218 protein-coding genes (1 of these 218 cut by a window edge) are annotated in these 230,686 nt (G+C 61.8%); 101 read left to right on the forward strand and 117 right to left on the reverse strand.

Annotation, left to right across the window (positions count from 1 at the left end):
* Positions 1–324: 324 nt before the first annotated feature.
* Complete coding sequence (locus KTR60_RS26020) at positions 325–792, reverse strand: VOC family protein (RefSeq protein ID WP_030536456.1); 468 nt, start codon at positions 790–792, stop codon at positions 325–327.
* A 102-nt stretch (positions 793–894) separates the two neighbouring features.
* Here KTR60_RS26020 and KTR60_RS26025 point away from each other — a divergent pair, with 102 nt between their 5' ends.
* The 6 genes from KTR60_RS26025 to KTR60_RS26050 all read left to right on the forward strand — a co-directional run bounded on the left by KTR60_RS26025 (position 895) and on the right by KTR60_RS26050 (position 6,547).
* On the forward strand, positions 895–1,866 hold the full coding sequence (locus KTR60_RS26025; protein WP_228401409.1) for a helix-turn-helix transcriptional regulator: 972 nt from the start codon (positions 895–897) through the stop codon (positions 1,864–1,866).
* 125 nt (positions 1,867–1,991) lie between these two features.
* On the forward strand, positions 1,992–3,197 hold the full coding sequence (locus KTR60_RS26030) for an MFS transporter (protein WP_065454962.1): 1,206 nt from the start codon (positions 1,992–1,994) through the stop codon (positions 3,195–3,197).
* 102 nt (positions 3,198–3,299) lie between these two features.
* Complete coding sequence (locus KTR60_RS26035; RefSeq protein ID WP_065454906.1) at positions 3,300–3,968, forward strand: FadR/GntR family transcriptional regulator; 669 nt, start codon at positions 3,300–3,302, stop codon at positions 3,966–3,968.
* A 21-nt stretch (positions 3,969–3,989) separates the two neighbouring features.
* Positions 3,990–4,418, forward strand: a complete 429-nt coding sequence (locus KTR60_RS26040) for a hypothetical protein (protein WP_228401410.1) — start codon at positions 3,990–3,992, stop codon at positions 4,416–4,418.
* Between the two features lie 119 nt (positions 4,419–4,537).
* Positions 4,538–5,899 carry an HNH endonuclease signature motif containing protein gene (locus KTR60_RS26045; RefSeq protein ID WP_228401411.1) on the forward strand — a complete coding sequence of 454 codons (1,362 nt, stop codon included), beginning with the start codon at positions 4,538–4,540 and terminating at the stop codon, positions 5,897–5,899.
* A gap of 99 nt (positions 5,900–5,998) precedes the next feature.
* Positions 5,999–6,547, forward strand: coding sequence for an SMI1/KNR4 family protein (locus KTR60_RS26050; protein ID WP_228401412.1), 549 nt, complete (start codon positions 5,999–6,001; stop codon positions 6,545–6,547).
* Between the two features lie 13 nt (positions 6,548–6,560).
* Here the strand turns inward: KTR60_RS26050 and KTR60_RS26055 are convergent, their stop codons facing one another.
* The gene (locus KTR60_RS26055) at positions 6,561–7,442 is read right to left on the reverse strand and encodes a DUF4190 domain-containing protein (protein ID WP_058226913.1); all 882 of its coding nucleotides are present in this window, start codon (positions 7,440–7,442) and stop codon (positions 6,561–6,563) included.
* A gap of 175 nt (positions 7,443–7,617) precedes the next feature.
* Here KTR60_RS26055 and KTR60_RS26060 point away from each other — a divergent pair, with 175 nt between their 5' ends.
* The 3 genes from KTR60_RS26060 (at position 7,618) to KTR60_RS26070 (ending at position 10,446) form a co-directional block, all read left to right on the forward strand.
* A complete protein-coding gene (locus tag KTR60_RS26060; RefSeq protein WP_030536009.1) occupies positions 7,618–8,322 on the forward strand; it encodes a TetR/AcrR family transcriptional regulator in 705 nt (234 codons plus the stop codon).
* Positions 8,319–9,056 (forward strand): SDR family oxidoreductase, encoded by a 738-nt coding sequence (locus tag KTR60_RS26065; protein ID WP_042446245.1) that lies wholly within the window; start codon positions 8,319–8,321, stop codon positions 9,054–9,056. Before KTR60_RS26060 ends, KTR60_RS26065 begins: the two co-directional genes overlap by 4 nt.
* 82 nt (positions 9,057–9,138) lie before the next feature.
* The gene (locus KTR60_RS26070) at positions 9,139–10,446 is read left to right on the forward strand and encodes a serine hydrolase domain-containing protein (RefSeq protein ID WP_228401413.1); all 1,308 of its coding nucleotides are present in this window, start codon (positions 9,139–9,141) and stop codon (positions 10,444–10,446) included.
* 19 nt (positions 10,447–10,465) lie between these two features.
* Here KTR60_RS26070 and KTR60_RS26075 read toward each other — a convergent pair whose 3' ends face one another.
* The 3 genes from KTR60_RS26075 to KTR60_RS26085 form a co-directional block, all read right to left on the reverse strand.
* Complete coding sequence (locus KTR60_RS26075) at positions 10,466–11,302, reverse strand: DUF1206 domain-containing protein (RefSeq protein WP_228401414.1); 837 nt, start codon at positions 11,300–11,302, stop codon at positions 10,466–10,468.
* Positions 11,303–11,363: 61 nt separating this feature from the next.
* Entirely contained in the window at positions 11,364–11,765 is a 402-nt protein-coding gene (locus KTR60_RS26080; protein ID WP_020971062.1) for a hypothetical protein, read from the reverse strand.
* Between the two features lie 57 nt (positions 11,766–11,822).
* Positions 11,823–12,794, reverse strand: coding sequence for a serine/threonine dehydratase (locus KTR60_RS26085; RefSeq protein ID WP_042446253.1), 972 nt, complete (start codon positions 12,792–12,794; stop codon positions 11,823–11,825).
* Positions 12,795–12,961: 167 nt separating this feature from the next.
* On the opposite strand from KTR60_RS26085, the gene KTR60_RS26090 reads away from it, so the two are divergent.
* Positions 12,962–13,600: an NAD(P)-dependent oxidoreductase gene (locus tag KTR60_RS26090; protein WP_030536013.1), complete on the forward strand. Its 639-nt coding sequence runs from the start codon at positions 12,962–12,964 to the stop codon at positions 13,598–13,600.
* Between the two features lie 32 nt (positions 13,601–13,632).
* Positions 13,633–14,550 (forward strand): nuclear transport factor 2 family protein, encoded by a 918-nt coding sequence (locus KTR60_RS26095; protein ID WP_225320166.1) that lies wholly within the window; start codon positions 13,633–13,635, stop codon positions 14,548–14,550.
* Positions 14,551–14,586: 36 nt separating this feature from the next.
* Here the strand turns inward: KTR60_RS26095 and KTR60_RS26100 are convergent, their stop codons facing one another.
* From KTR60_RS26100 to KTR60_RS26115, 4 genes are all read right to left on the reverse strand, one after another.
* A complete protein-coding gene (locus KTR60_RS26100; protein ID WP_030536015.1) occupies positions 14,587–15,753 on the reverse strand; it encodes an alkane 1-monooxygenase in 1,167 nt (388 codons plus the stop codon).
* 420 nt (positions 15,754–16,173) lie between these two features.
* Positions 16,174–17,157: an ABC transporter substrate-binding protein gene (locus KTR60_RS26105; RefSeq protein ID WP_030536016.1), complete on the reverse strand. Its 984-nt coding sequence runs from the start codon at positions 17,155–17,157 to the stop codon at positions 16,174–16,176.
* A gap of 94 nt (positions 17,158–17,251) precedes the next feature.
* Positions 17,252–18,109, reverse strand: coding sequence for a helix-turn-helix transcriptional regulator (locus KTR60_RS26110; protein ID WP_064443631.1), 858 nt, complete (start codon positions 18,107–18,109; stop codon positions 17,252–17,254).
* Positions 18,106–19,050: a D-cysteine desulfhydrase family protein gene (locus KTR60_RS26115; RefSeq protein WP_064443630.1), complete on the reverse strand. Its 945-nt coding sequence runs from the start codon at positions 19,048–19,050 to the stop codon at positions 18,106–18,108. Before KTR60_RS26115 ends, KTR60_RS26110 begins: the two co-directional genes overlap by 4 nt.
* 56 nt (positions 19,051–19,106) lie before the next feature.
* On the opposite strand from KTR60_RS26115, the gene KTR60_RS26120 reads away from it, so the two are divergent.
* Positions 19,107–19,793, forward strand: coding sequence for a dienelactone hydrolase family protein (locus KTR60_RS26120; RefSeq protein ID WP_064443629.1), 687 nt, complete (start codon positions 19,107–19,109; stop codon positions 19,791–19,793).
* A gap of 13 nt (positions 19,794–19,806) precedes the next feature.
* Here the strand turns inward: KTR60_RS26120 and KTR60_RS26125 are convergent, their stop codons facing one another.
* Genes KTR60_RS26125 through kynB form a run of 3 tightly spaced genes read right to left on the reverse strand, consistent with a single transcriptional unit; the run spans position 19,807 to position 23,286 of the window.
* A complete protein-coding gene (locus KTR60_RS26125) occupies positions 19,807–21,240 on the reverse strand; it encodes an amino acid permease (protein ID WP_042921602.1) in 1,434 nt (477 codons plus the stop codon).
* 52 nt (positions 21,241–21,292) lie between these two features.
* Positions 21,293–22,558 carry a kynureninase gene (gene kynU, locus KTR60_RS26130; protein ID WP_064443628.1) on the reverse strand — a complete coding sequence of 422 codons (1,266 nt, stop codon included), beginning with the start codon at positions 22,556–22,558 and terminating at the stop codon, positions 21,293–21,295.
* Positions 22,555–23,286, reverse strand: a complete 732-nt coding sequence (gene kynB, locus KTR60_RS26135; RefSeq protein WP_228401415.1) for an arylformamidase — start codon at positions 23,284–23,286, stop codon at positions 22,555–22,557. The genes kynU and kynB overlap by 4 nt, the downstream gene beginning before the upstream one ends.
* 137 nt (positions 23,287–23,423) lie before the next feature.
* Between kynB and KTR60_RS26140 the strand changes: the two genes are divergently transcribed.
* Together KTR60_RS26140 and KTR60_RS26145 are read left to right on the forward strand one after the other, a co-directional pair.
* Positions 23,424–23,915: an Lrp/AsnC family transcriptional regulator gene (locus KTR60_RS26140; protein WP_007730865.1), complete on the forward strand. Its 492-nt coding sequence runs from the start codon at positions 23,424–23,426 to the stop codon at positions 23,913–23,915.
* An 82-nt stretch (positions 23,916–23,997) separates the two neighbouring features.
* A complete protein-coding gene (locus tag KTR60_RS26145) occupies positions 23,998–24,972 on the forward strand; it encodes a phosphotransferase enzyme family protein (protein ID WP_228401416.1) in 975 nt (324 codons plus the stop codon).
* A 49-nt stretch (positions 24,973–25,021) separates the two neighbouring features.
* On the opposite strand, the gene KTR60_RS26150 is transcribed toward KTR60_RS26145, so the two are convergent.
* The 5 genes from KTR60_RS26150 to KTR60_RS26170 form a co-directional block, all read right to left on the reverse strand.
* Positions 25,022–25,648, reverse strand: a complete 627-nt coding sequence (locus tag KTR60_RS26150) for an MBL fold metallo-hydrolase (RefSeq protein ID WP_007730862.1) — start codon at positions 25,646–25,648, stop codon at positions 25,022–25,024.
* Entirely contained in the window at positions 25,645–26,733 is a 1,089-nt protein-coding gene (locus KTR60_RS26155) for an S-(hydroxymethyl)mycothiol dehydrogenase (RefSeq protein ID WP_007730860.1), read from the reverse strand. Before KTR60_RS26155 ends, KTR60_RS26150 begins: the two co-directional genes overlap by 4 nt.
* A gap of 148 nt (positions 26,734–26,881) precedes the next feature.
* Positions 26,882–28,144: a response regulator transcription factor family protein gene (locus tag KTR60_RS26160; protein ID WP_228401417.1), complete on the reverse strand. Its 1,263-nt coding sequence runs from the start codon at positions 28,142–28,144 to the stop codon at positions 26,882–26,884.
* A gap of 22 nt (positions 28,145–28,166) precedes the next feature.
* A complete protein-coding gene (locus KTR60_RS26165) occupies positions 28,167–29,336 on the reverse strand; it encodes a DUF4185 domain-containing protein (protein WP_064074987.1) in 1,170 nt (389 codons plus the stop codon).
* A 122-nt stretch (positions 29,337–29,458) separates the two neighbouring features.
* Complete coding sequence (locus tag KTR60_RS26170; RefSeq protein WP_030536028.1) at positions 29,459–30,163, reverse strand: type 1 glutamine amidotransferase; 705 nt, start codon at positions 30,161–30,163, stop codon at positions 29,459–29,461.
* Between the two features lie 158 nt (positions 30,164–30,321).
* On the opposite strand from KTR60_RS26170, the gene KTR60_RS26175 reads away from it, so the two are divergent.
* The 5 genes from KTR60_RS26175 to KTR60_RS26195 all read left to right on the forward strand — a co-directional run bounded on the left by KTR60_RS26175 (position 30,322) and on the right by KTR60_RS26195 (position 34,990).
* Positions 30,322–31,065 (forward strand): aspartate/glutamate racemase family protein, encoded by a 744-nt coding sequence (locus tag KTR60_RS26175; RefSeq protein WP_228401418.1) that lies wholly within the window; start codon positions 30,322–30,324, stop codon positions 31,063–31,065.
* Between the two features lie 36 nt (positions 31,066–31,101).
* Positions 31,102–31,785 carry a GntR family transcriptional regulator gene (locus tag KTR60_RS26180; protein WP_003942830.1) on the forward strand — a complete coding sequence of 228 codons (684 nt, stop codon included), beginning with the start codon at positions 31,102–31,104 and terminating at the stop codon, positions 31,783–31,785.
* Positions 31,786–31,846: 61 nt separating this feature from the next.
* A complete protein-coding gene (locus KTR60_RS26185; protein WP_003942971.1) occupies positions 31,847–32,224 on the forward strand; it encodes an ArsR/SmtB family transcription factor in 378 nt (125 codons plus the stop codon).
* Positions 32,221–32,817, forward strand: coding sequence for an SRPBCC domain-containing protein (locus tag KTR60_RS26190; RefSeq protein ID WP_047269425.1), 597 nt, complete (start codon positions 32,221–32,223; stop codon positions 32,815–32,817). The genes KTR60_RS26185 and KTR60_RS26190 overlap by 4 nt, the downstream gene beginning before the upstream one ends.
* A gap of 133 nt (positions 32,818–32,950) precedes the next feature.
* On the forward strand, positions 32,951–34,990 hold the full coding sequence (locus KTR60_RS26195) for a YhgE/Pip domain-containing protein (RefSeq protein WP_208690162.1): 2,040 nt from the start codon (positions 32,951–32,953) through the stop codon (positions 34,988–34,990).
* Between the two features lie 6 nt (positions 34,991–34,996).
* On the opposite strand, the gene KTR60_RS26200 is transcribed toward KTR60_RS26195, so the two are convergent.
* The 12 genes from KTR60_RS26200 to KTR60_RS26255 form a co-directional block, all read right to left on the reverse strand.
* Positions 34,997–36,196, reverse strand: a complete 1,200-nt coding sequence (locus tag KTR60_RS26200; RefSeq protein ID WP_161120569.1) for a DUF4185 domain-containing protein — start codon at positions 36,194–36,196, stop codon at positions 34,997–34,999.
* 170 nt (positions 36,197–36,366) lie between these two features.
* Positions 36,367–37,152 carry a RhlG family 3-oxoacyl-ACP reductase gene (locus KTR60_RS26205; protein WP_007730838.1) on the reverse strand — a complete coding sequence of 262 codons (786 nt, stop codon included), beginning with the start codon at positions 37,150–37,152 and terminating at the stop codon, positions 36,367–36,369.
* Positions 37,149–38,348, reverse strand: coding sequence for an acetyl-CoA C-acyltransferase (locus KTR60_RS26210; RefSeq protein WP_003943187.1), 1,200 nt, complete (start codon positions 38,346–38,348; stop codon positions 37,149–37,151). The genes KTR60_RS26205 and KTR60_RS26210 overlap by 4 nt, the downstream gene beginning before the upstream one ends.
* Before the next feature lie 79 nt (positions 38,349–38,427).
* Entirely contained in the window at positions 38,428–39,411 is a 984-nt protein-coding gene (locus KTR60_RS26215; RefSeq protein WP_003943088.1) for an NADPH:quinone oxidoreductase family protein, read from the reverse strand.
* A gap of 31 nt (positions 39,412–39,442) precedes the next feature.
* Positions 39,443–40,540 (reverse strand): acyl-CoA dehydrogenase family protein, encoded by a 1,098-nt coding sequence (locus KTR60_RS26220; protein WP_228401419.1) that lies wholly within the window; start codon positions 40,538–40,540, stop codon positions 39,443–39,445.
* Entirely contained in the window at positions 40,537–41,730 is a 1,194-nt protein-coding gene (locus tag KTR60_RS26225) for an acyl-CoA dehydrogenase family protein (RefSeq protein ID WP_058226902.1), read from the reverse strand. The genes KTR60_RS26220 and KTR60_RS26225 overlap by 4 nt, the downstream gene beginning before the upstream one ends.
* Positions 41,731–41,764: 34 nt before the next feature.
* On the reverse strand, positions 41,765–42,523 hold the full coding sequence (gene fabG, locus KTR60_RS26230) for a 3-oxoacyl-ACP reductase FabG (RefSeq protein ID WP_042446291.1): 759 nt from the start codon (positions 42,521–42,523) through the stop codon (positions 41,765–41,767).
* Between the two features lie 45 nt (positions 42,524–42,568).
* Positions 42,569–43,603 carry a phosphotransferase family protein gene (locus tag KTR60_RS26235; RefSeq protein WP_058226901.1) on the reverse strand — a complete coding sequence of 345 codons (1,035 nt, stop codon included), beginning with the start codon at positions 43,601–43,603 and terminating at the stop codon, positions 42,569–42,571.
* Positions 43,596–44,378: an SDR family oxidoreductase gene (locus KTR60_RS26240; protein ID WP_007730827.1), complete on the reverse strand. Its 783-nt coding sequence runs from the start codon at positions 44,376–44,378 to the stop codon at positions 43,596–43,598. The genes KTR60_RS26235 and KTR60_RS26240 overlap by 8 nt, the downstream gene beginning before the upstream one ends.
* A 1-nt stretch (position 44,379) precedes the next feature.
* Positions 44,380–45,600 carry an acyl-CoA dehydrogenase family protein gene (locus KTR60_RS26245; protein WP_019745701.1) on the reverse strand — a complete coding sequence of 407 codons (1,221 nt, stop codon included), beginning with the start codon at positions 45,598–45,600 and terminating at the stop codon, positions 44,380–44,382.
* A complete protein-coding gene (locus tag KTR60_RS26250) occupies positions 45,587–46,390 on the reverse strand; it encodes an enoyl-CoA hydratase-related protein (RefSeq protein WP_054187500.1) in 804 nt (267 codons plus the stop codon). Before KTR60_RS26250 ends, KTR60_RS26245 begins: the two co-directional genes overlap by 14 nt.
* A complete protein-coding gene (locus KTR60_RS26255; RefSeq protein ID WP_054187501.1) occupies positions 46,387–47,208 on the reverse strand; it encodes an SDR family oxidoreductase in 822 nt (273 codons plus the stop codon). The genes KTR60_RS26250 and KTR60_RS26255 overlap by 4 nt, the downstream gene beginning before the upstream one ends.
* A 157-nt stretch (positions 47,209–47,365) precedes the next feature.
* On the opposite strand from KTR60_RS26255, the gene KTR60_RS26260 reads away from it, so the two are divergent.
* Positions 47,366–47,842, forward strand: a complete 477-nt coding sequence (locus tag KTR60_RS26260) for a MaoC family dehydratase (RefSeq protein WP_003942878.1) — start codon at positions 47,366–47,368, stop codon at positions 47,840–47,842.
* A gap of 73 nt (positions 47,843–47,915) precedes the next feature.
* On the opposite strand, the gene KTR60_RS26265 is transcribed toward KTR60_RS26260, so the two are convergent.
* On the reverse strand, positions 47,916–48,596 hold the full coding sequence (locus KTR60_RS26265; RefSeq protein WP_054187502.1) for a TetR/AcrR family transcriptional regulator: 681 nt from the start codon (positions 48,594–48,596) through the stop codon (positions 47,916–47,918).
* A 137-nt stretch (positions 48,597–48,733) separates the two neighbouring features.
* Between KTR60_RS26265 and KTR60_RS26270 the strand changes: the two genes are divergently transcribed.
* Complete coding sequence (locus tag KTR60_RS26270; protein WP_064113685.1) at positions 48,734–50,236, forward strand: AMP-binding protein; 1,503 nt, start codon at positions 48,734–48,736, stop codon at positions 50,234–50,236.
* A gap of 74 nt (positions 50,237–50,310) precedes the next feature.
* Here the strand turns inward: KTR60_RS26270 and KTR60_RS26275 are convergent, their stop codons facing one another.
* From KTR60_RS26275 to KTR60_RS26300, 6 genes are all read right to left on the reverse strand, one after another.
* On the reverse strand, positions 50,311–50,598 hold the full coding sequence (locus KTR60_RS26275) for a putative quinol monooxygenase (protein ID WP_042921579.1): 288 nt from the start codon (positions 50,596–50,598) through the stop codon (positions 50,311–50,313).
* A 55-nt stretch (positions 50,599–50,653) separates the two neighbouring features.
* A complete protein-coding gene (locus tag KTR60_RS26280; RefSeq protein ID WP_065351528.1) occupies positions 50,654–51,286 on the reverse strand; it encodes an HAD family hydrolase in 633 nt (210 codons plus the stop codon).
* 38 nt (positions 51,287–51,324) lie between these two features.
* Positions 51,325–51,999, reverse strand: coding sequence for a TetR/AcrR family transcriptional regulator (locus tag KTR60_RS26285; protein ID WP_003943027.1), 675 nt, complete (start codon positions 51,997–51,999; stop codon positions 51,325–51,327).
* Between the two features lie 68 nt (positions 52,000–52,067).
* Positions 52,068–53,459 carry an MFS transporter gene (locus KTR60_RS26290; RefSeq protein WP_228401420.1) on the reverse strand — a complete coding sequence of 464 codons (1,392 nt, stop codon included), beginning with the start codon at positions 53,457–53,459 and terminating at the stop codon, positions 52,068–52,070.
* 250 nt (positions 53,460–53,709) lie between these two features.
* A complete protein-coding gene (locus KTR60_RS26295; RefSeq protein WP_065455013.1) occupies positions 53,710–55,365 on the reverse strand; it encodes an AMP-binding protein in 1,656 nt (551 codons plus the stop codon).
* 3 nt (positions 55,366–55,368) lie between these two features.
* Entirely contained in the window at positions 55,369–56,340 is a 972-nt protein-coding gene (locus tag KTR60_RS26300; RefSeq protein WP_003943005.1) for a phosphotriesterase family protein, read from the reverse strand.
* A 157-nt stretch (positions 56,341–56,497) separates the two neighbouring features.
* Here KTR60_RS26300 and KTR60_RS26305 point away from each other — a divergent pair, with 157 nt between their 5' ends.
* The 3 genes from KTR60_RS26305 (at position 56,498) to KTR60_RS26315 (ending at position 58,687) form a co-directional block, all read left to right on the forward strand.
* Positions 56,498–57,058, forward strand: coding sequence for a QsdR family transcriptional regulator (locus KTR60_RS26305; RefSeq protein ID WP_003943195.1), 561 nt, complete (start codon positions 56,498–56,500; stop codon positions 57,056–57,058).
* Positions 57,059–57,160: 102 nt separating this feature from the next.
* Complete coding sequence (locus KTR60_RS26310) at positions 57,161–57,865, forward strand: FadR/GntR family transcriptional regulator (RefSeq protein WP_003943086.1); 705 nt, start codon at positions 57,161–57,163, stop codon at positions 57,863–57,865.
* 15 nt (positions 57,866–57,880) lie between these two features.
* The gene (locus tag KTR60_RS26315; protein ID WP_003943111.1) at positions 57,881–58,687 is read left to right on the forward strand and encodes an ABC transporter ATP-binding protein; all 807 of its coding nucleotides are present in this window, start codon (positions 57,881–57,883) and stop codon (positions 58,685–58,687) included.
* 12 nt (positions 58,688–58,699) lie between these two features.
* Here the strand turns inward: KTR60_RS26315 and soxR are convergent, their stop codons facing one another.
* Positions 58,700–59,140, reverse strand: a complete 441-nt coding sequence (gene soxR, locus KTR60_RS26320; protein WP_003943238.1) for a redox-sensitive transcriptional activator SoxR — start codon at positions 59,138–59,140, stop codon at positions 58,700–58,702.
* 63 nt (positions 59,141–59,203) lie between these two features.
* On the opposite strand from soxR, the gene KTR60_RS26325 reads away from it, so the two are divergent.
* Both KTR60_RS26325 and KTR60_RS26330 read left to right on the forward strand, forming a co-directional pair.
* Complete coding sequence (locus KTR60_RS26325; RefSeq protein WP_007730802.1) at positions 59,204–60,634, forward strand: MFS transporter; 1,431 nt, start codon at positions 59,204–59,206, stop codon at positions 60,632–60,634.
* A 32-nt stretch (positions 60,635–60,666) separates the two neighbouring features.
* The gene (locus KTR60_RS26330; protein WP_007730800.1) at positions 60,667–60,879 is read left to right on the forward strand and encodes a hypothetical protein; all 213 of its coding nucleotides are present in this window, start codon (positions 60,667–60,669) and stop codon (positions 60,877–60,879) included.
* A gap of 9 nt (positions 60,880–60,888) precedes the next feature.
* Here the strand turns inward: KTR60_RS26330 and KTR60_RS26335 are convergent, their stop codons facing one another.
* The 3 genes from KTR60_RS26335 to KTR60_RS26345 form a co-directional block, all read right to left on the reverse strand.
* Positions 60,889–61,983: a GGDEF domain-containing protein gene (locus KTR60_RS26335; RefSeq protein ID WP_228401421.1), complete on the reverse strand. Its 1,095-nt coding sequence runs from the start codon at positions 61,981–61,983 to the stop codon at positions 60,889–60,891.
* 147 nt (positions 61,984–62,130) lie between these two features.
* The gene (locus KTR60_RS26340; protein ID WP_042446349.1) at positions 62,131–63,270 is read right to left on the reverse strand and encodes an EstA family serine hydrolase; all 1,140 of its coding nucleotides are present in this window, start codon (positions 63,268–63,270) and stop codon (positions 62,131–62,133) included.
* Between the two features lie 104 nt (positions 63,271–63,374).
* Positions 63,375–64,244, reverse strand: coding sequence for an oxygenase MpaB family protein (locus tag KTR60_RS26345; RefSeq protein WP_047269413.1), 870 nt, complete (start codon positions 64,242–64,244; stop codon positions 63,375–63,377).
* Positions 64,245–64,360: 116 nt separating this feature from the next.
* Here KTR60_RS26345 and KTR60_RS26350 point away from each other — a divergent pair, with 116 nt between their 5' ends.
* Positions 64,361–64,981, forward strand: coding sequence for a TetR/AcrR family transcriptional regulator (locus KTR60_RS26350; RefSeq protein WP_052959796.1), 621 nt, complete (start codon positions 64,361–64,363; stop codon positions 64,979–64,981).
* 10 nt (positions 64,982–64,991) lie between these two features.
* Here the strand turns inward: KTR60_RS26350 and KTR60_RS26355 are convergent, their stop codons facing one another.
* Entirely contained in the window at positions 64,992–65,684 is a 693-nt protein-coding gene (locus KTR60_RS26355; protein WP_047269411.1) for a GntR family transcriptional regulator, read from the reverse strand.
* Between the two features lie 9 nt (positions 65,685–65,693).
* A complete protein-coding gene (locus tag KTR60_RS26360; protein WP_003942871.1) occupies positions 65,694–66,836 on the reverse strand; it encodes an acyl-CoA dehydrogenase family protein in 1,143 nt (380 codons plus the stop codon).
* A gap of 127 nt (positions 66,837–66,963) precedes the next feature.
* On the opposite strand from KTR60_RS26360, the gene KTR60_RS26365 reads away from it, so the two are divergent.
* Positions 66,964–68,490 (forward strand): aldehyde dehydrogenase family protein, encoded by a 1,527-nt coding sequence (locus KTR60_RS26365; RefSeq protein WP_047269450.1) that lies wholly within the window; start codon positions 66,964–66,966, stop codon positions 68,488–68,490.
* A gap of 12 nt (positions 68,491–68,502) precedes the next feature.
* On the opposite strand, the gene sfnG is transcribed toward KTR60_RS26365, so the two are convergent.
* Complete coding sequence (gene sfnG, locus KTR60_RS26370; RefSeq protein WP_007730790.1) at positions 68,503–69,627, reverse strand: dimethylsulfone monooxygenase SfnG; 1,125 nt, start codon at positions 69,625–69,627, stop codon at positions 68,503–68,505.
* Between the two features lie 98 nt (positions 69,628–69,725).
* Here sfnG and KTR60_RS26375 point away from each other — a divergent pair, with 98 nt between their 5' ends.
* Positions 69,726–70,946, forward strand: coding sequence for an SfnB family sulfur acquisition oxidoreductase (locus tag KTR60_RS26375; RefSeq protein WP_047269410.1), 1,221 nt, complete (start codon positions 69,726–69,728; stop codon positions 70,944–70,946).
* Between the two features lie 6 nt (positions 70,947–70,952).
* On the opposite strand, the gene KTR60_RS26380 is transcribed toward KTR60_RS26375, so the two are convergent.
* Positions 70,953–71,615: a TetR/AcrR family transcriptional regulator gene (locus KTR60_RS26380; RefSeq protein WP_052959793.1), complete on the reverse strand. Its 663-nt coding sequence runs from the start codon at positions 71,613–71,615 to the stop codon at positions 70,953–70,955.
* 119 nt (positions 71,616–71,734) lie between these two features.
* Here KTR60_RS26380 and KTR60_RS26385 point away from each other — a divergent pair, with 119 nt between their 5' ends.
* Both KTR60_RS26385 and KTR60_RS26390 read left to right on the forward strand, forming a co-directional pair.
* Entirely contained in the window at positions 71,735–73,129 is a 1,395-nt protein-coding gene (locus tag KTR60_RS26385; RefSeq protein WP_003942889.1) for an MFS transporter, read from the forward strand.
* A 6-nt stretch (positions 73,130–73,135) separates the two neighbouring features.
* On the forward strand, positions 73,136–74,131 hold the full coding sequence (locus tag KTR60_RS26390) for an ABC transporter substrate-binding protein (protein WP_228401422.1): 996 nt from the start codon (positions 73,136–73,138) through the stop codon (positions 74,129–74,131).
* Here the strand turns inward: KTR60_RS26390 and KTR60_RS26395 are convergent.
* Positions 74,118–74,945, reverse strand: coding sequence for a helix-turn-helix domain-containing protein (locus KTR60_RS26395; protein ID WP_047269448.1), 828 nt, complete (start codon positions 74,943–74,945; stop codon positions 74,118–74,120). The two genes, KTR60_RS26390 and KTR60_RS26395, sit on opposite strands and share 14 nt — an antisense overlap.
* A gap of 140 nt (positions 74,946–75,085) precedes the next feature.
* Between KTR60_RS26395 and KTR60_RS26400 the strand changes: the two genes are divergently transcribed.
* Positions 75,086–75,754, forward strand: coding sequence for a DsbA family protein (locus tag KTR60_RS26400; protein WP_007730785.1), 669 nt, complete (start codon positions 75,086–75,088; stop codon positions 75,752–75,754).
* 146 nt (positions 75,755–75,900) lie between these two features.
* On the forward strand, positions 75,901–76,332 hold the full coding sequence (locus KTR60_RS26405; protein ID WP_003942924.1) for a MarR family winged helix-turn-helix transcriptional regulator: 432 nt from the start codon (positions 75,901–75,903) through the stop codon (positions 76,330–76,332).
* A 54-nt stretch (positions 76,333–76,386) separates the two neighbouring features.
* On the opposite strand, the gene KTR60_RS26410 is transcribed toward KTR60_RS26405, so the two are convergent.
* Together KTR60_RS26410 and KTR60_RS26415 are read right to left on the reverse strand one after the other, a co-directional pair.
* Positions 76,387–77,079, reverse strand: a complete 693-nt coding sequence (locus tag KTR60_RS26410) for an alpha/beta hydrolase (RefSeq protein WP_047269408.1) — start codon at positions 77,077–77,079, stop codon at positions 76,387–76,389.
* Between the two features lie 190 nt (positions 77,080–77,269).
* The gene (locus tag KTR60_RS26415) at positions 77,270–77,437 is read right to left on the reverse strand and encodes a hypothetical protein (protein WP_228402310.1); all 168 of its coding nucleotides are present in this window, start codon (positions 77,435–77,437) and stop codon (positions 77,270–77,272) included.
* Here KTR60_RS26415 and KTR60_RS26420 point away from each other — a divergent pair.
* On the forward strand, positions 77,360–78,163 hold the full coding sequence (locus KTR60_RS26420; protein ID WP_228402304.1) for an AraC family transcriptional regulator: 804 nt from the start codon (positions 77,360–77,362) through the stop codon (positions 78,161–78,163). The genes KTR60_RS26415 and KTR60_RS26420 overlap by 78 nt on opposite strands.
* A 2-nt stretch (positions 78,164–78,165) precedes the next feature.
* On the opposite strand, the gene KTR60_RS26425 is transcribed toward KTR60_RS26420, so the two are convergent.
* From KTR60_RS26425 to KTR60_RS26435, 3 genes are read right to left on the reverse strand one after another with little or no spacing between them, the layout of a single operon-like run.
* Complete coding sequence (locus KTR60_RS26425; protein WP_030536059.1) at positions 78,166–78,894, reverse strand: YdcF family protein; 729 nt, start codon at positions 78,892–78,894, stop codon at positions 78,166–78,168.
* Positions 78,895–78,949: 55 nt separating this feature from the next.
* Positions 78,950–79,477 carry a hypothetical protein gene (locus KTR60_RS26430; RefSeq protein WP_047269406.1) on the reverse strand — a complete coding sequence of 176 codons (528 nt, stop codon included), beginning with the start codon at positions 79,475–79,477 and terminating at the stop codon, positions 78,950–78,952.
* Positions 79,478–79,537: 60 nt separating this feature from the next.
* Positions 79,538–80,821 (reverse strand): PucR family transcriptional regulator, encoded by a 1,284-nt coding sequence (locus KTR60_RS26435; protein WP_047269447.1) that lies wholly within the window; start codon positions 80,819–80,821, stop codon positions 79,538–79,540.
* A gap of 136 nt (positions 80,822–80,957) precedes the next feature.
* Here KTR60_RS26435 and KTR60_RS26440 point away from each other — a divergent pair, with 136 nt between their 5' ends.
* Both KTR60_RS26440 and KTR60_RS26445 read left to right on the forward strand, forming a co-directional pair.
* Positions 80,958–81,833: an SGNH/GDSL hydrolase family protein gene (locus KTR60_RS26440; RefSeq protein WP_042446375.1), complete on the forward strand. Its 876-nt coding sequence runs from the start codon at positions 80,958–80,960 to the stop codon at positions 81,831–81,833.
* A 52-nt stretch (positions 81,834–81,885) separates the two neighbouring features.
* Complete coding sequence (locus KTR60_RS26445) at positions 81,886–83,262, forward strand: spinster family MFS transporter (protein ID WP_003942962.1); 1,377 nt, start codon at positions 81,886–81,888, stop codon at positions 83,260–83,262.
* Between the two features lie 52 nt (positions 83,263–83,314).
* Here KTR60_RS26445 and KTR60_RS26450 read toward each other — a convergent pair whose 3' ends face one another.
* Positions 83,315–84,571: a hypothetical protein gene (locus KTR60_RS26450; RefSeq protein WP_052959792.1), complete on the reverse strand. Its 1,257-nt coding sequence runs from the start codon at positions 84,569–84,571 to the stop codon at positions 83,315–83,317.
* A complete protein-coding gene (locus KTR60_RS26455) occupies positions 84,568–85,896 on the reverse strand; it encodes a lipase family protein (protein WP_047269405.1) in 1,329 nt (442 codons plus the stop codon). Before KTR60_RS26455 ends, KTR60_RS26450 begins: the two co-directional genes overlap by 4 nt.
* Positions 85,897–86,052: 156 nt before the next feature.
* Here KTR60_RS26455 and KTR60_RS26460 point away from each other — a divergent pair, with 156 nt between their 5' ends.
* The 3 genes from KTR60_RS26460 to KTR60_RS26470 are packed head-to-tail and all read left to right on the forward strand — an operon-like array spanning position 86,053 to position 89,501.
* A complete protein-coding gene (locus tag KTR60_RS26460) occupies positions 86,053–86,802 on the forward strand; it encodes a succinate dehydrogenase cytochrome b subunit (RefSeq protein WP_047269404.1) in 750 nt (249 codons plus the stop codon).
* Entirely contained in the window at positions 86,803–88,755 is a 1,953-nt protein-coding gene (locus KTR60_RS26465; protein WP_007730764.1) for a fumarate reductase/succinate dehydrogenase flavoprotein subunit, read from the forward strand. It abuts the gene before it with no gap.
* Positions 88,752–89,501: a succinate dehydrogenase/fumarate reductase iron-sulfur subunit gene (locus tag KTR60_RS26470; RefSeq protein WP_003943253.1), complete on the forward strand. Its 750-nt coding sequence runs from the start codon at positions 88,752–88,754 to the stop codon at positions 89,499–89,501. Before KTR60_RS26465 ends, KTR60_RS26470 begins: the two co-directional genes overlap by 4 nt.
* A gap of 3 nt (positions 89,502–89,504) precedes the next feature.
* On the opposite strand, the gene KTR60_RS26475 is transcribed toward KTR60_RS26470, so the two are convergent.
* Entirely contained in the window at positions 89,505–90,986 is a 1,482-nt protein-coding gene (locus tag KTR60_RS26475; protein ID WP_047269403.1) for an anion permease, read from the reverse strand.
* Positions 90,987–91,411: 425 nt separating this feature from the next.
* On the opposite strand from KTR60_RS26475, the gene lepB reads away from it, so the two are divergent.
* From lepB to KTR60_RS26525, 10 genes are all read left to right on the forward strand, one after another.
* Positions 91,412–92,155 (forward strand): signal peptidase I, encoded by a 744-nt coding sequence (gene lepB, locus KTR60_RS26480; RefSeq protein ID WP_042446389.1) that lies wholly within the window; start codon positions 91,412–91,414, stop codon positions 92,153–92,155.
* A gap of 106 nt (positions 92,156–92,261) precedes the next feature.
* Entirely contained in the window at positions 92,262–92,615 is a 354-nt protein-coding gene (locus KTR60_RS26485) for a glyoxalase superfamily protein (protein WP_003942961.1), read from the forward strand.
* Between the two features lie 55 nt (positions 92,616–92,670).
* The gene (locus KTR60_RS26490; protein WP_228401423.1) at positions 92,671–93,720 is read left to right on the forward strand and encodes a saccharopine dehydrogenase family protein; all 1,050 of its coding nucleotides are present in this window, start codon (positions 92,671–92,673) and stop codon (positions 93,718–93,720) included.
* A complete protein-coding gene (locus KTR60_RS26495) occupies positions 93,717–94,301 on the forward strand; it encodes a TetR/AcrR family transcriptional regulator (RefSeq protein ID WP_003943180.1) in 585 nt (194 codons plus the stop codon). Before KTR60_RS26490 ends, KTR60_RS26495 begins: the two co-directional genes overlap by 4 nt.
* Positions 94,302–94,322: 21 nt before the next feature.
* Positions 94,323–94,949, forward strand: a complete 627-nt coding sequence (locus tag KTR60_RS26500; protein ID WP_042446400.1) for an SMI1/KNR4 family protein — start codon at positions 94,323–94,325, stop codon at positions 94,947–94,949.
* A complete protein-coding gene (gene galT / locus KTR60_RS26505; RefSeq protein ID WP_047269402.1) occupies positions 94,946–96,046 on the forward strand; it encodes a galactose-1-phosphate uridylyltransferase in 1,101 nt (366 codons plus the stop codon). Before KTR60_RS26500 ends, galT begins: the two co-directional genes overlap by 4 nt.
* Positions 96,046–97,176, forward strand: coding sequence for a galactokinase (gene galK / locus KTR60_RS26510; RefSeq protein WP_208690148.1), 1,131 nt, complete (start codon positions 96,046–96,048; stop codon positions 97,174–97,176). The genes galT and galK overlap by 1 nt, the downstream gene beginning before the upstream one ends.
* A gap of 119 nt (positions 97,177–97,295) precedes the next feature.
* Entirely contained in the window at positions 97,296–97,745 is a 450-nt protein-coding gene (locus KTR60_RS26515; RefSeq protein WP_003943059.1) for an RrF2 family transcriptional regulator, read from the forward strand.
* A gap of 31 nt (positions 97,746–97,776) precedes the next feature.
* Positions 97,777–98,970, forward strand: a complete 1,194-nt coding sequence (locus KTR60_RS26520; protein WP_003942968.1) for a globin domain-containing protein — start codon at positions 97,777–97,779, stop codon at positions 98,968–98,970.
* 92 nt (positions 98,971–99,062) lie between these two features.
* Positions 99,063–99,686, forward strand: coding sequence for a LysE family translocator (locus KTR60_RS26525; RefSeq protein ID WP_042446415.1), 624 nt, complete (start codon positions 99,063–99,065; stop codon positions 99,684–99,686).
* 2 nt (positions 99,687–99,688) lie between these two features.
* Here the strand turns inward: KTR60_RS26525 and paaK are convergent, their stop codons facing one another.
* From paaK to KTR60_RS26570, 9 genes are all read right to left on the reverse strand, one after another.
* Positions 99,689–100,990, reverse strand: a complete 1,302-nt coding sequence (gene paaK / locus KTR60_RS26530) for a phenylacetate--CoA ligase PaaK (RefSeq protein ID WP_042446417.1) — start codon at positions 100,988–100,990, stop codon at positions 99,689–99,691.
* Positions 100,991–101,031: 41 nt separating this feature from the next.
* Complete coding sequence (gene paaE / locus KTR60_RS26535) at positions 101,032–102,111, reverse strand: 1,2-phenylacetyl-CoA epoxidase subunit PaaE (RefSeq protein WP_064687859.1); 1,080 nt, start codon at positions 102,109–102,111, stop codon at positions 101,032–101,034.
* A 4-nt stretch (positions 102,112–102,115) separates the two neighbouring features.
* Positions 102,116–102,574 carry a 1,2-phenylacetyl-CoA epoxidase subunit PaaD gene (paaD, locus tag KTR60_RS26540; RefSeq protein ID WP_047269445.1) on the reverse strand — a complete coding sequence of 153 codons (459 nt, stop codon included), beginning with the start codon at positions 102,572–102,574 and terminating at the stop codon, positions 102,116–102,118.
* Between the two features lie 65 nt (positions 102,575–102,639).
* Positions 102,640–103,557 carry a 1,2-phenylacetyl-CoA epoxidase subunit PaaC gene (paaC, locus tag KTR60_RS26545; RefSeq protein WP_042446423.1) on the reverse strand — a complete coding sequence of 306 codons (918 nt, stop codon included), beginning with the start codon at positions 103,555–103,557 and terminating at the stop codon, positions 102,640–102,642.
* A gap of 28 nt (positions 103,558–103,585) precedes the next feature.
* Positions 103,586–103,903 (reverse strand): 1,2-phenylacetyl-CoA epoxidase subunit PaaB, encoded by a 318-nt coding sequence (gene paaB / locus KTR60_RS26550; RefSeq protein ID WP_007730622.1) that lies wholly within the window; start codon positions 103,901–103,903, stop codon positions 103,586–103,588.
* Positions 103,900–104,868, reverse strand: coding sequence for a 1,2-phenylacetyl-CoA epoxidase subunit PaaA (paaA, locus tag KTR60_RS26555; protein ID WP_047269397.1), 969 nt, complete (start codon positions 104,866–104,868; stop codon positions 103,900–103,902). Before paaA ends, paaB begins: the two co-directional genes overlap by 4 nt.
* 92 nt (positions 104,869–104,960) lie before the next feature.
* Positions 104,961–105,746 (reverse strand): enoyl-CoA hydratase/isomerase family protein, encoded by a 786-nt coding sequence (locus KTR60_RS26560; protein WP_058226875.1) that lies wholly within the window; start codon positions 105,744–105,746, stop codon positions 104,961–104,963.
* A gap of 27 nt (positions 105,747–105,773) precedes the next feature.
* Positions 105,774–106,631 (reverse strand): 3-hydroxyacyl-CoA dehydrogenase family protein, encoded by an 858-nt coding sequence (locus tag KTR60_RS26565; RefSeq protein WP_007730617.1) that lies wholly within the window; start codon positions 106,629–106,631, stop codon positions 105,774–105,776.
* Complete coding sequence (locus KTR60_RS26570; protein WP_058226874.1) at positions 106,628–107,356, reverse strand: enoyl-CoA hydratase/isomerase family protein; 729 nt, start codon at positions 107,354–107,356, stop codon at positions 106,628–106,630. Before KTR60_RS26570 ends, KTR60_RS26565 begins: the two co-directional genes overlap by 4 nt.
* Before the next feature lie 107 nt (positions 107,357–107,463).
* On the opposite strand from KTR60_RS26570, the gene KTR60_RS26575 reads away from it, so the two are divergent.
* The 4 genes from KTR60_RS26575 (at position 107,464) to paaI (ending at position 110,959) form a co-directional block, all read left to right on the forward strand.
* Positions 107,464–108,075, forward strand: coding sequence for a TetR/AcrR family transcriptional regulator (locus tag KTR60_RS26575; protein WP_007730612.1), 612 nt, complete (start codon positions 107,464–107,466; stop codon positions 108,073–108,075).
* A gap of 88 nt (positions 108,076–108,163) precedes the next feature.
* Positions 108,164–110,206 carry a phenylacetic acid degradation bifunctional protein PaaZ gene (paaZ, locus tag KTR60_RS26580; RefSeq protein ID WP_228401424.1) on the forward strand — a complete coding sequence of 681 codons (2,043 nt, stop codon included), beginning with the start codon at positions 108,164–108,166 and terminating at the stop codon, positions 110,204–110,206.
* A 6-nt stretch (positions 110,207–110,212) separates the two neighbouring features.
* A complete protein-coding gene (locus tag KTR60_RS26585) occupies positions 110,213–110,524 on the forward strand; it encodes an EthD family reductase (protein ID WP_003943191.1) in 312 nt (103 codons plus the stop codon).
* Between the two features lie 66 nt (positions 110,525–110,590).
* Entirely contained in the window at positions 110,591–110,959 is a 369-nt protein-coding gene (gene paaI / locus KTR60_RS26590; protein ID WP_046380079.1) for a hydroxyphenylacetyl-CoA thioesterase PaaI, read from the forward strand.
* A 33-nt stretch (positions 110,960–110,992) separates the two neighbouring features.
* Here the strand turns inward: paaI and KTR60_RS26595 are convergent, their stop codons facing one another.
* Both KTR60_RS26595 and KTR60_RS26600 read right to left on the reverse strand, forming a co-directional pair.
* Positions 110,993–112,783, reverse strand: a complete 1,791-nt coding sequence (locus KTR60_RS26595; RefSeq protein ID WP_416309248.1) for a CocE/NonD family hydrolase — start codon at positions 112,781–112,783, stop codon at positions 110,993–110,995.
* A gap of 81 nt (positions 112,784–112,864) precedes the next feature.
* Positions 112,865–113,311 (reverse strand): cupredoxin domain-containing protein, encoded by a 447-nt coding sequence (locus KTR60_RS26600; protein ID WP_042446430.1) that lies wholly within the window; start codon positions 113,309–113,311, stop codon positions 112,865–112,867.
* A gap of 272 nt (positions 113,312–113,583) precedes the next feature.
* On the opposite strand from KTR60_RS26600, the gene KTR60_RS26605 reads away from it, so the two are divergent.
* Together KTR60_RS26605 and KTR60_RS26610 are read left to right on the forward strand one after the other, a co-directional pair.
* Positions 113,584–113,946 carry a hypothetical protein gene (locus KTR60_RS26605; RefSeq protein ID WP_042446474.1) on the forward strand — a complete coding sequence of 121 codons (363 nt, stop codon included), beginning with the start codon at positions 113,584–113,586 and terminating at the stop codon, positions 113,944–113,946.
* 7 nt (positions 113,947–113,953) lie between these two features.
* Positions 113,954–115,093 (forward strand): cation:proton antiporter, encoded by a 1,140-nt coding sequence (locus KTR60_RS26610; RefSeq protein WP_030536077.1) that lies wholly within the window; start codon positions 113,954–113,956, stop codon positions 115,091–115,093.
* Here the strand turns inward: KTR60_RS26610 and KTR60_RS26615 are convergent.
* Complete coding sequence (locus KTR60_RS26615) at positions 115,077–115,838, reverse strand: DUF2127 domain-containing protein (protein WP_228401426.1); 762 nt, start codon at positions 115,836–115,838, stop codon at positions 115,077–115,079. The genes KTR60_RS26610 and KTR60_RS26615 overlap by 17 nt on opposite strands.
* Positions 115,839–115,913: 75 nt before the next feature.
* Between KTR60_RS26615 and KTR60_RS26620 the strand changes: the two genes are divergently transcribed.
* The 3 genes from KTR60_RS26620 to KTR60_RS26630 all read left to right on the forward strand — a co-directional run bounded on the left by KTR60_RS26620 (position 115,914) and on the right by KTR60_RS26630 (position 119,645).
* Positions 115,914–116,720: an alpha/beta fold hydrolase gene (locus tag KTR60_RS26620; RefSeq protein WP_003942939.1), complete on the forward strand. Its 807-nt coding sequence runs from the start codon at positions 115,914–115,916 to the stop codon at positions 116,718–116,720.
* Positions 116,721–116,838: 118 nt separating this feature from the next.
* A complete protein-coding gene (gabT, locus tag KTR60_RS26625; protein WP_064443609.1) occupies positions 116,839–118,212 on the forward strand; it encodes a 4-aminobutyrate--2-oxoglutarate transaminase in 1,374 nt (457 codons plus the stop codon).
* Positions 118,209–119,645, forward strand: a complete 1,437-nt coding sequence (locus tag KTR60_RS26630) for an aldehyde dehydrogenase family protein (RefSeq protein WP_228401427.1) — start codon at positions 118,209–118,211, stop codon at positions 119,643–119,645. The genes gabT and KTR60_RS26630 overlap by 4 nt, the downstream gene beginning before the upstream one ends.
* Here KTR60_RS26630 and KTR60_RS26635 read toward each other — a convergent pair.
* Complete coding sequence (locus tag KTR60_RS26635; RefSeq protein WP_228401428.1) at positions 119,621–121,153, reverse strand: PucR family transcriptional regulator; 1,533 nt, start codon at positions 121,151–121,153, stop codon at positions 119,621–119,623. The two genes, KTR60_RS26630 and KTR60_RS26635, sit on opposite strands and share 25 nt — an antisense overlap.
* Positions 121,154–121,331: 178 nt before the next feature.
* On the opposite strand from KTR60_RS26635, the gene KTR60_RS26640 reads away from it, so the two are divergent.
* Positions 121,332–122,771 (forward strand): amino acid permease, encoded by a 1,440-nt coding sequence (locus KTR60_RS26640; RefSeq protein ID WP_030536080.1) that lies wholly within the window; start codon positions 121,332–121,334, stop codon positions 122,769–122,771.
* A gap of 121 nt (positions 122,772–122,892) precedes the next feature.
* The gene (locus tag KTR60_RS26645) at positions 122,893–124,017 is read left to right on the forward strand and encodes a GGDEF domain-containing protein (protein WP_228401429.1); all 1,125 of its coding nucleotides are present in this window, start codon (positions 122,893–122,895) and stop codon (positions 124,015–124,017) included.
* 1 nt (position 124,018) lies between these two features.
* Here KTR60_RS26645 and KTR60_RS26650 read toward each other — a convergent pair whose 3' ends face one another.
* The 7 genes from KTR60_RS26650 to KTR60_RS26680 all read right to left on the reverse strand — a co-directional run bounded on the left by KTR60_RS26650 (position 124,019) and on the right by KTR60_RS26680 (position 135,510).
* On the reverse strand, positions 124,019–126,346 hold the full coding sequence (locus tag KTR60_RS26650) for a putative bifunctional diguanylate cyclase/phosphodiesterase (RefSeq protein WP_042446441.1): 2,328 nt from the start codon (positions 126,344–126,346) through the stop codon (positions 124,019–124,021).
* A 237-nt stretch (positions 126,347–126,583) separates the two neighbouring features.
* Positions 126,584–128,206: an MFS transporter gene (locus tag KTR60_RS26655; RefSeq protein WP_042446444.1), complete on the reverse strand. Its 1,623-nt coding sequence runs from the start codon at positions 128,204–128,206 to the stop codon at positions 126,584–126,586.
* A 42-nt stretch (positions 128,207–128,248) separates the two neighbouring features.
* Positions 128,249–129,412: a VWA domain-containing protein gene (locus KTR60_RS26660; protein WP_228401430.1), complete on the reverse strand. Its 1,164-nt coding sequence runs from the start codon at positions 129,410–129,412 to the stop codon at positions 128,249–128,251.
* Positions 129,409–131,595: a DUF5682 family protein gene (locus KTR60_RS26665; protein ID WP_228401431.1), complete on the reverse strand. Its 2,187-nt coding sequence runs from the start codon at positions 131,593–131,595 to the stop codon at positions 129,409–129,411. The genes KTR60_RS26660 and KTR60_RS26665 overlap by 4 nt, the downstream gene beginning before the upstream one ends.
* Positions 131,592–132,725: an ATP-binding protein gene (locus KTR60_RS26670; RefSeq protein ID WP_083056335.1), complete on the reverse strand. Its 1,134-nt coding sequence runs from the start codon at positions 132,723–132,725 to the stop codon at positions 131,592–131,594. The genes KTR60_RS26665 and KTR60_RS26670 overlap by 4 nt, the downstream gene beginning before the upstream one ends.
* Complete coding sequence (locus KTR60_RS26675) at positions 132,722–134,206, reverse strand: DUF5691 domain-containing protein (RefSeq protein WP_228401432.1); 1,485 nt, start codon at positions 134,204–134,206, stop codon at positions 132,722–132,724. The genes KTR60_RS26670 and KTR60_RS26675 overlap by 4 nt, the downstream gene beginning before the upstream one ends.
* Positions 134,203–135,510 (reverse strand): SWIM zinc finger family protein, encoded by a 1,308-nt coding sequence (locus KTR60_RS26680; protein ID WP_228401433.1) that lies wholly within the window; start codon positions 135,508–135,510, stop codon positions 134,203–134,205. Before KTR60_RS26680 ends, KTR60_RS26675 begins: the two co-directional genes overlap by 4 nt.
* A gap of 116 nt (positions 135,511–135,626) precedes the next feature.
* Between KTR60_RS26680 and KTR60_RS26685 the strand changes: the two genes are divergently transcribed.
* Complete coding sequence (locus tag KTR60_RS26685; RefSeq protein ID WP_228401434.1) at positions 135,627–136,928, forward strand: HNH endonuclease signature motif containing protein; 1,302 nt, start codon at positions 135,627–135,629, stop codon at positions 136,926–136,928.
* 91 nt (positions 136,929–137,019) lie between these two features.
* On the opposite strand, the gene KTR60_RS26690 is transcribed toward KTR60_RS26685, so the two are convergent.
* The 5 genes from KTR60_RS26690 to KTR60_RS26710 all read right to left on the reverse strand — a co-directional run bounded on the left by KTR60_RS26690 (position 137,020) and on the right by KTR60_RS26710 (position 144,222).
* Positions 137,020–138,309, reverse strand: coding sequence for a PucR family transcriptional regulator (locus tag KTR60_RS26690; protein ID WP_042921507.1), 1,290 nt, complete (start codon positions 138,307–138,309; stop codon positions 137,020–137,022).
* A 35-nt stretch (positions 138,310–138,344) separates the two neighbouring features.
* The gene (locus KTR60_RS26695) at positions 138,345–139,778 is read right to left on the reverse strand and encodes a phytoene desaturase family protein (protein WP_030536102.1); all 1,434 of its coding nucleotides are present in this window, start codon (positions 139,776–139,778) and stop codon (positions 138,345–138,347) included.
* On the reverse strand, positions 139,775–141,622 hold the full coding sequence (locus KTR60_RS26700; protein ID WP_064075024.1) for a DUF3556 domain-containing protein: 1,848 nt from the start codon (positions 141,620–141,622) through the stop codon (positions 139,775–139,777). The genes KTR60_RS26695 and KTR60_RS26700 overlap by 4 nt, the downstream gene beginning before the upstream one ends.
* An 85-nt stretch (positions 141,623–141,707) precedes the next feature.
* A complete protein-coding gene (locus tag KTR60_RS26705; protein WP_228401435.1) occupies positions 141,708–143,180 on the reverse strand; it encodes a class I adenylate-forming enzyme family protein in 1,473 nt (490 codons plus the stop codon).
* A gap of 148 nt (positions 143,181–143,328) precedes the next feature.
* Positions 143,329–144,222 carry a LysR family transcriptional regulator ArgP gene (locus KTR60_RS26710; RefSeq protein ID WP_214925710.1) on the reverse strand — a complete coding sequence of 298 codons (894 nt, stop codon included), beginning with the start codon at positions 144,220–144,222 and terminating at the stop codon, positions 143,329–143,331.
* Between the two features lie 75 nt (positions 144,223–144,297).
* Between KTR60_RS26710 and KTR60_RS26715 the strand changes: the two genes are divergently transcribed.
* Both KTR60_RS26715 and KTR60_RS26720 read left to right on the forward strand, forming a co-directional pair.
* The gene (locus tag KTR60_RS26715; RefSeq protein WP_228401436.1) at positions 144,298–144,918 is read left to right on the forward strand and encodes a LysE/ArgO family amino acid transporter; all 621 of its coding nucleotides are present in this window, start codon (positions 144,298–144,300) and stop codon (positions 144,916–144,918) included.
* A 114-nt stretch (positions 144,919–145,032) separates the two neighbouring features.
* Entirely contained in the window at positions 145,033–146,355 is a 1,323-nt protein-coding gene (locus tag KTR60_RS26720) for a ClC family H(+)/Cl(-) exchange transporter (protein ID WP_228401437.1), read from the forward strand.
* A 43-nt stretch (positions 146,356–146,398) separates the two neighbouring features.
* On the opposite strand, the gene KTR60_RS26725 is transcribed toward KTR60_RS26720, so the two are convergent.
* The 4 genes from KTR60_RS26725 to KTR60_RS26740 form a co-directional block, all read right to left on the reverse strand.
* On the reverse strand, positions 146,399–147,268 hold the full coding sequence (locus tag KTR60_RS26725) for a TIGR03619 family F420-dependent LLM class oxidoreductase (RefSeq protein ID WP_007730547.1): 870 nt from the start codon (positions 147,266–147,268) through the stop codon (positions 146,399–146,401).
* Positions 147,269–147,590: 322 nt separating this feature from the next.
* A complete protein-coding gene (locus KTR60_RS26730) occupies positions 147,591–148,781 on the reverse strand; it encodes a 4-hydroxybenzoate 3-monooxygenase (protein ID WP_228401438.1) in 1,191 nt (396 codons plus the stop codon).
* A 98-nt stretch (positions 148,782–148,879) separates the two neighbouring features.
* A complete protein-coding gene (locus KTR60_RS26735; protein WP_228401439.1) occupies positions 148,880–149,632 on the reverse strand; it encodes an IclR family transcriptional regulator in 753 nt (250 codons plus the stop codon).
* A gap of 49 nt (positions 149,633–149,681) precedes the next feature.
* Positions 149,682–151,049 (reverse strand): NAD(P)/FAD-dependent oxidoreductase, encoded by a 1,368-nt coding sequence (locus KTR60_RS26740; RefSeq protein WP_003942969.1) that lies wholly within the window; start codon positions 151,047–151,049, stop codon positions 149,682–149,684.
* A 124-nt stretch (positions 151,050–151,173) separates the two neighbouring features.
* Between KTR60_RS26740 and KTR60_RS26745 the strand changes: the two genes are divergently transcribed.
* The 3 genes from KTR60_RS26745 to KTR60_RS26755 all read left to right on the forward strand — a co-directional run bounded on the left by KTR60_RS26745 (position 151,174) and on the right by KTR60_RS26755 (position 155,272).
* Entirely contained in the window at positions 151,174–152,064 is an 891-nt protein-coding gene (locus KTR60_RS26745) for a LysR family transcriptional regulator (RefSeq protein WP_003943104.1), read from the forward strand.
* A gap of 93 nt (positions 152,065–152,157) precedes the next feature.
* Positions 152,158–153,621: a benzaldehyde dehydrogenase gene (locus KTR60_RS26750; RefSeq protein ID WP_228401440.1), complete on the forward strand. Its 1,464-nt coding sequence runs from the start codon at positions 152,158–152,160 to the stop codon at positions 153,619–153,621.
* 154 nt (positions 153,622–153,775) lie between these two features.
* Entirely contained in the window at positions 153,776–155,272 is a 1,497-nt protein-coding gene (locus KTR60_RS26755) for an MFS transporter (RefSeq protein WP_202426560.1), read from the forward strand.
* Between the two features lie 27 nt (positions 155,273–155,299).
* Here KTR60_RS26755 and KTR60_RS26760 read toward each other — a convergent pair whose 3' ends face one another.
* Positions 155,300–156,163: an SDR family NAD(P)-dependent oxidoreductase gene (locus KTR60_RS26760; RefSeq protein ID WP_007730535.1), complete on the reverse strand. Its 864-nt coding sequence runs from the start codon at positions 156,161–156,163 to the stop codon at positions 155,300–155,302.
* A gap of 47 nt (positions 156,164–156,210) precedes the next feature.
* On the reverse strand, positions 156,211–157,098 hold the full coding sequence (locus KTR60_RS26765) for an SDR family NAD(P)-dependent oxidoreductase (protein ID WP_058038475.1): 888 nt from the start codon (positions 157,096–157,098) through the stop codon (positions 156,211–156,213).
* A gap of 241 nt (positions 157,099–157,339) precedes the next feature.
* Here KTR60_RS26765 and KTR60_RS26770 point away from each other — a divergent pair, with 241 nt between their 5' ends.
* Positions 157,340–157,687, forward strand: coding sequence for a hypothetical protein (locus tag KTR60_RS26770; RefSeq protein WP_007730530.1), 348 nt, complete (start codon positions 157,340–157,342; stop codon positions 157,685–157,687).
* Positions 157,680–158,330, forward strand: coding sequence for a Dabb family protein (locus tag KTR60_RS26775; RefSeq protein ID WP_063315528.1), 651 nt, complete (start codon positions 157,680–157,682; stop codon positions 158,328–158,330). The genes KTR60_RS26770 and KTR60_RS26775 overlap by 8 nt, the downstream gene beginning before the upstream one ends.
* Positions 158,331–158,335: 5 nt before the next feature.
* Here the strand turns inward: KTR60_RS26775 and KTR60_RS26780 are convergent, their stop codons facing one another.
* A complete protein-coding gene (locus tag KTR60_RS26780; protein ID WP_228401441.1) occupies positions 158,336–159,262 on the reverse strand; it encodes an alpha/beta hydrolase in 927 nt (308 codons plus the stop codon).
* Positions 159,263–159,542: 280 nt separating this feature from the next.
* On the opposite strand from KTR60_RS26780, the gene KTR60_RS26785 reads away from it, so the two are divergent.
* Positions 159,543–160,265 (forward strand): IclR family transcriptional regulator, encoded by a 723-nt coding sequence (locus KTR60_RS26785; protein ID WP_007730520.1) that lies wholly within the window; start codon positions 159,543–159,545, stop codon positions 160,263–160,265.
* A 108-nt stretch (positions 160,266–160,373) separates the two neighbouring features.
* On the opposite strand, the gene KTR60_RS26790 is transcribed toward KTR60_RS26785, so the two are convergent.
* Both KTR60_RS26790 and KTR60_RS26795 read right to left on the reverse strand, forming a co-directional pair.
* Positions 160,374–160,955, reverse strand: coding sequence for a PadR family transcriptional regulator (locus tag KTR60_RS26790; RefSeq protein WP_050656919.1), 582 nt, complete (start codon positions 160,953–160,955; stop codon positions 160,374–160,376).
* A 138-nt stretch (positions 160,956–161,093) separates the two neighbouring features.
* Positions 161,094–162,359: a cytochrome P450 gene (locus KTR60_RS26795; protein WP_228401442.1), complete on the reverse strand. Its 1,266-nt coding sequence runs from the start codon at positions 162,357–162,359 to the stop codon at positions 161,094–161,096.
* Between the two features lie 368 nt (positions 162,360–162,727).
* Between KTR60_RS26795 and KTR60_RS26800 the strand changes: the two genes are divergently transcribed.
* Positions 162,728–163,774: an NADP-dependent oxidoreductase gene (locus tag KTR60_RS26800; RefSeq protein ID WP_047269440.1), complete on the forward strand. Its 1,047-nt coding sequence runs from the start codon at positions 162,728–162,730 to the stop codon at positions 163,772–163,774.
* A 61-nt stretch (positions 163,775–163,835) separates the two neighbouring features.
* Here the strand turns inward: KTR60_RS26800 and KTR60_RS26805 are convergent, their stop codons facing one another.
* On the reverse strand, positions 163,836–164,921 hold the full coding sequence (locus KTR60_RS26805) for a TerC family protein (RefSeq protein WP_003942925.1): 1,086 nt from the start codon (positions 164,919–164,921) through the stop codon (positions 163,836–163,838).
* A 225-nt stretch (positions 164,922–165,146) separates the two neighbouring features.
* Here KTR60_RS26805 and KTR60_RS26810 point away from each other — a divergent pair, with 225 nt between their 5' ends.
* Complete coding sequence (locus KTR60_RS26810) at positions 165,147–165,494, forward strand: hypothetical protein (protein ID WP_030536118.1); 348 nt, start codon at positions 165,147–165,149, stop codon at positions 165,492–165,494.
* Positions 165,495–165,498: 4 nt separating this feature from the next.
* Here the strand turns inward: KTR60_RS26810 and KTR60_RS26815 are convergent, their stop codons facing one another.
* Entirely contained in the window at positions 165,499–166,731 is a 1,233-nt protein-coding gene (locus KTR60_RS26815) for a PucR family transcriptional regulator (RefSeq protein WP_042451555.1), read from the reverse strand.
* A 164-nt stretch (positions 166,732–166,895) separates the two neighbouring features.
* Between KTR60_RS26815 and KTR60_RS26820 the strand changes: the two genes are divergently transcribed.
* Positions 166,896–167,723 (forward strand): SDR family oxidoreductase, encoded by an 828-nt coding sequence (locus KTR60_RS26820; protein ID WP_228401443.1) that lies wholly within the window; start codon positions 166,896–166,898, stop codon positions 167,721–167,723.
* Here the strand turns inward: KTR60_RS26820 and KTR60_RS26825 are convergent, their stop codons facing one another.
* From KTR60_RS26825 to KTR60_RS26845, 5 genes are all read right to left on the reverse strand, one after another.
* Entirely contained in the window at positions 167,724–168,935 is a 1,212-nt protein-coding gene (locus tag KTR60_RS26825) for a PucR family transcriptional regulator (protein ID WP_042451559.1), read from the reverse strand.
* Positions 168,936–168,972: 37 nt separating this feature from the next.
* Entirely contained in the window at positions 168,973–170,448 is a 1,476-nt protein-coding gene (locus KTR60_RS26830) for an acetyl-CoA hydrolase/transferase family protein (protein WP_202426687.1), read from the reverse strand.
* Between the two features lie 160 nt (positions 170,449–170,608).
* Entirely contained in the window at positions 170,609–172,270 is a 1,662-nt protein-coding gene (locus tag KTR60_RS26835; protein ID WP_228401444.1) for an AMP-binding protein, read from the reverse strand.
* Positions 172,271–172,284: 14 nt separating this feature from the next.
* Positions 172,285–173,163 (reverse strand): crotonase/enoyl-CoA hydratase family protein, encoded by an 879-nt coding sequence (locus KTR60_RS26840; RefSeq protein ID WP_223304467.1) that lies wholly within the window; start codon positions 173,161–173,163, stop codon positions 172,285–172,287.
* A 45-nt stretch (positions 173,164–173,208) separates the two neighbouring features.
* Complete coding sequence (locus tag KTR60_RS26845) at positions 173,209–173,802, reverse strand: TetR/AcrR family transcriptional regulator (RefSeq protein ID WP_228401445.1); 594 nt, start codon at positions 173,800–173,802, stop codon at positions 173,209–173,211.
* 124 nt (positions 173,803–173,926) lie between these two features.
* Here KTR60_RS26845 and KTR60_RS26850 point away from each other — a divergent pair, with 124 nt between their 5' ends.
* The gene (locus KTR60_RS26850) at positions 173,927–174,580 is read left to right on the forward strand and encodes a nucleoside/nucleotide kinase family protein (RefSeq protein WP_007730507.1); all 654 of its coding nucleotides are present in this window, start codon (positions 173,927–173,929) and stop codon (positions 174,578–174,580) included.
* Between the two features lie 14 nt (positions 174,581–174,594).
* Here KTR60_RS26850 and KTR60_RS29230 read toward each other — a convergent pair whose 3' ends face one another.
* The 5 genes from KTR60_RS29230 to KTR60_RS26870 all read right to left on the reverse strand — a co-directional run bounded on the left by KTR60_RS29230 (position 174,595) and on the right by KTR60_RS26870 (position 179,818).
* On the reverse strand, positions 174,595–174,729 hold the full coding sequence (locus KTR60_RS29230) for a hypothetical protein (protein WP_003942853.1): 135 nt from the start codon (positions 174,727–174,729) through the stop codon (positions 174,595–174,597).
* 227 nt (positions 174,730–174,956) lie between these two features.
* Positions 174,957–176,384 carry an aminobutyraldehyde dehydrogenase gene (locus KTR60_RS26855; RefSeq protein WP_039973170.1) on the reverse strand — a complete coding sequence of 476 codons (1,428 nt, stop codon included), beginning with the start codon at positions 176,382–176,384 and terminating at the stop codon, positions 174,957–174,959.
* Positions 176,385–176,398: 14 nt separating this feature from the next.
* Entirely contained in the window at positions 176,399–176,761 is a 363-nt protein-coding gene (locus KTR60_RS26860; protein ID WP_228401446.1) for a cupin domain-containing protein, read from the reverse strand.
* A 1-nt stretch (position 176,762) separates the two neighbouring features.
* Positions 176,763–178,367 carry a N,N-dimethylformamidase beta subunit family domain-containing protein gene (locus KTR60_RS26865; protein ID WP_007730498.1) on the reverse strand — a complete coding sequence of 535 codons (1,605 nt, stop codon included), beginning with the start codon at positions 178,365–178,367 and terminating at the stop codon, positions 176,763–176,765.
* Positions 178,364–179,818: an APC family permease gene (locus KTR60_RS26870; RefSeq protein ID WP_007730482.1), complete on the reverse strand. Its 1,455-nt coding sequence runs from the start codon at positions 179,816–179,818 to the stop codon at positions 178,364–178,366. Before KTR60_RS26870 ends, KTR60_RS26865 begins: the two co-directional genes overlap by 4 nt.
* 248 nt (positions 179,819–180,066) lie before the next feature.
* On the opposite strand from KTR60_RS26870, the gene KTR60_RS26875 reads away from it, so the two are divergent.
* The 3 genes from KTR60_RS26875 to KTR60_RS26885 all read left to right on the forward strand — a co-directional run bounded on the left by KTR60_RS26875 (position 180,067) and on the right by KTR60_RS26885 (position 182,772).
* A complete protein-coding gene (locus KTR60_RS26875) occupies positions 180,067–181,113 on the forward strand; it encodes a LacI family DNA-binding transcriptional regulator (protein WP_209922821.1) in 1,047 nt (348 codons plus the stop codon).
* Positions 181,114–181,203: 90 nt separating this feature from the next.
* Positions 181,204–182,070 carry an alpha/beta hydrolase family protein gene (locus KTR60_RS26880; protein ID WP_225320177.1) on the forward strand — a complete coding sequence of 289 codons (867 nt, stop codon included), beginning with the start codon at positions 181,204–181,206 and terminating at the stop codon, positions 182,068–182,070.
* A 336-nt stretch (positions 182,071–182,406) separates the two neighbouring features.
* On the forward strand, positions 182,407–182,772 hold the full coding sequence (locus KTR60_RS26885; RefSeq protein ID WP_054826948.1) for an antar domain protein: 366 nt from the start codon (positions 182,407–182,409) through the stop codon (positions 182,770–182,772).
* A gap of 112 nt (positions 182,773–182,884) precedes the next feature.
* Here KTR60_RS26885 and KTR60_RS26890 read toward each other — a convergent pair whose 3' ends face one another.
* Both KTR60_RS26890 and KTR60_RS26895 read right to left on the reverse strand, forming a co-directional pair.
* Positions 182,885–184,219, reverse strand: coding sequence for an MFS transporter (locus tag KTR60_RS26890; protein WP_050656991.1), 1,335 nt, complete (start codon positions 184,217–184,219; stop codon positions 182,885–182,887).
* Positions 184,219–185,934: an amidohydrolase gene (locus tag KTR60_RS26895; protein ID WP_030536127.1), complete on the reverse strand. Its 1,716-nt coding sequence runs from the start codon at positions 185,932–185,934 to the stop codon at positions 184,219–184,221. The genes KTR60_RS26890 and KTR60_RS26895 overlap by 1 nt, the downstream gene beginning before the upstream one ends.
* A gap of 224 nt (positions 185,935–186,158) precedes the next feature.
* On the opposite strand from KTR60_RS26895, the gene KTR60_RS26900 reads away from it, so the two are divergent.
* The 7 genes from KTR60_RS26900 (at position 186,159) to KTR60_RS26930 (ending at position 192,425) form a co-directional block, all read left to right on the forward strand.
* Positions 186,159–187,061: an Lrp/AsnC family transcriptional regulator gene (locus KTR60_RS26900; RefSeq protein ID WP_007730473.1), complete on the forward strand. Its 903-nt coding sequence runs from the start codon at positions 186,159–186,161 to the stop codon at positions 187,059–187,061.
* A 78-nt stretch (positions 187,062–187,139) separates the two neighbouring features.
* Positions 187,140–187,796 (forward strand): FadR/GntR family transcriptional regulator, encoded by a 657-nt coding sequence (locus KTR60_RS26905; RefSeq protein WP_054186998.1) that lies wholly within the window; start codon positions 187,140–187,142, stop codon positions 187,794–187,796.
* Positions 187,793–188,596, forward strand: coding sequence for a class I SAM-dependent methyltransferase (locus KTR60_RS26910; RefSeq protein ID WP_065351558.1), 804 nt, complete (start codon positions 187,793–187,795; stop codon positions 188,594–188,596). The genes KTR60_RS26905 and KTR60_RS26910 overlap by 4 nt, the downstream gene beginning before the upstream one ends.
* Before the next feature lie 125 nt (positions 188,597–188,721).
* Complete coding sequence (locus KTR60_RS26915; protein WP_030536130.1) at positions 188,722–189,204, forward strand: acyl-CoA thioesterase; 483 nt, start codon at positions 188,722–188,724, stop codon at positions 189,202–189,204.
* 45 nt (positions 189,205–189,249) lie between these two features.
* The gene (locus KTR60_RS26920) at positions 189,250–190,530 is read left to right on the forward strand and encodes an NAD(P)/FAD-dependent oxidoreductase (RefSeq protein ID WP_003942870.1); all 1,281 of its coding nucleotides are present in this window, start codon (positions 189,250–189,252) and stop codon (positions 190,528–190,530) included.
* Positions 190,531–190,599: 69 nt separating this feature from the next.
* A complete protein-coding gene (locus KTR60_RS26925) occupies positions 190,600–190,923 on the forward strand; it encodes a DUF6292 family protein (RefSeq protein ID WP_209922817.1) in 324 nt (107 codons plus the stop codon).
* Positions 190,924–191,003: 80 nt separating this feature from the next.
* Positions 191,004–192,425, forward strand: a complete 1,422-nt coding sequence (locus KTR60_RS26930) for a DUF2252 domain-containing protein (protein ID WP_003943149.1) — start codon at positions 191,004–191,006, stop codon at positions 192,423–192,425.
* A gap of 4 nt (positions 192,426–192,429) precedes the next feature.
* On the opposite strand, the gene KTR60_RS26935 is transcribed toward KTR60_RS26930, so the two are convergent.
* Positions 192,430–192,687 (reverse strand): WhiB family transcriptional regulator, encoded by a 258-nt coding sequence (locus tag KTR60_RS26935; protein WP_003943196.1) that lies wholly within the window; start codon positions 192,685–192,687, stop codon positions 192,430–192,432.
* Positions 192,688–192,706: 19 nt separating this feature from the next.
* Positions 192,707–193,237, reverse strand: a complete 531-nt coding sequence (locus tag KTR60_RS26940; RefSeq protein ID WP_099697175.1) for an HNH endonuclease — start codon at positions 193,235–193,237, stop codon at positions 192,707–192,709.
* A 335-nt stretch (positions 193,238–193,572) separates the two neighbouring features.
* Here KTR60_RS26940 and KTR60_RS26945 point away from each other — a divergent pair, with 335 nt between their 5' ends.
* The gene (locus KTR60_RS26945; RefSeq protein ID WP_083056313.1) at positions 193,573–194,583 is read left to right on the forward strand and encodes a threonine aldolase family protein; all 1,011 of its coding nucleotides are present in this window, start codon (positions 193,573–193,575) and stop codon (positions 194,581–194,583) included.
* Between the two features lies 1 nt (position 194,584).
* Here the strand turns inward: KTR60_RS26945 and KTR60_RS26950 are convergent, their stop codons facing one another.
* Together KTR60_RS26950 and KTR60_RS26955 are read right to left on the reverse strand one after the other, a co-directional pair.
* Positions 194,585–195,439, reverse strand: coding sequence for an LLM class flavin-dependent oxidoreductase (locus KTR60_RS26950; RefSeq protein ID WP_047269366.1), 855 nt, complete (start codon positions 195,437–195,439; stop codon positions 194,585–194,587).
* Positions 195,436–196,299 carry a patatin-like phospholipase family protein gene (locus tag KTR60_RS26955; RefSeq protein WP_047269365.1) on the reverse strand — a complete coding sequence of 288 codons (864 nt, stop codon included), beginning with the start codon at positions 196,297–196,299 and terminating at the stop codon, positions 195,436–195,438. The genes KTR60_RS26950 and KTR60_RS26955 overlap by 4 nt, the downstream gene beginning before the upstream one ends.
* A gap of 54 nt (positions 196,300–196,353) precedes the next feature.
* Here KTR60_RS26955 and KTR60_RS26960 point away from each other — a divergent pair, with 54 nt between their 5' ends.
* Both KTR60_RS26960 and KTR60_RS26965 read left to right on the forward strand, forming a co-directional pair.
* Entirely contained in the window at positions 196,354–198,039 is a 1,686-nt protein-coding gene (locus tag KTR60_RS26960) for a dihydroxyacetone kinase family protein (protein WP_039973156.1), read from the forward strand.
* Positions 198,040–198,140: 101 nt separating this feature from the next.
* Positions 198,141–199,763: a long-chain fatty acid--CoA ligase gene (locus tag KTR60_RS26965; protein WP_003943212.1), complete on the forward strand. Its 1,623-nt coding sequence runs from the start codon at positions 198,141–198,143 to the stop codon at positions 199,761–199,763.
* A gap of 85 nt (positions 199,764–199,848) precedes the next feature.
* On the opposite strand, the gene KTR60_RS26970 is transcribed toward KTR60_RS26965, so the two are convergent.
* From KTR60_RS26970 to KTR60_RS26980, 3 genes are read right to left on the reverse strand one after another with little or no spacing between them, the layout of a single operon-like run.
* On the reverse strand, positions 199,849–200,475 hold the full coding sequence (locus KTR60_RS26970) for a TetR/AcrR family transcriptional regulator (protein WP_065455052.1): 627 nt from the start codon (positions 200,473–200,475) through the stop codon (positions 199,849–199,851).
* 13 nt (positions 200,476–200,488) lie between these two features.
* Positions 200,489–201,250 (reverse strand): 3-hydroxyacyl-CoA dehydrogenase, encoded by a 762-nt coding sequence (locus tag KTR60_RS26975; protein WP_228401447.1) that lies wholly within the window; start codon positions 201,248–201,250, stop codon positions 200,489–200,491.
* 28 nt (positions 201,251–201,278) lie between these two features.
* Positions 201,279–202,472 (reverse strand): thiolase family protein, encoded by a 1,194-nt coding sequence (locus KTR60_RS26980; RefSeq protein WP_030536138.1) that lies wholly within the window; start codon positions 202,470–202,472, stop codon positions 201,279–201,281.
* A gap of 368 nt (positions 202,473–202,840) precedes the next feature.
* Here KTR60_RS26980 and lanKC point away from each other — a divergent pair, with 368 nt between their 5' ends.
* Positions 202,841–205,423, forward strand: coding sequence for a class III lanthionine synthetase LanKC (gene lanKC / locus KTR60_RS26985; protein ID WP_228401448.1), 2,583 nt, complete (start codon positions 202,841–202,843; stop codon positions 205,421–205,423).
* Positions 205,424–206,061: 638 nt separating this feature from the next.
* On the opposite strand, the gene KTR60_RS29235 is transcribed toward lanKC, so the two are convergent.
* Entirely contained in the window at positions 206,062–206,196 is a 135-nt protein-coding gene (locus tag KTR60_RS29235; RefSeq protein ID WP_256082940.1) for a hypothetical protein, read from the reverse strand.
* A 484-nt stretch (positions 206,197–206,680) separates the two neighbouring features.
* Between KTR60_RS29235 and KTR60_RS26990 the strand changes: the two genes are divergently transcribed.
* Complete coding sequence (locus tag KTR60_RS26990) at positions 206,681–207,667, forward strand: hypothetical protein (protein ID WP_125052265.1); 987 nt, start codon at positions 206,681–206,683, stop codon at positions 207,665–207,667.
* 62 nt (positions 207,668–207,729) lie between these two features.
* Positions 207,730–208,968 carry an HNH endonuclease signature motif containing protein gene (locus KTR60_RS26995; RefSeq protein ID WP_151098393.1) on the forward strand — a complete coding sequence of 413 codons (1,239 nt, stop codon included), beginning with the start codon at positions 207,730–207,732 and terminating at the stop codon, positions 208,966–208,968.
* A gap of 111 nt (positions 208,969–209,079) precedes the next feature.
* On the opposite strand, the gene KTR60_RS27000 is transcribed toward KTR60_RS26995, so the two are convergent.
* Complete coding sequence (locus KTR60_RS27000; protein WP_073512519.1) at positions 209,080–209,922, reverse strand: SDR family oxidoreductase; 843 nt, start codon at positions 209,920–209,922, stop codon at positions 209,080–209,082.
* A 277-nt stretch (positions 209,923–210,199) separates the two neighbouring features.
* Between KTR60_RS27000 and KTR60_RS27005 the strand changes: the two genes are divergently transcribed.
* The 4 genes from KTR60_RS27005 to KTR60_RS27020 all read left to right on the forward strand — a co-directional run bounded on the left by KTR60_RS27005 (position 210,200) and on the right by KTR60_RS27020 (position 214,844).
* Positions 210,200–211,207, forward strand: coding sequence for an AurF N-oxygenase family protein (locus KTR60_RS27005; protein WP_003943163.1), 1,008 nt, complete (start codon positions 210,200–210,202; stop codon positions 211,205–211,207).
* Between the two features lie 33 nt (positions 211,208–211,240).
* Entirely contained in the window at positions 211,241–212,968 is a 1,728-nt protein-coding gene (locus tag KTR60_RS27010) for an FAD-dependent oxidoreductase (RefSeq protein ID WP_064113617.1), read from the forward strand.
* 212 nt (positions 212,969–213,180) lie between these two features.
* Positions 213,181–213,657, forward strand: a complete 477-nt coding sequence (locus KTR60_RS27015; RefSeq protein ID WP_037126255.1) for a Zn-ribbon domain-containing OB-fold protein — start codon at positions 213,181–213,183, stop codon at positions 213,655–213,657.
* Positions 213,654–214,844 (forward strand): lipid-transfer protein, encoded by a 1,191-nt coding sequence (locus KTR60_RS27020; protein ID WP_030536146.1) that lies wholly within the window; start codon positions 213,654–213,656, stop codon positions 214,842–214,844. The genes KTR60_RS27015 and KTR60_RS27020 overlap by 4 nt, the downstream gene beginning before the upstream one ends.
* A gap of 30 nt (positions 214,845–214,874) precedes the next feature.
* On the opposite strand, the gene KTR60_RS27025 is transcribed toward KTR60_RS27020, so the two are convergent.
* Positions 214,875–215,681 carry an alpha/beta fold hydrolase gene (locus KTR60_RS27025; RefSeq protein WP_064075045.1) on the reverse strand — a complete coding sequence of 269 codons (807 nt, stop codon included), beginning with the start codon at positions 215,679–215,681 and terminating at the stop codon, positions 214,875–214,877.
* Positions 215,682–215,780: 99 nt separating this feature from the next.
* On the opposite strand from KTR60_RS27025, the gene KTR60_RS27030 reads away from it, so the two are divergent.
* Complete coding sequence (locus KTR60_RS27030) at positions 215,781–216,797, forward strand: helix-turn-helix domain-containing protein (RefSeq protein ID WP_228401449.1); 1,017 nt, start codon at positions 215,781–215,783, stop codon at positions 216,795–216,797.
* Here KTR60_RS27030 and KTR60_RS27035 read toward each other — a convergent pair.
* Positions 216,782–217,489, reverse strand: a complete 708-nt coding sequence (locus KTR60_RS27035; RefSeq protein ID WP_228401450.1) for an ankyrin repeat domain-containing protein — start codon at positions 217,487–217,489, stop codon at positions 216,782–216,784. The two genes, KTR60_RS27030 and KTR60_RS27035, sit on opposite strands and share 16 nt — an antisense overlap.
* Positions 217,490–217,539: 50 nt before the next feature.
* Positions 217,540–218,250, reverse strand: coding sequence for a FadR/GntR family transcriptional regulator (locus tag KTR60_RS27040; protein ID WP_228401451.1), 711 nt, complete (start codon positions 218,248–218,250; stop codon positions 217,540–217,542).
* Positions 218,251–218,466: 216 nt separating this feature from the next.
* Between KTR60_RS27040 and KTR60_RS27045 the strand changes: the two genes are divergently transcribed.
* The 5 genes from KTR60_RS27045 to KTR60_RS27065 all read left to right on the forward strand — a co-directional run bounded on the left by KTR60_RS27045 (position 218,467) and on the right by KTR60_RS27065 (position 226,039).
* The gene (locus KTR60_RS27045) at positions 218,467–219,906 is read left to right on the forward strand and encodes an aspartate ammonia-lyase (RefSeq protein ID WP_058038379.1); all 1,440 of its coding nucleotides are present in this window, start codon (positions 218,467–218,469) and stop codon (positions 219,904–219,906) included.
* Positions 219,906–221,351, forward strand: a complete 1,446-nt coding sequence (locus tag KTR60_RS27050; RefSeq protein ID WP_228401452.1) for an amino acid permease — start codon at positions 219,906–219,908, stop codon at positions 221,349–221,351. The genes KTR60_RS27045 and KTR60_RS27050 overlap by 1 nt, the downstream gene beginning before the upstream one ends.
* A 15-nt stretch (positions 221,352–221,366) precedes the next feature.
* Positions 221,367–222,329 carry an asparaginase gene (locus KTR60_RS27055; protein ID WP_007730395.1) on the forward strand — a complete coding sequence of 321 codons (963 nt, stop codon included), beginning with the start codon at positions 221,367–221,369 and terminating at the stop codon, positions 222,327–222,329.
* A 174-nt stretch (positions 222,330–222,503) separates the two neighbouring features.
* Positions 222,504–225,203, forward strand: a complete 2,700-nt coding sequence (locus KTR60_RS27060) for a helix-turn-helix transcriptional regulator (protein ID WP_228401453.1) — start codon at positions 222,504–222,506, stop codon at positions 225,201–225,203.
* Between the two features lie 14 nt (positions 225,204–225,217).
* Positions 225,218–226,039 (forward strand): hypothetical protein, encoded by an 822-nt coding sequence (locus tag KTR60_RS27065; RefSeq protein WP_003942972.1) that lies wholly within the window; start codon positions 225,218–225,220, stop codon positions 226,037–226,039.
* Here KTR60_RS27065 and KTR60_RS27070 read toward each other — a convergent pair.
* Genes KTR60_RS27070 through KTR60_RS27080 form a run of 3 tightly spaced genes read right to left on the reverse strand, consistent with a single transcriptional unit; the run spans position 226,031 to position 229,116 of the window.
* Entirely contained in the window at positions 226,031–227,731 is a 1,701-nt protein-coding gene (locus KTR60_RS27070) for a SulP family inorganic anion transporter (protein ID WP_050655018.1), read from the reverse strand. The genes KTR60_RS27065 and KTR60_RS27070 overlap by 9 nt on opposite strands.
* Positions 227,728–228,441, reverse strand: a complete 714-nt coding sequence (locus tag KTR60_RS27075; RefSeq protein WP_042451601.1) for a GAP family protein — start codon at positions 228,439–228,441, stop codon at positions 227,728–227,730. The genes KTR60_RS27070 and KTR60_RS27075 overlap by 4 nt, the downstream gene beginning before the upstream one ends.
* A 15-nt stretch (positions 228,442–228,456) precedes the next feature.
* Positions 228,457–229,116, reverse strand: a complete 660-nt coding sequence (locus KTR60_RS27080) for a GAP family protein (protein ID WP_007730384.1) — start codon at positions 229,114–229,116, stop codon at positions 228,457–228,459.
* A gap of 258 nt (positions 229,117–229,374) precedes the next feature.
* Here KTR60_RS27080 and KTR60_RS27085 point away from each other — a divergent pair, with 258 nt between their 5' ends.
* Positions 229,375–229,587 carry a hypothetical protein gene (locus KTR60_RS27085; RefSeq protein ID WP_003943015.1) on the forward strand — a complete coding sequence of 71 codons (213 nt, stop codon included), beginning with the start codon at positions 229,375–229,377 and terminating at the stop codon, positions 229,585–229,587.
* A 95-nt stretch (positions 229,588–229,682) separates the two neighbouring features.
* On the opposite strand, the gene KTR60_RS27090 is transcribed toward KTR60_RS27085, so the two are convergent.
* Entirely contained in the window at positions 229,683–230,099 is a 417-nt protein-coding gene (locus KTR60_RS27090) for a hypothetical protein (protein ID WP_003943077.1), read from the reverse strand.
* Between the two features lie 145 nt (positions 230,100–230,244).
* Between KTR60_RS27090 and KTR60_RS27095 the strand changes: the two genes are divergently transcribed.
* A protein-coding gene (locus KTR60_RS27095; RefSeq protein ID WP_054780767.1) for an SRPBCC family protein crosses the window boundary here: on the forward strand, positions 230,245–230,686 show its 5' portion. It continues 32 nt past the right edge of the window; 442 of the gene's 474 nt are visible here — the first part of the coding sequence; it begins with the start codon at positions 230,245–230,247; the stop codon falls past the right edge of the window.

Consider the following 230,686-nt stretch of genomic DNA (forward strand, 5'->3'; position numbering starts at 1 on the left):
TGCTTCGCCTACTGACCAGGGAATCTCATACCCAGGCAATCCTCGAGGTGCTACGACGCGCACCTCAGAGAATCGAAGCCGTTGTCGCCAGCTCTGCTGGAGCTGAGCGATGAGCAGGACCACGATTGACCGCGGCACAAGTCAGCATGGAATAACTCCGTGTGGAGGTTCGTTGGAGATGGTGTCGGTGTTCGGTTCTTTGCCCCGGGTACCACCCCAGAATTGCCACTTCGAGTGGCCACTTGCCGAGAGGCGCAAGACGGGCACCGACGCGCTGGAGCCGCTGGACACCTTTTGGTGCCAGCGGCTTTGTCGTCTGAATGATCAGGCCGGGTTTTCGCCGGCAGCGACGTCGAGGATCCACGTCACCCCGAACGCATCGGTGAGCATGCCGAAACCGGGGCTCCACGCCGCGGCGGCAAGACCCTCGATGATCGATGCACCAGCAGAGAGTTCGGCCCAGTAGTTCTGCACCTCTTCGAGGGTTTCACCGCGAACCGAGACGAAGAACGGTTGGTCGGTGATCGTGGTGCCGTTCTCGCGGTGTGTCGAGCCTGCGTTGCCGGCCGAGCCGCCCGACTGTCCAGGGATGTCGTATGCCATCACACAGAAGCCGTCCTCTGTCTCCACCTGGCCGAACACGACGTTCTCAGCGCCGGGCACCTCCTTGGGCATCCCGAAGTCGCCGTAGGTTGCGATCGTGACCTGGCCACCGAAGACGGACTGGTAGAACTCCAGAGCCGCGCGGGCGTCTCCGCGGAAGTTGAGGTGGGTCGTTGTCTTGATGCTCATGTCTGCTCCTGGTACGAACGTCGCTCGGGTTTTCCCTGACAACGTCGACTCTCACAGCCGTATAGGACTGTTTTCGTCCTAGACTCGTCGTAGTCTCACCGCATGGCGACCACCACTCGACTCTTGAATCTGCTGTCCCTCTTGCAGACGAGACGCGACTGGCCGGGCGCTCTACTCGCCGAGCGGCTCGACATCAGCCATCGCACGGTCCGCCGCGATATCGACCGGCTCAGGGAGATGGGTTACCGCATTGCGGCGACCATGGGCCCGGACGGCGGATACCGACTCGACGCCGGCAGCGAGCTGCCACCCCTGCTGTTCGACGACGATCAGGTCATCGCACTGGCAGTTGCGCTGCAGGCGGCGACGCTGACCGGCGTCGGTATCGAAGAGGATGCGGTTCGAGCGTTGACCACTGTGCGGCAAGTGATGCCGTCGCGTCTGCGCCATCGCCTCGACGCGCTCACGTTCACCACGATTTCGGCCGGTTCCGGCGACGCAGACTCCGCGTCCCCTGAGGTGCTCGTAGCGATTTCCGCTGCAGTCCGCGGTCGCGAGGTGTTCCGCTTCGATTACTCGAACGACCACTCAAACAACAGCGAAATAACACCCCCGCGCCGAGTGGAGCCGCATCATCTGGTGACCTCCAAGCGTCGCTGGTATCTCGTCGCGTGGGATCTCGCGCGAGACGACTGGCGAATCTTCCGCGCCGATCGCATCACCCCACGCACCCCGAACGGTCCCCGGTTCACGCCGAAGGAAATCCCCGGCGGCGACGTCAGCGAATACGTGTCCGCGCGCTTCAAAGGATCGGAACATATCAACAATTGGCCGTGCCACGGCAAGGTCGTTCTCCATCGACCAGCCAGTTATGTTCTTCCCTTTGTCGGGGACGGCATCGTCGAAGATCTTGGCCCCGAGCAGTGCAGTCTCGAAGCCGGATCATGGTCTTGGACGGCGCTGGCAGCCTCCTTCAACCGATTCGACACCGACATCGATGTCGTCGGCCCGGCAGAACTTACCCACGCTTTCGCGCAACTCGCCGCCCGCAACGCCGCGACTGCTGAGAGTTAGTCAGTCGTCTCGAATGAGATCCAGGTCTCCAACGCAACCGAGCGCCCGCGGGTTCGTGATAGCTTTCAAGTCCTCAGAGGACCTGAGGACTTGAAGACCTGAACGAAGGGATGCCCAAGGAGAAGATGAAGAAGGGGCAAGTTGCATTTCTCACCGGCACACACGTCGTGAACGATCTGTACCAGGGGGCTGTGCCTGCGCTGTTGCCGTTCATGATGCTCGAACGCGGATACTCCTATTCCGCGGTCGCCGGAATCACGCTCGCCGCGACCGGACTATCCAGTGTCGTGCAACCTGCATTCGGCATGCTGGTCGATCGAAAGAGCCGAAACTGGCTGGTACCCACAGGTTTTGTGACGGCCGCAGCAGGCATTGTCGTGGCAGCGATGAGCACCACCTACATCGTCACTTGGCTGGCAATTGCCGTGGCCGGCATCGGCATCGCCGCATACCATCCTCCCGCCACAAATTTGGCACGCGCGGCTGGAGGTCATTCACAGAAAGCCATGAGCGTGTTCTCCGTGGGCGGTACGTTGGGCGCCTCGCTGGCGCCACCGTTTGTCACGCTCGTGGTTGGCTCACTCGGTTTGTCCGGCGGCTATCTACTCGCAGTTCCTGCAGTGGTGGCGGCTATTTGGTGGATGGTCGCCCAGTCGCGATCGGCCAACACGGGTGCGGCCGAGTCAGCCCAGTCGTTGAGTGCGCAACTGGCAGCGAACGGTCCCGTGTCAGACGATTGGCGCTCGTTCACACGACTCGTGCTGGTAACGGTCTGTTGGTCAATTCCGTACGTGACCACACTGTCGTTGGTCTCACCGTTCGTGCTCAACGCACTGAACGGATCGTCCTCGAGCGCTGCAATCGTGTTGTCCTCCTTCACATTGGCAGGAGCGGCCGGAACGCTACTGGGAGGAGTCCTCGCGGACCGTCGTGGTCGACGCGCATCCATCCGACTCGGCTACCTGCTTGCGGTACCTTCACTGGCACTGCTCGCTGCCGCCCCGCACGTCGCAGTTGCCGAATTGGGAATCGTCTGTCTCGGATTTGCTATGTTCCTGCCCTTCGCGCCACAGGTGACATTGGCGCAGGACTACCTACCGAATCGCCCCGGCACAGCAAGTGGGGTGACGCTCGGACTCGCGATGTCCGTGGGGGGCATCGCATCTCCGCTGTTCGGCTACCTGGCAGATCACTTCGGACCGCGCATGGCGATCGGGGCGACAACTGCAGTGCTGTTCGTCGGCGCCGTCATCGCATTCACCTTGCGCGATCGACGACTCGACCCGGAAGACGAGACGGAGCGCGAACTGGGCGTCATCGCCCTTCGATAAACCGAAAGACGGCCCCGTAGTCTGAAGATTCATCGGAGGACATGAAGTATTACTCGGTGAGCCGCTCCATTGCGGTTCACCGAGTCAGTCAGGAGCAGTCACATGGCAGTGCGCCAGATCAAGCAGCAGTCGCTGGTACAGAAAGCCGCGGACGAACTTGCGCGCCTCATCGGCGACGGCGAGTGGCCGGTCGGGACCAAAATCCCGAACGAACAGGATCTGAGCACACTCCTCGGAGTCGGGCGTTCGACCGGCAGAGAGGCCGTTCGCGCACTGATTGCGTCAGGCCAGCTCTACTCGCATCAAGGGTCCGGCACCTACGTCATGTCCTCGACACCGGTCACAGAACTCGAGCGAGAACTCAAACGCTCGGACCGCCGCGAAGTCTACGAAGTACGCAGACTTCTGGAAGTGGAAGCGGGCCGCCTGGCTGCCATGCGCCGGACTTCCGCCGACGTCGATCTGTTACAGGCAGCACTCGAAGCCCGTGAAAATGCTTCGACACCAACAGAATTTGTCGACGCTGACATGGAACTACATCGCGCCGTGGTGAATGCTGCGCACAACAGCGTGTTGTCGATGGTGTTCGATTCATTCATCGAAACGCTCCGCAACTCGGCCCTCGACGTGATCACCGACGTCGCGACGCGAGACCCCGAATCGATCGACGACGAAGCCGCTGCCCACCGAGATCTAGTGGAAGCCATCGTCGCGGGTGATGCCGACGCTGCCAGCGCGGCAACGCGCAGGAACATGGACGGGCTCGACTGACCCTCTCTATCGTTGTCAGGCATGACGTCCACATCGCTCCCTCCACGGGGTCTCCGGATCGGTCTGTCCGCCATCGCGTGGCTAAACCTGCTCTCTGCGCTCGTAGGAATGGCGGGCCTGACGATCGGCGGCGGGATGGGCCTGCCTCCTGAGTGGATCGAGGGAACCGTCTTCCCTTCATATTTCTGGCCCGGAATCCTCCTCGGCGTTGTCGTCGGAGGCATCCAGGCCGCCGCGCTCTTCGCTCAGCACAACAGGTTCCGTCTGACGTGGGGCCTGCACGCGGCCGCCGGCCTGACCATGATGATCTGGATCTTCGTCGAGATCGCCATCGTTCTCGCCTGGTCGCCGCTGCAGGGCATCTTCTTCACCACCGGACTAGTCCAGACGATCCTCGCCGTTCTCGCACTCGGCGCCTGGCCTCACCCCTTCCTCCAACGAGTCGAGTAATGACGGAACCTGTTCTCGAACAACAGAATCACGACGGCCGGGCCCACCTCACCTTCTCGAAAAAGCCCTTGACTCGAAAGTATGTTCGAGTACAATGGGAGGTGGAACGGGGGGTTCTCATGACGATCAACATCACCGACGATGCCGTCACCGACGTGGTCAACAACTCCGCTGTGGGTGTGCGCGGACGATTGTGGCGGCTTCACCCCAGCGACGTCCGCGAGATCGCCATCACCGCGTCAGCGGAAATCCTTCGCCTGGAAGCCATTCGAGTGGCCGCCGTCGACACCCTGACGTTGAACCCGGACGAACAAGTACTCTGCTACCGCGGCACCGGACAATGGCTCGCGAACCACACCATGCTGCAGATCTCCACCGGCAGAAGAATCGCAGCCCTGGGCAAAGCGCTACGCTCATTTCCCGAGATCGAAGACCAATTCGATGCCGGTGACCTCACTTTCGAGCACGCAGCACTGATCGTGGCGTTCTGCGAATCCCCACCCAAGGCAATGCCCGACGCCGCACTACCGTACTGCCGCGACACACTCCTCGCCGCAGCATCGGGAACCGAAGCAACCACCGTCAAACTGCGCTACGCCATCAGCGTCCTCGAGCACATGTTCGAATCCGACGACCCACCACCAAGCGAAGACACCGACCGCAACGAACTGCGCATCTCCCCCACCCTCAACGGAAGAGTCGCCGTCCGAGGCGATTTCGACGGAATGACCGGCGAAATGCTTCTCTCCGCCCTCTCCAACCTCTCCATGCCCACCCCCGCCGAAGACGGCACACCCGACAAACGACCCGCCGCCACACGCAACGCAGACGCCATGGCAGAACTCATCCGGCGCTACCTCGACAACGCTGCCACCGGCATCGACGGCGGCCAACGCCCACACCTGAACGTGCACATCAACGCCAAAGACCTGGCCTACCACCGTGAATGCGCCACAACGGGTGATGGCTCAACACCTGTCCCGTCCGAGGACGACGATCCCGGCATGCTCGATCTCGACTTTCACGATCTCGACAAACAAGATCTCGATGTCGGCCACATGCCCTGGATGGGTCCACTGAGCGTCGGCCGCACCCGCATGATCGCCTGCGACTGCATGCTCTCCAGCGTCCTCCTCGACGGAAACGGTGCCCCACTCGACGTCACCCCACTCAAAAGGCTTGTCACCGCAGCACAACGAACCGCACTGATCGCCCGAGACAAAGGGTGCGCCTTCCCCGGCTGCGACTGCGTCCCCGCCTGGACCGACGCCCACCACATCAAACACTGGGCCAAAGGAGGACCAACCGTCATGGACAACCTGGTCCTACTCTGCCGAACCCACCACACCCTGATGCACCGAAAACCCGGATTCACCGGCAAATGGGAAATCCGAATGGGCACCGATCACCTGCCCTGGTTCATCCCACCACCGGGCATCGACCCCGACCGGAAACCCCGCCGCTCCACCACACGACTCTGAACCCGGAGGTCACCGAGCAAACGCCTCGGTGACCCATTCCGGCGTGCTTCGATAGCCGGAAAGGGCGGCACGGTATCCCCTATTGCTAGCGTTGAGGGTGTGTTTGCACAGGGAACCAACGCGCTGACGGTAGACGGCCGACCGACGCTCGCGCATATCGATTTTGCCCTTATGGATTCCTATCGATTTCCCGACCGGCAGGGCTTCCCCGATTCATATCGCGCATTCATCAGGCACGCAGGTTGGGCGCGGACCTTCGGACTCTGGCTCATCTATCCGCCCGTCCTTCCCGGATTTGCCGACGGCTGGCAAGGGCGCGCCCGCAACCTCACCGCCCATCTTCATTCGGTCTACAGAGAAGGACAGGATGACGAGTTCGATTGGATGATCGAACCCGACGGCGATTGGTCACTCCCCGACTCGCTGCAGGTTTTCGGATGGAGCGAAAACGGTGACGCCCTCCTGTGGGACACAGCATCACGCGACACCGACGGAGAGTTTCCGGTTTGGGAATCACGCTCGTTCAACTCTCTCCACCGCCTCGGCGGGAGCATCCACGAAGCACTACCGTCCATTCGCACCCGGGCTATGGGCCTGTTCGGACCTCGCACCTCCGACATCGAGCCACTCCAGCCCACCCAACTCTGACGCGCGACCCAAATTATCGATAGGCCGCGGACACAGCCACGAATACGAAACCTACGACGACGACCAGGGACAGATAGCCGAGAACGAGTCCGGCCACTGCCAATCCGCGCCCACTTTCGCCGGAACGGCGAATCTGGTTCAACGACACATACCCCACTGGAATAGCAAGAACTCCACCGAAGATTCCAAGTACAAGTGCGACGATGGCCAAGGCATTCGTGCCGACCGCTGGCCGCGCTGGATAGCGCGCTGCAAGTTGATCTGCGAGTACCGGAATCCCGTCCGATGTGAAGCCCACTTGTGCAAAAACGGGTTGGCCATCGGCGGTGTAGCCGACCACCCCAGGGAGCGGTGCCGCCACCTGCCTGACAGGCCCGAACGTCGAACGAAGGCTCCTCCCTAACAGCAGCGCCGCGGCCATATACAGCAACAGCCCCGCCACAGATCCGGCTATCCAGGCTCCACGAAACGCCGGCCCGTCGACGTCGAGGATCCTCCCCGCCGCCCTCACACCGGATCCTGCTGCACCGACCGCGATACTCAAATTCACTGCGCCAGGAATAACGGCAAGCATGGCAATGGCACCGACACCAAGCGACAATGCCGGGCCACCGCGTCGCCGCCACGCCAACGAACTCATCAGCGCTGCAAACAAAGTCACAGCGGTGCCCAGAAGCCCAGTCACAAATCCGACAACGACTCCCGTCTCGAAGTCCCCACCTAGATGACGAGCAACCCACTGTGCCCAGGCCCGCGCGAATGGCGGCCCGAGCGTCAGCGAGACAACGACCGTTGCAACCGCAGCGCACGCCACGACACTGATGACCCGCAGAATCCACCCCAGATAACCGGAATGCGAATTATTCTGCGCAACAGTAGTTTCCGAATCGATCACCAGGATTCCTTCATTCAGAGTGTGAGAACAGAACGGCTCTAGCTGTCACTCCACACAGAACCGTGGCCGGACCGGCTCACTCATCTGATCAAGTTCTGGCGCCTGTGTCTGTAGTTCGTTCGCACGACCAAACCGGCGATAGCAACGATTACATATTTGTGTTAGCGTTGTTTCCATGGGTTCGAGAGCAAAGATTCTGGCCGCGGCAACCGAGCTGCTCAACACCTCCCCCAACGGCGACATATCCACCCGCGCCGTGTGCGAGATGGCCGGCGTCGGCGCCCCCGCGCTCTACCGTCAGTTCGGCGACAAGGACGGACTGCTCGCAGCCGTCGTCGAGGCGGGCTTCTTCGAATACCTCGAAGGTAAACGCGCTGCGACACCTTCCGATGACCCCGTTGCCGATCTACGGGCCGGCTGGGATGCGCACACCGCCTTCGCGCTCGCGCATCCCGCTCACTACCGCTTGATGCACTCACCTTCCGCCCAGAGCGCCGACACCGCCCTGCAGGCTCAGGCGCTACTTCGATCCGTTCTCGAACGATGCGCTGCGGCAGGTGTTCTGACCGTATCGGTCGACGTGGCTACGCAGATGGTGATGTCCGCCAATGCGGGCGTCGCTCTGATGCTCGTCGTCAGGCCGGAACAGTACCCCGATCCGACGCTGTCACAGCGAGTTCGCGACGGAATCTTCGCGTCCATCATCGACGAATCCGGCGCCCACCCGGAAACCTCACTCAACAGAGTTGCATCTACTCTCGACGCCCAACTGGCCGCCGCAGATTCAACTTCTCTCTCCGCCAACGAAGTCGGCCTACTACGAGAGTGGCTTCGCAAGCTGTCCGATGCAACCGAAACCAGTTCAGGAGTTACATCATGACTGACACCACCACCCGCGTCGCCATCGTCACCGGAGCTTCCGGCGGCATCGGGCGAGCGACTGCCGAGAAGCTCGCCGCCGACGGAATGGCTGTCGCCGTGCACTATTCAGGAAACATTCAACGCGCCCAGGAAACAGCTGACGCCATCGTCGCTGCGGGCGGTCGCGCCATAGCGGTGCATGCGGACGTCGCCGACGAAGGTGAAGTCGCGGCCCTGTTCGATACGGTCGAGGAGGAGTTCGGGGGCATCGACGTCGTCGTCCATGCAGCCGGAATCATGATCCTCTCCACCGTCGCAGAACTGAACTTCGACGATTTCGATCGGATGCATCGGACCAACGTCCGAGGGACCTTCGTGGTCGACCAGCAGGCAGCCAGACGTGTCCGGCGCGGTGGTGCGATCATCAATTTCTCCACCTCCGTGAAGAAGCTGGCATTTCCGACTTATGCCGCGTACGCCGCCACCAAAGGTGCTGTCGACGCGATCACTCTGGTTCTCGCGAAAGAGCTACGGGGACGCGATATCACGGTCAACGCCGTAGCCCCAGGCCCCACGGCCACCGATCTGTTCCTCGACGGGAAAGACGAAGCTACAGTGGAGAACCTGTCCAAGCTGGCTCCCCTGGAACGCCTCGGCACACCGATGGACATCGCGGAGGCTGTCGCATTTCTCGCCGGCCCAGCTCGTTGGGTCAATGGCCAGGTCATCTACGTCAACGGCGGCGTGATTTAGCGAAACCATCACCTAAGGACCACACCTTGGCAATTCCGACAAAACAGTCAAACCAGTCGACTTTGGTTGTAATGTGCAAACAATGGATAACCAGGATCGAGGGTCCGCCCGGACGTCACGACGACAGTTCATCAGCGTTGCAGGGCTGGCGGCAACCGCGGTCATAACCCTCGCGACCTCCTCGACCGCCGGCGCCGCCGGCCCAACGGCACCCAATCCAGGTTCGCGGGTCGGCGATCCTGCTGAAGCCCAAGCGGTGCAACGCGTCGCAGAGACACTGCTGAACAGCGGAGTCCCCGGCCTTGCCTTCGCCATCGTCAAACCGGATGAGAAGAACCGCAAGGCGAGTGTCGCCACTACGTACCACTACGGCCAGGCCGACGTCGAAAACGGCGTGAGAGTCACTCCACGAACGCAATTCGAGATCGCCTCGGAGACCAAGACCTTCACCGCTGCACTACTGGCGAAACTGATCGCTCGGGGAGAAGTCGGATTGGACGACCTGGCGAGCAAGTATTCGGATGGCAACCCGCTGCCGAAAGGCATCGGCGGCGAGGAGATCACGCTTCGCCAACTGGTCACCCACCGTTCCGGCCTGAGCGACGACCCGCCCAATCTTTCGGCGGGGTGTGCCGATCCCACACGATCGTGCACGGACGAGAAGGCGAAGTACACCAGAAATATGCTCTGGAAAGGACTCCAAGACGCCGGCGCCTTGGAGTTCGCCCACGGTAGCCACTGGCTGTACTCGGACTTCGGGTTCGGACTGCTCGGCACATTCATGGCCGACAAAATCATTCCGGGACAAGAGAAGCCACCATTCGCGGCGGCAGTCGCCCGCGAAATCACCGACCCGCTCGGGATGATGGGTACCGTGATCGAGACCAAAGCAACCGACCTTGCCGTTCCGTACCACCTCGACGGCACACGAGCGCCTCTGTGGAACAACACGGGTGCGATCGCAGGAGGGGGTGGGCTGGTCAGCACCGCCGAGGACATGTCGATTTGGGCTGCAACAACTCTCGGCTACGGAAACAACCCGCTCAAACCAGTCCTGACCTCGATGCTCGAGCAGATCGACACGCAAGCTCCGGAGAATCCTGCATTCGGAATGGGAATGGCGTGGCAGCTCCAACCCCCGACGCCGAACTTCCCACAACGGTTCGCCAAGAAAAACGGAGACAGCTCGGGATCCAACTGCATCACCCTGCTGGTTCCCGACAGCGGCTGGTCGATCACGATTCTGGCGAACGGTGGAAATGCGGCGATGATCGACCCTGCAGCCGTGAACCTGATGCATGATCTGGTTCCGAGACGACCCATATTCGGTAGCTCGACGGGAAGTTCGTCGGGCAGCGACGTCGGCTTCCAGACCGGGTCATTCGGATAGGCCCACTTGCCTACAGGCGCTACATCTTCGTCGAGCGCGCCATCACGAAGCAGTAGAGCCCGTAGGTGATGATGCCCAATCCGGCAAGGATCAGCAGCGCCACTCCGTACGGCTGCGCGCCCAGCGTCTTGAACGCTCCGTCGAGTCCGGAGGACTTGCCGGGTTCGGAACTGTTGACCGCAAGAAGAACCAGAATGCCGATTGCAGCGATGGCCAAGCCCTTGGCGACGTACCCGACGGTTCCGAGTCGGCGCACGAAGTTGCTGGGTGTGCCTTTCAGATCATCGAGGAAGTTCTGGCTCGCGCCCTTGTACACGTGGTACACACCAACGGCGATGATCGCGATCCCGCCGATCACCAATGCGATAGTTCCAAGCGTGTTCTCCATCAAACGCGCCGTGATCCCCGCACTCTGACCGCTGCTGGACTTCCCGCTACCGCGGGCGAATCCGAATGCAGTGAACGCAAAACCGAAATAGACGAGCGAAATGCCCAGAGCCTTTGCACGGTTGAAGAACTCTTTCTTCTTGTCGTCAGAGGACGGCGACGACGAGCTTCCCAACGCAGCTTCGGCCAATCTCCACAACGCCATGGCAAGGAAGGCAACGACGCCGACCCACAGAGCGAAGACACCCCCCGGCTTTCCTGCCAACTCGGCCATCGCACCCGATTGGTCCGCAGACCCGGATCCACCGAGAGCAAGGCGGATCGCGATATATCCGATCAGCAGATGAACCACACCGCTGACGACGAATCCGGCACGGGCAAAGCGCTCGAAGACATTGTTCTGTGCGACGTCAGCCGCCGTGGACGCAACGCTCTTCTGGTCGTGCGGTGACGATTCTTTATTCATCATGATCGTCGAACCATATACGGGCAGACAGTTCCCTCGAACGCCTGCATCAAGTGTTTCGAGATCAAGGGTTTCGAGGGTTCTGATCCGGCGTCGACCGCGGTTCTTCGGGGTTGGGAACCTTGGGGTCGATCGTGTCTGCATGATCTCGTTGCTGGTTCAGTTCCTCGCGAGAACTCGTCGCCTCTTTCCGATGCTGCGCTGCATGATGTTGCAGCGCAGACGCTTCCGCCGCTTTGGCGTCGGCCTCTGCCTGCACCATGCGCGCTTTGGCTGCTGTCTCTTCTGCCCGCGCCTCGCGCTCGCCTACTTGCAGTGACTTGTCTGCGACGTCTTCGCGGATCTGTTCTGCCTCGATGTGACGACGCTCGTCACGCCTGTTTCGCGCCACCCACAGGAGTGCGGCCACGATCGCTATCACCACGACCACGGCAACAATTATCCAGATAATGCTGCTGGTACTCATACTGCGAGAGGTACCCACCTGCGACTTTCTCACACGCAGGCAAACAAATACGCTGAATTACAGGTCGGTCGGATGTGTGTTGGCTCCGCATAGAACCACGCACAGTTCACCGTCGGACGGCGGCGACACCGTTCCGTTCAGAACCGGAGCCAATGCTGCTGCGGTTCCCAACTCCACCAGAATCCGGAACTCCCGCCACAGGAATGCCCGCGCTTGCCGGATCGAATCATCTTCGACCACAACGCTGTCTACCGAACTCTCATGCAGTGTCTCCCAGGCGATGGCACCAATTCGTGTAGCCCCCAACGAGTCTCCGGCGATACTGTTCACTTCGATATCCACCGGACGCCCCGCATCGAGCGAGGTGCGCAAGGTGGCAGCCCCGGTCGGCTCGACGGCTACCACGTGATCTTCGGGACGAGCCGCCGCGACGATTCCAGAGACCAATCCGCCGCCGCCGACTGCAACGCAATACGTGATCGGTCCGGATGCGTCGTCTTCGATCTCGAGAGCGATGGTGCCGGCCCCACTGACGATGTCGGGCAGGTCGTAGGCATGCAGTTCGAGCGCACCGCTGGTGCGTGCGATGTCCGCCGCAGCGGCAGCAGCGAGTGCATACCGGTCGCCTACCTTGTGAACGGTTGCACCCAACTCTCCGAGAGCCTTCACCTTGGCATCAGGCGCTGTCTCCGGCACCACCACTGTGCAGGTGAGTCCTCGTCGCCGCGCTGCCCACGCGGCCCCGATTGCAGCGTTGCCGCCAGACGCGATCACCACGCCGGCATCGGGCATGGTGCCGTCGGCGACCGCTCGTTCCACTGCATTGAGACTGCCGCGCACTTTGAAGGAACCGCCGTGCTGGAGGTACTCGAGCTTGAACAGAACCGGTACCTCACCCTGTGGCGTCGGTAGCGCAGTGCGAAAGATCGGAGTACGCCGCGCCAGTCCCGCGATACGAGTCCGCGCAGCTTCGACGTCCGAGCGCTCGATTGCCACTGGACCTGCATTGTTGTCGGCGGTGAGAGTCATGTACCAACCCTACGGTTCGCAACGTCGACCCGAAGCAGTCGGCCCATCGTCATCATGATGTCTGTTTTTCACCAAGGAATGCCCGCATCTGACCGAGACAATGCACCTCGGGGTGAATAAATTTACTACTACAAGCACAACGACGACATCAAGGAAAGGCACACCCCATGTCGAAGATCGCAGTATTCGGTGGAAACGGTTTTGCAGGAAGCGCAATCGCGAAAGAAGCCGCTTCACGCGGCCACGAGGTAACCGTCGTCGCTCGCAGCGCGCAGTCCGGAACCGACACGAATGTCGTGCAGGGTTCTGTTCACGACAACACGATCGTGGAGCAGATCACGGCAGACAACGACGTCGTTGTCGTTGCCATCCCCGCTCGCGAGATCGACGGCAAGCGCCTGCTCGACGCCGTCACTCCCCTCGCAGATGCCGCCGCTCGCAACGGTGCTCGCATTGCCGTAGTCGGTGGCGCCGGCAGCCTGTTGGTCTCCGAGGGTGGGCCACGCGTCGTCGACACCCCCGACTTCCCGGACGCATACAAGGGTGAGGCACTCGCTCACGCCGACGTCCTCGATGCGCTCCGCGCGACCGACAGCAATGTCGACTGGTTCTACGTGAGCCCGGCCGCTGCGTTCGGTGCCCATGCCGGCGTCGCCCCGAAGGGATCGTTCCAGTTGGGTGGCGACATTCTCCTGACGGACGCCGAGGGCAACTCCGCCATCGCGGGCGAAGACTACGCACACGCTTTTGTCGACGAGATCGAGACTCCGGCCCACCGTCGCCAGCGTTTCACCGTCGCACACTGAATATGAGCAACCTTCGTAGGCGCGCAGCCTGGATGACTGTTCCCGCTGCCGCCGCACTCCTGCTCACCGCGTGCTCCAACGACGCGGAATCCGCAACGCCCAGCAGTTCTACGACGTCCACGAGCGTTGTTGCCGAACAGGGCGATCAACTCGAATCCAACAAGACCGTCGTCACGGACTTCTACGAACTGGCGTTCAACGGCCGTCAGGTTCAGCAAGCCGCCGACCGGTACCTTGGCGACGTCTACATCCAGCACAACCCCACCGCCGCCGATGGGGCAGCCGGATTTGTCAGCGGCATAGGCGGTTACGTCGAGGCCACACCCGGATTGCATGCCGAGATCACTCGCGTTTTCGCCGAGGGCGATCTGGTTGCCCTCCAGTCCCACACCACGTCTGCACCCGGCGACCGCGGCCAGGCGGTATTCGACATCTTCCGCGTCGACAACGGCAAGATCGTCGAACACTGGGATGCCATTCAAGACGTGCCGGAAACGTCCGCGAATCCGAACACGATGTTCGACGGACCCACCTCGTCGCCGTCCAAGTCGTCAGAAGTCTTGGAGCGCAACACGGCCAACGCGTTGACGTTCCTGCAGCTCGCCTTCAACGAAGGCAAAGCCGCCGAGGCTGCCGACCAGCTGGTCGGTCCGACCTACACGCAGCACAACCCCTCGTTCGCTGACGGCAAGGACGCATTTGTCACCGCACTGGCCGGGATCGAACCCGTTACCGAAGACAAGGCCACGAAGTTTCCACGGACGGTAGCCGAGGGCGACTTCGTCTTTGTTCAGACCTTCGCTTCGTCCGGTGAGGGAACGGCCGGCAGCGGCTCGATGGACATCTTCCGATTCGACGAGAACGGCAAAATCGTCGAGCATTGGGACGCCGTCCAGGACTACCCGTCGACGACTGCAAGCGGCAACACCGTGTGGGACGACGGTCGCTGAGACGGCAACTCCGAACAGTTCAGAGAGGGATGCGGATCAGCCGACGTTGATTCGTTCTGTGTCGCCGTCGTAGTAGTCCAACAATCTCTGATCCATCACCCGGCGCCACAGCGGTGGAATCCACGCGATCACGATCATCACTGCGTAGCCGGCCGGAAGTTGCGGCGCTTCGGCCGCGCTACGCAGACTTTGGTACCGCAGCTTCGGGTTGGCGTGGTGATCGCTGTGCCGCTGCAGTTGGTAGAGAAACAGATTGCTCACGACGTGATCGCTGTTCCAACTGTCAGCGGGGCTGCAGCGAACGTACGAGCCGTCGGCACGCTTGCCACGCAGCAGGCCGTAATGCTCGAGGTAGTTCGCGGCTTCGAGGAAGGTGAATCCGGCAACTGCCTGCAGCAGGAGCCAGGGCGCGACCTCCCAACCGAAGATACCGATCAGCGTCGCGAAGAGGACAACACTCATCGCCCAAGCGTTGAGAATATTGTTCTCGAAGCTCCAGGTTCGTTTGCCTTTCCTCTGGAGTCGAGCGCTCTCGATGCGCCATGCCGAACGCAGCCCGCCGAACACGCTTCGTGGCAAGAACCTCCAGAAGCTCTCACCGAACCGTGAGCTGGCCGGGTCCTGCGGAGTAGCTACACGCACATGGTGGCCGAAGTTGTGTTCCACGTAGAAGTGCCCGTAGAGAGATTGCGCAAGCGCCACTTTCGCGAGCCACTGTTCGATCTTCTCGCTCTTGTGGCCGAGCTCGTGGGCCGCGTTGATACCGACGCCGGCGACGACGCCCACCGTGAACGACATCGCGATCTTCTCCGCGATTCCCATCGGAGCGTTGATCCAGCACCAGCAGGCGAAGACCAGACCGGCGTATTGCAAGGGGAGGAACGCGTAAGTGCACCAGCGGTAGTAGCGGTCCTTCTGCAGTCGTGGGATCGCATCGTCCGGCGGACTTTCGCCGTCTTCACCGGCCAGCATGTCGATGATCGGGATGACGATGACCAGTAGCCACGCGCCGGTCGCCCAGAACAATCCGAGACGAAGGTTGTCGACGAGAAACCAGGAGATGAACGGGCTGAGTGGAATCAGCAATCCGAGCGGCCACAGGTACCTCTTGCGGTCGCGCCAGCGCGGATTTTCGCCGGACGGCGAGTCGGTGTTCTGGACAGCGTTCGATTCGGTACGCCGTGCGTCGGAAGTCGCTGTCATTCGCCGATCTCGCCTTTCGTCCCCTCGAACGATTCGCCCCACGCACCGTTCACGCTCAGCAAACCAGAACTAATGCCCGGACGGGTATGGTCCCGAAATCCAGAGCGCCCTGCTCGAAAGACGGCACGAGCGCTTGTACTCACCAGAAACTCCCCCGCACATCACTGCTCACCCCGACAGTAGATACGGACAAAATACCCCACGGATCTGCGGGGATGGCGACCACCTCCGCACGTCGCCGAGGATCGATGATCCCTGCCAAGGCAAGGTCGAACCGCGTCGCCCTCGTCGAAGTAACGGTAACCGGCAGTGACAGAAATCATAAGCAGAGGACAGGATTTCCGCTCGTAGTGGCGACCAAAAAGACTGCGCGCCCTCAACTGGTCAGTTGCGGGCACGCAGTGAAAAGGTGAGCAAGCGTCAGAGCGTTGCAAACACCTTCGTTTTCACTTCGTTCAGCCAACCGTTCGCGGTCACGAAGTCTGTGACGCTCGACTGCAATCCGAAGACGTGCCCGGCCTGCGCCGCCGGCAGCCTCGTGAAGAGGTTGTCGTCGAGGACCGCCTGAACCGCCGCACTGGTCGACCCGTCCGCGTTCAGCGGATACAGCACGACCGTCACGCCGTTCAGGATGTCGGCCAACTGCTCCATCGGATAGGACGCGTATCCGGCATCGGTGTAATTGGTCGGAACACCGGGCCCGTACGCCAATCCGAGTTCGTTGACCACCAAATTGCCGATCGCACCGGTGGGCTGCTGAACCGAGAAAGCGCCGGGCGCGTCTCCGAGTGAAATGTGAATCCACTTGTTGGTCGCGATCACGTCGGCGTACTCGCCACGGACACGTTCGAGATTCTCTTCGTAAGCAGTCCGCGTCGACTCGAGCACGTCGGTCTTGCCAATTGCCTCAGCAAGCTCGGTGGTGATCTTCTTCCAGTCGCCTCGGCTCTCTCCCTTGACGATGACGGTGGGTGCAATGCCGGACAGACGGTCGAACGCCGCTTGGTCCACCTCGTCGGCGTCGCCGACAATGATGTCGGGATCCGCCGCAGCGATCGCTTCGAAGTTCATTTCCCCGAAAGGCCCGATGGTCGGGAGCCCGTCGACGAAGGCCTGCTGCTCCGGCGTGAATTCACTGATCCACTTGCCGTAGTCCTGCACGGCAGCCGGTTTCACTCCGAGGGACATGAGCTGCCAAGGAGTGTCGTACGACGCGGCGACGACGCGCTCAGGTGAAACCGGAACCTCGATGTCCCCGTACGCCGACGCGACGGTCCGGACGTCCGTCTGCTCGGAGTCGGCCGACGACGAGGAACAGCCGGTCACCACCATCGCACCTACGACGGCAACCGCCGCCGCTGCAATGACTCTGGAACCGAAAGAAAATGATCGAATTGCGCGCACGCAGAACTCCTACAGGGTGATTGTTTAGCCAACCCTAAGTTCATTCTGCGGCACGGCACAAGTCCGATCGAGATGCTTTGAGTCGCTGTTCGGACTAGTCCTGTAGCCAATCGGTCATTGGCGCGCGCGGATGATCGATCAGGCTTGCAAACTCCCCCGGTGTCACGCCCATCGTTCGACGAAAAGCCGCACCGAACGCGCTTTCGGAACGAAAACCCGTCTTCCGCGCCACAAACGAGATGCTTCGACCGAGTGCCAGAAGTTGCATCGCGTGATGAGCCCGCAATCGCATACGCCATTCCGAGAAGGTCAATCCGGTCTCGGCCGGAAACCGTCGTGTGAGAGTCCTCGTACTGACTTTTGCGTCGGTGGCCCACTCCTCGACCGATCGGGTGTCGGCCGGGCTGGCAACCAACTGGTCTGCGATCTGCCGAAGCCACGGCGTCGTCGGCAGCGGTACATCGAAAATCAGTCGTGGAACGGGTTCGACGAGATCGATGGCAAACGCCTCGGCTCGCCGACGCGCCGCGTCCGTCAAGTCGTCTCGGGTGAGGTGATCGAGTACTTGTTCGAGCAGTGGAGGGGTGGACAAGGCCACCACACGATCCAACCCGGTCACATCGGATGCCACCAACCACGTGCACGACAATTCTGTGCCGCTACGCGCCGTCACCTCGTGGGGAACATAGGACGGGATCCACAGACTGACCCCGCTCGGCACCGTGTACACAGTCTCCGGAGTACGGACCTCGAGAACACCGTCGATCGCCCACAGCAATTCGTGATCGCTGTGGCGGTGCATCTCCCAGGTGTAGTCGGAGTCGACTGACAGCCGATTGGTCGCCAAACGCAGATACCCGTCGGCACTGACGCGCAGCGGTCGCACTACGCGTTGCCACTCGGACAGTTCGTCGAGCGGACTGCTGAGCGGGTAGTCGATCTGCTCGCTCACCGCAGCGTCGACAGTTCGGGATGTCCGAACAGGCCAGGCAACCCACCGGTGTGCAGGAAGACCGTTTTTGATCCCGCCGTGATGGCTTTGTCCTTCACGAGTTGGATCAATCCCGCAAAGGCTCGGCCGGTGTACGTCGGGTCGAGGAAGATGCCCTCAGTACGAGCCAAACATCGGATCGCGCCGGCTGATGCTTCCGTGAGCGTCGAATATCCTTGTCCAACTTGGTTTCGCAGGATCTGAAGATCTGCGGCTCGCACGGTCGGACCAGGCATCTCGTCCAACAACCCAGAGACAGTCGACACCGGGTCGGCAACAGCCCCGACGTCGACGCCCACAACTCTGTCGACGCCCAGATGCGCGACAAGGCCTGCCATCGTTCCACCCGATCCGAGTGCAACCACGACGCGATCGACGCCGGAGAGTTGCTGTTCGATCTCGCGTGCGCAGTCCACGTATCCCTGCGCAGCCACCGCGCTGGTACCACCGAAGGGAATGACAAAAGGTACACCGCCCGAGTCCGCGACGGCCTGCACCGCGGCGTGGAGCGCGGATGCCGTGTCCCCACCGGCCCAGACGATCTCAGCGCCCGCGAGTGCATCCAGAACGAGATTTCCCTGCGCGGATTCCGGCTCGGCACCACCGAGCACCAGCACACAACGCAATCCCAAACGGGCTGCTGCCGACGCAGTCAAGCGAGCGTGATTGCTTTGCGGTGCACCGGTAGTGATCAGTGTCGTCGCGCCGACGGCCAAAGCCTGAGCGCAGGTGTACTGCAGCTTTCGGATCTTGTTGCCGCCACCGCCCAGGCCGGTGACGTCGTCACGTTTGATCCACAGGTCTTCCGGCCCCAATCCGAGTGCCTGCGCGCAACGCGCCAGAGGTTCGACGGGCGTCGGCCAACTGCCCAAGATGATCGGCTGTACGGCGGAACTCAACATTTGACGAGTCTAATTCGACGGTCCGTCTACAGTCTGGGCTCGCCTACAGTCTGGATATGGGAACTTTCACGACGACCACACACGACGTGCCGCTGACCGTCAGCCGACCGGATTCGCCAGGAGAACCGAAGCATGCGGTTGTGGTTCTCCAAGAAGCGTGGGGCGTGAACAAGCACATCGAGAGCATCCTCGAGCGTCTCGCCGATGGCGGCTACCTTGCCGTCGCCCCGCATCTCTACCATCGCGGCGCACAGACCTCCTTCACCGACTTCCCGTCCGCGAAGGATGCGCTCATGGCACTCGACGGCACAAGCATCGGCCACGACGTACGTGCCGCCGTCGACTACAGCCGATCCGAGGGAGCAGACAAAGTCGGCTCCCTCGGATTCTGCATGGGCGGCACCGCATCCCTGTGGTGTGCCGCCGTACCCCTCGTCGATTCCGCTGTCACGTACTACGGTGGCGGCGTTGCAGAAGCCCGATGGGATGGGATTGCCGCAGGCACCGAACTTGCAGCGCAACTGCAGGTCCCGTGGCTCGGTCACTACGGCGACCTCGATCCGAGTATCCCGCCGGAGAGCGTCGAGCAATTGCGCGCAACCGCGTCCGATCTCGCCCGGGTGTACCGCTATGCCGACGCCGGCCACGCGTTCAACAACGACACTTCGGCCAGCCACTACGCCCCGGATTCTGCTGCCCTCGCCTGGACCCGCACTATGGAGTTTTTCGCCGAAACCCTGTGATTGCCAATGTAAGTCAGGGAACCCGCTTGACCACCGTGCCGGTGATCTCGTCCTGAACCTGTTCAGCCGTTACCGCTCGACTCTGCGCCCGACGTGATCGGGTGAAGCAGTAGATGCCGATCACGGCAAGAACAAACGGCACCCCGAACACCAAGGTCATCTTGAAATCCTCGACCCACAATGTCGTGACGAGGATCGCGACCATGAGGACACCACCCAGTATCGTCCCCACCGGGAAGAACGGAATCGTGAACGAGAGGGTTCGTCCTTCGCTTGCCATCCGCTTGCGAAAGAACCAGTGCGTCACGAAGATCAGCAGCCACGTCGCCATCGCCCCGAACATCGACAGCGAGATCATCAAGGTGAATGCCTGCTCGGGAAAGAGCACGTAGACGATGGTTGCGACGGCGATACCCGACGTCGACAGCAGCAAGGCATTGACCGGTGAGCCGTTGGCCCTGACCTTGCCGAGAATGGCCGGCGCGTCACCAGCACGGGAGAGCGAGAACATCATTCGCGAAGACACGTACAGCTGACTGTTCATCGCGGACAGCGCGGCAATGATCACCACGAAGTTCAGCACACTGTCTGCGCCCGGAATCTTCACAACCTGCATCACCGTAACGAAAGGGCTTCCGCCACTCAATATCTTGTCCATCGGAGCGATTGCCAGAATCAAAGCAAGGGTTGCGATGTAGAAGACGAACAGTCGGACGATCGTCACACGGAATGCCTTCTTCACCGCCACCGCGGGGTTTTCCGCCTCACCGGCCGCAATGGCGATCATCTCGATGCTCAAGTAGCTGAAGATCGATACAATCACGGCAAACCACATGCCGGACAAACCATTCGGAAAGAATCCGCCACCGGCCGTGTAATTGTGAAATCCGTAGTCCGGGTTTCCGCTACCGAACACGACGTACGCTGCCATCACGATGAACGCCACGATCGCGAAGACCTTGATCGTCGAGAACCAGTACTCCATCGTTCCGAAGGCCTTGACGTTGAACATGTTCACGCCGATCAGCACTCCGGAGAACAACACGATCCACAGCCACGACGGTACGTCGGCGAACCAGAACTGCATGTATTCACCGATCGCGGTGACCTCGGTCCCGACCGCGAGGACGATGCATGACCAGTAGAGATAGCGAACGAGGAAGCCGATCAACGGTCCGACGTAGAATTCTGCGTACGCACCGAACGAACCTGATGTCGCATGTGCAACAGTCATTTCGGCAAGGGCACCCATCAGCAGGAGGGCGATCAACCCGCCGATCGCGTAACTGATGATGACGCTCGGGCCGGCAAATCCGATGGCGAACTTACTGCCGAGGAAGAGTCCGGTGCCGATTGCACCGCCGAGCGCGATCATGCTCATCTGCTTGGGGCCGAGTTCGCGTTTGAGACCTGATTCTCGCTGCTGAATGTTTTTGAAATCACTCATGAAAGCTCCTTGCGAAAGGCGGTACCTCCCGGTCCGCGGAAACTTGGAAGAATCAGGTGACTGCGTCGCGCTCGCGGAATTCGGGGCGATCCCAGGACTTGTTCTCGAGGATGTCTCGCAACACGTCGACGGCGTTCCACACGTCGGCGTATCCGAGATAGAGCGGAGTGATACCGAACCTCAGCACTCCGGGTTCGCGGTAGTCGCCGATGACGCCCCGCGCGATGAGAGCCTTCATGATCGAATAGCCCTCGGGATGAACAAAACTCACGTGCGATCCACGACGCTCGTGTTCGCGCGGCGTGATCAACTGCAAACCGTAATCAGCGCAACGCTCCTCGACGAGGTCTATGAAGAGATCGGCCAGCGCGAGCGACTTGCTGCGGATGTCGGCCATGTCAGCTTTGAGCGCGACGTCAAGACCACACTCGACGAGAGACAACGACGTGATGGGCTGAGTACCACTCAGAAAGCGCCGTATTCCTGCGCCGGGTTCGTAGGCCGACTCCATCGCGAACGGTCGCGCGTGCCCCCACCACCCGGACAACGGCTGGATTCCGGTGTTCTGATGGCGACGGTTGACCCAGATGAATGCAGGCGAACCCGGACCACCGTTGAGGTACTTGTACGTACACCCGACCGCGAAGTCGGCGTCGGCACCGCTCAGATCGACAGTGACGGCGCCGGCCGAGTGTGCGAGATCCCAGATCATGAGGGCGCCACGTTCCTGCACTGCTGCAGTGACTTCCGTCATCGCATACAGGTTTCCGGTGCGGTAGTTGACGTGCGACAACATCACTACGGCGGTGTCCGGTCCTACTGCTTCGGTGAGGTCGCCCGGTTGGTCGATCAGGCGTAGTTCGTATCCCTGATCGAGCAGCGAGATGATGCCCTCCGCAATGTAGAGGTCAGTGGGGAAATTGTCGCGCTCGGAGACGATCACCTTCCGGCTGGGATCCTGAGCAGCCGCGATGGACAGCGCAGAGGCCAATGCCTTGAACAGGTTGATCGACGTCGAATCCGTCACTACCACTTCGCCTTCACCTGCTCCCAGCAACGGGGCAAGTTTGTCACCGAGGCGGACCGGGAGGTCGAACCATCCAGCCTCGTTCCAACTGCGTACCAAGCCGTTGCCCCACTCGTCGCCGATCACTCTCGCGGCGCATTCCTGCGCGGCAATGGGACGCGCGCCGAGCGAGTTTCCGTCGAAGTAGAGAACGCCCTCCGGAATCGCGAACTCGCGGCGGAACTCCCTCAGGGGATCCACTGCGTCGGCCTTGACGCAGTCTTCCAACGAAAGTGTGGCTGTCGATGTCATGACGATTCTTCTCCTGCATGTGTCGGCGTTGAGGGTGATGAAGGCAGAGTCCGGAGCACGGCCCGTACCGGGCTGGCATCGAGGTCGAGGAACTTCAGCGGCAGTGCGATCAACTCGTAGTAGCCTTCGTCGACGTCGTCGAGGCAAAGTCCTTCGAGGATCGCGACGCTACGATCGCTTGCCGCGTGGTGCCCGTCCATGGTCTTGCTGTCCATCGGATCGAACGAGGCGCCGTCGATTCCGATCAGAACTCCACCGCGGTCGGCGAACCAGTGGGTCAGCTCTGGAGAAACACCGGCGAAGTCGTTGTCCCACTTGCGTGGGTACTTCGGGTACGTCCTCAGAATCAGCCGTTGCGGCAGATGGCCGCCGAGTCGCTCCACCGTCTCTTCGACGGGCCTGATGCAGGCGGCACCGTCGACCCCCGTCATGTCGACCACCAGTGCTTCGCCGAGATAGGGCTCGAGGGGAACGGAACCAATGGTCGCGCCGTCGATGCGAGTGTGCGCCGGTGCATCGGCGTGAGCACCGATATGCGGAGTGGTGGTGATTCGGTTGATGGTGACGGCGTCACTGCCGCCGAGGTCGGACGTGACATCGCGGGTGAAGGCGGTATCGCCTGGCCACACGGGCGTCGATTCGGAGATCGGCGGGCTGATGTCGATCAACCGCGCCCTCCAGTCGCCCGTGTGTCCGTCGCCCGCGTGTCGGCCGATCCTCGGAAGCATCCAGACCCCTTCGTCGCAACAGTCGACTGTGTAGATCTCGACCGTTTGATAATTCGATGTGTTTGGCAAAAGCTAGGATCATCGACGGGCGCGGTCAATAGATGCTGAATATTTTCGCGACGGCAGGGAGAAATCGGATGATAAATGCGATCGAACGGGCAGCTGCCGCAGCTCGGCCGAATCATGTTCGGCTCGACGACGTCGATACGGCGATTCTCCGCGAACTCGTCCGGGATGCACGCATCCCCAACAACGCACTCGCCGAGAAGGTCGGGATAGCGCCGTCGACCGCTCTGGCGCGGATGCGCGCTCTACGCGAATCGGGCGTCATCAAGGGGTTTCACGCAGACATAGACCTCGAGCTACTCGGCCTCGAGATCTCGGCGATGGTGTCGATTCTGATTCACTCCCACGCCAGAAGTCGGATGACGGAAATTGCCGAGCACCTGAGCGGATTGGATTCCGTTCAGCGAGTGTTCCTGATGAGTGGGGACCGTGATCTCCTGGTGCACGTGTCGTGTGAATCCCCCACTCGGCTTCGCGATTTCGTCAGCGCGCACCTCAACGATCCGGCCATCGCCAATACCCAGACCAACCTGATCTTCAGCGAACTGAGTCAAGGCGGCTGAACTGCAGCTGTCGCCAAGGCGTCTTCGGGTGCTTCCGAGATCGACACCTCGATTCGAACTTCCCCCACTAGAGTCGAACGGCATGTTGCCACTCGGGTTGTCCATGCTCTGGGAGTCGGTGGAGCCGGAAGCCGCTCTGAAGCAGCGATTCGGATTCAACAGCTTCGGCGCAGCCACCCATTGGGTCTCGGCGGTACTCGAGCAGACTTGGGGATTGACGGCCCTCGAGTGCTCGCGAATGGCGATCAGTGACCAGAACGCGATTGTGTGGGTTGCGAGCGACCGAGGTGGGCTGGTGGTGAAGTGGTCGCGCGACACAGAGCGCTTCGCGAACCTGGAGGCGTCGACGCGCCTGCTGAGCGCACTCGCCGCGCAGGGCGTGCCCGTTCCGTCACCAATCACGTCCCTGAACGGATTGGACCGGGAAACACTGTTGGACCGGGAAACACTGGAAGGGCCTTCGTGCGCAGTGTCATTCACCGTACTGCCGGAGTTGGCGGGAGATTGGTTGGACGTGCAGGACCGCGTGGCGGTCCGTTCGGCAGGAGCATGTCTGGCAGAAATACACCGAACGCTCGGCGCCACCCATGTCGACGGATCGGTTTTCTCGTCGCGCAGCACCGGGTTGAAGGAGCGCATCGGTGGTTGGCTCGAGAATTTCGACCGCGGGTTCGCGCCTGAGGCAACGCGTAGGCTCGTGGGCCTCCTGGCGCGTGCGTCCGAGCTCGATGACCAAACTCAACTGGTACACAACGACTTCCGTGCAGCCAACATCTTGACTCGAAACTCTCGGACCACCGGAGTACTCGACTTCGACGACGTGGTGATCGACCACCGGGTGAGCGACCTGGCCAAGGCAAGCGTCTATCTGGGCACCCTGTTCACCGATTGGCGACCGACACCGATCGCGGTACGGCAGAGCCTGCGCGCCGGCTACGAATCCGTCCGTCCCCTCAGCCGATCCGAGACAGAATGGTTCGAGATCCTCGAACTGTGGCACGGCCTGATGGCAATCCCGGGTGAGAACGACACCGCCGGTTGGGCATCAGCGTTGTGACAAAAGTGGGGACGCCGGTACCGGCGTCCCCACTTCGCTTCTGACCACATCAGGATCCGGCGCGGATCCATTCTTCGAGATGCGGCGCCTCGGTACCGATCGTCGTGCCGTCGCCGTGACCGGTGTGAACCTTGGTCTCGGCGGGGAGCGCGAACAGCTTGTCGCGAATGGACCCGATGATGGTCGGGAAGTCTGAGTACGACCGCCCCGTTGCGCCGGGTCCACCGGAGAACAAGGTGTCGCCGCTGAACAGTTCCCCCGCCTCGGGCAGGTAGAGGCAGGTCGACCCCGGGGAATGGCCCGGTGTGTGGATGGCCAGAATGTCCGTACCCGCCACAGCAATACGCTGATCATCTTCCAAGCTCAGATGCTTCACCCCGGGGTGAGTCATCTCCCAGAGGACATCGTCGGCCGGGTTCAGGTAGATCGGAGCGTCGAGTTTCTCGGCCAGCTCCGGCGCAACGGTGACGTGGTCGTTGTGGCCGTGGGTGCAGACGATTCCGATCACCTTGCGTCCACCGACAGCGTCGATGATCGGCTGCGCGGTGTGAGCTGCGTCGACGATCACCACTTCGTTGTCGTCACCGATCAGCCAGATGTTGTTGTCGACGTCCCATGTTCCGCCGTCGAGGCTGAACGTGCCCGAGGTGACGACGCGATCGACTCGCAATGTCACAGGACCACCACCGAACGGAGAACCTCGCCGCGGTGCATCGTCTCGAATGCCTTCTCGACCTCGTCGAGCTTGATGCGCTCGCTGACGAACTTCTCGAGCGGCAGACGCCCCTGCTGGTACAGGTCGACCAGAACGGGGAAGTCACGCTCGGGCAGGCAATCGCCGTACCACGACGACTTGAGGGCTCCGCCGCGCGAGAAGAAGTCCACCAGCGGCATTTCCAGCTTCATGTCCGGCGTCGGAACTCCCACCAGCACTACGGTTCCCGCGAGGTCGCGGGCGTAGAACGCCTGCTTCCAGGTCTCGGGACGGCCGACTGCGTCGACAACCACGTCGGCGCCGAAACCTCCGGTCAGCTCCTGGACTGCTTCGACGACGTCGTCGACCTCGGTCGCATTGATCGTGTGCGTGGCACCAAGTTCCGTGGCCCACTCCAGCTTTCGAGGATCCCGGTCGATGGCGATGATGGTATTGGCACCGGCCAGGCGTGAACCCATGATCGCTGCGTCGCCGACGCCGCCACACCCGATCACAGCCACCGAATCACCGCGTCCGACGTTGCCGGTGTTCATCGCGGCACCCATGCCGGCCATGACGCCGCAACCGAGCAGTCCGACGACAGCCGGATCGGCCGAGGCGTCGACCTTGGTGCACTGGCCTTCGTGAACGAGCGTCTTGTCTGCGAATGCGCCGATGCCGAGTGCCGGCGTCAGTTCGGTGCCGTCTTCGAGCGTCATCTTCTGCTCGGCGTTGAACGTGTCGAAGCAGTACTGCGGGCGGCCACGCTTACACGCACGACACTGCCCGCATACTGCACGCCAGTTGAGCACGACGAAGTCGCCCACCTCGACGTGAGTGACACCGGGGCCGACGCTCTCGACGATGCCCGACGCCTCGTGCCCGAGCAGGAACGGGTACTCGTCGTTGATTCCGCCGTCGCGGTAGGTCAGGTCGGTGTGGCACACACCGCACGCTGCAATGGCGACCACTACCTCGTTGGCGCCGGGATCGGGAATCGTGATGGGGACGATTTCGACGGGGGCACCCTTGGATCGGGCGATGACGCCGCGTACCTGCTGTGGCATGGCTTTGCTCCTGGCTTCGTGCGATTGAGGACGTGTCGTCACATGGCGCCGTGTTTTCACATTGCGATATGTGCACTCGTTGAAAGGTTAGCCCGAAGTAGGTGCCCGCAACCCTGGTCGAACTGACTGACCGACCTGGCCGAAAGGACTAGGGTGCAGGCTTCACGCCGGCCTCGGCGCCCGCGGCGGCCGCCGCACCCCGACTCTCGACGCCCAATTTCCGCAGGACCCCGGCAACATGAAACTTGACTGTGCTCTCACTGACGCCGAGTCGCTCCGAGATTGCCTTGTTGCGCCGTCCGGCCACCAGATGCTCGAGTACCTCGAACTCCCGCGGAGCCAGTTCCGTCAGGACGTCGCGGTTCGGTAGGGCGACGGGCGCGTCGAGCGGGATGGTTGCGCTGATCCGGTTCCCCCACCCGGGCGTCGACTCGGATTCGACGGTTCCACCCAAAGTCTCTACCCTCGAACGTAATTGGCGTTCCACGTCGATCACGTCGGCTTCACCACCACCGTCGTCGCGGATGTCGATCGAGAGCAAAGCCGCGTCGAGGGTCCAGGCCACCCGGATTCGCGAGAGCGTCTGCTGATCCGACAAGGCCAAGACCGCGCCGCGGACGACCGCGCGGGCGCCGTGCGCCACTTCACCGGGTAACCCACGCCCGTCGACGGGTGGCTCCACCAACTCCAACGCGATTTCCCGATGCTTGAGCAGCGAACGCAATTCCCCACGCATCCGCGCAAAAGCGGTGGTGGTCGACTCCTCGGCCAACTCGCGGTGCACGTCGACGGCCGAACGCAGGCCGATCAGGGCCGAAGCCGCAGTCTCCCTGGCCGAGGTTCGAGCACGCGTGTCGTCGAGATCCGCCGAGCGCAGCGTCGCCAGCATCGTCTCGAGGGTGGCCGCATGCACCTCCGTCATCTCTGCCACGGTGCGTGCACGCTCGGACGACGCTGCCCGCGACTCGGCGAGATATGCCGGACTCGCGTTCCGCACCTGGAGCTGAATTCCGGTTGCAGTCACCGCGAACAGTGCCTGGATCAATTCGAGGGATGCCGCCTTCACCGGTCCGGGGTGTGGCGTCAGCACGAGGAGGGTGTCTGTTCGATCGAGCATCGCGAGCACTTCACGGTCTCGGCCGGCGATAGCGCACTTTCCCCGAAATATCTGTCCGACAGTGAGATCCGTACGGATACGGTCGAGTTCGGCGATGGTCACACGATCGACGACGGCTGGATCCCCGGCAACCTTGCGCGGCCTACCGGTGCACTCACGGGTGAAGATCACCAGAGAGGTGTGCGGCGCCATGTCCGCGATCAGCGTCGAAAATCGTCGGCCGATTTCGGGAAGTGGTCCCACCAACACGTCTCGAAGGGCGGTGATCAGTAGCGCATTGTCGGTGGTGCTCACTGTTCAACGATAACCATCCGGTTCACTGGTGCAGCGTGGTCTTCATGAGCATCACGTTGTAGTCGGACCACGTGGTGGCGAGAAAGTAGAGGTCCTGCCCCTGCGACCAGGGGTGCATGTACGCGCCGTAGAGTCCCGGAACCTCGTCGGTGCCGATCACGACGTCCGGTGCGCTCCACGGGCCGGTCAGGTCCGACGCCGTCCGCAGCACCAACGCTCCCCACTCGTTGGAGTACATCGCGACGAACTTGCCGAGATAGTTGTTGTACTGCACCGACAGTTCGCTGACATCCCCGTCGAGAACTACCGCCGCGGCAGCGGGATTGTTGGGGACCCATGCCTTTCCGTCCCAGTATTCGTACGCCGCGACGTCCGCGATGGAGGCTTCCTTGACCCGCGAAAGGCGCCCCTCGCCGAAACGTCCCGCGGGGGTACCGAAGTTGTAGACGTAACCACCGTCTTTGACGAAGGAACCCATCTGGAAGTTGTCGTTCCCCGTCAACGGCAGATTGGGCCGGGACGAGGCCGGTTCGATCTGCCAGGTCTCACCGTTGTCGTGCGAGGACGCGATCTGCGAGAAGTTGGTGACCCACTCGCCCGACCCTCCCCACGAACGTATCGACATGTAGTTGACGTACTGAACGCCGCCCACGGAGATACCCGTCGTCGGAATGCTGCTGGTTTCGACGCCGGTGACTTTCAGACTTCCGATGATCTCGCGCGAGTGATTCGGTCGGTCGGTCGGTGAGGAGTCGATGTTCATGCCGTCGGACAGATTTCCATCCGAGCTACGGAACAGGACGTTGCTGCGCCAGTCGCCGACCACCCCGGAGCACAGAGGGTCAGATCCGATACCGACGGTGTCACCGAAAGCTGTCAGGACCTGACCTGCGCCGTTGTCCCACATGATGCCGAGATCCGTGCCGAGAACGTTGAACCGCTCGACGGTTTGGTTGGGGCTGAGCGCGCCCGTGATGTACTCGACCGCCGAGGTGCGGCCTTGCAATTCCGGCAGTTTGCCATCCGTGCCGTTGAGCCAGGGAATCGGATTGGTCGGCCCACCTGATTGATCCAAGCTCCCGGTGACATTGCAATCCCACGGGGATGCATTGGCCTGGGTCGCCCCCAAGACCGCGGTCGACGCGAGTACACACGTCACTGCTGCTGTCGATATCTTCCGCATCCGGCGCATCGCTCCCCTTTCGCGGGGGGGGAGATCCGGACTCTACGAGGTGTGTTGCTCGACCGGATCGGTTCATCCACCCACGAGAACACAAGGTAACAGGTAAATCGGTCAATCAGGACAAAACGGTCTTATTCGGTGGAGATGGATTTCAACCATTTCTCCATCACGGCTGCGGCAATCTCGAGTCCCTGCGACTCGGCTGCACTCAACTGCTGCATGAAGATGCGCGGACCGTCCGCTCCCAGCGAAGCATGCAGCGAATCGCGGTACTCGGCCAGTTCCATCCACTCGCGCGCCACCGCGGAGGACGCTTCGAGGTGAAACTGAACGGCGTAACTCTGCTTGTATCGGAAGAGTTGATTCGGATACTTGGCAGAACCAGCGAGCCGCACCGCGCCGTTCGGAATGTCGAAGGTATCCGAATGCCATTGCATTGCAGGAAATGTGGAGGGCAGATCTCCCCACACGGGATCTTGCCGGCCCTCGACAGTCAAGGTGATCTCCTCAACTCCGACTTCGGGTACCGCTCCCGTGTAGACGCGAGCACCCAGCGCTGCGGCGAGCAACTGCGAACCCAGACACACTCCCCACACCGGGACGTCGCTCTCGACCAGATCGCGAATGTATTCGATCTCGGATGCCAACCACTCGACCTCGCCCTGATCGCCGACGCCCATCGGCCCGCCCATCACGATCACGGCGTCGAACCGTCGATGTGCCGGAAGCGGGTCGGTGCCCAGAAGAACAGTCTGCACGTCTCCGTAGCTCTCCAGGACAGGCGAATACGCCGCTGGGGGTTCACACTGCGCGTGTCGTAGCTCCAGAAAATGCATGCTCGCGGTCCTTTCGCTCCCGATGCCTGTAAGCCTATGGCCCTTTCTGCTGCCGGTCGCGGCGGCGCCACGCTTGACAACTACTTGCCATTTCCCGCACTCTGATCACCAAGACGTGGAATCCAATATATTGGATTCCAGAAGGGTGTACTTGTCACATGAGAATGGCCACGAGCGACCCCGTCATCGGAATACTCGGAGGCATGGGGCCCGCCGCTACTGCCGACTTTTACTCCAAACTCGTTGCGCTGACACCAGGTTCGACGGATCAGGAGCACCCCAAAGTTGTCATCTGGGCCGATCCCACCGTTCCCGACCGGACATTGGCACTCACCGAGAACGGCCCTGACCCCACTCCGTGGCTGATCCGCGGTGCGCGCGTTCTCCGAGAGTCGGGCGCGACGACGCTCGCCATCCCATGCAATACCGCCCACGCCTTCCTGCCCGCCATCTCGTCCCAACTGGGACTTCCCGTCGTCCACATGATCGACGAAGTCGCTCGGCACATCCGGACGCTCTCACCCGCCGTCACATCCGTCGGACTATTGGCCACCACGGGGACGGTCCGCACCGGGTTGTATCAACAATGGCTGTCGGAACACTCGATTGACGTCCTGGTGCCCGGACCTGCGATCCAGGACGAACTGGTGATGCCGGCGATCCGAGCAATCAAGAGCGGCAACGTCGGAGACGAGACCACCGACAAGCTCGTCAGGGCCGCTGATCTTCTCGTCGAATCGGGCGCGCAGGTCGTCGTGGCCGGATGCACCGAGATTCCGCTCGGACTGCCCGCCGACGCCACAACCTGTCAGATCATCGATCCGGCAACAATTCTCGCCCGCGCTCTGCTCCGGCGGGTTGCAGATGCCCGGAGACACCCTTCGATGGTCGTTTCGGGCTGACCTGCAGCAGGGAGGCTGCAGAGTACGATATCCAGTATGTTGCGTGGCGGTAAACCGGTTGAGCGAGCACGAATGAGCGACATCGCTCTCGAACGCATTCGCGAAGCGATCGTCACCGGTGAACTGGCGCCGGGCTCGAAGATCAAGGACAGCGAACTCGCCGAGTATCTGGGCTTGAGCAGAACTCCGGTCCGCGAAGCGCTCGCAAGGCTGGTCGACACCGGACTCGTGGAAGCGAAACCCGGTGCGTACACGCGCATCACCACCCTCGACCGCGGCGACGTCGAGGCAACACTCGCAGTCATCGAAGCTCTCGACCAACTGGCCGTCGTCACCGCTGTACCGAATCTCACCGACGAGATGATCGGGGCGATGCGTTCGGCCAACAAGGACTTCGCTGCCGCCGTCAAACGAAACGACATAGGCCGAGCCCTGACCGCAGACGATCGCCTACACAGCGTCATCATCGATGCTGCGGCGAATCCGCTGTTGAAGAAGCTGATTCACCAGGTTCACCCACAAATTCACCGCATCTACTACCGCAAGTTCTCGAGCCTCCTCGGGAGCCAGGACTCCGTCGATCATCACAACAGGCTGATCAAGCTGTGCGCAGACCACGATGCCGAGGCGGCAGCGACGCTGTCAGCCGAACATCGACGCCATCTCGGCGGGCTGATCGGCGAACTTTTCGACGCCGACGAGTTCGCGCTCTCGGACTGACCGAGTCCGGGTACAAGTTTCGGCGCTTGCCTATATTGGTCATTGCCGATATAAATGACTGGTGCATGCATTCGACGTTCTCGGAGACCCAGTGCGGCGACGAATCATGGAACTCCTGTCCGGCGGCGAGCGCTCGGCGGGTCAGATCGCCGAAGTCGTGGCAGCGGAGTTCGGAATCTCGCAACCGACCGCGTCCGGACACCTGCGAGTACTCCGAGAAAACGGATTCGCCACCGTCCGCAGCGAAGGCACCAGGCGTCTCTATGCCGTCGAGCCCGCGCCATTGCAAGAAGTGGACCAATGGCTCGACGGATTCCGGCAGTTCTGGAGCGGCCCTCTCGACGCATTGGCCACAGAACTCGCACGCGGGAAACGACGCGGCTCGAAGCGGAGCAGATCTTCACAATCGAATTCTTCCGACGAAGGAGACTCACAATGACCGAGATCGCGAACCAGGACACCAGCCTCACCGCGGTGGAGCGGAGCATGGGTAACCGCGACATCGCAGAAGGTTCGGCTCGAACTGCCGTACTCAAGCGCCGCTACAACGCGTCGGTCGACGACGTCTGGGATGCCATCACGACCCCTGACCGCATCAACCGTTTCTTCCTTCCGGTGAGCGGAGACTTCCAGGTGGGCGGCTCTTACGCCTTCGAAGGCCAGGCAAGTGGCGAGATCCTGGCCTGCGACGCCCCACACCTGCTGCGACTGCAGTGGACACCGCCCGGCGATCGTGGATACAGCGATCAGGTCGAGATCCGGCTGACTGCCGACGGCCCCGACGCCACCTGGCTCGAGTTGGAGCACGCCTCCGTCGCCGATGTCTTCCGTAACGACCCGGACACCGGCTGCTACGGCGTCGGAACCGGCTGGGAAGGCCCACTTCACTACCTGGGCGAATACTTGCGCGGCACTCTCCCTGATGCGCCGAGCACCGAGTGGTACACCTTCGACGAAGCAGAGGAGCTTCGTCTGGCCAACTTCCGAGGGTGGGAGTGGGCAAAGATCGAGGCAGAGCACGGCGGCCGATAACGCCCAATTCTTCGAAAACGGTCACAGGATGGCCGTTTGCTTTGTATCGTGACCGAGCTGGACGTATGTCCAGCAATTTTGGTGGCTTCCTTTCGTGCCACACCTGCTTCGGTCCACGAGAAGAGAGCTCCACATGGCGCCACAACCCGTAGTCGACAACGCGGCCACGACGCGACGCACGCACATCATCCGGACAGTTCTCGCTGTCCTCGTCATCGCACCGCTGTCGATTGCGGCGTTCTACATGTGGGCACTGTGGGATCCGGGCGACACGGTCAACCGCTTGCCCGTCGCCATCGTCAACGCCGATGCGGGCACAGAACTCGACGGAACACGTCTGCAAGCCGGCGATGAAGTTGTTGCCGCGCTCGTCGAGAGCGGAGACGTTGCATGGAAGGTCGTCTCGGAACAGGAAGCCGCCGACGGCGTCAACGACGGCACCTATTACTTCTCGGTCGTCATTCCGAAAACTTTCAGCGCGGATGTGGCCAGTGCCGCATCAGGTTCGGGCCGCAAGGCCGAACTCGACGTCTTGTACAACGACTACAACAGTCTGGTCGCCGGCCCGGTCGGTGAAAGCATCATCGCTCAAGTGCGCTCGGCGGTCTCCGAGTCGATCGGCGAGCAGTCCATCGACCAGGTGCTGGTCGGGTTGGGTGAACTCGGAACAGGATTCGGTGAAGCAGCAGCAGGAGCGCAACAGCTGTCCGACGGATCCTCCGAAGCGCTTGCCGGAACCAACGAGCTCTACGCTGGAAGCAAGGAACTCGCCACCGGCATGGGCGAAGCAAATCAGGGCGGCAAGGAGCTGGCCGCCGGAGCCGGCGAGCTGGCTGCCGGAGCTGGCGAAGCTGCTGCAGGCTCGGGCGAGCTGAGCAGCGGACTCAACCAGTTGGTCGGGGGAACCGACGAACTCGGCGCAGGCGCCCGTCAGATCAGCGAAGTGGTCGACATGGTCACCACCCCGGTACTCGACCTCGCGGGGTCCTCGGACGCCGTCGTCGGTCAGATCGACGCCCTCACGTCGATGCTTCGAAACTCGGCCGATCCGGTCTCCGCCGGACTCGTCGAAGCCCTGGCTGGACTGCGGGCTTCCCTGACTGCACAACCGTCGGACGACGACGTGATCGGTCAGCTCGGTCAGCTTCGCGACGGCGCGCGGGAAATCTCGCGGCAGCTCACTGATCCGAGCAGCGACTACCGTGGTGGGCTCCTTGCCGCCGCGGCCGGTGCAGGTGAACTCAACACCGGCCTGGGCCAACTGTCCGACGGTGCAGGCCAACTCGCTACCGGTGCACAGGAACTCTCCACCGGGCTGGGGCAGTTGGACACTGGAAGTACTGCGCTCCGTGACGGTCTCGGGCAGCTATCGGCCGGCGTCGGCGAGCTCGACGCGGGTAGCGCGGAACTCGCCACCGGTTTGTCCGACGGTGCCGCCCAGGTGCCGCAGTTCTCGGACGACGAGCGCGCCACCACGGCCAATCTGCTCTCGTCCCCGGTTGCCGTCGACGCGCGGAACAACTATCCCGCAGCCGGTTTCGGACCGGGAGCCGTCCCTGCCGTGATCTCGGTGGCACTGTTCCTGTGCGGAATTCTCACGTGGTTCGTCGTCCGTCCACGACGCGGACGTTCACTGAACTCGCACACCAGCGTGGTGCGTGAGGGGCTGCGCCGCTACCGCATTCCCGCCCTGGTCACCTTGGTCGCGGCGCTCGTGTTGTCGGTGGTGTCACTGACCGTGGCAAACGTCGAACCACCTAGTGTCCTGGCGATGATCGCAGTGATGATCCTGGTGGGTGCCGCCGCGGTCAGCTCGGGCAGGCTCTTCACCGTTGTGTTCGGAGCCGTCAACGGAACCTTCATCGCTTTGGGCGCCTTGATGATTCAGATCTTCGCCTTCGGCGCGGTGTACCCCATCGAACAGATGCCGACGGTTCTGCAGTGGCTGCACGCCCTGATGCCACTCACGTGGGCGCGCAACGCCATGCGCATGGTCCTTGTCGGATACTACGGCCCGAAATTCTGGGTGGCGGTAATCGCTCTGGCTGCCTTGGTGATCGGAGCCGTCCTGTTCACCATCTGGTGGCGCCGCCGACAAGAACCGCCGACCGAAGCCGATGACGACGCGCCGATCACCGAAGAGATCGTGTACCTCCAGCAAACGCAAGCGTGAGCCGGATCAGCGAACGAGCGTCGTACGCATCAACATGACGTTGTAGTCGGCCCACGTGGTGGCAAGGAAGTACAGATCCGAACCACTGGACCACGGGTGGATGTATGCGGCGTAGATACCGGGAACCTCGACCAGATTGACCAGTGTCTCCGGTGCCGTCCACGGACCGACCGGACTGGGAGCGGTTCGCATCACGATCGAACTGAACGCGTCGGCGTACATCGCCACGAACTTGCCGAGGAACTCGTTGTACTGAACGGAGACCTCACCGATGCGGCCGTCCATGACGGGTACGGCCGCAGCGGGATCGGCAAGGATCCAGCCGTTTCCGTTCCAGTACTCGTAGGCGGAAAGATCGAGGATCGCCCCCTCGGGCACGCGAGAAAGTCGAACCTCGCCGGATCGTCCCGCGGGGGTTCCGTAGTTGTAGACGAACCCGCCGTCCTTCACCATCGAGCTCATCTGGAAGTTCTCGCTACCGGCGACGGGGGCGACACCCGCGGGAAGAACCCCACCGATGTTGGGGCGCAGAGTTTCCGGACGAGTGGTCCACGTTTCGCCGTTGTCCGAGGAGGTGGCAATCTGCGAGTAGTTCGTGCTCCACTGCCCGGCCTCGCCCCAGTTACGCACCGACATGTAGCTCAGATACTGCACACCGTTCACTGCGATGCCGCTCGTGGGGATGCTGGAGGCCTCGACACCCGGAATCTTCAGACCGGAAATGATCTCACGCGCCTGAGCTGTGCCGTCCATCGGCGCACTGTCGATGCGCATACCGTCGGCGAGTACCCGATCCGAGCTGCGGAAGAGTACATTGCTTCGCCACTCGCCCACCAAACCGTCGCAGCCGGGGTTACGACTGAGCCCGGTGGTATCGCCGAAAGCGGTCAGAATCTGCCCCGCACCGTTGTCCCACATGATGCCCAGGTCGGTACCCAGGACATTGAAGCGATCAACGGTCTTGTTTGGACTGTATGTCCCGGTGACCTTTTCGATCGCGGCAGTACGACCGGACAGACCTGGCAACCCTCCGGTGTTGCCGTTGAGCCACGGTGCCGCATTGGCCGGACCACCGCTACTACCGACGCCACTGACTCCGACGCATCCCGGCGCAGCCATCGCCGGCGAAGCCACCGCCGTGACGGCAGCAGCTGCCAGAGCAGCAACTACCCCGAACACCCCCAACGATCTCCCCGCGCGAAACATGACTCCCCCATGGCCGGGATTGTTGGTGTTGTCGTCATTCCCCCCGAACCTCGGACAATCTAGCAACTGCAGTCACAGATAACCCAATCAGACAAAGACGCGAAAAGGCCTGAAAGTCATAGTAGTTCAGACTTTCAGGCCTTTTCGGACAGAGAAGATCAGTCAGTAGGTCAGCGCGCTCCGCTCGCACCGCCGTCGAGTGGAATCACCGCGCCGGTCAGATAAGCCCCGGCACGTGAAGCCAGGAAAATGGCAAGACCTGCAGCATCCTGGGGAGTTCCGACCCTGCCCAACGGGACCGAGTCCGCCACAGCCTTTGCACTTTGCTCGTCCTCGAGGAGGAATGCCATCATCTTCGACGGGAACGGGCCCGGCGCAATGGCATTGACCGTGATCTGTTCCCCCGCAAGCGTTGCCGCGAGCTTGCGCGTCAACATGTGCACCGCAGCCTTACTGGCTCCGTACGAGAAGTTCTCCGAACCCGACACCACGAGTCCGTCGATCGATCCGATATTGATCACGCGCGCGGGATCTTCCGCCGTGGCTGCAGACCGCAACTGCGGCAACAGCTTCTGCGTCAGGAGGAAGATTGCCTTGACATTGATGTCGAAAATCTTGTCGAAGCCTGCGGCCGGAAAATCGTCGACGGGAGCTCCCCACGTGGCACCGGCGTTGTTGACCAGTACGTCGAGCGTCGGCGAAATCTCGGCGACCTTCGCAGCGAGGCTCTCGACCCCCTCGTCCGTGGACAGATCGGCCGGATGCGAAATGCAGGTGCCGAACTCCGAAAGCTCTCGCGCGGCTTCGTCACAGGCTTCGGCTTTTCGGGCCGAAATGACGACCGTCGCTCCGCCTTCGACAAATCCACGAGCGATCATGTATCCGATGCCGCGTGATCCACCGGTGACCACAACGGTCTTGCCACTGACGTCGAACAGTCCCTCGATCAAGCTCATGCGACCTCGAAAAGCCCGGCAGCACCCATACCGCCGCCGATGCACATGGTCACCACCACGAGCTTGGCTCCGCGCCGTTTTCCTTCAAGAAGAGCATGGCCGACCAGACGAGCCCCCGTCATTCCGTACGGATGGCCGACAGAGATACCGCCGCCGTCGACGTTGTACTTCTCGGGATCGATCCCGAGCTTGTCGCGGCAGTACAGGGCCTGAGAGGCGAAGGCCTCGTTGAGTTCCCAGAGATCGATGTCGTCGACCTTCAGCCCATGAAGATCCAGCAGACGCGGAATCGCGAACACCGGTCCGATGCCCATCTCGTCGGGAGCGCAACCCGCGACAGCCATGCCACGGTAGATACCGAGAGGAGCCAACCCGCGGCGTTGCGCCTCGCCTGCCTCCATCAGCACCGACGCCGAAGCGCCGTCGGAGAGCTGAGACGAGTTGCCCGCAGTGATGGACGAATGAGCACTGACAGTCCCGTCGGCCAGAACCGGTCGCAGACTCGACAGCCCTTCCAACGTGGTGGAAGCGCGGTTGCCTTCGTCGCGGGTCAGCGTCACGGACTCGCTGCGGATCTCACCGGTCTCCTTGTCCTGCACCTGCTTGATCGAGGGCAGCGGGACGATCTCGAGATCGAACCGACCTGCGTCCTGGGCCGCTGCGGTCCGCTGCTGGGAGACGAGCGCGAACTCGTCCTGCTGCTCGCGGGTGACTCCGTAGCGCTCGGCGACGATCTCGGCCGTATGCAGCATCGGCATGTAGATCGACGGCTTGTTTTCCTTCAGCCACGGATCAGCCGCGCGGAAGTTGTTCATGTGATCGTTCTGGACCAACGAGATCGATTCGACTCCGCCGCCGACCGCGATCTGCATTCCGTCGTCCACGATCTGCTTTGCTGCGGTCGCGATGGCCATGAGCCCGGACGAGCACTGACGATCGATCGTCATTCCGGAAACCGAGTCCGGAAGCCCGGCCCGCAGCACCGCTTGCCGTGCGACGTTGCCGCCGGAAGATCCCTGCTGCAGCGCAGCGCCGAGGATGACGTCCTCGACCTCGCCGCCCTCGAGGCCCGCGCGCTGAACTGCATTCGAAATGGCATGTGCAGCAAGCTCTTGAGCCTGAGTGTTGTTGAACGCGCCGCGGTACGCCTTACCGATCGGGGTACGGGCGGTGGAAACGATGACAGCTTGCCTCATCGGGGAAACCTTTCGTCGAACACGAAGTGCTGTGCGCCTTTATTAACCGCCGGGGGTTAATAAAGGCGCACAGCAAGAATCAGGGCTGGAACACGACGCGACCGACAGTGGTGCCGTCGCCGAGGCGACCGATACCGTCGGCAACGTCCGTCAACGACAACCGCTCACTGATCAGTGGTTTGACCAAGCCGGCATCGGCGAGCCTGGTGAGCTCGACGTGGCAGTCGTCGATGGCCTGCTGGTTGTAGGCCTTGTACAGCCCCCAGTGCAGTCCGATGATCGAATAGTTCTTGATGAGAGCGTGATTGAGTGCCGGCTGCGGGATCGTGCCACCGGCGAAGCCGATGATGACGATCCGTCCCTCGAAGGCGATGCACTTGGTGGACTTCGCGTATGCGTCGCCGCCGACCGGATCGAAGACCACGTCGGCGCCCTTGCCGCCGGTGAACTCCTTGACCGCTGCCACGAAGTCCTCACTGTGACGGTCTACGACGAGGTCGGCGCCGAGCTTGCGCGCGTACTCGGCCTTGTCCGGGCCGCCGACGACACCGATCACCTTGGCGCCTGCCGCCTTGCCGAGTTGCACTGCCGCACTACCGACACCACCCGCAGCAGCGTGGACCAACAATGTCTCACCCTCGAGCAGTTGGGTGCGGCGATGCAGAGCGAACCACGCTGTCTGATAGCCGATGCTCAGAGCGGATGCTTCCGCGTCGTCGAGAGCCGACGGCGCCGGGAACGTGTTGTTCTGATCCAGTACCGAGTACTCGGCGAATCCGCCGGACGGCAGACTCGGATTACCGATCACCCGGTCCCCCACTGCGAATTTGGTCACCGATTCACCGACCGAGACCACTTCACCACACAGTTCGACACCGGGTGTGAAGGGCAGCGGCGGCTTGATCTGGTACTCACCGCGGCACATGAGGACGTCGGGGAAGTTGGCCGGAGCCGCCAGCACCTTGACCAACATCTCCGTCGCATTCGGGGTGGGATCCGCGGTCTCCTCCAACGCGAGCACATCGCGGGGTTGACCGAGTTCGTTGACGCGCCAAGCCTTCACAGCAATTCTCCAGACAGATAGTGGGTGAGTTTCAGGACGAGATCGGGAGGTCGACCAACTCGGCGAGGCGTGCCCGATGCTGATACGCGGTTCCCAGCGACAGCTGATCGCTCTTCGCCCGTTTGAGGTACAGGTGCGCCGGATACTCCCACGTCATTCCGATACCACCATGAAGTTGGACGCACTCCTCCGCAGCATGAACCGCGACGCCGCTGCAGAATGCCTGGGCCACCGTCGCTGCGATCGCCGCATCGGCGTCGCCGCGTGAATAGGTGTCCGCCGCATAGCGTGCTGCCGCGCCCGAAGAGCTGACTTCGAGCCAGAGATCGGCGAGGCGGTGCTTGATCGCCTGGTACGAACCGATCGCCCGGCCGAACTGCTTGCGCTCCTTCACATACGCGAGAGTCGTTTCGAGGCACCACTGAGCTACAGCGAACTGTTCGGACGCCAGAAGTGCGCTTCCGCAGAGCAACGCTTCCTCAACCGCTTGCGCCGCATTGCCGCTGTCGACACGGACCGACGACGAACCCGAGAACTCGACGTCCGCCAATCGGCGCGTCATGTCCAGGGACAGAACCGGCGTGACGGTAGCGTCGGCGATCCGAACGGTATGCAGCTCCAGGCCGCTCTCACCGGCAACCGGAACAACAAGAACATCGGACTCGGCGACGCCGGCAACCGTCGTGACGCTGCCGACGAGTCCACTCGCCGTTGCCTTGACAGTAGGTGTGAAAGTTCCTGGTGCAGTGGACAACGGGACGACCAGAGCAGCCGTCGAATCCCCCGCTGCCAATTGACCGAGCACCTCGGTCTCGCCGGCCTTCAGCAACGCCGTCGTCGCCAGCACCGCGCTGGTGAAGAACGGAACGGGAGCGACCGCACGTCCGATCTCCTCCATCACGACCGCCGCCTCACGCGTCGACGCACCTGCCCCGCCCAGTTCCTCGGGTACCAGCAGTCCCGCCAAACCGAGTTCCGACGCCAGCGACTTCCACAGCCCGGTGAAGTCGGCGGACACGTCGTCGTACGCCGTGACCACGGTGTCGGCGCCGGCCCGCTCGCTCAGCAGTCGTCTGACGCTGGCTCGCAGATCTTGTTCGGTCTCGGAGTACAGCAGATCGGTGCTCATCGGGGTAGGTCCTTCCAGGCGATGTCCTTGTCGACGCGATGCTCGGGCGGCAACCCGAGTACACGTTCTGCGATGACGTTGCGCAGGATCTCCGACGTTCCGCCCTCGATCGAATTGCCCTTGGCTCGCAGGTACCGGTATCCGGGTTCACGCCCGGTGAAGTCGACGGAATCCGGTCGACGCAGTGTCCAGTCGTCGTAGCGCAGACCGGCTTCGCCGTGCAGTTCGAGGTCGAATCCAGAAATCTGCTGGGCCAAACCGGCAAACGCGAGCTTCATTCCCGAGCCTTCGGGGCCGGGCTGGCCGGCGGCGAGCTGCTGGCGCAGTCGCTCCCCGGTCAGACGCGCAACTTCGGATTCGGTCCAGAGTCGCATCAACTCGTCGTGCATCGCCGGGTTACGCAGCTCGGGCTCGTCACGCCAGGCCTGAGCGACCTTTCCGATCATGCCGCCCTCACGCGGTGCGCCCGAACCGATGGCAACACGCTCGTTGTTCAGGGTGGTGGTCGCAACCTTCCACCCCTGGCCTTCGGCTCCGAGGCGATTGGCGTCCGGAATCCTGACGTCCGTGAGGAATACCTCGTTGAATTCGGCCTCGCCGGTGATCTGACGCAGCGGCCGGACATCAACGCCCGGATCGGTCATGTCGCAGATGAAGTAGCTCAGACCCGCGTGCTTGGAACGTGACGGATCGGTCCTGGCCACGAGAATCGCCAGCTGCGCATTCTGCGCGCCCGACGTCCATACCTTCTGCCCGTTGACTATCCAGTCTTCGCCGTCGCGGACGGCGCGGGTAGCAACGGCCGCGAGGTCCGACCCTGCGCCCGGTTCACTGAACAGCTGGCAGTAGACCGTCTCCGCAGTCCACAACGGGCGCAGGAACTTCTGCTTCTGCTCCTCGGTGCCGAAGGCAGCGATGGTCGGTGCCGCCATGCCCAGTCCGATCCCGTTCTTGCCGGTGGCCGGGCCCGGTGCACCGGCGGCCTCCAGCTGAGCGTTCACCTGACGCTGAAAGCTCTGCGGTACACCGAGTCCCCCATGACCTTCGGGGAAATGAACCCACGCCAGTCCGGCGTCGAATCGTGCGCCGAGGAAGTCCGATACCGACACGCTGTTCGGATCGTTCTCCGCGAGAAGCGTGTTCACCTTCTCGGTGAGATCACGCGATACTGCCTCTTCGTCGAAAGCCATGCCCATTCCTTCGGTTCGAGCGGTGAGCGGACGGTCAGTCCTTCGGTCCACCGGCGACGTAGACGACCTGACCGGAAACAAAGCCTGCGCCTTCGCTGACAAAGAACGACGCGGTGTGCGCGATGTCCTCGGGCTGTCCGACGCGATTGACCGGAATCTGCGAAGCGGCAGCGGTCTTGAAGTCCTCGAAGCCGACGCCCATGCGCTCGGCCGTTGCGGCGGTCATCTCGGTTTCGATGAATCCGGGGGCAATAGCGTTCGCGGTCACGCCGAACTTGCCCAGCTCGAAGGCCAATGTCTTGGTGAAGCCCTGCATTCCGGCCTTCGCAGCGGAGTAGTTGACCTGTCCACGATTACCGAGAGCCGACGTGCTCGAGAGGTTCACGATGCGGCCGAACTTCGCTTCCACCATGTACTTCTGCACCGCACGCGACATGAGGAACGCTCCGCGCAGGTGGACGTTCATCACCGAATCCCACTCGGCAACACTCATCTTGAACAGAAGGTTGTCGCGAGTGATACCGGCATTGTTGATCAGCACGGTAGGTGCACCCAGGTCTGCGGCCACACGATCCACTGCTGCAGCAACCGAAGCCTCGTCGGAGACGTCAGCGCCGACGGCCAGCGCCTGTCCGCCTGCGGCCTTGATCGCGTCGACGGTTCCGGCACACGCCGCTTCGTCGAGGTCGAGCACGGCGACGGCAAAACCGTCTTCCGACAGTCGCTTCGCTACTGCCGCACCGATTCCGCGTGCTGCACCCGTGACAATTGCGGTTCTACGTTCCTGGCTCACTGGCCCTCCATACTTTCGTGATTCGACGGACACCGGACGATCTCGTCAGATCCCGGCCTGATCTGCAATTTCCCTGGCTTTGGCGACCAAGGCGTCAATACGTTCCACGGTGGGAGTTCCGCTCTCGGCGGCATTCTGCGGTTCGTCGCGGGCGCGACGCATCACGCCCTCGGCGATCACGGCAATCTTCCACAGTCCCAACGTGTGCCAGAACTTCAGCGCAGCAGGATCCCGTCCGGTGGCCTCGAGGTAGATCCGGGAGATCTCCTCTCGCGAGGGGAATCCCGGGAGTGCCGACGCCGGGAAATCGCCGCCGGTATTCTCACCAGCCGCCGGCCAGTACGCCAACAAGCTTCCGACGTCCGCCAACGGATCACCGAGTGTGCACAGTTCCCAGTCGAGGGCCGCGACAACTTCGCCGTTGCTCGCCGAGGTGATCACATTGCGTAGGTGAAAGTCGCCGTGCACCAACGCGGTTTCAGTGTGATCCGGCTGGGCTGCAATCAGGCGTCGGGTGAGATCGTCGAGATCAGGGCATTCCCGCGTCTTCGACTGTTCCCATTGACCTCCCCAACGCTTCAACTGCCGTGCAGCGTAGGGCTTGTGGCTTGCCAGGTCGTCGAGACCGGCCTGCTCGAGGTCGACGGCGTGTATCTTCGCCAGCGTCTGAGCGAGCGAGATTCCGATTGCCCGGCGACGATCTTCCGACAACGCCTCCGCAAGAGGCATTCGGTCCACCACTTCGCCGTCCACGAATTCCATGAGGAGCAGCGGAACTTCGGTGACGGCAGGATCCTCGGTCAACCCGAATACTCGCGGCGAAGGCACGTCGGTGGATTCGAGAGCGCTCAGGATTCGAGCCTCACGCGCCACGTCGTGAGCCGAGGCCAGCAGATGCCCCAGCGGTGGGCGTCGTAGCACCCAGCGATTGCCGTCCTGATCGCGAACCAGGTACGTGAGATTCGACTGCCCCAAGCCGATTCGATCGAAGGACAACGGCCCGGAAAAGTCGATCCCCAGGCCTGCGATCCACCCGGTGACCGCTTCGGTATCGAGTCCCACTACTCCGACGCTAGCCACCGACGGACGCTCCCTGCCGGAACGGGAGTGCGTCACCCAACAACTGGCCACCGTCGATGGTCATGATCTCACCGGTGATCCACTGGGCTGCATCCGAAACCAGGAAGGCAATGGCAGCGGCCACGTCCTCGGGTTCACCGATGCGTCCGAGAGCAGTCGACGCGGACACCGCTTCTTCGTGTTCTTTCCACAGAGCTTCGGCGAGTTTGGTTCTCACCACTCCCGGCGCAACGGCATTGACACGAATCTTCGGTGACAACTCGAGCGCCAACTGCTTGGTGATGTGGATCAGAGCAGCCTTCGACGCGTTGTACGTACCGATTCCCGCCTCGAACGCCATGCCGCCGATCGAAGCGGTGTTGACCACGGAACCACCGTGCTCGCCCATCCAGGCCCGCGCTGCGAGGCCGGTCCACAGGACTGGAGCCCACACGTTGACGTCGAAAGTCTTGGCGAAGCGCGAGTGATCCTGGTTGATGATCGGCCCGAACGACGGGTTGGTGCCCGCGTTGTTCACCAAGATGTCGAGACTGCCGAAACGCTCGATCGTCTGCTCGACGCACTTGCGTGCAGCATCCTCGTCCGTCGCGTGAGCGCCGACGCCGATCGCGTTGCCGTTCACCTGCGCGGCGGCCGCATCTGCGGATTCCTGTGAGCGCGAAGTCAGTACGACGTTTCCGCCCGCCGCCGCAATCGCCTGCGCGGTCGCGAGGCCGATGCCCCGCGATGCGCCTGTGACGATGGCCGTCTTACCGGTGAGATCCAGTCCTGCCATGTCAGTTCGCCTTGACTTCGCGGTACTTGCGCAGTTCCTGCTTGGCGATGGCGCGCTTGTGCACCTCGTCCGGGCCGTCGGCCAGGCGAAGGGTGCGCATGTGGGCGTAAGCCATCGCGAGCGGGAAGTCGTCGGTGACGCCGCCACCGCCGTGAACCTGGATGGCGCGGTCGATGATCTTGAGCGCGATGTTCGGTGCCGCAACCTTGATGGCTGCGATCTCGGTGCGCGCTTCCTTGTTGCCCACCGTGTCCATCATGTGTGCGGCCTTGAGCGTGAGGAGTCGAACCATCTCGATGTCGATACGAGCCTCGGCGATCCAGTCCTGGATATTCGCGTTGTCACTGACGGGCTTCCCGAAGGTGATGCGGGTGGATGCGCGCTTGCACATCAGTTCCAGTGCGCGCTCGGCCATTCCGATTGCACGCATGCAGTGGTGGATGCGGCCGGGGCCGAGGCGGGCCTGGCTGATCGCGAATCCTTCACCCTCACCGGCGAGAATGTCCTTGGCCGGGACGCGCACGTCCTCGAAAGTGATCTCGCCGTGTCCTTCGCGGTCCTGGTAGCCGAAAACCGGCAGGTTGCGCAGGATCGTGACGCCGGGAGCATCGATCGGCACGACCATCATCGACTGCTGACGGTGGGTGGCGGCATTGAAGTCGGTCTTACCCATGACGATCAGAACCTTGCAGTTCTGGTGCAAGGCGTTGGAAGCGAACCACTTACGGCCGTTCAGCACGTACTCGTCGCCGTCACGGTCCATACGGAGCTGGATGTTGGTGGCGTCGGAGCTGGCAACCTCGGGCTCGGTCATCGCGAAAGCGGAACGAATTTCGCCTTCGAGAAGCGGCTTGAGGTACTTCTCCTTGTGCTCGTCGGTGCCGAAGAGCGTGAGCACCTCCATGTTTCCCGTGTCCGGAGCGGCGCAGTTGGTGGCCTCGGAGGCCAGGTGGCTGCGGCCCATGATCTCCGCGAGCGGTGCGTATTCCAGGTTGGTCAGGCCGGGGCCCCATTCGGGATGGGGATGGAAGAGGTTCCACAGCCCGCGGGCCTTGGCTTCCTTCTTCAGGTCGTCGATGATCGGCGGCTGAAAGTGCGGGTTACCGGACTCACGCATCTGCTCTTCGTAGACCGCTTCGGCCGGGTAAACGTGCTTGTCCATGAAATCGAGCAGTTCGGCCTGGTACTTCTTGGTGCGATCCGAGAACTCAAACACTGACATGTGAACTCCTGACAGAGAGGGAAGGAAAATTGGGGGCTCGATGTTCGAGATGGCTGTTGACACCCTCGACGACATCCGGGCCGTGAAATGCGTTCAGCATCAGCGATTCCGCATGCCTGGCGGAATCAGTGAAGGTCGAGTGCGCGTCGGCACTCATCTGAGATTTGATGACGGAGAGGGACGTCGGCGAGCAGTTCGCCGCGATGTCCTCGGCGTAAGCAATCGCCGCATCCAGAACGTCACCGCCGGTGACCAGGTGGTCGACCAGACCGATGCGGTACGCCTCGTCGGCGTCCACCATCCGGCTGGAAAGCAGAAGATCGACTGCTCGACTGTGCCCGACCAAGCGGGGCAACATCCAGGAGATGCCGTACTCCGCAATCAGGCCTCGACGCGCGAACGCGGTAGTGAATCGTGTTGCGCTCGAACCGAAACGAACGTCGCAGTACAGAGCCTCGACCATTCCGAGCCCGGCAGCGACGCCGTTGACGGCGGCGATCAGCGGCTTGCGGATGGTGGTCGGGAAATGACGGTCTCGCGGCCGGACAAGATCACTTTCGGAGACTTCGCCGACGTTCTTCAAATTGCCGAGGTCAGCCCCCGAGCAGAATCCTCGGCCGGAGCCGGTGACAACAATTGCTCGGACACTGGGATCTTCGTCTGCCACGGCCAGAAAGTCGTAGTACTGATCTTCGAGCTCGTTGGTCCACGCGTTGAGAACGCGGGGCCGATTGAATGTCAGAACCAGCACCGCTCCTCTCTGCTCGGAGAGGACGAGTTCCTCGGTCATCGTGTTCCCGCGAGGAGCGACGCCTGGTACCGGCGCATCCCGCGCAGCCAACGGTCGTAGTCGGCGCCCTTCTGCCGGTACATGTCCAGCACGTTCTTGTGCGGAAGGATGAGAAATTCTTCGGCATCCACTGCCGCAAGAACGATTTCGGCGCATTCGGCAGGCTCGAGAACATTGCCTGCCGCAAGCACGGCTCCGGTTGCGGCCTTGCCGACCGGATCGCCGGAGTTCTCACCTTCGTAGAGAAGCTTGGTGTTGACGCCCATCGGGCACAGGCAACTGACGCGAACACCCTGATCTCCGTAGGTGATCGAGAGCCACTCGGCAAACGCGACCGCGGCATGTTTGGTCACCGAGTACGCGGCGGACCCGACCTGACTGAGCAAGCCGGCCGCAGAGGCCGTGCTGATGAAGTAGCCCTCCCCGCGCTCCGTCCAGCCGGGGACGAGGAGCCTGGCAGCGCGAATGTGGGCGCGAACGTTGACGTCGATCGTCGTGTCCCAGACGTCTTCACTGATGTCGAGGCCCATGCCACCGGTAACGCCGGCATTGGCGAAGTAGAGGTCGACCGGGCCGAATTCCTTTTCCGCCTGCGCGATCAGGCCCGCAATGACCGCCTCGTCGGAGACGTCGCCACCGGCAGACACGGCCGCTCCGGGACGCTCCGCGTTGATCGCCTCTGCTACTGCCGAAGCTGCTGCCCCGTCCAGGTCAGCCACTACGACGCGAGCCCCCTCGGCAGCCAGTCGCTCGGCCAGTGCACCGCCGATTCCCCCGCCGCCACCGGTGACAATTGCTACCTTCTGGGCAACCTTCATGAGCGATTCCTCTCGCTTGCGTCATACCTACGCGCTGACAGTGATCCACGTCTCCCCTCATGTATAGTTGAATCCGGCGTCAGTTTCAACCGTCGAATCGCGACGGTCACCCGAACGGCCCGTTCCGTCCTCCTGAACTGCGAGTAAAGGGATAACGATGACTGAAAACCAATTGCCCGTCCGCCCGTCCACCTTCGCCGAGCTCGAGAAGCTCATCGGCCAGGAACTTGGCCCGACGGAGTGGTACGACATCACCCAGGAGCGCATCAACGCGTTCGCCGAAGCCACAAACGATCATCAGTGGATTCATGTCGACCCGGAACGAGCCGCATCGAGCCCGCTCGGCAGCACGATCGCGCACGGACTCTTCAGCCTCTCACTGGGACCCCAGTTCTCCTACCAACTCATCCACTTCGACGGCTTCGCCCACAGCCTCAATTACGGCTACGACAAGGTTCGCTTCCCCGCTCCCGTTCCCGTGGGATCCCGGGTCCGGATGCGCGCAACCGTCGTGTCCGCGGAGCAGTTGCCCGGCGGAATCCAAGTGAAGATGAGCCAGGTGGTCGAGCGCGAGGGTTCCGACAAGCCCGTCGTGGTCGCCGAATCCGTCGCTCGCGTCGTCGAAAAGAGCTGAACCGAAAAGAGCTGAACCGAGACTGGGACGCCCGGCCGCTCGAACATCGATGCAGCCGGGGCGGCCCACCTCGTCAGAGACGGTCGGGGAACTTCAGAGCGTTCGCCCACAGATCGGTCACAGTGGCGACAATCTGATCGAACTCCGGTGAACGCCCGTCCACCTCACCCTCACGAAGGGTGAACAGACTGTAGGCGAGTCGACTCACCATGCCGGACAGAGCAATCGACGCCGTCATCGGATCCAGCGCCGTGTCCGCGATGCCGCGGGACTGCAGATCTGCGATCCCGCGGGCATTACGGCGTATGAACGCATTGGCACGCTCGCTGCGGAACTTCCGGAACTCCGGGTCGATGTGAGCAACCTGCTCCATGAGCCCCATCAACTTCGCATTGCGTTGATACGCGGCCAGATACGCTCGATTACTTGCCTCGAGCACGGCGTACGGATCGTCCGCGCTCGCAACGCGTCCCATGCCCGGGTGCATCATGTCGTCTCGCGCGACCTCGAGGACGGCGGCGAACACCTCTTCCTTGTTCGCGAAGTACGTGTAGAACGATCCCGTCGCGCAACCGGCTTCTTTGGCGATGTCGATCAAACGTGCATCGAGATAGCCACTGCGCTCGAAAACCTTACGGGCAGCAGCAACCAATGCCGCACGCGTGCGTGTCCCCCGCTCGGTGGTCGGTCGATCCCGGAGCAGCGCGGGCGGAGCCACCGGTAAGGCGGCAATTCGCGATTCGTCGTCGAGCACGGTGCGCTCCTCATCCTTCCGATCAACATCATTTTCGGGACAATCCCAGCAGACTCGATGTTGACGCCGGATTCAAGTGTACGCTCTGGTGAGACCCAGGACACACAATCGGTCGATTCCTCCCGAAAGGCAGAACCATGGTTAGCGTTCTCGACCCGGTGACCCGTCACGCGGAAGCCACTCCGGAAAATATTGCAATTCGCGGCACGGATAGTCATTGGACATACCGACAGCTTCACGACGCGTCTCTGGCGTTTGCCGGCCGCATTCGCGACGAAGGGTTGAGCATCGGCGACCGGGTTCTGCTCGCGGCGCCGTCGGTGCCTGAATTCATCGTGGCGTACATGGGGATTCAGGCTGCAGGTTGTGTCGTGGTGCCCATCAACACGATGTCGGCGCAACCCGAAGTCGAGTACGTACTGGACGACGCCGAGATTTCGCTGGCGATCGCCTGGCACCAGCTCGGTCCCGCAGTTCAGGATGCAGGGAGTGCGCGCGGCGTCCCGGTGTGGACGCTCACCGAAGAATCGGCGAAGGCCGACCATCCACCGGCAACGGTGGTCGACCGCGACGCAGCGGACACCACGGCGATTCTCTACACCTCCGGTACCACCGGACGTCCGAAGGGCGCTCAGCTGACAGTCGGGAATCTGTTGTCTGCCGGTGAGATCGGCGCCGAGAGCAGCCGCGGAAATCCCTCGGACCGCACCGGTACCGGGCTGCCGCTCTTTCACATCTTCGGCCAGGGTTCGGTCATGATGGCAACCTTCACCGGCGGCGGATCGCTGTCCCTGCTCGCCCGGTTCGACCCGGCCGCCATGCTCGATCTGGTGCGTCGGGACAAGCTCACCATCATGGCGGGCGTCCCCACCATGTGGAATGCCATGCTGCACGCCGCAGCCGACGTGGACAGCTCCGACTTCGAACAATTGCGGATCGCAATCTCCGGTGGCGCATCACTTCCCGGTGAAGTCGCTCGCGCCTTCGAAGCACGGTTCAACTGCACAATCCTCGAGGGCTACGGCCTGACCGAGACGAGCGCATTCGGAACTTTCAACAGCATCGACCGCGTCGCAAAGATCGGATACACCGGCCGCGCCGTACCGCGCACCGAGGTCGAGGTCCGTGATCACGACGGAAATGTCTGCCAGGCAGGCACAGTGGGCGAGGTATTCATCAAAGGACCGACGGTCATGAAGGGCTACTGGAGGCGCCCGGCCGACACGGCCGCCGTCCTGTCCGACGACGGATGGTTCCGCACCGGAGACCTCGGCGAGACCGACGCCGACGGTGACCTTCGCATCGTCGACCGCGTCAAGGACCTCATCATCCGCGGTGGATACAACGTCTATCCAGGCGAGGTCGAAGAGGTGCTCTACCAGCACCCCGACATCATCGAGGCCGCGGTGATCGGTATACCCGACGACTACTACGGCGAGGAGGTTGCGGCGGTGGTGGCCGTACGCCCAGGCTCCGACCTCGAAGCAGATGACGTCACCTCGTGGGCTCGGGAACGTCTGTCCGCCTACAAGATTCCGCGGGTCGTCCAGTTCATCGACGCGCTCCCGAAGGGTTCGACGGGAAAGATCCTCAAGCGATCGATCGACCGCACCGAACTCCTCGCCCAGAAGCAGAACTGAAAACACAGGTGAACCCCGGCGAGATTTCGCCGGGGTTCACCTGTCCATGCGCTCAGAGTGCCCTGTCCATACGCTCAGAGTGCGTCGAAGTACTCGATCTGCGGGGCGCCTGCGAGGAAGGGCGCCATCGCCTTTCCCGCGGCCTGGAAATGCTCGGACGATCCATGGGCCTTGATCGCAGCACTGTCTTGATACAGCTCCATGAACTTGTAGGAATTCGTATCCGTCTTCGAGCGGATCAGTTGATACAGAACCGTTCCGGGCTCTTCCGTGCGCACCTTATCGGCAAGTTCGGCGACTACGGCTTCGAACTGTTCGCCGCTTCCGTCTTTGACGGTGATATCCGCGATGACAGCAATCATTCATTCCTCCAAAAGTGTTCCAGCAGTATTCGAGTGTTACCGAGAACCTACAGTTTCACTGCATGGGCAGTAGTCCGAACGTCGATTCCAACTGACTGCGAGTGCTTTCCGCATCGGTGTGGAGAATGCCGGCGATCCCCAATCGTGCCGCGCCGTCGAGGTTCTGTTGCAGGTCGTCGATCATCACGGCGCCTTCGGGCGCAACACCCAGCCGCTCGCACGCGATGGTGTAGATCTGACGAGAGGGCTTACGAATCCCGACTTCCGAGGAGATCACCACTTCGTCGGCGAGGTCCTCGAGCACAAAACCCGCGTAGCAATCACGCCCGAAAGCATTGGACACGAGCGCAACAGGGTGACCCGCCGCCCGCACGTCCGCGAGCAGACGCACCATCTCCTCGTCTCGAATCAGCCCGGCTTGCATACGGTCGACCAATCCAACGCTGTCGACGACTGCGCCGTGCGCTCGTAGCCGTTCCCCGAATCCTGCTTCGAAGGCCTCCTGGTCGATCTTTCCGGATTCGTGATCGGAGAGCAGTCTCTTCGAGACGTCGTCGCGGGAGAGCAGGGTCAACGGAAGTCGTGGGTCGCCCCCAAGCGAGGCCCCGAAGTCTTCGAAGGCCTGAAGAACACTGGAGGTGAGAACTCCACCGAAATCGACGAGCACTGCCGTACGCGTAGGTGTCATTGCTCCATCAGACACCAAACATGAACCCGGCGTCAACATCAGTTTTGGCGCAGCGAGAATTGTAAAGTGTTGATCCACAACCGGTTGACCGTATCGAGCAGACCGTCGAAGGTCACTCCGGCGGCGCCGTCCTCGCCGCCGCGGGATACGAAGTACCCGAACGCAAGTCGACTGATCATCCCGGAGAGTGCCCGAGACGTCAGTAGCGGATCCAGATTCGCGTCCGCCAGTCCGGCTTTCTGCAGCTTCTCGATACTGCGCGCGTTGCGTCGAACAAACGCGTCAGCACGCTCGAGGCGGAGAACCCGGAACTCCGGATCGATGCTTGCTACCTGCTCGAGCAGTCCCATCAGCTTCGCGTTCCGTCGGTACGCCTCGAGGTACGCGCGGTTACTCGCCGCGATGACCTCAGCAGGATCCGCGCCTTTCGGAGTGTGCGGCATACCCGGATGCATCATGTCTTCGCGTGCCAACTCCATCACTGCCGCGAAGATCTCTTCTTTGCTCGCGAAGTAGGTGTAGAAGGTACCGGCCGAGCACTGCGCCTCCACAGTGATGTCGATCAGCCGCGAGTCCAGATAGCCGGACCGTTCGAAAACGGTGCGGGCCGCATCGATCAACGCTCGCCGCGTACGCAAACCACGCTGAGTGGAGGGGAGTTCCCGTGACACTGTCGACGAAGCATCTTCGGAGCCTGTGCGTGCTGCAGCCATGCTCCAGTTATACGTCAGACGCCCGCTACCGGTGACCGATAGCGGGCGTCTGCTCGAAACCGAAAGAGTTACTTGGCGTACAGGTGCGCGCCCGGAATTGCGTTCGGATCGTCCCGAACTTCCTTCGGGTTGGTCTCTTTCAGCACCCAGGCACTGAAGAAGGTCACCAGACCCATGAGGGCTACGAACACGGCAACCCATGTAGTGGTCCCGGTCTTCGCGATGAGTGCCGTCATGATGAACGGAGTACCACCGCTGACCGTGATCGCCGCCAGCTGGTACGCCAACGATGCTGCCGAGTAACGCACGTTGGGCGCAAACAGCTCACCCATGTACGCAGCGATCGGCCCGTAGGTCATCGACTGGAACACGCTGCCGACTGTCACCGCGATGAAGAACAGCGGCAGGGACTTGGTGTTGATCAACCAGAAGTACGGGAATGCCCAGACCACGATCGCCGCGGCGCCGATCAGGATCATCGGACGACGACCGATCTTGTCGGACATCTTCCCGGACCACAGCACCACGCCGACTGTCAGCAACGCACTCAGGAGCGAGATGATGAGCAGTGAGTTCCGCTTCAACCCCAGTTCGGTTGTGCCGTAGCTGAGCACGCCGGCGATGCTGATGTAGAACAGTGCATTGGTGGCGGCCAGAAGTCCGCAACCGAGCAGAATCTTGCGCCAGTGATCCTTGAGCGCCTGCGCCAGTGGAGCCTGAACGACGACGTCCTTTTGGTTCTTCTTGGCGTCTTCCTGCAACTCGAGGAATTCCGGCGTGTCCTCGACCTTCGTCTGGATGTACAGAACCACAGGGAAGAGCAGCGCGCTGGCGAAGAACGGAACTCGCCAACCCCAGCTCAGGAATGCATCATTGGAAATGGTCGCGGTCGCGACGAGGAAGACCAGGCTGCCAAGCACTACACCGAACGAAACACCCATCTGACCGAAAGTGCCTGAGAATCCGCGCTTCTTGGGACTCGCTGATTCGGTGAGGAGAAGGACGATTCCGCCCCACTGGCCACCGCAGGCGAGACCTTGGATGAATCGCAGTGTCACGAGGAGAATCGGAGCGACTACGCCGATTGCCGAAGCACTCGGAATCGCGCCGATCAGGAACGTCGCGATAGCCATCAGCAACAGGCAGGTGACGACAGCGGGCTTACGCCCATACTTGTCGCCGAAGTGTCCGGCGACCAAACCGCCGATGGGGCGGGCAACGAAGCCGGCCCAGAACGTACTGAACGAGAGCAATGTGCCCATCAGTGCGGATGAATCGGGGAAGAACACATGCGGAAAGACCAGTGCCGCAGCCGTTCCGTACAAGAAGAAGTCGTACCACTCGATGGAACTGCCGAGCAGTCCCGCGCCGAGAAGTTTGCGGTGCGCTTTCTTCTTCTTCCGTTCCTGATCGGACAGGCCCCCTGCCTGCGTGTTCGAATCCACTGCCGATCTCGTCATGGGTTACTCCTCGATGGGTCGGACGCTCGTCGCGCCGGGAGTTGAGAAGCGGAACCGGGCCAGAAGTAGAAACTGACACCAACTTCAACTCTGTGGCGTTGCGATCAGTCTGCGATACAAAAAGAGTGATGTCAATCACTGAAATGCATTGCCGCATAGGGGACTAAATCCCCTACCGATGCTCGTCAGCCACCACGACGAATGGCCGGCTCACCTTGTCGGCGGCCGGCAATTCGTTTGTCAGGTAGATCTAGTTCGGTACCCGCAGTTCACGACGAAGAATCTTGCCGCTCACAGTTTTCGGCAGGTCATTCATGACCTCGACGATGCGTGGATACTTGTATGCTGCAAGCCTTTCCTTGCAGAACTCGACCAGATCCTCGGTGGTCGCCTCGGCACCGTCCTTGAAGGACACGAAGGCCTTCACGGTTTCGCCGCGATACGGATCCATGACACCGACGACAGCAGCCTCTCGTACGGCAGGGTGTTCGTAGAGAACATCTTCCACTTCGCGTGGCCACACTTTGAAGCCCGAGGCATTTATCTGATCCTTCATCCGGTCGACGATGTAAAACCAACCGTCGCCGTCCATGAATCCGATGTCGCCGGTGTGAAAACGCCCGTCCGGCATGGCATGTGCGGTCTCGTCCGGCTTGTTCCAGTATCCGAGTGCAACCTGGGGACCGGAGACCACGATCTCGCCGTACTCCCCGACCTGTACCGGCTTGTCGTTCTCGTCCACCACCTCGGCGTACGTATTCGATACCGGTACGCCGACAGCAACGGCCCCCGACGCCGGATCTACCGGCGCTTCACGCGAATTCGGCACCACGATTGCCGGGCTGTTCGTCTCGGTCAGCCCGTAGCCGTTGTGAATGTAGTGACCGAACTTCGACCGGAACGCTTCCAACGCCGCGTGCGGGATCGGCGCGCCACCTGAATACACCGACTCGAGAGAGCTCAAAGATTCCTTCGAGACTGCGGCGCTGTCCGTCCACGCGATGAATACCGTGATCGCTCCGATGATCGCGGTAGCCCGATGCTCCGAAATTGACTCCGCTGCAACGATGGGATGGAATCGGCAGGTCAGAATCGTGGGCGCGCCGGCCAGGAGTGGAGCCGCGACGTGCCCGATCAACCCGGTGATATGGAACAGTGGCGCCACCGCGAACATCGCGCCGCCGGGGCGCAACCCCAGCCAGTCCCGATAGATCTGCGCTGCGAACACGACATTTGAGTGCGTGTTCATCGACCCCTTCGGCGGGCCGGTCGTCCCCGACGTATAAGGAAGGTAGGCAAGGTCTTCCGGGGACAGATCGACCTTCTCGGGCTTCTGCCCTCGATGAGCCTCGATCAGTTCCAGTAGGTCCGGAAATCCATCATGACGAATCCTGGACGCCGAACCGAAGATCCGTTCATCGTCGCGCGACTGAAAATCCCGTTCCGACGTAGTGATGACCCGTCGCACTTCGGTGCCCTCGGACGCAGTCGCCACGGTCTCGGCCGAGGACTCGAGACAGATGACTGCTACCGCTCCGCTGTCGGCCAGTACGGTGGACAGCTCACGGTCGCGGTACATCGGATTGACCGGAACGACGACGGCACCGAGCTTCCAGACCGCGACTGTCGCGATCACGAACTGCGGAACATTCTGCAGGACAAAGGAAACTCTGTCTGCGAACCCGATTCCATCCTTGGCGAGGGCTACGGCAAGCGCATCCGACATCTCGTCGAGCTCGGCAAAGCTGACGGTCCTGTCGAAGTACCTGATGATCGGGGCGGTGCGATCGCGCTCCAGCGAAGCACGGAACATCGCGAGGGCGTCGACGTGCTCGATGTCTACGTTCGGCGGAGTGTCGGCGTCGTAATTGGCGAGCCAGGGCTTGCTCTCGTACACGTTGGTCATATCTCAGCTCTCGAAATACCGACGTGGGTTGTCCACCAGCATCGCCTTGACCTGGTCTTCGGTGACACCACGTTCGAGCAGCGCCGGAATGACATCATCACTGATGTGGGTGTAGTTCCAGTTCGGAAGTGCCACTTCTCTTGCCGCGCTGGGGAAGTAGTCGATGAAACACGACGCGTCATGTGCCAGAACCATCTTCTCCGCGTAACCGCGACGGGCCATCTCCACCACGGTGTTGACACGATCCTCGAACGACAGGAACGGTTCGAGGCCGAAACGGTCCATCCCCAGTAGCGAACCGGCATCGGCCAGCGCACACAGGTAGTCGAGATCGGTGGTGTCGCCGGAGTGACCGATGACCACCTTGGTCAGATCCGCACCCTCTTCGGCCAGAACCTTCTGCGCGACCAGCCCGGATTCAGTGTGCGGATTGGTGTGCACGGTGATCGGCACTCCCGTTTCCACCTGCGACTGTCCGACCGCGCGCATGACCCGCTCGACGCCGGGGGTAAGGCCCGGCTCCTCGATGGCGCACTTCAGGAAGGAGGCTCGGACACCGGTTCCGGCGATTCCTTCCCTGATGTCCTTGACGAACAGTTCGACCATCGGCTCGGGGCCGTCGAACAGCAATCCCGGTCCGGTGTAATGGAATTGGAAGGGAATGTCGTTGTAGGTGTAGATGCCGGTAGCAACGATGATGTTGAGATCGACCTGCTCGTTGATCCGGACGATGCGCGGAATGTACCGGCCGAGGCCGATCACCGTGGGATCGACGATCGTGCTGATTCCGCGGGACTTCACCTCGGTCAGCTTTGCCACCGCGTCCGCTACCCGTACTTCCTCGTCCCAGGGTTCGGGGTAGTCGGGGTAGTTCTGGCGCAACTCCTCACCCAGAACGAAGACATGCTCGTGCATCAACACCTTTCCCAGATCGGCTGTATCCACCGGCCCACGAACGGTTTGTACTGAACTCATCGATCGAACCCCTGACTGTGATCGCCATCACTAACATGAGACAATGAGCTAGTGTGTCTCACGTGGCCAGGTTCGTCAATAGGCTCGATCCCCCGAGGCTCACCATTTTTCAACGGCCGAAATTGTGCAGTACCGGACAACCGGAGAGAATGTCCCGATGCCTACCGACCTCGAACGCCGACGCGCGATCGACACCGCCGCGAGCATGTACCTCGCGGAGGAACCACTCGACATGTCACTGCTCGCCGAACGTCTCGGCGTAGGCCGCGCGACGCTGTACCGCTGGGTCGGCAACCGCGACGAACTGCTCGGAACAGTGCTGGCCGAGGCCACCGAACGGACATACCGAAAGGCGATGTCACAGGCGTCGGGGCAAGGTCCGGAGTACATTCTCGACGTCTTCGGCCGCGTTATGCGATCGGTGGAATCGTCGACAGAACTGCGCGCGCTGACCAAACGCGAACCGATGGTGTTCATCAAACTCGCGATGATGCCCGGCTCCATCGAATCGATCTCCGCCTCCATCACCGCCGAAATCTTGCAGTCCCAGGTCGACGCCGGCCAACTGACGATCACGCTCTCGCCGCAAGTACTGGGCGAAGCCCTCGTCCGCATCTGCGACGTACACCTCTACGCCCCCCTGCTCGGCCGAGAAAAGGCCGAGATCGAGACTGCCCTCGACCTGATCGCACTGCTCCTCGGCGTCACCCGCAACTGACACGCTTCGACCGCGTGAACACTACGGCGACACACCGGCCACCCGAGTCCTCAGACGTCTGATGAGTTGTTACTCTTTCGGTACCCACCCGAGAGGCAAGCCGTGTCCGACGACCACACAGGATTCACACTTCGCAGTGGTCCGCTGGTACCGCAACTCGAACAGTTGCTGCGCGGGCGAATCATGCATGGAACGTGGGCGCCGTCCGAGCGCATACCGAGCGAGGCGGCCCTCGCCGTCGAACTCGGCGTCGGGCGTTCCTCGATTCGCGAGGCAATCCGCCTCCTCGCTCGCGACGGACTACTCGAAGTCCGACACGGCGTCGGAACCTTCGTGGCTGCCGCGTCCGAACTCGAGCACGTCGACGAATTCACCAAACTTCTTCGACGCTCGAGGATCCTCGAGGTCTTCGAAGTCCGTCGCGCACTCGAGATCGAGGCCGCCAGACTGGCCGCGGAGCGGGTACAACCTGAGGACCTCGACGGCCTGCGGCGTCGACTGACCATGCGACACAGTCATTTCGAGGGTGATGTCGAGAAGTTCGTCGACGTCGATCTCGACTTCCACACCGAAGTCGTTCGACTGTCAGGAAACGCAGTTCTGCTCTCGCTTTTCACGTCGGTGCGTCCACTCCTTCGTGAATCCCTCGTCGAGATGATGGCCCACGAGGCCGGCGTCCCCGACACCTCACATGCCCATGATCAGTTGGTCGAGGCCCTTCAAGACGCCGACCCAGAAGCCGCGGTAGCGGCAACTCGAGCAAACATCGACACCGTCCTACGACGACTGCGTGTGCTCGACGCCTAAGAGAGGTTAGTTCTCGTGCAACACCCCACCGGCACAGTTCTGTCTACCGAACACGTGGATCTCGTCCGCGACGGCCGATACTTGTTGAAAGACATCAACATTTCGATCGAACCCGGACAACACTGGGTCCTCCTCGGCGCGAACGGCGCGGGCAAGAGCACGCTTCTGAGCCTGCTCGGAGCAACCGCCCACCCGACTCGCGGTTCCGTTTACGTCCTCGGCCACAAGTTGGGCCGCGTCGACATGAGGGAACTGCGGATGGACATCGGGCACGTGAACCCTCGTCACACGATCGGAATTCCGATCACCGTCCGCAACGTCGTGATCACCGGCCTCACCAACACCACCGAGGTGATGCCGCGCTGGTCACCGACGCCGGAGCAAGAGGCTCACGCCGACGCACTGATCGATCTACTCGGAATGAGTCCGCGTTCGGACGCACTGTGGCCCAACTTGTCCCAAGGCGAACGGGGACGAGCCCTGATCGCCCGCGCACTCATGGTCGAACCGCGCCTGCTTCTGCTCGACGAACCGGCGACCGGGCTCGATCTTGCTGCACGCGAACAACTCTTGACGGCACTGGACGACCTCCGCAATCAGAACCCGTCACTTGCCAGCATCCTCGTGACGCACCACATCGAGGAGATCCCCAGCACCACCACACATGCTCTTCTGATCAAGGACGGCGTCGTGACCGCCAGCGGCCTCGCCGAGGACGTGATCACCACCCAGAACATCAGCGAGTGCTTCTCGCATCCCATCGAGATCGAGCGTCGTGGTGGTCGGTGGAATGCCCAGTCGCGGCCACGCGAAAGAGTGTGACCGACAGTAGTTTCAGAGACGCCTGGCGCCGGGTCCCTCCCGGCCCAGTTCGTCTCCAGGGTTGAGCAGGTTGCATGTTTTCAGTGACAGACACCCGCAGCCGATACAGCCCGTCAGTTCGTCCTGCATCCGGTTGATGGCCTGCTTGCGATCCTCGAGGCGCTGATTCCACTCCGTGGAAATCTTGCGCCAGTCCTTCTTCGTCGGAGTTCGACCCTGCGGCAACGATCCGAATACTTCGGCAACTTCGGCCAGAGGTATCCCGAACCTGACTGCCAACTGGATCAGCGACACCCGCCGGATCGAGTGCCGCGGGAACTTCCTCATATTTCCTGCCGTCCGCTCCGCAGGAACCAGACCGAGTGTTTCGTAGTAGCGCACAGCCGACACGGCGACGCCGGTGCGCTCCGATACCTCACCGATCGAGAGAAGTTCGTCACTCTTACGGATCATTCTGCCTCCCAATGGCTGCGCGACATTGACCTGAAGCGCACTCGAGATTCTACCTTCGACAACATGCACTCCCCCACCGATGCTCCCGCCGGAACCTGGCGGCAACTCCTGAGCGGTCGATACCTCGGCACCGCTACCGTCCTCGCAGGCGGCGTTGCGCTGTACGCGACCAACGTCTACCTGACGACCAGCCTGCTTCCGACTGCCATCGACGACATCGGCGGTCAGCAGTACTACGCCTGGACCGCGACGGTCTTCCTCATTGCTTCCGTCATCTCTTCGATGTTGGTCACCAACGTCCTCGCTGCCAGGGGACCGCGCGGGGCCTACCTGATCGGCCTCGCGATCTTCGCGCTCGGCACCGTTGTCTGTGCGGTCAGCCCGACGATGGAATTGCTGTTGGTCGGCCGCACGATCCAGGGTTCGGGCGGTGGCCTGCTGGCCGGTCTCGGTTACGCCGTCATCAATGCCGCGCTCCCCAGACATCTGTGGACTCGCGGGGCCGCGCTGGTTTCGGCGATGTGGGGAGTCGGCACCTTCGCCGGCCCTGCAATCGGCGGTGTCTTTGCTCAGTTCGGAGCCTGGCGATGGGCTTTCGGCGTCCTGGTCATCGCGACGATCGCAGTCGCCGCTCTCGTCCCCAGCGCGCTACCGGCACATGAACCGGGCAGTACCACCAGTAGCCCGGTGCCGGTCCTCTCGCTGGCATTGCTGACTGCGGCAGCTTTGCTGGTCAGCGTTGCCGGAATTCTGTCCAACCTCGCCGTGACCGCCGCAATGGTTCTCGCCGCTGTGCTGCTACTGATCGCTTTTGTCGCCGCTGACCGTCGCTCGCGCCACGGCGTACTACCGCCGTCGACGTTCAACGCGTCATCTCTCAAATGGGTGTACCTGACCATCGTCGTCCTCGCCGTCGCGTCGACCGTCGAGACGTTCATTCCACTCTTCGGGCAACGACTTGCCGGCCTGGCGCCTCTCGCGGCCGGATTCCTCGGGGCCGCACTCGCTCTCGGCTGGACTCTCGGCGAAATCCCGAGCGCCTCGGCCACGACCCCTCGTATCGTGCGACGAATCGTTGTCAGCGGTCCGATCCTCGTCGCGATCGGGTTGGGCATCATGGCAGCATTTCTCACCGAACACGCCGGCGCCGGTGCGATGGTCGCGTGGGTGATCGGACTGCTGTTCGCCGGCGTCGGAATCGGCATCGCCTGGCCTCATCTTGCAGTCGGGGCGATGACCTCGGTCACCGATCCCGGAGAAGGTGCGCGTGCCTCGGCTGCCATCAACACCGTTCAGCTGATCGCCAATGCTTTCGGTGCAGCCCTGGCCGGAGTGCTGGTCAACATCGGCGAACCGTCGACGCTTCGTTCTGCGCAATTGCTTCTCTTCACCTTCGCCGCTGTCTCGATCATCGGCATTGCCGTGGCAGCTCGCGCACTTCCGCGAACGACCGACAAAATCGGCAGCCCCGAAATCGTTCACGACGCTCGCTAAACTGTGAGAAACCCACACGGAGGAGTTGGCCAGTGACAGAACCGGATCCGGGCACAGTGGAAACCGACTTCCCGAAGACGGGAGCTCCCGCACAGCGCGCGCTGATCGCAGCGGGTTACACCCATCTCGCGCAGCTGACGTCCGTGTCCGAGAAGGAACTCGGCGCTTTGCACGGGATGGGACCGAAGGCCTTGAGGATTCTGCGCGAAGCACTCGCCGAACGTGGTCTGAGCTTCGCCGACTGAGCTCTCACATCAGACCAAGCTCGCCCGCACCTGGTTGCCACCTTCGCGCTTCGCTTCGTACATCACCGAGTCCGCGACGCGGAAGAGTTCGGCAAAAGCAGCGTCGACGGACTCACCCGGATTCCGGGGCGCGGTGCGGACCGCCATTCCGATGCTCGCGCTCGTCGGAGGGTCATCGTTCGCTCCGTCCATCGCGGAGCGGATCTGTCCTTCCAGCCTGGAGATCACGCTGACCGGTACCCGTTCGACCACGACGAACTCGTCACCGCCCATACGAGCAGTCAAGGCGGACTGGGTTGTCCACAAACGGATGCGCAGTGCAGTTCGCATGATCGTGCTGTCTCCTACGTCATGGCCGTGAACGTCGTTGATCGTCTTGAAGCGATCGAGGTCGATCACCACTACGAGCAGTGCATCCGCTTCGGTGACCGGAGCGCCCATCAAGTCATTCACCCGACGCGCCAATCCGCGACGGTTGAGCAGTCCGGTCAACGGGTCGATGTCGGAGGTAGTGGCATCCGAACCCAGGACCGCCAGAACAATCTGTGACACAACAGGAATCACGATGATCGTAGTCAGCACAACCGAGATCTTCGCCAGTCCCAAGCCGACGTCCGCTGCTGGCCCGAACAACAAAGTCCACCCCGAAAGCACCGTGACGGTCGAGGCGAAGACCAAGTGACCGACTTGGAGTTTCGGATTGTGGAAGAACGCGATGTAGCCGCCGATCGACGCGAAAACGACGCACGCGATGAGTCGTCCCAGCGGTTCCGAGTCGGTTGCGGCCGCCGCCGCAATCGCGACGTCGGAACCCACGACAAAGGTGTACGACCACAGCGGCGTCGGCGGAAACAGCCACCAGATCAGGGCCGCGCCGAGGCACAGCGCGATGACCGCCAGATTGACCGCTCGCCAGAACGTACCTTGCGGACCGACGTCACTGAATCGCGCCGACAGCAACACCAGCCCCATCCAGAATGCTGTTCCGCCGACCAGCGCCCGGCAGGAAGTCAAGAACCCGCGGTCCTGGAGGTACCTGCTGAAACTGTGGAACTGGTCCGGCAACTGCCACCAGCGCATGACGACGTCGACCAAACCGTTCATCGCCGATCAGCCGATGCAGCTCCGCAACTTTTGGGCGTACTTCGACGAAACGGACTCGCTGATTTCCCCCCGGAGCACACTGGCATATCCGGCAGCATAGTCAGCGGCGACAGACAAAAACCGTTCTGCCGGATTTGAATCGGTCGATCAACTCAAAGCGTCGTAGGCCGCCGATACGTACTGCGCCGATCTCTCGGAACCGAGCAGACCCGGCCCCATCTTGTTCATCACGTACGAGAACGTCATGCGCTTCTCGGTGTCGATGATGATCTGCGAGCCACCCCAACCTCCCCAGAAGCAGATTCGCCCCTCCGGAATGAACGGGACGGACTCGGGCGTCGGCAATCCGAATCCGACGCCGAAGCGGACCGGCACGCCGAGGACGAGGTCGACCCCGTACGACTGCTCCTCGAAGATCTTGTCGATCGTTTCCTCCGACAGCAAGCGAACGTCACCGACCTTGCCACCGCACGCGATCACCGATTGGATCCTTGCGAGTGCCCTCGCATTCGAATGACCGTTGGCCGCACCGATCTCGGCGGCGCGCCACCCGTCGGTCCACGAACCTGTAGCGTCAGCGGGCGGCGCGGTGAATGTCTTCACCATGATGTTGTCCATCCCGAGTGCCGCGATGTCGATCGGCAACGGCGGTGGCGCAATCACATTCGAGACTCGCCCGTATTCCGACTTCGGCAAGCCCAGGCGGAAATCAGCATCGAGTGGGCCGGCGATTTCCTCGTCGATGAAGCGGCCGAGGGTTCGTCCGTCGATGCGCCTGACGACCTCGCCGATCAGGTGGCCGTAGTTGAGGGCGTGGTATCCGGATGCCGTACCCGGTTCCCACCACGGAGCCTGCGTCGCCAACCGGGCGGTGGCATATTCGTCGTCGCAAATGTTCTCGAGGGTGAACGGTTGATCCCACCCCGACACACCCGAGGTGTGCGACAACAGTTGCCGGACCCGAATTCGGTCCTTGCCCGCTGCTGCGAATTCCGGCCAGTACTGCGCGACCGGGGCGTCGAGATCAAGCAACCCGCGGTCGACGAGCATGAGCGCGGCCAGTGCGGTCACGGTCTTGCTGCAGGACCAGACATTGGTAACGGTGTCGCGAGACCAAGGAGCAGTGTGCTCGACGTCGACCCAACCGCCCCACATGTCGACGACGGATTCGCCGTCGATCGTCAGTGCGATCGCTGCCCCGACGTCCTCGCCGGAATCGAGATTGCGTGCCAGCGCCTCCTTCAAGCCAGAGAATCGCTGGTCACATACGCCTTCGATGTTCGCCACTGACAGCCTCCACAGGAATGATGAAACTTGACGTCAACTTCAACTATGTCGAGTATGTGTCCGATTCACCTGTGGTGTCAATCACTTCAAGTGCCAGAGTCGGCTCAGACCAACGGGATTCCCTTGGCGATGCGCCGACGCAGATCCCAGAGATAGAAGTTGTAGGGAAACATCCGCAGAATCTTCGGACTGAACCGATTGACCAGCGCGGCGACGCGCATGGATCGGTCGAAGTTACGCTGCTGACGCACTGACCACGGGAGCCGCATTTCGTCACGAAAGGCTTGGGGCAGGAACCCGGTGGTGACGAATCGGTTGAGCGGACCGACCACGGGATGCAACAACTTCGGAGTGAAGGTCGCCGACGCGATCCCGTAGAGATGCTCACGAATCGTCTCGTCGATCGCCACCTTGTCGAGGTTCTCGTTCCAGTAGACCTCGAACGCATCCCGGTCCGCCGGCCACATGTCGCGTCGCATCTGAAGGGTTGTACCGAACGTGGCGCTGCGCTGATAGAACGCATCCCGGGTGACCGGATCGAGATCCCCGTACAAGATTTTGTAGACGTCCTCGAAGCCTCGGTACAGGCAGGCGGCTACCCACAACTGCAGTTCGGGATCGAACGCGTTGTATTCGACCGCGCTGTTCTCATCGGAGCGAACGTGCTTGTGAGAGCCGTTGACTGCGCGTCGGTACAGCTTCTTTTCTTCGTCCGTCGCCAGGCTTGCGACGGCGAGATACGTCAGCGTCGTCCGGGTTCGCTTCACCGGATGCCGATCCAACCGACCCGTCTCGACCTTGCTCTCATACACGCCGTACCCCACCGCCGGGCGCGCCAACTGCATGATGACGTTGGCGCCTGCGGCCAACAGTCCGAGCCCGGACATCGCCTTTTCAACCTCGGCGTCGATGTCGACCGCCTGGACGCCGACCGCTCCGATGCCGCCTGCCACCGCTTCCTCGCGCCCGTCCATCGAATCCCTACTCACCGTCATGGCAGAACCCCTTCGAGTCGATATCTGCGAACGCATGTTCTCAGATGAGTGAAACGCCGAAATGCCGAGATGTCAAGCAATCTCTGGATGCAAAGATGGTCTTCATGAATGACCAACCGCGTTCGTACGGTGGCGTCGACGGCGCGCTCCGCGTAGCCCAACGACGGGAGGCGCTGATCGAGGCCGGTCTGGAACTCATGGGCTCCGCCGAGCCCGAACTGACGGTCCGCGGAGTGTGCAAGAAGGCCGGTGTCGCGGCGCGGTACTTCTACGAGAGCTTCACCGATCGTGATGCTCTGATGTCGGCCGTCTACGACACCGTCATCACGGACATCGCCGTTTCAACCCAGGCTGCAGTGGACGCCGCCGAGACCGAACGCGGCAAGGCGCTCGCTGGAATCGCGAACATCGTCCGCACTATCGCGAACGATCCCCGTCGCGGACGTCTACTGTTCTCCAGCGCCCTGACGAACCCTGTCCTGGCCGAGAAACGCCAAGCGTCGACGACGATATTCATCGGTCTCCTGGCCGCCAACGCGAAGACCTTCTACCGATTGAACGACAGCGGTCATCTGACCCTGACGGCCACGTTCCTGGTCGGCGGCCTGGCGCAGACCCTCAGTGCATGGCTCGACGGGTACATCGACGTGACGGAAGAAGAACTGGTCGCCGAATGTGCGGCGATCCTGCTCGCACCCGCCCTGCCGCCGTCTTGAGCTCCTGCATTCAGTCCCAGATCCCGATGTTGTCGAGGTGAGCGAGAAGTCGAGCAGCGCCGTCGGAGAACTGCAGACTCATCTGCGCGTCCACCTGTTCTCGATCGCGCTTCTCGAACGCCGCGATCAAAGCATCGTGGCTCGATACCGCAAGCTCACCCCAGCCTGGATCCGTCGCGTAGAGACGAGCAGGGGTGTACCGAATCGCGCCGAACAGGAACCATGCCAACTTCGCACCACCCGCAGCGCGATTGATCAGGCGATGGAACTCGAATTCGCACTGCTCGATCGCAGCTGCATCCGAAGCGTCGACCGCCGCTCGCAAATCGGCATTGAGTTCCGTGAGTTCCGCGAGTTGATCAGCGGTGATGCTGTCCATCGCCCGCAACGCCAGCTTGACCGCGATCTGCCCCTGCAACCAGAAGATGTCTTCGATGTCCTGGCGACTGAGGGGCGAGACGAGATAGCCGCGATGCGGAACCAACTCGACCATCCCCTCGCCGCGTAATGCGACGAGGGCTTCTCGCACCGGCGTGACGCTGACCCCGAGGTCGGCCGCGGTTTCGTCCAGCCTGACGAACTCGCCCGGACGGACCGAGCCGGACATGATCAGGTTGCGAACGTGGTTGGCCACGTCCTCCGACAACTGTGGCCGTCTCCTCAGCTCAGATGTCGCTCTCCGAGTGCGTGCAGACGTTGCCACAACCGATCCTCACAGTCCGTACGTTTTGCCGATGATGTCTCGCTGAATCTCGTTGGTACCACCATAAATGGAGGACACAAGAGTCTTTCGCACATGGTGCTCCATGTCGAACTCAGTCGCGTAACCGTACCCACCCATCATCTGCATCCCCTCGAGCGCGACCTTCTTGGCGGTCTCGGTCAGCTTGAGCTTGGCCATCGACGCTTCCCGCGGGAACATCTTGGTCGGGTTGGCGTCGACCATTCGGGCCACGCTGTAGACCAGCAGACGGCCGCATTCGATCTCCGTGGCGAGATCCGCGATCCGGTGGCGAAGCGCCTGAAACGATCCGACCGGACGGCCGAACTGCTTACGCGTGGTGACGAATTCGAGGGTGTCGTCGAAAGCGCGCTGCGCGGTCCCGAGCATCATCGCCGCGAGGATGAGGCGTTCGATGTTGAGTCCGGCCATGAGTTGACGCCAGCCGTTGCCGACTTCCCCGACCACCGCGTCGTCGGGCAGGAATGTGTCGGTGAAGTAGAGATCGTTGACCTCCTTGCCGCCCATGGTGTCGATTCCACTGATCTTCAATCCGGAGATGTCGGCCGGGACATGGAACATGGTCAAGCCCTCGTGCTTGCCTTCACCTCGGGACGTGCGAGCCACCAGAAGGATGTTCTCGGCGAAGTGCGCGTTGGAACACCACGTCTTCTGGCCGTTGATCAGCCACCCACCGTCGACCTTCTCGGCGCGGCAACTCAGATTTCCCACGTCGGAGCCCGCTTCGGGTTCGGACATCGAGATCGACTGAGACGCGCCACGGACGATCCCGCCGAGCACTGCCTCCTTCTGGGCCGGACTGCCGAACTTCTCATATGCAGCCCCGGTGATGACGGTCGGGCCCAGTCCACCGATCGGCGCCATGCCCTTGGCGGCTTCCTCCAGGAAGATGCACAGGTCGACCGTGCTTCCGGCGGATCCGCCGTATTCCTCCGGGACAGTCAGCCCGAGCCATCCCAATTCTGCCATCTTCTCGTAGAACGCCTGGTTGTGGTTATGGGCGCCATGATCGGTCAGCAGGTCTCGCTGCTCACGGGTACCACTTTCCTTCTTGCAGAACGACGCTACCGACTTGGCGAAATCAGACTGCTCCTGCGTGAAATCCATGTACATCGAAAACTCCCGAGTGAGATGAGGCTGGAGGCTTGTCGGAGCTCGGTCCGACGCATACTGTGACTACCAGCACAGTAAATCACATCACATATATGTGATGCACCGACATGTGGAGGATCTGAAGAACATGACAGAACAGCTCGGCCGCCAGAGCACGTCCACGTCGACAGATCCGAGATCGGACGATCACACTTTCGCGAGCCTCGACCCTCGCAACGATTCCGTGGTCGCGCAGCACCCCATTGCAGACCAGCGAGAGATCGAGAAAGCGGTCGCCGCAGCACGCACGGCGTCGAAGTGGTGGGATCAACTCGGATTCCAAGGCCGCCGGAAGGTGCTCGGCAATTTCCGCGCCGCGATCGCCACTCACGCCGAATCGATGGCGGCGATCATTTCCGCCGAGACCGGAAAACCCAGCGACGACGCACTACTCGAAGTCATGCTGGCCGTCGAACATCTCGACTGGGCGGCACGCAACGCACAGAAAGTGTTGCGCCGCAGACGCGTCGGTGCAGGACTGATCAGCGCCAACCAGTCTGCATCCGTTGGCTACCGGCCGATGGGCATCGTCGGCGTGATCGGCCCCTGGAACTATCCGCTGTACACACCGATGGGGTCGATCGGCTACGCACTGGCCGCCGGCAACGCCGTAGTCTTCAAACCGAGCGAACTCTCACCAGGCGTCGGCGTCGAGTTGGCCCGGCTGTGGAACATCGCCGCACCCGGACACCCTGTCCTGCAGACCATTACCGGTGACGGAAAAACCGGTGCACTTCTGTGTTCGTCCGGTGTCGACAAGATCGCATTCACCGGTTCGACCGCTACCGCAAAGCGCGTAATGGCCGCCTGCGCGGACACCCTCACCCCCCTGGTCGCCGAATGCGGCGGCAAGGACGCCATGCTGGTGGACTCCGACGCCAACCTCGATGCGGCCGTGAGCTTCGCGGCATTCGGGGCAGTGGGCAACGGCGGACAAACCTGTGCCGGCGTCGAACGAATCTACGTCGCAGCGCCCGTGTACGACGCCTTCCTGTCCAAGCTCACCGCCGCGCTACGAGACGCCCACGCCGGCGCCACCGACAGCTCGACCTACGGGCCGATGACGCTGGGAAAGCAGACTGGGATAGTCCGGGGCCAGATCGAAGACGCTCTCAGTCGCGGCGCGAAAGCTGTACTCGGCGGACTTGATTCGTTCAACGGTCCGTTCATCGATCCGATCATCCTGACAGATGTTCCGGAGGATTCCACGGCGATCACCGAGGAGACGTTCGGCCCGAGCGTCGTGGTGAACAAGGTCGCCGACATGAACGAGGGGATCGAGCGCGCCAATGCATCGAAGTACGGCTTGGGCGCCTCGGTGTTCACCAAGAGTTCGTCGAAGGGCCGAGCGATTGCCGAAAAGCTCGAATGCGGTGTCGTCACGGTCAATTCGGTTCTCGGATTCGCCGGAATCGCCGCCCTGCCGTTCGGCGGGGTCGGCGATTCCGGATTCGGCCGTATCCACGGAGCCGATGGGCTGCGTGAGTTCAGCAGTGTGAAATCACTGGCCGTTCAGAAGTTCAACGCTCCGCTGGACCTGCTGACCATCGAGCGAAAAGCCAGGGACATGAAGATCTCACGTTGGATGCTGGCGAAACGCCACGCGAAGTCCTGAGAGATCAGGCGATCAGCCGGCGGTGACGAGCACCTGCTCGTCGCTGTCGGCTGCTTCGAGTTCACGAACCAGCGGAAGCACCTTGGCCCCGAAGTATTCGATCTCCTCCTGGAAATGCAGGAATCCGCCGAGAATCAGATCGACACCGCGACGGCGATATTCGACGATCCGATGCGCGATTTGTTCCGGCGTGCCGATCAGTTGTGAGCGGAAACCGTCGTTGTACTGAACCAAGTCCTCGAACGTCGAATCCGCCCACATCCCGTCCTTGGACGCGGTCGATGCGCCGGCCTGTTGGACTGCATTCTTGAATCCCTCGACCGCAGGGCGGTTGGCCTTGGCGATGATCTCGCGCAGTGTGTCCTTTGCTTCCGCCTCGGTGTCGCGGGCGATGATGAATCCGTTGAGCCCGAACTTGACCTCCCGATCGTTCTCACGAGCAACACGGCGAACGTCGACCAACTGTTCGGTGACGCCGTCGTAGTCCTTGCCGTTACTGAAGTACCAATCCGAATACCGGCCCGCGTTCTCACGGGCTGCCGCCGAGTTACCACCTTGGAACAGTTCGGGATTGGGGCGCTCCGGAGTGTTGAGAGGCTTCGGCTTCAACGTGAAGTCGTGGATGCGGTAGAAGTCGCCGCGGAAATCGACGTCGTCCTCCGTCCAGATCTTCCGAAGAACCTGAAGGAACTCGGCGCTACGCCGATAACGCTCGTCGTGCTCGAGCCACGGCTCGCCTAGATGTGTGAACTCGTCCTTGAACCAACCACTGACGACGTTGACGGCAAATCGACCGTTCGACAAGTGATCGGCGGTAGCGCCCAGTTTCGCCAACACGGCCGGCTGCCAGAGTCCCGGATGCACCGCGGCGATCACCTTGAGCTTCTCGGTGGCCAGGAGAAGCGCAAGGCTGAAGCTCGTGGATTCGTGCTGGAATTCGGCCCCGTAGCTCGCCTCGTAACGTACCTGGCTCAGGGCGTACTCGAAGCCGTTGTTCTCGGCGGTCTGTGCCAGCTTCTTGTTGTACTCGTAGTCCCAGCTGGTCCGCTGCTCGATGTCGGAGGTGACCAGACCACCACTGACATTGGGCACCCAGTAGGCGAACTTGATCTCGTCGGCGATACGTTCAGTAGACATGAAACCCAGCAAACATGCAGTTCCCAGTGGTTTCCAGGGTAGCGATCACACAGGTTGTAAGTGTTGGGTGGGTGCTGCGACTGTGAAACGGTGGCAGCATGACTGCTGTGGACATTCAGGAGATCGCGCACCGCATCACCAGCGAGGACGAGGCGCTCTCGGTGGCGTCACAGCTGTCCGACGAGTTCGCGGCAGGTGCCGGAGTCCGCGATGCGCAGCGCCTCCTTCCCCACGACGAGGTTCGCACCCTGGCGCGGTCCGGCTTGCTCGGACTCTCGGTGCCGAAGGAGTTCGGTGGCATCGACGCAAGCACCGAGACATTGGCCGAGGTCTTCCGCCTACTCGCCGAGGGCGATCCCAGCATCGCGCAGATTCCGCACAGCCACTTCACTTTCCTGGAAGCGCTCCGGTACCAGGGGTCTAACGAGCAGAAGCAGTTCTTCTACGCCGAAGCATTGTCGGGCAAGCAGTTCGCCAACGCCCAGAGCGAGCGCGGCAACAAGACCATCGACATCGACGGCACCACTCTCACCCCCGACGGGGAAGACTTTGTGCTCGAAGGTCGAAAATTCTATTGCACCGGAGCGCTCTTCGCAGATTGGATCGTGGTGCGTGCCGCCAATGCGGATCAATTCACCGAGACCGGCGCACAGGCGAAATCCGCGGTCTACCTACCCCGGAATACTCCCGGACTGTCGATCGTCGACGACTGGGACGGCATGGGACAGAAGACAACTGCAAGCGGAACTGTGACCCTGGAATCCGTTTCGGTGCCGCGGTTCAATGTCGTACCATTCACGTCGCTCTTCACTCACCCGACCACCTACGGAGCACAGGCCCAGATCCTGCACGCCGCGATCGACACCGGCATCGCGTCGGCTGCACTGCGTGAATCCGTGAAACTCGCGGCAAAGGCGCGTCCCTTCTTCGAGGCGAAAGTCGATACAGCGGTGGAGGATCCACTGCTCGTTCAACTCGCCGGCGAAGCGGCAATCGAGGTTCGCGCTGCCAGATCCCTCTTGGCGGAAGCAGCGCGATCGATCGACGTGGCGCGTCGTGATCCCACCGAGGACTCCACGGCCCGAGCATCCATCGACGCTGCAACTGCCAAAGTGGTCGGCGCCAGGGCGTCATTGGCGGCCACGAGCACTTTGTTCGAGATCGGTGGCACCAGAAGCGCGGGCGAATCGGCGAACCTCTCGCGGTTCTGGCGTGACGCGCGCACGCACACCCTGCACGATCCGACGAGGTGGAAGGTCCAGCACATCGGCCGGTGGACACTGTCCGGGACAATCCCACCGCGGCACGGGCTGCTGTGAACACACTCAGTCGGAGTTCATATATCCGCTGATCAAGACTTCCAGTCCTTCCAAGTAGCTCTCAGTCGTCGTCCCTCCCGGCCAGTCCTCGAGCACCTCACTGAGCACCGGCAGTTTCTCGGGCCCGATTTCTCGGATCTTGAACGCGAGAGGTGACACGCTGCCTTCCGGTCGCGTAGTGGTGTCGTAGATGTTGAGCAATGCGCCGAGTGTGTAGTTCCACAGCGCTCGATAGACCAACAGTGCGCGACGAGGTGACATACCGAGTTCGACACACGCGGCCATCGCCCGATCGACCAAGACCACAGCGCCGCTCCCACCACGGCCACCGCGCTGAAGCAACTCGATGATCCAGCGCTCCGACGCCAGCGTTTCGAAGATCGCGGTGAAGATCGTGCGAAGCCGTTCGACCTGATCCTGCGGCAGGACCAGCGCGCCGAAATCTTGTGAGTACACATCGAGCACCGCGCTGATCAGCTGTTCCTTGTCGCCCACGTGCCGGTACAGCGCCATCGGCGTGGTGCCGAGCGACTTCGCCAACGCTCGCATGCTCAACGCGTCGGCGCCGCCGGTCTGTAGCTGCCGTTTCGCCTCGTCGACTATCTGCTCCGACGTGATCGTCGGGGGACGTCCGAGCCGCGGTGATCTCGGTTCCATCTTTTCGGCCATCCGTCGATTGTGCGCGCCCCTGCTACGACGCTCTCGCCCGGGGAACCCCTTGCATCTCAGTCGCCAGCAAGGTAAACCTAACTACTTATGAGAACGCGTATACAAATTAGGTACCTGCAATGACAACAACAACTCGAGCGGTAGCCGCACCGGCTCTGGTCCTCACAGCCGCCGCGGCAGCGCAGTTCCTGGTGGCCTTCGACATGTCGGTCATCAACGTCGCGCTGCCCGACATCCAGGAATCGCTGAACTTTTCCGACGCCGGGTTGTCCTGGGTCGTCAACGCGTACGCCCTCGCCTTCGGCGGACTGCTGCTTCTCGGCGGTCGTCTGTGCGACGTGATGGGCACTCGTCGAGTTCTGGTTTCCGGGCTTCTGCTGTTCGCCCTCGTCAGCATCGTCGGCACCTTCTCCGTGTCCGCCGAAATGCTTGTCGGAGCTCGGGCGCTTCAAGGCGTCGGCGCTGCACTGATCGCGCCGGCCGGGCTCGCCGCCCTCAGTCAGGCCTTTCCCACCGGACGCGCCAGGGCCAAGGCATTCGGCATCGGCGCAATGTCGTCAGCACTGGGCGGCGCACTCGGTGTCGTCCTGAGCGGCATTTTGACCGAAGGGCTCAGTTGGCGATGGGTGATGTTCGCCGGCGCACCAGTGGCCCTGATCGCCGCAGTTGCCGGTGCCCGCGGCCTGCCGGCCGGCCAAGCCGCCAGAGGCGGCTCTCTCGATCTCCCCGGAGCCATCTTGGCGACGGCCGGAATCACCGCCCTTGTCGGCACAGTGATCGCCACGGAATCACATTCCTGGACTTCGGGTTACGTGCTGGGTGGATTCGCGCTCACGATCGCGCTGCTCACTGCGTTCGTTGTGGTCGAAAGCCGCTGCGCCACACCACTGGTAAGACTGTCCACCCTGCTTCGACCCCGAATCGGACTGGCCAACGCCATCATGTGCCTGGTGTGCGCGGCACAGTTCAGCGCGTTCTTCTTCGTCTCACTCTTCCTGCAACGCGGGCTGGGCTATTCACCGACCACCACCGGTCTGGCTTTCCTGCCCTTCTGCTTCGGCCTGGTGATCGGCATCCTCGCGTCCACCAAACTCCTTCCGCGCTACGGAGTTCGACCGTTGCTCGTAGTCGGAACAGCAGTCGCCGCAATCGGAACTTTCATGTTTTCGACCATGAACCTCGACAGTCCCTTCTGGGCCGTCATCCTGGTGCCTTCGCTTCTGGCGAGCATCGGCATCGGTCTGTCGTTCATGCCGCTCAGTAACGTCGCCACCGCCGACGCTCCCCCCGAAGAAGTCGGCATGGCATCCGGGCTACTGAGTACATCGCGTCAGATCGGCGGTTCACTCGGACTAGCCGTTCTCGTGAGCGTCGCCGCTTCCTCGACGGCACGTTCGGACAGCGCGCCGACCGAAGCACTGGTTTCCGGATACTCCCAAGCCCTCTTCGTCTGCTCCGGCCTACTGCTGGCCGGTACCCTCCTGTCCTTCTTCTTCCCACGAATGGATCGTTGACCTCAGATGTTCACCACCCGAACCGCATTCGGCATCGTCTCGGCGCTTCTCCTGACCGTCGCCGGCGCAAGCGCGTGCAGCAGCTCCGCCGAGTCCGACGCCGCCTCTGCAACTCGCTCCGTCACCCACGAACTCGGCACCGTCGAAGTTCCGGCCTCACCGCAGCGCATTCTCGCGCTCGACGAGTACGCGGGGTTGAGTGCACTCGCACTCGGCGTGAAGCCCACCGTCGTCTACAGCACCCTGCGATCGGACGTCGCCAAGTCGATCCTGCGCGAGCAGGGCGTCGAAGTTCTCGACAAGCCGACTTTCTTCGCCAACCCCGCCGTCGAGGAGATCGCGTCCGTCGAACCCGATGAAATCTTGATGAGCAATGCCGGTCCATTACCGAGCCTGTTCGCTCAGATCAACGCCGTGGCGCCAACCTTGGTCCTCCCGTACTCGGCGCCGTGGCGTGATGTGCTCGAACAAGCTGGGGCACAGCTCGATCGAGGCAGCGAAGCAACCGCCATGATCGGAAAGCTGGAATCCGGTCTCGAAGGCGTCAAGTCCGCGGCTGCCGGCCAGAGCCTTGCGATCCTTCTCGGCTACAGCGGAAACCTGTTCACCGTGCTACCGACCACTCCCATCTCCACACTGGTCACCGAGGCCGGATTCACCAGGCCGGCATCGGAAATCAACGCGACCAACAATCAAGACACCGGCACGATTTCCCCCGTCTCGCCGGAACTCCTACCCGAGCATGCGGCGCAGACCGTCGCCGTACTTTCCGGGCAGCAGTACGACGCATCCATCGTGCGAAACACTCCACTGTTCGACAACCTGACGCCCGATCCGGCACACGCTCTGGACGTCAGCGGTGATCTCTGGTTCGGCAGCCATCCTTTTGCCATCTACTGGATCATCCAGGATCTGGACGGCATCGCACATGGCAAGGGGCAGAACAGTATCGGAACCCTCGACAGCGCCGACGCGCGATGGGCGGCATTCAGCGCGCTCTGACGTCCTGACGGAAGGTCAGCGGAGAAACACCCACCCGGGTGGCGAAGAACTTCGTGAAGTTCGCAGAATCGTCGAACCCCAACTTCGACGCCACCTGGGTGACCGTGTCCGTGCCGAAAGACAGCAGACGTTTCGCTTCGAGAACCACACGCTGATCGATGTACTGCTTTGCCGTCATCCCGGCAGCGGCTCGGGTGGCCCGCAGCACAGTCTTCTCGGAGTACCCGATCTTGTTGGCGTACTCCGAAACCGAACGGACCGTGGCGAAGTCACGTTCGACAACGGCATGAAACCTTTCGAACACGTCATTGTGCGCCAGCACGGAACTCTGTTCCTGTCCACCGAGATGGGTCAGTTTCAACAGAATTGCTGTCAGCGTGTGCCGCAGAATGGCCGCGCGAACGACCGGCGCGGAAGTATCCGGGCAGCCGTAGTTCAGGTTCAGGTGTTTCATACCCGTGTTGATGGTCTCGAGGTTCTCGCCGGACAACTGCCACGCTGCCTGCCGACTGCGGGCGTTCCCGTCCAACAACTGCTGGCTGACGGCATCGAGCGACGAGGGCGTGAACAGAACAACCGTCGCCTCGAAGTCCTGGATTCGCCCCCACTGTTGCACCTGCCCCGGTCTGACCCAGAACACGGTCCCCGGGCTCACCGCGTAGTTCACGAAGTCGATGGTGTGTAGCGCCGAGCCCTCGGTCACCAGCGCGAGCAAGTGAAATTGCGGACGTTGGGGGCCGACGAACTCTGCGCTTCCCCCGTTGATGCGAATGGTGTCCAGGCTGAGTACTTCGATCTCGGTCGCGTCAGCCACCGACGATGCGTACCCGACGTCGCGGACGGGTACTTGTCTGTTTTTCACTAGTTCGGGACTCATCTTCACCGTGACCGAATACCCGAATGCGACATATCGTCAGGGTATCAATCAGTTCACGCTCGGATAGGAATCTTCCAGTGCAGACATCACGCTCGGAAACAGCAGGCAAGACGCAACTCACCTACGTCTTCGACGCCTATTGCGGGTGGTGTTTCGGCTTCGGCCCTGCGTTGACGGAGTTCGTCCGTCAAAATGCCGATTCCATCGACTTGTCCGTGGTCAGCGGCGGACTGTTCACCGGTGAGCGCGTCGCGCCCATGTCTTCGGCTCCGTACCTGAAATCAGCCAACGCGACCATCGCCGCCCAGACCGGCGCTGTCTTCGGTGACGGATATTCACAACTGGTGACTGATGGGCGGTTCGTCATGGATTCGACGGATGCAGCGATCGGACTCGCCGCACTGCGCGCGCAAGATCCGACACGCGCCCTCGACATCGCGGAGGCCATGCAGATCGCATTCTACCGAGACGGTCGCAGCCTTTCCGATCCCGAGACGTACCGATCCATCGCGGAATCCCTCCAACTCGACCCATCTGCCGCGGTGTCTTCCCTGTTCACCGCCGCCTCGAAGGATGCCGCCCGCGCTGATTTCGTCCGAGCACGCAGGCTCGGCGCCACTTCGTTTCCGACGCTGTTGTTCCACGGGAGCGACGGGTCCGTCGTGAAATTCGGTTCTCCGACCAGTACCGCGGCCGATCTCACCCGCGACCTGAACACGTGCGTGCGGGCGTATGCGGTGGCTTGACCCACGCACTTTTGCGAGCGAAAGGTACGCCCGGCGCCTTCAGTACGCCGAACGTACCTTTCGCTCAGCGTGACTTCACCCAAATCACTTCGGCCCCCTTCTGGTTTGATGAACACCGAACGAATCGCACCAAAGGGGAAACGACAGTGGTTTCAGATCCGATCACGGGCCTGGAGATGGAACTTGCCGACATGTGGCAACGAGGACGCGCCCAGGCGCGCACCTATGCGCGCGCAATTCATCCCAAACTCGATCCGGCGCTCTACCCGGTTCTGGTCATCCTGAACCGTTCGGATGCGGTGCGGATGTCCGACCTGATCTGCACCCTCGATATCGAGAAGTCCACCTTGACCAGGCAAATCGACGCCGCAGCTCGACTCGGCCTGGTGGAACGAATCCCCGATCCCGACGACGCTCGCGCCAAGTTGGTAGCTCTGACCCCTGAGGCGCGAACGAAGCTCACGACCATCCGCAATCACCAGATAGATCGCTGGCGCGCCCGACTCGCGAAATGGGATACGGACGACATCACCACGCTGACAGCGCTGCTTCACCGACTGGGCAGTTCCGAGGACTGACGACAAATTAGTCGTGATGGGCAGCCCACTCGAACAGCCGGACGATTTACGCCGTCACGACAATTCTGCAGCAGCACGCAGAATCAACTGGGTGACCTCGTGCGGGTGGGACGCCAAGGATGCATGGCCTGCGTCGAGTTCCTCGATCTCGCGGGCACCGATACGCTCTGCCATCCATCGCTCGGTTTCCGGCGGAATCATTCGGTCCTGCCCTGAAACCTGATACCAACTGGGCTTCCCACGCCATGCCGGCGGCCCTGACGGGTCCGAGAAGCACTGACCCGCAATGGGTTTCTGCGTCAGCGCCATGACCAATGCTTCCGTGTCGTCGAGATCCTGACTGAAACTCTCCTGAAACTTGTCCGGGGCGATCCACAAGAAGCCCTCGGCGTCCGGCGCGATGTTCGCCGCGCCCGCCGGCTGATCCGTGCGGGCGAAGATACTTCCCAGGCTGTCACCCTCGTCCGGCGCAAAGGCAGCGATATATACCAGTCCCACAACGTTTTCCGCATGACCCGCGCCTGTGATCACCGCGCCGCCGTACGAGTGTCCGACCAGCAGGGTCGGGCCGTCCATCGATTCGGCCAACTTCCTGGTCCGGTCCACGTCGTCGGCGAGCGAAGTAAGTGGATTCTGGACCGCAACCACTCGATGCCCGGCGTTGTGCAGGGTGGGTATGACGTGACGCCAATGAGAACCGTCTCCCCAGGCTCCATGCACCAGAACGATGTTTACCTTCTCTGCCATGACCAACTCCTCCAGATACGCAGTGCGACGAATACTCCGACGATCGGCAAGCCTTCGAAACCCAGGCCTTGCCTGTTACCCACGTTAAGGGGATCCTGGATCAATAACCATGACCAGATTGCCAAGTTTTTGTGCAGAAACGCCGAATGCTCGAGACCATCGGAGTGATCGATCCATGAGGACAACATCATCACAGCGGTACGTACCCACCACCGACGAGAGTCGAACCCGGGACACCCTCTCGCACGTTCTCGAAGTCGTCCACCTTCGCGGTGATCAGATTCATCGCTGCGTCCACGGCGAGAACTTCACCGTGGAGGTACCCACTGGGGTGCGAGCACTTCACATTGCCGAGCACGGTGACATCGTGATCAGAACGCAGGGCAAAGCCCCGATCGAACTCGGCCCCGGGGAACTCGTACTGTTACCCCATGGGCATGCTCATACGATCGAGAATGCGATGCCGATGCACCCGAAAAACGAAACATGTTGGCTTTTCGGTACTTTCACACTCGACGACGTCGCAGCGCAGCGACTGCTGTCCGTTCTGCCGGACTTCGTCGAACTGCGCGCGACACAAGGGACCCCGGTCGAGTGGCTCGATGTGAGCAGCCGACTGTTGGGCGCCGAGGTGGACGATCCGAAACCTGGTTCCTCCGTGATGGTTTCCCGGATTCTCGACCTTCTCTTCGTCCAGATCCTCAGAGCGTGGGCTCGAGCGGACGGATCGAACGGCGGATGGTTGACCGCAGCAATGGATCCACGAATCGGGCAGGCCCTCGAGGCCGTCCACAACGACCCGTCACGCAACTGGACCATCGACGAACTGGCGACGCTGTCCACCCTGTCGAGATCGTCTTTTGCGGAGCGCTTCTCGCGACTGGTCGGCCAGACGCCCGGCGCTTACATCACCGAGCGCCGACTCGACCGTGCCGCCGAACTACTCGTGCAAACCACCGAGCCGGTCGGAACCATTGCGATAACTGTCGGCTACGAATCCGATGCCGCGTTCAGCCGCGCCTTCCGTCGACGATTCGACGCCTCGCCGTTGAACTGGCGAAAGTCCAACTCCCACAATCACTGACGTCAGGTCGCAGCGATTACACCTGCGACCGGGATCCGGCCGAGAACTGCAACGCGGAAGTCCACCATCGCGCGCTCCACGTGATTGGCGCTCGAGACCACAACCACGCCGGTCGCGCCTCGATCGGCGAGAATCCGCGCAGAGTTGATCGCATTCTCGACTGTCGACCACGAAGTTCCCTCTTCGGTGATCCGGCCCGGGTTGACGCCGTTGGCAACGAGCCATTCGCGCATCGCCCTGGCTTCCGTTACTCCGGCCTTCGGAGCCCCACCGCTTGTGATGATCGGAGACTGCGGGTACTGACGGGCCAGCTGGAGCGCCGCCTGAAGCCGGTCGACCAACATCGGACGCATCGTGCCGTCGTCGAAGAGGCCGGCACCCAAGACGACGATGTTCGTGCCCACGGGGTTGAGGTCGAGCAGCACGGGCGACTGGCGTGTCAGCGTCTCAGCACTCGTGCACGCAAGAATGAGAGACCGCACCGGTGTTTGGCAGCCGCCCACCGTCGACAGGATGCCGTTGACGACCGTCGTCGGAGTGATGTCGGCACTCGCTGTCGCCGGCGACAATCCCACTCCGGCTGCGGCGATTACCGAAGCAGCAATCAATCCCTTCGTCAGAGACCTACGAACATTTGCCATGTAGCCGAACCCCCAGATTGTCGATTGTCCAGCCCACGGTAACGAACATTTCGTCGCGATTGCATCATTTGACTCAAATTTACTGTTCACTGACCGTCACACAGATTAAACATAAATATTGGGCAACAATTCGGGTTCGAAACCGTCATCTACCAGCATCTCGAATCGACGCGCCTGCCGCGTTACCGATCTGAGCTGCAGCATCCCCGAGCAGGCCGGCGACACTGAACGGCAACAATTCGTTGTTGCAGATCACGATGTTGCATCCGGGTGTTCCTGCTCGCCCCGTCCCGACCATCGTGTCGAAGATCAATTCGGGGTTCGCGAAGCCGACGAGCTGTGACGGATCGTCGATGAGCGGACCACCCGACCCATGCACGGGAGGCTCGACGTACGGCGGCGGTGGAACGTCCACGATCGAAGCGACGACAAGCCGCAAGAACTCCTGGAGATAGAGATCCCGAGGCGCGTTCTGCCACACCGGATGCGAAACATACTTGCTCACCGGCGCATTCACGGAGTAGAAGTCCTCGCCCGCGTTCACCCAGGTCAAGAAGCCGTACCCCCCATTGGACGGAGAGGGCGCGGACAACTCGTCGAGGTAGGCGGAGCCGATCAACGTCTGATCACGCCACGCGCCTCGTTGCACCATCAGCTGACCCAGTCTGGCCATGTCTCCCGGCCGGATTGCCAATCCGAGAATCAGACACGTTCACAGAGAACCACAGACGCATCACGTTTGGGAAGAGTCCGCCTCCATTCCGAGCGCGCGACGCGCTCCCAGCGCCATGGTGACCTGTACAAGATCTTTCGGTGACGACAGGTCAAGTCCCGTCAGCGAACTCGCTTTACGCAGGCGGTACACGACCGTGTTCGGGTGTACGTGCAACTGCCGAGCGGTGGTAGCTCGATCGAATCCGGAGTCGATGAAAGATTCGAGCGTCTCGAGCACGGCAGGATCGGACTCCAACGGCGACAACACATCTGCGAGGATCGGCAGCGCAGCGCTCGGGCGGGTCAGTTGATACTCGACTGCAAGATCCTCGAGACGCACGACCCCACTTGTACGGCCGTACTTTCGGGCAACGTTCAGCACCTCGCGCGCCTGCGACACCGCTGCGGGAATTGCGGGCGGTGCCGCGACATGTACGGCGGCAACCGTCGATGCACCGATGACCTTCTCGAGATCACCCAATCGTCGACACAATGAAAGATATTGCGGACTCGACGCCCAGTTCCCCTCAGCGGGTTCCGATTCCACAATAGGAATCAGTACGGCTCCGCCACTGCTCCCGAGCACCCCGAGCGCTTTGTCACGCCCCACCTGATCGAGCTCTCGTTGCAGGTGGCGCACCTTTCTCCGCTCGGCGACGGCAGTGTCCACCTCGGTCGAGGACTCGTCGTCATTCCGTTCGACGTGCAGCGCCACCACCCAGTACAGGCGCGCCAACCTGATGCCCACATCGTCGGAGACCCGATCAACATCGACACCCGTCGAAAGTGCTACGAACAATGACCTTCGCGCAGAATCCTCGTCCGTCTGGGTGGCATGGTCGGAACCGTAGCCGGCAAGAACCGCCGACGCGGAGGCCGCGGTGTATGCATTCAGGAGTCGTCCGGTGCGGGCAAGTGCGACACCGTCTTCCGGGACCGCCCATTCGCTGATGGTCTCCCACCACAGCCCGGCTGCCAGGTGATATGCCCGCAGCACCTCACCGAGTGGAACCAATTCCTGAGCCCGTTGGCGAGCCGATTCGCTGATGTCGGCGAGCAACTCGGGCGTCAGATCGGCGCCGGTCCGCAGCATCGAAATGAACAGTTCCAGATTGCGCCTCACGATGGTGGTGACGTCGTTACGCAATGCCTCGTCAGGGAGCAACCGGTAGAAGGTGACGTCGCGGTGGACCAGATCGACTGTCTCAATGACCAGTGGATGGGTGCGTTGCGCCAGTCGGTCGGCCAGAGATCTGCCACCAACCAGGATCGGCTCGAACGGCAGATTTTTGTTTCCTGACACAAAACCCTCCACAGAATTGAATTGCCACCACAAGGCCGACCTGCCTTTTTCCTATCACTATGTAACCCACGCCACTCACGAATTCACAATCAGCGGCGTAACTGGAAGTCCCACCTTCGACCAAGAGGAGCCTCGAGTGACGTGGAAAACGCGCAGCGCAGCCATTCTGGCAGGCGTCGTGGCTGCCGGTTCGATCGCGGCTCTCGGGACCGGTGTGTCGAGTGCCGAGACACCGGTCAGCACTATCCAGTACGTCGCACTCGGCGATTCCGCGGCGGCCGGCCCACTGGTCACCGCGCAGGACTCGTCGTCACCGGGCTGTCTACGATCACTCGACAACTACCCGTCCGTGGTGGCGCGAGAACTCGGCGCTCAACTCACGGATATGACCTGCTCGTCGGCGCGATCCGCCAACGTCACGGACACCGCACAATCGACGTTCTCCGGTCAAGTATCACCGCAGGCAACAGCATTGGGGCCTGATACCGACCTCGTCACCATCACCATCGGTGCCAACGACATCTCGTTGTTCCCGACAGTTCTGAGTTGCGTCAATCCACTCCCCGAACCCGCCGGAACGTCCTGCCGTGACAAGTTCACCTCCGGTGGCGTCGATCAACAGCGACAAATGATCGAAAATGCGTCCACAGGTTGGAGTTCCATGATCGAAGTCGCGCAGGATCGAGCACCTTCGGCGCGCATCGTCGTGGTCGGATACGGAACATACATCCGTGGTGGCGGCTGCCCCGGCACTCAGCCGTTCTGGCCGCGCGACGCCGACTATCTCCAGAGTGTGATCGACTACGGCAACACGGTCATGGCAGCAACTGCGGCCCGTCACGGCGTCGAGTACATCGACATCACCGAAACCACTGCCGGGCATGACATCTGCACGGACCCTGCCACTGCTTACTACACGGGAATCGTCCCTACCCAGCCGGCGGTTCCACTGCATCCCACTGCGGCCGGGATGCAGGCGATCGGGAAAACGGTCGCCGACGCTCTGTCCTGAGCTTCTCCCCCAGCACAATTCATTCAGCACTCGCGAAAAGGGTGGAACAATCATGTCAATTCAACGAGACGCTCCGCCGCTGCCGTCCGTCGACGGCGCCCCTGTCGGAACACGTGACAAACTTCTCGGCGGCACACTCGTCGCCCTGTTTCTCGCGAACATGCTCAACTTCTTCGACCGGGCGATCCCCTCGGTCGTTGCCGAGCCGATCAAGAACGAGTTTTCGCTCAGTGACTTGCAATTGGGATTGATCACCTCTGCATTCACCCTCGTCTACGCAGTCGCAGGACTGCCTCTGGGCCGGTTGGCCGACACGAAGAACCGTCCCAAGATCATCGGGATCGGACTCCTGGTGTGGAGCGGACTGACGGCAGCAACCGGTGCCGCCGGCAGCTACGTGCTGTTCATCCTCGCGCGTCTCGGCGTCGGTGTGGGCGAAGCAACCTTCACACCCGCAGCAAACTCGATGATCGGCGATATCTACCCGGCGGAACGACGCTCACGCGCACTTGGTGTCTTCATGCTCGGTTTGCCAATTGGCCTCATGCTCGCCTACTTCACCGTCGGCAAGATCGCCGAGGCATTCGACAGCTGGCGTGCACCGTTCTTCCTCGCGGCGATTCCCGGTGTCCTGCTTGCAGTCGTGCTCTACCGCATGGCAGATCCGGTTCGTGGTGGTTCCGAAAGTCCGGAGGCCCGCGCAGCCGCTGTTTCACAGGCACCGATCACCCGCCCGATCCGTCGTCTGCTCGCAATTCCCACGCTTCGTTGGCTCATCCTTGCCGGGCTGACGTTCAACTTCGCCGCCTACGCAGTGAATTCGTTTGTCGTCCCACTGCTCATGCGCCAGTACCACCTGAAGCTGACTGCGGCGGCATCGGTCACGGGCATCATCGTCGGAATCACGGGCCTGATCGGATTGCTTCTCGGCGCTCGCTACGCGGACAAGGCCAGCGCACGCTCACCGCGCGCACGGTTGATGATCGGTGTCGGAACCTCGGCATTGGCGGCACCTTTGACGGCGCTGGCACTGTTGCAACACGGCGGAAACGTCGTGATGTTCACGCTCTTGTTCTCGGCCGGGTGGCTTCTGGCCTACGGCTTCTACATCAGCGTCTACCCTGCCATTCACGACGTCGTGGTTCCCAGGCTCCGCGGCACTGCGACGGCGCTGTTCTTCGCTGCCATGTACCTTCTCGGCGGATTCTCCGGACCGGTTGCCGTTGGAGCGATCTCGGACTGGTTCGCCAAGCGTGCGCTTGCAGATGCCGGTACCGGGAAGTTGGCTCAGTACGCCGGCGACGGGTTGAACTCGGCCATGTATCTCGTGCCGATCATGTTGGCACTCACCGCGGTATTCATCTACCTGGCTACCCGCACTGTAGGCAAGGACTCCGCGCGCATGCAAGCGGAGCTGAGCCAGGCCTGACCGACAAGTTCACGGGCGGTGGCGGGACCCTGAGGCCCCGCCACCGCCGAGTTCAGTTGACCGTAATCGCCAGAGTCGACAACATGGACCGCAACATGTCCGGCAAGCGAGCGATCATTCGCTGCTCGGTTATCCGAACGGAGACGGGCGCGGCCAGCGTCGCTCGCCACAGTTCCGGTTGATTCTTCATCAGGTTGTTGTAGACCGGGAGCAACTGATCGTTGATGTAGGTCCAACGACCATCCCGGTCCGCCCAGTTGAAGTCCGGAAGCGGCGTTTGCACAACAGCATTGCCCACCGCGAACGAGAGCGGGTTCGACTCGCGTGGCGGCACGACGCCAGGCATCGACGGTGATGCGGCGAAGGTGGTCAGGTAAGTCAACGAGCGACCAACGCTGCCGCGGTAGGCCTTCGCCTCGTCCCACTGATCACCCACCGACTGGTACTGCTCCCTTCGCAGCAGACGCACATTGCCGTCGAAGACCGATTCCGGTGTCCCCGAAGCAATGTTGTTCCACGCGATACGGGCGTTCTCGTCGAGCAGCCCTGCGCGATCGAGTTCGGCGATGCCGTCGACACCGTCGTGAACCCACGCCATGTGCATGGGAATCAGGTCCGAGAAGATGTGTTTGCTCATCGCAATCACTTTCCCCTGGAACCACATCACGTCCTCGGGGCGAATCTCGTGGCCGACCTCGAGAAGTGCCGCAATGTCCTCGGGTGCTCCCATCGACGATGCAACCGGCGACCCGATGCGGTCGATCTCTCGCCAGACCAGTGCCATCGCCTCGCTGATCGCTTGGACTTCCAGCACAACCCGCCCGTAGTCCAAGTCGAGGAGTCCACCGGCGAAAGCGGGCCCGACCATTCCTCCCATACCTGCCCACTGCAGCTCTCGATGCTCGAGCTGGAGTCGCTCGTAGAACTGGAAAGTGTTGGTGAGGTTTCCGAGATTCGCGTGCACACCGTCGAACGGAGTCCACGAAGCGAGATCGATACCTGCCGACTCCGTCCCGACCGCGAGCCAGTACTGCTTGAGCAGTGTCTGATAGCGATGCGGATCCACTCCCGAGGCTCGGGCGGTATCCACCAAAGACCGCAGCGTCGCGGAATCCGATGGCAGAGAAGGATGCAGGCCGCCCGTGGCTTCGGCGTTTGCGTTCACTGCTTCCAGGTCGAGGTACCTGTCGAGCTCACCAGTACCCGCGGACGCCCTGCCTCCCAGTACGACGGCACCGCCGATACCTGCCGAAGCAACGAGAACCGTGCGCGCAAAATCCCTGCGCGTCAGAGACTTCCGCAAGCTCATCGTCCCTCGGCTTCGTCGAACGTCTTTGCCAGCCAGGCGATGTCCTGCATACCCAGCTGATCGGTCACCGTCTTGTACAGGTTGGTCACGTAATCGAGCGGCCCGCACTGCGACGGGAGCAGGTCCACGCTGCCGCCGTCTGCTCGATATGTCTGCGCCAATTGCTCTGCCTCACTGAAGGGAACGAGAAAGTCGTCCTCACAGGAAGAAATCAGAAGCTTGGAAGCCGGCGCCTGCTTTCCCAACGTGTTGTCCGCGTACGCCGCGGCCAGCGCAGGGATCGTTCGGGGCGAAGGGTTGGTGAGTAGGACGTCGAACGGAACGAATGGGAGTCCGAGGTAGAGCGCCTGGCAGGACGCGCGGAAGGCTGCGGCGACGTTGTGACCGATCGGAGTCAGATGGTCGTCGAGCCGAACGTCGGGGTAGCCCGCGTCGAATCCGAGAATGCTCGAGAAGACGAATCCGGAACCGATCCCACCGGCCGCTGTTTCCTCGAACGTTGCGGGGTCGATCATCATCGCCTGAATGGCACTGGCCTGGACGTTCAGTTCCGGCGCATAATCATGGGCTTGTTCCGCGGCAAAGCCCGCTGCGACACCGCCTCCGGCGACACCGTAGATGCCGACAGGGGTGTCTGATTCGAGGCCGGCTTCCGGAAGCGCGAGTGCTGCCCGGACGCCGTCGAGCGTTGCCTTCCCTGAAAACTGTCCGATCGAGAACGGATGGGGAGCAGTGTCGCCGTCGTTGCCGACGTCGCTCATCATCACTGCCCAGCCGTGGCCGAACATCTGAGCCACCGGGCCGAGCGCCGAGAACATCGCCGGGTCGCTCTGATTGCCGCCGGTCCACTGGTGACTTGGTGCGCAGTTCGCGCCGAGGCTGTCGTTCGCCTCGGCGTATCCGATGATCTTGCGATCACCTGGCGCAGTTCCGTCCTCGGGAATCATCAGAATTCCGGTGCTGATCACCTGCCGACCGAAGTGATCAGTGGTGGTGTACATGAGTTGGTGAGCCGAGACCACGTCGGGACGGACCTGGTAGACCTGCACGCTGACCGGACGCGCTTTGAGAAGTGTGCCGGGGGCGGTACCCGGCTCGATTTCAGGTTCGTCGAACCACGGATCATCGGACGAGAGCCCGAGTGGAGTCAATTCGGTGGAAATGTCAGCGCCTTGGAGTGCCTTCACGACCAACGGGTTGAACACGTCGGCCAGGTCGACGGTCTCCTGCGCACCAGCCGGCGACCCCACCGCAAACAAGGCCACTGCCAGGGCCGATGCCGTTCCGGCGCGCCATGACCACCGTCGCCACGTCGAGTCAAACATCGTTCACGAGTTCCTTACTTTCGGGTAATGAGCACCCCTACACTCCCATTCACCTGCATTAACAGACAAGTCGGGCACCCATCCGTTGGCCGAAAACCTCGATCGGGCTTAGGCTGACGGCACCTGTCCGGCAAGTCTGGCGTGGGAGGTTTGTCTGTGAGTGCTCCGACCCGTGTATCGCGAGCTACCGGCGATTCACTCCAAGCTCGACCGCGGCCGTCCAACATCACGTGCAAGATTCTGATGGCCGTGACAGGACTGATCTTCGCCGCTTTCGTTCTCGTCCACATGATCGGAAACCTGAAGGTCTACACCGGTGCCGATCACTTCGACGACTACGCACACTGGCTACGAACGGTGTTCGAACCCTTCCTGCCCTACGAGGGACTTCTGTGGATTCTTCGCATCGTCTTGCTCGCGTCATTGGTCGCACACGTCTGGTGTGCCTGGCTGCTCACCGTCCGCGGACGCCGAGCTCGAGGAAAATTTCGACGTAAAGGTCTGGGAATCAAGTCCTTTACAGCGCGCACGATGCCCGTCACCGGAGCTGTGCTGCTGCTATTCGTCATTTTCCACATACTCGACCTCACGACCGGAACCCGACCCATCGGCAGCAGCGAGTACGAAGCGGCCACGCGCACACAGAGTTACGCATACGACAATCTGATTGCCAGCTTCGAGCGTCCGCTGGTGGCAGCGTTCTACATCGTCGCGATGGCTCTGCTGGCAATGCACCTCGCGCACGGACTCTGGAGCGCGGTCAACGATCTCGGCGTGACCGGCCAACGACTGCGCCAGATTGGCGTTGCACTCTCCGGAATCTTTGCGCTCGTCGTGATGGTCGGAAACATGTCGATCCCCATCGCGGTCATGACCGGCGCCATCTCGAAGACAGGAGCGTCATAAGTGAACAGCTTCGAACTCGACGATCTGCGCAGCATCGGGACACCGGTGGACGGTAAGGTCCCGGCCGGCGATCCGGCGACGGCCTGGCCCACTCGCAAACTCGACTACAAGCTCGTCAGCCCACTCAACCGGCGCAAGTTCACGGTCATCGTCGTCGGTACCGGCCTCGCCGGCGCGGCCTGCGCCGCCTCCCTCGGTGAACTGGGCTACCACGTCGAGTCCTTCACCTTCCACGATGCACCCCGCCGTGCACACAGCGTCGCCGCGCAAGGAGGCATCAACGCCGCTCGCGCTCGAAAAGTGGACAACGACAGTCTCGCCCGCTTCGTGAAGGACACGGTGAAGGGCGGTGATTTCCGGGGCCGTGAGGCCGACTGTTTCCGTCTCGCCGAAGAATCCGTACGCGTCATCGATCACATGAATGCCATCGGGGCACCGTTTGCTCGCGAGTACGGCGGCACTCTGGCCACCCGATCCTTCGGCGGCGTTCAGGTGTCGCGCACGTACTACACGCGCGGGCAGACAGGCCAGCAGTTGCAGATAGCGTCGTCGCAGGCACTGCAACGTCAGATCGCAGCCGGAACGGTCAACCTCCACACCCGAACCGAGATGCTCGATCTCATCGTTTCGGACGGGCGAGCACAAGGGATAGTCACACGCGATCTCGTGACCGGTGAGATCGGCGCCACCACAGGCCATGCCGTCGTACTGGCATCCGGCGGCTACGGAACCGTATTCCACAAGTCCACACTTGCGAAGAATTCCAACGCCACGGCCGCCTGGCGAGCGCACCGACGCGGTGCGTTGATGGCTTCACCCTCGTTCATCCAATTCCATCCAACGGCACTTCCCGTCAACTCCGAGTGGCAGTCGAAAACCATTCTGATGAGCGAATCCCTGCGCAACGACGGCCGGATCTGGGTACCGGCCAAGCCCGGAGACGATCGTGAGCCCGGCGACATTCCCGAAAACGAACGCGACTACTACCTCGAGCGCAAATATCCGGCGTTCGGGAACCTCTCTCCCCGCGACGTCTCTTCACGGGCCGCCCGCGAGCAAATCGACTCCGGTCACGGCGTCGGCCCTCTGAAAAACAGTGTGTACCTGGATTTCCGCGACGCATTGGCACGGCTCGGCCGCAAGACCATCGAGGAGCGATACGGAAATCTGTTCTCGATGTATCGCGACGCCACCAGCGAAGACCCCTATACGGTGCCGATGCGCATCGCCCCCGGAGCCCACTTCACCATGGGCGGACTGTGGAACGACTACGACCAGATGACCTCCATCCCCGGCTTGTTCGTCGGTGGTGAGGCAGGCTGGGGATACCACGGAGCCAACCGCCTCGGCGCCAATTCGTTGCTCTCGGCATGCGTCGACGGCTGGTTCACCCTCCCGTACGCGATTCCGAATTATCTTGCGCCGCTACTCGGATCCACTCCACTCGAACTGTCCGATCCCGCTGTGACGTCGACGCTCACTGACGTGAGGGGTCGGGTGGACCTGCTGCTCTCGGTCGGCGGAACACACGGCCCCGACAGGTTCCATCGACAACTGGGAGAGATCCTCTATGCGGGTTGCGGTGTCACCCGAACGGCCGAGGGCTTGACCAAGGCGATCGCCGAAATCCGCGCACTGCGAACCGATTTCTGGTCGAACCTGCGAGTTGCCGGCAGCGGAAACCAGTTCAACCAGGAGTTGGAAAGGGCCGGCAGGGTAGCCGATTTCCTCGAGCTCGCCGAACTGATGTGCGTCGATGCTCTCGATCGTGACGAGTCCTGTGGAGCGCACTTTCGTGCCGAACATCAGACTCCCGACGGCGAAGCGCAGCGAAACGATCAGGACTGGTGCTTCGTCTCCGCGTGGGAAACCGCCCAGGACGGCAGACACGTTCGACACGACGAGCCGTTGTCCTTCACCGCTGTTCCACTGCAGACGAGGAACTACGTATGAAAATCACCGTGGACGTGTGGCGCCAATCCGGACCTGAGTCGTCCGGCGCATTCGACACCTACCAAATAGACGACGCGACGGTGGAGATGTCGCTGCTGGAGCTCCTCGACCGACTCAACGACCAACTCGTGGAGAGCGGCAACGAACCCATCGCCTTCGATTCCGACTGCCGAGAAGGGATCTGCGGGTCCTGCGGCATCACGGTCGACAATGTTCCCCATGGACCGGTTGCGAACACTCCCACGTGCCGTCAGCACCTGCGCAGCTTCTCCGACGGGGACCGAATCAAACTGGAGCCATTCCGCTCCGCAGCCTTTCCCGTGGTCCGAGACCTCGTCGTCGATCGCTCTGCGCTCGACCGGGTACTCGAAGCCGGTGGATACGTTTCGGTCAATGCAGGAACCGCGCCGGACGCAGACAGTCAGCCGCTCTCGCATCAAAGTGCCGAAGCTGCACTGGACTTCGCCGCGTGCATCGGCTGCGGCGCTTGCGTGGCAGCCTGCCCGAACGGTGCCGCGCACCTCTTCACCGGGTCCAAACTGACCCACCTGTCTCTCGTCACGCAGGGCCGCAACGAACGTGGCAAGCGGGCCCGAGCGATGTCGCACCAGATGGAGGCCGATTTCGGGCCGTGCTCGACCTACGGTGAATGTGCGCAGGTGTGTCCCGCGGAGATACCGCTGACCGCGATTGCCGCTGTCAACAAGGAATCGATGCGATTCGGATTGCGGCGCAAGGACAACTGATCGTCACCAGGCGCCGATCAGCTTCATCCACGCGCCGCCGATAATCGTCCAGATCAGGATGATCACGACGCTCATCACGAAACCGATTCGGAACCACTCCGAGGTCTTGATGTATCCGGAACCGTAGATCACTCCGGCCGGACCGGACGCGTAGTGCGAGATACCGCCGAACAGGCTGCCGATGAAGCCGAACACCAGGGCCGAGAACAGCGGCGGCGCACCGGTTGCCACCGCCGCGCCGAGAAACACCGCGTACATCGCGATGATCTGCGCGGTGTTCGACGCAAACAGATAGTGCGCGTAGAAGTACACCAAGGTCAGGATCGCAAAAGCCCAGATCCACGGCAAACCGTCGACGCTCGAGGAGACCTGGGTTCCGATCCACGAGATCACGCCGAGTTCTTCGAGATGGCTTGCCATACCGACCAGAACGGCAAAGAACACGAGCGTCTGCCACGCCCCGGTGTCGTGGACCAGGTTGTTCCACGTCAGCACCTTGGTCACCAACAGGATGCCGATTCCGACGAATGCTGTTGTAGTGGCGTTGACGTTGAGCTGCGAGCCCAGGCACCAGAGCACCAGCAGCAGAACGAAGGTAGCGGCCATGATCTTCTCGTTGCGGCTGATCGGACCTGCCTTGCGCAGTTCCTCCCTGGCTTGCTCGGGTGCTTTCGGAGTCTTCAACATCGTGGGCGGGAAGATCTTCGACATCACCCACGGGATCGCGATGAGACTCGCAATTCCCGGAACCGATGCTGCCAGCGCCCATTTGCCCCACGAGATGTCGATGCCGATCTTGGCAGCCGCATCGACGGCGACGGGGTTACCCGCCATGGCGGTGATGAACATCGCGGAGGTCACGACGTTGACTTGCAGCGACGTGAGCAGCAGATATGCTCCGAGCTTCTTGCGAGAGTCCTCGGGCTCGGGATTGGAGTCCTCCAACTTGCTCAGTGAGACGATGATCGGATAGACGACGCCACCAGCGCGGGCGGTGTTCGACGGTGTCGCCGGAGCAAGTATCAAGTCCGTCAACGCCATTCCGTAGGACAAACCGAGGCTCGACTTGCCGAGCTTGGTCACGAACATGAGTGCAACCCGTTTCCCGAGTCCGGTGACCAGGAAGCCTTCGGCAATGAAGAACGACGCGACGATCAGCCAGATCGTGGTATTGCTGAAGCCGGACAACGCTTCCGTCGGCGTCTCGGTCTGGGTGATCATGGCGATCGACAGGCCTACCAGCGCCACAGAACCCGTCGGCAGAGGCTGCAAGATCAACGCCACGATGGTGCCGACGAAGATTCCGAGCATGTGCATGCCCTTGGGATCCACACCGTCCGGAACAGGCATGAAATAGATGATCAGGCCGAGGACGACGGGCACCGCAGCCGGGTAGTACCGCCTGAGCACCGATTGTTTCGACGGCTCCGCCGGCGGTGTCGTCTCAGAAAAAGACTCAGTGCTTTCGGATTTGGCCTCGGACATTTGCATCTCCTCGACTTGTCGCCCCAGGTGATCGCCCCAGATGATTGTCCCCCAAACATCAGGTTTTCGTGCGGTCAATCCAAGTTCGAGAGAAAATGCCCGGAAGTACAGTCGTCCTCACGAGGCGCTGTCTCGCACCGACGCTTCAGTGGGAGAATGCCCATCTCGCAAAAGATTGTGCCAATCGATCAACAGAGGCGCGGGCGTGCTGCACGCTTGAATCTCGGAGAGTTGTTCAACCTGCTTCTTCGAAAGGTATTCGTCGGCGAGATGTTTGGGTCAGGACTGCGCGGATTGCCGACCTCGACCGGATCTTCGCGCGTGATGTGATCCAATTCCGAAGCATGTCAGCCGACAGACAGACCCACGAACCGAGAAGATTCGTATCGGGCCGACGACTGGTTGCGCCATCTATTGTCGGGAGTGTGACGGAATCCGACGCCCACGAGGACTCGACCGACTCCACTGAATCGGCAGTGGCCGATCACCCGAGGAAACGTCCACTGTGGCGTGAGATTCTGATCCTCGTTGTCGTCGCACTTGTCCTGAGTGTTGTCATTCAGAACTTCGTCGGACGCATCTTTCTGATCCCGTCGGAGTCCATGGAACCGACACTTCACGGATGCACCGGCTGCACGGGAGACAAGATCCTCGTCGACAGAATCAGCTATCGATTCGGGGATCCGCAACCTGGGGATGTGGTCGTGTTCAAGGGACCCGAGTCCTGGAACGACGAGTACAAATCCATTCGATCCGACAATTCGATTGTTCGCGCGTTTCAGGGACTCGGGTCCATCGTCGGCTTGGTCCCGCCGGACGAAAACGACCTCGTGAAGCGGGTAGTCGCGGTCGGTGGCCAAACCGTACAGTGTCTGTCCGAGGAAGAGGGGCTTCGGGTGAACGGCAAGCCGCTGACCGAGCCGTACATCGACAAGCGCATTCCGGGCAACGATACCTCTTGTCAAGGAAGGTATTTCGGGCCGGTCACGGTTCCCGACGGGAACCTGTGGGTGATGGGCGACAACCGCGCCCATTCGAAGGATTCACGTTTCCATCTCGATGACGAACACAGTGGAACGGTGCCGATCGACAATGTCATCGGCAAGGTTCAATTGATCGTCCTTCCCTTCTCACGGTGGGGAACTGTGAGCTCGTTCGATCCGCAGTGACAGATCGAATCAACCAGGCGGCCCGCATCTTCGGACGGCACAGTCGACATGGCTCCGCTTTCGGACGATCATCGAGCGCATCTGTTACCGAGGGTAGGAGAACCACATGCGCGCTCGACGCATCACCGCCAATCTCAAAGTCGCCGATGTCGGAACCGCCAAGAGCTTCTACTCCGACTTTCTCGGCCTGAGCACCGAAGAGTTCAACATGGGGTGGGTCGCTCGCTACACCTCTCCCGACACCGGCGCGAACGTACAGCTCGTCACGCACGACGCCACTGCAGCCGAGGACTCGGTCATCTCAGTCCACACGGACGACGTCGACGGCGCCTACGAAGAGGCCCGCAGGCTCGGCTACGAAATCGTGCACCCCATAACGACCGAAGAGTGGGGTGTTCGCCGATTCCTCGTCCGGGCACCCGATGGCAACGTCGTCAACATCGTGCGACACCGGGACTGAGCAGCGGAAAGAACCCCATTCGACGTTTTAGGTCATTTGACCTAGAGTTAGGTGCATGACCGATTCATTGCAGTATTCAGCCGACGGCCCGATCCTCGTGGCCGGCGGATACGGAACCGTGGGCAGCGCCCTGACAGCGTTGCTCGCCCCCGACTTCCCACTACTCCTCACCGGACGCACCCCCGAGCGAGGCGACGAACTGGCCGGCCGTCACGGCGCTTCCGTCCGCCGCTGGGACCTCCTCGACCCGACACCCTTCGACGCGTCCGTACGCGCGGTCGTTTCGACGGTCAACGATCCCCACGATCGTGTCCTGTCCGCCGCCGTCGAGGCCGGCATTCCGTACGTGGACATCACCCGCTGGACAACCCGCGTCGCTCGCGCCGCCACTCTGGCGGGTCAGAAGTCGCCGAGCGCACCGGTGTACCTGTCGTCCGGATGGATGGGCGGAGTCACCAATATCGTCGCCGCAGCGCTGGCCGAGGAACTGGGTGGCGCGAGCACGATCGACGTCTCGATTCGCTACGACGTCAACGACATTGCCGGGCTGGACTCCGTCGACTTCATCGATCGGCTCGGGCAGGATTTCGAGGTGATGCAGCAAGGAAACCCGATCACCGTCAGCCCGTTGACGGATACACGCTGGGTCGACTTCCCCGGATCGCGCACCAAGGTCGGAAGAATCGACACTCCGGAACAATTCACGTTCCCCATGACCTTGGGCGCCGAAACTGCCAGCACTCGAATAGGTTTCAGTTCGAATACATCCACAACTGCGCTGCTCGCCGCCAAGAAGGTGGGTCTGTTCCATTGGGGTCGCGGCGACCGCTTCACACCGCTACGACGCGGACTCCTGTACTCGCCGGGCAAGGGCGGGAGCGCGCAAGTACGCATCGATGTCACCGGCCCGAGCGGCACGACAAGCGCGACAATCGTCGACCGGCAGGGCCAGGCTCACCTCACCGCGGTGGGCGGCGCGTTGGCCGTCAGACGAGCCTTGGCCGACGATGCCCGGCCTGGAGTCACTTTCCCCGAATCGCTTCCGAACCCTCGCCGCACCGTCTCCGAGTTGGAGAGCTTCGGGGTGGCAGTATTGCGACCATGACCCTCTCCAAGGGCGCCGCCCGTGCGGCAGCACTTCTCGACGCAGCAGAACAGGTCCTCACTACTCAGGGCAATGCCAACTCGGCAATGCGCGATTTCGCAGCCGCGGCCGGAGTGCGGGTAGGACATCTGCAGCACTACTACCCCACCCGTGCAGATCTGATACGCGCAGTGATGTCACGTGCATTGACCCGCTCACTGGATCGCCTTGCCGTCGTCCCCGATACGGATCAGAGCCTTTCCCGCGAGGAATCCGAACACTTCATCGGAGTCCTGCTCGGAGAACAGGACGACCAGGCCACGGTGCGTCTGTACGTCGAAGTATGGGCCATTGCAGCGGCGGACCAAGAAGTCGCGGTCGTGCTTCGAGACTTCTACGCCCAGTACATCGCACACGTAGAGCGCGCAGTCGCGTGTGCACAACCGGAGCTGGATGCGGCGGAACTTGGCGCGACAGCGCAGACCATCGTGAGCTTGCTCGAGGGTTCCGCAATTCTCCGATCGGGAATCACCGGCCGAAAGTCCGAGGCTTCGGACCGAAAGCTCGTGGACACACTGCAGTACCTGATTCACGGGTCCTGACTCGGACGTATCGTAAAGCCCATGAGCGTTGCAAACGAATGGAGCCGAATCGAAGCGTGGTGCCGTACACACGCACCGGTGACGGCTGCAGCGTTTCAACCAGGACTCGGTGACGCCGTTATCGAGGAATTCGAAGCCTCGACCGGCGTCACGTGGCCCCAGGAACTTCGCGACCTGTATCGGGTCCACAACGGCAGCCTGACCCACGACGACCGGACCGGCCTCTTTCTCGGCAGCGTGCTCCCGGACAAATTCTTCTACCCCATCGACGTCGCAACAGAAGTTCGTCTCACTCTGCTCGAAACGTGGGATGAGACGATCTACGAGAATCCAGACCTCTACGCCGAGGACGAGATGGATCGACACGATCAACGCGACGCAGGCACTGCCGCAACCATGTTCATCCCCTCGTTCGTTCCCTTCGCCGGACTGGACGAGTACCACTACTTCGTGGACACCCGCAGCGGCGCACTCCACCATTGTGTGACCGAGTATGCCTCGGACGCCACTGACAACGGCGGTCCGATCTGGGCGTCCATCTCGGTAATGCTGGCCGCCCATGCCGTAGCGCTGGAAACAGGATCAACGATCGGAGTGTGGAAACCCGTTGTCAGCAAGGGTGTTCTGGAATGGGAAGTCGACGCATGACACCCAAGCAGGATCCGACCCGTCGCACCCTCGCCGACGGGCGTCAGATCTTCTACTTCGACGATGCCGGCAGTGCCCGCGCCCACTCTGCGCGAGATTCCCGCGAATTGCCGGCTCTCGACCACTCGTCTCGGATGAGATTCGACGTTCTCACCGGGGAGTGGATCACCATGGCTTCGCATCGCATGACACGGACACATCTCCCCTCCGCCGCCGAATGTCCATTGTGCCCGACCGACGAAACACGCACGCCCACAGAGATACCCGACGGAGACTACGACGTCGCGGTGTTCGAGAATCGGTTTCCGAGCTTTGCCGCGGCGCCCGAGGAAGACATTGACAGTCCCGGAGACGGTGCGGGCGATCGCCCAGCGGCCGGTCACTGCGAAGTGATGTGCTTCTCGAGCGATCACACGGCGTCCGTCGCCGAGCTTCCACTCGAACGCATGCGCACGATTGTGGGTGCCTGGATTTCTCGGACCGAAGAGTTGTCGGCGGATCCGCTTGTGGAACAAGTGTTCTGCTTCGAGAACCGCGGCGAAGAAATCGGGGTGACACTCACCCATCCACACGGACAGATCTACGCATACCCGTATGTCACGCCACGCACCCGATCGATGCTGACGCAGGCGCACAAACACTTCGAGCGCACCGGTCGCTCACTACTCGGCGATGTTCTGGCGTTCGAGCGCGAGGACAAGGCCCGGTTGATCTACGACGGAGATCACTGGAGCGCCTACGTCCCGACCGCCGCACGATGGCCCATCGAGATTCACCTGGCACCGCACCGAGACGTCCCGGACCTCCCCTCGCTGAACGACCAAGAGCGCGAGGAGCTTGCGGTCGTCTACCAAGATGTCCTACGCCGTATCGATCGCTTCTATCCGGGCGTCGACCGGGTACCGTACATCGCGGCTTGGCACCAAGCTCCCGTCCGCATCAACCGACCTCTGGGCCGACTGCATCTTCAGCTGTTCTCGATCTTGCGCGCACCGGGCAAACTCAAATACCTCGCCGGGTCCGAGTCCGCCATGGGCGCCTGGGTGAACGACACCGTTCCCGAGGCAGTCGCGGCCCGTCTACGGGAGTTGAAATAGTGGATACCGTCTCGAACAATTCTGTGCTCCAACAGTTTCACGCCACCTACGGCTATCCGGCAACCGGAGTGTGGGCGGCACCCGGTCGAGTCAACCTGATCGGTGAACACACGGACTACAACGGTGGATTGTGCCTACCGGTCGCTCTCGAGCAGCGAACACTGGTTGCCGTCGCACTGCGCAGCGACGGGGTCGTCCGCGTGCACAGTCGGCAATCCGCCGAGACGTACACCGGGCCCCTCGGCGACATCGCCACAGGGTGGGCCGCCTACCCCACAGCCGTTCTGTGGTCTCTTGCGCGCAGAGGCCTCCCGATCGAAGGAATCGATCTTGCCGTCGACTCGTCGGTACCGGTCGGGGCCGGGCTATCGAGCTCCGCTGCCCTCACCTGTTCGGTTGCGTTGGCCGTCAACGAACTTCATGATTCACCTTTCGCCCGCGATGAGCTGGTACAGGTGTGCATCCAGGCCGAGAACGACGGCGTCGGCGCACCGACCGGAGGAATGGATCAAACCATTGCCCTCTTTGCTCAGCCCTCGACTGCGCTCCTGCTGGACTGCCTGGACGGATCCACCGAACCCATACCTTTCGAACTCCACGGTGCAGGGTACGAACTGATCGTCATCGACACCCGGGTCAAACACTCGCTCGCAGACGGACAGTACGGAATGCGGCGCTCTCAATGCGTCGCTGCAGCAGCAGCTCTCGGCGTCGGCAGCTTGCGAGAGGCTACAGCAGACCAGGCCGAGACAGTGCGAGACCCGATCCTCCGGGCGCGGGCACGGCACGTCGTGACCGAGATCGAGAGGACGCGGAAGACCGCAGAGCTTCTGCGCAGCAGCAGATTCAGTGACGTCGGCGAGCTGTTCGACAACTCGCACGCCTCGTTGCGCGACGACTTCGAGGTCTCGTGCGATGAACTCGACGTCGCCGTTGCCGCAGCACGACGCGGCGGCGCGATCGGTGCGCGGATGACCGGCGGCGGATTCGGAGGCTCAGCCATCGCGCTGGTTCCGGAAGGAAGCGGAGCGGAGGTCATCGCGTCGGTGAGCCGCGACTTTGCGGCGCGAGGTTGGCGAGCACCACACTTTCTCGGCGTCGTTGCCGGGGGTTCGGCCGCCCGTCTCTGAGCGAACGGCACGTTCAGCGCACTGGAGGCGCCGAACGTACCGTTCGCCCTGGTTGGGGCACCTCGAGATCCCCCTCACATAAATAGTCATCTCAGATGCGAATTATGTAGGTTCAGATCATGCAACTGACGCAGTTCACCGATCTGGGATTGCGCGTCGTCATGCGGTTGGCCGTACTCGACGCGGATGCCTCCCCCAGCACTCGGGATGTTGCGCAGCAGCTCAACGTGTCGTATTCCCATGCCACCAAGGTGGTTACACGGCTCGGTGAGCTCGGCATCGTGACAACCAGGCGCGGCCGCGGCGGTGGGCTTTCCATCACCGAACTCGGCCGCACCGCCACCATCGGCTGGCTGGCCAGACGCCTCGAAGGCCCGGGTGAAGTCGTCGACTGCGAAGGCGACAAACCGTGCCCACTGCGCGGAGGTTGCCTCCTTCGGAGCGCTTTGCGCGAAGCACAGGAAGCGTTCTTCGTTTCACTCGACGCGGTCACGATCGAAGACGTCATCCGGCAGCCGTCCAAAACTGTCCTGCTACGCCTCACCACCCGGAGCGACGAAGCAGGCTGATCAATCGAATTTCGACCGAACGGAGCAGCTCATGCTTTCCCCACAGTCAACCGAGGTCATTCGCGCCACCCTTCCCGTGGTCGGCGCTGCCATCGGCGATATCACAACCCTGTTCTACCGCAGGATGTTCGACGCGCATCCTGAACTCGAACGCGATTTGTTCAATCGCGGCAATCAGAAGCAGGGCGAACAGCAGAAGGCTCTCGCCGGCGCCATCGCGGCATTCGCGACGCTTCAGCTCGAGCCGGACAGCGCCAAGGTCGATCTCATACTTTCACGTATCGCCCACAAGCATGCGTCGCTGGGAATCACACCCGACCAGTACGCAATCGTGCACGAACACCTCTTTGCCGCGATCGTCGAAATACTCGGCGATGCAGTCACTCCCGACGTCGCAGCAGCCTGGGACGAGGTCTACTGGCTGATGGCGGAAACCCTCATCACGATGGAGCGTGGCCTCTACCAACTCGCCGGCGTGGACGCCGGTGACGTCTGGCGCACAGTCAGGATCAGTGAACGAGTTCTTCAGTCCGCCGACACGGTCTCACTGACACTCACGTCGCTCGACGGTAGCGCACTCCCCACCTTCGCTCCCGGACAGTACCTTTCGGTCGGGGTTACGCTGCCCGACGGCGCCCGCCAGATCCGTCAATACAGCCTGTGTTCGATACCGAGCAGCGCAGACTGGCGGATCAGCGTCAAGCGAATCTCCGGAACTCCCGATGGCGAAGTGTCGAACTTCCTCTACAACAACGTATTCGAAGGTCAAGAACTCTCCGTCACCACACCTTTCGGCGATCTCACCATGCCGGACGACAACTCACCGCTCCTGCTCGCGTCGGCCGGAATCGGTTGCACACCGATGATCGGGATGCTCAATCATCTCGTGGACACCGGCGCTGACCGTTCGGTATCTGTCATCCATGCGGATCGATCCATTGCGGATCACGCGCACCGCGCAGAACTCAGCACACTCGTCGACCAGATCCCCGCCGCAACCCTGCACCGTTGGTACGAGGATCTCGGCACGCACGTTGCGTTCGGATCGGTTCACGAAGGACGGGCGGATTTGCAAGGTATTGCAGTGGAGCCCGATACCCAAGCCTTCCTTTGCGGGCCGATGCCGTTCATGTTGGCGATGCGCGCATCGTTGCTCGAAAGGGACGTCCCGGCACAGAATATCCACTACGAGGTCTTCGGGCCCGACAGCTGGGCCAACACCTGAGCGGACCACTGCCTGCGAACTGGACCTTGGCGCGCGACTGCAAACCCTTGTGTACTCGACGAAACATACGCATCGAGTAGTGGGAGACCGACATGATCACGTCAGCGTCGATGACGGGAGTCGCGCTGATCGCCCTGGCGATGGTTCTGACACCGGGCCCCAACATGATCTATCTGGTGTCCCGCAGCATCAGCCAGGGCCGCCGGGCGGGTTTGATCTCGCTCGGCGGAGTCGCAACCGGTTTCCTGGTCTACCTCGCCGCCACGTGTGCAGGGCTGACGGCGGTTCTCTTCGCCGTACCAACGGTGTTCACCGCGGTGAAAATCGGTGGTGCCCTGTACCTGGCCTATCTCGCCTGGTCGACACTCCGACCAGGTGGGAAGTCCGCTTTCGAGGTGGGCGAGGTCGACCGCCACGGTAGCGGCCGTCTGTTCGGGATGGGGTTGACCACCAATCTGCTCAATCCCAAGATTGCGCTGATGTACGCGGCCCTGATCCCCCAGTTCGTCGATCCCACTGCGGGTCCGGTCTGGCAACAGGCACTCGTACTCGGCGGCGTGCAGATCCTGGTCGCAGTCACCGTCAACGCGTTGATCGTGTGCTGTGCGGCAGCCGTGTCGACCTTCCTCATGGCGCGTCCGGTGTGGATGCGGGCTCAGAAATGGCTAGCTGGTGGCATTCTCGGAATCTTCGCCACCCGCATGGCCCTGGAGTAGTTTCAGTCCTTCGGACGTTGGTCGATCAGACGACGCGCTTTGCCGATCGAGCGTTCGAGTCCGCCGGGTTCGAGAACGCTCACCTCGACCGTGACACCGATCTTGTTCTTCACCAGCTTCTGCAACGCCGAAGACGCTGCCGCATGATCGGAAATTGCCGCGTCAGGGCGAGCCTCGACGCGCACTGTCAGAGTATCCATCCGGCCCGGACGCTCCAGCACACACTGGAATTGGGGTGCCAGGGCGGGGACGGTCAGGATCAGCTCTTCGATCTGTGTGGGGAACAGATTGACCCCACGCAGGATGATCATGTCGTCGGTCCGGCCGGTGACCTTCTGCATCCGACGCATCGAGCGCGCCGTACCGGGCAACAGACGGGTCAGGTCCCTGGTTCGGTAGCGAATGATGGGCAGCGCTTCCTTGGTGAGAGAGGTGAAAACCAGCTCACCTTCTTCACCGTCCGGCAGCACTTCGCCCGTGACCGGATCGATGATCTCCGGGTAGAAGTGGTCTTCCCAGATATGGAGCCCGTCTTTGGTTTCCACACATTCCATTGCCACACCCGGGCCCATGATCTCGGAGAGTCCGTAGATGTCGACCGCATGCATGTCGAGTTGCTGTTCCAGCTCGGTACGCATCTGTTCGGTCCACGGCTCCGCTCCGAAAACTCCCACCCTCAGTGAGGTCTTCGAGGGATCGATGCCTTTCTTGATCATCGCATCCACGATGGTCAACATGTACGACGGAGTCACCATGATGGCGTCGGGCTCGAAGTCCTCGATCAGTTGAATCTGCCGCTCGGTCATGCCACCGGACATGGGAATGACCGTGCAGCCCAAGCGCTCCGCACCGTAGTGTGCTCCCAATCCACCGGTGAACAGACCGTACCCGTAAGCCACGTGAACCTTGTCCGAAGACCGCACGCCGCCGGCCGAGAGACTGCGCGCGATGAGATCGGCCCAGTTGTTCAGGTCGTTGCTCGTGTACCCCACCACCGTCGGGCGACCGGTGGTCCCCGAAGACGCGTGAATTCGCGAGACCCGGTCCTGGGGCACTGCAAACATCTTGAACGGATAGTTCTCACGTAGATCCGCTTTGGTGGTGAAGGGGAACTTCGCGAGATCGCTCAGATCCTTCAAGTCGCTCGGGTGGACGCCGGCGTCGTCGAAAGCTTTGCGGTAGTGCGGAACATTGGTGTACGCGTGCATCAGGGACCATTGCATCCGCTCGAGTTGGAGCGTCGAAATGCGGTCCCGACTGGCAAATTCGATGTCTTGCGATGTAGCAGTGGCGAGTTCGGTCATGATTGTCTCCGGTGGGCTCAGTGAGGGCGCTGTGCGGGCGGTCAGGCGTCGAAATCGACTGTTATCTGTTCACCGACAGGGAAGGTCTGGCAGGTCAGTACGAAACCCGCGTCGACTTCGTAGTCTTCGAGTGCGTAGTTCCTGCGCATCTCGACGTCACCGCAGGTGACCTTGGCGCGACACGTTCCACAGACCCCGCCCTTGCACGCGAAGGGCAGATCCGATCGGTACTGTTCCGCTGCATCGAGAATCGACTGGTCTCGCGGAAGTGTCGCGGTGGTCGATCGACCGTCGAGAGTAATAGTCACCTCGCTGCTCGGTCCGACAATTCCGCGCTCACGATGCACTGCAACCGGCGGAGCGACGTCGTCGACGTAGAACAGCTCGTGATGGATGCGATCCTTGGCAATTCCCAAGCCGGCCAGTACTTCCTGGGCGTCGTTGACCATCCCGAACGGACCACACAACCAGAAGCCGTCGACCTGGTCGCACGGAACGAGAGAGGTGAAGATCTCACGCAACCGGTCGGCGTCGAGACGGCCCGAGAACAACTCGACCTCGCGCGGCTCGCGAGAGAGGACATGAATAACGTCCAGGCGCGCACCGTACCGGTCCTTCAGGTCGGCGATCTCTTCGGCGAACATGACTGAACGGGTGCGCCTGTTCCCGTACAGCAGGGTGACATCGGCCTCGGGGTTCACCAGCAGTGTTGCAGCGATGGACAACATGGGCGTGATTCCGGAGCCCGCCGCGATCAGAACGTGCCGTCCACCCAATGCCGGATCGGCGACAAAATTGCCCGAAGGGCCCTGGACGTCGATTCGATCCCCGGCCTTGACGTCTCGCACCAACCAGGAGGAGAAGAGTCCGTCTGCCACTTCGCGAACCCCCACCCGTGGAGACGCCCCTACCGGTGCACAGATCGAGTAGGAGCGACGGTGTTCGACGCCGTCGATCATCCGCCGCAGTGTCAGTGACTGCCCGGCGCCGAAGTCGAATTGATCGGCGATATCGGCAGGCACGTCGAAGGTGACGGCAACTGCGTCGTCGCACAGTGATTCGACACCGGCGACCGTCAACGGGTGAAATGGTTTGTTCCGGTTCGTCGTTGCAGTACTCATCTGTTCAGATCTCCTTCACGTGATCGAACGGCTCGAGGCAGTCGAGGCAGCGATAGAGCGCTTTGCACAGGGTCGCACCGAATTCCGAACTCAGTCTGGTGTTTGCCGAACCGCACTGGGGGCACAGGATGTCGCGCGGCTTGGCCGTCAAGGTCAAGGCGATTGGGCCGGAGGTGCGACGCGGCGCGGCCCCCGGCACCGAGTACCCGGCCGTCCGAAGTTTCGCGAGCCCCTCTTCGCTGATCCAATCCGAACTCCAAGGCGGCGACAGTTGAGTCTTGATCTGGACGCTGCCGTACCCCGCGTCGGTCAGCTTGTGCTCGATGTCGTCTCGCATCGTCGCCATCGCCGGACACCCGGAATAGGTGGGAGTGATTGTCACACAGACCAAGTTCGCTTCGACGTCGACCGATCGGATGACGCCGAGATCGGCCAAGGTCAACAGTGGCATCTCCGGATCCATCACCGAGGCGACGATCTCCTGCGCCGAAGAGACAGTAGCGGAAGAGACGGTAGCGGCAGTCACGGTCACCACACCCCTTCCGGATGCTCCCGAGCGACGCTCTGCATTTCGGCGAGAAGTAGCCCTAGTGCCCCGGTGTGCAGTCCGGCACGCCCGCCGCGGCCGCCGACGAAACCGGAGAAACGCGAAGGGGGCTCTTCCATTTCGGCTGCATGGAGGACCTGGGCAAGAACAGCGTCGAACTCCGGCCGAACAGTACGCGGATCCACTCCGACGCCAACTTCTGCCAAAACGAGTTCGTCCTGGGTGGGAACAAAGAGTTCGTCCACGAACGGGAAGATCTCGAGTAGGGCCGCGGCAGTCCGACGCTTGGATTCTGCCGTGCCGGCGCCCAACGTGACGACCCATCTTGCCGCGTAGTCGCGGTGGTAGGTCAGTTCTTTGACGCCCTTGTTCGCCACGGCCGCGAGGACCGGGTCCCGCGATGTGCGGAGCCGATCGAACAGCGCCAGCCGCCAGGTCGAGAACACGAGCAGCCGAACGACCGTGTGCGCGAAGTCGCCGTTGGCGAGCTCCACCAGTCTCACGTTGCGGAAACGGAACTGATCACGAAAGAAGGCAAGCGCATCTTCAGCCGGCACCGGCGACGTGTCCGAGATGAACGGAACGACAGTGGAATCGGCTGCTGCCGCGCGAGCCAGCAGCAGCCTGGCCTGTCCGATCAGATCCAGACCGACATTCGCGAGAGCTACCTCTTCTTCGAGTTCCGGTGCCCGCGTCGACCATTCGGCGAGGCGCTGCGAACTGACGAGCGCGTCGTCGCCGAGCATGAGGCAGTAGTGCGCCAGCGCACCGAGATCGACGTCATCCGGCACCGTGGTGTCGACTCCGGCGAGGGGGTCGTCGAAGCTGGTTCCGAACGCCCACTGACCGTGGCCGTCGCCGTCGACCAGGCCGTCGTAGGCACTGTCGTGATCGTTCATCTGTTGGTCCTCGAAGTCGAAGTGATTCTCACATGTGCGGAACGGAGTCCGGGATGTCGTAGAAAGTCGGGTGCCGGTAGACCTTGTCGCCGCTCGGCGCGAAGAACGGATCCTTTTCTGCCGGACTCGAAGCCACGATGTTCGCTGACGGCACGACCCAGATGCTCACGCCTTCGTTACGTCTGGTGTAGACGTCGCGCGCGTGGCGTAGGGCCATCTGATCGTCTGCCGCGCGCAGGGATCCGACATGCACGTGGTTCAGTCCGCGCTTTCCCCTCAGAAATACCTCGTACAAAGGCCATTCGCCCCGCACCTGATCGCGCTGTACCTGATCGTTCTCGCTCATGATGTTTCCCCAGTCGTGCGATCGTGCGCGAGTCTCTCGCGCTGTGCAAAGGCGTACGCGGCGTCGCGAACCCAGGCCCCGTTGTCGTGTGCGGCTCTCCGATTGGTGATCCGCTCGACGCTCGCCGCTCCGTTGCCGCGGACCACGTCCATGAATTCGCTCCAGTCCGGCTCGCCGAAATCGTGTGCGCCACGCTCGGGGTTCCAGCGCAGGTCGGGATCAGGGAAGGTCACACCGAGCATCTCGGCCTGCGGTATCGACATGTCCACGAATCGTTGCCGCAGTTCGTCGTTCGTGTGCCGCTTGATGCGCCACTTCATCGACTGCTCGGTGTTCGGCGATTCGTCGTCCGGCGGTCCGAACATCATCAGAGCGGGCCACCACCATCGGTCGACGGCTTCCTGCACCATTGCCCGTTGAGCTTCCGTGCCGCGCATCATCGTCGCCAACAGCTCGAAGCCTTGCCGCTGATGGAACGATTCCTCCTTGCACACACGGATCATCGCGCGCGCATACGGCCCGAAGGAGCTGCGGCACAGCGGAACCTGATTGCAGATAGCAGCTCCATCGACCAGCCATCCGATCACACCCACGTCGGCGTATGTCAGCGTCGGATAGTTGAAGATCGAGGAGTACTTCTGCTTTCCCTCGATCAGTTTGGTGGTCAGATCGCCACGATCGGCACCGAGCGTCTCGGCCGCGGAGTAGAGATACAGACCGTGCCCGGCTTCGTCCTGGACCTTCGCCATCAAGATCGCCTTGCGTCGCAACGAAGGCGCACGGGTGAGCCAGTTTCCCTCGGGCTGCATTCCGATGATTTCGGAGTGCGCATGCTGGGCAACCTGACGGATCAGAGTCTTGCGGTAGCCGTCCGGCATCCAGTCGCGAGGCTCGATGCGCTGGTCTGCCGCGATCGTCTCGTCGAACAGGTTCTGCAGGTCTTGTGGAGCTTCCACGTTGGTCATCGTACCTACCTTTTATTACCGAATGATCGGTTGGTAACTAGTATGCACCGAGGTGTCCCAGCACACAAGAGAATCTTTCGCCGCACCCGAAATCAGCGGCCCCCGAAAACCGGCTTCTGCTTCGACAGGAAAGCCGTGACTGCGCCTCGATGATCTGCCGTGGAACCCAGCTCCACCTGTGCGTTCGCCTCGGCCGCCAGCGTCTGGGAAAGCCCAGGAGCAACGGCACGGATCAGCGATTTCACGTGGGCGAAGGCCGCGGTGGGTCCGTCGGCAAGCCGACGCGCGAGTACCCGAGCCTCAGCTGCGACGTCCTCGTCGGCCACCACGCGATGAACCAAGCCCCACTCCAGCGCGCTCTGCGCGTCGAACTTGTCGCCGAGCAACATCAGGCCACTGGCGCGGCTAGGTCCGAGCGCGTGCACGAGCGCATGACTGAGCCCGGAGTCACTGGCCAGACCGATGCCGGTGAATGCCGTCGCAAAGCTCGCGCGAGCCCCCACGACACGGATGTCTCCGGCCAACGCGATTCCCAACCCGGCCCCGACGCAGGCACCGCCGATACCCACCACGACCGGGACAGAGAGCGTCGACAGCGCCGTGACGATGGGGTTGTAGTGCGCCTCGACGGTATCCATCGCGTGCGCCGGATCAGCATCCAACGCTGCAGCGTGCTCGCCCAGATCCTGACCGACGCAGAAGTTCTTGCCTTCGGCGAGAATCAACACCGCTCGAACCTCTGCGTCCGTGTGGACCTGCAGCAACGCTTCGAGCAGCTGAGACTTCATTTCGCCGTTGACGGCATTGGCGGCCTTGGGTCGGTCGAGAGTGATTGTCGCCAAACCTCGCTCGATCTCCAAGCGAATCACGTCAGTCATCGATGTTCCTTTCGCAGGCAGTTCGGTTCAGCTCCATGTGTGAAAACCCTGTCCCGTCTTGCGCCCCAACTCGCCGCGAGCCACCTTCTCTCGCAGCAGTGCTGGAGGTGCAAATCGATCACCGAGCGTGCTCGCGAGGTGTTCGGCGATCGCCAGGCGCACATCCAACCCGACCAGATCTGTCGAACGCAGCGGGCCCATCGGATGCCGATACCCCAATTCCATTGCTCGGTCGATCGATTCCGCGTCCGCCACACCCTCTTCGAGCATGCGGATGGCTTCGAGCCCGAGACCGACACCAAGCCGGCTGGTTGCAAAACCAGGTGAGTCGTTGACGAGCACCTCGGCTTTGCCGAGCATCGACACCCATGCTCGTACCGAGTCGACAACCTCGGGGCGGGTCTGAGGCGCCCGGACGATCTCGACCAACAGCGACGCCGGGACTGGATTGAAGAAGTGCATACCGATGAACCGGCCCGGATCCGTCAGCGCTGCGCCGAGTTCGGCGATCGACATGGAACTGGTGTTACTGGCGATCACGGTGCTTTCTCCGGCAACGGTTTCCGCAGCGGCGAGCACCTCGACCTTGAGGGCCGCAATTTCCGGGACCGCCTCGACGATCAGGTCGAGCGACGGTGGCAACGAGGTCACTGCGTCCACGGTGCTCACGCGCGCCAGCACCGTCGCGGGGTCCTGGTCGTCGAGTTTCCCTCGCTCGTGAGCTCTGTCGAGGCCGGCGGAAACACGCTGCAACGCGGCCGCGGTGTCGCCACTCTCCGCGATGGTGACCGCCCCGCCGAGACTGGCGAACACCTGGGCGATACCCGCACCCATGCGTCCACCGCCGATGACTCCGACGGTCTTCGGTGCAACTGCTTCAGTCATGATTTCTTCTCCAGGAAGGCCGTCATGCGATCGCGCTTGTCCGAACTCTCGAACAGGACGGCCTGGGCGATGTCGTCGGCAAACGGATGCGATCCCGGCGCATCGACGATGATCTTGGTCAATCGCAGTGCCAGCGGGGACAGTCGGGAAATGCGGTCGAGCAGCCGATGCGCTGCGTCGACGTGGCAGTTCGGTTCGGTTACCTCGACAACCAGGCCCGCTCGTAGCGCCTGCTCGGCGTCGAGGTTCCTGGCACCGAGGAGCATCTGCTTCGCGATCGAGACGCCGACGAGCTTCGGCAATCGATAGCTGGCGCCGGCGGCTGCCATTATGCCGAGATTGGGCTCGGGATTACCGAAGACCGCCGTCGTTGTCGCGACGCGAATGTCACAGGCGTAGGTCAACTCTGCCCCGCCGCCGAGCGCATAGCCGCTCACGGCGGCCACGGTGGGCAGCGGGAGCTTTCCGATACGGTCGAACAGGGTCCGGTTGATACCCGCAAACGCTTCCTCTCGTCCGCGCGCTCGGAGCTCCGCGATGTCAGCGCCGCCCGCGAAGTGGTCTCCGCGCCCGGCAAGCAGGAGCAGCTTCGGATCCCGTTCGAGGCGTCCACAAACCTGATGCAGTTCGTCGATCATTTCCGCGTTGATCGCATTGCGTTGCGCGGGCCTGTCGAGGGTGACCACGACGCGATCCTCGCGCTCGTCCACGTGCAGGGTGTTCACATTCGCTCCTTCTCGCTCTTCTCCATTAGTAACCGAACATTCGGTCGTTTGGCAAGGGTGAGAACGAGGATGGTGCACAGCTTTGCCCGAACTGAGAAGATGGGGACATGACTACGGCACGCCCCACTCGACGCACCGGCCTCCCCGGACGTCCCGGCTACGACCTCGATTCGCTCCTGGCCGTGGCCGTGAAGGTGTTCAACGACAAGGGCTACGACGGCGCCAGCATGGAGGTGCTCGCCAAGAAACTCGGCATCACGAAGTCCTCGATCTACCACCATGTGTCCGGAAAGTCAGAACTTCTCGAACTCGCCCTTTCGCGTGCACTCAACGCCCTGTTTGCGGTCACGACCGAAGAGGGCGCCACCACCGGTCCGTACATCGACCGGCTCGAATACCTGGTCCGGCGCAGCGTAGAGGTGCTGGTCGCAGAGCTTCCATACGTCACCCTGCTCCTGCGCGTCCGCGGCAACACGACGGTCGAGCGCGCCGCGCTAGCTCGTCGACGCGAATTCGACAACTTCGTCGGAGGTCTCGTCGCGTCCGCCGCAGCGGAGGGAGACTTGCGCCCGGACATCGAACCAGCCCTCGCCAGCAAGCTGATGTTCGGCACCGTCAACTCACTGATCGAGTGGTACAAACCCCGAGCGGGTGAGTCCGTCTCCGACATCGCCGACGCGGTCGTCGCCGTCACTTTCGACGGACTTCGCAAGGCCTGACTCCAGGCAGTTCTGCCGAATCCTTGACAACGCGGCGTTACCGGGCGATCGTAATTACCGACCGAACGTACGGTGAGATGGAGTTGTCGTGAGCAGACTGTTGGAAAGCTATGTGGCCGGTCAGTGGTACGCCGCACCGGACGCAGGTACCCCGTTGCCGAGCGCAGTGGACGGATCGGAGGTGGCCCGGATCTCCGCAACCGGCATCGACCTCGCCGAGATGGTTACGTACGCCCGCGAGGTCGGCGGGCCTGCGCTGTCCGCGATGACCTTCCACGAACGTGCCGGCGCGCTCAAGGCTCTCGCCCTCACGTTGATGGCAGGAAAAGCCGAGTTCTACACACTCTCCACTGCCACCGGTGCGACGACGCGAGATTCCGGGGTGGACATCGACGGCGGATTCGGGACCCTGCTGAGCTACGCGAGCAAGGCTCGGCGCGAATTGCCCGACAGCACAGTCTTTCTGGACGGAAACGTCGAGCCTCTCGGCAAAGGCGGAACCTTCCTCGGGCAACACGTCTATACATCACGTCGCGGCGTCGCCGTGCAGATCAACGCCTTCAATTTCCCGGTGTGGGGGTTCCTGGAGAAGCTGGCACCGGCATTCATCGCGGGGGTGCCGTCCATCGTCAAACCTGCCAGTTCCACGGCATATCTCACCGAACTCGTCTTCCGGCGCATCATCGAATCAGGCTTGCTCCCGGAGGGTTCCGTCCAACTGCTCTCCGGTAGTGCACGGGGCCTCCTCGATCACCTCGGCGGGCAGGACTCAGTGGCATTCACCGGATCCGCCGACACCGCCGCAACGCTGCGTGCTCACCCGAACGTCGTCGGCAAGGGCGTCCATTTCAATGCCGAGGCCGATTCACTCAACGCGTCGATCCTTGGCGAGGACGCCGTACCAGGAACGCCCGAATTCGATTTGTACGTCAAACAACTCGTCACCGAAATGACAGTCAAGGCTGGTCAGAAGTGCACGGCGATCCGGCGCGCCCTGGTCCCGGTCTCGCTGGTCGACGCCGTTGTCGATGCCGCATCCGAGCGACTGAACAAAGTGGTCGTGGGACACCCCGATGCCGACGGCGTCACGATGGGAGCTCTCGCCAGCATCGAACAGCGTGACGAAGTCTTGAAATCCATTCGCGGTCTGACGAAGTCGGCAACTATCGTATTCGGAGACCCGGACAACGTCGACGTGGTCGGTGCCGACGGCCAGTCAGGAGCCTTCCTTTCCCCTGTCCTTCTCCGGGCGGAAGAGAATGCGCACGAGGTACACGAGCTGGAGGCCTTCGGACCCGTCAGCACCGTCATCGGATACGACGGCATCGATCATGCGATCGAACTCGCGGCCCATGGCGAGGGAAGCCTCGTCGCCTCGGTGGTCACTGCCGACACCGACATCGCACGTCGACTGGTGCTGGGCCTCGCAGCTTTTCACGGCAGAGTGCTCGTCCTGAACCGCGACGACGCCAAGGAATCCACCGGCCACGGCTCTCCCCTTCCAGTCCTCGTACACGGCGGTCCCGGCCGTGCCGGCGGCGGTGAGGAGCTGGGTGGCATCCGCGGAGTTCTGCACCACATGCAGCGGACCGCCGTACAGGGCACACCCGACGTCCTCACCGCAGTCGGCGAGCGCTGGTTCACCGGATCGCAGCGCACGACCGGATCCGAACATCCATTCCGAAAGAGTCTCGCCGAGTTGAAGATCGGTGACACTGTTGTCGGCGGTCCGCGCCAGGTCACACTCGCAGACATCGATCATTTTGCAGAGTTCACCGGTGACACCTTCTACGCTCACACCGATCCGGTGGCCGCTGCGGCGAATCCACTCTTCGGCGGCATCGTCGCGCACGGCTATCTTGTTGTCTCACTCGCTGCGGGCCTGTTCGTCGACCCGGCTCCCGGCCCGGTTCTCGCGAACTTCGGCGTGGACAGCCTCAGGTTCCTGACTCCGGTCAAAGCCGAAGACAGCCTGACGGTCACCCTCACAGCCAAGACCATCACACCTCGCAGCAGCGCAGACTACGGTGAGGTTCGTTGGGACGCCGTGGTGACGAACCAGGACAACGATCCGGTCGCGACATACGACGTCCTGACTCTGGTAGCCAAGACTCGCCCCGAAGGGAATTGAAAGCACATGACCTATCGAGTAGCAGTGTGTTACGGACGCCCCACCGATCCGGAGGCTTTCGACAAGTACTACAACGAGATCCACGTCCCGCTCGCCAGCGCAGTGCCAGGGCTCTCGGACTTCACGTTCAGCAAGTGCTCGACGCTGGACGGCTCCGATCCAGTCTTCTATGCCGTCGCCAACCTCGTGTTTCCCGATCTCGAGACGATGCAGAGCGGCCTGAAGTCCCCGGAGATGGGCGCCGCTGGAAAAGATGTCGCAAACTTTGCCACCGGCACGGTCGACATGTATGTCCAGGAAGTTGTCTCGGTCCTCTAGACCCCTGCAATTTCCCGATCACACAGGAGTTGTCTCGTGAGTACAGGAAGCATCACCGCCAGAGAGATGTTCGACGCGGACCAGGCATCGCAGGCACTCGGTATCGAGATTTCCGAGCTGGCGCCCGGTAGCGCAACCGTGACCGTCACCGTGGGCGAAACCATGGTGAACGGTCACGGAATCACACACGGCGGTTATGTTTTCCTGCTCGCGGACACCGCGTTTGCGCTCGCCTGCAACGGCTACGAGGATTCAGCCGTTGCAGCGCGCGCGGACATCAGATTTCTGCGTCCGACCCGTCTGGGCGACACCTTGACCGCGGTCGCCACCGAGAAGGCTCGAGGCGGCCGAAGTGGGATCTACGACGTGACCGTTCGCAATGGCGACACCGTCGTGGCCGAGTTCCGCGGCGACAGTCGAACCATCACCCGCTGAAATTCAGCCCACGGTGTATCAGCCCACGGTGTATCAGCCCACGACGGGAAGTTCGAGGGGGCCGGAACCGTCGGCAAAGATCGTCACCGGCATACCTTGCAGTCCCCCACGGAAACTGATGTCGCCACCGGTGATCGCGAGACGCACGGAATGCCCTGGCTCGAATCGGTGCACTATCGCCGGCATCGTCACCGGCACCGGCTGCGACGGATCACTGATGCGTATGGGCGCGATGAGTCCGTTGATCAGCGAGGAAGTTCCGTCCGGAGCCACGTCGTAGAGTTTCGCGAACACCACCGGCTGTCCGGGCGCCGCAACACGCAGCGTCACAGTGGGGGCTCCCACCACGTCCATAGCCTCGGTCATCGGCGCAGTGGTCCAGAGCGCCTCGGTTCCCGGAATCTGTGCATTCGGAATGTTTCCGGCCGGATTGATATTGAGTGGCTCTACGCCCGTCGGCAGCCCAGCCGGTGCGGTGACGATCGTCTTCGAACCCGGTATCACCGGCGTGCCGTCCGGTAGCAGTCCCCCGTCAGCGGACAGATGGAAGGCGCGAGCGGTCCCGACATCGACGGTGTCGGACGTCGCGTAGGCCGGTGCCGCGTTTCCCTCGTAGTCGATCCAGTTGCGGAAATACGCGAATTCCGGGCCGGTCTCGGTGTTCTCGTCCTTGAGGTAGTGATCGAACCAGTCCATGAAGCGACCGGTCTCGTACTGGGTATCCTCGTCGGGTGCGGAGAAGCTGAACTCGCCCGGCGCAGCGGCCAAGTGGCTGTGCCCCCACGAATGCCAGATCATCTTGGCATCGACGCCACGATCCTTCAGCGCGTCGTAAGTCGCGGTTGCCTCGTTCAGATCGAACAGGGTGTCCTGTTGCCCCTGAGCAAGCAGTACCGGGATATTGATCCGGTCGACGAACGACGAGACCGATGACGCTCGTAGCTCACTCACTACTTGCGGTCCGATGTCGCCGGTCACCACTGCCTCGGCGATCGCGTTGCACATGTAAGGGACGTAGTTCGGGCAGCCGGGTAGCCGTGCGGGATCTGCGATGTAACCGTCCACACCGGGATTCGCGATGCCCGCGCCGAAGAGCAGCGATGCAAAGAGCACCTTCGCTGCTCCCGGCTCCGCTGTCGACACACCGGAGATGATTCCCGTGCTGTTGGGCGCCAAGGAATACGAGAGATCGTTCCAGGTGATCATGGGGATGATGGTGTCGATGCGGGGATCGACACTCGCGGCGGCGAATTGAATGCCGCCGCCGTAAGAGCCACCCGTCATTCCGACTCGCGGGTCGTTCGTCGACGGTGCACCGGTGTGATCGACGGAGTCCTGAACCACCGTGGTGAGCGCCGGATAGGGCTGCGTCAGAGCCTGATCCGTGAAGGCAATCCCTTCTTGGCCGCCGAGGAAGCTGACCAACTGGGAAGCGGCGATACCGTCGTATGCGGGAGAGTCGAGTGTGATCTTGCAACTCGTGCCGCCGAAACCCAATCCCGAATACGTCAGTCCGACATACCCGTTCTCGGCGAAGTTCTGCAGGGCAGGAATCTGGTCCTTGTACGAACCGCCGAACCCGTTGGTGGTCAGGATCGCGGGAGCTGGGTTGTCAGAGTCGACACCATCGGGAACAAAGAGTTCACCGACGACGGTGCACGGCGTCGAGAGTTCAGGCCCGACATCGACCGAGAAGTACAGCAGCTGTGACGAATACGAGCCGTTCGGTGAATCCGCGAGCGCCGGCGGCGAAAAGCCGAGGGCGCAAACCACGAGCGTGACGACACTGATCGCTGTTCTCCGGCGCACCTGAAAACCGTACACCCGGATCTGTTCTCCACCAGCTCAATCCGGCGCGTGCCGCCAACGTTTTCTCGCGAAAGTCACGCCAGACCGAGCCGACCTCTACTTGACCGTCAAGGTGCCGTGCATGCTCGGGTGGTAGGTGCAGTGGAACGTGTACGTTCCAGGCTCGTTCGGCACCGTGATGGTTTCCGTCTCACCCGCTTCGATGTCCTCGTTGAACAACCCCGCGGTATCGGACGTGACCGAGTGCTCGACGGTGTCGTTGTTCTGAATGGTCAGTACCTGTCCGGGCATCACCGACTCCGGCGTCGAATATTCGAAACCGCTGATCACGATTCCCATCGACGACGCTCCCGGCGTCGACATACCCAGAGGCATGCTCGGCATCGACATACTGGTCGGCATGCTGGTCATCGGCATACTGGTCATCCCCATGCCGTCGTGATCGGCCGAATCGTTGTCCGACGAATCGTTGTTGTCACTGCACGCGGTCAGTGCGAACACCGCCAGGATCAGCGCTGCGAGCACTGCGAGAATCCGCTTCATTGCTTCGCCTCCTGCTCGTTCCCCCGCAGTCTGCTGATTACCCGCCGCCTAGGGGGCCAAACAGCTCCGATGTGGTGCCTGCGGCGCTGATAGTGCACGATTTCTGCACCAGCTCCACTCGCGGACCGACACTGAAGGAAACAGCACAGATGGCCAAGAGCAAAACGTCGAAGGCAGCCCAGCCGAAGGCGTCGAAGGCAGCGCAGCCCAAGGCTCCCAAGACAGCAGAGCCGAAGGTAGCCGAGAAGGCTCCCGCCGTTCTCTGGAAGGACCTGCCGGACGAGCACGACTACCCGGCAGCCCGCGATTACCTCCAGTTGGGCGCGACGCCGGTTCAGGTCCAAGCTCTCGTGTACGCCCTCAAGACGGCGACGCTGGTCTCGAAGAAGGCCAAAGACATCCTGCGGGCTGCTGGGCTCCCTCTGCTTCCGGTCGACAACCCACACGTTGCTGCCGACCTGTTGAAGATCCGCAAGGGGATCGCGCTGTCGCCGATCCTGCTGGTGCAGGGAGACTTCCGCGCCGGAGTACCGGCGCAGATCGCCGACGGCTACCACCGTGTCTGTGCGAGCTACCACGTGGACGAGAACACCGCCATCCCCGCGAAGATCGCACCCTCGACAGTTAACTCGTAGGTCGTCGATGACCTTCGGCATCCTTGCCCTCGTCGCGCTGGCCGGCATTCTCGGCCCGCTGCTCGGCGCTCGCGTCAGCTGGCATGTCCCCGTGGTGGTCGGCGAACTTGCCGCGGGCGTCGTCTTCGGTGTCACCGGTTTCGGGCTGCTCGACTCTTCGGACCAGACTTTCACGTTCCTGGCCGATATCGGATTCGCGCTCACGATGATGGTGGCCGGCTCACACGTCCCGGTCCGCGATCCGGCAGTCCGTGCGGCAATCGGCAAGGGTGCCGTTCGCTCGGTTGTCGTCGGACTTCTGTCGGTTGTTGCCGGCTACGGTGCGGCGACGGCATTCGGCACCGGTCACGCCGCGCTGTACGCGGTCCTGATCGCGTCGTCGTCCGCGGCGTTGATTCTCCCCATCGTCGATTCGCTGGGGCTCGGTGGAACCTCGGTTCTGCAGATGACTGCCCAGGTCGCGATCGCGGACACCGTCTGCATTGTTGCGCTGCCTTTGGTGATCGATCCGGACAATGCCCCTCGTGCCGGTGTCGGCGCACTGGCTGTGGCGGCGTGTGCGGTTGCCTTGTTCTTCGTACTGCGAGCCTTCCACCGGTCCGGCCATTGGCGAAGGCTCCACAAATTCTCGGAGAAACGAAAGTTTGCACTCGAACTCCGGATCAATCTGGTGATCCTCTTTTCTCTGGCAGCGCTGGCGTCGAGCACTCACGTGTCGATCATGCTCGCGGGCTTCGCCTTCGGGCTCGTTCTTGCCGCGATCGGTGAACCCCGCCGCCTCGCCAAACAGCTCTTCGCCATCACCGACGGCTTCTTCGCTCCCCTCTTCTTCGTCTGGTTGGGAGCGGCGATCAATCTGCGCGACCTCGTCACCCATCCGTCCGCCATCTGGCTCGGATTGGTCTTGGGCGGAGCAACTCTCGTGGTTCACGCCGCGATACGCGCCCTCGGTCTCCCGCTCCCTCTCGGCGTGCTGTCCGCCGCACAACTGGGAGTACCGGTTGCCGCAGTTACGGTGGGCACTCAATTGGGGGTGATGGGCGACGGTGAACCCGCAGCCATCCTCCTCGCCGCCATGATCACGATCGGTGCAGCAACGCTGGCGGGTGCTGCCGCGTCGAAAGCTGGTCTCACGAAGCCTGCTTGACCGCGGCCCTCTCCACCGTCAGCAAGCTCTCCTCCGAATGTTCGGCGTGATACGCCGCGCCGCCGCCGCGGACACCGAAGAGTCGCTTGCTCCAGATCAGCCATACGACGGCAGCGATGTTCACCAGCAGCAACCCGGCCCTCAACCACGTGATCTTCTCGGTCAATTCGTAGATTTCGAGGGGCAGGAACAAGCTGGTCGCCACCACCGCGAAGTACTCGCCCCAGCGTTCGACCATCCATAGGCCGACTGCCTCGATCACTTGAAGGCCGGCGTAGACCAACAGCCCGACTGCGATCCAGGTGAGCGTCGTAGCGGACAACGAAAACGCCTGCTCGATGTGATGGACCAGTTTGGAATCGTCGATGTTCCAGCCCAATTGACGGGCAAGTGGCCTGATCAACGGCAATTCGTTCTCGAAGGCGTCCTCGGCGCGACCCTTCGACGATCTCAGTTCGAACACACCGATCGCCAGAAGAACCAAACCCATAGCGCGGAACATTCTCTCGGTGGCAAGAAGTCGCATGATCAACCGGTCGCGAAGCAGCCTCCCCCGCGGAACCTCGGGGGCGGCGTCCGCCGGTCCCGATGCTCGGGGCGCTCCCGGGACGAAGTTGCCGCAACGTAGGCACCGCCACGCCTGACCCACCGCAGTATCCACATGTAGTCGATCCCGCAGCTCAGGTTCGTCCGGAGCGTAGGTCTCGTGACCGTGCCAACTGCACGAGCGCAATGCGAAGTCCACGGGTGAACTCTATGCCGCATATGCCCGGTAGCGTGGATACCCGCTGACCGTGCACTTCGAACGATGAGGATTCCGATGACAACCACCAAGATCGAAACCCGGCATGGCGTCATGGCAGTCGACGACAGTGCCACCGACGGTTTTCCGGTTGTCTTCATCCACGGGAACTCGGCCAGCCGCTCCATCTTCCGTCATCAGGTCGACGCCGACTGGGCCGGCGACTACCGCATGATCACTCTGGACCTACTCGGCCACGGCGACTCCGAGGACGCGAGCGATCCCGAAGCCGCATACACGCAGAACGGTTACGCCGACGCCATCGTCGATGTTCTGACCGAACTCGGCGTCGAAAGAGCCGTTGTCGTCGGCTGGTCGCTCGGCGGACACATCGCTCTCGAGTTGATCGCGAAATTCCCCGGGCTTACCGGAATCGTCATCACCGGTACGCCGCCGGCAAATCCCGAGACGCTCGGCGACGCCTTCAATGCCGGCGACGGATTGTCCATCGGCGGCACCGAGGTCATCACCGCGCAAGAAGCCGAACTCTACGCACGAATGACCGCCGTTCCCTTCGAGCAGGCTGCCCTCGACGCCGCGATACGCACGGACGGACGCGCTCGCAAGATCATGTTCGACGCATTCGGCGCCGGCCGCGAATCGGATCAGAAGGCTCTGGTTGCAACGGCGTCTGTGCCTCTCGCGGTGATCGACGGCGCCGAGGACCCGTTCGTGAACACGTCGTATGTCGCGTCGTTGACCTTCGCGAATCTCTGGGAGGGCACGTATCACGTAATTCCCGGTGTGGGGCATGCAGCGTTCTGGGAAGCCCCTGAGGTGTACAACCCACTGTTGCAACGATTCCTCGGCAGTTTCGCACAGTAACCTGCTGGACAACCTGCTGGACGCGGCGTCCTATGAGATAGAAGCCACTCGACAATCCGGCCATGTCCGGATCATTCATCGCCGTCCTACAGTTCGGAAAACGACTGGAGGCACTGCGATGACCATTCTCGAGCACGGCACGGAAACGTGCATCGGTGGACCGACCCTTCCCCAGATACGACGCCTCGTCACCGAAGTGCCCGGCCCCAACTCGCGCGCTTTGGCAAAGCGCCGGAGCGCCGCACTGCCGGCCGGGCTGACCAGCGGATCCAGCATTTACGTTGCCGCAGCGGGCGGAGGAGTTGTCGTCGACGTCGACGACAACTCGTTCATCGACTTCGGCAGCGGCATCGCCGTGACCACCGTCGGAAACAGTGCGCCGCGCGTGGTCGAACGCACCACGCGCCAGCTCGGTCAGTTCACCCATACGTGTTTCCTCGCAAACCCCTACGAGGGGTACCTCGAGGTCTGCGAAGCGCTCAACCGCCTGACCCCGGGAGATCACGAGAAGCGAACAGCGCTGTTCAACACCGGCAGCGAGGCGCTCGAGAACGCCGTGAAATACGCACGTGCCGCCACCGGTCGCCCGGCAGTTGTCGTCTTCGACCACGCATTCCACGGTCGCACGTTGATGACCATGACGATGACAGCCAAGAACCAGCCGTACAAGGCCACATTCGGCCCGTTCGCACCAGAGGTCTACCGGGTTCCGATGGCATACCCCTACCGTTGGCCGAGCGGCCCCGAAAACGCGGCCGACGAAGCATTCGCCCAGTTCCGTCTTGCGATCGACACTCAGATCGGCGCCGAATCGGTAGCCGCTGTGGTCGTGGAACCGATTCAGGGTGAGGGCGGTTTCATCGTTCCCGCTCCGGGATTCCTGAAGCGAATCTCGGAATTCTGCCGTGAGCGCGGCATTCTCGTCGTCGCGGACGAGGTCCAGACCGGTATCGCACGAACCGGAGCCTGGTTCGCCAGCGAGAGTGAGGACTTCGTCCCCGACATCATCACAACCGCAAAAGGTCTCGCCGGCGGAATGCCACTCGCCGCCGTGACCGGCCGTGCCGACGTCATGGACGCCGCGCATCCCGGTGGTATCGGCGGTACGTACAGCGGCAATCCCGTTGCCTGCGAGGCCGCCCTGGCAGTTTTCGAGACGATCGAGATGGAAGGGCTCCTCGACCGCGCCAAGGACATCGGCGACATTCTGACCACAGGTTTGTCCGAAATCGCTTCGGACACAGACATAATCGGCGACATTCGTGGACGCGGCGCCATGATTGCAATCGAACTCGTCCACGACGAGGACAAGGCTCCGAATCGCGAGGCCGTCGCCCAGATCGTCAGCTACGCCCACACGCACGGTCTCCTTCTGCTCACCGCCGGCACCTATGGAAACGTCGTCCGTTTCCTCCCGCCGCTGAGCATCTCCGACGAGTTGCTGACCGAAGGACTCGGTATTCTTCGCGACGCTGTGGCCGCAGTCCGATGAGCGTCGCAGTGCGCAGCTTGATCGGCGGAGCTTGGGTCACGGGCAGCGACGGCACACTGACGGACACCAACCCGGCCCGTCCCGACGAGGTTGTCGCCACCGGAGGCCGCGCCGGTGCCTCCGAAATGGCGACCGGTGTTCGCGTCGCCCGCATCGCCGCGAACGACTGGGCCCGCCTGCCGATGTCCGCACGCGGCGCATACCTCACTCGCGCAGCGGAAATCATCGAATCCAACGCTGAGGCCTGGGGCGAAGAACTCACCCGCGAAGAAGGGAAAACGCTGGCCGAGGGTATCGGAGAGGTGCGCCGCGCAGCGCAGATTCTGCGTTACCACGGCAACGCCGCCGACCGCGAGACCGGAACGGTGTATTCCTCCCCACGTAGCAGCGAGCAGATTCTCGTCACTCGCAAACCTCTCGGCGTGGTAGGCGTCGTCACGCCGTTCAACTTCCCGATCGCGATCCCGGCATGGAAGATTGCGCCTGCCTTGGTGTACGGAAACACCGTCGTCTGGAAACCGGCTGCCGCGGTGCCCCTTCTGGCCTTCCGTCTCGCGCAGGCACTGACCGAAGCGGGCCTACCCGACGGAGTCCTGAACATGATCCTCGCCGACAGCGCGGCCGGTGAAGCGCTGGTCGATCACCCGGACCTCGACGCCGTCACCTTCACCGGTTCCACCGGCGTCGGCCGAAAGATCGCGGGATCTGCTGCGGCGCGCGGAGTTCCGGTACAGGCGGAAATGGGTGGAAAGAACGCAGCCGTCGTACTTGCCGACGCAGATCTCGAGCTTGCGGTCGAGCAGGTGATGCTGGGCGCATTTCGGTCAACCGGCCAGAAATGCACGGCCACTTCACGTCTGGTGCTCCATGAATCCATCGCCGAGGAATTCCTGGCCAGGCTGACCGTTGAAGTCAAGCAACTGAGAGTCGGAGATCCACTCGATCCCGACGTCACGACAGGTCCCGTGGTCAGCGCATACGCGCAGCAGTCGATCATCGAGGGGATCAATCGAGCCGTCGACGGCGGCGCCAGGGTTGTGGCCACCGCCGAAGCGCCGCAGTCGGGCTACTACGTCCAACCGACAGTGCTGGAACTACCGTCGAGCACCGAACTGTGGTTCGAGGAACTCTTCGGCCCGGTACTGGCGGTGCAGCGGGCAGCAACAACCGCAGACGCATTCCGCTTGGCGAACGAGGGCGAATTCGGTTTGTCCGCAGCATTGTTCACGCAAGACCTGACCAGTGCACTTGCCGGTGTCGACGATCTGGACGTGGGGATCCTGCACGTCAATTCGGAATCGGCGGGCGCTGATCCCCACGTACCTTTCGGCGGTGCGAAGAGGAGTGGATACGGGCCCAAGGAACAAGGCGACGCGGCACGAGAGTTCTTCACTCACACCACCACCGTCTATCTCAGGGGCGGCCGAGCGTGATCTGAATTCGATTCCGCCTGCAGCAGTTCACGAGCTTTGAGTGCGATCCACAACTCGGACCGGGTGTGGGCGGAATCGAGATCTCGGCCGATCAACTCGGCAGCCTTGTCCATGCGGTTACGCAGCGTGTGCCGGTGAACACCCAATTGCGCTGCAGCGGATTCCCATTGACCATTGTGGTGCAGGAACGCTTCGATCGAGTCCACCAGACGGGAACCGTTCTCGGCGTCGTAGCCTTCCAGCACACCGAGACCGCTGGCCGCGATCGACTGCAGAACATCGCTCGACTGCACACTCAACAAGAGACTGAAAGTCCCGAGTTCCGAGAACGGAACGAGTGTGTGTCCTTCGACCTGCCCCACTTTGGCAGCAGAGACAGCCTCGCGCAGACTGGCCGCAACACCGCTAATCGGCCGGACGCCACCGATTCCACCGTTGATACTCCGGCGTGAATTCTCCCGTACTCTCGCATACACACTGCGCGTGACCTTCTCCGCAACTTCACTTTTCACGACGAACCACACACCGGTTCCGTCAGTCAGCGGGGCCAACAGGTACGGCACCGACTCTTCTTCCAGGGCCGCTGAAGTGATGTCGGTGGCCGCAAGCAAAGGTCCGACATCGGTCAAGGCGGTTGCCACCACCGTGGTTTCGGATTCGAATCCGAAGTACCGCAACAGACTTTCGTCGACGTCACCGCCGGCCTGGCGCACCATCGTCGTAACGGCCAACCTCAGCCGCTGTTCGGCATCGACAACCCGCAACGGCTTGGCAAGCTCGATGGTCAACAGCGACACCGTGTGGCCCACCAACAATCGCTCGGACTGATCCAAGGCGGCCTCGGACGCCACGGCCAGCGTGCCGCTCACAGCAAGGCGGTGAATGGCCAGATGGCCGTCGTCGTCCACCACGATCCGGCTGCGCTCCTTACCTGATCGCTCCCTGATGCGTTCGGGCAGAGACGAACTCGCACCTTCCGTCAGAGCCAGCACCGCGCCGTCCCGATCGAGAACACAGACTGCTGCGTGAACGGCTCGACCCAGGGCAGTGATCAGAGCCGGCACCCCGTCGAGCAGGGCACGCGCCAACTTCTCCTGCGCGTCGACCACCGCCTGCACCGTTCGTATCTGGTCGGCGGTCAGTTCGTCGATCACGGCCCGCGAAATGGCGATGAACGGCGTCTCCTTGGCGACGGAAAGCACGGCAAAACCCAGTTCGTCGCCGGCCCTGATGATCGCGTCCGGCACCCTCTCGTGCACGGTGCCGGTGTCGAACGCCAGTGCCACCGCACCGGTCTGCGCGATGCGCTCGACGTACTCGTATTGCTTTGTCGCCGAACGCGGTAGATGCAGCCCCGTCGTCATGACAAGCTCTCCACCGGCGAGCCAACGGGTCGGATCCTGCAATTCGATTGCGTGCGCCCAGCTGATCGACAGATCCACGTCGTCGTGACCGGCAACGATCGTGAGGCCGAGCGAGGTGGTGGCCGCCAGGCGCCGGACAGTCATCGGCATTACCGGAACCTCCGAAGACATTGAACAGAAAGGCAGTGGATAAATGGGCAGTGGACAGAACTGACAGTTTCCAGTTCAGATTTGTACATCAAGTCCATGTTCTGGATCACACGATGAGCTTAGCGTCTCTCCGAAAGAACTGATCGCGTCATGCAATAGGAGCTGAGCCCAGATGCCCGACAGCAGCACCGAAACAGCCGAAGCCGCCAGCGTTCATTCGACACTCAAAACAGGCTTGAAGAAGCGTCACCTGACCATGCTTTCCATGGGCGGCGTCATCGGCGCCGGTTTCTTCGTCGGGCTGAGCGGAATCATCAACCAGGCCGGCCCCGGCGCAGTCATCACGTGCGCGATCTGCGGCATCATCGTGTTCCTGGTGATGCGCATGCTCGGCGAAATGGCCGTGGCCAAGCCATGTACGGGATCGTTCACCGAATACGCCCGCATGGCGTTGGGCGACTGGGCGGGTTTCACCACTGGCTGGCTCTACTGGTATTTCTGGGTGATCGTCGTCGGCATCGAATCCGTCGTCGGAGCAACCTTGCTCTCCCGGTGGATCCATGGTGTCCCGCTCTGGCTCATGTCAGCGGTACTCCTGTTGGTGATGACCGGGGTCAATCTTCTCTCCGTCAGCAACTTCGGCGAGGCTGAATACTGGTTTGCGGGTATCAAGGTCGCCGTCATCATCGGCTTCATCGTGCTCGGCAGTCTGTTCGTCTTCGGCATCTGGCCCGGCAGTGAAGTCGATTTCAGCAATCTGACCGGCCACGGAGGATTTCTGCCGAACGGCTTCACCCCCGTACTGGTGGGCGTTGTCGCCGTGATCTTCTCCATGACCGGAGCCGAGCTTGTCACGATCGCCGCAGCGGAATCCGCCGAACCTGCCGGAGCGATCAGGCGGGCCACGAACACGGTCGTCTTCCGCATTCTCGCCTTCTTCGTTGTCGCCACCTTCCTCCTCGTGACGATGCTGCCGTGGGATTCGTTCGTCGTCGGCGATTCTCCGTTCATCTCCGCACTCGACCTGCTCGGAATTCCCGGCGCCGCCGACATTCTCAATCTCGTGGTTCTGGTCGCGGTGCTGTCCTGCCTCAATTCCGGCCTGTACACGGCGTCGCGGATGCTCTTCGCACTCTCCGTCTACAACGACGCGCCGGCCTGGATGACACGGACCAACAGCCGCGGCGTGCCGGTGAAGGGCGTACTCGCCTGCACTGTGGCCGGGTACTTCTGTATCGCGGCCGGCTACATCTGGCCGGATACGATTTTCTTGTTCCTCGTGAATTCGTCGGGCGCAATCTGCTTGTTCGTTTACATCCTGATCTGTGTATCCGAACTACGCCTCCGACGCCGATGGGAACGCGAAAGCCCCGAGATTCTGAAATTCCGTGTCTGGTTGTATCCCGGCCTGCCGATAGTGGTCACTGGTCTGATTCTCGTGATCCTGGTGGGAATGGGTCTCAACGAACCCACGCGCGCGGAATTCGTCCAAAGCCTGGTCGCGCTGGGGGTCATCCTCGCCGCTTACGGCGTGAGAAAGTCTCGTACGCGAAAAGTCGGATCGTTCGCGACCGCCTCGAACAACGCACACAGCAGTTCGAAGAAGGCTTGAAACAAGCATCGAGTAAGCGCTCGACTCGATAATTGAACCTCTTCCCCGAAAAGAGCCGATCCGATGGAAGCGGTCGAACATAGATTTTCTCTTTACCTAAATTCAAGGCAAAATGGACAGCATGCCGAGCCCTGTCATCACCTCCGAGGGGCACAGTTCTTGGCGAACACTTCACGAATGGTTGAACGAACCACACGACTACGAGTGGATAAAGCACCAGAGATCCGGCCGGGCAATCATTCCGATCTTCCGAACCTTGCTCGGAATGATGACGATCATCTTCGGACTGTCCGCTTTCTACAAATTGATCGGTCCGGATACGCCGCCGACCACCCCCGGCAAAGCTCTTTCGATTTTCATGATCTGTACGTGTGTGGGAATCGCCGCATGCTGGTTCACACAACCGTTTCCCGGACGCCGGGGGTTGCTTGCATTCGGAATATTCGCAGATCTCGGGATCGCGGCTGCCGTCCTCCTGGTGCCGGATCGCTCGTCCGGGACGTTCGGTTGCATCGTCTTCGCGGTCACCGGAACCTTTGCGACGCTTTTTGTCAGCGCAAAGTGGCTTGTCGCTCATGTCGTTTGGTCGACGACCGTCACGACCACCGTTTTCGTTCTTGCATATCTGGAAGGCGACGTCGATATCACGACGCTTCTGGCCCGCGGCACCGTTCTTTTCGGAGCTGTCACACTCGTTCCCATTTTTGCGCACCTGACTTGGCGCACTCTCTACCGCGATGCCCAGTATTCGGACCGGGATCCCCTCACTGGACTGTTCAACCGTCGGGGACTGGAAGGGGCAGTCGGCGATCTCTTCGAGAGCGCCCGAGACGATTCTTCATCTCTCGCCTTCATCGTCGTCGATATCGACAAATTCAAAACAGTGAATGATCTTCACGGTCATGCCGAAGGCGATCATGTCATCAGGAGAACCGCGAACCGATTGAGCACACATCTCGGCGAACGCGGAGTCATCGCTCGAACCGGCGGGGAAGAATACCTGGCCGTCATCGCCGGCGATCCCGAATCGACAACCCTGTTGATCGAAGGGATAAACGCGGCGCTGTCGGATTGTTCCGACGCGATCCCCACAACGGTGAGCGTCGGAGCGGTGATGATGACCGCCGAATCGAAGGCGTGGAGCGGCGGTGCTTCCGCAATCCTGGCGGCGACAAATGTCGCGGATTCGATGATGTATCAAGCGAAAGCGGCAGGCGGTAATACGATCCGCTCGGCTCAGATCTGATTCACAGCCACGTAAGTGGGTGGACGCTGCGCCCAGTTTCCGTGTCCGTCGCGGCAAGATACACATCGACGCGCTCAGCGGTCAGAGCCTTGCTGATGTGGTAACCCTGGACCAGGTCACACCCGACCCACTGGACGCGGCGGAACTGCTCGATGGTCTCCACGCCCTCGGCCAACGATTTCATACCGAGGGCCGCGGCCAATTCGACAATGGACTTCACCACGGACATCTTCGGATCGTCCGAGTCGGTGACCAGCATGCGATCGATCTTGAGAACGTCGATTGGAAGTCTCTGGAGCGTGGCAAAGGACGAATAGCCGGTGCCGAAATCGTCGAGTGCGACGGTGACCCCGAGCTCACGCAGCTTGTAGAGATCCCGGATCGCGCGATCGTCCACAACACCTGTCTCGGTGATTTCGAGCTGCAGCAGTTGCGGAGGCAAGCCCGAATCCGTCAGCGCTTTCTTCACCATCGCACCGAACTCTCGCGACACCAACTGCACTGGTGAAACGTTGACCGAGACGCCAATTCCGGTCGGCCACCCCGCAGCAGCGGCGGTCGCCATCGCCATTGCCTGCGCGCCGAGGGGAATGATCATTCCGGTTTCCTCCGCCACCGAGATGAACTGGCTGGGCCCGATGAGGCCGCGGCTGGGATGGTTCCACCGAAGAAGAGCCTCGAAGGCCACCACTTCACCGGTCTGAGTGTCGACCTGAGGCTGGTAATGGAGATCGAACTGCCCTTCCTCGATCCCTCTGTCCAGCTCGTGCAACGCCGTCGCCCGCGCCGATGCCCTCGCCCGCAGCAGCGGTGAGAACTTGCCCACTCGATTGCGCCCCGTCGACTTCGCCTCGTACAGAGCCAGATCCGCCAGCATCACCAATCCGTCGGCGTCCGTCGAATCCTCGGGCGCGCTCGAGTAACCGATCGTGGCCCGCACTTCGATCCGATTGCCTTCGACGAAGAATGGTTCGTGCAGCACTTCCAGGTACCGATCGAAGATCACACCGGGATCGTCGCGCGAAGACGTACAGACGATCAGCCCGAATTCGTCACCGCCCATCCGCGAACACATGTCCGAACCGATCACGTCGCGAAGGCGTTTCGTGACTTCGAGAAGTAATTGGTCCCCGATCGGATGACCAAGGGTGTCGTTCACCGATTTGAAGTTGTCGAGGTCGAGAATCCCGACGAGAACCTGCTTCTCCGGCGCGCGGGAATCGATCGCTTCCTCGAGTGCCACTCCGAACGCACGACGGTTCGGCAACCCGGTCAACGAGTCGGTGGCCGCAAGGCGAAGGATCTCCTGCTCGTGGACATACCTCTCCGTGATGTCGGAACCGACACCGCGCCAACCCAGAATCACGCCGGATTCGAGGACCCGTGGATTGCCGGAAAGAGACCACCAGCGTCGCCTACCGTCGACATGCACCGGCACGACGGTGTCCCGGAAGGGAGCACTCGATTCGAGTTTGTCGATCATCTGGGCCGCGGCCGCACGCCCCTCCGGACTCGATGCGATCTGGAGTCTGGTGAGGAGTTGCCCGAAGGTGAGTTGCTGCAACTCGTCCACCGTCATACCTGCGACCTCGGCGAGACGTGCCGAGGTATGGGAGAACCGGCCGTTGGTGTCGCACTCCCACAGCCAGTCGCGGGAACCGCCCTCGAAACCGTCGAGCAACAACGCCACAGTCTGACGCTCGGATTCCGCCTGAAACTCTGCGAGACAACGTCTCTGGAAAGAGGCCGACAGATAGACCGCCCCTACGGTGAGCGCAAACATGTAGATGCACAACTGAATCGCAAGTATGCGAAAGTGGGGTTCGGCGTGGACGACGAGAACAGTGAAGACGCCGAGGCCGTGAATGTAGATCCAGGTCAGGCTCACCGATCTCAGACTCGAGAACGTCACGGTCCCGGCGCCCATGATCCCGGCCATCGTCGCGATCAGAACCAAGTCGCGGAAGACGTCCATGTCGTGAAAGAGCAGAGCGAAAAGTGTGACGTCGAGGGTCGCGACCACGATCACTTCGACGAGCAGACCCACGTAGTCGTAGCGCGGGGTGTGCTTCGACGGTCGCCAGCGAAGGGGAATCCATACTCGGATCGAATTCGCGAGGACGAGAAAGATGAGGGCACCACCCAACCACCTGAGCGTCTGACGTCCGGGCGGGACGGTGTAGGTCAGAATCACGACCAAACTCGCCATGTACGCAAGATTGGCGAACGGCGCGACGGCTGCAGCTTCGTCTATCTGACGGCGAAACAGGCTGTTGCAGTCGGCCTCCGAAGCAGGATCTTGCCTGCCCAATCGACTCGGACGGCTCATCAGCGAGGCATCCCGACATCTGCGCAGGCGCCATCAGCGGGCGTCGAATCCGCTCGCCTGGCCATCCGAACCTCCCCTGGCTCCCCACCGAACCCTTATCCGGTGAAACGTCAGTGTTTCAGACTCGCTGCTTGTTTCCTTCACAACGGTAGCCATCTGACGAATCGATTGTGCGCAGATCACTATATCCAGAGGTCGTTCCGTCGATCGTCCAGGTCGATCCGCGATTGCTGATTCTTAGCTCGAACCACGTTTGTCGCCGACCGCGACGCGGGGGATTCGAGCGGTCGGGAACAACGCGGCGATTGCGAGCAGCGCTGCCACGGCAAAAGCGACACGCAACGCGTCCAGCCTGGCTTCTTCGTTCACGTCCACGATCGCATCCGCCGTGGACTCGGCGACGCCGGCGTCATCGAGAGCGGATCGGAGTTGCGTCGTCGACAGGAACGGCACGCCCGAGGCCATGTCGGTGCTCGCTTGCTGCTGCACCGATGTCGGAACCGCCGGATTGTCTTCGATTCCGGCGATCGCCGACGTCGTGAGAGTGGCAATGAGAACCGATCCGATCAGGGCAGTTCCCAAGGAAGCGCCGAGGTTGGTGGCGGTGTTCTGCAACCCGCCGACCTCGGTGCTGCGCTCGTCCGGGACCGAGGACACCGTGACGGCTCCGAGCTGCGAAGACAGGCACCCCAAGCCGAAACCCATGAACAGCATGGGAATCATCACGATCGCCGCATTGGCGCCGGGGTCCATGCCTGCAACGAGCATCAGAATGCCGACGACCATGACCAACAATCCGACTCGGACCACGCGTCGCGGGTTCGCGGTAGGCCGTAGCTTCGGAATACCGATCGCCGCCACGACGAGCGCCGCCGACAACGGCAGGATGCGAACTCCCGTCTCCAGGGCACTGAGCTCCAGAACTACGGACAAGAACAACGGGACCGCGAAGAACACGCCCGCCTGGACCAGAAACTGCGCGAAGAACATCGACAGCCCGCCACTGAGCTCGCGGTTTCGCAGCATCGCCGGATCAAGCAACGGCTCCTTCCCCGCAGCGGCCAGGCGTCCCTCCCAGCGCAGGAATCCGTACACGACCAGGAGCCCGGCGATCAGCAGCCACACCACCGGGGAAAGCCCGACCAACTGCGGTCCGTCGGGTTTGGCCTGCACCCAACCCCACTCGCTCGAGCGCAGTACGCCGAAGACGATCATGCCCAGCCCGACCACGGACAAGATCGATCCGACGTAGTCGAGGCGCGACTTCGACGGTGGGACGTCGACCACCTTGCTCAGCACCAGCAAGATCAGGACAACGATCACGACTTCGCCGACGAACACGTAACGCCATGACGCAAATGTCGTCGCGGCGCCGCCGATCAGCGGCCCGACCGCCACGGCCATCGCGCCGGCGGCAGCGACCAGACCGTAGGCAGCCGGGCGCTTCTGCGCCGGAAAGTTGGTGGCGACGAGCGCGACGATCGCGGGCATGATGAGTGCCGCACCGACGCCTTCGAGGAACGACCATCCGATCAGCAGGACCGCAAGATTGGGAGCGAGCGCCGTTGTCAGAGAACCTGCGCCGTAGATGATCAAGCCGAGCGCGAAGGCCCGGCGACGACCCATCATCGACCCCAGCTTGCTGCCCGTGATCATCAGCGTCGCCATGACCAGGGTGTACAGCGTGATCGCGGTTTGAATACCGGTGATGCTCGTGCCGACGTCCTCGGCGACGGTTGCCATCGAAACGTTCATGACCGAACTGTCCAAGGTCATCAGGAATTGGCTGGATGCCAACACCGTGAGAACCAGTCCTGAACCCGCTTGCGTCGTCGAACCAGCAACCTGTCCGTCACCCATCGTGCGGGTGTACCCGGTGTTCAGGTCCTCGAAGCAGACCGGTCAGTGCTGTTCGAGGCTGAGCTGATCCGCCCAAGCCGACACGTCCCCGCGTTCCAGAGCCCCCGCCAGCAGTTCCGGAAACTTGTCCGGCGTGCACGCAAACGCGGGAATCCCGAGGGCACTCAGCGACGCTGCATTGTCGTGATCGAACGACGGTGCCCCGTCGTCCGAGAGTGCCAGTAGAACCACGACTTGAACGCCGGAGTTCTTCATGGCGGCCATCCGGCGCAACATCTCGTTGCGAATACCGCCCTCGTAGAGGTCCGAGATCAGAACGAACATCGACTCGGCAGGACGCGAGATCAGTGACTGGCTGTACGCGATTGCGCGGTTGATGTCCGTGCCCCCACCAAGTTGGGTCCCGAAAAGGACGTCGACTGGATCGGACAGTTTGTCCGTCAGGTCGACGACGGCAGTGTCGAAAACCACGAGCGAAGTCTTCAGCGCCTGCATCGACGCCAACACCGCGCCGAACACGGATGCGTAGACGACGCTGGACGCCATCGAACCCGATTGGTCGATCGCCAGGACTACGTCGCGCTGCACGGATTTCGACTTGCGGCCATATCCGACGAGCCGCTCGGGGACGACGGTTCGATACTCCGGAAGGTAGTGCGACAGATTTGCTCGGATGGTTCGGTCCCAGTCGATGTCACGCAACTTCGGATTCGACGTTCTGGCCGAACGATTGAGAGCCCCGGTCACCGCGGCCTTCGTTTTCTGCGCGATTCGCTCTTCGACTTCCCGAACCACCTTGCCGACGACCATTCGAGCAGTGGCCTTGCTGGCCTCCGGCATGACCTGGTTGAGGCTCAGCAGCGTCCCGACCAGATGCACATCGGGCTCGACGGCATCGAGCAGTTCCGGTTCGAGCAGCAACTGCGCCAAACCCAGTCGGTCGATCGCGTCCTTCTGCATCACCTGCACCACCGTGCTGGGAAAGTACGTCCGGATATCGCCGAGCCATCTGGCGACGGACGGAGCCGACGCCCCCAATCCGGCTGAGCGGCGTCGCCCCTTGGTCGGGCCGGACGAATCGTAGAGTGCGGCAAGAGCTGCATCCATTCGACGCTCGCCCGGTTGGCCCAGCCCACCCGTCGACTCTTCGGCGGATTCCCCGAGCATCAGTCTCCAGCGTCGAAGGCGCTGATCGTCGTCGCTCATGCGCCCACCCCCAAGATGTCCGCAACGACCGCCATTGCCGCTCTGCCGCGTCGAACATCGGTCTCCACTGTCGTTTCGACGCGTCGGCCGCCTCTGACCGCCTGACCGATCGCTCGACGCTCCCCCGCCTCGAACGCTCCGAACGTACGTCGAAGCAGTGGAAGCGTGTCGATGAAGTCCTGCTCACGAAGTTGGCGAACCCACGTGTCGATCAGCGTGAGCAACGCTCGATCGTGAACGAGCACAAGCCCTCCTCCACCGAGAAACCCGTCGACCCACCCGGCTTTGGCGGTCGGCGTGCTTCCCACGGACAGGGCCCGAGACAAGCGCTGGGCTGCAGCGGTTTCCGTGATCGAACCGCTGTCGCGCTGTAGCCGCACCATCCGGCCGACGAGTAATCCGTTGACGTCGTCACGGTCGATCACGCCGGCCATGGCCTGCATCCACCGTGCGCTCGCATCGCGATCGTCACGAACCATGACTGCCGAGTGAACCTTGTCGAGGTGTTCGCGAAACTCCTCGGCACTGGGATCGTCCAGGCCCGTGACGGCGACTGCGAGGCCGGTGCAAATGCGGATCAACAGGCTGTCGGCGACGTCGATCAATGCCGACACGTCGGTTCCGCGCACATCGCCGTACCGCAGCGTTCGCGTCAGCGTGGGCAGCGCCGCCATCAGGTGCGACACGTCATGATCTAGTGCCGCAACCGTTTTCACACTTTCCAGCACAGCGGACAACGCTGCCGGCAGGTTTGCCAGGAGCGAGTTCTCCAGTAGTCCGATCAGTGACGCGAGAGTGATGTCCGGCTCGTTGATCTTCGAGACGACACGTGATGTTGCCGCTGCAACCACCGTCGTGCCCCACAGCGACGCCTCGATCACCGAGACCGAGAATTCGGGCTTCCATTGCAGCGCCCAAGTCTCCCGGAACGTTCCGGTGGAACGGACCTCACTGTCGGCCGGGGTTCCCCAATCGATCTCGAGTATCCCCAGTCGGTGCAGGAACTGGGAACGCTCGACGTCGATGTCGCGTCGCAGGTCCAGATCGAGAGTCTGTGCTCCCGCTTGTTGTTTGAGCCGCAAGGTCTTCGAGCGTGCGCGCCGGTCTGCTTCGAGTGGGACTGTCGGCGTTTCCTCGGGCACCGCGCCCAGCGCTTCGCCCACAACCAATCTTCGCGTGATCAGATCCAGAAGAACGTCGTTCCCGTCGCACATCACCGACCTCGTTGCCTCGGTGACCTCCGACAATCCCGCCAAGGGTCGAGAACGCAGTGCCGCCAACGTATCTGCCAACCGGACAGCTTCGATGACGTGAGCACTCGAGATCGGAAGGTCCTCGTCCCTGAGCACCCGCGCAACTTTGGTGAGCCACCGCGTGATCGTCTTGTCGTTCGCGGTGAACAGGTGGTGATACCAGCCCGGCGAGGTAATTCCGGCGCCGTAACCCGATGCCGATGCCAGACGTGAGTGAGTCCAGGGAACCCACGTCAGCGAGGTCTTGACCTTGGACATTCCTTTGAGGATGCGAGCATCGGGTGCCGCCGGCCCCAAGGCTCCGACCAACGCCGGCGCGTGCCAGGCTCCGCAGACGACCGCTACCCGCTCAGCGCCATCTTTCAACGTCTTTCGCAGCACCTGACGCATATACGCTTCGCGATGCGCTGTCTCCTCGTCGATCGGCACTGTCTCACGCAGCGCCTCCATCGCCTCGGTGATCGCATCGAAAGAATCTGCGCCCGAGCTCGATTCGATCACCGAATCCCACCAGCGTTCGGTGTCGTCGAAACCCGCGGCCGCGGCCAGTTCCGACAGAGGATCGCCCTCGCGGACAGTACGAATCCCCTGATCCGCCAACACGTTGAAGGCGGGCAGATCGCAGAACCGTGCCTGCACACCGTTCTTCGCAGCCCACTGCAGCGCTTGCCATTCGGGTGAGAACACCGCAAACGGCCAGAATGCCGCCTTCGACGGTTCGCCAGTGGCGTACGCGAGCAACGCAATCGGTGGTTTCATCGATTCCGACGCCGCCAGCATCACCAACGGGTCTGCGTCCGAAGGCCCTTCTATCAGGACGACGTCAGGCGAGAACTCTTCCAGGCCCTGCCGAACCGAACGAGCAGATCCCGGGCCGTGGTGACGGATACCGAAGACCCGGACACGCAGGTCCGGAATCACGATGGTCACCCGGTGACCTCGCGGCACGCCCGGTAGAAGTCGGACCACTCGCCGCGTTCACGCACTACTGCCTCGAGGTACTCGTTCCACACCACCTTGTCTGCGACCGGGTCCTTGATCACCGAGCCCAGGATTCCGGCAGCGACGTCGGATGCCCGCAGTACGCCGTCCCCGAAATGCGCAGACAACGCCAAACCGTTGGTGACCACCGAGATCGCCTCCGCCGTCGACAGAGTTCCGGACGGGGACTTCAACTTGGTGCGGCCGTCGGTGGTCGTGCCTGATCGCAGTTCCCGGAACACGGTGACGACCCGGCGAATTTCCTCGGCTGCTGCGGGGGTTGTCGGCAATTCCAGTGCTGCGCCCAGCTGTTCGACTCGACGTGCCACGATGGCCACCTCGTCTTCCTCGCTGGCCGGCAAAGGGAGGACTACGGTATTGAACCGTCGACGCAGTGCGGACGACAGATCGTTGACACCGCGATCGCGATCGTTGGCGGTAGCGATCAGGTTGAAGCCCTTGGCTGCCTGCACCTCGATGCCCAGCTCCGGCACCGGCAACGTCTTCTCGGAGAGAATGGTGATGAGGGCGTCCTGCACGTCGGCCGGAATACGCGTCAACTCTTCGACGCGGGCGATCTTCCCGGTTTCCATCGCCGTCATCACGGGAGAAGGCACCAGCGCACCGGCGGTCGGCCCCTCGGAGAGAAGACGTGCGTAGTTCCAGCCGTAGCGGATAGCTTCCTCGGGCGTACCCGACGTGCCCTGGACCAGGAGCGTCGACGCACCCGAGATTGCGGCCGAAAGATGTTCGGAGACCCAGGTCTTGGCCGTACCGGGAACCCCCAACAGCAGTAGCGCCCGGTCGGTGGCAAGAGTTGCGACGGCCACTTCCATCAACCGCCGTGGACCGACGTACTTCGGCGAAATGACGGTTCCGTCGTCGAGAGTGCCACCCAACAGATACGTCACGACGGCCCAGGGCGACAAGTTCCACGACGGTGGACGCGGACGAGTGTCCTGCGCGGCCAGTGCTTCGAGTTCGAGCGCGTACTCCTGCTCTGCGTGGGGCCGCATCAGCCTTGCCGGTTGCGCGAGCTTTTCCGGTTCCGTGGTGTGCACGGTTACGCTGTCAGTCATGTGAGCTCCTCGAGCAGGGTCTTGCGGTGGGTGATGGCGCTGGCAGTTCTGGCGAAGGTCTGCCGCCAGTCCGTGTCACGTGCACGTTCCGCAGCACGCTCCAGCAAAGTTACTGCGCTGTAAGGAAATCGAGTCTCGGCCAGGCGCAGCGATGCGACGTACTTGTAGCGTGAGAATTCGCCAGCCTTGGCGCCTCCGTCGGCACGTCTGGCCGCAACTCGTTCCCACTGGGCCACCACTGCCCGGGTGATGTCCTCGGGCCATGGACCTCGCAGAGCGTCGTAGATCGCTGCCCGGCCCGGGTGCAGAACATTGGCGTCGCCGTTTCCGGACCTCAACAGATCAGCCAGCGCCTTGGCCGGCACCAACGGGAGCACGCGTCGATCGGTGGCGGTGCCGCGCATACGAAAGAGTTCCAGCGCCCATTCCGTATTGTTCTGCGCGACTGCGGCGGTGGACCACGCGTCGTGAAGGATCGGCTCCCAGCTTTCGTCAACGCTCATCCCCAAGACCTTGCCTGGTCCACCGATCATGTTGTTCCACAGAGACAACGGCGCAGAACTGATCGCCTGACGCACATACTCGGCACGATAGTCGGTGTGTGGATTCGGCCGGTCTTCGATGCCGTCTCGCCTCGCCGCTGAATCGACTTCCTCAGGCGGGACGATGACGAGCGTGGACCGAACGAGTTTCCTTTCCACCCGCACCCATTTCCGAACCCGAGCAGCCATTCTCTCCCCGAACTCCGATTCGGGGAGTTGTCCGAGTACTTCCACTGCCGCGCGTCGCACGTCCTTGCGACGGTCGTCGAGGGCTTCCTCCAACAATGGTTGATCATCCGCGCTCAGTCCGTTTGCCAGCGCCGCGACGAAGGCAGCCTTCTGTTCGCCCCGCTCGGTGCCCCAGGACTTTCGGAGTTCGGCCAGCGCCAGCGCGGGATCTGTTCGACGAGTGTCTATCAGCCACTGTGTGCGCTGCGACGAACTTCCGTGACGCCACACGTCCGGGTTGGCATCCCTGGTTCGGACGAGTTTGCTCCACTCGGGGTTTTGCGCGGCAAGCCATCGACCACGCTCGCCGACAATCTGCAGGATGCTCTCCCGGTGAGCTTCACTTGCACGTGCAAAGGAAAGCAACTCGGCGACCAGATGATCAGGCGCACGGTAATTGTGCTCCAACGCGACTGCGAACCATTCGTCGAGCAAGGTCGCCTTGGCCGCGAGCATCGACAGCAGATGCGCCGATGAGGATTCCGGCAGTGTGAATCGAACATCGTCTGGCGCAGGTGTCGGCACCGCCGCCGTGGTGGAGCCCGCACCGCCACGGCGGTACGCCCTCTCCAACGCTGCTCCTGCGAGAAGCATCTCGGCAGGATCGCCGTCGAGTTCGCGAGCGTAGCCACGCACTTCAGCCGGCAGCTCCTCGAATGTTGTTGCTGTTCTGGCTGTCCCAAGGAGCGCCGCTGAGATCAATGTACTCACAGCACGATCACCTGCCCTCCCGTGAAAACCGAGATCGGAGTAAGAGCCAGCGCGTTCCACGTTCCGCAGACTGTGACCGGGTAACCGCCGGAAATGCCGAGCAACTTCCACAGAAGATCCGAATCACCCTCTGCCCGAAGCGCTGTGCCCGATTCGTCGACGACAAACCATGATCCGTCGACGAACGACGGGACCACCGAACTGATCACTGCCGGCCACGAGCGCAACCATGGATCCGCGGCGAGGGCATCGGTAAACTGCTGCAACGCAGTGTCGATGCTTCCGAACGGCATGGTTGTGAAGGGCTCCGGTTCTCCGTGCGTGACCCCTATCCGCGCCCGCAATGCCGCGGCACCAGGATAGAAATGAACATCGGCGTTGAGCAGAAACCCGACTGGCGGCGTTTCGGTGGCAAAATTGGCCGACCCGTGGGAGAAGTCGAGCAGCATGGCCCACCGCTTCGAATTCCTGCCGAGCATCCACACCGTTCGGGTGAACAGTCGCTTCTCCTCGGTGATCCCGGAACCGAGAATCATCCAGTTCTCTTTCACCGGAATCGATTCCATCACACTCTCGGTTGAGACCGGATAGCCGACGTGTGCTTTCACCGAATAGGCAAGATCTTCCGGCAACTCGGACAGCTTCTGATGCGCAGCAACCAGCAGGTGCAACCGAGCCAACTCGTCGAGGACTTTCTCGGGCCAGTTCTCGGTAGACGCAACGGTGCCCGCCAAGGCTCGAAGTGTGCCTGCGACACCAGGCGCCTGAGCATCCACCATTCGAGCAGCTACTGCGTCGAAGCCCGCCCAGGATGTGTCCATCGCTGCCAGACCACTGCGAATCTGATCGGTGATCCACAGGTCCAATTCGACGAGACCGCTCGCAACGCGGTCGGCGCGCTTCTGCGCTGTCGCCGGGTCGGGAGCCCTATTGGGAGCCTCGTCGCCGGTCTCAGCCCTTTCGCCGCGGGTCTCGGCCTTCTCCTCGCGGCGCAACAACCACTCTGCCGCGAAGTCGGCGGGCTCGTCCGCCGACGGCACACGCCCTTCCGACCATTCCACCAACAGCCCCAGAGCATGTTTGCACGGAAACTTTCGACTGGGGCACGAGCACTTGTATGCAGGGCCCCGCAGGTCGACCACTGCTTGATACGGCTTCGAGCCGCTGCCCTGACACAGCCCCCAGAGCGCGAGACCCCTGTTGCCGGCATGGCTCCACGAACCAGCCAACTTGCGCGCAGCGGCCAGCGATGCGGCGTCCGGAGCTACCGACGCCACCTGCCCAGCTGTCCACGGCGAAGTCACTCGACCACAGTATGACAACCCGCTGACATCACGGAGTCAGGCCGATTCGTTGGTGAATAACCCCTTGACTCGAACACATATTCGAATATGATTTGGGGAGGGGATCGGGGGATTCAATGAGCGTCTTGTTGTCGGATGTGGTGTCTGGTTCTGCGGTGGGGTTACGCGGACGCCTGTGGCAGTTGACTGCTGCCGAGTTGCGCGCTGCTGCTGTCGAGGCGAGTGCGGAGATTCTGCGCCTGGAAGCCGTTCGAGTGGCGGTGGTCGACGAACTGTCGATGCGCCCGGATGATCAGGTGATTGCCAGCCGCGGAGTGGGTGCGTGGTTGGCGGCTAACACCATGCTGCAGGTTCGGGACGGGAAAAAGATCGCCGCTCTCGGTGCAGCGTTGCGGCCGTTTCCGGCGGTGGCTGCTCGGTTCGATGACGGGGATTGCTCCTTCGAGCATGCCGTGTTGATCGTCTCGTTCTGTGAATCACCACCGAAAGGCATGCCGGAGGAAGCGCTACCGAAGTGCATCGACCTGTTGCTCGCAGCTGCGTCGGGTGTGGAGGCGACGACGACGAAGGTGCGGAACGTGATCGCGACCTTGGAGCGAATCTTCGAATCCGATGAAATTCCACCCGCCGAAGACGTCGACCGGAACGAGCTCCGGATCGCCTCGACATTGAACGGTCGAGTGGTGGTGCGCGGCGATTTCGACGCCCTCACCGGTGAAATGCTGCTCTCGGCGTTGTCGAATCTGACGATGCCCACCCCGGCACCCGATGGAACCCCGGATTCTCGGTCGGCGGCGAAACGAACTGCCGACGGGTTCACCGAACTGATCCGCCGCTATCTCGACTGCGCCAAAACAGGCACAGACGGTGGTCAACGCCCGCACGTGAACGTGCACATCACTGCTCGCGATCTCGCGGAGCATCGGGACTGCGCCGCCACACCAACTGATGGTGGTGGAGTGGCTGTGTCTGATCTTGATGTCGGGCACATGCCGTGGCTGGGGCCGCTGTCGGTGTCGCAGACCAGGCTCCTCGGGTGTGACTGTTTCCTCTCCACCGTTCTGCTCGACGATCACGGCGCACCCTTGGATGCGCAACCAGGAAAGAGGTTGGTCACCGCCGAACAACGCGTCGCCCTCATCGCCCGAGACAAAGGCTGCGCCTTCCCCGGCTGCACGTGCGTACCCGCCTGGACCGATGCGCACCACATTAAGCACTGGGCCAACGGCGGCCCGACGGTGATGAACAACCTGGTCCTGCTGTGCCGTTCACATCATCGACTGATGCACCGAAAATCCGGGTTCGTCGGGAAATGGGAAATCCGCATCGGTGTCGACAACAAGCCGTGGTTCATCCCACCACCCTCGATCGACCCCGGACAGCAACCCAGGCCGGCGAACACCACCTTCAAAACCTGAGAAGAACCTCAGGCACAACAGAACACGGCCAGGCTCCGCATCGGACATCAAACCCCGATACGGAGCCCACAGGCCGTGTCGCATCCACAACTCACGACGTTCGCGCGGGGCGCAAGACCGATCTGCCCAACAACTCACAAACCTGCAGGGCCAGAGCAAGATCCAACTTGTCTCGGCCGGCAGCAACTGGATCGCCGAGCGCCTTGTTGATGCGATACTTCACCGTATTCCGGTGCAGATTCATGTGATTGGCAGTGTGCAGATGACTTTCACCATGTGCAAAGTACACACTCAACGTCGTCCGCAAGGATGCAGCAGAGGGCGTATCTTCCGCCAACGGGCCAAGCACCTCCCAGACCCATGACTTCGTCGAATCGATGTTCTCGGACAGAAGTGAAACCACAGCGACGCCGCGGTCTCCGAAGCTCACCACAGGTCGCTGCGGTGTATCCGGGACGGCAGCAACCGAATAGGCGGCGGTTGCCTGTTCGTGGGACCGTTTGAAACCGTCGACCCCTGACCCCGGCAGTCCGATTGCCACCCGCGCCCCGCCGTCCAACGGCACTGCCGCCGCGAGAACCTCCGGATCCGGCGCAGGCACCCGGCGACCGAACGGCAGCCACGCCCACACCGTGCGCCGATCGATGGCGGTGATGATCGGCGGCTTGTCCGCTCCCGCCGCTGCGCCGAGATCACGTACGAGTCGGTCCAGCGTATTGATGCCCATGACGTCGGCATCCCACGTCGACCAGACCACCAGGGCGACGTGGTTCTGACCGAGGCGGTACCCGGTCTCCGCTTCGAAAGCAGCGGTATCTGCGTTGGCGCCGGACAGGAGGGCGTGGATTGCGGCCGAATGGAGGTTTCCCTGCGCTGCCATCCATCGACTGCGTTCCCGCTCGTACGCGTCGAAGACGTAGAGCGTGATCCAGTCGATGTAGCTGTAGACCACGTCCGAAGTGTGTTTCAGGACAGCCAAAGTGAGTCGCGCCGGAATATCCAGTGTGCTGATCTCGTCGTGGCAGATCCGCATCAGATCGCCTTGGCCCATGTGATAGGCCCGGACAAGGGAGTTGGACGGGACATCCCGCTGCGCCAGACGCAGAGCGTATTCCACTGCAGCAGTGGTGGGTTGGAGATGATCGATCGGAATGTCGTTGGCCAATACGTGGATGATCGTCGTGATGTTTCCCTGCACGCTGGCCTCGAGCATTTCGAGCAATTTGGCGTCTGCATCCAATTGGTCGATTTCGTGAGCCATCATGAAGGCCATCTCACGCGCGATGTCGGCGCTGCGCTCGTCGAGTCGTCGTGCCAACTCGGCAACCACCGCAAGCACTTCCGGCTCCGCGGCTGCAGGCACTCGGGCGAGGCGCCGCATCGCACCGGCGCCTCGCTCCTTGTGCGATGGACTACTCACAGAACTTCCGCACCCTTTCGTCGCAGGTACTTCAGAGCCGATTCGGCTGCGTTGTACCCGCACATTCCATGTGCTCCGGCACCCGGCGGGGTCGAGGCCGAGCACAGGTAAGTGCCCGCGATCCCCGTGCTGTACGGATCGACTGCGACGCGCGGACGCAAGACAACCTGCAGTTCGGTGTTGGCACCTCCGATGATGTCGCCGCCTACCTGATTCGGATTGTCCTCTGCCAGGTCAGCTGTACCACTGCTCGACGTCGCGACGATCTGCTCCCGGAATCCTGGCGCAAACCTCTCGATCTGACGGATGATCGCCTCCGTAGCGTCGCCGGCGTAACCGTGAGGCACGTGCGCATAGGCATACAGCGGATGAACGTTCCCGGCAGATCGGGTGGGATCAGCCAGGTATTGCTGACCTAGGAGCACGAACGGCCGGTCCGGCATACGGCCTGAATTCGTCTCACGCTCAGCGGCCACGATTTCGTCGAAACCACCTGCCAGATGGACAGTTCCGGCCCGAGCACAGTCCGGATTGGTCCACGGCACATGACCTTCGATCGCAAAATCGACCTTGAATGCTCCGGGAGCCTGCTTGAACTTTCGATAGGCCCTCGCCACTCGGCCTGGGAGTCGATCGCCCAGAATTTCGAGCGCACCCCCCGGATTGACATCCAGCAGAACAACATCGGCGTCCGGAATCTCGGAGGCCGTACGAACCCGAACGCCGGTGTCGATCTTGCCGCCGTGATCGAGGAGCATCGCAGCCATCGCGTCGGTGATCGACCGCGAACCTCCCTCGGCAACCGGCCAACCGTAGCGGTGACCAGCAGCAGTGATCATCAATCCCACCGCCGAGGTGGCCGGACGGTTGAGTGGATAGAAGGCGTGTGCGGCAACCCCGCCGAACAGCGCCTTCCCCTTGTCCGTCTTCCACAGTTTGGCGGTCACCGTTGCCGGAAGCAGCGCTCGCGGACCGAAAGCTGCGAGCCGCAGCGGATGGTGCGGAACATTGACGATCGGGCGCATCAGATCGGACGCCAGCGCATCGAACCCAGTCGACAAGTCACCGAACATGCGTTGCCATCGAGGCCCGTCAGCGCCGAGTCCCGCAGCCGTCTGCTCCAGCGAGCGGTACAGAACCCCGGCGTCCCCGTTGTCGAGCGGATGCGCGCAGTCCACCTCTGCCCATCTCCAGATCAGCCCGTATCGCTCGAGGTCCAGCTTGGACAGGTACGGCGAGCCGATACCCATCGGGTGAAACGCCGAGCAGTGATCATGGATCAACCCCGGCACGTCGATCGGACCGGAGCGGGTGCCTCCGCCGATCTGGTCGGCAGCCTCGAGCACCTGCACGTCCACACCGCTACGTGCGAGGTGTACCGCGGCAGCGAGCCCATTGGGCCCGCTGCCGACGACTACGGCCTTTGTCACTTACTCACCTCTTGCTCGCTACCGCTGACCCTCGTACGCATCTTCGGTTCGGAGACAACCTGCGGATCCGTTGCCGCGCGGTCGGCCCGTACGTCCAGTGTCCACTGAACGTCGAACGGAATGGGCCCGTTCGGCAACCACGGCTGTTCGGCGACTGCGTCGGCGACCTTGAAAGTACCTCGTTCGATGACACCGAGAGCGGCATCGATCACCTGGTACTCCTGCGTTCCCTTGTGGATGGGCTGCGATTCGATCCAGGTCACCAGGAACTCACCGGGTGCGAAATTGCAGCGACGCTGAATGGCTGCGATCAACTTCGCGTCGTGCAGGTGCCCGTCACCGAAGTTGAAGGCGACGATGGAGTTGCACATGAACTCTGCTTCCCGCAGTGAGTACGTGTTGATGTCGTCGCCGAGGTGCCTGATCATCAGAGAGAACAGCGCACGCCCCTGGCTGTGCATGGAACGCCAGCCCAACAGCTGATGCAGAACGACATCGGACACATCTTCGGGGTACATCGTCATCAACTGATTGCGCGTATCCGGCGACGGACGCTTGATGAACTGGTCGATCTTGGCTTCAGCGCCCGGCGCGAATGCCCACGTCGCGGATGCCCAGTTGCCGGCGTACTGGCGCATCGACGGCAGGAAGGACACCAGATCCGGTCGAAGGTTTCCGAGAATGGGAAAGAAGGCAAGGGCTGCAACAATTCCCGCGGTGATCCACGGTGAGGACATGGCGCCGAGTCCGTAGCCGTCCCATGCCGGGAATCCCAGGAACAGGAAGACCGAGGCGTAGGCGAACAGAAGATTCCATTCGAGTGGGACGGCAAGCGGGAAGGTCGACGCGATGAACAGATGGAATCCGACCATGAGGATCACGGCGAGGATCGTGAGGGTCTTGTTGGTCGAGAACAGCAGTATCAACGGGGTGACGATTTCGACCATCGTTCCGGCCACGTGTGCGACGCCGCCGCCCAGGTGTGAAGGCCGCAGATCCTCCGGGAAATTCCGGTAGTGGGCGCGCTTGATCTTCTTTGACGGGATCCACGGGGTATTGCTGAGCATCGGAGGAACCACCAGCGAGAAATGGCGACCGAACTTCGAGACACCGGCACCGATCCACACCATGACGATCAGCAGTTTGAGCGCCAGGATCATGTCGACGAACGGCAGGAATGTGAAGAAGAAGATCGCCGGCAGGTACTGCTCACTACGGGCAGCGATGAAGGGCACCTTGTCCCGCAACCCGAGAATCACCATGAGTACCAGGAAGGAGTACAAGACCGTCGGGCGCACCAGTCCGGCATTGTCAGCGATTGCCGAATCGATTCCTGTGGTGTGAACACCGGGGAGAACAGCGGCAACAAGGAGATTGGCGACTGCGGCGGCATAGATGAAGACGTCGAACACCGTGCGGGTGTCACCCGAGGTGAGCGGCACTTTGCCCGGCCACGGTGGCAGACGAATCGTGCCGGGGCGGAGCCAGTAGAGAACTCCACCGGTCATCGGCTTGAAGTGGCCGGCGAGCGGTCCCCAGGATCCTGCCAAGCCCAGCATCTCGAGCATCATCGTCCAGATGATGAGTTTCTGGTAGACGATCGGCTGGTTCCACCACGATCCGATGTCGAACCACGAGAGGCCGGAAGTCAAAGTGGCAACGGCTGTTCCAGCTGCCAGGTAGAGGAACAACAGTTTCATGATGTAGACGGTGTGGACCATCTTCGGCGTACCGAAGCCGTAATCCACCCAGTGCGTGGACATGTCACGCAGACGCTCGAGAAACGGCTTGTCCATGAACGTTGCCGGATCGACGGGAGGGAAGTTTCCTTCTTTGAATCCCATGATTTGCTCCTGAAATACGGAATGTGGGCATGACGGATCGACTCGACGGACGTCGTCGAGTTGTGCTGGTACTACGGGGAAGTGACTAGTGAGCGGGAGTTGCGCTCAGAGCTCGTCTCATTCCAGGTTTGTCGATCTTGCCCACCGGGTTTCGGGGAAGCGCATCGACGACGTAGATCGCCACTGGCACCTTTACTCGGGTGAGCAAGGCCGTGACATGTTCGAGCAGTTCGTCTTCGGTGACGGGCGCATCGGGGTAGGCGACAACATAGGCAACTGGCACCTCTCCGTAGACCTGGTGCGGAGCGCCGATGACGGCTGCCTCGAGCACGGAAGGGTGTGTAGCGAGCGAGTTTTCGATCTCCTTGGGGTAGATGTTCTCTCCCCCACGGATGATCATGTCCTTGATGCGATCGACCAGGGTCAGGTAGCCGTCCTCGTCGAGGACTCCGACGTCACCGGTATGCAACCAACCATCCTTGACGGTCTTCGCAGTTTCCTCCGGCTTACCCAGATAGCCACGCATCACGTTGCCACCCTTGATGACCACCTCTCCGGCAGTCCCGGCGGGCGCAAAGGTTCCGTCCTCGGCAAGAATGGAAATCTGCTGGCCGGGCAACGCCGGGCCGACCGTACCGAGTTTGCGCACGCCGTCCACAGGATTGCAGGCCGATGCACAGGTCCCCTCGGTGAGTCCGTAACCTTCCACGATCACGAAACCGAAACGCTGCTCAGCGCGTTCGAGGAGTTCCTTGCTGATCGGCGCCGCACCGCACACGGCAAACCTCAAGGACGACGTGTCGATCGAAGGGTCTTCCGGCTGTGAGGTCAGCATCGCGTAGATTGCCGGCACCGCCGAGAAATACGTGGGGCGAAGCCGCGCGACGTCGTCGAAGAATCTCGAAACCGAGAACTTCCCGGTGACACTCACCTGTCCGCCGACAAGCAAGGGCGTCAAGACGCTGACGCAGATCGCGTTGACATGGAACAGCGGCAGAATCAGCAGGCAGTGATCCGCGCCGGTAACACCGATGTTCTTGCCCATCGACGAAGCCATGAACTGCAGGTTGGCATGAGTCAGCATCACTCCCTTGGGCCGTCCGGTGGAGCCGCTGGTATAGATGAGCAACGCCAGATCGTCTGCTGCAACATCGATTCCGGGTCGGGGATCGATCGGCGGCACTGTCGCCAGATCCTCGACAGCCAACACTGCGCGGCCGCCCGAGGGTGCGTCGGCAGTGGCGGTGATGACCAACTCGGCCCCGGAGTCCGCGATCTGGTAGTCCGCTTCGTTCGCGGTGAACATCGGATTGATGGGTGTAGCGGCAGCACCGATGCGCCAGGCAGCCATGATCGCGATCAGCAACTCGACGCGATTGGGCAGCATGATCGCCACCACGTCACCGAGGCCGATTCCGAGTCCAGCCAATTGCGCGGCAACAGCTTCCGTGCGATCTGCGAACTCTTCATACGTGAGTTCGACGTGGTCGTCCCGCAAGCACGGCTTCTGCCCGTACTTCTCTGCAAGATCCCAAGCCAGATATCCGATGTTCGCCACGAGAGTCAGCACCTTTCATTCGTGTGTGACTCAAAACACTATCGGCGTCCTGCGGCCGAAGAAACGGTCCCAGGGGATCAACTTGTCCAGGTTCTTTGTTCCCTGAGCACAACACCGCCCGAGCACAACACCGCACGTGCGGTGCACATCAGCTCGACGGCTGATGCAACACCTCGTGGGCGCGTCTGGTCACCACCTCGGAGATCCGGCGCAAGACAGGTGACGACAGTTTCCACTGCTGCCAGTACAGCGGAACATCGTCCACGAAGTCCGGATCGAATCCGATCAGCACGCCGGAGCGATCGTCGTCGCCGCGCTGCAGGTCCGGTATCAATCCCCAGCCGTATCCCCGCCTGACGGCGTCCGCGAAGTCTGCCGATGAAGGAACAAGATGACGGGGCGGATCGGCGGGGTGGCCGACCTTTTGATCGAGGTAGCGATCCTGCAGTAGATCCTTGCGATTGAACACAACCAGCGGTGCCTCCGAAAGGGATTCGGCCGTGACACCGTCTGCGAACCAACGACGGCAGAACTCCGCACTCGCCATCGGCCGATACCGCATGATGCCCAAACGGCTGGAGGTACACCCTTGAATCGGTGACGCAACAGAGGTGACGGCAGCCATGACCGAACCGTCGCGCAGTAGTTCGGTGGTGTGGTCTTGATCGTCGAGATGAAAATCGAAACCGACTTCTTGCGTGAACTCCGCGAGGGCCCCGAGAACCCAGGTGGACAGCGAATCGGCATTGACCGCGATCGAGACACGTGCAAACATCCCTGAACCATTTTCAAGGCCGAGCTCTCGCACGGTGTCACGCGACAAAGCGTCTATCTGACGTGCAAGACGCAGGACTTCTCTCCCGGAATCGGTGACCTGGATGGGTTTGGTGCGCTGCACCAGGATCCGGCCAACCGAGGTCTCGAGACCTTTGATTCGTTGGCTGACCGCCGAAGGCGTGATGTGTAACTTCCGCGCCGCCGCCTCGAAGGTTCCCTCGTCGACCGCGGCGTGCAATGCCCTCAGTTGCTCGAAATCCAACATAATCTGAAGCTACTCTGATGCATCCTAAGAATCATTAGCTGGACTGACTGAAATCCGAGCGGCAGGCTCGACGACATGCTCAGCACCAACGACCCTGCGTCGGCCCTCGTCGGTTTCGGAGTCGGACTGTCATTGATCGTCGCAATCGGCGCCCAGAATGCGTTTGTGCTTCGCCAAGGCCTGACGCGATCGCACGTACTCCCGATCGTCGCAGTGTGCGCGTTGTCAGACGCAATTCTGATCCTCGCGGGCGTCAGCGGAATCGGGACCCTCCTCGAACACGCACCGTCGATGATCACGTTCGTTCGTATCGCCGGCGCCGTTTTCCTCCTCAGCTATGCGATCTTCGCCGCCAAGCGGGCACTTCACCCCCAGACGTTGGCACCGGATCGACATGGCAACGGGTCGAGGATTGCCGCCGTCACGATGGCACTGGCCCTCACCTGGCTCAATCCACACGTGTACCTCGACACCGTCGTGCTCATGGGTTCTATCGCCAACGGTCGCGGCGAGATCGGACGTTGGTGGTTTGCAGCCGGTGCCATCACGGCAAGTGTGGTCTGGTTCGGCGCCCTCGGTTACGGCGCACGCCTGCTGACGCCGCTTTTCGCGAAACCCAACGCGTGGCGGGTTCTCGATGCTCTGATCGCCGTGATGATGGCAGTTCTCGGAATCAGCCTGCTTGTCGAATTGTGACCAGGCTGCACAACCTCGATCCGACCCTGCGGGTAGCGGGATGGGTTACCGTCCAAGATGAGGAAGCTCAATTCACCTGTCGCGAGTTGTGACCATCAGGTAGGGCTGATCACGATGACCGAGGACGATGGCGGCACCGAACCGCGTGACTCCAACCGCGGACTGGGTTTGCTGTGTCTACTCGCTGCGGTCGCCGGCGTCGGGGTCGGATTTGTCGGCGGCGCGTTCCGTTGGTGTCTGATCAGGGCCGACGAACTTCGTCAGGCGATCGTGAACTGGGCGCATCACGTTCCGTACGTCGGGTGGCTCGTGCCGGTCCTCCTGGTGGCCCTGAGCACCGTACTTGCCGTACTGATCGTCAGACGAGTGCCCCTCGCAAAGGGAAGCGGCATCCAGCACGTCGAGGCGGTGTCCCGCGGTGAAGCGAAACCGCCAAGAATCAATCTCGTGCCCGCCAGATTCATCGGCGGCCTCTTGGCGATCGGCTCCGGTCTGGTTCTCGGCCGTGAAGGCCCCACCGTACACATGGGTGCGGCGATCGGAGCAGAAGCGGGACGGCGAGCCCGCCTCACCGAACCCGACGTCGCCATGCTGCAAACATCCGCGGCCGGAGCAGGTCTCGCTGTCGCATTCAACGCGCCGATCGCGGGGGCACTGTTCGTCTGCGAGGAGGTGACGCACTCGTTCCGGCTGCGCACCGTGCTGCCAACGCTTTTCGGTGTTTCAGTGGCGGTGGGCTGTGCACGGATCGTCATCGGTGATCAACCCGATTTCGAGGTCGGCACCGTCCCGACACCGCAACTCGCATTCTTGCCACTGTTCGTCGTCTTCGGAATCCTCACGGGGCTACTGGGTATTGCGTACAACCGCCTGATTCTAGGACTACTCGACATCGTGGCACGGCTCGACAAGATCCCACCGACTGTCATCGGCGCAACGATCGGCGCCGTCATCGGCCTGACGCTGTTCCTCGACCCGTTGGCCAGTGGGGGCGGCGACGTTCTTGCACAGATGATCGTCGGCGGAAGGACCTTCGTACTGCCGATCCTGCTGCTGTACTTGGTGGTTCGGTTCTTCACCGGCCCGCTCTCGTATGCCGCTGGAACTCCCGGCGGACTGTTCGCTCCCTTACTCGCTCTCGGCGCGCTCTGGGGGTCGATCTTCACCGGACTGTCGAGCTTCGTGCCCGGAGTGGACGCCGGGCTCACGGTCACCATGGCCACCGTCGGTATGGCGGCCTTCTTCGGCGCCGTAGTACGCGCACCGTTCACCGGCATCGTGATCGTGGTCGAAATGACCGCGGTGACGTCGACGCTGGTCCCGATGCTCGCTGCCACTGCGGCAGCGGTATTCGTCACCACGTCGGCAGGGTCGGCACCTATCTACGACAGTCTGCGCGAACGGATGTTGGAGCCGCAACGCCCGCATACGGATTGATCCCCGCACACGGGTCATTGCAGCACGGGTGCGCTACGTGAATTCAGAATTTGCAGATGACTTCCTCGGAGAACCTGCGTACCGCATCTTTCTTCGCTTCCAGGTCGCAGTCGAACCCGAGGCCGTACATGGCCCAAGGAATGACGATCGATTCCGTCACTCCGCTATCGGCCAGTTCCAGGGAGCCGTCGAGACCGAAGCGATCGGCGCAGACGGCCTGAATTTCGAACGGGGACTCGGCGCGCCCGTACTCGACCCGCAGGACGCCGATCCTCGCGATGAGAGCTTGCAGATCAGCGAAAGAGACTGTAGCCGAGGTCCAACCGTCACCCACTCGCGCTGCACGGCGCAATGCGGCCGCGGAATGTCCTCCGATGTAGATGGGGACGGGATCGATCGGCGCCGGGCTCATCTGCAGCCTGTCGAAGTCGAAGAACTTGCCGTGATGTTCGACCATACCGCCGCCTAGAACCAGTCGCAGTACCTCGAGCATCTCGTCGACTCGCGGGCCTCGATCCTTGGGGGAAGCGCCGCACCACTCGAATTCCTCTGGCGCCCAGCCCACACCGACCCCGAGACCGAAGCGGCCTCCTGTCAGATTCGCGACCGACCCCACCTGGCTTGCCAGCAGCAGAGGATTGCGTGAGCTGAGCTCGAGCACCTGCGGATAAAAGCGAATCTTCGACGTTCCGGGTCCCATGAAGGCCGCGGCAATCATGGGGTCTACAAATGGTGTCTTCGCGTCCCACATCCGCACACCGTCAGCGGTATACGGATACCCGGTAGCACCCCGCTCGGGAAAGAACAGTGAGTCGGGCATCGTGATCGAAGAAAAGCCGCATTCTTCGGCCACTTTCGCAAGTGCAACGAGTTGAGAGAGGGGAATCATCGCCACGGCGAGGCTGAACTTCATCGGAAGATCCCTCTGTTCAGTTGACCGGAGCGACTGAAGTGCCTCGATGAGCTCGAAGTCGGTTCGCACCGATCGGCTTGGGAGACAGTGGATCCTGAACAGTCACTTCTTGCAACGCTCAGTCATACGACAACTCCCCCGCAGTGCGGTCGAAGCATCAGCCACCCTCGGTTGGACAAGGACGTGTTCGAGGTTACAAAGCTCCCGCTACTTCGGCTCGGCGGCTTCCCGCCAGGCGGACACATACCAAGAACTTCGGGGTCCTGGTGACACCTGGCACCCCACTCCCCCTGATTTCGCACCGTGCAACCTGCGAATCGGCCTACTGATGCAAGGGAGTTCCGACGTAGTTCTCGGCGATCAGCGTTCGTCCCGCCACCGAACGCGTGACCATGTCCAACTCGGCCAACTGTCGGCGATGCCCGAAACCGCTGTCGTCTGGCAAGCGATGGAGCATCGACGACATCCACCACGAGAAGTGCTGCGTCCGCCACACACGCGGCAACACCGTTTCGGTGTACCCGTCCAGCATCTTTCGGTCGGACGAGGTGAAGAAACCGTCCATTGCCTTCGCCAGTGCGTAGACGTCGGCGATCGCGAGATTCATTCCCTTCGCGCCGGTCGGCGGCACGGTGTGCGCCGCATCCCCTGCAAGAAACAGGTTGCCGTGCTGCATCGGCTCACACACGAAGCTGCGGAACTGGAGGATCGACTTCTGAAAGATCCTGCCGTCCTTGATCTCCGCCCCCTCACCGTCGACGCGCATGTGCAGCTCGTCCCAGATTCGATCGTCGGACCAGTTGTCCACGGAGTCGTCCGGATCGACCTGAAGGTAATGACGCTGTACCTCGGGCGTCCGTGTGCTGATCAGTGCAAACCCGCGCTCATGGTTGGCATAAATCAGTTCTTCGGACGACGGCGGCGCCTCGGCCAGGATGCCGAACCACGCGAAGGGATACTGGCGGAAATGATCCGTTCGGATCGACGGTTCGGGAATCAGCTTTCGCGTTCCGGTGCGTGAACCGTCGCAACCGGCCACCAGGGCGCACTCGAGCTTCTGATCATTTCCGTCCGAGTCGACAAAAGTGATACTCGGGCGATCCGATTCGTGATCGTGTACTTGCGCGCCGGACACTCCGAATCGAATGTCCCCGCCGTCAGCGAGACGCCGCGCGATCAGATCCTTGAGCACCTCGTGTTGCGGATACACCGTGACTGCTCGCCCGTCGGTCAGTTCGTCGAACGCGATTCGGTGCCCTCGTCCACCGAATCGCAACTCGATTCCGTGATGTTCGAGGCCCTCCCGCTTCAGTCGATCACCGAGTCCGGTCTCGACCATGAGATCAACCGTGTTCTGTTCGAGCACGCCGGCACGAATGGTGCCTTCTACCTCTTCGCGGGTGCGGCATTCCAGGACAACCGAATCGATTCCCTTCAGATGCAACAGATGCGAGAGCATCAACCCGGCGGGACCACCACCGACGATTCCGACCTGGGTGCGTGAAGAAGACATACAGAGAGCTCCTGAGGTGAGTGACGATTGAGACCACCCTCGACCACGATCACTCCTCTGAACAGCTGCAATTTCACTCAGTGAAAGACCGAAACGAGCTATCGAAACCCACCGCCACCAAGCCCGCGTGATATTCCACGGGCGGCCGCGACCAACGCGGGCAGTAAAGGAGCCGGATCCTGCTCCACCGGAACAACTGTCGAGACCGCTGCCACGACACTGCCCCCGGCTTCGCGGACAGGAGCGGCGACGGCAAGGGTTCCGACGTTCAGATACTCGCGACAGACCACGAATCCGGCGCGCCTGATCTCGTCGAGAGTTGCTCGCAAAATCCGCTCGGAAGTAATGGTTTTGGGAGTGAACGACTCGAGGCCGGCGCGAAGGACGTCGTCGAGAAGCTCGGTTCCGCCGTGCGCGAGGAGAATCAATCCACCGCTGGACGCGTGCAACGGCAATCTTCCGCCGGCACGGCCGACCACGGTGACGGCGCTACGCGAGGACAAGCGCTCGAGGTACAGAGCCTCGGTGCCCTCACGAACGACCAACTGCACGTTCTCTCGGGTGACCTCGTACAGGTCCTCGAGGAACGGCAACGCCACCTGCCGTAGGCCGTGAGCGCCGGGAGCAAGAGCGCCGATCTCCCACAACCGGACTCCGACCTGGTACTTGCCGTCACTCCGACGCTCGAGTGCGCCCTCAGCCACCAACTGCCCACACAGTCTATGGACGGTGGGCAGAGGCAAACCGCTGCGACGACTGATCTCCGACTGCGTCAACCGCGGCGATTTCGCGTCGAAGGCACCGAGCACGATAAATGCCCGGCCGATCAACGAACGCTCGCCTGATGCCATTCACACAGTGTGACTGACATCAGGCGAAACGTGTTCAGGCGGTGCGGAGCTACGCGGAGTGCGCCAATTCCGGTTCGCGTTCGGTCACCGGCGGCGTGGCCTCGATCTTCATCGGCTCCTGCGCGTAGTGGAAGTGCGGACGACGGTGACCGATGAACGAACCGAACCACGACATCACAGCGACATACCGGTTGCGGAAGCCCACCAGATACATCACGTGCACGGCCAGCCACATGAACCAGGCGATCGTGCCCTTGAACTCGACCTTGCGGACGCGACACACAGCGCTGAATCGGCTGATGATCGACATGCTGCCCTTGTCGAAGTATTTGAAAGGCGTTCCGGCCTTGACCTTTCCGTTCACAGTCTTCGCTGCGTGACGTCCACCCTGCATTGCAACGGGCGACTGACCAGGCAGACCGTTCAGCGAAGTCATGTCGCCGATGGCAAAGACGTTGGCAAACCCGCCGACGGTCAAGTCCGGATTGATGAGCAGACGACCTGCACGGTCACTCTCACAACCGGTCGCCTCGCCGAGCACTGCTGCGAAGTCGTTGGCGCGAACACCGGCCGACCAGATGACGGTCTCGGCGTCGATGCGCTTCTCTTCCTTGGTCTTTGCCGAAGAGACGGTGACACCGTGCTCGTCGATGGCGGTGACCATGGTGTTGAGAACAACCTCGACACCCGACTTCTCGAGCGAGGCCTGTGTGTACTCACTGAGCTTGCCGCCGAAGGCCGGAAGCGCAACGCCCGCGCCCTCGACCATGGTGACCGTGACCTCGTCGGCGCTGATGTTGTTGATGGACTTGGCGAAGTAGCGACGCGCCAGTTCCTTGATCTGTCCGGCGAGCTCGACGCCGGTCGCGCCTGCACCGACGACAACGAAGCTGAGCAGGTTGCGGCGAACCAGCGCGTCGTTGGTGGTGTGAGCCTCTTCGAAGCAACGCAGGATCTGCTTACGCAGGACCTCGGCATCCTCGACGGTCTTGAGCTTGTAGGTGACCTTTTCGAACTCGTCATGACCGAAGTACGCCTGGGTGGCACCGGTGGCTGCGATGAGCGAGCGGTATCCGAGAGTGTGGCGGGTGCCTGAAGCCTCGTAGACGACGGTGTTCTCTTCGGCGTTGACCTCGACGACGCGACCGAGACGCACGTCGGCGTTGGGGTACTTCTGCAGGATCGTGCGGATGGGCGGAGCAACTTCGCCTGCCGACAGAACGCCCGTCGCCACCTGGTAGAGCAGCGGCTGGAAGAGGTGCTCGGTGGTGGCGGAGATGAGGACGAACGGCGTCTTGGACTTCGCGAGGGTCTTGGCCGCGGCGAGGGCTCCGAATCCCGAACCGACGATGACTACCTGAGTCTGCTCGTGTCCAGTCGCGTCGATGTCAGCGCGACCCGCAGCTGTTCTATCCACAACAAATCTCCTCAACCAAATTGAAAGTATGACTATTACGGTATGGACTGATCATGGGTCGGGTCCAGCTAGCTGGAGTATTCGCAAGACTGTTATCTCGATTGCTCATAAGTAAGCTGTCCTCATGGACTTCCGCCAACTCAAGTACTTCCTCGTCGTGAGCGAGGAACTGAGCTTCAGTCGCGCTGCCGAGCGCTGCTTCATCTCGCAGTCGGCGATCAGCCATCAGGTCGCCCGACTGGAGAAGGAGCTTGGCGCGACACTCTTCGAACGCTCGACCCGAGCCGTTCGCCTTGCCCCGGCAGGATCGCGACTCGTGCCCATCGCGCAGCAAGTCCTCAGCCTCGAAACGATGGCCTACTCCGTCGCACGCGACCCACGAGCCCGGATCCGGATCACCGGAAACATGAGCTTCGCCGCTCAGACGCTGGACGCCATCGCACACGTGCGCGAACTTCATCCGGACCTGGACGTCGAGTTCGTCATCAAGAGTTTTGCCCACCGCATGGACGCCGTGGCCTCCGGTGACGCCGACATCGCGCTGATTCGCGGCGGCGTCGACCGCCCCGGACTCGAACCCTTGGACCTCGGCGTCGAAGATCTGCTGGTCGTCATGTCGAGCCGGCACCCCCTGGCCGGCCAGCAAAGCGTCGACCTCAATGATCTGGCCGCATACCCCCTGCTCCTGCCGCCGCGCCAAAGCCAGGTGCTCATTCACAAGGTGGTCGAGGACGCGTTCCGCGAGATAGATCGACGCGTCCAACTGGGCCCTGCAATTCCGAGCGATCACACAGCCACGCTGGACGTGATCACCAACCCGCGCGCCTGGACCCTGCTGTATTCGATCACCGCAGGCGAATCTCCACGCGCCGGCATCAGCTTCATGCGAGAATCGCACGGCCGCTTGCGAATTCCCGTCTCGGGAGTGACCCGCAGCGGCGCCACCCACTCGACCGAGTTCGCCGATCTGATCCAAGCGCTCAAGGACGCCATGAATCCGTCTTTCACTGAGTGAAAGTGCGATGGCGATCGACTCCCCTCACGGAGCAACGTGGTCCACAACCATGTGATGCGGCGCGCGGTTGCATCCCTTTACCGAGGAGCGGCCATGACGCGTTTGCTGAGCGAACCTGTGTGGGAATCGAAGATCTTCGACGGCGAATGGGTTCTCGGTAGCGCCGACGATCGTATTGTCGTCGAACCGGCCACCGGCAAGCAGTTGACGACGGTCGGCATGGCAACACCAGACGACGTGGCAGCCGCTGCAACAAAAGCTACTGCCGCTCAGAAGGATTGGGCAGCAAGGCCGTACACCGAACGAGCCGCCGTTCTACGCCGCGCCGGTCAACTGTTCGAGCAGTACGCCGACGAAATCGGCGAATGGGTAATCCGCGAGGCCGGCAGCATTCCCGCCAAAGCCGGACTGGAAACCCACACCGCTGCCGAAGAGTGCTACAACGCAGCAGCTTTGGCCGCACACCCCGTCGGCGAGGTGCTGCGCTCGGAGCAACCGCGGCTGAGCTTCTCTCGTCGCGTCCCCGTCGGCACCGTCGGCGTCATCGCACCGTTCAACTTCCCGATCATTCTGTCGATCCGTGCAGTCGCTCCCGCACTGGCACTGGGCAATTCGGTGATCCTCAAGCCTGATCCGCGCACGGCGATCTGTGGCGGTGTGGTTCTTGCCCGCATCTTCGAAGAAGCCGGTTTGCCTGCCGGAGTGTTCGGCATGCTGCCGGGTGGCGCTGACGCCGGTGAGGCAATCGTGGTTCATCCGAGCGTTCGCGTCATCGCATTCACCGGGTCGACCCGGGCAGGACGCGCTGTCGGTGAACTGGCGGGCCGCCATCTCAAACGAGCACACCTCGAACTCGGGGGAAACAACGCACTGATCGTCATGGACGACGTCGACCTCGAAAAGGCCGCATCTGTAGGCGCTTTCGGATCCTTCATGCACCAGGGGCAGATCTGCATGACCACCGGCCGCCAGCTCGTCCACGAAAGCATCGCCGCCGACTACACCGCACTCCTTGCCGAACACGCCGACAAGCTTCCGGTAGGCGACCCGTTCACCGGTCAGGTCGCACTCGGACCCATCATCGACGCCAAACAACGCGACCACATCCACTCCCTGGTCACCGGAAGTATCGCGGCCGGAGCAAAACTGGCGGCCGGCGGCACCTACGAGGATCTCTTCTACCGACCCACCGTGCTGGCCGACACCCCACTGACCGCCCCGGCATTCGCCGACGAAGTCTTCGGGCCAGTCGCACCGGTAACCTCCTTCGCCACCGTCGAACAGGCCGTCGCCATGGCCAACGATTCCGAGTACGGACTGTCACTGGGCATTCTGACCTCCGACGCCATGCGCGGGCTCGAGGTCGCCCAACAAATCCCCACCGGCCTCGTACACATCAACGATCAGACCGTCGGCGACGAAGCAGTCATCCCGTTCGGCGGTATGGCGTCTTCGGGTAACGGTGGCCGCGTCGGCGGTATCGGCGCAAACCTCGACGCCTTCACCGAAACGCAGTGGGTGACTGCGCAGAGCGCACTCCCGGTCTACCCCTTCTAGTCCGGAACACGCCGAGTTGGTCCTGAATACACCGAGCTGGCCCCAGGGGCTCACTGACCAGCATTGACGGGATCGATCTCGCGGACTTACCATCCAGAGAAAATTACTTCGGCACATTAAGCAATTTCTCTTGTAATTCCCGAGAAGGACCCACTTGACGAATTCAGTGACGACCGACAGCGCTGCGCAGCCAACGGTCCACGACACCCCGGATGTATCCGTCGTAACATCGCCGCGCCGCGAGGCCGTCATCATCGGGGCGCTCAGCCTGGCCGCGATGATCGTCTCGATGATGCAGACACTGCCCGTCCCGATTTTGGGGCGTATTCAGTCCGATCTGGGCGCATCCGCGGCCGGCATCAGTTGGGTGACGACGGCGACGTTGCTGTCGGCCGCCGTTTTCACTCCCCTGTTGGGCCGCTACGGCGATCAGCACGGCAAGAAGCGCACGCTGGTCGGCGTTCTGGTCGTCATGGTCATCGGTTCGATCGTCGCCGCACTGGCACACAATCTGCCACTTCTCATCCTCGGACGCGTCCTCCAGGGGACCGCCACCGCCATCTTCCCGCTGGCTCTGTCGGTCCTGCGCGAAGAGGTCCGCCCACACAAGCTTCCCGGCGCGATGGCATTGGTCAGCGGAACTCTCGCATTCGGCAGCGGGCTCGCCCTCGTAGCCACCGGACTTCTCACATCGGCTCCGGATGCCGACTACCGCAACGCCTTCTGGATGGCCACCGGGTTCGCGTTGCTTGCCCTCGTCGCCGTCATCACGCTGGTTCCGGCAACCAAGCACAAGAGCGGCGGGCGCGTCGACGTCATCGGCGCGCTGAGCCTGGGCGCTGCACTCCTTCTGCTCCTGTTGTCGATTTCGCAAGGCCACCAATGGGGTTGGTTCTCACCCGTGACCATCGGTGTTTTCCTGGGCTCGATCGTGATGTTCGCAGTCTGGGTCTGGATCGAGAAGATCGTCGACGAACCACTGGTCGACATGCGAATGTTCGTCCACCGGCCCGTGATGATGGCGAATCTGGCGGGGGTCATGCTGGGCTTCGGAATGTTCGCCAACTTCCTGGGCATCTCCTATCTCGTGCAGCTTCCCCACGCCCTCACGGGATACGGATTCGACGCCAGCATTCTGCGTGCGTCGGTGGAATTCCTGCTGCCGGGTGCGATTGCCTCGCTGATCGCAGCACCGATCGGTGGGCGGCTCATCAGAGTGCGTGGGCCACGCTTCGTCCTGGGACTCACCGCCATCTGTGGTGCGGTGCCGTTCGCCTGGCTCGCGTACGACCACACGCACACCGCGTCGGTCATCGGTGCCGGCATCGTGATCGGCGCCGCCGTGAGCCTGGGCTACGCGGCCATGCCCGCGATCATCATGTCGAGCGTTCCGCGACACCAGAGTGGAATAGCCAACGGCATCAACTCGATCTCCCGTTCCACCGGCAGCGCCATGGGCAGTGCAGTGGTGACTACGATTCTCGCCTCGATGACCATCGCGAACCTGCCAGAGGGCGTATCCGCTCTGCCCAGCGAATCCGCCTTCACCGTCACCTTCGTCACTGCCGCCGTAGCTTTCGCTCTGGTCGGCCTGGTGGGTTGGTCAGGCCTCCCCAAGAGTGCGTCGACGTCTGTCAACGGCAGCGCGTGAACAGGCCTGCTCCGAACAGCTCCGCATTCACGAGATGCCCATGCGTGTGAGCATTGTGCGAGGATCGGCGGGAGGTAGCAGGTCTCGAAGCTGAGCGGCTCGGCGGTCGGTGAACTGCCGACACGCGTCGTCGTCGGAGAACACCCAGAAGTCCCCACGCGCTATTGCTTCGGTCATGTGCTCGGCGGCATCGAGCGGGTCGAGTCCGGATTCGACGTTCGCCTGTTGCATTGCATCGAAGACAGCGTTTGCCGTGACGTTCGTAGTCGGCGCGTCACGCTGGGCCGCACGAAAGATCTCACTCCGGATCGAGTGTGGAACAACAGCACTGACCTGAATCGGAGAGTCGACCAACGACAGATCTTGGTGCAAGCTCTCGGTCATCGCCAGCACCGCGAACTTACTGACGATGTACGGTCCTTGCACCGCGGCGCTGTTGATCCCGCCGACAGAAGACAGATTGGCCACACACGCCGGCTTACCCACCTTCAACATCAATGGCACGAAAGCACGAAGGCAATAGAAGACGCCGTCGACGTTGATCTCCATCAACCGTCTCCACCGCGCACCACTGACTTCCCACAGCAACCCGGCCGTCTCCACTCCGGCATTGTTGACCAGCAACTCGACGCTGCCGTGACGATCGAACACATTGTCCGCCATCCTCTTCACGGCATCGGCATCCGCTACGTCCACCCCATGGACGTCAGCTCTCCCACCGGCCGCGCGAATGTCCTCGGCGACGAGCGACGCACGCTCCTCGTCGATGTCGGCAACGACCACCGTCATTCCCAGCCGCGCAAGGTGACGGGCGAACCCTGCACCGATACCGGCCCCCGCACCGGTCACGACGGCCGTGCCGGTACCGAACCGGCGTTCAGCGTGGGACATCTCCACTCCTCGGGTTGTGTCGCCGAAACTATTGCTCGACAAAGACTTCAGATTCCTTCGGGCAGAATGTTGGGATTGCACCACGTCGGTGGCTCACGTCTGGGCATCAGCCCTTGCCCGTCGAGCGCCTTCACGACCAGATCCTGATACCAGGGAAAATGAAGACTGAAGGCTACAAGGCCGGTCCGCTCGGCCGCGGGAAGAGAACACATGGCCAGTACCGTCTCGGCAAGATACTCGACGGGCTCGGTTTCGTATCCATCCGGAATGAGTGCGTCGGCGCCGGGAGTCGAGATCGCAGTGGAAGGCCCCACCGAGTTGACCGCGATATTGTCGTCCAGCACCTCCGCGGCGAGGCCCTGTGTGAACCTGTGCAGTGCTGCCTTCATCGACGCGTAAATCACGTCACCCGACGTCTTGTTGTAGTCGCGGAAGGGCCTGATCGGATTCAGTCCCGTCGAGGAACCGATGTTCACGATCCAGCCTGCGCCGCGCTCTCGCATGTAGGGGATGGCTGCCTTCGACAGGGCGAACGGCGCGCGAATGTAGTGGTCGAGGGTCCGATCGAACGTCGCCAGCGACATCTTCTCGATCGGCGCGTAGTCGGCAAACCCGGCATTGTTCACGAGGATGTCGATACCTCCGGTCCGCGAGACGACCTTCTCGATCAATCCGTCGCGAGCCTCGGAATCCTCGAGATCGGCCGGAATGGCAAGTGCACGACCGTGTTGCGACTCGATCATCTCGACGGTCTCGGACAACGTACCGCCGATGACGACATTACTGTCGGCACGGACTGCCGCGGTAGGCCGAGCCGACCGTGCGGTGACGACCACGGTTGCCCCCTCTGCCGCCAGTCGCCTGGCGATCGCCCTGCCGATGCCTCGACTGCTCCCGGTCACCAGCGCGGTCTTCCCTACCAGCGAGTGATTCAACTGCTCCTCCAAGGCTCTTCCACTTCACGACATCGAACACATGACGTATGTGTTCGACCTGAGTTCGACTGCATTTCACGCAATCGTTGTCCGCCATGTTGCATCATCCGATTCTGTTGCACAGCAACGATTCCCGCCTGACGGGAGGTGTCGAAATGCCGGGCACATGACCAAATCCGCTATCTCCCGCTGTGTGAGATCGAAAGCATCACAACGGGTTAGGGGAAAGTAATCTTCACCAATGGCAGATGAAACGCTCTACGTGATCGATCGGATAGTCACGAAACCGGGATGCGGTCGACAGTTCGTCGACGCGCTACTCGACCAGTATTTGCCGAGTGCACAGCGTCGCGGCATGACACTCGCCGACGTACTCGTCAGCCCTCCGTTGTGGTGCGATCAAGACCCGAACACCTTGACCGTCACCTGGACGGTCGACGGCACGGCCGGCTGGTGGTCGATGACGCGCCAGGGCCGCAGAGACTCCACCCTCAGGCAGTGGTGGGATGCAATGGCTCCGCTCATAATCGAACGGAGTCGCTCCATGGCCGCCGCAGCAAAGGACATCGAAGGACTGAGCAATGTATAACGTGACAAGAGTCGTGCACGCCGCCAACGGGGCGGGCGCCGACGAGTGGACCGCTGCAGTGAAGAACATTGCCGCAGTTGCCGAATCGTCGAACGCGCTGCGTCGTCTCGTCTGTACGACACTTCCCGGCGTCATCAACGGCGGAGATCTGATCGTCCATCTTCAGTTCGAAGACGAGATGGCTTGGCAGACAGCCCGAGATGCGGTCGACGACAGCCTGCGCTGCGCCGCCGTCGACCACTTCCACGGTGCCGAGTACTCGTCCGGGACCACGGGACGTTCCGGCGCCGAAGCCGCCGGTCAGGTGTACCGAGCGCTGTTCATCCGGGTATCCCCCGGCACACCCCAGGACGTACTCGAGGAATTCGAACGGGATCTGCTCAGGATGCCTACCCATATCTCGTCGATCTGCGCCTGGCGTCTCAGCCGAGTCGACGCAGCGATCGGGCACACACCATGGACTCATGTCTGGGAGCAGGAGTTCACCGACCTCGGCTCACTGCAGACCCAGTACCTCGATCATCCGATTCACTGGGCAGTGGTGGACCGGTGGTTCGACCCCGAATGTCCCGAGGCCGTGGTCCACGACAGAATCTGTCACACGTTCGGCAATCTCACCGAGAGACTCCTGACAGTGAAGTGATCTGCCTACTCGCTACCGAGCGCCTCGCGCGTCATCGCCCAAAGCTTCTGTCGCGCAGGCTCGGTCAGTGACAAAGACGGGATAGTGAGGAAGCCGTGGAACAATCCTTCGAAGCGATGATGGCGCACCGAAACGCCAGCCGTCGCGAGCATCTGCGCATACGCGTCACCTGACGAACACGGCGGATCGAGTTCGGCTGTCACGACGACAGCAGACGGAAGACCGGCGAGCGTCTCCGCACGCGTAGGAATCACACGGGCGTCGTCGCGACCTTCAGGCGCGTACTGCTGCCAGTACCATTCCATCGCTGCGGTGGTGTTGTAGTGACCCGTGCCGTAGAGCCGATACGACTCGGTTTCGAAGTCGTCGTCGATCACGGGGTAGATGAGAACCTGAAGGGCGATTTCCGGACCACCCCGATCCCGAGCGGCAATAGCCACGGTCGCCGCGAGGTTCCCTCCCGCACTGTCGCCCACAAGTGCGATTTTACCTGCGTCGGAACCGTATTCGGCAGCATGCTCGCTGGCCCACGCCACCGCGGCGTAGACGTCGTCGTGGGCTGCCGGTGCCGGATGCTCCGGCGCCAACCGATAGTCGACGGCAACCACTACTGCGCCGACTCCCTGCGCCATCGATCGACAGAATTCGTCGTGACTGTCCAGATCGCAGAACACGAAACCGCCCCCGTGAGCGAAGACCACGAGAGGAACGTCGTTCGAGGTTCCATGCGGACGAAAGACGCGAATTGCCAGATCTCCACCGGGACCGTCGATTACGTGATTCTCGACTGAATGCATGTCGGGAAGACCCGTCAGCGGCGCACGTCGGTTCCGAATCAGAGTTCGTAGCTCCGACGGCGGGACACTGGTGACATCCGGGAATCCAGCGTTGAGGGTTGCGAGCATCGTGGTGACTTCCGCTTGAATCGTCATATCGTCTCCTGGTCTCTCAGCCCGGCGGGTGGCACTACGTCTGCGCCGGCATCCGCGTTTGTCCACTTGGCGTGTGATCACGTCAACGTAGATCGCCCACCACCAAGCAAGGAACCCGCTCTCCCGATCAGTGGTCCGTTTCCGCCGACGAGCACCGGAGGCGTCCGATCCACAGGGTGGCCTTCTTCACAAAGCAGAAAAAACATGTCATCATTCCTAATCGAAATAGCCTTGTCCAGGGCAGTTGTCCAACTTGACTACGGGATAGCAGAGGGAACACATGTCGCTCCAGCTCGAAGTCGATCCCGCAACGCCGAACGCCTTCCTCGACCGAGTCTCTCTGCTACTGGATGCGTTCGGCGGTCGAGATCGTCTCACCCTCGCCGAGATTGTCCGACGAACCGGGCTTCCAAGGTCTTCAGCCCACCGCATACTCGACCATCTGGTCCAACTTCGGTGGCTGCACCGCAGCGGCCGCGATTACACGCTCGGGTTGCGGCTCGTGGAACTCGGCTCGTTGGCCGTGTACCAGGACAGACTTCACTCAGCTGCGCATCCGCACCTGTACGAATTGCACCGGCGTACCGGACTGATCGTCGAGATGACGATTCTCGACGGCTCAAATGTGGTGTGCCGCGCCCACATGGCAGGTCGTTTCGCCAGCATGATTCCGAATCGGATCGGTTTCAGCACGCGCGCAGACGGAACTCTCGTCGGCAGGGTCCTCCACACCTTCAACAACGAGCGAGGAGAGGCGGCCGACGAGGTCCGAAAAACCGGCGTGGGATACGGCCGTGACACGCCGATCGACGGATTCGGCACGATCGCCACTCCGATCGGCCCGATCGGCGTCGCGACCTCCGCGCTGTCGATCTGCGGACCGCTCCGACAAATGCCGCTCGACGAGCGGAACTCGCCTCTCACCGGGCTTCTTCGGGAAACAGCCGCTTCCCTGTGGCGAAATGCGGGCGTCCGGACCACCGAAAGCATGCGAGCTCAGTAGGCACGAAGACTAGGCACGAAGACTGGGCACGAAGACTGGGCACGAAAACCTCGACAGCACAATTCTATTGGCGTCGGGCAGAATCTGGAGAGTTGTACCTCCGCACGCTCAGATCAACTTCCAACTACCGGCATTGACGGGCTGCGGCAAGCCGAGAGCGTTGGCGTCGCCTTGCGCGAATCGAGCGGCGGCCTCATCGATGTCATCGAGCAACTGAGCGGCGAGGTCGATCTCCATCTGAAAATGGCGGCCTATCCATCGCAGACTCATCTCGGTAAATGCCCAGGCGGGTTCATTCTCCGAGTTATCGGCGTGTTCGATTGCCTTGAGCTTCTTTGCCTCGAGGTTGTCGATGTGATCGAGCACTATCGACTTGAGCTGATCGGGGTCGTTGAGGTGGCCGACCCACAGTCTCAACATCACTCCATGTTTGAGAACGGGGGTTTCGATCTCCGATCGGCGTGACCATGATCTGAGAGCCTCGATACCGGATTCGGTTATCGTGAACACTCGTCGACGACGCCCACCCGACTCCGAAACCTCCCGCGAACTGACGAATCCCAGCGTTTCCAGCTTTTTGAGCTCGGTATAGACCTGGCTCACCGACGGGCTCCAGTAATAGAACCCGATGCTCCAGTCGGCCCAGCTTTTCAGATCGCTGCCACTGAGTTCTTCTCCGAATGTGAGCATTCCCAGCACTGCCCAACTTGTCGCGGGCAATGCCGGGTAACACGCAGTTGCGGGATCAGGCACCGGCCCAGACTAACAAGACGTCGACCATCTGACACCGACTTGCCCACCGAGTGGTCTGTTCACGAATTCGTGCAATCAGAAAAGGTTCAATCGCAGTTCGGAGACACCGCGGATAAAGGCCGTGCCACCCCACGTCACTCCACCGTCGACGAGCTCGGTCTTCGGCGCTTTGTCGATCAACGCCTTCAGGATGGTCTTGATCTCCAGCCGGGCCAACCACGCACCGAGGCAAGCGTGCGCACCGTGACCGAACGTGATGTGGTCCCGGACATTTGACCTCGACCATTCCAATCTGTCCGCGTTCGGACCGAATCGAGTTTCATCGCGATTTGCCGACGCCAGCCACGTCACAATGTGATTTCCGGCCGGAATCACCGCATCTCCCACCGCGTAATCCTCGGGAGCAATGCGAATCATCAACTGCGCCGTCGGCTCATAGCGCAGGACTTCTTCTACCGCGTGATCGAGCAGTGCCCTGTCGTCGACGAGTCGTTCCCACTGATCACGATGGCCCATAAGTGCATTCATGGTGAGACCGACCTGATTGACTGTGGTGTCCAGTCCGGCGATGACCAAAGTCTGCACGGTAGCGGCAACTTGATCCGGCCCGATTATCTCGCCTTCGTCGCCGGCGGAGATGAAGTCCGACAGGATGTCGTCGCCAAGATTGTTGCGCTTCCAAGCGATAACGTCCTGAAGGTGTGCCGAGAAATCACGCTGAGCGGAAATGTAGTCGCTGGTCTGCTCGGCAGTCAGAAACGGATCGAGTAGGTTGAGTCCCTTACGGGTCCACTCGAACATCGTATCGGTGTCGGCAGGTACGGGGATACCGAAAATTTCGCAGACCAGGCGAATCGGTAGCGGATGAGCAACTTCCGTCACCAGCTCGATCTCGGAGCCCCGTCCATGATCGGCAAGCAACTCGTCGACGATTTCCTTCGCCCGCGCGTCGTAACGCTTGATTGCCCTGGGCGTGAACGGGCGCGCCAGTAGCTTGCGCAATGCCAGATGGTCCGGTGGATCCAGCTTCGACAACGATGGGCGCAACAAGTAGGCGTCGCTGCCACCGGCCGCCTTGATCCGCATATTGCGCGGTGCCTCGAGTGCATACTGTTCCGACGAACTCAGCGACTTGTCCGCCAGTGCGCGTTTCACGTCGTCGTAGGCGAAAAGCATGTATACGCCATTCGAATGCTGTTGTACCGGAGCAACTTCTCGCGCAATCGCGTACCGCGCGTACGGATCGGACAGGAAGCCTGGCTCCGTTGGATCGACCAATCCCGTTCTGAGCCAATCCGTTGTGTCATGAACCGCACGCTCCGAACCCACCGGCGAAGTCATAGTCAACCTCTCGTCCTCGACAAAATCACTCACACAAGATCTGGCAGATCATTGACGCCCTCGTAAAAATCCACAGCCGAATACCACTGGTGACGAGCGTCAGCGCTGCGCTGAACTGAACTGCGCAGAGCTTCACAGTCGGACTACGAGGCAACCAACAAACCGCCCGCTGTATGGGAAATGAAGTCGCGCTCCGGACGTCGGGTTGCCACATTCTCACTGAGCGGGCGGGAAGGTGCGCTCCTTGCTGCTCGAGGACAGAATTCCCAGACGTCTTCGCCGTGAATCAGTAAGGCGGCGAGATCAATTCCGGGCAATCGTCCCGAGAAGTGATGCGAACCGGTGTCGAAGCAGATTGGAAATTGCGCATGACCGAATATGTGAACCGCGCTGTGCGAGTCGTTCGAGCTCCCCGCGGCTTGCCTGTCGTAGAAGATTTTCGGATCGACGAGGTCCCGATCCGGCCGCCCGCGGACGGCGAAGTTCTGTTCCGCGCCCACTATCTTTCGATCGATCCGGCGATACGAAGACGCCTACCGTCCACCAGCTCTGCCCCCGGGCCGTTGGGAGCTGTTGCCGGTATCGGCGACGTCGTCTTGGCTGGAGTAGTGCCTGCGCACTCCGGTTTGGACGGCATCGCAGTCGGCGAAGTGATTTCTTCGCGGCATCCTGACTTTGCGGCAGGTGATTTGGTTCGAGGCGGCACGCACTGGCAGGTTTATCACACAATCAAAGGCGCTGCCCTGGACCGCATACCGAGGGAGAATCGAGCTTCCCTAGGAGATGAACTCGGAATTCTAGGACAGCCAGGATTTGTCGCACACTGCGGAATGCGGTTGGTCGCCGACGTCCGAGAGCGAGACACAGTCGTGGTTTCGGCGGCCGGCGGAGCAGTCGGCATGGTTGCAGGCCAAATCGCGAAGCTGGCGGGCGCCCGGGTGATCGGAATCGCCGGGGGTGAGAAGACCGAATACGTTGTGGAGGAATTGGGGTTCGACGCCTGCATAGATAGGAAGACGGCGAACATCGGCGAGCAGTTGGACGAATTGTGTCCGAAGGGCGTCGACGTCTATTTCGACAACGTCGGAGGCTCGATCACGCGAGCGGTTTTCGATCGCATGGCCGATTTCGGAAGGGTCGTCGTGTGCGGAATGATCAGCGAATACAACCAGGATGAAAGCGAAGTCGGGCCTCCCCTACGCCCTGTACTACGCAAACGTCTACGCATCGAAGGGTTCATCTGCTACGACCACTACGACCGGTACCCGGAGTACCGGGCGTGGGCGTCCGCTCGAATCGCCGAAGGTGGACTGCGCTACCGCAACGATGTCACCGAGGGCATCGAAAATGCCCCAGCGGCCTTGATCGGGCAGCTTTCGGGGCACAACCGGGGGAAGCAGTTGGTGAGGATTTGACAAAGGGAGACCACACGTCGTTGTGTGGTCTCCCTTTTCGATTCGTTCAGCCGATCAGGCGTCAGCCTCTGGGCCGAGCATCTACCTTGTCGTCATCGTCGTCGCGCTCGCCGGTTGCGAGCTGGACGCCGGATTTCTCGATGCTGCCGTCAGCACCTGACTTCTCGAGGTCGATCGGTGCATCACCGGTCGCAACCTCTTCGGCCTCAGGCTCTTCCGGTAGCGGCTTCTTGAGACTCAGGATGATCGAGCCTGCCAACACCACGATGATCACCGCGAGGCTGACCAGTGAGGGAATCTCGGGGATCGACGTGCTGATCACCTTGTGGCTGGCCTGCATGATCAGCTTCACGCCGATGAAGGCGAGGATGATCGACAGACCCTTGGACAGGTAGTGGAACTTCTCGAGCAGGCCCGAGAGCAGGAAGTACAGGGCACGCAGACCCAAGATCGCAAACGCGTTGCTGGAGTACACGATGAATGGATCGTCACTCACTGCCAGCACTGCCGGGACACTGTCGACTGCGAACACGAGGTCGGCAGCTTCGATGGCGACGACGACGGCGAACAGTGGTGTTGCGACGCGCTTTCCGGCTTCCTTGACGAAGAACTTGGTTCCTGCGTATTCCTCACGGACCGGCATGATCTTGCGCAGCAAGCGAACCGCCAGCGAGGTTCCCGGATCGAAGTTCTCGTCGTCGTCCTTGAGCAGCTTGTAGGCGCTGTAGAGCAGGATGGCGGCGAAGACGAACAGCACGGCCGTGAACTTGCTGACCACGGCAACGCCGGCGGCGAGGAAGATACCGCGGAAGATCAGGGCGCCGATGACACCGAAGAACAACACGCGGTGCTGGTATTCACGGGGCACCTTGAAGTAACCGAAGATCAGGGCGAACACGAACAGGTTGTCGACGGAGAGGCTCTTCTCCAACAGCCAGGCCGTGGTGAATTCGACGCCCGAGTTCACCCCCAAGGTCAGGGTGACGACCACCGCGAATACGAGAGACAAACCGACCCAGAGTGCACTCCACCAGGCCGCTTCCTTGAAGCCGATGACGTGCGCGCCGCGGTGGGCGAGCAGGTCGATGAGCAACATGACGACGATGACTGCGGCGAACGCGGCCCACGCCCACATGGGAACGTTCATCGCTGACCACCTACCCGAATGGCACTGATGACTGCGGTCACGGGGAGCTCCTTCACTGGGTTCGGACGGCCGTCTCGCCGTCTTCTCCAGTGTTCCTTGCCGACTTCTATCCATCCCGGTCGAAATATCGACGACTTTCACACCTGAAGTTGCCGAAACCATGCAATCTGAGGGTGTTGGGTCCGAAACCGCCGCTGGACGGCATCTTGTTCTAGCCTGGCAAGCATGAGCACCTCGTTGTACTACTCCGCCGTTCGCACCACACCGCTGACCGACGACGAGAAGGCCGAAGTCGACCGACTCATCGCCGTCCACAACGACGAATTTCCGTTCGACTACGAGGTCCTGGACCTCTATCCGTCGGATATCCCCGACACTCTGCTCAACGGTTCGACAAAGATCTCGAGCGACCCGACCGAGGTAATCCCTTCGCTCGTCTACTGGTTCAACGCTCTGACCGAACTCCGGCGAGCGGTGCCCGACGCAGACTGGGACGTTTCACTCGACGACACCCCCGCCGATTGGGATGACAGCTCCGGCTATTCGCTCCCCGGGCTCGACGACATGCAGTAGCGAGTCACGGGTTCGCCAGGAGGGCGGCTCCGTAGCTCTCCAGCGCGATGAGCGCCAACTCTGTTGGCAGCCGACGCTGGTCCACGCTGCGGTCTAACAGCTTTTCGGCCTGATCGAGTCGATACCGCACGGTGTTCTTGTGCAGACCGAGCGCCACGGCGGTAGCGGCTGCAGTGCAATTGTTCTCGTAATAGACCCGAACGGTGTCTCGGATACGCGTCGTGACGCCGTCCGCGCCGGCGAGGCCTTTCAATTCCCGAGCCACCAACGCACGCAGTTCGTCCAGATCTTCGGTGAGCAGACAGGGAACCTGAACATCTTCGTAGACGGTGACCCCCGGCGAACCCGTGGAACGGACCGCGATGCGCTGCGCGGCGAGAGCCTCGCGGTGACTGCGCGCGAATCCTTCCATTCCGTAACCGCTGGCCCCCACCGCGACACGAAGATCCGAATTCCGAGCACGATCGAGCGCCGCCCACTCATGGTCGTCGAAATGCGCGACCCACGACCACACCTCGCGCGCCCCCGAAGGCAGCGTCAGCACGCGCTCGGCATTCGACTCGTCCACAAAGGAACGCGCATACGAGTCCAATCGGGCCAATACGTCGGCGGCCGGATCGGTGTCGTCCGTCCAGAGAACAAACGCAGTGTGGTGGCGCCGCATCGGGTAGTCGAGAATCTGCGACACCTCATCGGAGTGAAGTGCTTCGCCTGCGACAATCGCGTGCACCGTCTCGGACCGACGCGCAAAAGCGCCGCGCGCCAAGCTCTCACGCTCCTTCGCATACGTTGCCACCAACAATTCGGTGGTCACTTCCAGCCATCTCATCGCCGAACCCCACACTCGGACCAGAAGTGCGCGCTTGAGTTCCGGACCGATCGGGAGTGCTTCTATCGACTCGTCGACGAAGCCCAGCATCGCGAGGCGTCCGGCACCGTAGATCTTGAGCAGGACTCGAAGATCCATACCGCGCCTGGCAACGGTGAGTGCAAGCGCAACCGACTCCGGCGGCGGCGTGACCTCCTGGGAACCGCCCGCGATCGCGGCCACGATGACGCGAAGCTGCGCCGCAGTGCTCGCATCCACATCGCGTCGTAGCTCCCGATCACCCGCCACTTCAGGATTGGCCACCGCAATGGCGTCGTCGATGCGTTGAACGAAACCGTCGATCACCTCCGGCTGGAGATAGATGGGCGCGAGATTTGCAATCCAGCCGTCCAACTCCGATGTGTCCATGGCGCCTCCCCGACTTGTCACCCTGATTGTGACTTAGTCACAAATCTATCGTCTCACTTCGGCCAAGAAGCCCTAGCAACCCGGTTTCGACTGGTCCACAATCACATCTCACTGCAGATTCATCTCACTGCAACCAACCCCTATCTTTGGAGACGCTGGAGTAAATGAACAAACCTTTCGACGGTCAGGTAGTGGTCATCACCGGCGGCGCCCGGGGCATCGGATACGCCACCGCGAAGCGGCTGATCAGCCTGGGTGCGACGGTCGCGATCGGCGACATCGACGAAGCCACTCTCGCGCGAGCAGCCAAGGATTTGGGCATCCGCACGTTCGGGCGCCTCGACGTCACCGACCCCGCCTCGTTCTTCGACTTCCTCGACACCGTCGAAGGTGAACTCGGCCCGATCGACGTGCTGGTCAACAATGCGGGCATCATGCCGGTCGGACGGATCGTCGACGAGGACGACTCCGTGACCAGACGCATCATCGAGATCGACGTCCTCGGCGTGATCACGGGAACCAAGCTCGCATTGCGACGGATGCTTCCGCGCGGACGTGGACACGTCATCAACATCGCTTCGCTTGCAGGCGAACTCCCGTGCCCCGGTTTGTCGACGTACTGCGGCGCCAAGCATGCGGTGTTGGGCTTCACCGATTCTGTCCGCAAGGAAGTTCGTGGCACCGGAGTTCACATCTCGTCCGTGCTGCCGACGCTCACCAACACCCAACTCACCTCGGGCACTTCGGGAATGAAGGGATTCCGAGAGGTTCAGCCGGAGGAAATCGCCGAAGCCGTCGTCGGCTTGATCACCAAACCGCTTCCACGCGTACGTATTACGCGGGTGTCCGGGCTGCTCGTGCAGGCACAGGGCTTCTTCCCCCGGCGGCCGTACGAGGCATTGAGCCGACTGTTCGGCGTCGAGACGCAGTTTCTCGGCGACGTCGACACCGCGGCACGTGCTGCCTACGAAGAACGCGCCCGCGCAAGCTGATCAGGTCAGCTCGGTGGCCGGCCAGTCGAGCAGCTTCGCACCCAGTACGGCAGCGTGGAGCGCGAAGCTGTCGTTGGGATCGTTGACGTTCTGACCGGTGAGTTCACGGATGCGGTCCAACCGGTACGTCACGGCGCGGACGGACAAATGCAGGTCTCGGGCGGTCTTAGCCGTATTGCCGCCGGCGGAAAAGTACGCGAGCAGTGTGTCGATCATCGGTCCAGCGCCACCACGCGCCTCGAGCAGCGGTGTGAGAAGGGTGTGGATCAGGTCGGTGACCGCCGGTCTGTCGTTGACCAGAACCCGGTAGACCAGCAGGTCACGAGCATCGATGATCGGTGCGGTCAACGACAGGCGCTGCGCCAGGTCCAGTGCGTCCAGCGCCTCCCGGTACGACGCCACCACGCCCGAAGCGGTGGTTCGAGGGCGCCCGACAGCGATCTGCCACGTGCCGTCCAAAGGACGCCGCTGCAACTGCACTCGCCCAACGTCATCGGTCCCCGGTCCGAGAGCCGACCGAATCCCTGCCAGCACGTGGTCGACGGCATCGCGATCCGGCGCCGCGAAAACGACCACCAGTTTGCCGCTCTTGCTGGCGACCAACGCGTCGGCGTCACCCTTGCTACCCAGAACGGCACGTTCGACGGCGCGCACCAAAGGGTTATCGTCGGTGAACTCACGGGCGGCGGTCACTACCGCCACGGCATGCGGACCACTGAGGTGGAGACCGAATCCTGAAGCGCGATCCAACAATCCGACGACGTCAGCGCCGCCGGTCAACAAGTCGTCGACGAACTCGCGGCGTGCCGATACCTGCGAGCGGACCAGAGAACGCCTGGCCAACTGAAAACCTTCGGCCAGTTCGGCGACGGCATCGTCGACGGCACGCAGCATCACTTCGCCGGCCGCGACGACGGCGTTCGGATCCGATTGTGCCGCAATAACAGCAGGCAGTTCACGCCACAGACGCCAGGCCGAGGAGAGATACAGATCGAGCAGGGCTCGCAGGGCGACACCCTGCTGCGCTGCTTCTTCCCCGCGAGCGCGGAAGCGGTGCAGCTGGCGACGCTGCAGCGGTTTCCCTTCACAGACAGCGTCGCTGAGCACGTCGAGGAAATCACCCAGCAGTTCGACGGGCAGGCCACCGGCGTCATCGGCCCCCGCCGCGGCAACCCGGCGTATGGCGTCGTCAGGTACCCCGGTTCGGCTCACCCTCGCATTCTCTCACTGCCGGCAGCATTGCCTGGCGTCACGAAAGGCGCATCGACCCCGTGTCGATGTACCGCTGATGGAACGAGAATGCCTCGCCCAGGAGGTGCGGAGTCTGGCCCGCACCCGGTTGAGCGTCGGCGCGAGCGATGTAATCGTGGAGTAGTGGCCGGAACTCCGGGTGAGCACACTTGTCGACGATCAGGCGCGCGCGTCGCCGCGGAGACAGACCGCGCAGATCCGCCAACCCCTGCTCGGTCACCAACACCTGAGTGTCGTGCTCGGTGTGGTCGACGTGCGGAACCATCGGCACGATCGCCGAGATCTCACCGCCGCGGGCCGTCGACGGGCTCAGGAACATGGACACGTAGCCGTTGCGGGCGAAGTCCCCCGAGCCGCCGATTCCGTTCATGATCTTCGTCCCCATGACGTGCGTCGAGTTCACGTTGCCGTAGATGTCGGCCTCGAGCATGCCGTTCATGGCGATGATTCCGAGTCTGCGCACCACCTCCGGGTGGTTGCTGATCTCCTGCGGACGGAGCGTGATGTGGTGGCGGTAGAAGTCGATGTTCGCGGTCAGTTCTTCGATGCCCTCTTCGGTGAGCGCCAAAGCCGTCGACGACGCATGCGCGACGGTTCCGTCCTTGATCAGCTTCAGCATCCCGTCCTGGATGACCTCGGAGTAGCAGGTCAGGCCGCGATACGGCCCCCGATCGAGCCCTCCGAGCACCGCGTTGGCGACATTGCCGATGCCCGCCTGCAGCGGAAGCAACGTATCGGCCGGCATCCGTCCGGCGCGCACCTCGAAGTCGAAGAATTCCAGGACGTGGCCGGCGATCGCCTCACTGACGGCGTCGGGTGCAGTGAGAGGGCTCGCGCTGTCACGGCAGTTGGTCTCGACAACGGCCACAACCTTCGTGGGATCCACTCGGAACGTGGTCTGGCCGATCCGGTCCTCGACACGAATGATCTCGAGCGGCTTGCGATGCGGCGGCAGCGCGGTGCCGTAATAGACGTCGTGAATACCTTCCATCGCCTCGGGCACCCACGAGTTGACTTCGAGGATGACCCTGTCGGCGACGTCCAGCCAGGTCTTGTTGTTGCCAATCGACGCGGAGGGAATCAGTTCCCCTGATTCGGTGATACCGGCGACCTCGACCACCGCGACGTCCACGTTGCCGTAGTAGCCCTCCCACACCTGCTGAGCCACGTGGGAGAGATGGATGTCCACGTAGTCCATACGACCCTCGTTGATCCGGCGACGTGCGGTGGCCTCGGACTGATACGGCATGCGCAGCGCGATTCCGTCGACCTCCGCGAGCAGCCTTTCGGTCTCGGTGGACACAGAAGCGCCGGTCAGGAGATTGATCGTGAAGTTCGATCCGTTGCCGCGGGTCCGGTGAATACGCTCGGCCAGGGCCGGAATGACAACCTTGGGTGTACCGGCGCTCGCGAAACCGCTGATCGCGACGGTGTCGCCCGGGTTGATGAACTTCACGGCGTCGGACGCAGACATCACCTTCGACGCAAACGCTGTGGCGCGAATGCGGTTGGAGGTGGCGTTGTGTCCGGTCTCACCGAAGGTTGAACTCACGGCACCAGGATAAACAGGGCACGTCGAAGCGATTTACGGGGATAACCCAGACAGAATCGCTCCGACGTGCTATGTGCACCGATCAGTTGACGACGCCGTACACGCCTTCGCCGACCAGGCTCGCAATTCGATATTTCTGGATCTTGCCCGACCCTGTCAGTGGGAACGCCTCCGCGCTGAACCACTCCTTGGGCGCCTTGTGGCGCGCCAGTCGCTCGGTGCAGAACTCGACCAGCTCGGCGGCGGTCGGTTGGTCGGACTCGTCCTTCCAGCGGATAACGGCGACAACTCGCTCACCCCACACCTCGTCGGGCACACCCACGACCGCCACGTCGAGAATCTTCGGATGTGTGAAGATCACGGACTCGACCTCACGCGGATAGATGTTCTCACCGCCGCGGATGATCATGTCCTTGAGGCGGCCGGTAACCCGGACGTATCCACGTTCGTCCATCGTCCCCAAATCGCCGGTATGCAACCAACCATCCTTGTCCACGGTGTCGGCCGAAGCCTCCGGATTACGGAAGTACTCGGTCATGACGAGGTACCCGCGCGCGCAGATCTCGCCTTGTTCGCCGAGCGGCACGCTGTCCCCGGTCACGACGTCGGAGATCTTCACTTCGACCTGCGGCAACGCGAGTCCGACCGTCTCCGACTTGTCCTCGGGGGTGTCGGCGGGGCTGGTCTGTGTGATGACGGGGCTGGCCTCGGTCTGTCCGTAGACGATGCTGAACCCCGCCCCGAAGGCCGACTCCACCGTGCTGACGAGTTCGGGCGGGACCGACGACCCGCCGGATACGACCACCGAACAGGCCGAAAAGTCGCGACTCGCGAAGCTGGCGTCGTTGATCATCGCGATCAGCATCGTCGGCACTCCACTGACCACGTCAGCGTGAAAGCGTTCCGCCGCATCGAGAACCGCAGTCGCATCGAGAACCGCAGTCGGATCGAAGTACTGGATCAGGCCGATGGACATTCTTCGCTGCGCGGCGCCGAGAACCAGGATGCCGCACCCGGCGGTGTGGAACAGCGGCATGGCCGACACAACCGAACCCCGCTCAGGGAATCGGCCTCTCCGACTCACGAAATCGGCATTGTTGACCAATCCGCGGTGATGCAACAGAGCACCTTTGGGAACTCCGGTGGTTCCCGACGTGTACTGGATCTGCGCATTGTCGTCAGGCGAGACTTCGGGCAGAGCGCCCCGCTCGCCCGCCCAACCTCGAACCTGGCGATCCCACTCCTCGAAGTTGACTGCGAGAACTTCTTCTCCCGAAATCGAAATCGCCTCGGATGCAACCGCTGCCATATCGCCACCGCGGAACTTTCCGGTGTGGAAGCGCCCCCGAGACTGGGACTGCGACAGGACGTACGCGAGTTCCTCCGCACCCAACGGCGGATTGGCGGTCACCAGAACCATCCCGGCGAGCGCGGCGCCGTATTGCAGAATCATCCATTCCGGAACGTTCGGAGCCCAGACAGTGATCCGATCTCCACAGTCGAACCGAGACAAGAGGTAGTGCGCACACCCCTCTGCTTCGTCGAGAAGCTCCGCGAAGGTCCACGTGCGATCGGTTTCAGCCGCCCCGGAAAGCGAATGCGATTGCGTCGGAACCACTTCTCTGATTGCAATCAGATTCGGCGAGTCCGCGGCGCACTCTCGCAGCAGCCCACCCACCGTTTGCTCCTCTATCGGGTCAGACACGTCAGCGGGGAAGTACGACGTTTCGAGAACACTGCTCATCTCACATCCACTTTCTATCGAGGAGGGGTGTCGGACGCGGGGAGCGGCCCGCCTCCGTCTGGAATCTTGCGTCCGGAATCGCGGTACTGAACCGCGGCATGGAATCCGTCGCGCTCGGCAAAATCCTTGAACCAGCGCCCCTCCGGGGAGTGACGCGTAATTCCGTCGAACAGGGTTGCCAGTACCTGGGTGCCTTGCAATCCCATGTTGTCGTACGCCTGGTTGATCATCATCTTCTGCATGGCCAACTGATTGAGCGGAACACCGGCGATGCGATCCGCCAACGCTTCCACCGCCGAGTCCAATTCGTCGGCCGGCACCGCTTCGAGCGCCAATCCCCAGTCAGCCGCAGTGACACCGTCAATGGTGTCTCCCGTCAACAGCATTCGCTTGGCACGCTGGGCTCCGAGCCGGTACACCCACATCGCCGTCGTCGGGCAACCCCACACACGCGCAGGCGGGTATCCGATGCGAGCGTCGTCGGCCATGATCAGCATGTCGCAGGACAGCGCGATGTCACTCCCACCGGCAATCGCATATCCCTGAACCTTGCAGATCGTCGGCTTGAGCGATCGCCAGAGCGTGAAGAAGTCGTCGGTGTTCTGCTTCATCCCGCGAAAGTCCTTGATGGGGTCCCAGACCGGGCCCTGGTTCCACTTTCCGTCAAGGTCGCCTTCGGCAAACTTCTTGAGGTCGTACCCGGCACAAAACGCCTTGCCCGCACCTTGCAAGACGATCACACGGACCTCGTCGTCGTCATTGGCTGCTGCCACCGCGTTTCGAATGTCCGACGGCATCCGGTCGTCGATCGCGTTGAGCCGATCGGGACGGTTGAGCGTGATATACGCTTTACCACCGGACGTCTCGTACTTCAGGGTCGCAAAATCCGTCATCATCGGTCCTGTCGACAGAGCGCGCCTCGCTCGGAACGAGTTGCGCTAGTTCTGGGTGAGGAGCAGGCGAACGACGCCTGCCCATTGACTGATCGAACGACGCGCAGACGCGTCGCTCTTCTGCACTGCCCGGGACAGCGCCAAACCACGGAGCATCAGCACCGTCAGATCTGCAATCTGCGAATAGTTCTCGGAAGCAACAATTTCGGGACCGAAAGCGTCGTGGACAACTCGCCGCAGATCCCGTCCGGCGATTCGCTCCGATTCCCGGAGCACCTCGGCCAACACCGGATCCGTCCGCGCTGCGGACCACAGTTCGAGTTCCGCTTGAAATGGCGGCTGAGTCAACGCCGAATACAGAGCGGAGATCGAGTTCTCGATCGTGTCAACCGACGAATCCTGCTGAGACATGGCAGCTCTTACCGCCACCTCGTTCCGTACGACGATGTTCGACACCAACGCCGCAGTGAGCTCCTGCATGTTCGGAAAGTGGTGCAGCAGAGCGCCCCGACTGACTCCGGCAGCGGTTTGCACCGACTGCGCCGTCAGAGATGAATAACCGTCCGCTATCAGTAAATCCGTTGCCGCATCGAGAATCCGGTGGCGCGTCGCTTCGCGCTGCGCATCGCGCAGGGTCACGGTCTCACCTCCAACTTCTCGAGTGGCATGGATCACAGTTTCACTGTCCATTCAGACTGTCAATGGCCGAAAGCCTCCGGCGTACTCTCGATGCACCGGCCCTTCGGACTGATCGGAGCAACACGTGACGACCTCACCGCCGACCGTCTCGCTGACGCTCGACCAACTTGCTTCACGCGCTGCTTCCCTGATCACCGACGACGGTCGGAGAATCCTCGGCATCACGGGCGCACCGGGAGCCGGAAAGTCGACGGTGTCACAGGCAATTGTGCGGAAATTAGGTTCTCGTTGCTCCATCGTCGAGATGGACGGTTTTCATCTTGCCAATCGGGAACTCGACCGACTCGGCAGGCATGAACGCAAAGGCGCACCGGACACCTTCGACGTCGACGGCTACGCGGCTCTACTACGCCGACTCCGAGCCTCGAACTCGACGGTCTATGCTCCGGTCTTCGATCGCGAGTTCGACGAATCAATAGGCAGCACAACGGCTGTCGATCCATGTACACCGCTGATAGTCACCGAGGGGAACTATCTCCTCCTACCCAGTGGTGGATGGCAGGAAGTGCGAGCAGCACTCGACGAGGTCTGGTATCTCGACGTTCCGGAGGAAACTCGGACGAAGCGCTTGGTGAAACGCCACAGCCGCTTCGGAAAGAGTTCCGAAGCGGCTGCAGAGTGGGTGAAACGGGTAGATCAGCCGAACGCCGAGTTGATCAGCGCAGTCAGGCCACGCGCGGATCTGATCGTCAGAATCGAACGGTCCGAGCCTCACTGATTTCAGCTGAAAACCTAAGAACCGCCGCCGGTTCCGAGAAAAGTGGCCAGCCCGGCAACTCCGGCGATTCCGCCGAATATCGCCGCCAATGCACCGGCGACGGTGATAACGCTGTCGAGCGCTTTGAGATCGGTGTCGGATGAACCCATGGCAGTCTCCTGGAGTCAGAATTGAAAGTGGGGTTGAATGTGCGCCGAAGTGCGCAATGTTGCACACGTCACTTTACCGGCATTCGCGACCCGAATCAACGAAAATTCTCTCTAAACATGTTGCACTGCAACATATTCAAACAGCAGCTTGCAGGTCCACCGAGGCACGACGACGGCCACCGTCCCGCAGCGCGGGCAGGTGGCCGTCGTTGGATATTGCCGAGGAGTCAGACGCTCGTCACATGCATGACGTGCTTGGCCCTCGTGTACTCCGCCAGTGCGAGCTCCGACAGATCCTTGCCGTAACCCGACCCGGCGAAGCCACCGTGAGGCATCTCAGCGGCGAGCATTCCGTGGGCTCCCACCCAGACGCAGCCGAAGTCCAGTTCGGCCGTCATCCTCATCGCGGTGCCGTGGTCGGACGTCCACACGCTCGACGCGAGAGCGTACTTGGTCCCGTTCGCAAGTTCGATCGCTTCAGCCTCGGTGGAGAACGACTGTACGGTGACAACCGGCCCGAATATCTCTTCCTGGACCAGTTCATCTTCCTGCTGCACCCCGGAAATAACAGTCGGCAGATAGAAAAACCCTGGTCCAGCTGGCTTTCCCCCGCCAATACATACGTTCGTATTTGCTGAGCGTCTCTCTACCAACTCCGCCACTCGATCACGGTGAGCGCGGCTGACCAGGGGGCCGAGACAATCGCCCGATTCCGGTCCGCCCAACCTCAAGTCCGCGGCCGCAGCCGTCAACTTCTCGGTGAACTCCTCCGCAACCTCCTCTTGAACGAGAATCCTCGTCGCAGCGGTGCAATCTTGACCGCTGTTGTAAAAGGCCCCGGCAACAATCCCCGCGACTGCGCCGTCGAGGTCCGCGTCGGCGAAAACAACGGCGGGTGCCTTGCCTCCGAGTTCGAGATGCAACAGCTTGACGTCTTCCGACGCGGCCTTTGCGACCGAAATACCCGCTCTCGTCGATCCCGTCAGCGCAATCATCCGAGGAACCGGATGAGCGACGAGCGCGGCTCCGGTATCGCGATCGCCGCACACTACGTTCAACACCCCGGGCGGATAGATCTGCGCTGCAAGCACTCCCAGCATCACCGCGGTTTCCGGCGTCTCCTCGGCCGGCTTGAGCACGAGGGTGTTTCCCGTCGCGAGTGCCGGCGCGATCTTCCAGACCGCCATCATCAACGGGTAGTTCCAAGGAGCGATCGCACCGATCACGCCAATGGGTTCACGTCTGACATAAGACGTAGCACCCTCCGTGTACTCCATTGCGGCAACGCCCGGCAGAGAGCGGGCAATACCCGCGAAGTACCGCAGAAAGTCAACACACTGCGGGATCTCGTCGTCTCGCACCTGCCTGAGAGGCTTGCCGGTACTGCGGCATTCGACCTCGAGGAAATATTTCGCGTTTGCTTCCAGCGCGTCCGCGAGGGCCAGCAGCAACTCCTGACGGCGCGCAGGGGTGGACCGGCGCCAGGACCGCGCAGCCTTCTCGGACGAACGGCAGGCTCGGTCGACGTCATCGGCGGAACCGACGGCAGCACGGGCGTATACATTGTCGGTCACCGGATCGACCAGCACGGAAAGTCTACCTGGCGGGCTCTCGCACGTTCCGTTGATCACGTGACCAAACGCTGCGACAGTCATCGAAGTTTCCACCGTCATGAGCGCGATCCGGGGAGCGCGACGAAGAACTTCTTCGACGGCTCAACCGTCTCCCAGGTACCGCGAAACGACTGCGGCACGAAAAATGCTTCCCCAGAGGAGAATTCGCGACGGTTTCCATCGAGGTCGATCAGCGCCACCCGGCCGCTGATCATGATGCAGACCTCGTCGTACGGATACGGGTCGCACAAGAGCGTGCCGGGCTCGCCTTCCCAACCACCGCCGAAGTATTCCCCGTTCGGATCTCCGAACGACCTCCATTCGGATTCCGACCAGTTCGGGCTCGCGTCGTCACCCCACTCCGGGATGAACCGCGTCCCCTGCCCTGGCCCGAACATTCGAATGTCGTTGACACTCATGTCATTTTTCCTTCGTGTTGGAGCTGGAAATTCGTGCAGCAAACAGATTCAGTACGTTTGCAGTTATTCGTTCGGTGAACGGATCGTGATGGATTAGCCCGTTCACCCATTCGGTGGAACCTGCGTTGAACACGGAGCCGAGACCTCGCTTGTGACAGGCGACCATTCCCGATCCGTATTCGAGATCACGAAGGTGATCTGGAGGCTCACTGCCATAGAAGCATTCGATGATTCCCTGCACTTCGGCGAAAGGCGCACCGATCGGAACTTTCCCGTTCCATTTGTCCCGCGAACCCGAAACTGCCGGCGCCATCGCGATGATCTCCAGATCCTCGGGAGCGCCGTCGACGCCGGTCGCATACGGCTGGCCCTTCCGGAACGTGAAATCCACGCCGTCCATCTCGAATCCGGCAACACAGATCGGGGCGATCCCGAAGTTGTCTCCGTAGTACAGGTCGGTTCCGTTCAACGCCCAATGATCCGGCCGGTATACCGTGAAACCGCCCGAAGACCTGGGAGTTGTTGCACCGTAACGATTGTAGACACCGGCCATGCCGGTCAATCCCATCGTCCACGCCCCCGGTCGGGCAACCTCGGGCGAATCCCACGCCGTCGTCACCCGGGTCGGGTCGACTTCTCGCATCGGATCGTCGAACGGATTCTTGTAACAGACTTGTGCGTCGTTTTCGAGGCGTACCTGCCACAGGAAGTTCCCGCCGAATCGCGCCAGACCACCACCCTCTTCGACGAAATCATCTATGCGGTCACGCATCTCCCAGGACCAGTACTCGTCGTGACCGACGACAACTGCGCATGAATATCCATGCAGCGCTGACGGATCGTTATGCAGATCGTGTTGTGTCACGTGGTGGACGCGGAACCCCTGCTCTTCCGCCCAGACCGTGAACGGCCTCTCGTAAGTGGCCCAGAAGGCGTCCGCATGGTGACGCGAGTAGCCGTTCACCCACGCCCATTCGTACGGCGGGTGACGGGGTATCCATCCGATTCCCGGTGTGTCGGTGTGGATGTTGCGTGCTGCGCCCTCGGGTTTGCGCAACATCCCCCGCGCGACGGGACGCTGCGTCGAGGAAATCGGTGTCGGCACATCGCCGGAGCCGTCCGGAACACCTCGGTAGTGGTTTGCCCCACCCCAGTCGTTGTAGGCCAACATCGTGCTGGTGGTGTGAATGAGTACGAAGTCGGCATGCTCGGGTTCGCGCGCCTTGACGACGAAGAAGCCCTCCCGCTCAATAGTCACCCCTTCGTGGAGCATCCGGACCAGAACCAAGTACATGCCGGACGTCCATTTCGGATCTATCTCGACGGCAAGGGATTCCGACCAGTCGCAGCCCACTGCGTACGCGTCGGCAGGCGTCTGCTGCTGCTTGCCCGGCAGACCGACGTATTGCGCGACCTGTTGCGGCCGGGCGCCGTCTCGAACAATTTCGAGGTCGTATTCTTCTGCGGTGGTATGCACTCGGATCGAGACGGTGTCACCACCGAAGTACGAGAACCTGTCCGCATAGACCCATATCTCGGGAGCGCCCGGAACAATTCCGGGACGTTCGACCAACCCTCCGGGGACCGACCATGCGTATTCGCTCATGCCGACAACTCCTCGACCGAGTGTTCACGTACGCGCATCCCGCGTCCCACGCCGAATGCGAAAGCCAACAGCAATGGCACTGCCAACAAGAAGTTTTGCGCGGTGGTCAACCCGGTCAGGTCACTCATGTTCATCAAGAGGTATCCGAGCGCGACGATCAACGCCACTGCAGCGAGCGAGGGTGCAATCAACCTCTGCCACAGACCTTCACCGCGAGAATCCTGCGAGAAGAACCTGAGCACGGCGACGGAAGTGAGAACCTGCAACACCAGCACACCGATGATCGTTGGTGTATTCGTCCACACGACTACTTGGGTGTACGGGTCTGCGGGCGTCAGCGCAAAGCCGGCGATTGCCGCGAATACCAGTGCGCCTTGTGTGATTCCGGCGACGCTCGGCGTTCCAGTGGTCGGCGAAACCCGTGCAAGCGCGGCAGGAAAGACTTTCGCGCGCCCCATGGTGAGCAGATAGCGACTGCAAGCATTGTGGAGGGCAAGGCAACCCGCGAAGAAGCTCGTGACGATCAACAGATGCATCACGTCGGTCATCATGGAGCCGGCAAATTCATTGTTGAGATCGAAGATCAGCTCGGACGGGTCACCGCCGAGTAGGTCGCCCATCCGACTCGGGCCGACGGCCTGCACGATCACCCAAGCACAGAATGCGTAGACCACAGCCAGAACAGTGACTGCTGTGTAGGTCGCACGCGACACTGTGCGTTTGGAATCGACAACTTCCTCGCTGTAGATCGCCGTTTGCTCGAAACCGACGAAGGAGGTGAAGGTCAACACGAAGACGCTCGCCAGTCCGGCTGTCATGAAGGTCGACGGCGAAAAACTGTCGAGCGACAGTCCTTCGTGGCCGCCTTTCAACAGAACCGCCACACAGAAGACTGCGAGGACGCCGAGCTCGAGCGCCATCAAAACGGCCAGCACCTTCGCGCCGATATCGACCCTGCGATATCCCACCACCACGACCAGAACTGCGACCGCCAATGCGCAGGTGTAGACGGAAACGGTTACTCCCAAGAACAACTCGATCGTCGACGAGAGAAAGATGCCGCAAGCGACGACGAATCCGATCTGGCCACCGAGATAGCCGATGTAAGCCAGCACAGAGGCGCCTGCGCCGACTGTTTTTCCGAGCCCTTCGGTGATGTAGGCGTAGAACGCGCCCGCGCCGCGGATATGCCTGCTCATCGCTGTGAAGCCGACGGCGAACAGTAGATAGACGATCCCGGGAACGACGTACCCCACCGGAAGCGCAGCGCCGGAAACCATCAGGCCCAGTGGCGCGAATCCCACCAGGATCGTCAGTGGCGCCGCTGCGGCGATGACGAAGAAGACCAGATGACGGCTGTTGATAGTTCCGGCGCGCAGGCCCGAGGATGACGTGGGAGAACCGGATTCAGAATGCGTTCCTGCACCGGGAGGGTCGGTTTTTTCGGTCATGGGGAGGCTCCGCGAGTTAAGGCAAGTATGCGCCTGCCTGGTCAGGTTTCCCGAGGTTCGCCCGAATTTCTCTCGACGTTCGCCCGGTGTTCCTAAGAGAGTGCCGAATCGTTTCATCAGTGTCAATACCTGCGCTGAAACGATTCGACGTTTTGTTTTGAGGTGCCCCTCACCGGTGCACGCAACATGCCGAAACGATTGATCGATAGGCTGGAGACAAACCGACCAACGAGTAGAAACGATCCGCAGTGGCTACCCCTGTTTCGCCGACGCTTCGTGATGTCGCCAACGCCGCCGGCGTCGCGGTGTCCACGGTCTCCTATGCACTCAACGGCAAGGGCCGGGTCGACGCGGCCACTCGCGCTCGGGTTCAAGAGGTTGCCGACCGCCTTGGATACCGTGCCAATCGGTCGGCCCAGAATCTCAGGTCAGGCCGGACTGCCACCCTCGGGTTGATGCTCCCCGCTCCCGACCAACTGTCATCGGCCGAGTACCTCAATTTCGACTGGTACGGGCGCGTGGCGACCGCCGCGACCCAGGCTGCATTCCACGCCGATCACTCACTCCTCCTACTGCCGTCGATGAAAGATCCGAACGGACTGCGGCGCATCGAGATGGACGGCGTACTGGTCGTCGACCCGATGGTCGACGACCCGCGCGTCGAAGTTCTGCAGAAGATCGGAATCCCCTCTGTCGCAGTGGGTCCTGGACAATCCGGGCAGTTCGGATACTCCACCTCACCGGACCTCGTCTCCACCACGGAGACTCTTCTGAACCACCTCGCCGAACGTGGCGCAAGGGACATTTTCGTCCTCACTCCCGGAATGCATTCGGAGTGGACCCGCGCAACGACTTTCGCTTACTTCGAGTGGTGCCGCGCCCGAGGCGTGGCACCACGCACCAGCGAGGAATTGACGTCGTTTCCGGGCGCCAGCACCGTCGGAGGCCTCATCGGGGCCGCGTATGCGGCCACCCGCGAGGCCCTCGACTCCTCGACTCCGCCGGACGCGATCCTGTCGTTGATTCTCGGTTGCGCCCCGGCAGCGGCGCGAGCGGCCCTCGATCTCGGGCTGTCGATTCCGGGTGACGTCTTGATTGCACAGGACAGTGACGAACCCGCCCTGCTGGTTTCCCAGCCCCCGATCACGGCATTCGACTTCTTCCCCCAAGAACAGGCGGCAGCGGCCGTGCGGGCGCTGTTGGCTCTGGTCAACGGTGACGAACCCGCAGTTCAGAGCTATACGCGTAGCGAACTCCGCGTGCGAGCGAGCACGGCCCATTCGCTCACACCATAAATTCACCTGGCACCGATAGACTGATTTCCGAATTATCGTCCGTCGCCTGCCGAGAGGAATCAGGTCATCGCGCACCGCTCCCGCGACCGCTTGGCCGGGTATCTCGCCGTAGTGCTGGTCTGTGCACTCGCCCTCCTCGCATCTGTCAGCAGTGCGACCGGCCTCGACCGCGACGTCGCTCCGGTCCGCATCGCCTACGCCGCGGCCGCAGACACTTTCGGCGATCTGTATCTTCCAGAAGGATCGGACGGTGACCTGCCGGTCGTCGTACTCATTCACGGCGGTGGATGGGCCCAGAAGAGCAATCTCGAATACGCGGGCGCGTGGGCAAAAACCCTGACCCCGTACGGAATTGCGGTCTGGAACATCGAATACAGACGCGTCGGCGGTCAGGGTGGTTGGCCGACCACGCTCTCCGATACCGTTACGGCCACCAACGCCCTGGCCGGCATCGTTCAGGAAAAGGCCTCCGGGCGACTGGATTTGAGCCGTATACACATCGCCGGCTACTCCGCGGGTGGACAACTTGCCGCCTGGGTCGCATCGCGATCCCAACAGGGTGCAGACGCCCCGGAACCAAACCTCTCGGTGCCGGTTCGCTCGACGACGATCATGGCCGGCGTCTTCGACATGACGCTCGCCGCAACCGCGGGCAAAGATCGATTTGTTCGAAACCTTCTGGGCGGCATGCCTACCGATCATCCCGATCGCTACCGCATCGCATCACCGATCGAGCACCTCCCCACCGGCCTCCCCGTCACGGTGATCCACGGACTCGGAGACAAGGTCGTGTCGGTCGAACAGAGTCGGCGCTATGCCCGTGCCGCCCGAGCAGCAGGCGACGTGGTCGATCTGATCGAACTTCCCGGCGTCGGCCACGGCGAGTTCGGCAACCCGACGACCGACGCCTGGGCTACCACCAAGCAAGCAATAATCGGCCACATAAATGCCTCTTGAGCAGGTAATACGGGCCACAGTGCTCTCAGCCGCTCGAAATAGAATTAGCTGAAACTCAATCGATGACGTACGGTGGGGTTATCAGAGGGCAGCCGTCAGTCAGGCAGCCGGTCGCTTCGCCCGGAACAACAGTTCCAGTATTCGTTCCAGGGGTAGACTTCCAGTTCGGTGCAAATCCGCGCCTTTGATCACTACGCACTTTCATCAGTCCCGCAGATTGTTGACCAGGCCGAAGGCTCCGACGGAGTCCGCCGCCAATCGCGTACCGACTGCACCAGTATCAACATGCGCTACACACCGTACGGGCCCAAAGACCCTGCGGTTCAAAGGAATACCTTGATCAACACCATGATTCACCCCGACGACACGAACAACCAGGCGAACAGCAACTCGACGAACGGTCTACGGATCCCGACTACTTCGGGCCGGATCCGCGAGCGCGGTATCGAAATCGTCTGCACCCTCTACCGTTGCAGCACCGACGAAGCCGCCGAGCTGTTGCTCCGACATTCTCAGACCAACAACCTCAAGGTCACCAGCCTGATCAAAGCGCTTGTCGCACTGATCGACGAAGACACGTCCGGCACTGGTTACGGAAGCAGTAACACGCTGGCGTCTCACTTCTGGCTGCGTGAGATCAGAAATCTCAGCCAGGCCCACCGACGCAGCGATCATTTTCATCGCCATCTCGTCGGCGCGTAACCGGCGCTGAACGACAACTGACCTGAAACGACAGCTGGGGCAGTACACGGAAATCGTGTACTGCCCCGGCTGTCGTGTTTTCAGTTGTCAGGCGGAAGCCGACTCTCGGCAATCAGGCGGAAGCCGATTCCTTGTTCAGGCCCTGCTGAGCACTGTCGGTATCGGTCGCCTCGTCCACGTGCTGCGGAGCGAAGAGCAGGCACACGATGCTCAGGATGCACATGCCGATCAGCAGTGCGATGACCGGCCAGATGCTGCCGGTTGCCTTGTACATCAGCGTCGACACCAGCGGTGACAGTCCGCCGAAGATAGCGCCTGCACCTTGGTACGCCAACGAGATGCTCGTGTAGCGCGCCTGCGGCTTGAACATCTGCGACAGAACAGCGGCGATCGGACCGTACGTGGCCGCCAGCACCAGTCGCATGACAGCGAAGGTCAGGAAGATCAGGAACACGGATCCGGACTTCAGCACCAGGAACTGCGGCGCTGCGAGAATCGCGACTGCCGCAAGGCCCCAGATGACCACGCGGACGCGCCCCACCTTGTCGCCGAGCCACGCCACGCCGAGAGTCGCGATCAACTCGACCACTGCAGCGACACTGAGCGCGTTGAGAATCAACGTCTCCGACAATCCGACATCGGGGTCGGTTGCGTATGCCGTGATGAAGGTCGTCACGAGGTAGTAGCCGCCGACTGCGACGGGCAGAATGCCGATGCCCAGGATGATCGGGCGCCAGTTGGTCACCAGCGCGTACTTGAGCGGGAGCATTTCCGGTACGTCCGCGGACTTCACCTCGGATTCGAAAACCGGGGACTCTTCGACCTTCAGGCGAACGACCAAGCCGACGAGAATCAGCAGCGCCGAGCAGAGGAACGGCAGTCGCCAAGCCCACTCGCGCAGAGCGTCGTCGCCGAAGGTGGAGAGAATGCTGAAGAAACCTGTGGCCAGGAGCGCGCCAGCCGGGTTGCCCAGCTGAGCGAAACCGCCGTAGAAGGTCTTCTTGTCCTCGGGTGCATGCTCGACGGCCATCAGGACCGCGCCGCCCCATTCGCCGCCGACGGCAAAGCCCTGGACGAAGCGGAGCAGTACCAGCAGTAACGGCGCCCAGAACCCGATGGACGCGTAAGTGGGCAACATGCCGATGAGGAACGTGCCTGCACCCATCAGCGTCAAAGTCACAACCAATGCGGTGCGTCGGCCCATCTTGTCACCGACATGGCCGAACACGATTCCGCCGAGCGGGCGAGCGAAGAAACCGACGGCGTATGTCGCGAACGCCGCCGCAACGCCGGTCAGGCGGTCGGTTCCAGGTGGGAAGAAGATGTCACCGAACACCAGGGCTGCTGCCGTGGCATACACGTAGAAGTCGTACCACTCGATAGTTGTACCGACGAAGGCTGCAAATCCCGCCTTGCGGGCCTTCACGATCTGTTGCTCTCGGTTCATTACTTTTCCTCGGTGGTCGAAGTGCTCGACAATAGGTGGTTATGACCTGAATGTGCGAGTTCGCCGTCGATCCAGGTCTCTCGGACCTCGATCTGCGCAATCGCGTCGGCCGGAACCTCGAGGGGATCCGCGCCCAGAATGACGAAGTCGGCCCGCTTGCCGACCGAGATGCTGCCCAGCTCTGCTTCGCGGCCCAGCGCACGCGCACCGTTGAGGGTATGAGCCTGCAATGCCTGGTCGGCGGTGATGCGGAGTGCATCGGAGCCGAGCTGATGACCCTGACGCGTCACACGAGTAACGGCTGCCTGAATTGCTTCGAGCGGCTTCGGCTCTGCGACGGGGGCGTCGGAGCTGATGGTCACGGGAACTTCGGCAGCGATGAACTCGCCGAGCGGGTTGAACCGCTCGCCCGGAGTGCCGATCGCAGCGGTGACGCCCTCGCCCCAGTTGTAGTAGTGCTGTGGCTGGTTCACCGGGTAGACACCGGCCAGGTTCATCCTTGCGATCTGCTCGGCCGTCGGGAGTCCGCAATGCTCGATGCGGTGACGAGCGTCGGCGTCGGGGTGAGCCTTCTGCGCAGCTTCGATGGCATCGAGCACCATGTCGATGGCGGTCGGTGACTGAGCGTGCGTGGCGGTCTGCAGACCCACCGAATGTGCCTTGGCAATCAGCTCCGAGTAGTCCGCCGGCTCGTGGTAGAGCTGCCCGGTGCGGCACGGGTCGCCCACGTAGCCGTCGGGGAAGTATGCGGTCCAGCCTCCGAGTGTGCCGTCGGCGTAGAACTTGATGCCGCCGAACGCGAGCCGCGAATTGCCGAAGGCGCCGTGCATTCCCGTGTCGATGACGTGATCGAGGAGGTGGCTGAGCATGTACATGCTGACGCGGGTCTTGAGCTGATCCTGCTCGGCCAGACGCAGGTACATGTCGAATTCACGCCGGGTCACCTGGCAGTCACCGATGGTGGTGACGCCACCGGCCAGGAACTTGTCCTGAGCGACCGACAGCTGGCGAAGGTGCTCTTCCGGCTCGTCCTCGAGATGGAAGTTGGGGCCGTGATGGCCGACCTTCACTCCGTTGACGCCGGTGAGAATGTTGCACGCGGCGTCGGAGAGCTCACCGGTGAGTTCGCCGTCTTCATCTCGGAAGAACTCGCCACCGGCCGGATTCTCGGTGCTCGCGTCGATACCGTGCTTGTCGAAAGTGAAGGAGTTGACGACGCCGCCGTGACCGCTCGCGTTCATGAGGTAGACCTCGCGATCGGTGGCCACCTGATCGAGCTCTTCCTTGAGCGGGTGACGCCCTTCGATCAGGTTGCGGTGCTCGTAGCCGTATCCGCGAATCGGGACGCCCGCAGGTGCTGTGAGCGCCGCTTCCTGAAGTAGCGCAATGATTCCGGGGATGGAATGTGCCTTCTCCGGCCCACAGTCCACCCAGCTGAGCATCTGCCCGTACATCAACGGGTGTGCATGTGGATCGACGAAGCCGGGGACGACGGTGGCGCCGTCGAGTTCGACCACCGCGGTTGTGCGAGTGCTCAGCCGACGCGCCTCGGTGCGGCATTCCTCGAGCGTTCCCACCGCTGCAAAGCGGTTTCCGAACACCAGGAACGCTTCGGCTCCCACCGTGCTGTCGTCAACGGTGTGGATCTTGGCGCCGGTGAAGATCGTGCCGGTGGCGTCGAGAGGCGAGGCTTCGTGCGTGTGCAACTTGCGCATGGTGGTCCTTCGTCGAGATGGTGGTGCAGGTCACTGCGTGTTGAGCGAAAACTACGCCCTGACCTGGAGCTATGCAATGCATCAAAGTTTCAGACCAGGCGGTATACAACTTTTTTGTATGAGTTCTTGAGCATTTCTGCACTTATCCACATCATCCATGGCCACATGCGACTGTTCTAATAGGAAGCTCATACAGAAAAATCTCTGGAAAAGTTGGGGCAACCATGACGGTCGATCTCGATTCCAAGCTCATTGCCGCACTTCAGCGCAACGGGCGAGCGACGTACCGCGAACTGTCCGTGGCGGTCGACGCCCCACGAGCGGCGGTGTCCACCAGAGTGCAGGCGCTACTCGACTCGGGAACGGTGTCCGTAGTGGCCGTCGCGCACCCCGAACTTCTCGGGCTGAAGGCGCTTGCACACGTCTCGATCGCAGTGTCCGGACCGATGACCCCGGTGCTGGACGCGTTGATCGCATCCGAGGCCGCCGTCTACATCTCGGCAGTCAGCGGGCAGTACAACGTGATTGCGGAACTTCGGGTGCCCAGTCACGACGATCTGTACCGTGCCATCGCCGAACTCCGCTCACAACGTGGCGTTCGATCCGTGAGCACGCTGGTCTACGTCGACGTCATCAAGGGAATCTTCATGCCCGAGACCGCTTTACAAGCCGATATCCGACTCGACTCGACAGATGTCGCGTTGATCGAACTGCTCGAGCGCAACGGGCGAATGCCCTTTCTCGAGCTGGCCGAACACACCGGACTGTCGCCGAGCGCCGTGCGCAACCGGGTCAATCATCTGATCGCGAGCACGGCACTGCGCGTCGGCGCTGTCGTAAAGCGGCGAGGTGGTGGCCGAACGCTGGCGATGGGCATCGGCGTCAATCTGGGCTCACGGGACGACAACGCGGTATCGGAGATCGAGTCGCTGCCCGGAATCGAATTCCTCGCCCGGACCCTCGGACGATACGACGTGATCGCGACGGTCGCCGCCAACTCCTCGAGCGACCTGCATGCGCTGTCCGAGCGAATCCGCGGGATCGACGGTGTCAGCGGCTTGGAATCTTGGGCACATCTCGAGGTATTCAAGGAGCACTACGCCCGCAGCCTGGACGTACGCGGGTAATTTCCGAGTCATTGACCCACTTGGTCGGGCTCGCTAACCTCGATCAAGTCATTGACCCACTTATCCGAGGTGACATACATGGCCGATTCCGGACGCAAGGTAGACATCGTCGCCGCGGCGATCGAGGAGGCGATCTCGACCGGTCGATGGCCCGTCGGATCGAAACTCCCGCCGGAGACCGCATTGGTCGAAGAATTGGGAGTCGCCCGAAACACCATGCGCGAAGCGGTACGGGCGCTTGCACACGCCGGAGTTCTGTCCGTACGCCACGGTGGCGGCGTGTACGTCATGGCGGCGTCGCCGGTCGAAGGACTACTCGGGCGCAGGCTCGCCAGAGGTGACGTTCTCGACGTACTGAGCCTGCGACGCGGACTCGAGGTCGAAGCCGCGCGACTTGCAGCGCAGCGCCACACCCCCGAAGATCTCGCGCGGATACATGCAGCCTGGAATGCCCACCCCGGTCATGTCGGCGGCTTCACTGTCGAAGCCGGCATGGCCCTGCACCTTTCGATCGTCGAGGCGTCCCACAATTCCGCACTGATCGACGTCTACCGGGGAGTCCTTGCCGCCGTGACGGATTCGCTGTCCGCAGTCAGTGTCGGTCCAGGTTTCCACGTCGACGAGCACCGACCCTTGATCGCAGCCATCGAGGAACGCAACCCCGACGAAGCAGCGCACGCGGCAGGCGCAGCGCTCGACACGGTCATCGACGCCGTCGAAAGGAGCTTGGCGTGAATCGGGGAAACTGGAACGGTACGACCTATTCGCCTCTTGCCGAGCAACTCTCACCGGCATCGACGGAGGCACTGCGCTCGATCGGGCATGTGAGCACGGTGTACGACGTCTGCGCCGGAACCGGGAACTTTGCGCTCCCGGCGGCTCAGTCAGGCATGACGGTCCACGCACTCGACCTCTCCGCCAGCCAGCTTGAGGTCGCACGCGAACGCTGGATTCCCCACCCCGGCACTACCCAACCCAACTTCACGATCGGCGATGCGCAGTCTTTACCCTGGCCGAATTCGAGTGCCGACGCCTGCGTCAGCATCTTCGGGATCATCTTCTGTCCCGACCCCTCGATTGCCCTCGCAGAGATGATGCGGGTGACCCGGCCAGGCGGAAAGATCTGCGTCGCAACGTGGTCGGAGAACGGGTGGGCAGCAGCACTCCGCCGGGAGGCCGCCTCGGCGTGGAATGGCATCACACCACTACCGACGACATGGTCGAGCTCGAGCGAATTCGAGAAGGCAGCAGCCGGATTGGAGTCGGTGAGCTCGGCCTCGCACCTGCTCGAGTGGCAACTACCAGCCGGATCGGATCCCGTCGAGGAACTGTGCGACCAGGCACCGGCGTTGAAGAACTTTCGCGAGGCCGTTCGAAGCACAGGGAATTGGGCTTCGATGTCAGCGCACCTCCGCTCGACGCTCGAGCCCTATCTCAGGTCGAGCGCGGCCGGCCCCGTCGCCACCAGCGAATACGTCCTCCACACGGGCACTGTCCCGAACTCTGACACCGCGCTCTTCCGAACGCGCGGGTAACCCTCTTGGCCGGATACGGTCTCTTCACCGTCCACCGAACCGAAGAGGCCCGCTTGATGTCTGAATCGAACTCCCTACCTGAATTGAAGCAAGCATCGCAGCAAGCATCGAAACAAACCTTGTCCATGTCCGTCCTCATGACGCCGGACATGTCAAACTTCTCGGGCAACGTGCACGGCGGAACGATTCTGAAGTTTCTCGACCAGGTTGCCTATGCGTGCGCGAGTCGATATGCCCAGACCTACGTCGTGACTCTGTCGGTGGATCGTGTGGTGTTCCGCGAACCGGTGCATGTCGGCGAACTCGTCACGTTCAGCGCTTCCGTCAATTACACCGGGCGCACCTCGATGGAAATCGGAATTCGAGTCGAAACCGAAGACATTCTTCTCGGAAAATCTCGCCACACCAATAGTTGCTATTTCACGATGGTGGCGATGGGAAGCGACGGGAAACCGGCTGAGGTACCCCAACTCCGGCCGACCGGAACAATCGCCAGGCAGCGATTCGAGGCCGGGCGACGGCGTCGTGAACTGCGCAGAGAGAACGAGCTTCGTGAACAGTCCATCCGGGCCGCAGTTCGGGACTTAACGCCCGAACACGATGACTGAATCCAGTCATATTTAAGTTATAATCTTATGCATTAAGCTGATCGAGTGACTTCGAAGGCACGGGAAAAGTATGACGTTGTGATTGTCGGCGCGAGCATCGCGGGATGCGCGGCCGCAATCATGTACGCCCAGCAAGGTCTGCGGATAGCGCTTCTCGACGCTCGCTCCGACATCCGGGCGCACAAAGTCCTGTGCACTCACCACCTGCAACCGTGCGGTGCCCCGATCTTGCAACGACTCGGCGCCACGGAAAAACTGCTCGCCCTGGGAATGGTGGAAACCGTTCCGACATTCTGGACCCCGTGGGGAATGATCACCCCTGATGCCGCAGAGAACTCACCGCCACCTGGGTTCAACGTCCGAAGGGAAACTCTCGACCCCCTACTGCGCCAACTCGCGAACGACTACCCGAACGTCGACCTTCTTCTCGGGCATCGCGTTTCCGGACTGCTGACCGAGAACGGCACTACTGCAGGCGTCTACGGCACCGAACAGGGTTCGGCCTTCACTGTCGGAGCACGATTGACCGTCGGAGCAGACGGCAAGGATTCGACCGTCGCACGATCCGCTCGTTGCGACTCCGTGACTGCATCCAACGGGCGTTTCAGCTATTTCGCCCAACTCTCCGGACTCGAACGACCCGGCGGAGAAACGTCATTGTCGTGGTTCATGGATCCCGACGTCGCCTATCTGCTCCCCAACGACGGCGGAATCAGCGTGCTGGTCGTCTTCCCTGCCCTCGACAAGCTCGGCTCGTTCGCTGACGACCTGTCTACTGCTTTCCTCGAGTACGCCAACGCATTACCCGGCGCTCCGCTTGTTCGGCGAGAGCACATCGTCGGGAAGATCGTTGGTACCAAACACTTCTCCACAACCCTCACCGAACCCGTAGGTAACGGGTTCGCACTCATCGGCGACGCTGCGGCAACCAACGACCCGTTGTGGGGTATCGGATGCTCGTGGGCACTCGAGACCGCTCAGATGCTGGTCGATGCGACCGCGCACATGCTGACGGAGACGCCGGCAGACACACTCGACTCACATCGGAACGTGAACGCTGCATTGACCGAATACCGTAGCGCCAGAGCGAGTATGACGAATCACATCGACTACATGAGTGGTTACGCCGGTGGGCGAAAGTTCACCGCGATCGAACGTCTGCTCATCTCCGCGGCCACCCACGACCACGACGAAGCCCGAAGGTTCTACTTGTTCGGTTCCCGGTTGATACCGGCCGAACAGTATCTCTCGACTCGCTCGGTCGCGCGGGCAGCACAAAAACATCTCAGGCACCGTCTGCGTCGTAGATCTGTGGCCGGGACGTAATCTGACAAGCGTTTTTTCGGCGCCGGCAACGGGGAACCCTCCGATCGCAACCGAGCCGGAGGAGCGACCATGCGTGCACACATCGCCATTCCGAGTGAATCGACTTGTCACAGGTACGTAGTCGCCGTCGCCAGCTCCACCTTCGCCGAATCGGTCATCTGGTACGACGGCCCCGCGTTCGACGCAGTACTCGTTCTGGGCAGCGAGATTCCGCAGCACAGTGGCCACCGAGCCGTACTCGCCTGGAATCACTACTTCGGGTGGGCGCTCGGCGTGGAAACGACACCGGATACGTCGTTCGCCGTTGTCGAATGCCTCGGTATCGGGAGAATGCCGGATCCTGAACTGTGCGCCGACCGCGCTGTCGAGTTGATTGCCCAGGCGGGTAGTTAAGGAACTCGTCGCGCGGCGCACAATCCGGCGGGCATAAGATCGAGCGCGAGTTTCGCACGCCCGACGAAAGAGAGCCCGACATGGACCCGCTGAACAGGCCTGCCGGTCAGCTGGCTCTCGAGAACGAACCGGACGGCAGGGCGACTTTGCGGGCGCGTCAGACGCCCCGCAGTGAGCGTCGCAAGATCGGGAAAGGCCTGCGCAAGCGAGTGGCGCGATCGTCGCTCGGCGACTGGACGCCCCCACCCGATCGACGTGACCCGGTCGATCAGGTCAACACGGCACACGAGGGAAGACTCGACTGGTTGGTTCCGATCCGTGTGGGGCGAATGGTCGCTTCGCCATACGGATTCCTGCGCGGTACCGCCGGATTGATGGCAGAGGATATGGCGCAGCTGCCGTCCACCGGCATCACTCCCGTCATCTGTGGAGATGCGCACGTCGGAAACTTCGGGTTCTACGGATCTCCGGAACGCGAACTTGTCATAGACCTCAACGATTTCGACGAAGCACATCCCGGCCCCTGGGAATGGGATCTACGAAGGCTGGCTGCGAGCATCTGGGTGGCCGGTCGACAGAACGGTCTCACCGAAGCTCAATGCGAAACAGCAACAACCTCGTGTGTGTCCGCGTATCGCCTCCACTTGGCGAAGCTGTCCGAGCGTCCACTGTTCGATCGCTCCTTCGACCGGGTCGATCTCGACGGACTCACCGACCACGTCACCGATCCTGGGTTGCTGGCCGAGATCAGGCGCGCCGCGGAGCGCGCCCGGCGGCGTACGAGTGACCATGCGGTGCCGCGGTTCACCGTCGAGGATCACGGACGGCGCCAGTTGGTCGAGAACCCGCCGCTCACAACACGACTCACGCCGCAGGACACCGACTTCCTCCTGGAGGGTCTGGACGAGTATCTCGAAACCCTTGCACCACACTGGCGCCGAGTCGTCTCGGGATACAACGTCATCGACGTCGCGCACCGGGTTGTCGGAGTCGGGAGTGTCGCTCTGCGCGCCTATGTGGCCCTGTGCGAAGGGAGCATCCCGGACGACGTCATCTTCTTGCAGCTCAAGCAGGCTCGCCGATCCGTCGTTGCACCCTTCGTGCACGGTGACTCGGCCTGGCACGACCATCAAGGACGACGCGTCGCGGAATACCAGCAAGCTCTCCAGACGGTCAGTGATCCACTGCTCGGTTGGTGCACCGTGGACGACCGCCAGTACTACGTCCGTCAGTTCCGGAACATGAAAGGTTCTGTGGACCTGAACAATATCGACGCCGCAGCGCTGACCGATTACGTCGCGATCTGCGGCCGCCTACTGGCCAAGGGGCATGCACGAACCAGCGGCGCGTCACTGATTTCCGGTTACCTGGGAACCTCGGACGCGGTCGATACCGCCCTCACCCGGTTCGCTCGGCTCTACGCCGATCAGACCGAACGTGACCACGACGCTCTGTGCCGGGCGGTATCGGCCGGTACGATCGCCGCGGAGCCGGGAATCTGATCCCTCACGCCGCGACGATCCTGCCCTGCTCGAACTTCACTCCTCCCCAGATTCCGGTCTGGCCAGTGGCAGAGGCGAATTCGCGACACGATTCCGCAATCGGGCACCTGTTGCACACGTCGGTCGCGTAGTCGTATCCCTCGGACGGAAAGGGAAACCACCGGTCCGGCTCGGGGTCTCCTCGGCATTCCGCCTGCCACCACGTCCGGTCGTCCGAGATCGGCAAAAGCTCAGCCAAATTGGAGATTTCGTCAGCGCACATCACTGGCTCCCTTCGACTGTCACGTCCGACTCAATTCACGCCAGATCTCCTGCTGCACTTTCTCGATGCGCCGAGGTGCCTTCGGCTCCCACAGCAGCCGCATACCGGCCTCGGCCGGAGTGCGATCCGCCTTGCGCTGATTGCAGGAACTGCAGCACGCCACCAGATTTCCCCACGTGTTGGGCCCGTTACGGCTCCGCGGCTGGACATGGTCGATGGTCGTTGCCCGGGCGGCGCAGTACGCACATTGACGACCGTCCCGGTCGAAGACACCGGCAAAAGTGGCCCGACTGGAATCGGTGACCGTCACCCGGTGAGCAACGTACACGTACTCGGCGAGCAGGATCGTCCTCGGCAGTGGGATTTCGACGTGCTTGGAGCGCACCGGAAATATCGGGGTCACGTCTTCGGTGGACTGCGCGGAGCCGGTGGCGATCAGGACGACCGCACGATCGGCGCTCACTTCACCGAGGTACTCGTACGTGGCGTTGAGTACCCGGACGGGGCGGTTCATCCAACTGTGAGCAAGTGCGCGGTTCGGGTTCCGCATGAGAGTTCTCAGTTCGTGTCGAGGAGTGAAACTCCTGGACACGAAGACGGGTCAGGAGCAAATGCAAGAAATGGGGAACGGCATATATCCAGCGCCACTCTGTTCCCCGAATGCGGGATGGGAAATACCGCGGGGTGAGTGCCCGCGCAGGTGCAACGCTTGCTTCCAGTCGCGCATGCCTGTCCCCTTCCACTTCTTGTTCTCGTCACCGGCGATTGCCGGCGCTCATCATCACACGGAAGGCATCCTCAGCGATATCGATTTATCAGGCCGGAAGAGCCGTCCTGGAAATACCGCGGTTTGACGCCGGAACACGCGGCTTGATCGAATGAGCCATGACTTCGTCGTACATCGACCTACGCTCGGACACCGTCACCAAGCCTGATGCGGAGATGCGGAAGGCGATGGCCGACGCCGAGGTCGGTGACGACGTCCTCGATCACGACCCGACCATGGCGGCGCTCGAGGAAGAGGTGGCGCACACTCTGGGTTTACCGGCGGCACTGTGGGTGCCGAGCGGATCGATGGGCAACCTGATTGCGCTGATGCTGCACCTTCACCGCGGCGATCAGTTCCTGGCACCGGAACACTCTCACGTCTTGGGCTCCGAATTGGGCACCGCGGCCTGGCTCGCCCAGGGAATGCCGATGGCGTTGCCGCACGACGGCGGACCCGGACGTCCCACCCCCGAGACGGTCGTGAAGGCGGCGGGCTCCCCCGGCCCGTACTTCGCGTTGAACACCACGCTGCTCTGTCTCGAGAACACTCATAACTTCGCCGGCGGTGCCGTCATGAATCCGACCGAATGGACGAAGCTGGTCAACGCAGCGCGATCACGCGGCTTGAAGATTCACCTCGACGGCGCCCGTCTCTGGAATGCCGCTGTTGCACTCGATGTTTCGCCCACCGAATTGACTTCCGGCGCCGATACCGTTCAGGTGTGCCTGAGTAAGGGACTCGGTGCGCCGGTCGGCTCGATACTCGCCGCATCACCCGAATTGATCACCGAAGCCCGAAGGATCCGCAAGATGCTCGGCGGCGGCGTTCGTCAGGGCGGAGTGCTGGCCGCAGCCGGCATCGTCGCGTTGCGCTCACAAGCTCGCCTCTCCGACGATCACGACAACGCGCAGCGCCTCGCGTCGGGGCTTCGTGAACGCGGTTGGGCCGTCGACGAACCTGCCACCAACATCGTTCTGGCCGCGACAGCCGATCCGTCGGTCACCGTTGCTCAGCTCGCCGCTGTCGATGTCGGCGCGGTCACCGTTGCCGGGAAGGTTCGGTTCGTGACACATCGCGACGTGAGCACTGCCGACATCGACGCGGTTCTGTCCAGAGTAACCTTCTGAACTACGCCACCAGGGGTTGAACCTCCTGCGCGACAAAGCGAATGAACTCGCGGACATCCGGCTCGTCAACAGTCGGTTGGAGTACCACGGTGGTTGCACCTGCTGCAACCCATCGCCGTGCTGCTGCCGCGACTTCGGCCGCGTTGCCCACGGCAATCGCATCCTCCGGCGACTCGCTACCGGACGCTGCGGCCTCGGCAAGGGCGCGCTCACGACCGCCGGAACCGAAAGCACAGATGACGTAGACGACGACCTCGTGATCCGACGCCCCGATGTGAGCGATCGCCCGACGCACGCCGTCCGGGGTCGTCCCACCCGAGAGCACGGTGCCCTGCGCCAACTCGCCACTGAGCGCCAAAGTCTTTGGCCCCGTGGCGCCGACGAGCAACTGCGGCACCGTCTCCGGTGGCCACGCCAGCGTGACGTCCGTGAGATTCACGTATCGACCGGACACCGTCACCGACTCACCGCCCAGCAGCCGCTCGACTGCTCCGAACTGCTCCCGCAGGAGGGTCAACGGCGATTCGGCTTTGGCCCCGATCTGCCGCATCCAACTCTGAACGCCGTGACCGAAGCCAACCCGTAGTCGATCCGGATGAACTCTGGCCAGCGCTGAAATCTCCATCGCCGTGATCGCGGTGTTGCGCATCGGCGTCGGCAGCACACCGATCGCCACACCCACGCGATCGGTCTCAGCCAATACAGTTGCAGCAGTGGCTATTCCTCCGCCGAAGAAGCAGTCTTCCCACAACCAGACCTCGTCGATACCGACTTCGTCTGCATACCTGGCATGTCGAACCAGATCTTCCGGAGATTGCTCCGGGCGCACGACGACGGCAATCCGTGCGGCGCTCATGCCGTCACCAGAAACGCGGCGATCTCGTCGGCGGTTCGACGGCCCTGTTCGCGGCCGAGTTCGGCTGCGGGGCGCCTGGTTGTCGGTGAAAGCGAGTTCGTTCCGATCGCTTCGACGACGGCGTCGTCGGCGAAGACAGGCAGCACGGGCAAGGGCGTCATCACGTCGATTTCCTCTCGTAGACTGCCGCCCAGAAGATTCGGGGCGGGGTCGGCTGCGGGTGAAAGAACCACGACCACATCGCAGTCGGCAGCCAGATGAACATTCGAGCCACTCGCCATTCCGCCGTCCATGTACCGCTCGCCCTCGATCACGACTACCGGCCACACCCCTGGTACGGCGCAACTTGCTCCGACTGCGTCGATCAGTTCTACGCCGTCAGCGTTGCCGAACACCCTCAACTCACCGGTCTGTGCGTTGATCGCCGGGATGCGCAACTCCCGGTCGGGCCACAACCGATTGGGCAGCCTCGCCTCGATGACCGCGCGACGCACGGCAGGTTCGACGGTATCGGCTCTCATCGCTGCTTCGCCGAGCAAACGGAGCTGCTCGGCCCGGTCCTGCGATCCTGCGATCGCGTCGACGAACATCTGACCGAGTACCTCGACATCGACCTTCGGGTCGATTTCGCCGGTAGCCTCCGCTGTTTGTGCGTCGAAAAGTTCTTGCAGTGTCACGCCGCTCGCTATCTGAGCGCTCACCGTGGAACCTGCGGAAGTGCCGATCAACACGTCCGCCGTCAGCAGCGCAGCGGCAGTGTCCGGTGATTTGTCCTGAAGGCCCAACAGAAAACCTGTTTCCCAGGCGATTCCCGCAACGCCGCCACCGGCAAGTACCAACCCCAATTTCACGCCGTCCACCTCTCGTCGATCGTGATCCGTGCCCGAAGTCGACGTTAGACCTACTCTGAAGTGATGTTCATGCGCAGCGCAAAGACATTTGTTCCCGACGCACTCCGTGGGTTGATCGCATCCACCGACGACATCGCGTGGAATCCCGACCCTGGGTACCTCACACGCGCAAGGCCACTTCCCCGCGGACGGGTCGCGCTCGTCTCCGGCGGCGGTTCAGGCCACGAACCCATGCACGCCGGATTCATCGGCGAAGGAATGCTCACAGCCGTCTGCCCCGGATTGGTCTTCAGCTCACCCAATGCACTTCAGATCCACGAGGGATCCAAGGCTGCCGACGCCGGCGGCGGCGTCCTTCACATCGTGAAGAACTACACCGGCGACGTGATGAACTTCGGTATCGCCCGAGAGTTGCTACGCGAGGACAAGATCGATACGGACGTCGTCCTGGTCGACGACGACGTCGCGACCGAACGCGCAGACGGCAGCGGTCCGGGACGACGCGGTACTGCGGCAACCATCGTGGTGGAGAAGGTCTGCGGCGCATCCGCCGCCCGCGGCGACGACCTGGCCGAGGTGACCCGGATCGGACAACACGTCGCGCACTCCGCTCGGAGCATGGCCGTCGCCCTTCGCCCATGCACTTTGCCGGGGGCTGACGAGCCGTCGTTCGACTTGCCGGCGGGTCAGATGGAACTCGGTATCGGCATCCACGGCGAACGCGGCACAGAACGCGTGGACGCCCTGCCCGCACCGGAATTGGTGCGGCGGCTGACGGACCCGATCATCAAGTCCCTGAGTCTCGCCGAAGGCGACCGCGTCATCGCCGTCGTCAACGGTCTCGGCGCCACCCACCCGCTGGAGTTGCAACTTCTGTTCGCCGAACTCGGAGATTATCTGGACGAACAGGGAATTCACATCGAACGGACCCTGATCGGAACCTTCGTCACTGCATTGAACATGGCAGGCGCGTCCATCACCCTTGTTCGCACAGACAAAGAAATCCTCGAATTATGGGACGCACCAACAAAAGCGCCCGCCTGGCCGAATGCTATAGCGCGTGAGTACACCGGCATGGGCACGCGCGAATCTTTCGGTCCCACATTCACACCCGACACCTCACGCACCGCCGAAAGCAGCTTCGTCGGAAGCTGGATTGCGGACTGGGCCGAGAAGGTACTGGATCAGGAACCGGCACTGACCGATCTCGACCGACGAGCGGGCGACGGCGATTTCGGGACAAACATGGTGGCCGCACTGGATCAACTCGACATCTCGGCGATCCGTGACACGTACTCCACCGCAACGATATTCGATGCAGTCTCACAGGCGTACCTCGGCCACGCCGGTGGCACCTCCGGCGCATTGTTCGGCATCTGGTTCCGGCATTTCTTCCGCGTTGCCGCAGACTCGGCGGACTCCGAACTCGACCTCGGCGCGATCGCGGCTGCAGCGCGAGCGGGACTCGACAACATCACCTCGCTCGGCGGCGCACGCGTCGGCGACAAGACGATGGTCGACGCGATAGTTCCGGCGGTCGAGTCGTTGGAGCAATCCGTGAGCTCGGAAGCCGATCGAGATGCTGCGCTGGCGAGCGCAGCGGAAGCCGCAGCGGCCGGGGCGGAGTCGACCGAAACCATGCTCGCGAACCGCGGACGTGCAAGTTATGTGGGCGAAGCCGCTCGCGGAGTAGTCGATCCGGGAGCGCTACTCATAGCGTGGTTCTTCGCCAGTGCAGTGGGTCACTAGCGAGCACTTCGGGGCTGTGACTAATCTGGCAGCCACAGCACATCGTTTGTGACGACCCGTGGGCAAAAGCACCGGTCTCACACACCACACAGGAGCAGCCCATGCTGAGCACCATGCAAGACGCCCCCCTCTCCATTGCTCAACTTCTCCGCCACGGTGCCTCCGTTCACGGCGCCTCCGAGGTTGTCACGTGGACCGAGTCCGGCCCGCGCCGTGTGTCCTACGCTGACGTCGGCAAGCGCTGTGCTCAGCTCGCGCACGCCCTGCGCGGGCTCGGCGTCGAGGGCGACGAGCGAGTCGCCACGTTCATGTGGAACAACTCCGAGCACCTCGAGGCGTACCTGGCGATCCCCTCGATGGGCGCTGTGCTCCACACCCTGAACATTCGTCTGTTCCCCGAGCAGTTGATCCATGTCGCCAATCACGCCGAGGACCGCGTGATCATCGTCGACCCGTCCCTGATTCCGCTTCTCTCTCCGCAGCTTCCGTCGCTGACCACCGTCAAACACATCGTCGTCACCGGCTCCTCCACTGCAGGACTCGAAGCTCCCGAGGGAGTGCAGGTTCACACCTACGAGGGCTTGATCGCCGATCAGCCCACCGAGTTCGACTGGCCCGAGGTCGACGAACTGAGCGCTGCCGCAATGTGTTACACGTCCGGCACCACGGGTGACCCCAAGGGCGTCGTCTACTCCCACCGTTCGATCTACCTGCACTCCATGCAGGTCTGCATGAGCGACGGCCCCAACCTCGCGCAGGGCGATCGTGCACTCGCCGTGGTGCCTCAGTTCCACGCCATGTCGTGGGGACTTCCCTACGCCGCATTCATGATCGGTGCTTCGCTGATCATGCCCGACCGCTTCCTCCAGCCTGCCCCGTTGGCTGCGATCATCGCCAGCGAGAAGCCGACGTTCGCCGCAGCCGTCCCCACCATCTGGCAGGGCCTGCACCTCTACCTTGAGCAGAACCCGCAGGACATCTCCTCGATGCGCGAGGTTCTGATCGGTGGGTCCGCGGTACCGCCCGCCCTCATGCACGCATTCGAAGCCGACCACAACGTCTCCGTCCTGCACGCCTGGGGCATGACCGAAACCTCCCCACTCGGATCCGTCGCCCGCCCGCCGGCCGGTGTCACCGGCGACGCGATGTGGAAGTACCGCTACTCTCAGGGCCGCTTCCCGGCATCCGTCGAGGCACGTCTCATCGACGATGACGGCAAAGTTGTTGCACACGACGGCGTTTCCGTCGGCGAGCTCGAAGTGCGCGGCCCCTGGATCACCGGGTCGTACTACGGCGTCGATGCGGAAGACAAGTTCAACGACGGCTGGCTCAAGACCGGTGACGTCGGATCCATCACGGCCGACGGCTTCCTGAGCCTGTCCGACCGCTCCAAGGACATCATCAAGTCCGGCGGCGAATGGATCTCCTCGGTCGACCTCGAGAACGCCGTCATGGGTCACCCTGACGTCACCGAAGCTGCCGTCATCGGCGTGCCGGACGAGAAGTGGGACGAGCGCCCGTTGGTTGCGGTTGTTCTTCGCGCTGGTTCCGAAACCACCATGTCCGAACTGCAACAGTACCTTTCGGACAAGGTTGCCAAGTGGCAGCTGCCCGAGAACTGGGCCGTGGTCCAGGAAGTCCCGAAGACGAGCGTCGGCAAGTTCGACAAGAAACGCCTTCGCGCCGACTACCACGAGGGCGGACTCGAAGTTACGCGACTCTGACACCGAGTGAATGCCGAAGTATGAATACTGAAGGTGGGCAACAGGTTTTCACCTGTTGCCCACCTTCGTTCACGAGCGATGCACTTTACGGCCGATAGCCGACCGTGTGAAAAGCGATATCGACGTACTTCTCCGCCAATTGCGACGGTGACATCGGACCGCCGGTCTGGAACCAACGCGGCAGTGACTGCGCCATACCGAGTATTGCCCGGACGGTCTCTTCGGTATCGGTGACCGCGAAATCTCCCGATGCCACACCGTCGTCGACGATCCTGCGCATCAGCAACTCGAGCCGCTTACGACTGGCGGCGTATCGACTTCGGCTTTCCGGTGAGACATGCCGAATCTCGGTGTCCAACGCAGCATGCCGCGACCGGTGGGTCATATAGAGAACTATCGCCTCCACCACCAAGGCGAAGCGTCGTACCGGATTTTCGCCGGCCTCCGCTTCTGCCGCTTCGGTTCTGGTATTCAGCTCACTCATCGAGACCTCGAACAAAGCGACGAGAATTGCCTCTTTGTTCGCGTGGTGATAGTAGAGCGCGGGAACGGTTACCCCGACATGATTGGCAATCTGGCGCACCGTCGTGCCGTGGTAACCATTCTCGTCGAACAGCTCGAGCGAAGCCATCAGGATGTCGGTCATCACCAGCGGCGGGAAGGACCTCCAGTCCACTGCCACCGAGCTCACCGACTCCACCTCGCCAGTCATGTGATAGCCGAAATTACCGCGGTGCCATACGGATTGCACCGTCGAGGCGGATCGTCTCACCATTGAGCATGGGGTTGGAAACGATGTGCGCAGCAAGCGCGCCGTACTCGCTGGGATCACCCAGGCGAGAGGGGTGAGGCACCTGCTGACCCAACGACGCCTGGGCTGCTTCGGGCAGTCCGGCCAGCAACGGGGTCTTGAACAAGCCTGGTGCAATGGTGTTGACGCGGATCAGCAGCGACGCGAGGTCACGGGCGATGGGAAGCGTCATACCGACGACGCCGCCCTTCGACGCGGAGTACGCAGCCTGCCCGATCTGGCCGTCATACGCTGCGACCGAAGCGGTGTTGATGATGACACCGCGTTCACCGTCGATCGGCTCGGTCTTCGAAATACGTTCCGCAGCAAGACGAAGGACGTTGAAGGTGCCGATCAGATTGACGTCGATGAGCTTCTTGAACGCGTCGAGCGGGAAAGCGCCCTTCTTGCTGACCGTCTTGACTGCGTTGCCGATTCCGGCGCAGTTGACTGCCACGCGCAGGGGTCCGAGGGATTCGGCCACGTCGAGTGCCGCGGTGACCGCAGCCTCGTCGGTGACGTCTGCCGCCGCGAAGCGGACCCGGTCGCCAAGTTCCTTGGCGATGGCTTCACCGTTGGACGACGGAAGGTCGATGATGACGACGCTGGCGCCGTCGGCAAGAAGGGCTTTGGTGGTGGCCAGGCCGAGGCCGGATGCTCCACCGGTGACGACGGCGACGCTGTCGTTGACGATCATGAGAGTTCCTTTCGAAAGGTTATGTGTTTCAGATGCGTTCGATGATTGTGGCGTTGGCCATGCCGGCGCCCTCGCACATGGTCTGCAATCCGTAGCGTCCGCCGGTGGCCTCGAGGTGGTTGACCATCGTGGTCAGCAGGCGAGTACCCGAGGACCCCAGGGCATGGCCGAGTGCAATCGCGCCGCCCCACGGGTTGAGCTTTGCCGGGTCGGCGCCGAACTCGTGAGCCCAGGCGAGCGGTACGGGAGCGAAGGCTTCGTTGACCTCGTAGGTGTCGATGTCGTCGATGCTCAGACCCGCGCGAGCGAGCACCTTGTGGGTGGCTGGGATGGGTGCGGTGAGCATGAAGATCGGGTCATCGCCCGCAACGGAGAAGGAATGGAAACGAGCTCGCGGCGTCAGCCCCAGCTTCGACGCCATTTCTTCGCTCATGATCAGTGCTGCGGACGCGCCGTCGGTGAGCGGCGACGAGTTACCGGGAGTGATCGACCACTGCGCCTCGGGGAAGCGCTGCGCGTACTTCTCCGAGTAGAACGACGGCTTCAAACCGGCGAGTCCCTCGGCGGTAGTAGACGCGCGAACCGTCTCGTCGACGATATGCGAGACGGTCTCACCGGCGGCGTTGGTCACCGAGATCGGCAGAATCTCCTTGTCGAAGAGCCCCTTCGCCGCTGCCTCTGCTGCCCGCTGGTGGGACTGCGCGGAGAATGCGTCGAGAGCGTCGCGGTCAAGCTTCCACTTGGCGGCGATCAATTCTGCAGAGATTCCCTGGTTGACCAGGCCTTCGGGGTAGCGAGCCGCGACGCCCGGACCGGAAGCGTCCTTCCCCATCGTCGTGGTACCCATCGGGACACGACTCATGGATTCGACGCCTGCCGCGATCACGATGTCGTAGGCCCCGGCGATCACGCCCTGCGCCGCAAAGTGCGCAGCTTGCTGACTTGATCCGCACTGGCGATCAATCGTGGTGGCGGGTACCGACTCGGGGAACCCTGCCGAAAGGACCGCGCTGCGGGTGATGTTGAGCGCCTGCTCACCGGCCTGGCCGACGCAACCGCCGATCACGTCGTCCACCAGGGCGGGGTCGAGGCCGTTTCGCGAGGTGATGGAACGCAGAACGTGGGCCATCAGTTCGACAGGGTGCGTCCCGGACAGTGCTCCGCCCGGCTTTCCCTTGCCGGACGCGATCCGGACTACATCGACGATCACTGCCTTGGTCATCTTCGTTCCCTTCGAGGACGTGCATTGCTGGGGCGGTCCGGCACCCGAGTTTCGTGGCGCCGGGTACCGGACCGAGATCGAGGGAGCACCCTGACTTAGCGCTCGCTAAAGAACTACCACCGACTTGATCCTCTCGTCAAGAGGGGGCCTCCGAACTCGAAACAAATGTGGCCGACTAAAAGCTGGGCGATCAGTGACCTCGCCTGGCCCACGCCATTCATTAGTACTTTCGAATGATAGGTTTTCAATCTTCGCCCGAAATGTCCGGAATCGGATAACCTTCCGCCACAAGCAATCCAAGCCACAGGGGATTCGGGGCGTGGCACCAATCGATGACAACCGCAGGGGGACTGACTGGGAGGTTTGGCGTGGACCTGCGATACGTTGCCTTCACGCGTGCCGACCCGCATTTCTACGACCGAATCAGAACGGTCACCCGACCAGATACATCAACTGACCAGCACTTTATCCCCGCGAAGTCGGTGGATTGGTCGCTCTGGCGGCGCGGTCCCCAAAGTGGACCGTGGAACTACTTCCAACCGCCCGACGGTCTGCTGCCAGAACAAGGATGGAAGATTCACTGCTCCGCTACCCAAGCCAACGCGCAGGAGCTGCTCGATACCGTTTCCGTGTATTGCGGTCACAATCATGTGCCGTTCAAATTTCTTCGGACGGCAGCAGACCTGATGTTGTCCAACAGCAAGCAGGCCAATCGAACTTCCAGCGGAAAATTCATCACGATCTATCCGGCGGATGGTGTTGCCACACAACGTGTCATCACCGAACTGGACAAGCTTGTCACCGGTGCCGACGGGCCGTACATCCTCAGCGATGTGCGATGGAACCGGGGACCGCTCTACTTACGGTACGGCGCGTATCTGCCCATGCAGATCTACGATTCATTCGGCGATCGCGTCCCCGCAATTCGGCGTCCTGACGGATCGCTCGAACCCGATGTGCGCGGCACTTCCTTCAGAACTCCGGACTGGGTACAAATCCCGGACTTCGTTCGCGCGCAGCAAGACAAGCTGAAATCACATGACGAATTCCCCTATTCGATCAATGAAGCCCTGCACTTCAGCAACAGCGGGGGGATCTACTCCGCGTTCGACGACGCCGGCATCGATCTGGTCATCAAAGAAGGCCGTCCCTTTACCGCCCCGGACGCCAACGGCCGGTACGCAATCGACCGCATCCGTAACGAGTACGACAAGTTGACCCACCTTGCCGACAACCCGTACGCACCTTCTGCGATCAGGTTGTTCGAGCGCGAGGGACACCACTTCCTTGTCACCGAGCGCGCTGCCGGCACTCCCCTGAATCAGGAAGTTGCGCTCCGCCACCCACTGATACGCGCGGACCAGACACTCAGTTCCCGAACGGAATACAGAACCTGGGCACTCGACATTGCACAACAGTTGACTACCGCAGTCGAGAGCTTCCACAACGCCGGAATCGTTCATGCCGATCTTCACCCTGGCAACGTCATGTGCTCACCGTCCGGTATTCGGATCATCGACTTCGAGATGGCCCACAACATCGACGAGCATCCGCCCCGGTCCACCGGAGCCCCCGGATGCACAGCACCTCGACAGTTGACAGGAATCGCGGCGGATCGATACTCGTTGGGCTGCATCGAGCTGGGACTCTTTGTTCCACTTACTACATTGTTCCCTCTCGATCGCAACAAGATTCCCGAACTCATCGACTATGCGGTGTCTCGATTCGATCTTCCCCGCGCCTTCGGTGCCTCGCTCTATTCGATGCTCGACGTACAGGCGCCGGCGCCGAAGAATCGCCCGCATCGTTGGGACACGTCGTCGAACGAAACCTTGCAACGCACGGCCGCTCTATTGCGCTGCGGCATCCTCGCCTCGCTTGATCTCGCCCGCGCTGATCGACTCTTTCCCGGCGACATCGCCCAGTTCGAGGTGAACGGCTACGGCATTGCTCACGGCTCGTGCGGAAACCTGCTCGCCGATGTACTTCCCGCAGACACCTTGGAGTCAGTTCTGGAATGGACTGAACATCAAGTTGATTCGGATACTCAACCAAAGTTCGGCTTCTTCGACGGGCTCGCGGGTGCGGTGCATACCTTTCGGCATCACGGGCGACATTCGACAGCCGACAGGTGGGTCGAGACTTTGCGTCGAGCCCCACTCGACGACATCGACTCCAGCCTTTTCAGCGGCCTTTCCGGAATCGGTTGCCTCCTACTCGAGGAATCGGTTTCACGACCGACTGTGTCACCCACTCTCGCTGTCGTGACCGAGACTCTGCGCGAACGAATTTCAGCTGCTCGCTTGCATGTCCGCGACGCCGGCGGAACACCTTGGGCAGTGGCCGGCCGAGGTGGGCTGATGCGGGGACCGAGCGGACAAGCACTGTTCTGGACTCGCCACTACGAACTGAGTGGTGATCCTCGATCGCTGGAACACGCACGCCAGCTCGTCGACATCGATCTGTCTGTGATGTCGATGTGCCCTGACGGGTCGATGCAGCTGAGAGAGGAGCGCCGGACGATGCCGTATCTCGGATCCGGGTCTGTCGGTGTGGGCCTGGTACTTCTACAACTTCTGCGCCATGTCGACGAACCGCGTTACGCAGCTGCGGTGCGTGCGATATCCCGGGCCGCCACAGTCGAATTCACTGCCCAAGCCGGACTACTCAACGGGCGAGCCGGGCTGATGCTGTTTCTCAGCGAACTCTCCAAGACTCCATACGCCGGCGCCGATTGTGAACAGACGCTTGCACAGCAGTTTCAGCTTCTGGGCTTGCACAGCCTCAATCACGCAGGAGGCCTGCACTTTCCAGGTGAACAGAACCTGAGACTCTCAACAGACTGGGCAACCGGATCTGCAGGAATACTGGCGTTGCTCCGATATACCGGATCGGCAACTGCCCGACAGTCGTTTCCACTGATGTGCGCGTCGAACTGCCACATCGCCTAATTGTTCGGAAGTTATCACCCACGGCAGATTGGAGCACAGAAGTACCAGGCGAAAAACCTGGAATTAAATCAACACCGCAAGCAAACTCGATCGATCAAATCCATCGGCAAGAACGCCGATCAACAAAGGAAATGACAATGGACGCTATTCTCTCCCTTCAAGATCTGTCAGTCGCCGCCGGCAACGTCGGAGATGCCGGCCAACTCGAGCAGAACGCGGCAATCAGTTCCCTCAGTTTCTTCTGCCTCTGACCTCAGGCCGATACCTCGGAGCAAGTCCGGGGTATCGGCTTTTACAATCCATATCGAAAAGAAAATACGGGTCGCCGCGTCGACTATCGACGAAGCGACCCGTATTGCAATGTCATTCCGCGCTGAACGAGGGAATCATCATGCTTCCCATCACTGCCAAGCCGCTGACATCTCGAAGCGAACCCAGAGCATTACTCAAGAAAGAAAAAAGCATCAGATACTCACCTCCTTAAGCTGCGAGTTGCCGGATCGGAAGGTCATCCCTGCACCCACCCGTCGCTCGACAATGCAGTCAGCATCTCGAAGAAGCTGACGTGGATCGCTGACAGTGACCCGGTGAAAAGACCAAAAACATCTTCCAAGGAACCCATTTTCGCCCTCCCTAATCTATTTGAACGGATTGAACGGGACGTCGAGGCCGAAGTCCACGGAGAGCGCGAAAGGCATTGTGATGATGGACTTGAAAGCAGTCAGCATCATGGGCAAGAGCGCCGAAACCGAACCCAGATCAGATGAATTCATCTCACATCCTCCTATTCGCTCGAGATTCCGACGAGTCCGTCGATGACGACTCCACCGGCATCGATTGACCCGTAGGCGAAATTCAGAATCGCCTGCAAGAACGGAACTAACATTTCCCACTCCTTCGCAACGGACATTCGCATGTCGTCGGTACTATTATCCGTCGCCCGTATTGCGGGATCTGGGGCCGAGCGATCACGATGTGGATGTAACCGTAGACAAAATCCTAGAACATGTGCCAGTTTTTGCGCTTTATTTCAAAGATCCCACCTTAAGTAGGATATTAGAAGATTTACTCATAGGTGAACTCGTACTTAAGTCCTACACAAAATGTCGAAATCTGGCGGTTCCGCGTGGCAGGCCCATTACAGAATGAACGGTATCGTTTCATCATGGAACGCATCCACACTTCACCGAGCTGCATTCGCCGATGATCTACGCGACCTGGCGGCAATGCCGAGGGCAGATCGTATGGTCACTGGCGATGATATTCCTCCTGATCCTGACAGCCGCACTTTCAGGCTGGTTCGTTCAGCGTTCGGGCGAGAGTTGGGACTTCGGCGACATCTGCTCACGCTGGTACGACGGAGGTGGCAGTTGCCGTGCCGACACCGCTCTCACTTTGACGACGCTTCTCGTACTCCTACTACCGTTCGCCTCAGGAATGCTGGTCGGCGTCACCACATTCGCCCGAGACTTCGAGCAGGGTCCCGAAAACCTCGATTTTCTCGAGTCCACCAGCCTTGTTCGATGGTATTTCTTGCGGGTCCTGGTGGTCTTCGTTCCCATCACCCTTGCGATGGCAGTCCTGGGCCTGGTGCTCGGCTGGACTCAGACGCTTGGCCGGGGACAGGCGGCAACAAATGAGGCCACCTCGTTTTCCTTGATGGAGTTCCCCAATTTTCAGACGACGGGAATCGTCGTCGGCGCCTACACCTTTTTAGCAATGACTACCGGCAGCGCAGCCGCATTGCTCATCCGCAACACCGTCTTCGCGATGGTCATGACTCTTCTCGCGTTCTTGATCGTGCCCGTCGCACTGAGCGCGACGATGCGCGAGCATTACTTGGCCCCCGACACTGAAGTGCAACCCATCGACGGACTGGCACGTGCAGCGGAATATGCACCGTCGCCGTATGAAAATCTCGACTCGAGGTGGGTCATCGATGCCGGCTTCGCCGATACGGATGGCAACATGATCGACGCCGATTACACAATGTGCTGGGGCTCAGACAATTCCGATCGCAAGCAGCAAGACCTCGAGGTCGACAACTGCCTTCGAGAACAGGGAATCGATCACTATGCCGTGATCTATCACCCACAGAGCCGGTACTGGCAATTTCAGTTCATCGAGACTGCCGTGATGCTGTTGTGCTCCGGGTTGATGGTGGCGCTCGCACTCGTCGGCGCACGTGGACTTCGTCGGCGACCCGCCTATAACCGACTGTCCGAAATGTCGAAATCGATTTGATAGCAGCAATTTTCGATCCACATTCTCTTGTGTTCGAAACTCTGTTCGATTATGCTTTCGGCATGGACAGTCGGGATGCGTGGCAGCTGGATGGCGAGGGCCTCAAGGGGGAGGTTCTGGATCTGGTGCGTGTCCGGCACGAGTTGCAGTCGCGGATGGTGTTGCTGATCGTGGAGATGTTTTCCCGGGACGTTCTCGGCGGGAAGGGTTTTCGGGCGATCGCGCAGTGGTTGCACGGGTCGACGAATCTGGAGATCGGTGAGTGCAGTCTGCTGGTCGGGTTGGCGCGGTTGTTGATGCTCGAACCCGTTGTGGGCGATGCGTTTCACCGTGGTGACGTGGATGCGTTGAAAGCCCGGCAGGTCGCGTCGTTCTGTCAGCATCCACCGAAGAACATGACCCCGGCCGATGTGGACAAGGCCCGCGGGATCCTGCTTGGCCTGGCGTCGCAGAACATCGCCGATTGTGATGCAGTGCGGGCAGCGATCCGCCGAATCGAGAAGCAGTACGGCAAGCGCGAGGACGGCGTCCCGGTCGGCGAGGATTCCGAACGTAACGAGTTCTACGCCTCGAAAGGCTTGTACGGGCGGGTCACTGTGAAGGGTGATCTGGATGCGATCAACGGGGCCCGGTTGATCACGTTGTTGTCGAGTCTGTCGGCTCCGACGCCGGAGAAGGACGGCGTGAAGGACACCCGTACGCCGGCATTACGACGGGCGGACGGGTTCTGCGAATTGTTGCGGCGGTACGAGCGGGCGGGGTTGGGTCCGATCGAGGGCGGGGTGAAACCGCACATCACGGTGACTGCGTCGGCGAAAGACATGACGGACCTGCAAGCGTTGAAAGACCTCTTGCCGTCGACTCAGGAACTGGGTTTCGCGTGGACGGATTGGGTGGGCCCCATCAGTATCGATACCGCGCGGATGTTGGCGTGCGACTGCACCGTGACGCGAATTTTGTTGGATGAGAACGGTGTTCCGCTCGACTGCGGCAAGGAAGCGAGAACAGCGACGGTTCCGCAAAGGCGAGCACTGGCCGTCCGGGATGGCGGGTGCGCGTTTCCGGGGTGCGGGACTCCGTCGGGGTGGTGCGATGCCCATCATATTGTTCACTGGAACGATGGTGGCCCAACAGATCTCGACAACCTGGTTCTGTTGTGTGGTCATCACCACCGGACGATGCACCACACCGAGTGGCGTGTCGAGATCGGACCGGATCGGAAGACGGTGTTCTATCCACCCATGTCGATCGATCCGTATCAACAGCCGATCGGCGGGAACAGCCCACCCACAGCAGCCTGAACCGCGACAATCGAATACATCAGCACCGGGGACGAACCATGCCCCGGTGCTGGTGCACGTTTCTGGTCAGATCCCAACCCCTCAAATCCCAACCCCTCAAATCCCAACCCCTCAGATCCCAGCCCTTCGCACGAGAGCGTCAGTGGCAGAAGGGGATACAACGTCAATCGCTCGTAACAGCCCCGCGTACCGCGGATACAGCTCGACGGGACGCGTATTGATCGCCCTCAAGATCCACGATGCAGCTTGATCGGCCGTCAGCGCCGGCTGGCTCACGTAATCCGCCGTCGGCGCGATCATCGGTGTTCGTATGAGTGGGAATTGCACTGTGGTGACATCGACACCGGTGCCGTGACATTCCGCGCCGAGGCTTCGGCCGAATGCACTGAGAGCAGACTTCGACGCGTGATAGGCACTGAACCTCGGCATCACGCCCGCAGTGACTCCCCAGGTTCCGACGTTGATGATGTGTCCGGACTTCGCCTCGAGCATCGCGGGCAGTAGCCGCAACGTCAGTCTTGTCGGCCCGAAGTAGTTCAGCGCCATGGTGCGCTCGTAGTCGTGGAATCGGTCGACCGAATCCAACGCGGTACGCCGGATCGAGCGACCCGCATTGTTGACGAGGATATCGACCGACCCGAATCGATCCGCGATCGTCTCCGCGAGTTCGTCAACGGCTTCACCGCGGGAGAGGTCCGCCGGCACGATGTGTGCCCATCCTCCCCTGCGGTGAATCTCGTCCCGTACGTGTTCGAGGTTTTCCTCACCGCGCGCGACCAGGATCATCTCGGCTCCCCGACGAGCCAAGAGATGAGCTGTCGCCTCACCTATCCCCGAGGAAGCTCCTGTCAGAACGATCGTCTTGTCGGAGAGCGTGACGCCGCGTGACGGAACAAGGGAGCGCAGACGCGTCGGCGGACTCAATGCAAGATTGCTGAGAATCGATCTGATCACGTCGGCCTCGGTTCGATCTTCGCGTGCGATTCGGTGCGAACCCGTCCCTGAACAGCCCACTTCGGACGCACCGCGGAAATTACTCAAAAGTAAGTTATGGCGCCGTTTCGGCCGTGTCAAGAATTCGTCGGGATTCAGGAGTATCTGCCACTAGCTTTTCCTGATACCTCGGGTTACATTAAATCCAGACCGAGTGCCAGCGATCACACAACCGGCCCTCGATTCCACCGAACACCGCGAGAAATACCAGCGGTGACCGAAACGAAGAGGAGACGCCATGACGCTCACATCGCCGCTCGACAAGCGCGGAGAAGCATCCGACGACTCGTACAACGAGACGCTTCGACTCCTGTCCGAGGGCTCGGTGCACAAGCACTTCGACCCGTACCTCGACATCGACTGGGACTCCCCCGAGTTTGCCGTCGTCCCGAACGATCGCCGCTGGATCCTCCCGGCCGAGACTGACCCGCTGGGCGCACACCCGTGGTACCAGTCGCAGTCCGAGGCCAGGCAGATCGAAATCGGCATGTGGCGCCAGGCCAATGTCGCGAAGGTCGGTCTCCAATTCGAGAACATCCTGATCCGCGGCATGATGCAGTACGTCTTCTCACTGCCCAACGATTCGGCCGAGGCGCGCTACTGCACGCACGAGTCGGTCGAAGAGTGCAACCACACGATGATGTTCCAGGAGATGGTCAACCGCATCGGTGCCGACGCTCCCGGGATGAGCCGTCCGATGAAGATGCTTGCACCCTTCATCCCCCTCGCTGCGGGTCCGTTCCCCGAACTGTTCTTCGTCGGTGTCCTCGCCGGTGAAGAGCCCATCGACCACATTCAGAAGAGCATCCTGCGCGCCGGCGGCCAGATCCACCCGATCATGCAGTCGGTCATGGCCATCCACGTAGCCGAGGAAGCGCGTCATATCTCGTTCGCGCACAAGCTTCTGAGCCGCCGCATCCCGCTGATGTCACGCCCGAACCGGTTTGTCCTCTCGCTGCTGTTCCCGATCGTCATGCGCATTCTCTGTGACGCCATCGTCATCCCGCCGAAGTCCTTCTGGAAGCAGTTCGACATCCCGAAGTCCGTGAAGAAGGACCTGTTCTGGGATCTGCCCGAGTCGCGACAGACCCTGCGCAACTACTTCGGTGACGTCCGCATGCTGGCCACCGACACCGGCCTGATGAACCGTGCCTCGCGCCTGGTGTGGAAGGCCTGCAAGATGGACGGCCGCGCATCACGCTTCCGTAGCGAACCTCACCGCAGCTCGCACAACGCCGCCGCGTAGCTCCCGGACAGTCGAGATCGGACTCATAGCGCCATGCCACACGTAGTCACGCAGTCCTGTTGCAGCGACGCCTCGTGCGTCTACGCCTGCCCGGTCAACTGCATCCATCCGACGCCGGACGAGCCGGACTTCCTCACCGCCGAGATGCTGCACATCGATCCGCAGGCCTGCGTCGACTGCGGCGCATGCGTCTCGGCCTGCCCGGTCGACGCCATCGTCCCCGAGTCGAAGCTGACCGACCCGCAGCGAGTCTTCCTGTCCATCAATGCGGACTTCTACAAGGAAGAGCGGCCCAGGCCGCTTCTCGCCAAGGTCATCCCGGCAGCCCACGTCGACAAGGGCCGACCGCCGTTGCGCGTTGCGATCGTCGGTTCCGGACCGTCGGCGATGTACGCCGCGGACGAGTTACTGACTCAGCCTGACGTGCAGGTCAACGTCTTCGATCGCCTTCCTGTGCCTTACGGCTTGGTTCGCGCCGGCGTTGCTCCGGACCATCAGAAGACCAAGCAGGTCACTCGCTTGTTCGACAAGATCGCCGCACAAAAGGGTTTCGAGTTCTACCTCAACGTCGAGATCGGCAAGCACATCTCGCACAGCGAACTGCTCGAAAATCACCATGCGGTGCTCTACGCAGTCGGCGCTTCGTCCGACCGTGGTCTCGGCATTCCGGGCGCTGATCTGCCTGGCACGGCCTCGGCCACCGACTTCGTAGCCTGGTACAACGGCCACCCCGATCACGCCGACGACGTCTTCGACCTCTCACATCGCCGCGCGGTCATCATCGGAAACGGAAATGTCGCGCTCGACGTCGCTCGCATTCTGACGGCCGATCCCGAGAAGTTGGCCGGTACCGACATCTCCGCTCACGCACTCGCCGCTCTGCGGAAGAGTCGCGTCGAAGAAGTTGTCATCGTGGGTCGACGCGGAATCGCGCAGTCCGCGTTCACGGTCCCCGAGTTCACCGGCCTGATGGCACTGCCGGACATCGAACTCTCTGTCGGACCCGACGACATGGTTCTCGACTCGGCCACCGAAGAACTGGCAAAACGCGGCGAACTCCCGCATGCCGTCGAGCAGAAGTTGCGTCTCCTCGAAGCCCTGAAGAACCGCGATCACGTCGACGTCGGCAACAAGCGCATCACGTTGCGCTACCTGCTCACGCCGACCTCGATCACCGGCGACGATCAGGTCAGCGGAATCGAGTTCGCGCGCAACGCTCTTGTCGACGCCAACGGAACCGTGCAGATCGAAGCAACCGGCGATACCGAGACCATCGATACCGGCTTGGTCCTCACCTCGATCGGCTACCGCGGAGTGCCCATCCCCGGCGTCCCGTTCGACGAGCGTGCGTCGGTCATTCCGAACGAGAACGGGCGAGTCCTCGAAGCTCCGAACGGAGATCCCGCCACCGGGGTCTACGCGACCGGTTGGATCAAGCGCGGACCGAGTGGGTTCATCGGCACCAACAAGTCCTGCGCGCAGGAAACGATCAGGATGCTCGTCGACGACTTCAACGACGGACGCCTGACCAACCCGGTCGCCGACGACTCCGCAGTCGATCGTCTGGTCCGGGCGCGACAGTCCGACGTCGTCGACCGCGAGGGCTGGCATGCCATCGACAAGGCGGAACTGGAACGCGGCGCTGCGCACGACCGTGTCCGCGAAAAGGTTCTGGATCAGGTCGAGATCACCTCCATCCTCGACGCTGCGGCCCGGGTGAAACCGGCGCGTCGATTCGGTCGACCCGTTCGCGCTCGCTGATCCGCTACAGGTAAACAGCTACTTTCACGCACACGGCCCCGCCTGCAGACTCGTCTGCCCGGCGGGGCCGTCTGCGTTCCGGCAGCGTCCCACTCAGCGAAAATTTTTGCCCGTCAGCAGCCGAAATCGTGTAATACTGCAACCTGTTCCAGTAAGCGGCACAGCGGGCCCACGATCCCCCGGATCAGGCTCGCCAACCAGATGAGGATTGCATGAGCGAGACTGCAACGCCGGCGCCGAACGGGAGTGTGACGCCTGCAGTAGAGGGTTGGTTCACCACCGGCGACGAACCTGCTCTGATCGGCACGAAGTGCCAATCCTGCGGCACCATTTCCTTCCCTCGTGAGGCGACGTTCTGCAAGAACCCGAGCTGCTTCAGCGAGGAGTTCGACGACGTGGAACTCTCCCGTAGCGGCACTGTCTGGTCGTACACCGACGCGCAGTACCAGCCCCCGCCGCCGTACATCCCGCGCTCGGATCCGTACGAGCCTTTTGCTCTCGCAGCAGTCGAGCTGCCCGAGGGGATCGTCATCCTCGGCCAGGTGGCCGACGGATTCGGCGTCGACGATCTCAAGGTCGGCAATACCGTCGAATTGGTTGTCGAGCCGCTGTACACCGACGAAACCGGAGTACGTACGACGTGGCGCTGGAAGCCTGTCGCCGCAGCTGATCAGGAGTTGCAGTCATGAGCAAGGACGTCGCAGTACTCGGTGTCGGTATGCACCCCTGGGGCAAGTGGGGGCAGTCGTTCGTGAAATACGGCGTTGCGGCCGCTCGCGCCGCGCTCGCCGATTCGGGTGTGAATTGGCAGGATGTCGACTTCATCGTCGGCGGCGAGACCGTCCGCAACGGGTACGGCGGATACGTCGCCGGAGCCACCTTCGCGCAGGCACTCGGCTGGAACGGCGCTCGCGTCGCCACGTCGTACGCCGCGTGTGCGACGGGAGCCCAGGCACTCGACACCGCTCGCGCACGAATCCTGGCCGGCCTCAGCGAAGTTGCCCTGGTCGTCGGCGCCGACACCACGCCGAAGGGCTTCCTCGCTCCCGTCGCCGGTGAGCGTTGGGACGACCCGGACTGGCTGCGCTTCCGCCTCATGGGTATGACCAACCCGGCGTACTTCGCGCTCAACGCGCGTCGTCGCATCGACCTCTACGGCGCCACCGCGGAGGATTTCGCCAACGTGAAGGTCAAGAACGCCAGGCACGGGCTGAGCAATCCGAATGCGCGCTACCGCAAGGAAGTCACCGTCGAGAACGTGTTGGCCTCCCCCGTGGTGTCCAATCCCCTTCACCTGCTCGACATCTGCGCGACGTCCGACGGCGGCGCCGCAATCTTGCTGACGTCGATGGAATACGCCCGCAAGATGGGCATCGCGGAACCTGTTCGCATCAAGGCTATTTCGACGGTCACGCCGACGTTCCCCCAGACGATCATGGACATGCCGAACTTCTCCACCGATTCCAGTTCCGCCGTTCCCGCTCCGGAGCGCACGTTCAAGGAATCCATCGGCTACGCCGCATACGAAGAAGCCGGGATCTCTCCCGAGGACGTCGACGTCGCCGAAGTCTACGACCTCGCTACCTCCGTGGAACTGGACTGGATCGAAGACCTTGCCCTCTGCAAGCGGGGCGAGGCCGAGCACCTCCTGCGTGCGGGTGACACCAGTATTGGAGGCCGCATCCCGGTCAATCCGTCCGGCGGTCTCGCGTGCTTCGGCGAAGCCGTTCCCGCACAGGCACTTGCGCAGGTGTGCGAGCTCACTTGGCAGCTTCGTGGACAGGCCGAAGGCCGTCAGGTCGAAGGCGCCCGCATCGGTATCACCGCCAACCAAGGTCTGTTCGGACACGGCTCCTCGGTAATCGTTTCCGCCTGACCCTGTTCTACTTTCGTGGCGGTCGCACACTCACCCGTGAGCGGCCGCCACGATCACGTCTGCCACTGCCCCTGGCCGGGAAACCAGCGATGCGTGCGAGGTCGGGAGTTCGCTGGTGTTCGCGCCCATCCGGTTTGCCATGAACCGCTGCGCCGATGCTGGGATCACGCGATCCTCACCGGCAACCAGATACCAGCTCGGTGTGTTCGCCCACGACGGTGGCCCGCCGAGCTCGAGGTTCGCCCACAAAGCCGCAGACTTCTGATGCGCCAACATCGTTGCCGCTGTCTCGTCGGAAACATCCTGAGCGAAGACGGAATGGAAATACTCGTCCGTGACGTAGCCGTCGACGTTCTTCCCGCCGATCGCGTGAGGATCGTCGACGATCTTCAATCCCAGAGCCGGAGGAAGCAATTGGCTGCCAGGAAACCTGATGGGATCGATCGTGATCTGCACCGGCTCACCCTGAACCGGAGCAAACGCCGCGATGTACACCAACGACTGCACCTTCGGGTCGTGAACATTGGTGATCACCGCGCCGCCGTACGAGTGTCCGACGAGCACGACAGGTCCGTCGATGTCCGCAACCGTCTTCTCGATCACGGACGCGTCGTAAGCGGGCCCGCGTAGAGGATTGTCCGGCGCCACGACGCGATAGCCACGCGAACGTAGGTCGGCGGCAACGCCGTCCCAACTGGTCGCGTCGGCAAAAGCGCCGTGGACGAGAACGACGGTTGGCTTGGGGCTCGCCACCGCAGCGCCGGAGCCGAAGATCACTCCAGCCGCGACTGTCATGAGTAACGCCAGAACTGCGGTGAATACACGTGAGATCTTCATGCGTTTCCTTCACTCTCGTCGAAAAGCGAGAAACTGCGGTAGGCCGGGACACGCCCGTTTCGATCCTAGAAATACCTGCTGCGACGGACGTGACTGTCCGTGCAGACTTTTGAGCTCACACTGCACAACTTCTGGTTGAGCGTCCGCATCGCGGGGTATCAGGGCTGCATGGCTTTGCTCCTGGATACTTCCGTGTTGGAGCCTGACCAACGCGCGGACGCCTTTGTCGACGCGATGGGTCGTGCCTCGGTCCCGTGTGCAATCCACTTGGAGAACCCGGAACGGGTGAGCGCGAGAATGAACGTGTGGAACCTCGGTGCAGCATCACTGTTCCGCTCCGAGTCGACCGGTATGCGGTTGACCCGAACACCACGTCACGTCCGGTCCGCGTCGATGCCCGTCCTTGCGATTGCCCTGCAGGAGATCGGGATCGGCCATCTAGATCAGCACGACGAACAACGCAGAGTGCCCGCCGGTGAGCTGTTGATGACGGACCTGACGTCGACCTACGATTTCTCCTGGCCGGGAACGGGCGCTTCCCAGTGCCTCTACGTTCCGATGGATCGGCTGGGACTGCCGATCGACACCGTGCGGGACGCAGCTACCCGGCCTCATCACAGCAATCTGTACCCCGTGATGATCGCGCACGTTCGTGAATTGTTCCGCAGCGCCGCTCTGTTGGAGACCGATCCTGCCGCCGAACAATTGGGCGAGGCCTCGATCGAACTCGCACGTGCTTTGGTCGCTTCGATCGCACATGCGAATCCTGACGCATCCGCTCCGAGATCGGCCCTTGCCATGACTTCGATCCGTCGATACATCCGTGAACACCTTCACGATCCGACACTGAATCCCGCACGAATTGCTCACGCCCACAACATCTCACTGCGACAGCTGTACAAGATCTGCTCGGACAACGGCTTTCGGCTCGAACAGTGGATCATCACCCAGCGCCTGCAGAAGGCTCGGGACGAACTGGCTCGACCCGCTACCGTCGATCTGCCGATCGCGACCGTTGCGCACCGGGCGGGGTTTGTCGACGCCGGACACTTCAGCCGACGCTTTCGACAGGCCTACGGGCTGAGCCCGACTCGTTGGCGTCAGCTCCGCGATTGAAGCAGCGCCACAACGTCTGACTGACCACGACTTTCGGCATTGTCCAACGCGGTCTTCCCCGATGCATCGCGGATCGAGGGATCTGCCCCCGCGTCGAGAAGCTGAGTGATCACATCGATATAGCGCGCCGAACCATCGCCGTACACAACGGCTTCGAGTAGCGCCGTCCACCCGGGATCGTTGACGTGATTGACCGGAACCCCGGCAGCGATCAGCATCCGGACGCTCTCGACATGCGCGTGTTCACTCGCGGGAATCAGCGCCGTACCGCCGTAACGGTTCACGCTGTCGACGTCCGCGCCGTGGGCGAGCGTGAGCGCCAGAATCTCGTTCAAACCCTCGGCTCCGGAATACAGGAAGGCCGAATCCTGTATGGAATCCTTCGCGTTCACGTCTGCTCCGGCAAGAATCAACGTAGAAGCCGCAGCGACAGCGTCGTTCTTGGCGGCCTCGACGAGTGGAGTCCGTTCGCCCTCGCCGCGAGCTTCGATGTTCGCGCCCGAAGCCAGGGCCGCGGTGATCGCTGCCGGATCATTGCGGTCCACCGCATCGAAGAGCGCGCGTTCGGATTCCGGCGTCGATGGTGGATTTACACCCGTAGGCGGTACAGCTGCCGTTGTTGGTGCTGACGCCGCGGTTGTCGGCGTCAGCGGGGTGTCGGACGAACTGCAGCCGGCCAACGCCCCGGTCACTGATACCGCGAGGATAACGCAGACGAGGACAGACCTACCCGGAAGCGCCGTCACATCGGATTACTTTCTTGGACAAGAGTTTCAAGCGTCATCCTGACGGCGTCCAGATGTTCGGCCATCGCCCTGGAGGCGTGGTCGTAACTGCCGGATGCGATTCCTTCGACTATTCGTTCGTGTTCCTCGTTCGACCTTTCCTGGCGACCGGCAACAAGATTGAGTGTCTCGGACTGCCTTGTCAACGCTTCACGAATATCGACGATTACCGACTCGAAGACCCGATTCCTACTGGCTTTCGCGATCAGTCCGTGGAACTGCGCATCGAGTGCGACCCATACGAGCGGATCATCCTCGTCACGCATCTGCTGGACCAGTCCGCGGAGGGCCGTCAGTTCCTCCGCTGTGTGCCGTTGGGCAGCCCACCCTGCGGCCGGAATTTCGACATGCGGCCGCGCTTCGACCAACTCGTTGGCCGCGTAGCTGCCGAAGTCGAGGTCTCGCGCTATCGAATCGCTGACGACGAAGGTGCCGAGCCCGGATTTCGTCTCGGTGAGCCCGAGGGCATGGCACGAGCGCAGGGCTTCACGGATGACCGATCGACTGACCCCGTGTCTTTCGGCCAGGGACGCCTCGGACGGGAGACGCTCTCCGACTGCCAGTTCGCCGGAGGTTATTGCGGCACGGAGGTCGGCGAGAACCGCCTCGGCAGCACTCACCCGCGAGGCGACGGGTCGCCTGGTGGCCCAGCTGTCTGACAGGTTCATGCCGTCATTGTTGCGACTGCCGAAGTCCCGCGTCAAACATCGCACTTGATGAAGGGTTGACGTGCCGGAGTGAGCGAGGTAACAATTACACCTGTCAGACAGCCTGATAGCCCGATAGCAGGGCGGGACTATAACTCGACCGTCAGCGCTGCGATCCCGAAATACACCCACCGCGCAGAGTGATGCTTGCGCGAAGAGACACGAGGAATTGATCAAGTGCTCGAAACGCGAACAGAACACGATCTGCTCGGCGATCGCGAGGTTCCAGCCGATTCGTACTGGGGTATCCACACCTTGCGCGCAATGGAGAACTTCCCGATCACTGGTCGAACAATCTCCACGAACCCGCATCTGATCCGCGGCATCGCTTACGTCAAGTGGGCCGCAGCCAGCGCAAACGAAAAGCTGGGCATCCTCGACCGCCCGCGCGCGGAGGCCATCTCACAGGCATGCAAGGAGATCGTGGACGGGCGGTGGCACGAACAGTTCGTGGTGGACGTCATCCAGGGTGGCGCCGGCACGTCGACGAACATGAATGCGAACGAGGTCATCGCCAATCGCGCGTTGGAAATCCTCGGCCACCAGCGCGGCGACTACGAACGGCTTCACCCCAATGAACACGTGAACCTGAGCCAATCGACCAACGACGTCTACCCCACGGCCGTGAATATCTCGACGATCTTCGCGATCGATGACCTGCTGGATGCACTTCTTACACTCCAGAACGCATTCACGACCAAATCTCTTCAGTTCGCCGACACAGTGAAGATGGGACGCACCCAACTGCAGGACGCCGTGCCGATGACCCTGGGTCAGGAGTTCGGGACCTACGCGGTCATGATCGAGGAGGATCGGGCGCGTCTGGCTGAGGCCGCTCTTCTCGTTCACGAGATCAACCTCGGTGCGACTGCTATCGGCACTGGCCTCAACGCACCCGCCGGCTACGCCGAGGTGGCCTGTTCCGACCTGGGCGCACTGACCGGACTGCCGCTGGTGTTGGCAACGGATCTTGTCGAAGCGACCCAAGACGTGGGCCAGTTCGTCCACCTCTCCGGCGTCCTCAAGCGGGTCGCTGTGAAGTTGTCCAAGGTGTGCAACGATCTCCGGCTGCTCTCTTCGGGCCCGCGAGCCGGATTGAACGAGATCAATCTTCCACCGGTGCAGGCAGGTTCGTCGATCATGCCGGGCAAGGTCAATCCTGTCATTCCCGAAGTCCTCAATCAGGTCGCGTACGAAGTCATCGGCAACGACGTGACGATCACGATGGCTGCGGAATCCGGTCAGCTCCAACTCAACGCTTTCGAGCCGATCATCGTGCACTCACTGTCCGAAGGAATGCGACACCTCGGTGCGGCTTGCCGCATTTTGGCGGACCGGTGCGTACTCGGCATCACGGCTAACACCGAACTGCTGCGCGCCCGAGTCGAAGACTCCATCGGCCTCGTCACCGCGCTCAACCCCTACATCGGATATACCGCGTCCACTCGGATCGCCCAGGAGGCGTTGATTTCCGGGCGTCGCGTCGCCGATCTCGTAATCGAAGCCGGCCTGCTCGACCGCGAGGAACTCGATCGGTTGCTCAGCCCCGAACATCTCGCCAATCTCCGCGTTTCGGGGGAGAAGCCTCATGCCACCGCTGTTGCGGAGGAGGTTTGATGACCGTCGAACGGGAAGAGACAGGCCGCGCCGAAGTTGCCACTGAGGAGGATCTCGGATATCAGAAGGCGCTCGGCCCCAGACAAATTCAGATGATCGCGATCGGTGGCGCGATCGGAACCGGCCTTTTCATGGGGGCGGGAGGGCGACTACAACAGGCGGGCCCGGCCTTGGTTCTCGTGTACGCGCTGTGCGGATTCTTCGCGTTCCTGATCCTGAGGGCGCTCGGCGAACTGGTGATGCACCGACCGACTTCCGGATCCTTCGTTTCCTACGCACGCGAATTCTTCGGCGAAAAGATGGCTTTCGCTGCGGGCTGGTTGTACTGGATGAACTGGGCAATGACTGCCGTGGTCGACGTCACGGCTGTGGCGTTGTACATGAACTTCTTCAAAAAGTACTGGGCGCCACTGGGACACATCGATCAGTGGATGTTCGCTCTGATCGCGGTGTTGCTGGTTCTCGGACTGAATCTCGTGTCCGTGAAAGTCTTCGGAGAGTTGGAGTTCTGGTTCGCGTTGATCAAGGTCGTGGCCTTGACCGCATTCCTCGGGCTCGGTGTCTATTTCGTACTCTTCGGCACGCCCATCGAAGGGCATTCCTCCGGATTCAGCCTGATCGCCGACAACGGTGGGCTGTTCCCCAACGGAATACTGCCGGCAGTCGTGGTGATTCAGGGCGTCGTGTTCGCCTACGCTTCAATTGAACTCGTGGGGACCACGGCTGGAGAGACCGAAAATCCCCGGAAGGTGATACCCAAGGCGATCAACACAGTGATCATTCGGATCCTCGTCTTCTACGTGGGGTCGGTCCTGCTGCTCTCACTGTTGCTCCCGTACACCGAATACCACGCCGGTGAAAGTCCATTCGTCACATTCTTCGGTTCGATCAACATCCAAGGCGCAGATGCGATCATGAATCTGGTCGTTCTCACGGCGGCGTTGTCTTCCCTCAATGCCGGATTGTATTCGACCGGACGAATACTCCATTCGATGGCGACGGCCGGTTCGGCGCCTGCCTTCGCTGCCAGAATGAACAAAGCCGGAGTGCCGTACGGGGGAATCGCACTCACCGGCGTGGTCATCCTGTTCGGCGTCGGGCTCAATGCTGTTGTCCCAGCGCAAGCCTTCGAAATAGTCCTCAATCTTGCGGCACTTGGCATCATCAGTGCATGGGCGGTAATTGTGCTGTGCCAGTTGAGGCTCTGGCAACTTGCGAAACAAGGCAAAGTCACTCGCCCTGCCTTCCGCATATTCGGCGCACCGTACACCGGGATCGCGACACTGGTCTTTCTTGCGGTCGTTATCGTGTTGATGGCATTCGACAACCCTGTTGGAACGTGGACCGTCGGATCCATCGCGATCATCGCACCGCTCTTGATGATTGGTTGGTACGCCGCCAGGAATCGTATTCGCGAGTTGGCCATCCACCACCCCGCAGCTTGACGTGAAAGGACCACAGTGTCGAAAGTCGCAGTTGTCACTACCGGTGGCACCATCGCCAGCACCCGGGATGCGCATGGAATCAGCCGGCCCGCAATCACCGGTGCAGATCTGGTCGGCAACGAGCAGACCGACATCGAGCTTCGAGTCGTCGACGTGATGTCGAAGGACAGCTCGAGCATGACCTTCGCGGACATGGATCGTGTTCGCGACGCCGTAGCCGATCAATTGAAAGATCCCGGACTCGACTCGGTGGTCGTGCTTCACGGCACCGACACGATGGAGGAAACTGCGTTCTTGTTGGACCTGCACCACGACGACCAACGCCCGGTGGTCTTCACCGGCGCGCAGCGCACTTTCGACCATCCCGAATCCGACGCTCGTTCGAATCTCGCCGCGGCGATCTCAGCCGGACTGGACATCTCGTCACACGGGCGTGGTGTCCTCATCGCCTTCGGCGGTTCGGTCCATCCAGCCGCAGGTACGCGAAAGTCCGATACGACGGCACTCGATGCCTTCCGCCGCGTGCACATCGATCCGCTCCTGCTGCGCACGCCAGAACCATTGCCGTGGCATCCGATTTCGGATACCCGCGTCGACATCATCGCCGTGTATCCCGGGGCAGACCGCGTACAGATCGACGCCTGCGTGCACGCCGGGGCGCAGGGACTTGTTCTCGACGGACTCGGTTCGGGAAATGCCAATCCGACGATAGTCGAGGCCGTACGAGACTGCGTAGGCGCTCACATTCCGGTAGCCGTGACAACTCGGGTGCCCTCGGGGCCAATCTCCCCGGTTTACGGTGGCGGTGGTGGCGGGCACGACTTGATCGCCGCAGGCGCTGTATTTTCCACCGATCTTCGAGCCGGGCAGGCACGTGTACTTCTGGCAGCCTTGTTGTCAGATCCGGATCTCGTGGGCCTGGAAAAGGTATTCGACCGCTATTCGAGGTTTGCTCGCACCCCGCCGTTCGGGCGGTAGAACTGGCGACACCTTCATTGTTCGAAATTCACTCCACTAAATCAGGGACTTTGGTCCGAATTTTCGACTTGGACGCTTATTTGGTGTCCGAATTGGGTAGTTTCACATCATCTAACTCGTTCAAAATTTCGATCCAGCGGTCACGTCCAGTGCAGCCAGTCGAACAGGAGTCGGATGAGCAGCCCATTTCGTGATGCCGCTGCAGTAACGCTCGACGCGTCTCACCGCGTCGGGCAAGCGCACGTGCCAGGCGCCGCACTCAACGGTCGTTTTCACCCGCCAACTGCCGTGAAAGGACTGGTCGCGCGTCCGCGCCTGCACCGCAAACTCACCGCATCCACTGCCACCAAAGGCTCAGGCCCCGGGCCTGTCGGGTTGCTCTCGGCTCCGGCCGGTGCGGGGAAGACCCTACTTCTGGCCGATTGGGCTCGCGAATATTCTCGAGCCTCCCCTGATGTTGCGCTGGCCTGGCTGACGTTGGCCGAGCGCGACAACAACGTGTCGATACTGTGTGAATCCCTCGCCGAGGCGATCGCGACCTCCGTCGATGCGGCCGGCCAGAGGCTCCCCGTGCAGACCGGATCCAGGCCGCCCGTCGAGCAGTGGCTCGCGCACTTTGCGGAAACCCTCGAAACGCACGAGCGCCGAACAACGTTGATCCTCGACGACGTTCACACCCTCCACGATCCGATGTCGATCGGTCTCCTCGATCGGATACTCACACAGACCCCGGGCAACCTGTCGATTATCGTTGCCGCCCGCTACGAACCACCGCTCACGTGGCATCGTCTGGCTCTCGACGGCCGACTCACCCGCTTTGCATCCACCGATCTCGCTTTCGATCGCTCCGAGATCACCGCGATATTCGGCGAGTACGACATCACGCTGCGCGACGACGAACTCGCAATCGTCGAGAACTTCACCAAGGGGTGGGGCGCCGTCGTTCGCCTGACCGCCGCGTTTCTGGCCGGCCGCAGTGACATCGGCGATGCACTGGACGAGTTCACGCACACACCCCGCCCGATCGCCGACTTTCTCGTCGACGAGGTACTGACGTCCTTGCCCGAACATGTCACCTCGTTCATGTTGCGAACATCGGTAGTCGATTCTTTCTCCGCCCAACTGGCGGAAACTCTGACGGACTCGAACGCTCGATCCGAGATCGACTCGCTGATTCAGTTCAACTTCCCCGTGACCCGTACCGATTCCGCCGACCACACAACGTGGTTCAGCTATCACCCTCTCTTGCGCGAGCACCTTCGGGCAGAGTTCCGTCGCGTCGATCACATCGAGAGAAACCGCGTACACCTGCGAGCAGCAAGCTGGTTCGAAAGCAATCACTTCGAACTCGAGGCGCTCGAACTCGAGGTGTCGATCGGAGACCCATGCCGCATTCTCGCGTTTCTCGAACGCTGCGGGCTGGGCCTCGTACTCGACGGGCACTGCGGGGACGTCGTGCGAGTCCTGGAATCGGTGTCGACGCAGGTTTCGGAATCCCCGATCACCCGACTGGTGCTGGCGGCGGCCGCCCTCCACTCCGGTGACGTGACCTCGGCGACCACGTGCCTCGATCTTCTCGAGGCAACTCATCCACCGATTGCAGAAGATCCATTGTTCCTGGCGATGAGCCTGGAAATCTCCTGCGTTACGGCGACTTCCGACAACGAGCCGCTGGCGGCACGTCTGGAGCGGCGTCAGAAAAGCACCCACTCCGACATCGAAGCCTACGCACACATGGAATTGGCGACGGCACACTTACTGCGACGTGAGTTCGACAGGGCGACTGTCGAATACACTCAAGCCGTCGCACTCGGGACAATACGGGGCAGGGCGCGATTCGTCTTGAAGTCGCTGACCGGACTGGGCTACGTAGCTTCTCTCAGCGGAGACATCGGGGCGATGAGGGCTCACTCCGTCTACGCTCTCGACTACGCGGTCGAACATCGCATCACGACGACTGCGGAGTACGAGTTGCCCGCGTCGGTGGCCGCCTTTGCCACATATCTCTGCGCTTCGAGCGAACTCCCGTACCGCATCCCGACAATCGGAAACTACCGGAGCACAGACGTTCTCGGCGCCAGCGCGCCGGTGTTCGGGTGGCACTCCGTCGTAACCTTCGGCCTTCACGGTCTCGACGGCTCGACCGACCGACGCTCGACCGCCGCCGATGTCCGCGACGCGATGCTCAGCGCGATCGAATTACGTACCTTCGCGTTCGCGACCTTGGCTCTTCTACCACCCGTCGTCCACGCATGCCTTTCCGTCGGCGAGGTGGAATGGGCAGCGAGACTCGTGCGTGACGCAGCCGATCAATTCGGAGAAACGTCGGAGATACATCTCGCACGGGGTGCCGTCGCCTTCTCGTCCAACAAGTTCGCGGAAGCACTCGTCGAAGTTTCCGAAGCTCTCGGGTCCTCCGAAATCCCGTTGCTCGCACATCACGTCTACGCCTGGACACTCGAAGCCGGGATCCACGCTGCAACAGGTCACGAGCGCAAGTCGTTTCGCTCCCTCCACAAAGCGCTGCGCGCCGCGGAAGCCGGTAGCCTGCTACGCCCCTTCCTCGACTACGGCGCATCCCTGCGGCCGGTGTTCGACGAGTTCAGTGGACATTTCGGAGATCAAGAAGCATTTGCCGAACAGGTACGTAGCCGCATTCGCCCACAAGAATTGGTGAGTGCACCGATCCTCACGCCAGGCGAATACACCGTACTCCGTGAACTGGCTTCCGGAGACACCACCGAGTCCATTGCCGACACGCTGTTCCTTTCCGTCAACACCATCAAGACGCATCTTCGCGGGATCTATCGCAAGTTGGAAGTGAGCAACCGACGCGACGCGCTCAAGGCTGCGCGACGCGGCGGACTCATCTGAGCAAGACTGCTTCCATGCCCCCGAAGCTGTATTCCGATACGCGCGATCGATTGACCGTGTGGGCGAGACGTACACCCAGTCGACGGTTGGCGACTGATGCAACCATCGGGGTCTTCGAAGTCGGGCTCGTGGACAGCGCCATGACTTTGGCGGCCCAGGCCTTTACGTCATTGCTCCCGGTCATGATTGCAGCGTCGACCTTGGAGAAGCTGAAGCCGTTGGCTGATGCCGCCAAAGACGACCTCGGCGTCCAACTCCCCGACACCGTATTGACCAGTACCTCTACCGCGGCAGCGTTCGGGATTGTCGGCTTGCTCATGCTGCTGATCAGTTCCACGTCCTACGCTCGCGCTCTCGGCCGGATGTACGGACGGATCTGGAGCGTGCCGACGGCGACACTCCGTCAGGCGTGGCGGTGGTTCGCGGTAGTGTGCGTCGTGGCCGCGTCGGTGGTCGGTGCGGCCCTGTGCCGTGAACTGAATGGTGTTCCGGGAGTGGGCAGAGTCCTGGAATTCACAGCGGTCTACGTCGTGTGGGCACTCGTGTGGACAGCCGTGCCCATGCTGCTGACGGCCAATCGCATGACCACTCGAATGTGCGTCGGGTCAGGATTGCTCACCGCGACGGGCCTGACCGGACTGCACGTGGCCGGCACTCTTTTCCTCCCCCGAATGACAAAGACGTCGCAGGACGAGTTCGGTCTTCTGGGCGTGATGTTCACCGTCATCGGCTGGCTGTTCATCTTCTCGGCCATCGTGGTTGTCGCGTCGTCGATCGTCGGATCAGTGGCCAAAGATTCCGGTCCCCTGGGAATCTGGCTACGGACATCACGCTGAGGTGTTGTCTCGACCTGCAAGCGCTTTCGAGACGGTCGGATAGACGTCGACCTTCAGCGCGCCCTGGTCGGCACCGGACAGAACGTCGCGGAACTGCCCGATGTCGCGTGCCACTCGGAAGCTCACATTTCTGCGTGCCAACGAATCTCGAAGCTGAGCCAACATCTGCGCAGCGCTGACGTCGATGAACGGTGACGTCTCGGCGTCGAGAACGACCATGGTGGTGCCGGCGGTCACCAGACCGGTGATCTGATCACGCACGTGATCGGCATTGGCGAAGAACATCCCCGCTTCGACCCTGACCACTACGACGCCGTCGAGTGTCTTCAGATCAGGATGCCCACTGATGTCGACCCAGCGCGTGCCGTCCTTGGCCAGAGCGGCCACGTGCGGTTTGGAGACCCGATACAGGAGCAGCAACATCGAGACGGCGATTCCGATGATCAGACCGGGCAACGTGTCGAAGAGGAGAACCCCGAACATCGCCGCGATCGCCGCCGCGAAATCGGCCCGGGCAGCGTGCCCGTAGATACTGCCCAACCTCTTCGTCCACACCCGGTACAGCGCTGCGAGGGAGGAGAAATCGACCAGTTCGATCACTGCTGCGATGACCACAGCCGAGAGCGTCGCCTCTGGCAACTTCTCGAACAGGCCGGTGAGAAACAGCAGTGTCACCAGCGTCAGCGCCGCGACCACCAGTCCGCTGACCTGAGATTTGGCGCCCGCTCCTCCGTTGACGGCGGTCTTCGACAGGCTGCCGTTGACCACCATTCCCGAGCAGAGACCCGATCCGAGATTGGCCGCACCCAGTCCTGCCAGTTCACGATTGGCGTCGATGGTGTAGCCGGCTTTGGCCGCGTATGTCTTTGCAGCGCCAAGACCTTCGGCGAAACCGATGAGCAGAACGCCGACCGCAGGTCCGACCAGGTCGAGGTAGTCCTCGGCTCCCACACCACTCGGCAGACCCATCGACGGCAGGCCCGAGTCGATGTGTCCGACAATGTCGATGCCACGATCGTCGAGGCCGAACAACGCTACTGCGGTAATGCCCAGCAGCACGACGAGGAGCGAACCCGGTACGAGCGGAAGCCATCGCTTGACGCCCAGGACCATTGCCAGGCTGAGCAATCCGATGATCACGGTCGGTAGGTCGACCTCACCCAGTTCCTTCACCACTGTCCACGTCTGGACGAAGAAGTTTCCCTCCCCCTTGTCCACGCCCAGGAGTTTGGGTACTTGACCGATGATGATCGTGAGCGCCAGACCGACGATGAATCCCTTGAGAACCGGCTCGGAGATGAAGGACGCGATGAATCCGAGGCGCATGAATCCTGCGAGCAGTCCGACGAGCCCGGTCACGATCGCCAATGCCGCCGACAGCGCGATGAATCGGCCGTCGTTTCCTGAAGCCAATGGCGCAATCATCGCCGCGGACAACGCTGCGGTCGCCGACATCGGCCCGACGATCAGATGGCGCGAACTGCCGGCTGCTGCATACAGAATCAATGACGGAACCGCAGCATAAAGCCCGACCACCGGCGGAACTCCGGCGATGGTGGCGTACGCGAGCGCTTCCGGAACAAGGACAGCCCACACCGTAAGGCCCGCAATGATGTCGGGGCGAAGCCAAGCGCGTTGATAGTCGGACAACGATCCGAAGACCCACCAGGTCCGCGTGTGCGGAGCACTCATAGTCCTTGCACCCCTTTACTGATCTGCATCGCCGCGATCAGGACGAGGAGCCCGACGTTCAGCAAGTGCGTGTTGGTGGCTATCCAGGTGCGGATCTTCAGCAGCGGTTCGGTTGCCTCGTCCTTCTTGATCAGCAGGAGGGCAACAGGTACCGCGACCGAGGTCACGGACACCAACGAGAAGATCACGGCCGAGACGATCTGCGACGTCGGTGCCACGGTGCTGAGACGAAGGTTCATCGCTGCTGCGATGGCACACGACATGTCGATGGGGTTGAGAACGAACAGCGCGAAACCGAGCACACCGGATCGCATTGGTTGGAAGTGCTCAACCGATTGCAGCATCTTCGGCAGCTGAGGGGCCGCAGCCACAACGTCGCCAGGGGCAACTGCAGCCGCCATCGCCTGAACCCCGCGACGACTGCGTGAGTAGACGAACCAGGCACCCGCCAGCAGAGTTGCCCCGAGAACGAGATGGATGATGGGCACCCACAGCGGAGGGTGTGTGCGCTGATGAACCTGGAGTGCGGTCAAGATGACGTACGAACCGGCCAGCGCGACAACTATTCCGAGATACCACCCGATCAGGTACGCAATGCTGTTGATACGCGCTCGTTCGGAAAACAGTACGGCCACAACGGCGACAACCGCCAGCGGGCTCATGATGATCCCGAGCGCCAGCGGGATCTGTTGCAGTAGCAGCGATCCCATAACTACCTCCAGTTGTCAGAGACCGCCGATGCCCTTGCCGATGAGAACAACACCGATAACCAGGATCAACACACTCATCACCGTGGCGTTGTTTTCCTGCAACCACACCTTCAGCTTGGCCAGCGGACCACGCAGTCGCTCCGCGGCAACGAGGTAGCCGATCACGGGCACGCACACTGTGCAGGCCGCGATGATCGTGAAAACCAGAATGGCGACAACAACTTCTCCGGAGCCCAATGACGCGGATCCGATCGAGATTCCGGCCGCGATACACATCATCAGATTCTTCGGATTGATCGCAGCCAGAGCGAAGCCCAAGCCGAGGCCTTTGACAGCGGTCATGTCATCGATGGCGTGCATCCACTTCGGGGTTTCGTGCTCGCCTCCGCGTCCGCGCCATTGCTTGACTCCGAACGCAAGAAGCAATACACCCAACGCCAGCTTGATCCACGACACTGTCGCTGACGGATCACCTTCGGAGTCACCGAGCTTGCTGGACAGAAGCACGAAGATCACGGTGGCGACGACGATTCCCAGTATCCAGCCCAGCGCGAACCCGACGCTCGTGCTGCCGGCACGCTTGGACAACAACATCAAGATTGCCGCGATGATCGGGATCGGCGATACCGCAACGCCGACCGCGAGGGGTAACAGATCCCCGATGACAGATCCCATGCCGACCTCTTCTCTCTCCCGGTCGACACTAGGGGTGGCGACTCTACGGAGCCTCACACAAAAGGGATGAACGGACCCGCGACGACATTCACCCGTAGGGGATGACGCCCCGAGCGCGTACGGGAGTAAGACTGGATCCCACGGATGCGGAGTCCTGGATCGGGCAGCGACGCCGATTGCACTTGACGACATGCGATTTCGAGGCTCGGAGCGCTGCCTTCTCGAACCTCATGGCCCTACGAAATGGAGCGGATACTGATGAATGCTCCCACTCGGTATCAATTCCTCATCGACGGCGAAGTGTCGGACCGCGTCAAGGCCGCATTTCCTGAACTCAGTGTCGCCAGTGCGGCCGGCGGGTTCACCAGTTTGTACGGACCCGTCGCGGACCACACGGCTATGCGGAGCATCATGGCCCGTCTCGATTCCCTCGGCCTGACCGTCGCCGAAATGCGTCGACTCCCAGACTGATCCGAGCCACACCCTGTCGAAATGTCCCACGCACGAGCGATGGTCCCGACCGAGTCGACTCGGTCGGGACCAACTGCTCTCGGGTTGTTCGGTGCCTAGACTCTGTCCCTGTCCCAGGTCGCGACCGCCCAGATCACAACGACATCGAGCGCGATGACCAGGATCGACCACAGTGGGTAATACGGCATCCACAAGAAGTTGGCGATGATCGAGAGCGACGCAATGACGATTGCCGCCGCCCTGGCCCACACTGCACCGGTGAAGAGGCCGAGGGCCACCACGATCCCGATGATGCCCAAGATGATGTGGATCCAACCCCACGTCGTGATGTCGAACTTGTACGTGTAGTTGATACCCACGACAAACAGATTGTTGTCGGCAACGGCCGCGATGCCCTGAAGCAGAGCGACAATGCCTGCGGTGAGCAGCAGGATTGCTGCTGCAAACGTCGTACCTACCGCGAAACCCTGCCGGACAGGGTGATTCGCGGGTTCCCGCGGTGGAGCAGTCATCAGCGTTCCTTTCGACAGAATGCACTTCCCTTACTCAGTCTCGAGGGGCTGGAAGGCGAAAACATCACCCGTCGCGGATGAACCGCAGGTCACCGACCCGTACCCGCTTGCCGGGATCGCAAACCAATGTTGGCAGACTGGCACTGTGCAACACACCGTAGTCGTGATCACCGATATCTATGCTCCACCGGCGGTGATCTTCGATCTCGAACTCGACATGGACGAACACTCGGCCTCGCTCCGCGCAACAGATGAGGTGGCAGTCACGAGTACGGGTAGATCGACGCTGGGAGAGGGCGACGAGGTGTCGTTCACTGCTCGGCATCTCGGGTGGAGATTCTCGATGACAAGCCGGATCACGCAGTACAACCGTCCGTACTCGTTCACAGACGAGCAGGTCCGCGGCCCGTTTGCCGCAATGCGGCACGAGCACGTCTTCGACGTTCAGCCGGGTGGGTGGACGCGGATGCATGACCGCTTCACGGTTACGGCCCCCTTCGGGACGCTCGGACACCTGGCACTGAGGTTGGCTGTCGGCCCGTATCTGCGGCGCCTTCTCGAGCAACGCGCCGCGCACGTCAAGGGCC

This window comes from Rhodococcus sp. C1 (assembly GCF_020809065.1).
GTDB lineage: Bacteria > Actinomycetota > Actinomycetes > Mycobacteriales > Mycobacteriaceae > Rhodococcus_F > Rhodococcus_F qingshengii.

Coding starts and splice junctions, on each gene's coding strand:
- KTR60_RS26020 (WP_030536456.1), bottom strand. CDS start 792: ATGAGCATCAAGACAACGACCCACCTCAACTTCCGCGGAGACGCCCGC.
- KTR60_RS26025 (WP_228401409.1), top strand. CDS start 895: ATGGCGACCACCACTCGACTCTTGAATCTGCTGTCCCTCTTGCAGACG.
- KTR60_RS26030 (WP_065454962.1), top strand. CDS start 1,992: ATGAAGAAGGGGCAAGTTGCATTTCTCACCGGCACACACGTCGTGAAC.
- KTR60_RS26035 (WP_065454906.1), top strand. CDS start 3,300: ATGGCAGTGCGCCAGATCAAGCAGCAGTCGCTGGTACAGAAAGCCGCG.
- KTR60_RS26040 (WP_228401410.1), top strand. CDS start 3,990: ATGACGTCCACATCGCTCCCTCCACGGGGTCTCCGGATCGGTCTGTCC.
- KTR60_RS26045 (WP_228401411.1), top strand. CDS start 4,538: ATGACGATCAACATCACCGACGATGCCGTCACCGACGTGGTCAACAAC.
- KTR60_RS26060 (WP_030536009.1), top strand. CDS start 7,618: ATGGGTTCGAGAGCAAAGATTCTGGCCGCGGCAACCGAGCTGCTCAAC.
- KTR60_RS26065 (WP_042446245.1), top strand. CDS start 8,319: ATGACTGACACCACCACCCGCGTCGCCATCGTCACCGGAGCTTCCGGC.
- KTR60_RS26070 (WP_228401413.1), top strand. CDS start 9,139: ATGGATAACCAGGATCGAGGGTCCGCCCGGACGTCACGACGACAGTTC.
- KTR60_RS26075 (WP_228401414.1), bottom strand. CDS start 11,302: ATGATGAATAAAGAATCGTCACCGCACGACCAGAAGAGCGTTGCGTCC.
- KTR60_RS26080 (WP_020971062.1), bottom strand. CDS start 11,765: ATGAGTACCAGCAGCATTATCTGGATAATTGTTGCCGTGGTCGTGGTG.
- KTR60_RS26085 (WP_042446253.1), bottom strand. CDS start 12,794: ATGACTCTCACCGCCGACAACAATGCAGGTCCAGTGGCAATCGAGCGC.
- KTR60_RS26090 (WP_030536013.1), top strand. CDS start 12,962: ATGTCGAAGATCGCAGTATTCGGTGGAAACGGTTTTGCAGGAAGCGCA.
- KTR60_RS26095 (WP_225320166.1), top strand. CDS start 13,633: ATGACTGTTCCCGCTGCCGCCGCACTCCTGCTCACCGCGTGCTCCAAC.
- KTR60_RS26100 (WP_030536015.1), bottom strand. CDS start 15,753: ATGACAGCGACTTCCGACGCACGGCGTACCGAATCGAACGCTGTCCAG.
- KTR60_RS26115 (WP_064443630.1), bottom strand. CDS start 19,050: ATGTTGAGTTCCGCCGTACAGCCGATCATCTTGGGCAGTTGGCCGACG.
- KTR60_RS26120 (WP_064443629.1), top strand. CDS start 19,107: ATGGGAACTTTCACGACGACCACACACGACGTGCCGCTGACCGTCAGC.
- KTR60_RS26125 (WP_042921602.1), bottom strand. CDS start 21,240: ATGAGTGATTTCAAAAACATTCAGCAGCGAGAATCAGGTCTCAAACGC.
- kynU (WP_064443628.1), bottom strand. CDS start 22,558: ATGACATCGACAGCCACACTTTCGTTGGAAGACTGCGTCAAGGCCGAC.
- kynB (WP_228401415.1), bottom strand. CDS start 23,286: ATGCTTCCGAGGATCGGCCGACACGCGGGCGACGGACACACGGGCGAC.
- KTR60_RS26140 (WP_007730865.1), top strand. CDS start 23,424: ATGATAAATGCGATCGAACGGGCAGCTGCCGCAGCTCGGCCGAATCAT.
- KTR60_RS26145 (WP_228401416.1), top strand. CDS start 23,998: ATGTTGCCACTCGGGTTGTCCATGCTCTGGGAGTCGGTGGAGCCGGAA.
- KTR60_RS26155 (WP_007730860.1), bottom strand. CDS start 26,733: ATGCCACAGCAGGTACGCGGCGTCATCGCCCGATCCAAGGGTGCCCCC.
- KTR60_RS26165 (WP_064074987.1), bottom strand. CDS start 29,336: ATGCGCCGGATGCGGAAGATATCGACAGCAGCAGTGACGTGTGTACTC.
- KTR60_RS26170 (WP_030536028.1), bottom strand. CDS start 30,163: ATGCATTTTCTGGAGCTACGACACGCGCAGTGTGAACCCCCAGCGGCG.
- KTR60_RS26175 (WP_228401418.1), top strand. CDS start 30,322: ATGAGAATGGCCACGAGCGACCCCGTCATCGGAATACTCGGAGGCATG.
- KTR60_RS26180 (WP_003942830.1), top strand. CDS start 31,102: ATGTTGCGTGGCGGTAAACCGGTTGAGCGAGCACGAATGAGCGACATC.
- KTR60_RS26190 (WP_047269425.1), top strand. CDS start 32,221: ATGACCGAGATCGCGAACCAGGACACCAGCCTCACCGCGGTGGAGCGG.
- KTR60_RS26195 (WP_208690162.1), top strand. CDS start 32,951: ATGGCGCCACAACCCGTAGTCGACAACGCGGCCACGACGCGACGCACG.
- KTR60_RS26200 (WP_161120569.1), bottom strand. CDS start 36,196: ATGTTTCGCGCGGGGAGATCGTTGGGGGTGTTCGGGGTAGTTGCTGCT.
- KTR60_RS26205 (WP_007730838.1), bottom strand. CDS start 37,152: ATGAGCTTGATCGAGGGACTGTTCGACGTCAGTGGCAAGACCGTTGTG.
- KTR60_RS26210 (WP_003943187.1), bottom strand. CDS start 38,348: ATGAGGCAAGCTGTCATCGTTTCCACCGCCCGTACCCCGATCGGTAAG.
- KTR60_RS26220 (WP_228401419.1), bottom strand. CDS start 40,540: ATGAGCACCGATCTGCTGTACTCCGAGACCGAACAAGATCTGCGAGCC.
- KTR60_RS26225 (WP_058226902.1), bottom strand. CDS start 41,730: ATGGCTTTCGACGAAGAGGCAGTATCGCGTGATCTCACCGAGAAGGTG.
- KTR60_RS26240 (WP_007730827.1), bottom strand. CDS start 44,378: ATGGCAGGACTGGATCTCACCGGTAAGACGGCCATCGTCACAGGCGCA.
- KTR60_RS26245 (WP_019745701.1), bottom strand. CDS start 45,600: ATGTCAGTGTTTGAGTTCTCGGATCGCACCAAGAAGTACCAGGCCGAA.
- KTR60_RS26250 (WP_054187500.1), bottom strand. CDS start 46,390: ATGACCGAGGAACTCGTCCTCTCCGAGCAGAGAGGAGCGGTGCTGGTT.
- KTR60_RS26255 (WP_054187501.1), bottom strand. CDS start 47,208: ATGAAGGTTGCCCAGAAGGTAGCAATTGTCACCGGTGGCGGCGGGGGA.
- KTR60_RS26260 (WP_003942878.1), top strand. CDS start 47,366: ATGACTGAAAACCAATTGCCCGTCCGCCCGTCCACCTTCGCCGAGCTC.
- KTR60_RS26270 (WP_064113685.1), top strand. CDS start 48,734: ATGGTTAGCGTTCTCGACCCGGTGACCCGTCACGCGGAAGCCACTCCG.
- KTR60_RS26275 (WP_042921579.1), bottom strand. CDS start 50,598: ATGATTGCTGTCATCGCGGATATCACCGTCAAAGACGGAAGCGGCGAA.
- KTR60_RS26280 (WP_065351528.1), bottom strand. CDS start 51,286: ATGACACCTACGCGTACGGCAGTGCTCGTCGATTTCGGTGGAGTTCTC.
- KTR60_RS26285 (WP_003943027.1), bottom strand. CDS start 51,999: ATGGCTGCAGCACGCACAGGCTCCGAAGATGCTTCGTCGACAGTGTCA.
- KTR60_RS26290 (WP_228401420.1), bottom strand. CDS start 53,459: ATGACGAGATCGGCAGTGGATTCGAACACGCAGGCAGGGGGCCTGTCC.
- KTR60_RS26295 (WP_065455013.1), bottom strand. CDS start 55,365: ATGACCAACGTGTACGAGAGCAAGCCCTGGCTCGCCAATTACGACGCC.
- KTR60_RS26300 (WP_003943005.1), bottom strand. CDS start 56,340: ATGAGTTCAGTACAAACCGTTCGTGGGCCGGTGGATACAGCCGATCTG.
- KTR60_RS26305 (WP_003943195.1), top strand. CDS start 56,498: ATGCCTACCGACCTCGAACGCCGACGCGCGATCGACACCGCCGCGAGC.
- soxR (WP_003943238.1), bottom strand. CDS start 59,140: ATGATCCGTAAGAGTGACGAACTTCTCTCGATCGGTGAGGTATCGGAG.
- KTR60_RS26325 (WP_007730802.1), top strand. CDS start 59,204: ATGCACTCCCCCACCGATGCTCCCGCCGGAACCTGGCGGCAACTCCTG.
- KTR60_RS26335 (WP_228401421.1), bottom strand. CDS start 61,983: ATGAACGGTTTGGTCGACGTCGTCATGCGCTGGTGGCAGTTGCCGGAC.
- KTR60_RS26345 (WP_047269413.1), bottom strand. CDS start 64,244: ATGGACGGGCGCGAGGAAGCGGTGGCAGGCGGCATCGGAGCGGTCGGC.
- KTR60_RS26350 (WP_052959796.1), top strand. CDS start 64,361: ATGGTCTTCATGAATGACCAACCGCGTTCGTACGGTGGCGTCGACGGC.
- KTR60_RS26360 (WP_003942871.1), bottom strand. CDS start 66,836: ATGTACATGGATTTCACGCAGGAGCAGTCTGATTTCGCCAAGTCGGTA.
- KTR60_RS26365 (WP_047269450.1), top strand. CDS start 66,964: ATGACAGAACAGCTCGGCCGCCAGAGCACGTCCACGTCGACAGATCCG.
- sfnG (WP_007730790.1), bottom strand. CDS start 69,627: ATGTCTACTGAACGTATCGCCGACGAGATCAAGTTCGCCTACTGGGTG.
- KTR60_RS26375 (WP_047269410.1), top strand. CDS start 69,726: ATGACTGCTGTGGACATTCAGGAGATCGCGCACCGCATCACCAGCGAG.
- KTR60_RS26380 (WP_052959793.1), bottom strand. CDS start 71,615: ATGGCCGAAAAGATGGAACCGAGATCACCGCGGCTCGGACGTCCCCCG.
- KTR60_RS26385 (WP_003942889.1), top strand. CDS start 71,735: ATGACAACAACAACTCGAGCGGTAGCCGCACCGGCTCTGGTCCTCACA.
- KTR60_RS26390 (WP_228401422.1), top strand. CDS start 73,136: ATGTTCACCACCCGAACCGCATTCGGCATCGTCTCGGCGCTTCTCCTG.
- KTR60_RS26410 (WP_047269408.1), bottom strand. CDS start 77,079: ATGGCAGAGAAGGTAAACATCGTTCTGGTGCATGGAGCCTGGGGAGAC.
- KTR60_RS26430 (WP_047269406.1), bottom strand. CDS start 79,477: ATGGCCAGACTGGGTCAGCTGATGGTGCAACGAGGCGCGTGGCGTGAT.
- KTR60_RS26445 (WP_003942962.1), top strand. CDS start 81,886: ATGTCAATTCAACGAGACGCTCCGCCGCTGCCGTCCGTCGACGGCGCC.
- KTR60_RS26450 (WP_052959792.1), bottom strand. CDS start 84,571: ATGAGCTTGCGGAAGTCTCTGACGCGCAGGGATTTTGCGCGCACGGTT.
- KTR60_RS26455 (WP_047269405.1), bottom strand. CDS start 85,896: ATGTTTGACTCGACGTGGCGACGGTGGTCATGGCGCGCCGGAACGGCA.
- KTR60_RS26470 (WP_003943253.1), top strand. CDS start 88,752: ATGAAAATCACCGTGGACGTGTGGCGCCAATCCGGACCTGAGTCGTCC.
- KTR60_RS26475 (WP_047269403.1), bottom strand. CDS start 90,986: ATGTCCGAGGCCAAATCCGAAAGCACTGAGTCTTTTTCTGAGACGACA.
- KTR60_RS26485 (WP_003942961.1), top strand. CDS start 92,262: ATGCGCGCTCGACGCATCACCGCCAATCTCAAAGTCGCCGATGTCGGA.
- KTR60_RS26490 (WP_228401423.1), top strand. CDS start 92,671: ATGACCGATTCATTGCAGTATTCAGCCGACGGCCCGATCCTCGTGGCC.
- KTR60_RS26495 (WP_003943180.1), top strand. CDS start 93,717: ATGACCCTCTCCAAGGGCGCCGCCCGTGCGGCAGCACTTCTCGACGCA.
- KTR60_RS26500 (WP_042446400.1), top strand. CDS start 94,323: ATGAGCGTTGCAAACGAATGGAGCCGAATCGAAGCGTGGTGCCGTACA.
- galT (WP_047269402.1), top strand. CDS start 94,946: ATGACACCCAAGCAGGATCCGACCCGTCGCACCCTCGCCGACGGGCGT.
- KTR60_RS26515 (WP_003943059.1), top strand. CDS start 97,296: ATGCAACTGACGCAGTTCACCGATCTGGGATTGCGCGTCGTCATGCGG.
- KTR60_RS26520 (WP_003942968.1), top strand. CDS start 97,777: ATGCTTTCCCCACAGTCAACCGAGGTCATTCGCGCCACCCTTCCCGTG.
- KTR60_RS26525 (WP_042446415.1), top strand. CDS start 99,063: ATGATCACGTCAGCGTCGATGACGGGAGTCGCGCTGATCGCCCTGGCG.
- paaK (WP_042446417.1), bottom strand. CDS start 100,990: ATGACCGAACTCGCCACTGCTACATCGCAAGACATCGAATTTGCCAGT.
- paaE (WP_064687859.1), bottom strand. CDS start 102,111: ATGAGTACTGCAACGACGAACCGGAACAAACCATTTCACCCGTTGACG.
- paaD (WP_047269445.1), bottom strand. CDS start 102,574: ATGGATCCGGAGATGCCACTGTTGACCTTGGCCGATCTCGGCGTCATC.
- paaC (WP_042446423.1), bottom strand. CDS start 103,557: ATGAACGATCACGACAGTGCCTACGACGGCCTGGTCGACGGCGACGGC.
- paaB (WP_007730622.1), bottom strand. CDS start 103,903: ATGAGCGAGAACGATCAGGTACAGCGCGATCAGGTGCGGGGCGAATGG.
- paaA (WP_047269397.1), bottom strand. CDS start 104,868: ATGACCAACGTGGAAGCTCCACAAGACCTGCAGAACCTGTTCGACGAG.
- KTR60_RS26560 (WP_058226875.1), bottom strand. CDS start 105,746: ATGACTGACGTGATTCGCTTGGAGATCGAGCGAGGTTTGGCGACAATC.
- KTR60_RS26565 (WP_007730617.1), bottom strand. CDS start 106,631: ATGACTGAAGCAGTTGCACCGAAGACCGTCGGAGTCATCGGCGGTGGA.
- KTR60_RS26575 (WP_007730612.1), top strand. CDS start 107,464: ATGACTACGGCACGCCCCACTCGACGCACCGGCCTCCCCGGACGTCCC.
- KTR60_RS26585 (WP_003943191.1), top strand. CDS start 110,213: ATGACCTATCGAGTAGCAGTGTGTTACGGACGCCCCACCGATCCGGAG.
- paaI (WP_046380079.1), top strand. CDS start 110,591: ATGTTCGACGCGGACCAGGCATCGCAGGCACTCGGTATCGAGATTTCC.
- KTR60_RS26600 (WP_042446430.1), bottom strand. CDS start 113,311: ATGAAGCGGATTCTCGCAGTGCTCGCAGCGCTGATCCTGGCGGTGTTC.
- KTR60_RS26610 (WP_030536077.1), top strand. CDS start 113,954: ATGACCTTCGGCATCCTTGCCCTCGTCGCGCTGGCCGGCATTCTCGGC.
- KTR60_RS26620 (WP_003942939.1), top strand. CDS start 115,914: ATGACAACCACCAAGATCGAAACCCGGCATGGCGTCATGGCAGTCGAC.
- gabT (WP_064443609.1), top strand. CDS start 116,839: ATGACCATTCTCGAGCACGGCACGGAAACGTGCATCGGTGGACCGACC.
- KTR60_RS26630 (WP_228401427.1), top strand. CDS start 118,209: ATGAGCGTCGCAGTGCGCAGCTTGATCGGCGGAGCTTGGGTCACGGGC.
- KTR60_RS26635 (WP_228401428.1), bottom strand. CDS start 121,153: ATGACTGTCCGGCGCCTGGCGGCCACCACCTCGCTCGGCCTCACGATC.
- KTR60_RS26640 (WP_030536080.1), top strand. CDS start 121,332: ATGCCCGACAGCAGCACCGAAACAGCCGAAGCCGCCAGCGTTCATTCG.
- KTR60_RS26645 (WP_228401429.1), top strand. CDS start 122,893: ATGCCGAGCCCTGTCATCACCTCCGAGGGGCACAGTTCTTGGCGAACA.
- KTR60_RS26650 (WP_042446441.1), bottom strand. CDS start 126,346: ATGAGCCGTCCGAGTCGATTGGGCAGGCAAGATCCTGCTTCGGAGGCC.
- KTR60_RS26655 (WP_042446444.1), bottom strand. CDS start 128,206: ATGGGTGACGGACAGGTTGCTGGTTCGACGACGCAAGCGGGTTCAGGA.
- KTR60_RS26660 (WP_228401430.1), bottom strand. CDS start 129,412: ATGAGCGACGACGATCAGCGCCTTCGACGCTGGAGACTGATGCTCGGG.
- KTR60_RS26670 (WP_083056335.1), bottom strand. CDS start 132,725: ATGACTGACAGCGTAACCGTGCACACCACGGAACCGGAAAAGCTCGCG.
- KTR60_RS26685 (WP_228401434.1), top strand. CDS start 135,627: ATGAGCGTCTTGTTGTCGGATGTGGTGTCTGGTTCTGCGGTGGGGTTA.
- KTR60_RS26690 (WP_042921507.1), bottom strand. CDS start 138,309: ATGCGGCGCCTCGCCCGAGTGCCTGCAGCCGCGGAGCCGGAAGTGCTT.
- KTR60_RS26700 (WP_064075024.1), bottom strand. CDS start 141,622: ATGGGATTCAAAGAAGGAAACTTCCCTCCCGTCGATCCGGCAACGTTC.
- KTR60_RS26710 (WP_214925710.1), bottom strand. CDS start 144,222: ATGTTGGATTTCGAGCAACTGAGGGCATTGCACGCCGCGGTCGACGAG.
- KTR60_RS26715 (WP_228401436.1), top strand. CDS start 144,298: ATGCTCAGCACCAACGACCCTGCGTCGGCCCTCGTCGGTTTCGGAGTC.
- KTR60_RS26720 (WP_228401437.1), top strand. CDS start 145,033: ATGACCGAGGACGATGGCGGCACCGAACCGCGTGACTCCAACCGCGGA.
- KTR60_RS26725 (WP_007730547.1), bottom strand. CDS start 147,268: ATGAAGTTCAGCCTCGCCGTGGCGATGATTCCCCTCTCTCAACTCGTT.
- KTR60_RS26730 (WP_228401438.1), bottom strand. CDS start 148,781: ATGTCTTCTTCACGCACCCAGGTCGGAATCGTCGGTGGTGGTCCCGCC.
- KTR60_RS26735 (WP_228401439.1), bottom strand. CDS start 149,632: ATGGCATCAGGCGAGCGTTCGTTGATCGGCCGGGCATTTATCGTGCTC.
- KTR60_RS26745 (WP_003943104.1), top strand. CDS start 151,174: ATGGACTTCCGCCAACTCAAGTACTTCCTCGTCGTGAGCGAGGAACTG.
- KTR60_RS26750 (WP_228401440.1), top strand. CDS start 152,158: ATGACGCGTTTGCTGAGCGAACCTGTGTGGGAATCGAAGATCTTCGAC.
- KTR60_RS26760 (WP_007730535.1), bottom strand. CDS start 156,163: ATGTCCCACGCTGAACGCCGGTTCGGTACCGGCACGGCCGTCGTGACC.
- KTR60_RS26770 (WP_007730530.1), top strand. CDS start 157,340: ATGGCAGATGAAACGCTCTACGTGATCGATCGGATAGTCACGAAACCG.
- KTR60_RS26775 (WP_063315528.1), top strand. CDS start 157,680: ATGTATAACGTGACAAGAGTCGTGCACGCCGCCAACGGGGCGGGCGCC.
- KTR60_RS26780 (WP_228401441.1), bottom strand. CDS start 159,262: ATGACGATTCAAGCGGAAGTCACCACGATGCTCGCAACCCTCAACGCT.
- KTR60_RS26785 (WP_007730520.1), top strand. CDS start 159,543: ATGTCGCTCCAGCTCGAAGTCGATCCCGCAACGCCGAACGCCTTCCTC.
- KTR60_RS26790 (WP_050656919.1), bottom strand. CDS start 160,955: ATGCTCACATTCGGAGAAGAACTCAGTGGCAGCGATCTGAAAAGCTGG.
- KTR60_RS26795 (WP_228401442.1), bottom strand. CDS start 162,359: ATGACTTCGCCGGTGGGTTCGGAGCGTGCGGTTCATGACACAACGGAT.
- KTR60_RS26800 (WP_047269440.1), top strand. CDS start 162,728: ATGACCGAATATGTGAACCGCGCTGTGCGAGTCGTTCGAGCTCCCCGC.
- KTR60_RS26805 (WP_003942925.1), bottom strand. CDS start 164,921: ATGAACGTTCCCATGTGGGCGTGGGCCGCGTTCGCCGCAGTCATCGTC.
- KTR60_RS26810 (WP_030536118.1), top strand. CDS start 165,147: ATGAGCACCTCGTTGTACTACTCCGCCGTTCGCACCACACCGCTGACC.
- KTR60_RS26815 (WP_042451555.1), bottom strand. CDS start 166,731: ATGGACACATCGGAGTTGGACGGCTGGATTGCAAATCTCGCGCCCATC.
- KTR60_RS26820 (WP_228401443.1), top strand. CDS start 166,896: ATGAACAAACCTTTCGACGGTCAGGTAGTGGTCATCACCGGCGGCGCC.
- KTR60_RS26830 (WP_202426687.1), bottom strand. CDS start 170,448: ATGTCTGCGTCCGACGCCGTGAAGTTCATCAACCCGGGCGACACCGTC.
- KTR60_RS26835 (WP_228401444.1), bottom strand. CDS start 172,270: ATGAGCAGTGTTCTCGAAACGTCGTACTTCCCCGCTGACGTGTCTGAC.
- KTR60_RS26840 (WP_223304467.1), bottom strand. CDS start 173,163: ATGACGGATTTTGCGACCCTGAAGTACGAGACGTCCGGTGGTAAAGCG.
- KTR60_RS29230 (WP_003942853.1), bottom strand. CDS start 174,729: ATGGGTTCATCCGACACCGATCTCAAAGCGCTCGACAGCGTTATCACC.
- KTR60_RS26855 (WP_039973170.1), bottom strand. CDS start 176,384: ATGACTGTCGCAGCGTTTGGTCACGTGATCAACGGAACGTGCGAGAGC.
- KTR60_RS26860 (WP_228401446.1), bottom strand. CDS start 176,761: ATGAGTGTCAACGACATTCGAATGTTCGGGCCAGGGCAGGGGACGCGG.
- KTR60_RS26865 (WP_007730498.1), bottom strand. CDS start 178,367: ATGAGCGAATACGCATGGTCGGTCCCCGGAGGGTTGGTCGAACGTCCC.
- KTR60_RS26870 (WP_007730482.1), bottom strand. CDS start 179,818: ATGACCGAAAAAACCGACCCTCCCGGTGCAGGAACGCATTCTGAATCC.
- KTR60_RS26890 (WP_050656991.1), bottom strand. CDS start 184,219: ATGAACCGAGAGCAACAGATCGTGAAGGCCCGCAAGGCGGGATTTGCA.
- KTR60_RS26895 (WP_030536127.1), bottom strand. CDS start 185,934: ATGCGCAAGTTGCACACGCACGAAGCCTCGCCTCTCGACGCCACCGGC.
- KTR60_RS26900 (WP_007730473.1), top strand. CDS start 186,159: ATGACGGTCGATCTCGATTCCAAGCTCATTGCCGCACTTCAGCGCAAC.
- KTR60_RS26905 (WP_054186998.1), top strand. CDS start 187,140: ATGGCCGATTCCGGACGCAAGGTAGACATCGTCGCCGCGGCGATCGAG.
- KTR60_RS26915 (WP_030536130.1), top strand. CDS start 188,722: ATGTCCGTCCTCATGACGCCGGACATGTCAAACTTCTCGGGCAACGTG.
- KTR60_RS26925 (WP_209922817.1), top strand. CDS start 190,600: ATGCGTGCACACATCGCCATTCCGAGTGAATCGACTTGTCACAGGTAC.
- KTR60_RS26930 (WP_003943149.1), top strand. CDS start 191,004: ATGGACCCGCTGAACAGGCCTGCCGGTCAGCTGGCTCTCGAGAACGAA.
- KTR60_RS26935 (WP_003943196.1), bottom strand. CDS start 192,687: ATGTGCGCTGACGAAATCTCCAATTTGGCTGAGCTTTTGCCGATCTCG.
- KTR60_RS26940 (WP_099697175.1), bottom strand. CDS start 193,237: ATGCGGAACCCGAACCGCGCACTTGCTCACAGTTGGATGAACCGCCCC.
- KTR60_RS26945 (WP_083056313.1), top strand. CDS start 193,573: ATGACTTCGTCGTACATCGACCTACGCTCGGACACCGTCACCAAGCCT.
- KTR60_RS26950 (WP_047269366.1), bottom strand. CDS start 195,439: ATGAGCGCCGCACGGATTGCCGTCGTCGTGCGCCCGGAGCAATCTCCG.
- KTR60_RS26960 (WP_039973156.1), top strand. CDS start 196,354: ATGTTCATGCGCAGCGCAAAGACATTTGTTCCCGACGCACTCCGTGGG.
- KTR60_RS26965 (WP_003943212.1), top strand. CDS start 198,141: ATGCTGAGCACCATGCAAGACGCCCCCCTCTCCATTGCTCAACTTCTC.
- KTR60_RS26970 (WP_065455052.1), bottom strand. CDS start 200,475: ATGACTGGCGAGGTGGAGTCGGTGAGCTCGGTGGCAGTGGACTGGAGG.
- KTR60_RS26975 (WP_228401447.1), bottom strand. CDS start 201,250: ATGATCGTCAACGACAGCGTCGCCGTCGTCACCGGTGGAGCATCCGGC.
- KTR60_RS26980 (WP_030536138.1), bottom strand. CDS start 202,472: ATGACCAAGGCAGTGATCGTCGATGTAGTCCGGATCGCGTCCGGCAAG.
- KTR60_RS29235 (WP_256082940.1), bottom strand. CDS start 206,196: ATGAATTCATCTGATCTGGGTTCGGTTTCGGCGCTCTTGCCCATGATG.
- KTR60_RS26990 (WP_125052265.1), top strand. CDS start 206,681: ATGATATTCCTCCTGATCCTGACAGCCGCACTTTCAGGCTGGTTCGTT.
- KTR60_RS26995 (WP_151098393.1), top strand. CDS start 207,730: ATGGACAGTCGGGATGCGTGGCAGCTGGATGGCGAGGGCCTCAAGGGG.
- KTR60_RS27005 (WP_003943163.1), top strand. CDS start 210,200: ATGACGCTCACATCGCCGCTCGACAAGCGCGGAGAAGCATCCGACGAC.
- KTR60_RS27010 (WP_064113617.1), top strand. CDS start 211,241: ATGCCACACGTAGTCACGCAGTCCTGTTGCAGCGACGCCTCGTGCGTC.
- KTR60_RS27015 (WP_037126255.1), top strand. CDS start 213,181: ATGAGCGAGACTGCAACGCCGGCGCCGAACGGGAGTGTGACGCCTGCA.
- KTR60_RS27020 (WP_030536146.1), top strand. CDS start 213,654: ATGAGCAAGGACGTCGCAGTACTCGGTGTCGGTATGCACCCCTGGGGC.
- KTR60_RS27025 (WP_064075045.1), bottom strand. CDS start 215,681: ATGAAGATCTCACGTGTATTCACCGCAGTTCTGGCGTTACTCATGACA.
- KTR60_RS27040 (WP_228401451.1), bottom strand. CDS start 218,250: ATGAACCTGTCAGACAGCTGGGCCACCAGGCGACCCGTCGCCTCGCGG.
- KTR60_RS27050 (WP_228401452.1), top strand. CDS start 219,906: ATGACCGTCGAACGGGAAGAGACAGGCCGCGCCGAAGTTGCCACTGAG.
- KTR60_RS27060 (WP_228401453.1), top strand. CDS start 222,504: ATGAGCAGCCCATTTCGTGATGCCGCTGCAGTAACGCTCGACGCGTCT.
- KTR60_RS27065 (WP_003942972.1), top strand. CDS start 225,218: ATGCCCCCGAAGCTGTATTCCGATACGCGCGATCGATTGACCGTGTGG.
- KTR60_RS27070 (WP_050655018.1), bottom strand. CDS start 227,731: ATGAGTGCTCCGCACACGCGGACCTGGTGGGTCTTCGGATCGTTGTCC.
- KTR60_RS27075 (WP_042451601.1), bottom strand. CDS start 228,441: ATGGGATCGCTGCTACTGCAACAGATCCCGCTGGCGCTCGGGATCATC.
- KTR60_RS27080 (WP_007730384.1), bottom strand. CDS start 229,116: ATGGGATCTGTCATCGGGGATCTGTTACCCCTCGCGGTCGGCGTTGCG.
- KTR60_RS27085 (WP_003943015.1), top strand. CDS start 229,375: ATGAATGCTCCCACTCGGTATCAATTCCTCATCGACGGCGAAGTGTCG.
- KTR60_RS27090 (WP_003943077.1), bottom strand. CDS start 230,099: ATGACTGCTCCACCGCGGGAACCCGCGAATCACCCTGTCCGGCAGGGT.